Below are 227888 nucleotides of genomic sequence, written 5' to 3' on the forward strand. Positions count from 1 at the left end.
CAATTCCTCTCCGGCAGCCTCAAGTAAAGTAGGCTGCATCTTTGCACCAGAATAGGGCATGCTGCGCAGCGAGCGCAGCCTGACCCTGTGCCACTGACGTGAACGCCCCCCAAGGTTTCGGACCGCACCCTATGACCACCCAGCGAATCGGTTTTCTCATCTGGCCCAGCACCAAGCCCTTGACCCTGGCGCTGGCCGAGGAAGTGTTGCAGGTGGCCCAGCGGGTGCATCCGGATGTGGTCTACGACTTGGCGTTTCTGCAGGCGGAGCCTGCGGTGGAGGGAGCCTGGCGCTTGCCGGGCGAGCCGTGGAATGGCCGCCTCGAAGGGTGCCAGAAGCTCTTGTTGCTGGCCGACGAGCCGCCACAGGCCGTGGGTTCGGTGCTGTCCACCGCGCTCAAGCAACTGGCGCGCAGTGGTTGCATGATCGGTGGCTTGTCTGCCGGTGTGTATCCGCTGGCGCAGCTTGGCCTGCTCGACGGTTACCGCGCGGCGGTGCACTGGCGCTGGCAGGATGATTTTGCCGAGCGCTTCCCCAAGGTCATCGCTACCAGCCACCTGTTCGACTGGGACCGCGACCGCCTGACCGCCTGTGGTGGCATGGCGGTGACCGACCTGTTGCTGGCCGTGCTGGCGCGTGATCATGGCGCGGAGCTGGCGGGGGCGGTGTCCGAGGAGCTGGTGGTCGAGCGCATTCGCGAGGGCGGCGAGCGTCAGCGCATTCCGTTGCAAAACCGCTTGGGCTCCAGCCACCCCAAACTGACCCAGGCTGTGCTGCTGATGGAAGCCAACATCGAAGAGCCGCTGACCACCGACGAGATCGCCCAGCATGTGTGCGTGTCGCGTCGGCAGTTGGAGCGAATCTTCAAGCAGTACCTGAACCGCGTGCCTAGCCAGTATTACCTCGAGCTGCGACTGAACAAGGCGCGGCAGATGCTGATGCAGACCAGCAAGTCGATCATCCAGATCGGCTTGTCGTGCGGGTTCTCTTCGGGGCCGCATTTTTCCAGTGCCTACCGTAACTTCTTTGGCGCGACGCCGCGGGAAGATCGCAACCAGCGGCGTAACAGCAGCCCGTTCGAGTTGAGCTCGGCGCCGGCTGAAAAGGGCTGAGATTCTGGTTGGGTTCGGGCGAATGCCTTGGGGGTGAGGGCGGCGCTCGATCTCCCAGGCGCCGCTAAATTATCGGGGTATGCCCAAAGGCACCGAATCCCTTGTGAACACCCGTTCACCCAGCCACCCACTCCCGTTACACTGCGCGATTGCGACAGTGTTTGTCGCATTGCCGAAAGCCTGGGTAAAACAGGGTTTTGCGCTGTAACAAGTTGTCGCTTGGCCGCAAGGACAGGCGCTGATCAGTCCTTACAATCCCCCCATCGCTCGCCACTTCCAGGCCAGCGTTCCTCTTCAGGAGACTCAGATGTCCGTTGAGCAAGCCCCGGTGCAACGTGCCGATTTCGACCAGGTCATGGTTCCCAACTATTCGCCGGCGGCCTTCATTCCTGTCCGAGGCGAGGGTTCCCGGGTTTGGGACCAGTCGGGTCGCGAGCTGATCGACTTTGCTGGCGGTATCGCCGTCAATGCCCTGGGTCACTGCCATCCGGCACTGGTCAAGGCGCTGACCGAGCAGGCCAACACCCTCTGGCACGTGTCCAACGTCTTCACCAACGAGCCGGCCCTGCGCCTGGCGCACAAGCTGGTAGACGCGACCTTTGCCGACCGTGCCTTCTTCTGTAACTCCGGCGCCGAGGCCAACGAGGCCGCCTTCAAGCTGGCCCGTCGCGTGGCCCATGACCGCTTCGGCCCTGAAAAGCACGAAATCATCGCCACCGTGAACAGCTTCCACGGGCGTACCCTGTTCACTGTCAGCGTCGGTGGCCAGCCGAAGTACTCCGATGGCTTCGGGCCTAAGATCACCGGCATCAGCCATGTGCCGTACAACGACCTGGAAGCACTGAAAGCACAGATTTCCGGCAAGACTTGCGCGGTGGTAATCGAACCGATCCAGGGCGAAAGTGGTGTGGTGCCGGCCGACAAGGCGTACCTGGAAGGCGCACGCAAGCTGTGCGATGAGCACAATGCCCTGCTGATCTTCGACGAAGTGCAGACCGGCGTTGGCCGTACCGGTTCGCTGTACGCTTACCAGCACTACGGTGTAACCCCAGATATCCTGACCAGCGCCAAAAGCCTGGGTGGCGGCTTCCCAATCGGCGCCATGCTGACTACCACGGAGCTGGCAAAACACTTGGCCGTCGGCACCCACGGCACCACCTATGGCGGTAACCCACTGGGTTGCGCCGTCGCCTGCGCGGTGCTGGACGTGATCAACACCCCTGAAACCCTGGCCGGCATCAAGGCCAAGCACACACGCTTCAAAACCCGCCTGGAGCAGATCGGCCAGCAGTACGGCCTGTTCTCCCAGGTGCGTGGTGTCGGCCTGCTGATCGGTTGCGTGCTGACCGACGCCTGGCAGGGCAAGGCCAAGGACGTGCTCAACGCCGCCGAGAAAGAAGGTGTGATGGTGCTGCAGGCCGGCCCGGACGTGGTGCGTTTCGCGCCTAGTCTGGTGGTCGAAGACGCCGACATCGATGAAGGCCTGAACCGCTTCGAGCGCGCCGTGGCCAAACTGACCCAAGGCTGATTCGCCAGCGGTCCCTTCGCCGGCCCTTAGCGGGCCGGCGATAGCTGAATTCCAGTGCGGGCGCGTGCTTGCCGTTTCAATCACGCGCCCGCCGTTTTTTCGCGCCGTCACGAACGGCCCGCTTTACCAAAGGAGTGACACCATGCTGGTGATGCGCCCCGCGCAAATGGCTGACCTGAACGAAGTGCAGCGCATGGCTGCCGACAGCCCCATTGGTGTCACCTCGCTGCCGGACGATACTGCCCGTCTTGGCGACAAGATCGCCGCGTCGGAAACCTCCTTCGCCGCCGAGGTCAGCTTCAATGGCGAAGAAAGCTACTTCTTCGTGCTCGAAGACAGCGACACCGGCAAGCTTGCCGGCTGCTCGGCCATCGTCGCCTCGGCCGGTTACTCCGAGCCGTTCTACAGTTTCCGTAACGAGACCTTCGTGCACGCCTCGCGCGAGCTGAAGATCCACAACAAGATCCACGTTCTCTCGCTGTGCCACGACCTGACTGGCAACAGCTTGCTGACCAGCTTCTACGTGCTGCCCGAATTGGTCGGCAGCGGCTGGGCCGAGCTCAACTCGCGTGGCCGCCTGCTGTTCATGGCCTCGCACCCGGAGCGTTTTGCCGATTCGGTGGTGACCGAGATCGTGGGCTACAGCGACGATCAGGGCGAGTCGCCCTTCTGGGATGCAATAGGCCGCAACTTCTTCGACCTCAACTACGCCCATGCCGAGCGCCTGTGCGGGCTGAAGAGCCGTACCTTCCTGGCCGAACTGATGCCGCACTACCCGATCTACGTGCCGCTGCTGCCCGACGAAGCCCAGGAGGCCATGGGCCAGGTGCATCCGCGGGCGCAGATCACCTTCGACATCCTGATGCGTGAAGGCTTTGAGACCGAGCACTACATCGACATCTTCGACGGCGGGCCGACCTTGCACGCACGGGCTTCGGGCATTCGCTCGATTGCCCAGAGCCGTGTAGTACCGGTCAAGCTGGAGGAGGCCCCGGCCAAGGGTGGGCGCCCGTACCTGGTATGCAACGGCCAGTTGCAGGACTACCGCGCGGTGTTGCTGGAACTCGACTGGGTGCCCGGCAAACCGGTCAGCCTGGGGCGCGACGCGGCCGAGGCCCTGGGTGTCGGTGAGGGTGCAAGCGTGCGGCTGGTTGCCGTGTAAGGCGTGAGCCTGCGCAGGCAGCTCGAAACAGCAAGCTCGAAACGAAGCGTTTCGCGGTGGCAGAGGTCGCCGCTCAAGGAGATAGCATGATCGTTCGTCCCGTACGCAGCAGCGATTTACCCGCGCTGATCGAATTGGCTCGCAGCACTGGTACCACCGGGCTGACCACGCTGCCAGCCAACGAAGAGCGCCTTGGGCATCGCGTGGGCTGGGCCGAGAAGAGCTTCCGTGGCGAAGCCGAGCGGGGCGATACCGACTACCTGTTCGTGCTGGAAAACGACGAAGGCCTGGTGGTGGGCATCAGTGCCATCGCCGGGGCCGTCGGCCTGCGTGAGCCTTGGTACAACTACCGGGTCGGGCTCACCGTCAGCGCCTCGCAGGAGCTGAACATCTACCGCGAGATCCCCACCCTGTTCCTGGCCAACGACCTGACCGGCAATTCCGAGCTGTGCTCGTTGTTTTTGCGCAGTGACTACCGTTCTGGCCTCAATGGCCGCTTGCTGTCGCGGGCGCGGATGTTGTTCATCGCCGAGTTCCCGGAGCTGTTCGGCAAGAAGATCATTGCCGAGATGCGCGGCATGTCCGACGAGCAGGGCCGCTCGCCGTTCTGGGAAAGCCTGGGCCGGCACTTCTTCAAGATGGAGTTCAGCCAGGCCGACTACCTGACCGGGGTGGGCAACAAGTCGTTCATCGCCGAGCTGATGCCCAAGTTCCCGCTGTACACCTGCTTCCTCTCCGAAGCCGCGCGCAACGTGATCGGGCGTGTACACACCGACACCGAGCCTGCGCTGGCCATGCTCAAGCAGGAAGGTTTCAACTACCAGGGCTATGTCGACATCTTCGACGCAGGCCCCGCCATCGAGTGCGAGACCGCGAAGATTCGCGCCGTGCGCGAAAGCCAGACCCTGGTGCTGGCGGTCGGTACCCCGGGCGATGACGCCACCCCTTACATCATCCACAACCGCAAACGCGACGACTGCCGCATCACGGCCGCGCCTGCACGCCTGGCGGCTGGCACCCTAGTGGTCGACCCGCTGACCGCCAAGCGCCTGCGCATGGGGGCTGGCGACAACGTGCGTGCCGTGCCGCTGTCGGCGAGCCGGGAGGCCCAGTAAATGACTACGCATTACATCGCCGGCCATTGGCAGGCCGGCCAGGGAGCACCCCTGCAATCGCTCAACCCCGTGACCCAGGCGGTTGTCTGGGACGGGCAGGGCGCCGACGCCAGCCAGGTTGACGCTGCCGTGAAGGCTGCGCGCCAGACCTTTCCGGCCTGGGCACAGTTGAGCCTGGAGGCACGTATCGATGTGCTGGAAAAGTTTGCCGAACAGCTGAAGCAGCATGCCGAAGCGCTGGCGCACTGCATCGGCGAAGAAACCGGCAAGCCGCTGTGGGAATCGGCGACCGAAGTCACCAGCATGATCAACAAGGTGGCGATTTCGGTACAGAGCTACCGTGAGCGCACCGGTGAAAAAAGCGGCCCACTGGCCGATGCCACGGCCGTGCTGCGGCACAAGCCCCACGGTGTGGTGGCGGTGTTCGGGCCCTACAACTTCCCCGGCCACTTACCCAATGGGCACATCGTGCCGGCACTGCTGGCGGGCAACTGCGTTGTCTTCAAACCCAGCGAACTGACGCCCAAGGTGGCCGAACTGACGGTCAACTGCTGGATCGCCGCTGGCCTGCCTGCCGGAGTGCTCAACCTTGTCCAGGGCGCGCGTGAAACCGGCGTGGCGCTGGCGGCCAACCCGGGTATCGACGGGTTGTTCTTCACCGGCTCCAGCCGCACTGGCAACCTGTTGCACCAGCAGTTCGCCGGGCGCCCGGACAAGATCCTCGCGCTGGAAATGGGCGGCAACAACCCGTTGCTGGTGGACGAGGTCAAGGACCTGGACGCCGCGGTGTACACCATCATCCAGTCGGCCTTCATTTCTGCTGGCCAGCGCTGCACCTGTGCACGACGCCTGCTGGTGCCGCAAGGGGCGTGGGGCGATTCGTTGATCACGCGGCTGGTCGAGGTGTGCAAAAGCATCACCGTTGGCGCTTTCGACCAGCAGCCAGCGCCGTTCATGGGTTCGGTGATTTCGCTGCAGGCAGCGCAGGCGCTGATCGCAGCCCAGGCCGAGCTGGTGGGCAAGGGCGCCGTGAAGTTGCTGGAAATGACCCAACCCGAGGCCGATGCCGCGTTGCTGACGCCAGGCATTCTCGATGTCAGCGCCGTTGCCGACCGCCCGGACGAAGAGTTCTTCGGCCCGTTGCTGCAGGTGATTCGCTACGCCGATTTCGAGGCCGCCATCGATGAGGCCAACAACACCCAGTACGGCCTGGCCGCCGGTCTGCTGTCCGACTCCCGCGCCCGTTACCAGTACTTCTGGCTGCGCAGCCGGGCGGGCATCGTCAACTGGAACAAACAGTTGACCGGCGCCGCCAGCAGCGCGCCGTTCGGGGGTGTCGGCAACAGCGGCAACCACCGCGCCAGCGCCTATTACGCGGCCGACTACTGCGCTTACCCCGTGGCTTCGCTGGAGACCGCCAGCCTCGCCTTGCCGGCAACCTTGACGCCGGGCGTCACCCTATAACAAACGGTCTCGGAGCCTAGCCGATGAAATCCTATGAAGTGAATTTTGATGGCCTGGTGGGGCCTACCCACAACTATGGCGGCTTGTCTTACGGCAATGTGGCTTCGCAAAGCAACAGCCAGCAGGCGTCCAACCCGCGTGAAGCGGCGCGCCAGGGCCTGGCAAAGATGAAGGCCTTGGCCGACATGGGCTTCAAGCAGGGCGTGCTGGCCCCGCAGGAGCGCCCGGACGTGGCTGCGCTGCGCCGCCTGGGCTTCACTGGCAGCGATGCCGAAGTGATCCAGCGCGCCGCCAAGCAGGCCATGCCGTTGCTGGTGGCCAGCTGCTCGGCCTCGAGCATGTGGGTGGCCAACGCTGCCACGGTCAGCCCCAGTGCCGACACCGCCGATGGCCGCGTGCATTTCACTGCTGCCAACCTCAACTGCAAATACCACCGCAGCATCGAGCACCCGACCACCAGTCGTGTGCTGGGGGCGATGTTCGCCGATGACAAACACTTCGCCCACCACGAGGCATTGCCGGCGGTGGCGCAGTTCGGTGACGAGGGCGCGGCCAACCACACCCGCTTCTGTCGCAGCTACGGCGAGGCGGGCGTCGAATTCTTCGTCTACGGCCGCAGCGCCTTCGACAGCCGCTACCCTGCGCCGCAGAAGTACCCGGCACGGCAAACCCTGGAGGCTTCCCAGGCCGTGGTGCGGCTGCACGGCCTGCGCGACGACGGCGTGGTCTACGCTCAACAGAACCCGGCAGTGATCGACCAGGGCGTGTTCCACAATGACGTGATTTCGGTGGGCAACGGCGAGGTGCTGTTCTACCACGAGGACGCCTTCCTCGAGACCGAAGCGGTGCTTGGCCAGCTGCAAGCTAAACTGGCCCACAAGGGCGGCAACTTCCAGGCCATCCGAGTGCCGCGTGCGGCGGTGGCAGTAGATGACGCCGTGCGTTCGTACCTGTTCAACAGCCAGCTGCTCAGCCGTGACGACGGCTCCATGCTGCTGGTAGTGCCGGAGGAGTGCCGCAGTAACGAGCGCGTCTGGGCCTACCTGGAACAACTGACCCAGCAGGGCGGCCCGGTCAAAGAGGTCAAAGTGTTCGACCTCAAGCAGAGCATGCAGAACGGCGGAGGCCCTGCTTGCCTGCGTCTGCGCGTGGCATTGAAGGAATCGGAACTGGCGGCGGTGAATCCAGGCGTTATCATGACCGCGCCGCTGTACGACACCCTGCTGCAATGGGTCGACAAGCATTACCGCGATCGCCTTGGCGAAGCGGAGCTGGCCGATCCGCAACTGCTGGTCGAATGCCGTACGGCACTGGATGAGTTGACCCAGATTCTGAAATTGGGTTCGGTCTATCCGTTCCAACGCCAACCTTGAAGAGAGACTAAGTAATGACCGATGCCCTGCGCCTGATCCTCGAAGACGAAGACGGCACCCAGCTGGAAACCTCCTGCACCCGTTTTGCTGTGGTCTGGCAAGGCAAGGAAGTGTGGATTCAGCAGGACGGCCGCGGCCAGTTGCTGATTGGCGTGGATGTCGATGAAAACGACACCGAGTATGCCAACCTGCTGCTGCGCCCGATGGCCACCAACCTGGTCAGCCTGCAGCTGGAAATGGAGCTGGCTGAAGCCGCTGATGGCGACGATCACGTCCATGGCCCTGATTGCGGTCACCACCATTAAGGAAGTGCCTATGCTCGCCCTCGGCAAATTGCTTGAGCTGACCTTGACCGATCACGAACCGGCCGAGAAGACCCAAGTTACACCCAAGGGCGTGCGTTTGCGCTGGCTGGGGGAGGGCGCCCTTGAGGTGCGCCCGCCCGAGCATGAGGACAGTGGGCTCGACCTGCTACTGTCGGCCGGTATCCATGGTAACGAAACGGCGCCGATCGAGTTGCTCGAGCGCCTGTTGCATGGCGTGGCCAATGGCAAGATCAAGCCGCGTGCGCGGGTGTTGTTCCTGTTCGGCAACCCGGCGGCCATCCGCAAGGGCGAGCGCTTCGTCGAGCAGGACATCAACCGCCTGTTCAATGGTCGCCACGAGCTGTCCAGTGGTTTCGAGGCGCTGCGCGCCGCCGAGCTTGAACAGTTTGCCCGGGTGTTCTTCAGCAAGCCGGGCCGCCCCCGCCTGCATTACGACCTGCATACCGCCATCCGTGGCTCGAAGATCGAGCAGTTTGCCCTGTACCCCTACAAGGAAGGGCGCAAGCATTCCCGCCGGGAGCTGGCGCGCCTGGCCGCAGCGGGTATGGAGGCCGTGCTGTTGCAGAGCAAGTCGTCCATTACCTTCAGCGCCTTCACCTACGAGCAGCTCGCCGCCGAGGCGTTCACCCTGGAGCTTGGCAAGGCGAGGCCGTTCGGGGAGAACGAGCAGGTCAACCTCGACAAGCTGGAAGAGCGCCTGATCCAGATCATCGAAGGCACCGAGCCTGAGACTGAAGACTCGCTGGAGGGCTTGAAACTGTTCCGCGTCGCTCGCGAGATCATCAAGCACAGCGAGGGCTTCCGCCTGCATTTGCCGGCGGATATCGAAAACTTCTCCGAGTTGAGCATGGGTTACCTCCTGGCCGAAGACCTGGCCGAAACGCGCTGGGTGGTCGAGGAGGAGGGCGCGCGGATCATCTTCCCTAACCCCAAAGTAAAAAACGGCCTGCGCGCGGGAATTCTGGTGGTACCGGATTCGGGCCAGTGCCTAGGCTGAATACCGCCCTTGTAGGAGCAGCACAAGGCTGCTCCTACCGGAAATGCAGGTTTATTGGATCCTGTTTCACCCTGAAAACCTTTTAATTCACCGTCTATTCCATTTTCCCTTCCCTTCGGCCGTAATGGGCTTGCCAGTGGCGAAAGGCTGCAATTAGCATCCGATCATGTCATTTTCGTTTGCAACCGCCTGAAAACCGTCTATTCGACGTTTTCCATCGCATAAACACACTGCACCGAGTTTGCAGGACCGATATAATGCGGCCCTTTGCCGTCGTTTCGTCGACGCGTTTGCCCACCAGGGCCGCCGTTTCCGTGGAAGAACCTATGAAAAGCGCAGAAATCCGTGAAGCCTTCCTTCGCTTCTTCGAAGAGCAGGGACACACCCGAGTTGCCTCCAGCTCCCTGATCCCGGGCAATGACCCGACCCTGCTGTTTACCAACGCCGGCATGAACCAGTTCAAGGACTGCTTCCTCGGCCAGGAAAAGCGCGCCTACACCCGCGCCGTCAGCAGCCAGAAATGCGTACGCGCCGGTGGCAAGCACAACGACCTGGAAAACGTCGGCTACACCGCGCGTCACCATACGTTCTTCGAGATGCTGGGCAACTTCAGCTTCGGCGACTATTTCAAGCGCGACGCGATCACCTACGCCTGGACCTTCCTGACCTCGGACAAGTGGCTGAACCTGCCGAAGGAAAAGCTCTGGGTCACCGTCTACGCCACCGATGACGAAGCGTACGACATCTGGACCAAGGAAATCGGCGTGCCGGCCGAGCGCATGGTGCGCATCGGTGACAACAAAGGCGCCCCGTACGCGTCCGACAACTTCTGGACCATGGGTGATACCGGCCCGTGCGGCCCTTGCACCGAGATCTTCTACGACCACGGCGCCGACATCTGGGGCGGCCCACCCGGCTCGCCGGAAGAAGACGGCGACCGCTACATCGAGATCTGGAACAACGTCTTCATGCAGTTCAACCGCACCGCCGATGGCGTCCTGCACCCGCTGCCTGCCCCCTCGGTAGACACCGGCATGGGCCTGGAGCGTGTCAGTGCGGTACTGCAGCATGTTCACTCGAACTACGAGATCGACCTGTTCCAGAACCTGCTCAGCGCCGCGGCCAAGGCCATCGGTTGCAGCAATGACAGCCAGGCGTCGCTGAAAGTGGTCGCCGACCATATCCGTTCGTGCGGCTTCCTGATCGCAGACGGCGTGCTGCCGTCCAACGAAGGCCGTGGCTACGTGCTGCGCCGCATCATTCGCCGCGCTTGCCGCCACGGCAACAAGCTGGGCGCCAAGGGCAGCTTCTTCTACCAGATCGTTGCCGCACTGGTGGCCGAGATGGGCGAAGCCTTCCCAGAGCTGAAGAGCCAGCAGGCGCATATCGAGCGCGTGCTCAAGGCTGAAGAAGAGCAATTCGCCAAGACCCTGGAGCAAGGCCTGCGCATCCTCGAGCAGGACCTGGCGCAACTGCAGGGTGACGTGGTGCCGGGTGACGTGGTGTTCAAGCTGTACGACACCTACGGCTTCCCCATGGACCTGACCGCCGATATCGCCCGCGAGCGCGAGCTGACCATCGACGAAGCCGGTTTCGAGCGTGAAATGGACGCTCAGCGTGAGCGTGCGCGCTCTGCCAGCGCCTTCGGCATGGACTACAACAGCCTGGTCAAGGTCGACACCGCCACGGACTTCCTGGGCTACACCACCACCGAAGGCCAGGCCAAGGTCATTGCCCTGTACAAGGACGGCCAGGCCGTCGAGCAGTTGGGCGAAGGCGAGCAGGGCGTGGTGATCCTCGACCGCACGCCGTTCTACGCCGAGTCCGGCGGCCAGGTGGGTGACAGCGGCTTCCTGCAGGCCGGCGCCGTGCGCTTTGACGTGCGCGATACCACCAAGACCGGCGGTGCCTTCCTGCACCACGGTGTGGTTGCCAGCGGTGCATTGAGCGTGGGTGCCGAGGTCGAGGCCAAGGTCGACGCCGACGTGCAGCACGCCACCTCGCTGAACCACTCCGCCACTCACCTGCTGCACGAAGCGCTGCGCCAGGTGCTGGGCGATCACGTACAGCAGAAGGGCTCGCTGGTCGACAGCCAGCGCCTGCGTTTCGACTTCAGCCACTTCGAGGCGGTCAAGCCAGAGCAGATCAAGGCGCTGGAAGACATCGTCAACCGTGAAGTGCGCCGCAACACCGAAGTGCTGACCGAGGTGACCGACATCGAGACCGCCAAGCGCAAAGGCGCCATGGCCTTGTTCGGCGAGAAGTACGGCGATACCGTGCGCGTGCTGAGCATGGGTGGCGACTTCTCGGTGGAGCTGTGCGGGGGTATCCATGCCAAGCGCACCGGCGATATCAGCCTGTTCAAGATCATCAGCGAAGGCGGCGTGGCCTCTGGGGTACGTCGTATCGAAGCGGTTACCGGCGCGGCTGCGCTGGCCTACCTGAATGCTGCCGAAGAGCAGGTGAAGGAAGCCGCGCAACTGGTCAAGGGTAACCGTGACAACCTGATCGACAAGCTGTCGGCGGTGCTCGAGCGCAACCGTCAGCTGGAGAAGCAGCTGGAACAGCTGCAGGCCAAGGCCGCCAGCGCCGCCGGGGATGATCTCTCCAACGCGGCCGTTGAGGTCAAGGGTGCCAAGGTGCTTGCCGCTCGCCTGGATGGGCAAGATGGCAAGGCCTTGCTGGCCCTGGTCGATCAGCTGAAGAACAAGCTCGGCCACGCAGTGATCCTGCTGGGCAGTGAGCATGAGGGCAAGGTCGTGCTGGTGGCCGGCGTGACCAAGGACCTCTCCAGCCAACTCAAGGCTGGCGATCTGATGAAACAAGCCGCTGCGGCAGTGGGTGGCAAGGGCGGTGGCCGTCCGGACATGGCCCAGGGTGGCGGCGTCGACGTCGCTGCGCTGGACCAGGCCCTGGCGCTGGCCGTGCCGTTCGCAGAGCAGGGACTTTGAGATGAGGGGGCCGGCGGTCTAGTCGCCGGCTCCTTCATGTTGGATTGTTTTTTGGGGCCCTGTATGGGCTGAGGCACCATTGAAATGGCGTTGATCGTACAGAAATTTGGCGGCACCTCTGTCGGTTCCATCGAGCGGATCGAGCAGGTAGCCGAAAAGGTCAAGAAACACCGTGAGGCGGGCGACGACCTGGTGGTCGTGCTGTCGGCCATGAGCGGTGAAACCAATCGCCTGATCGATCTGGCCAAGCAGATCACCGATCAGCCGGTTCCGCGTGAACTGGATGTGATCGTGTCGACCGGTGAGCAGGTCACCATTGCCCTGCTGACCATGGCCTTGATCAAGCGTGGTGTGCCAGCGGTGTCCTACACCGGTAACCAGGTGCGCATTCTGACCGACAGCTCGCACAACAAAGCCCGCATCCTGCAGATCGACGACCAGAAGATTCGCGCCGACCTCAAGGAAGGGCGTGTGGTCGTGGTTGCAGGTTTCCAGGGTGTCGACGAGCACGGCAGCATCACCACCCTTGGCCGTGGCGGCTCCGACACCACCGGCGTCGCCCTGGCGGCGGCGCTCAAGGCTGACGAGTGCCAGATCTACACTGACGTCGATGGCGTCTACACCACTGACCCGCGCGTGGTGCCGCAGGCACAGCGCCTGGAGAAGATCACCTTCGAAGAGATGCTGGAAATGGCCAGCCTCGGCTCCAAGGTGCTGCAGATCCGTTCGGTGGAGTTCGCCGGCAAGTACAACGTCCCGCTGCGCGTGCTGCACAGCTTCAAGGAGGGTCCGGGTACCCTCATTACCATTGATGAAGAGGAATCCATGGAACAGCCGATCATTTCCGGTATCGCCTTCAACCGTGATGAAGCCAAGCTGACCATTCGCGGCGTGCCGGACACTCCGGGCGTGGCCTTCAAGATCCTCGGCCCGATCAGCGCCTCGAACATCGAGGTCGACATGATCGTGCAGAACGTGGCGCACGATAACACCACCGACTTCACCTTCACCGTACACCGCAACGAGTACGAGAAGGCGCAGAACGTGCTGGAGAACACCGCCCGTGAAATCGGTGCCCGCGAAGTGATCGGCGACACCAAGATCGCCAAGGTCTCGATCGTTGGCGTTGGCATGCGCTCCCACGCAGGCGTTGCCAGCCGCATGTTCGAAGCCCTGGCCAAGGAGAGCATCAACATCCAGATGATCTCCACCTCCGAGATCAAGGTTTCGGTCGTGATCGAAGAGAAGTACCTGGAGCTGGCCGTACGCGCGCTGCACACCGCGTTCGAGCTGGACGCTCCTGCCCGACAGGGCGAGTAAGGCGCTGCCTGGAAGGGCGCGGCTTGCCGCGCCCTTCGCGTTTCTGCTCGCCACGCACGCTGCTGCGGGGTGGGCAACCAGGGCTGGGTCGTCGTCCGCGACCAGGCCCCCGATACCAAAGACTGTTATCCCTGAATGTTTTGCGTAAGGAGAAAGCTATGTTGATTCTGACTCGCCGGTGCGCCGAGAGCCTGATCATTGGAGACGGCGAGATCACCGTGACGGTGCTTGGCGTCAAAGGCAACCAGGTGCGTATTGGCGTCAGCGCCCCGAAAGAAGTGGCTGTGCACCGCGAGGAAATCTACCTGCGGATCAAGAAAGAGAAGGACGAGGAGCCAAGCCTTTAATTCTTTTGAAGTTTTTTTCAAAAAAAGGGTTGCAAAGGTGAAAGAGGTTCTTTAATATTCGCCTCGTGTTGCGGTGAGGTGGCCGAGTGGCCGAAGGCGCTCCCCTGCTAAGGGAGTATACCTCATAAGGGTATCGGGGGTTCGAATCCCCCCTTCACCGCCATTATTCGCTTAGGCCGCTGTAAACAGTAAGAACGCTAAGTAGTTGAAATTAAACGAAAAAAGTTCTTGCAAAAATGTTTCAGCGACCTATAATGCGCGGCAAGACACGGACTCATAGCTCAGCTGGATAGAGTACTCGGCTACGAACCGAGCGGTCGCAGGTTCGAATCCTGCTGAGTCCGCCACTTTTGAAGTGGCTTTGCTTACAAGGCTACTTCAAACAACCAGTGGTAATCTGGTCTAAAACTACCAACCACGGACTCATAGCTCAGCTGGATAGAGTACTCGGCTACGAACCGAGCGGTCGCAGGTTCGAATCCTGCTGAGTCCGCCACTTTTGAAGTGGCTCTGCTTGCAAAGACGCTTCAACAAGCCAGTGGTAATCTGGCCTAAAAATACCGACCACGGACTCATAGCTCAGCTGGATAGAGTACTCGGCTACGAACCGAGCGGTCGCAGGTTCGAATCCTGCTGAGTCCGCCATACAATCAAAAAGCCCGCTCAAATGAGCGGGCTTTTTGTTTTCTCCCGTTCACTGTTTCTCAGTGATGCCCGCTAGACTGCACATAAACCGGCCCGATAATCTTTTGCGCGGCATTTGTGTTTTTTCTTTTGCTCCCGCCGTCGCACACATAGCTTCGAGCGTTGTCCTAGCTTTATCTCGCAAACGATTGTTCTGGCCAAAAATTTAAGCGATCTGACAGCTTAGGCAGTGTATGATTGCGCCCGTCAGCCCCGCCGGGGCTTGTGGAATACCACCATGGACTTACCCAGTAGTTACTCCTTAACAAGATTCATACAGATAGATCTGACCGATTGATTCCCCCGGCGTGCTCCGCTGCTGGGAGTGGAGTTCGCCTATGACTGAAGTAGAAGTAAAGAAAGCGCAAGAGAGCCTGCAGGATCGCCTGGCTCAGGTGGTCGAACTGCTGCAGCGCCAGCGCGTGGTCGAAGACCTCACCCACCGCCAGGAGGGTGCTCATCACGACCTGGTCGAAAACCTCGTCCACCGCCAGAACCTCGTTGAGCTGCAGCGCAAGCTCGATGACCTGCACCCCGCCGACGTCGCCTACATCCTCGAAGCATTGCCCCTGGAAGACCGCCTGACGGTCTGGCAGCTGGTGCGCTCGGACCGCGACGGCGACATCCTGCTTGAAGTATCCGATTCGGTTCGCCAATCGCTGATCGCCGACATGGACGATCACGAACTGCTCGCCGCTGCCAAGGAAATGGACGCCGACGAACTGGCCGACCTGGCGCCCGAGCTACCGCGCGACGTCGTTCACGAGTTGATGGAAACCCTCGATGCCCAGCAACGCGAGCGCGTGCGTTCGGCGCTGAGCTACGACGAGGAGCAGGTCGGTGCGTTGATGGACTTCGAGATGGTCACCATCCGCGAAGACGTCAGCCTCGAAGTCGTATTGCGTTACCTGCGCCGCCTGAAAGAGCTGCCGAACCACACCGACAAACTGTTCGTGGTCGACTATGACGGCATTCTCAAGGGCGTGCTGCCCATCAAGCGCCTGCTGGTCAACGACCCGGACAAGAAGGTGGCAGAGGTCATGGCGACCGACCCTGTGTCCTTCCACCCCGAGGAAGATGCCTACGACGCGGCTCAAGCCTTTGAACGTTACGACCTCGTATCCGCCCCGGTGGTGGACAAGAGCGATCGCCTGATCGGCCGTCTGACCATTGACGAAATGGTCGACCTGATCCGTGAGGAGAGCGAGAGCGAAGTGCTCAACATGGCCGGCCTGCGCGAAGAAGAAGACATCTTCGCCTCGGTCTGGCGTTCGCTGCGCAACCGCTGGGCGTGGCTGGCCATCAACCTGATTACTGCATTCCTGGCTTCACGGGTGATCGGCCTGTTCGAGGGGTCGATCGAGAAGCTGGTGGCGCTGGCCGCCTTGATGCCGATCGTGGCGGGCATCGGTGGTAACTCCGGCAACCAGACCATCACCATGATCGTGCGTGCGATGGCGCTGGACCAGGTGTCGCCAGGCAATACCAGCCGCCTGATGCGCAAGGAGCTAGCAGTTTCGTTGCTCAACGGCTTGATCTGGGGTGGCGTGATCGGTGCGGTGGCGTTCTGGCTGTATGGCAGTTGGTCATTGGGCCTGGTGATGACCGCGGCAATGACCTTGAACCTGCTGTTGGCAGCGTTGATGGGGGTGTTGATCCCGATGACCCTGACACGCCTGGGGCGCGATCCGGCGATGGGCTCCAGCGTGATGATCACGGCGGTGACCGACAGCGGCGGGTTCTTCATCTTCCTGGGCTTGGCGACGCTGTTCCTGCTCTGATTATTGGGGGGGCCAGCCTATGGCCGCTCCTACACACGATTGCTAATGATGTGACGAACAATAAAAAAGCCAGCTTACGCTGGCTTTTTTATGTTCGCTAGCAACCTTCAGGAAGCGTCGGCGGCCATTTCTACATCGTGAGCGATGAGGGCGACCAGGGCGTTCTGCTGGCGGTGGGACAATTGGCGGAAGCGTTGCAGCAACTCGCGCTCATGCAGGGACAGTTCAGGGCTGTCCAGGCGCATGCTCAGCTCGTCACCCAACGCGCCTTCCTGGATAAGGCTCTGTTCCAGGCGCGCGATGATCTCGGAGTTCATGCTGCGGTGATGGTTGCGCGCTACCTCGGCAATGCGCTCACGCATCCCATCTGGCAGGCGGACGACAAACTTGTCAGCAGTGCGGCTGGAGTAAATAGCCTGTTTCATTGGGCGCATATAAATTGACCGGATTTACTGGTTCAGGGGACGCGGTTCTCAAATTGGCCGCACGGGGTGGAAATACGACCGTGGCGACAACAAAATGTTCAACCCTCGTGGAAAATTGGATGCTCATCTTGCCTCATGGTCGCCGTTTCCTTGGCGTCAATTCTGTGACAAATAGTGAGCCCGGTAAAGGCTTTATGCCAGTACCAATTATCAGAAATGAGCACTGGTTTGAAAAGTTTTACATGCTCCGACTTGTCCCGCCGTCAGTCTTCTGCCGTCAAAAACTGGTAAAACGCAGCAAAAGGCCAAGAAAACTCCTAGAATGCGCGGGTTTCCTTCCATAGAGCATAGTGGCTATGCAACATGACGCAAGCGCACGGCGATCAGCGACAGGCCGCCTGATATTTCTGATAGGACCGTCGGGTTCAGGGAAAGATTCCCTGATCGATGCCGCGCGCGAGCAACTCACTGCTGCCGGGGTAAAAATTGCTCGCCGCATCATCACGCGTTCGGCCGAAGCCAAGGGTGAAGCAGCCCAAGGCGTCACTGCCCAACAGTTCGAAGCGATGCGTGCGCAGGGTGGATTTGCCATGCATTGGCAAGCCAATGGCCTGAGCTACGGGATCCCGCAGCACGTTGATCAATGGCTGGAAGCGGGCAGCGCGGTGCTGGTGAATGGCTCCCGCGCCTATCTGGTTGAAGCGCAGCGGCGCTACCCGGATCTTCTGGCAGTGCTCATCGACGTGAAGCCCCAGGTATTGCGCCAGCGCTTGCTGGCCAGAGGCAGGGAAACCCCGGACGAGATCGAACAGCGGTTGGCGCGTAATGCGGGGCTGCAAGCCTTCAACGACCCTGCGGTGCATGTGCTGGACAATTCCACTACGCTCGACGCAGCGGTGACCGGGTTGTTCAAACTGCTTCATGATGAAGGCGTAATCCGGTACCTGACCCAACCAGCCACGGAACCGCAGAAAAGGATTACGTGAAAAAGGCCTGTTGCAGCATGACAAACGGCAGCATGCTGGTTAACATGCTGGCCGTCCAACTGTGCAGTGTTCACTGCCCGGTTCTAGCGTCTCAGTAGCTCAATTGGATAGAGCATCCCCCTCCTAAGGGGAAGGTTGCAGGTTCAATTCCTGCCTGGGACGCCATTTCCTTCCGAGCGACTCCACACCTTCATCACCCTCCGACGCTTTTGTCGGCAAACGTGCGCACACGTTGCCTACAGCCCCCAGTGCTTCAATGCCCACAGCGCGCCCATGCCCACGCCCAGCGTCAACAGCGTGCTGCGCGTACGCCAGGCCACCAGGCCCGCCAGTATCGCGGCGGGAATCTGCGGGTTCATCCAGTCGAAGTCGGCGTGCCGGTCAGGGAACACCACGGCCGGCAGCACCAATGCGGCCAGCACGCTGGCCGGCACGTAGGCCAACGCGCGGCGAAACAGCGGCGGGATGCGCAGCACGGTGTAGAACTCGATGAACGACAAGCGGACCGCGAAGGTGCCCAGGCCGATCAGCAGGAAGGTAATCCACTGGCTCATTTCGCTCATCATGCGTCCTGCTCGATGTGTTCATCCGCCACGGGCTGTACGGGTTTTTTTTGCTGCAGGCTCTCTAGGGTCAAGCCGGCGATGATCCCACCCAATGCACCCGCCAACAGGCCCAGGTTATAAGGCAGGTCGACCGCCAGCACCGCGAGCAGGCCACCGGTCAGCGCGGCGCCGAGCGTCGCCCGGTTACGGATGCTGGGGATTAGCAGCGCCAGGAACGACAAAGGGATGGCAAAGCCCAGCGACCAATCTTCGGGGATGCCAGCGCCCAAGTACATGCCGGCCAGCACCGAAAGGTTCCAGCCAAACCACATGGTAATTGCCGTGCCAGCGTAGTAGTGAAAGGCGAAGCGCCCGAGCTCGCCTGAAGACATCTTCAATGAGCACAAGGCAAAGGACTGGTCGGAAAGCAGGTAGGCCATCGGCCATTTATGGCGCCGTGGCAGGTGGCTCAGGTGCGGGGCGAGGCTGGCGCTGTACATCAGGAAGCGAAGGTTGATCACCAGTGCCGTGACCACCATCGTCACCGGCAGGGCGCCGCTTTGCATCAATTGCATCACCACCATCTGCGCGGAGCCGGAATAGAACAGCAACGTCATGCCGACGGCATCGGCGGGCGACAGGCCCATGCCGATGGCCGTGACCCCGGTGATCAAGCCGAAGGGCACGACCCCGGAGGTCAACGGCAGGACGCTGTGGGCGCCCTGTCTGAACGCTTGGGTCGCGCTGGGGTACGGCATTTGAATTCCTTGACGGTGTACGGGAGGGGGATGCTCGCTCCCAAGGTAATGCGCGTGAAAGTTGCCCGCAATGGCTGCGTGTTCAAGGTGTCGCCCCCTGCCAGAGGAAGGGGGCATTGCTCAGCGATGGATCTGCGCGGTCAGTCTATGTTGTTGGCCGCCGACCAATCGGCGTACCAGGTGCGGAACAAGGCGTACTGCTGTTCGGCATAGCGGCGTTGGGCGTCGCTCAACGCATCGCTTTCGTTGAAGTGCAGGGCGTATTCCTGGTCGCCATTGAGCACCATCAGGTGCTTGTAGTACAGGACCAGGTCGCAGCCTTCGTCGAACGATGACAGCACGGCCAGGGCCGCTTCCAGCTCACCGGCCAGCAGGCGTGCTTTCGCATCGCCTGTGGCTGCGCGTTTGGCCAGCGCAACCAGGTGCAGCACTTCGCGCGGCAGGGCATTGCCGATGCCAGTGATGGCGCCGGTGGCATTGCAGTTGACGAAACCGTGCACCACCTGGGTATCGACGCCCACCATCAAGGTCACGTCGTCATCTTTGGAGGTGATGAATTCTGCGGCATAGCGCAGGTCGGCACCGCCGCCGAATTCCTTGAAGCCGATCAGGTTCGGGTGCTCGCGGCGCAGGTCGAAAAACAGGTCGGCGCGGGTCGCGAAACCATAGTACGGGCTGTTGTAGATCACCGCCGGCAGCTGAGGGGCAGCGTCGAGAATGGCCTTGAAGTGGGCCTTTTGGGCTACCGCCGAGGCGCCGCGGGACAGCACGCGGGGGATCACCATCAAGCCCTGGGCGCCGACTTTGGCGGCATGGGCGGCATGGGCCACGGCTTCGCGGGAATTGACCGCACCGGTGCCGACGATGGTCGGGATGCCGGCGGCGACCAGGCGGGCCACGCCTTCCTGGCGCTCGGCCTCGGTCAGCAGCGGCCAGTCGCCCATGGAGCCGCAATACACCACGGCGCTCATGCCAGCGTCGATCAGCTCGCGGCCTTTGCGTACCAGCGCGTCGAAGTCCGGTTTGCGGTCCGGGGTGCAAGGTGTCATCAGTGCGGGGATGGTGCCGGTGAAGATGTTGCTCATGGTCATTACCTCGAGAGTTGTCGTTCTTGTTGGTCGGTCAGCGCTTGGCAGTGCGCGCCACGGATTCTTCGTCCACCGCCCGCAGCGACTTGCCGCGTGTCTCCCTGGCACCGGCGACGGCAATGATCGAGATCACGGCGGAGGCCACCAGGTACCAGGCGATCGGTGTGGAGCTGTTGTATTCCTTGAGCAGAGTCACTGCGATCAGCGGGGCCAGCGAACCGGCGAGGATCGGGGCGACTTGGTAGCACAGCGACAGGGCGGTGTAGCGCACATGGGTGGGGAACAGCTCGGCCATCAGGGCGGAGTAGGGCGCGTAGGTCATCGACTCGATGGCCAGGCCCAGGGTGATGGCGGCCATGATCAGCCAGTTGTTGCCGGTGTCCATCATCGGGAAGCCGATGAACCCCCAGAAGGCGGTGAGCACGGCGCCGATCAGGTACACCGGCTTGCGCCCGATGATGTCCGAGAGGTAGCCCATGAACGGGATCATGAAGAAGTGCAGCAGGTGTGCGCCAAACATCAGCAGCAGGACCTGTGACGTGTCCTTGTGCACCACCAGCTTCAGGTAGGTGATGGAGAAGGTGACGACGATGTAGTACAGAATGTTTTCGGCAAACCGCGCACCAATGCCGATCAGCACCTCGCGCCAGTATTTGGTGACCACCTCGACCACGCCCAGTTGCTGGCTTTCCATCAACTGCTGGCGGGCCTGGGCTTCTTTGAAGATGGGCGCATCGTCGACCCGGGTACGGATCCAGTAGCCAATCAGCACGACCACCGCCGAGAACCAGAACGCAACGCGCCAGCCCCAGTCCAGGAACTGCGCTTCAGTCAGGTTGGTGGAGAGCAGCAAGAGAATGACCGTGGCAATCAGGTTGCCTGCTGGCACGCCGGCTTGCGGCCAGCTGGCCCAGAATCCGCGGCGGTTGTCCGGGCTGTGTTCGGACACCAGCAATACCGCGCCGCCCCATTCACCGCCAAAGGCAAAGCCCTGGATCAACCTCAGTACCACCAGCAAGATGGGGGCGGCGTAGCCGATGCGTTCGAAGGTGGGCAAGCAGCCCATCAGGAAGGTAGTCACCCCGACGACGATCAGGCTGATCTGCAGCAGGTGCTTGCGGCCGACCTTGTCGCCGTAGTGGCCGAACACCAAGCCGCCGATGGGGCGTGCGAGAAAGCCCACGGCGTAAAGGGCGAAAGCCGCGATGATGCCGTCCATCGCACTGCCGGTCTGGCGGAAGAACAGCTGGCCGAACACCAAGGCCGATGCTGTGCCATAGAGAAAGAACTCGTACCACTCGGCAACAGCGCCCGCCATCGCGGCTGCCACCACACGTTTGATGCCCGCAGGCGCCTTGTCTGCTGTGTTCACGGCATTCACTGATGCCGCCGTTGAGGGTGTGGCCATCGTTTTGCACTCCGATACGTATTATTGGAAGAAGGAGTAGGCAGTTCGGCATCGATTGGGTGCCGTGCATTCCTTATATGGTATTTCGTATACGATATCTAGATAAGCAAAAACGAAGCCAAACAGGCCGGTCTCGGTATGGCCTGTAGGAGCAGCCTTGTGCTGCGAAGAGGCCGGTGCTGTCGGTGGAGATTTACGGGGCTATTACGGGCCTCTTCGCAGCACAAGGCTGCTCCTACAAAGGGCGCGCGGTGGGTGAGTGAGTTAGTTATGGGGCAGGTGATCGTAAAGGCTTTGGCACACACCATTGATGTGCGCTTCGATCAGCCGAGCGGCCAGCTCCACATCCCGCGCACGGCAGGCGGCGACGATATCGCGATGCTCGTGATCGGCCCGGTCCTTGCCCGCCGACAAACTCATCTGCATACGCAAATACCGTTCGACCTTGTCATGAATGGAGCGAATCAGGCTGATCAAGTAGGGGCGTTTTGCAGGCTCGTACAAACAAGCGTGCAACGCCCAGTTGAGATCGGCCCAACGGCCGATGTCATCCTCGCCGATGAATTCTGCGCAGATAGCTTCAGCACGGGCAAAGTGTTCTTCGGTCATGTTGGGGATCGCCAGGCGGATCGCCTTCACTTCCAACAACACCCTCACCTCGAACATCTGCGCCAGTTCCGGCTCCGAGATGCGCGTGACCAATGCGCCACGGTTGCGATGAAAGTCCACCAGGCCTTCCGCTTCAAGGCGTTTCAAGGCTTCACGTACGGGAATCTTGCTGACATTGAAGGCGTGCGCCACTTCGTCCTGGCGCACGGGTTCGCCTTCGGCGAGCTGGCCTGAAATGATCGCCTCACGCAGGTGCTTGGCGATGATTTCCGACATAGAAGGGGTCGCCCCCAGGTTGGTGGCTTTGAAGGACGGCAGCGGCACAGGATTTTCCAGCAGGTGGCATTGCGGATATCTTATACGAAACCTTGGTCTATCCAAATCAACCGCCACCGCGGCGTCACACCAGGCTGGCTACCGGATCCTCATCTTCTGATGGGGCGACCTGCTCCTCGATCTTCGCTTGTACCTTTTGGTGCATGTCCTCTTTCATGCGCTGGGCGATCAGTTCGTCGACCTTTGCCTTCATCTCCGGCGGCAAGGCGTTGTACTCCTCTGGCGTGATGCCGATCTCACGCAGTAATTTTTCCTTGATCATCTCGCCAGGTGATTTGGCCATGTAGTCGCGAAACTCTTGCAGGGCGCTACTGGTCGTCTCTGTTTCAGCATCGGCTTGCTGGCGCGCAGCGACCTCAGGGTTTTGCAGCGCTACCTTGAGTTTGGCAAAGGCTTCTTCGCGCGCATCCTCGGCGTTTTGCTGTGAGGTGTTGCCTTGGCTGTGCTGTTGCGCTGCGGTGTTGTCGGTGGCCGCTGGCGCGCGCAGTTGCGCGGCTTGGGCGACGGCCTGTTCATCGGTGGCGCGCTGGGGTTGGTGAACTGTGGGCTGCCAGCTGACGCCGTTGGGGGCGATTATCATGTTTCCTCCTGGAAATCTCATTGGCAGGCACTCCGCGCAAAAGCCATGCCAGCACTGAACAGGCCGAAAATTGGCCTTCGGGCCTATTCCGGTTACTTTCCGGTGGGCATATGCTTGCCCGTCAGAGGCATTGCCTTGCCGCATGCGGCAACCATCAATACTGTCGGCAGCCCCTTGAACGGAGCGCAGTTGCTGGGCATCAGGGAGAGCGTCCATGAGTCAGGAAACCATGCCGGCACCCGCCGGTTTCAGTGAGCAGCAGCTGCAAACCTTGTTCGAGTTGGTAAGTGACGGCATCTGGGACTGGAATGCCAACACCGGCTACGTCTACCGCAACCCAGGCTGGTACGCCATGCTCGGCTATGCCAGTCATTCCATGGCCAACTCGGTGCTGACCTGGGAAAGCGTGATTCACCCGGAGGACTACCCGCGGGTCATGGCGCATTTCGAGGCCTACATCAATAACCGCAACGAGCGCTACCTGATCGAGTACCGCTGCCGCTGCCAGGATGGCAGCTACCTGTGGATCGAAGACAGCGGCTACATCATCGACCGCAACGACGACGGCTCGGTGGCCCGCATGCTTGGCGCCCACCGCAATATCGATGCCGGCAAGCGACGGGTGGCCCAGCTTGAGCAGCAGAACCTGTCGCTGGAAGGCCTGGTGGCCGAGCGCACCCGCGAGCTGTCCTGGGTCAACCAGCAATTGCAGCGTCAGCTGGATGAAAACCGCGAACTGGCCGAACGCGATGCGTTGACCCGCATCGCCAATCGGTACCGGCTGGAAAAGGTGTTGCTGCAAGAGTGCGAGCGCGCCCAGCGCTTCCGCCACCCCTTGTCGCTAATTGCCATGGACGTGGATGACTTCAAGCCGATCAACGATCATTACGGCCATGCCCGTGGCGATGCGGCGCTGGTGCAGGTGGTCGACAACCTGCGCACCTGCCTGCGCGAGCATGACCTGTTGGCGCGCTGGGGCGGTGACGAGTTCGTCATCGTGCTGCCGCAGACGGCGCTGGACGATGCGCTTGAAGTGGCCGCACGGTTGCGCCAGGTGATGGAGCAGGTGGAGCCGGTTGGCGAGTGTCGCCTGACCATGAGCTATGGGGTGGTGCAGTGGCAGGAGGGTCAAGACCCGGATGATTTGTTGGCCCGCGCTGACAAAGCCCTGTATCGCGCCAAAGGCGTGGGTAAGAACGCGATAGCTGAATGAGCTGACGATGGGTGAATGGGGCCGCTGCGATGGGTCGCACAGCGGCCCCTTTGGCCGCCACAGGTCCCCGCTGAGCGAAAGAAAAAAGACCCGCGGCGCCTTGCGGCGCAGCGGGCCAAATCGGCCTCAGCCGCTTCAGTGTCAGATATGCAAGGCGTGGCCCAGTGCACGCAACGCAGCTTCCTGTACCGCTTCACCCAGCGTCGGGTGGGCGTGGATGGTACCGGCGATGTCCTCAAGGCAGGCGCCCATTTCCAGCGATTGGGCAAAGGCCGTGGACAGTTCCGAGACCGCCACGCCAACCGCTTGCCAACCCAAGATCAGGTGATTGTCGCGGCGCGCCACCACGCGCACGAAGCCGGCTTTCGACTCAAGGCTCATGGCCCGGCCATTTGCCGCGAACGGGAACTGCGCGACGATGCAGTCCAGGCCTTGTTGGCTGGCTTGCTCCGGCGTCTTGCCGACCACCACGATTTCCGGGTCGGTGAAGCACACTGCGGCGATCGCATTCGGCTCGAAGCGCCGTGCCTTGCCAGCGATGATCTCGGCGACCATCTCGCCCTGGGCCATGGCCCGGTGTGCGAGCATTGGTTCACCCGCCACATCGCCGATGGCCCAGACATTGCGCATGCTGGTCTGGCAGCGTTCGTCGATGGCGATGGCGGCGCCGTTCATCTTCAGTTCCAGGGATTCAAGGTTGAAGCCTTGAGTACGCGGGCGCCGGCCGACAGCCACCAGCACCCGGTCGGCCTCCAGGCGTAGTTGCTGGCCTTGGCCATCACGGGCCAGCAGGCAACCGTTCTCGTAACCCTCGACGCTATGGCCCAGGTGCACGGCAATGCCCAGCTTCTTCAGCGCCTCGGCCACCGGTGCGGTCAGCTCGCTGTCGTAGGTCGGCAGGATGCGCTCGCGCGCTTCCACCACGCTCACCTGCGCGCCCAGCTTGCGGTAGGCGATACCCAACTCCAGGCCGATATAACCACCGCCCACTACAACCAGGTGCTGCGGCAAGGTTTCGGGTGCCAACGCTTCGGTCGAGGAAATGATCGGCCCACCCAGCGGCAGCATCGGCAGTTCGACGCTGTTGGAACCTGTGGCCAGCAACAGGTGCTCGCACTGGATGCGTTGGCCGTCGACGTCGACATGCTTGCCGTCGAGGACCTTCGCCCAGCCATGGATCACCTTGACCCCGTGCTTCTTCAGCAAGGCAGCCACCCCGGTGGTCAGGCGGTCGACGATGCCGTCTTTCCAGGCCACGCTGCGGGTGATGTCCAGGCGCGGTGAGCTGACACTGATGCCCAGTGGCGATGGCTCGGTGTAGCGCGAGGTCTGATGGAACTGCTCGGCGACATGAATCAGCGCCTTGGACGGAATACAGCCAACGTTGAGGCAAGTGCCGCCCAACGCCTGGCCTTCCACCAGCACGGTGGGAATACCCAATTGCCCGGCGCGGATGGCGGCTACATAGCCGCCAGGGCCGCCGCCGATGATCAGCAGGGTGGTTTCGATAGTCTGTTGCATGCTCACTCCACGAACAGGCAGGCGGGTTGCTCAAGCAGGCCACGCACGGCCTGGATGAACAGCGCAGCATCCATGCCGTCGACCACCCGGTGGTCGAACGAGCTGGACAGGTTCATCATCTTGCGTATGACGATCTGGCCGTCGATCACCATCGGCCGCTCGACCATGCGGTTGACGCCGACGATCGCCACTTCCGGGGTGTTGACCACCGGTGTACTGACGATACCGCCCAACGCGCCGAGGCTGGTCAGGGTGATGGTCGAGCCAGACAATTCCTCGCGGCTGGCCTTGTTGCTGCGCGCGGCGGTCGCCAAACGGCCGATCTCGCTGGCATTGCCCCACAGGCTGCCGGCTTCGGCATGGCGCAGCACCGGTACCATCAGGCCATTGTCGCCTTGGGTGGCGATGCCCACATGCACCGCGCCATGGCGGGTGATGACTTGCGCTTCGTCGTCATAGGTGGCGTTGATCTGCGGGAAGTCGCGCAGGGCCACGACCAACGCGCGGACCAAAAACGGCAGCAGGGTCAGCTTGCCGCGGCTGTCGCCGTGCTTCTGGTTGAGCTGCTGGCGCAGGGCTTCCAGGGCCGTGACGTCGATCTCTTCGACATAGCTGAAGTGCGCGACTCGGCGCTTGGCGTCCTGCATGCGCTGGGCGATCTTGCGGCGCAGGCCGATGACTTGCACCTGCTCGCTGTCGGTACGCTTGGCGTAGCCACTGGGCGCTTGCCCGGCGGCGGTCTGTGGCTTGCTCATGAACGCATCGAGGTCTTCGTGCAGGATGCGCCCGGCTGGGCCGCTGCCATGCACGTAGCGCAGCTCGATGCCGGCATCCAGCGCACGCTTGCGCACGGCCGGGGAGGCCAGCGGCTTGTCGCCCGCCTGGCGCGGCACGATGGGCGCGGCAGTGGCGGTGGCTGCAGCCTGGCAGGCCGGCGCTGCGACGGCGGCACGCGCTGGCGGTGTGTTGGCTGCTGGCGCGGCCACTGGCTCGACGGGCTTGGCTTCAGCGGGCTTGCCCTGCGGCGCGTCGACATGGTTGCCGCTGCCTTCCACTTCGATGCGGATCAGCTCGCTGCCGACCGCCATCACCTCACCCGGCTGGCCACCCAGGGCCAATACCTTGCCGCTGACCGGCGAAGGGATTTCCACGGTCGCCTTGTCGGTCATGACATCGGCCACCACCTGGTCTTCGGCGATCACATCACCGACCTTGACGAACCACTCGACCAACTCGACTTGCGCGATACCTTCGCCAATGTCCGGCATCTTGATGACGTGCGTGCCCATTCAGACCTCCATGACCCGTTTCAATGCCGCACCTACCCGCGAAGGCCCTGGGAAGTAAGCCCATTCCTGTGCGTGAGGGTAGGGGGTGTCCCAACCGGTGACGCGCTCGATCGGCGCTTCGAGGTGATGGAAGCAGTGCTCCTGAACCAGCGCCACCAGCTCGGCACCGAAACCGCAGGTACGGGTAGCCTCGTGCACCACCACGCAGCGACCGGTCTTTTTCACCGACGCGACGATGGTCTCCAGGTCCAGCGGCCACAGGCTGCGCAGGTCGATGACTTCGGCATCGACGCCGGTTTCTTCGGCGGCCACTTGGGCCACGTAGACCGTGGTGCCATACGTCAGCACGGTAACGTCGCTGCCGGGGCGGGTGATTGCCGCCTTGTCCAACGGCACGGTGTAGTAGCCATCCGGCACGGCGCTGTGCGGGTGCTTGGACCACGGCGTCACAGGGCGGTCGTGGTGGCCGTCGAACGGGCCGTTGTAGAGGCGTTTGGGCTCAAGGAAAATGACCGGGTCGTCGCATTCGATCGAGGCGATCAGCAGGCCCTTGGCGTCATAGGGGTTGGACGGCATGACGGTGCGGAGCCCGCACACCTGGGTGAACATCGCTTCGGGGCTCTGGCTGTGCGTCTGGCCGCCATAGATGCCGCCACCGCAGGGCATGCGCAGGGTCAGCGGGGAGATGAACTCGCCGGCCGAGCGATAGCGCAGGCGGGCCATTTCCGACACGATCTGGTCGGAGGCCGGGTAGAAGTAGTCGGCAAACTGGATTTCCACCACCGGGCGCAGGCCGTAGGCGCCCATGCCCACGGCAGTGCCGACGATGCCGCTTTCCGAGATCGGGGCGTCGAACACCCGCGACTTGCCGTACTTGGTCTGCAAGCCTTCAGTGCAGCGGAACACGCCACCGAAGTAGCCGACGTCCTGGCCGTAGATCACGACATTGTCGTCACGCTCAAGCATGATATCCATGGCCGAGCGCAGGGCCTGGATCATGGTCATGGTAGTGGTGGCCATGGCGGTTTCCGGGTTGATGCTGTTGTTATGGTCGTTCATCTCAAACCCCCAGTTCCTGGCGTTGACGGCGCAGGTGTTCGGGCATTTCCTTGTACACGTCCTCGAACATCGAGGCCGCGCTCGGGATATGGCCGTTGGCCAGGGTGCCGTACTGTTCAGCTTCCTTCTGCGCGGCGATGACCGCAGCCTCGAACTCGGCGGTGACCGCCTGGTGCTCTTCCTCGGACCAGTGGCCGATCTTGATCAGATGCTGCTTCAGGCGGGCGATCGGGTCGCCCAGCGGGAAGTGGCTCCAGTCATCGGCAGGGCGGTACTTGGACGGGTCGTCGGAGGTGGAGTGCGGGCCGGCACGGTAAGTGACCCATTCGATCAGGCATGGGCCCAGGCCACGGCGGGCGCGTTCGGCGGCCCAGCGCGAGGCGGCGTACACAGCGACGAAGTCGTTGCCGTCGACGCGCAAGGAGGCGATACCGCAGCCCACGCCACGGCCGGCGAAGGTGGTCGATTCACCGCCAGCAATGGCCTGAAAGGTGGAGATCGCCCACTGGTTGTTGACCACGTTGAGGATCACCGGCGCGCGGTACACGTGGGCAAAGGTCAGGGCGGTATGGAAGTCCGACTCGGCGGTGGCGCCGTCGCCGATCCAGGCTGAGGCGATCTTGGTATCGCCCTTGATCGCCGAGGCCATGGCCCAGCCGACCGCCTGCACGAACTGGGTCGCCAGGTTGCCGCTGATGGTGAAGAACCCGGCCTCGCGTACCGAGTACATGATCGGCAGCTGGCGCCCCTTGAGCGGGTCGCGCTCGTTGGACAGCAACTGGCAGATCATCTCCACCAGTGACACGTCGCGGGCCATCAGGATGCTCTGCTGGCGGTAGGTGGGGAAGCACATGTCGGTGCGGTTCAGGGCCAGGGCCTGGGCGCTGCCGATGGCTTCCTCGCCCAAGCTCTGCATGTAGAAGGACATCTTTTTCTGGCGCTGGGCAACCACCATGCGGCTGTCGAAGATGCGCGTCTTGAGCATGGCGCGCATGCCTTGGCGCAGCACCTGCGGGTCGATGTCTTCGGCCCATGGGCCGAGGGCGTCACCGTGCGCGTCCAACACGCGGATCAGGCTGTTGGACAGCTCTGCGGTGTCGGCAGCGTCGACGTCGATGGACGGTTTGCGGACAACACCTGCATCGTTCAGACGCAGGTAGGAAAAATCGGTCTGGCAGCCTGGCCGGCCGGTGGGCTCGGGCACATGCAAACGCAGGGGGGCGTACTCGTTCATGCTTTTTACGCTCGCTCGAATGTTGTTTTTGTGAGCTCTGAAGCGGCCGCCGCTGAGTACCGGCTTGTGACTGGTAAGTCAGCGTCACCTACATCTTAGTGGCACGGCAGGAGAATTTTTCTCTCAAGTTGGTTGCCTTTGCTGACGGGCGCAGATAAACATTCCGCATAAACACAAAAAACCGGTGAATTTGTCTCATGCGCAAACTCGATCGTACCGATATCGGTATTCTCAACAGCCTTCAGGAAAACGCCCGCATCACCAACGCGGAACTGGCGCGGTCGGTCAACCTGTCGCCCACCCCCTGTTTCAATCGGGTCAAAGCGATGGAAGAGCTGGGGGTGATCCGCCAGCAGGTGACCTTGTTGTCGCCGGAGGCGTTGGGGCTGGACGTGAATGTGTTCATCCATGTGAGCCTGGAAAAACAGGTCGAGCAGTCGCTGCACCGCTTCGAGGAAGAGATCGCCGAGCGCCCCGAGGTGATGGAGTGCTACCTGATGACGGGCGACCCGGATTACCTGCTGCGGGTGTTGCTGCCCAGTATTCAAGCGCTGGAGCGGTTTCTCGATTACCTGACGCGGTTGCCGGGCGTGGCGAATATCCGGTCGAGTTTTGCCTTGAAGCAGGTGCGCTATAAAACGGCGCTGCCATTGCCAGCGAATGGGATGACCCTGCGCGAATAAGGGAAGCGGAATTACACACCTGTAGGAGCAGCCTTGCGCTGCGAAGAGGCCGGTGAAATCACCGTAGATCTTTGGTGTTTACACTGGCCTCTTCGCAGCACAAGGCTGCTCCTACCTGATTCGGGCGGCCTGAAATAGAGGCAAGCAAGAAAAAGCCCCGCCAGTTCGCACTGGCGGGGCTTTTTCATTCAGCCTTGGCTATCAGCCGTGATGAGGTTTGTGCTCATCAGCGGTTTCCAGGGCAGTTTCCTGCGTCGATGCAGCAGCTTCCTGCGCGGCTTTAGCCGCAGCCTCGGCTTCACGCTTGCGGCGACGCACTTCACGTGGGTCGTTAGGCGCGCGGCCGTTTGCCAGCATTACAGTGGCGGTTTCAACCACGACAGGTGCTTCGACCGGTGCGGGCTCTACCGCAACTGGAGCAGGCTCAGCGACCACTTCCGGTTGGGCTTCGGCAGCCGGAGCAGGTGCTTCAATGACCGGTGCCTGTTCGATGAAGGCCGGGGCCTTTTCGATTTCACCGGCTTCGACCGCTGGAGCTTCCACTGGGGCTTCGGCAACCACTGCAGGTTCGGCCGCAGGGGCTTCTTCCACGACCGGCTGTGGCGCAACTTCAACCACAGGTTCGGCAGTCGCTTCCACCACTACGGGTTCGCTGACAGGTTGTTCGACCACCGGAGCAATGGCGACTTCCTCGGCCTGTGCAACGGCTTCGACCTGCTCGGCGGGCTTGGTGGCTTCGCGGGTGTCGGTTTCGGCGACTTCAGCGGTGGCGCGCTCGGCCTGCTGATTGGCTTGGGCTTCGGCATAGGCACTGATGCTGCTGCTGGCAACAGCCGCGGTCACAGCCAGGCCGGCAGCCAGTTCGGCACCCAGCTCGCTGGCCTGGTGCTGTTGTGGCTGCTCTTCGCTGCCGTCGTCTTCGCTACCTTCGATCAGCTCACCGTTGGCATTGCGTTGACGCTCGCGACGGTTGCTGCGACGACGCTGGCCGCGGGAACGGCGGCGCGGACGCTCGCCATCGGCGCCTTCCTGCTCGTCTTGCAGCAACTCTTCGTTCGGCAGTTGCTCTTCGGCAAGCTCTGCAGCCTGCTCGGTGGCTTCTTCGCTGGCACGTGGCTGGCGCTCTTCACGCGGTGGGCGTGGGGCACGCTCTTCACGTGGGGCGCGTTCTTCGCGGGGTGCGCGTTCTTCACGCGGGGCACGCTCTTCACGCGGAGCACGCTCTTCACGCGGAGCACGTTCTTCACGCGGAGCACGCTCTTCGCGAGGGGCACGCTCTTCACGCGGTGCACGCTCTTCGCGTGGGGCGCGTTCTTCACGGGCTACACGCTCTTCGCGTGGCTGGCGCTCTTCACGGGCAGCGGGTGCCGGCGTGGCTTCCAGCGGCTCGCGCAGTTCGCGTACCGGGCGTTCTTCGCGGTTGCCACGACGGTCTTCGCGAGGCTGACGTGGTTGGCGCTCTTCGCGCGGTGCACGTTCTTCACGCGGGGCACGTTCTTCACGTGGTGCGCGTTCTTCGCGAGGCTGACGCTCTTCGCGTGGTGCGCGCTCGGCACGCTCTTCGCGTGGCTTGCGCTCTTCGTCGCGACGGCCGTTACGGTTGCGGGTCTGCTGGCGGCCGTTGCGACGCTCTTCGTTGCGTGGGGTGCGTTCAGCAGCTGGTTTTTCGGCTGTGACGGCCGGTGCGGCGACCGGTTCGTCCTTGCCGGCGAACAGGCTGACCAGCGACTTGACCAGGCCTTTGAACAGGCTTGGCTCTGGGGCGCTTGGCGCTGGGGCTACCGGTGCGGCAGGCTGCTGCGGCTCTTCGACAGTGCTCGGCACCGGCGCGTTGGCGCGGGCCGGGGCAGTCTTCACCGCGGCTTCCTGGCGAACCAGGGTGCGGGTGGCGGTCGGCTGCGGCGCTTCTTCGGTTTCGGTGGCGGCGATCTCGTAGCTGGACAGGTTGTTCAGCACTTCAGGGTTGTCGTCGCGCAGGCGCTGGACTTCGAAGTGCGGGGTTTCCAGGTGATCGTTCGGCAGGATGATGATGCGTGCACGGGTGCGCAGTTCGATCTTGGTGATCGAGTTGCGTTTCTCGTTCAGCAGGAAAGCAGCGACCGGGATCGGCACCTGGGCGCGCACTTCGGCAGTGCGGTCCTTCAGCGCTTCTTCCTCGATCAGGCGCAGGATGGCCAGCGACAGCGACTCGACGTCACGGATGATGCCGGTACCCGAGCAGCGTGGGCAGACGATGCCGCTGCTTTCGCCCAGCGATGGGCGCAGGCGCTGACGGGACATTTCCAGCAGGCCGAAGCGCGAGATACGGCCAACCTGAACGCGGGCGCGGTCGGCCTCAAGGCACTCACGCACACGCTCTTCGACGGCGCGCTGGTTTTTGGCCGGGGTCATGTCGATGAAGTCGATGACGATCAGGCCGCCGATATCACGCAGACGCAATTGGCGGGCGATTTCTTCGGCCGCTTCCAGGTTGGTCTGCAGGGCGGTTTCCTCGATGTCGCTGCCTTTGGTGGCGCGCGCCGAGTTGATGTCGATAGAGACCAGGGCCTCGGTCGGGTCGATTACGATCGAGCCGCCGGACGGCAGGTCGACGACGCGCTGGAAGGCGGTCTCGATCTGGCTCTCGATCTGGAAGCGGTTGAACAGCGGGACGCTGTCTTCGTACAGCTTGACCTTGCTGGCGTACTGCGGCATCACCTGGCGGATGAAGGTCAGGGCTTCTTCCTGAGCGTCCATGCTGTCGATCAGCACTTCGCCGATGTCCTGGCGCAGGTAGTCGCGGATGGCGCGGATGATGACGTTGCTTTCCTGATAGATCAGGAATGGCGCGGCGCGGTCAAGGGAGGCTTCCTTGATGGCGGTCCACAGCTGCAGCAGGTAGTCGAGGTCCCATTGCATTTCTTCGCTGCTGCGGCCAAGGCCGGCAGTGCGCACGATCAGGCCCATGTCGCCCGGCACGGTCAGGCCGTTGAGGGCTTCGCGCAGCTCGTTGCGCTCTTCGCCTTCGATGCGGCGGGAGATGCCGCCAGCGCGTGGGTTGTTAGGCATCAGCACCAGGTAGCGGCCGGCCAGGCTGATGAAGGTGGTGAGGGCGGCGCCTTTGTTGCCGCGCTCTTCCTTCTCGACCTGGACGATGACTTCCTGGCCTTCGCTGAGGACGTCCTTGATGTTGACGCGGCCTTCGGGGGACTTCTTAAAGTACTCGCGGGAGATTTCTTTCAGCGGCAGGAAGCCGTGACGTTCGGAGCCGAAGTCGACGAAGGCGGCTTCGAGGCTAGGTTCGATGCGGGTGATCTTGCCTTTGTAGATGTTGGCCTTTTTCTGCTCACGGGCGCCGGACTCGATGTCCAGGTCGTAGAGGCGTTGGCCGTCCACCAGGGCTACACGCAACTCTTCGGGTTGAGTTGCGTTAATCAGCATTCTTTTCATGTTGTACCGTCGGTTTCCGGGCTGCCGGAAACGGCGTTCGGCACACACGACGTCTCATGGTCGGTGCCAAGGTGCGCAAAGGGTGGCGGGGCCACCCCCGTGTCGAGCGACGTTCGGCACCAGCCGGTTGCCCAGCCTGCCGTTGTCACGACGACGCGTCCTGTTTGCTGCGGTGCCTAGCTGGCCCTTGTGGCTTTCGAATAGGTATCCGAATCAACCCAGCGGGCCAAGTGCACTCAGTCAGGAGGAGGAATCAACCTTCAGCCGTGGACGCCCGGGGGCATCTGTTTCAGGACCTTATCCGCTCGCCGCCCATGTCAGTGGGCCGGTGGCCGGACGCGGTGCTACACGGTCCGAGGGCTGTGCATCTCCACCCTGCACGTATCCCTGATAATTCGGGTGCTGCCGCGCGCTGAATCCGCAACGGGTTGCATTTTTCGCCAGCGCGGGTTCCGCGCTGGCGCCATTCATGTCCAAGGCAGGTATTTCCGAAGCATTCGCCGTGCGTTGCGTGGAAGCGACGAGGCGGGCAGAGGTGCAGCGAAAAGAATCGGGTAAGCAGGTGAAACACCGCACTTGTCGTTTTTTTTCGGTCTTCTCTACACAGCGCTGGTGGCGATTCCAGGCAATTCGGTAAACTGGCGAAAACCCCGTAGGACGGCCTCGCGTCCTGGAGAATTGCGAAGGTCAGGGACCGGCGAAGAGCCTGGTGCCGCTGGCCTGCCGCTTTTGGCGGCGTTCGCGACTATAGCAGCAATGATTAAGTGCTTCAATTCCATAAAAAATTGTTATGATCCCTTGATGACGACCAATACCCCTCCGACTTCCGGCGTTCAGCTGATCGAAGTCGCGCCGGAGCTTGCCGGCCAACGCATCGACAATTTCCTCATCACGGCCCTCAAGGGCGTGCCCAAGACGCTTGTCTACCGCATCCTGCGCAAGGGTGAAGTGCGGGTCAACAAGGGGCGCGTCAAGCCTGAGTACAAGATTCAGGCCGGCGATATCGTGCGGGTACCGCCCGTCCGCTTGCCCGAGCGTGATGCGCCTGCGCCGGTGGCGCAAGGCCTGTTGCAGCGCCTGGAAGCGGCGATTGTCTATGAAGACAAAGCGCTGATCGTGATGAACAAGCCGGCCGGTATTGCCGTGCATGGCGGCAGTGGCCTGAGCTTTGGTGTGATCGAGGCGCTGCGCCAACTGCGCCCGGACGCCAAGGAACTTGAACTGGTGCACCGCCTGGACCGCGACACGTCCGGCCTGCTGATGATCGCCAAGAAGCGCAGCATGCTGCGCCACCTGCATGCCGCATTGCGTGGCGACGGTGTCGACAAGCGCTACATGGCCTTGGTGCGCGGCCATTGGCCGACCGCCAAGAAGCAGGTCAACGCACCGTTGCTCAAGAGCAACCTGCGTTCTGGCGAGCGTATGGTCGAGGTCAATGACGAGGGCAAGGAAGCGCTGACCCTGTTCCGCGTGCTGCGCCGTTTTGGCGAGTTCGCAACCATTGTCGAGGCGCGCCCGATCACCGGTCGTACTCACCAGATTCGTGTGCACACCTTGCATGCTGGGCACATGATCGCAGGCGACAGCAAGTACGGCGATGAAGACTTCAGCCGCGAAATCCGCGAGCTGGGCGGCAAGCGCCTGTTCCTGCATGCCTACGCCCTGACCGTGCCGCTGCCTGACGGCGGCGAGCTCAAGCTCGAGGCGCCGGTGGATGAGGTGTGGGCTAAGACGGTTGAGCGTTTGAGTGCGTCCTGATCTATGAAAAAGCCGTATGAACTGCTGATTTTCGACTGGGATGGCACCCTGGCCGATTCCATCGGCCGCATCGTCGAGGCGATGAATGCCGCCGCTGAGCGTGCCGGTGAGGCGCCAAGCCACGAAGAGGCGGTCAAGGGCATCATCGGTCTGGCCCTGGGCGAGGCGATCCATACCCTGTACCCGCACCTGACGCCGGTAGCGCTCGAGCGCTTCCGGCAGCACTACGCCGACATCTACATGGCGCTCGATCAGCAGCCCTCGCCGTTGTTCGAGGGCGTGGTCGAGTCGCTGGATGCCTTTCGTGCAGAGGGTTACCGCCTGGCGGTGGCGACCGGCAAGGCGCGTCGCGGCTTGGATCGGGTGCTCAAGGCCAATGGCTGGGAGCAGTTTTTCGACATCACCCGTGCTGCCGACGAGACCCGTGGCAAGCCGCACCCGCTGATGCTCGAGGAAATTCTCGGCCATTGTGGTGTCGAACCAGAGCGTGCGCTGATGGTCGGCGATTCGGCGTTCGACCTGCAGATGGCCAGCAATGCTGGCATGCATTCGGTGGCTGTCGGGTATGGCGCGATGTCGTTGCAGGCATTGGCCGAATTCGGCCCGCAGCTGTGCATCAATCATTTTTCCCAGTTGCGTGAGTGGCTGGGCCGTTCCGCGTAATTTCACGTCCAAGGCAGGTAAGCATGGCAGACGAATGGAAAGCCCCTGAGTCCGAACCCGAGGAGCGCGAAGAGCGCAAGAGTTGGAAGCTGTTGGAGAAGACCCTGCTGGCGGGCGTCCAGGAGCAGCGTCGCGCGCGTCGCTGGGGGATCTTCTTCAAGCTGCTGACCTTCGTCTACCTGTTCGGCATGCTGATGCTGTTCACGCCGCTGATGGACATGGACAAGGCGGCTTCGCGCAGTGCCAGCCATACGGCGCTGATCGAGGTGCGCGGCGTGATCGCCGACCAGGAGGCTGCCAGTGCCGATAACCTCGTCAAGAGCCTGCGTGAGGCGTTCAAGGACGCCAAGACCAAGGCGGTGGTGCTGCGCATCAACAGCCCAGGCGGCAGCCCGGTGCAGGCGGGTTATGTATATGACGAGATTCGTCGCCTGCGTGCCGAGTACCCGGCCATCAAACTGTATGCGGTAATTACCGACCTGGGCGCTTCCGGTGCTTACTACATTGCCAGTGCGGCGGACGAGATCTATGCCGACAAGGCTAGCCTGGTCGGCTCCATCGGGGTGACGGCAGCGGGTTACGGGTTTGTCGGGTCGATGGAGAAGCTTGGGGTCGAGCGACGCACGTACACTGCAGGCGAGCACAAGGCCTTCCTGGACCCGTTCTCGCCAGAGAAGCCGGAAGAGCGTGCGTTCTGGCAGGGTGTGCTGAACACCACGCACCAGCAGTTCATCGCCATGGTCAAGCAGGGGCGGGGTGACCGCCTGAAAGACAAAGAGCACCCGGAGCTGTTCAGTGGCCTGATCTGGACCGGCGAGCAGGCCAAGGCGCTGGGGCTGGTGGATGGCCTGGGCAGTGCCAGCTATGTCGCGCGGGAGATTGTCGGCGAGAAGGAGTTGGTGGATTTCACGGTCGAGGAATCGCCGTTTGATCGCTTCTCGAAGCGGCTGGGCGCTAGCGTGGCGGAGCATCTGGCGATGTATATGGGGTTCCAGGGGCCGTCGTTGCGCTGAGGGTTCGCCGTCGCAGTTTTGGTGCCTGTGAGATCAGGCGCCGCCCGCGCGCCCATGTCCCAGAAATAATTGGCCCGAAACAACTGTAGGAGCAGCCTTGTGCTGCGAAGCGCCGCGCAGGCGGCGCTCAATCTCATAAGCGCCACAAATGTTGAGCCTAAGGTATCTCCACCCCTTCCTTCGTCAACATATCCACCAGCCGAATCAGCGGCAGCCCCACCAGGCTGGTCGCATCGCAACCGTGCGTGCTTTGGAATAAGCTCACCCCCAGCCCTTCCGCCTTAAAGCTCCCGGCGCAATCCAGCGGCTGTTCTGCCGTTACATAGCGCTCGACCCGTTTGCGGTCCAATTCACGCATGGTGACGGTAAAGGGCACGCAATCGACCTGGCAGTGCCCCGTGGCGCTGTTCAGCAGTGCCAGCCCGGTCAGGAAGGTCACTTGCTGCCCGCTCGCCTCCAGCAGCTGCTCGCAGGCGCGGGCGAAGGTGTGTGGCTTGCCCAGGATCTGTTCACCCAGCACAGCGACCTGGTCAGAGCCAATGATCAGGTGCCCTGGGTGGCTGCCCGCCAATGCCTCAGCCTTTTGCCTGGCCAGGCGCCGTACCAGCTCCACGGCAGGCTCGTCACCCAGTCGCTGCTCGTCTATATCGGGGCTTGCGCAGGTGAATGGCAGGCGCAGGCGGGCGAGCAGTTCGCGTCGATAAGGGGAGCTGGAAGCCAGTAATAAGGGAAGCATGGTAGACTCCTGATCAGTTGAACCAAATTCTAACATGCAACATGCCGCCTAATTTCCTTTGACAGGTGCGGGGGGCATCCCTAGAATGCTGCGCCTATGTTGAATGACCCGATTCCACCTCACGTTGACCCGCGCAAATTAGCCGATCGTGGCGTAACCCTTAACGGTTCGCTGCAACTCGCTGATTTGGAAAGACTCTGCGACCCGCTTTCCGACAATGTCGGTACGGTGCAGGCGAAGTTAAATTTTGAACGAGATGAACAGCACGTGGTGGTTATCCACAGCGAGCTCGACGTCGAGGTCAAGATGGTTTGCCAGCGTTGTCTTGAGCTGGTCACCCTGCCGATCCACAGCGAATGTACTTACGCCGTGGTGAAGGAGGGTGCGAATACCCAGTCGTTGCCGAAAGGCTATGACGTGCTGGAACTGGGCGAAGATCCATTGGATCTGCAGGCGCTGGTCGAGGAGGAGCTTCTGCTCGCCTTGCCAATCGTGCCTGCTCATCATCCGGAAGAATGCCAGCAGCCGGCGGGCGCAGACGAGCCCGATTCGAGCAAGGACGAGGTATCGCGGTCCAACCCGTTCAGTGTTTTGGCGCAGTTAAAGCGTGACCCAAACGTTTAGGAGTTAATCAATTATGGCTGTTCAGCAGAACAAAAAATCCCGCTCTGCCCGTGACATGCGCCGTTCGCACGACGCTCTGTCGGAAAACGCGCTGTCGGTAGAGAAAACCACCGGTGAAGTTCACCTGCGCCACCACGTATCGCCAGAAGGCGTATACCGTGGTCGCAAAGTGGTCGACAAGGGCGCTGACGAGTAATCCTTGTCCGCTCAGATCATCGCGATCGACGCAATGGGCGGGGACTTCGGTCCCCGCAGCATTGTCCAGGCTAGCATTGCCTGCCTTTCGGCTACTCCCTCGCTGCACCTGACCCTCGTCGGTCAACCCTCCCTCCTTGAAGATCTTGTCAGCGGCCTTGCGGCGGCGGATCGCGCGCGCCTGCAGATTGTCGCGGCCAGCGAGGTGATTGGCATGGACGAGCGGCCATCCCAGGCGTTGCGTGGCAAACCGGATTCGTCGATGCGCATTGCGCTCGAGCTGGTGCGTGACGGCAAGGCCCAGGCCTGCGTGAGTGCCGGCAACACCGGGGCGCTGATGGCGTTGTCGCGTTTCGTGCTCAAAACCCTGCCGGGTATCGATCGGCCGGCCATGGTGGCGGCGATCCCGACTCAGGCGGGGTACTGCCAGTTGCTCGACCTGGGTGCCAATGTCGATTGCAGTGCCGAGAACCTCTTCCAGTTCGCCGTGATGGGCTCGGTGGCCGCCCAGGCGCTGGGTGTGCATCGGCCGCGCGTGGCGCTGTTGAATATCGGCACCGAGGACATCAAGGGCAACCAGCAGGTCAAGCTGGCGGCCACCTTGCTGCAGAACGCCCGTGGGCTTAACTATGTGGGCTTCGTCGAAGGCGATGGCCTGTACCGCGGCGAGGCTGACGTGGTGGTGTGTGACGGTTTTGTCGGCAACATCCTGCTCAAATCCAGCGAGGGCCTGGCGACGATGATCGCTGCGCGCATCGAGACGCTGTTCAAGGGTGGCGTGTTGTCGCGCGCTGCCGGCGCGCTGGCCATGCCACTGCTCAAGCGACTGCAGGCCGACCTGGCGCCGGCGCGGCACAACGGTGCGAGTTTCCTGGGTTTGCAGGGGATTGTCATCAAGAGTCACGGTTCGGCGGGGGTGCAGGGCTTTCAGAGTGCGATTCAGCGGGCGCTGATCGAGATTCAGGAAAACCTGCCGCAGCGGCTGCATGGCCGCCTTGAAGACCTGTTGCCTTAGGCAATTCGCCGATGAAGTGCTTAAATGTGACCGCTTGGTCCGCGTCTCCATCCAAGTTTTCAGATTCCGCGTCAGGCTGATGCCCGGCGCACCCTATCCGACGACAAGATCATAAGGGCTTGTTCAATGTCTGCATCCCTCGCATTCGTCTTTCCCGGTCAAGGTTCCCAGTCGCTCGGCATGCTCAAAGAATTGGGCGCCGAAAAGCCGGTGATCGTTGAGACCTTCAAGGAGGCCTCCGAGGCTCTGGGCTATGACCTGTGGAAGCTGGTCCAGGAAGGCCCGGAAGAACAACTCAACCAAACCGACAAGACCCAGCCGGCCATCCTCACTGCCTCGATCGCCCTGTGGCGCCTGTGGCTAGAAGAGGGCGGCGCGCAGCCGGCGTTCGTTTCCGGCCACAGCTTGGGTGAATACAGCGCCTTGGTTGCCGCTGGCAGCCTGTCGCTCAAAGATGCAGTGAAGCTGGTCAAGCGCCGTGGCGAACTGATGCAGGAGGCCGTGCCTGCCGGTCACGGCGCCATGGCCGCGATTCTCGGCCTGGACGATGCCGTAGTGGTCGATATCTGTGCCAAGGCCGCCGAAGATGAAGTGGTCAGCGCGGTGAACTTCAACTCGCCAGGTCAGGTCGTGATCGCGGGCAACACGGCTGCCGTGGATCGTGCCATGGCGCTGTGCAAAGAGGCCGGTGCCAAGCGCGCCCTGCCGTTGGCGGTCAGCGTGCCGTCGCACTGCGCCTTGATGAAGCCGGCTGCCGAGCGTTTTGCCGAATCGGTCAACGCCATCGAATGGAAGGCCCCGCAGATCCCGGTGGTGCAGAACGTCACCGCCGCTATCGCCGCCGACCTCGATGCGCTCAAGCATGACCTGCTGGCACAGCTTTACCAGCCCGTGCGCTGGGTCGAGTGCGTGCAGACCCTAGCCGCCAATGGCGCGGTCAACCTGGTCGAGTGCGGCCCGGGCAAAGTCCTCGCCGGCCTCAACAAGCGTTGCGCCGACGGTGTCACCACCTACAACCTCAATACCCCTGACGCCGTCGCCGCCACCCGTGCGGTGCTGGCCTGAATTGGAGAAGCTTGCATGAGCCTGCAAGGTAAAGTTGCACTGGTCACCGGCGCTAGCCGTGGCATCGGCCAGGCCATTGCCCTCGAACTGGGCCGCCAGGGCGCGACCGTGATCGGCACCGCCACGTCGGCTTCCGGCGCCGAGCGCATTGCCGCCACCCTCAAAGAGCACGGCATCGCCGGCACCGGCATGGAGCTGAACGTAACCAGCGCCGAGTCCGTGGAAGCGGTGCTGGGTGCCATCAGCGCACAGTTTGGTGCGCCGACCATCCTGGTCAACAACGCTGGCATCACTCGCGACAACCTCATGCTGCGCATGAAGGACGACGAGTGGTTCGACGTGATCGACACCAACCTGAACAGCCTCTACCGTCTGTCCAAGGGCGTGCTGCGCGGCATGACCAAGGCGCGTTGGGGTCGTATCATCAGCATCGGCTCGGTTGTCGGTGCCATGGGTAACGCTGGTCAGGCCAACTACGCGGCGGCCAAGGCCGGCCTCGAAGGCTTCAGTCGCGCCCTGGCGCGTGAAGTGGGCTCGCGTGGTATCACCGTCAACTCGGTGACCCCGGGCTTCATCGACACCGACATGACTCGCGAGCTGCCAGAAGCGCAGCGCGAAGCCCTGCAGACCCAGATTCCGCTGGGCCGCCTGGGCCAGGCCGAGGAAATCGCCAAGGTGGTTTCCTTCCTGGCCTCCGACGGCGCAGCCTATGTGACCGGCGCTACGGTGCCGGTCAACGGCGGGATGTACATGTAACAACTGCAACTCAATGTGACGGATTTCGTAAAAAAAGAGTCATACTGCGAGCCTAAAATCCGTTATAAAGCTGCAACCAGATTCCAGGCAGCGGGTGCGGTGACTAATCCGAAGGTGCGTTTAGCTTGAAAAGCGAACGTCTTTCTATAAAATTGGTCACCGGCCAGCTGCCTGACATATGTCCATTAGGAGTGAAAACTAGGTATGAGCACCATCGAAGAACGCGTCAAGAAAATCGTCGCCGAGCAACTGGGCGTCAAGGAAGAGGAAGTGACCAACGAGAAGTCCTTCGTCGATGACCTGGGTGCCGATTCGCTTGACACCGTTGAGCTGGTGATGGCTCTGGAAGAGGAATTCGAGACCGAGATTCCTGACGAAGAAGCCGAGAAGATCACTACCGTTCAAGCCGCTATCGACTACGTCAACAGCCACAAGGCCTAAGACGCAGTAGTCGACGCTTCTTGTCGGGAAAAACCGCACTGCCTTTGCTGGCGTGCGGTTTTTTCTTTGCGAGCCCCCTGCCTTCAGCTCAAGGGTATCGTTCACCGCGCACCGAGAGCCTGTTGTCATTCCATTCCATCGCATGAATGCAATGCCAAGAGACTCTGTTATTAGAAAAGGAGAGTACTGTGTCGCGTAGACGCGTCGTGGTCACCGGTATGGGTATGCTGTCGCCACTGGGTACCGATGTACCGAGCACCTGGCAGGGCATTCTGGCTGGCCGCAGTGGCATCGGTCCGATCGAACATACGGATCTGTCTGCCTACTCCACCCGTTTCGGCGGCTCGGTGAAAGGCTTTGAGGTCGAACAGTACCTGTCGGCCAAAGAGGCCCGCAAACTTGACCTGTTCATCCAGTACGGCCTGGCGGCCGGGTTCCAGGCCGTGCGTAATGCGGGCCTGGAGGTCAACGACAGCAACCGTGAACGCATTGGCGTGGCCATGGGTTCGGGCATTGGTGGCCTGACCAACATCGAAGAAACCAGCCGGACCCTGCACGAGCAGGGCCCGCGGCGTATTTCGCCGTTCTTCGTGCCGGGTTCGATCATCAACATGATCTCCGGTTTCCTGTCTATCCACTTGGGGTTGCAGGGCCCGAACTACGCCATTGCCACCGCCTGCACCACGGGCACCCACTGCATCGGCATGGCGGCGCGCAACATCGCCTACGGCGAAGCTGACGTGATGATCGCCGGTGGCGCCGAAATGGCCGCCTGCGGCCTGGGCATGGGCGGCTTCGGCGCATCGCGTGCGCTGTCGACCCGCAACGATGAGCCAAGCCGTGCCAGCCGTCCTTGGGACAAAGGCCGTGATGGTTTCGTGCTGTCTGACGGTGCCGGTGCCCTGGTGCTGGAAGAACTCGAGCACGCCAAGGCCCGTGGCGCGACCATTTATGCCGAGCTGGTTGGTTTCGGCATGAGCGGCGACGCTTACCACATGACCTCGCCACCCGATACCGGCGAAGGCGCTGCCCGTTGCATGGCCAATGCCCTGCGCGATGCGGGTATCCAGCCTGAAGAGGTCAGCTACATCAACGCCCACGGCACTTCGACCCCGGCCGGCGATATCGCCGAAGTGGCGGCGATCAAGCGTGTGTTCGGTGAGCATGCCTACAAGCTCGCGGTCAGCTCGACCAAGTCGATGACTGGCCACCTGCTGGGTGCTGCTGGCGCGGTGGAAGCGATCTTCAGCGTGCTGGCGATCAACAGCCAGATGGCGCCGCCGACCATCAACCTGGACGAGCCGGACGAAGGGTGTGACCTGGACTTCGTGCCACACCAGGCGCGCAGCATGCCGATCGATGTGGTGCTGTCCAACTCGTTCGGCTTTGGTGGCACCAACGGCTCGCTGGTGTTCCGCCGGTTCGCCGGTTGATGCACAGCTGGGTCGACGGCCAGCCGGCGGATGCAGTCAACCTGCAAAACCGCGGCCTGGCATACGGCGATGGTCTGTTCGAGACCATCGCCGTGCGCGGTGGCCGGCCCAGTTTGCTGGCGGGTCACCTCGCACGCTTGGCGCTGGGTTGCCAGCGCCTGGCAATCGACGTTGACCTGGTGTTGGTTGAAGACGAGCTCCTGCGTTACGCCAGCCAGCTCGGTGATGGCGTTGCCAAACTCATCCTGACCCGTGGCGACAGCCAGCGCGGCTATGCCCCGGTTGCCGGTGCCGCGGCACGGCGCATCCTTCAGGGCGGCCCACTGCCCAGCTATCCTGTCGAGCATGCCGAGCGTGGCGTGCGTTTGTTCCCGTGCCAGACCCGGCTTGGGGAACAACCGCTGCTGGCCGGGCTCAAACACCTCAATCGCCTGGAGCAGGTGCTGGCGCGTGCCGAATGGCAGGACAGCGAGCATGCCGAAGGCCTCATGCGAGATGGGCGGGGCAGGGTGGTCGAAGGGGTGTATAGCAATCTTTTCCTGGTGCGTGACGGCGTGCTACTGACCGCAGACCTCAGCCGATGCGGCGTCGCGGGAGTAATGCGTGCCGCGTTGTTGCAGCAGGCCCAGGCGCTGGCCATTCCCGTCCAGGTTCGTGACCTGGCATTCGATGAACTGCAGCAGGCGGATGAAGTATTCGTTTGCAACAGTGTCTATGGGGTCTGGCCTGTGCGGGGAATTGCCGCGCTGAACTGGTCGCCAGGCCCACTCACCCGTAAACTGCAGGCCGTTGCCCGTACGTTACTGGATACCTGAATTCGTGAGACGCAAATTCCTGCTGCTGCTGGAAATGGGGTTGATCCTGGCTGGCCTGGCATTCGGCTGGTCGGCCTGGAAGGTCAACTCGGTCCTGGAGCAGCCCTTGCACGTGACGCAGGAGCGCCTGCTCGATGTGCCCAATGGCACCAACCCCAACCGCATGTTCTACCGCATGCAGAACGAGGGGTTGCTCGATGACGCCTTTTGGCTGCGGCTTTACTGGCGCTTCAACATGGCCGGTACGCCCCTGCATACCGGTGAGTACCGCCTGACCCCGGGCATGACGGTCGAGCAGTTGTTCGATGCGTGGCGCCGCGGCGATGTCGTGCAGTACAACCTGACCCTGGTCGAAGGCTGGACCTTCCGCCAGGTACGCTCGGCGATCGCCAAGCACGAAAAGCTCAAGCACACGCTGGACGGCCTGACCGACGCCGAGGTCATGGACAAGCTTGGCCACACCGGGGTGTTCCCTGAAGGCCGCTTCTTCCCGGACACTTACCGCTTCGTGCGTGGCATGAGTGACATCGAATTGTTGCAGCAAGCCTACATGCGCCTGGACGAAGTGCTGGCCAAGGAGTGGTCGGAGCGCACCACTGACCTGCCTTATCGCGACCCCTACCAGGCGCTGATCATGGCCTCGTTGGTGGAGAAGGAAACCGGCATCCCGCAAGAGCGTGGGCAGATTGCCGGCGTGTTCGTGCGGCGCTTGCGCCTGGGCATGATGCTGCAGACCGACCCAACAGTGATCTATGGCATGGGCGAGCGCTACAACGGCAAAATCACCCGCGCCGACCTGCGTGAGCCAACGCCCTATAACACCTACACCATTACCGGCCTGCCGCCGACGCCCATCGCCATGGTCGGCCGCGAGGCGATTCACGCTGCGCTCAATCCGTCCGATGGCACCAGCTTGTATTTCGTTGCTCGCGGCGATGGCAGTCACGTGTTCTCCGACGACCTGGACGATCACAACTCGGCGGTGCGTGAGTTCCAGCTCAAGCGGCGGGCGGATTACCGCTCCAGCCCGGCTCCGCAGGCCCAGCCGGGTGCGGGGGAGGCCGTGGAGCCCGAGACGCCCGCAGCGGACCAGCCGACTGCGCAGCCTGAGCCCGATGAGGCGCCCGTGCAGGAAACCGCCCCGGCCAGCGACCCTGCCCCCGTCAATGCACCGGCCACTGCGCCGACGCCCGACGAACAACATTAAGGACTGCCTGTGAGCGGCTTGTTTATTACTCTGGAAGGCCCCGAAGGCGCGGGCAAAAGCACCAACCGTGAATACCTGGCGGCGCGCCTGCGCGAGCAAGGCCTGGATGTGTTGCTGACCCGCGAGCCGGGCGGTACGCCGCTGGCCGAGAAGGTGCGTGAACTGTTGCTGGCACCCAGCGATGAAACCATGGCGGCCGATACCGAGCTGTTGCTGGTGTTCGCTGCACGCGCCCAGCACCTGGCGCAGGTGATCCGTCCTGCGCTGGCCCGCGGCGCCGTGGTGTTATGTGACCGGTTTACCGATGCCACCTACGCCTATCAGGGCGGCGGTCGCGGGTTATCCGTCGAGCGTATCGCCACCTTGGAGCAATTCGTCCAGGGCGACCTGCGCCCTGACCTGACACTCGTATTCGACCTGCCCGTAGAAGTCGGCCTCGCCCGCGCCGCTGCGCGTGGCCGCCTGGACCGTTTCGAGCAGGAAGGCCAGGCGTTCTTCGAGGCTGTGCGCCAAGCCTACCTGCAGCGTGCCCATCGTGAGCCGCAGCGCTACAGCCTGCTGGACGCCGCGCAACCGCTGGAGGCCGTGCAGCGCGCCATCGATGCGCTGCTGCCGGGTATTCTGGAGCGTTGCCGTGGCTGAAGCCTACCCCTGGCAGCAGGCCATCTGGCAGCAGTTGGCCGGTCGCAGCCAGCACGCCCACGCCTACCTGCTGCATGGGCCGCAGGGCATTGGCAAGCGGGCCCTGGCCGAGCGGTTGATGGCGCGCCTGCTGTGTCAGCAGCCGCAGGGCCTGGATGCCTGTGGTAGCTGCAAGTCCTGCCTGCTGCTCAAGGCCGGTAGCCACCCCGACAACTACGTACTGGAGCCCGAAGAGGCCGACAAGCCGATCAAGGTCGACCAGGTGCGTGAGTTGGTGGCTTTCGTGGTGCAGACTGCGCAGTTGGGTGGGCGCAAAGTCGTGTTGATCGAGCCGGTCGAGGCAATGAACATCAACGCTTCCAACGCCCTGCTCAAAAGCCTTGAAGAGCCCTCTGGCGACACCGTTCTGCTGTTGGTCACGCACCAGCCCAGCCGCCTGTTGCCGACCATCAAGAGCCGTTGCCAGCAGGTCGCTTGCCCGCAGCCCAGCCTGGCCCAGAGCCAAGCCTGGCTGGCCCATGCGCTGGCCGACAGCGATGAAGCCGAGCGCGATGAGTTGTTGACCCTGGCCGCTGGTTCGCCATTGATGGCGGTGAGCTTGCAGGCGCAGGGCGTGCGCGAGCAGCGTGCGCTGGTCACCGACGGGGTGAAGAAACTGCTCAAGCAGCAGCAATCGCCCAGTCAGTTGGCAGAGGCTTGGAATGGCGTGCCGTTGTTGCTGTTGTTCGACTGGTTCTGCGACTGGTCGCACCTGATCCTGCGCTATCAGTTGACCCAGGACGAAGAAGGGTTAGGCTTGGCCGATATGCGCAAGGTTGTGCAGTACCTGGCGCAAAAAAGCCGCCAGGCCAACGTGCTTCAGGTGCAGGCGTGGATCCTGGAACAGCGCCAGAAGGTGCTGGGCAAGGCTAACCTGAACCGCGCCCTGCTGCTCGAAGCGCTGCTGGCGCACTGGCAGCAGTTGCCAGGCGCCCGCTGACTTTCCCTTTTCATGTGTGCCGTTATCCCATGCTCGTAGATTCCCATTGCCACCTTGACCGTCTTGACCTGAGCGCCCACCAGGGCTCCCTCGATGCCGCCCTGCAAGCCGCGCGTGAGCGCGGGGTGGGGCACTTCCTGTGCATTGGCGTCAGCGCTGAGAACGCTGGTGCGGTCAAAGCGCTGAGTGAGCAGTACGCCGATGTCGATTGTTCGGTGGGGGTGCACCCGCTCGACCTGGCACCGGGCGAAACCCCGGCGTTGGAGTGGCTGTTGCGTGAGTTGGCGCATCCGCATGTGGTGGCGATCGGTGAAACCGGCCTGGATTACCACTACGAGCCGGAAGCCGCCGAGTTGCAGCAGGCATCGTTTCGCCTGCACCTGGAGGCCTCGCGCCAGACCGGCAAGCCGGTGATCGTGCATACCCGTGCTGCGCGGGCCGACACCCTGGCGCTGCTGCACGAGGCGAACCTGCCCCAGGCCGGTGTGCTGCACTGCTTCACCGAAGACTGGGACATGGCCAAGGCGGCGCTGGACCTGGGCTACTACATCTCGTTGTCGGGCATCGTCACCTTCCGCAATGCCGATGCCTTGCGTGAGGTGGCGCGCCAAGTGCCTGTCGACCGCCTGCTGGTGGAGACCGATTCGCCATACCTGGCACCGATACCGCACCGGGGCAAGCCTAACCTGCCGCAGTATGTGCGTGAGGTGGCCGAATACGTCGCCTCGTTGCGAGGGGCCAGCTATGAGCAGTTGGCGGAGCAGACCACCGCCAACTTCAAGCGGTTGTTCCCGCTGGCTCGCGTGGCCGGGTAGCGCGACAGGCAAAAAAAACCCGGGTTCTGGGGGAGGGAATCCGGGTTAAGACCATTAGGAGTAAAACAAAGGTACGCGGTCCCTGAGCACCTTTATCGGCGCGCCACTTGGGGGGGATGCGCCGCGCCAACACTTCAAGTATTGGTCAGGTTTGGCGCAGTGCCAGTGGCTGTTGGTCGTTTTTTAAACAGATTTGGAATACGCCCGCGTTCCGTTGCACTTTCAGTGCATGGCCAGGCGCCGCACCTGCTGAACAGTTTCGTCGATCAGTTGCTCAACGGTATAGAAATGCGGTGAAAATCGCACACCGCCGCCGCGCAAAGCGCAAATTGTGCGCTGGGCCATCAAGGCCTTGTAGATGTCCACGCTGGCCTGCCCTTTGATACTGAATGTGACGATGCCCGCTCGTCGGTCTGGGTCAGCCGGGGTGTGCAGCACAATACCGGGCACTGATGCCAAGCCTTCATACAACTGGGCCACGCACTGCTGCAATTGCTGCGCGACCGTGCCGATACCGACCTCCTCCAGGAGCGACAGGCTTGCCTCCAGCGCATGGGTGCCGAGCATGTTCGGGCTGCCACACTCGAAACGCCGTGCGCTGTGAGCGGGCTGCCATTGGCGTTGGTCGAAGTCGCCCAAGTGTTCCAGCATGTGCCAGCCATAGGCATTGAGTTCAAGTTGCGGGCGTAGCGCGGCGCGGCAATAGAACATCCCCAGCCCCTCAGGGCCGAGCATCCACTTATGGCCATCGGCCACGGCAAAATCACACTGAAAGCGTTGCACGTCGAAGGGCAGGGCGCCTACCTGCTGAATGGCATCGACGCAGAACAGTACATTACGCGCCCGGCAACCCTCACCCAGGCGCGCCAGGTCCAGGCGCAGGCCGCTGCCGAACTGCACCGCACTGACCGCCAATAGCCGGGTGCGTGGGCCGCAGGCCGTCAGCAAGGTGGCTTCGGGGTCTGGGCCGGCCAGGCTGGCTTCGATCACCTGCACGCCACGGTCGGCCAACGCCTCCCACACCACGCGGTTGGAGGGGAACTCTTCGTCGCTGATCACCACCTGGTCGCCCGCTGCCCAGTCCAGCCCAAAGGCGACCAGCGACAGCCCTTCGGAGGTGTTCTTCACCAAGGCGATATCGCCAGGCGAGGGCGCATGGATAAGCCGCGCCAGCCGCGCGCGCAGACGTCGCTCGGTGGCCAGCCAGGATGGGTACTCGCTGGCACCTAGGCAAACGTTGTCGCGGGCGAAGCGGGCCACTGCCTCGGCAGCCCGCCGTGGCCAGGGGGCGATGGCGGCGTGGTTCAGGTAGCGCAGCCCGGGGGCATGGTCAAACTCATCGTGAAACATAGACATGGTTGGATGATCCGTGCAATTTCCCGCAAGTTAGGCATAATAAACCGCTTCGATTGTCATCCAGTCCTTCCTATGCAGAAAGAACCTCGTAAGGTCCGTGAGTTTCGCCGTCGCGAACAGGAAATCCTCGATACCGCGCTAAAGCTGTTTCTCGAACAGGGTGAAGACAGTGTCACCGTCGAGATGATCGCTGACGCGGTAGGTATCGGCAAAGGCACGATCTACAAGCACTTCAAGTCCAAGGCGGAGATCTACCTGCGCCTGATGCTCGACTACGAGCGTGATTTGAACGAGCTGTTGCATTCGGCCGACGTCGACCGTGACAAGGAAGCCCTGTCGCGCGCCTACTTCGAGTTCCGCATGCGCGACCCGCAGCGCTATCGCCTGTTCGACCGCCTGGAAGAAAAGGTGGTCAAGGGTAATCAGGTGCCGGAGATGGTCGAGCAGTTGCATAGCATCCGCGCCTCCAACTTCGATCGCCTCACCCAGTTGATCAAGGGCCGTATCAGCGAAGGCAAGCTCGAAGACGTACCGCCGTACTTCCACTACTGCGCGGCCTGGGCGTTGGTGCATGGCGCCGTGGCGCTGTACCACTCGCCGTTCTGGAGCAATGTGCTTGAAGATCAGGAAGGTTTCTTCCAGTTCCTCATGGACATCGGCGTACGCATGGGCAACAAGCGCAAACGCGACCCGGAACCCACCCACTGACCGGTCCGGTGGCTCCAGCATGAACAAGGTACTTGCAAAAACCTGATTTATGAGTCAGGTTTTGCCAGCCCCGCTTCATCCATGCTGGAGTCATCCATGATCGTCGATCGTCAAGGCAGGCGTTTTCGCAACCTGCGTGTCAGCCTGACGGCTGCCTGTAACTACGCGTGCACTTACTGCGTGCCCAATGGCAAACGCCTGGTGGCGGCGCAGGACGAGCTGTCGGCGCAAGCCCTGGCGCGGGGCGTTGCTTACCTCATCGAGGCCGCGGGTATCGAGCGTTTACGCATTACGGGTGGCGAGCCGCTGGTCAGCCCCCGGCTGGATGGCTTTCTGGCTGCCATTGCCAAACTCCCCCTCGACGATATCTCGCTGACCACCAATGGCCAGTTGCTCGCGCGCAAGCTGCCAGCGCTTCATGCCGCCGGCATCCGCCGTTTGAATGTGTCCCTCGATACCCTAGACCCGCTAGCGTTTCGCCGCATCGCCCGTGGTGGCGACCTGGCCAGTGTGCTGGCAGGCATGCAGCGCGCCAGCGAGCAGGGCATGCGCATCAAAGTGAACATGGTGCCGATGCGTGGGCAAAACCTCGACCAGGTCTTGCCGCTGCTGGATTACTGCCTCGAGCGGGGTTTCGAGCTGCGCTTCATCGAGCTCATGCGCATGGGCCACTTGGCCAGTGATCGCAACGCATTTTTGCAGCAATTCGTGGGCCTCGACCAGGTGCTCGGGCTGATTGGTACCGAGCATGCCTTCGAGCAGGTCGACGTGCCGGTGGATGCTACGGCCCTGCGTTACCAGATCCCGGGTAAAGGCCATTTCGGCGTAATTGCCAACGAGAGCGTGCCGTTTTGCCGCGGTTGCTCACGACTACGTTTGTCATCTACGGGTTGGCTGCATGGCTGCCTGTCGTCGAGCAACCGCCACTTTGTCGGCGATCTGCTGGAAAAGCCGCGTCATCAAGCGCTCCCTGCCTTGCAGCGGCTGCTGGTCAAAGCCCTGGCAGACAAGCAGGATGTGGCGTTTTCCGGGGGTGTTACGGTGATGAAGGTAATCGGCGGCTGAGTCTGGCGCAAAAGCTGCATCCGCCGGCTATTCGCCGGTTTTTCGTCGCCGGCCACTGGAGGAAAGATGCGTAGCCTGGTCTTGCTGCTGGCGCTGATGGCGTTGGGCGGCTGCATGAATGTCAGCGATATGGGCGAAGGCGTCCGTTACCACATGAGCGACGCCGGTCTGCTCGACCACAGCGATACCCGCAGGACCCTGTCGATCCGCCTGCAGCCCGACTCGTTCATCTTCATTGGCCAGGGTGCCTTCGTGCCGCCCGGTAAAGGGCCAGTACCGCACCAGAACGTGGTGGCCGACCAGGCCTTCAAGAGCTTCGTCGAGTATTTCCCCCTGGTACGCCGTGCCCAAGGCCCGCTCGGCTTGGAGGACGCGATCGCCCAGGCGCGCTCGGTGGGCGCGGACTACGTGCTGTACACCCGTTTTGCACGTACCGACGACCGCATCGGCAACGGCGACGAATGGTATGACGAACAGGCTGTCGACCGTCTCGGCTGGGACACTGGGGTGGTGCAGATGATGCTGATTGAAACCAATACCCGCTACTTGATCGACACCGCACGCATCAAAAGCCGTGGCGGTTTGTTGACGTTCCACGACAATACGCCGGAAGATTTGCTTGCCGCGCCGATGCGCGAGTACGCTCGGAGCCTTCTGGGCATGAGCGAATGAGGCAAGCGTGATGAGCGACTCCGGCAAGGCCAATGACCTTCTGGCGCAAATCCCCAAGGCAAAGGGTTTGCCGCCCGTGCACCTGTGGAACCCGGACTTCTGCGGCGACATCGACATGCGCATCGCCCGCGACGGTACCTGGTATTACCTGGGCACGCCGATCGGGCGCAAGCCGATGGTGCGGTTGTTTTCCACGATCATCCGCCGCGACGGCGATGACTACTTCCTGATAACCCCGGTGGAGAAGGTCGGCATCCGTGTCGACGATGCGCCCTTTGTCGCGGTTACTCTGGAGGTGCAGGGCGAGGGCGAGCAACAAATATTGCGCTTCACCAGCAATGTCGACGACCAGGTCGAGGCGGGGCCGGATAACCCATTGCGGGTCGAGCTCGATCCTGTCACGCAAGAGCCATCTCCCTACGTGCTGATGCGCAGCAACCTTGAGGCGCTGATTCATCGCAATGTGTTCTACCAACTGGTCGAGCTGGCGGTGCCGCGCATTATCGAGGGTGAAGAGTGGCTGGGGGTATGGAGCCGGGGTGAGTTCTATCCGATCGGGCGTACCGGCTGAGATCTGTGTGGCTGGCATGCGCATGCCTTGAGTATGGCGGTGTCAATCAGACCGAGCGCCGCCCGCCCGGCGCTCGGTCTGCCAGGCGCTGCAGCATTCCAACCGTACAACGAAAAAGCCCCCGGTTGCTTGCGCACCCGGGGGCTTTTCAGTGTTTGGCTCCGCGACCTGGACTCGAACCAGGGACCCAATGATTAACAGTCATTTGCTCTACCGACTGAGCTATCGCGGAATCTGCGCATATCTTACTGATCACCAAAGGGAAGTCAAGCTTCCCCCTGGTAAATCAGAACCGAATCAAGCAGTTACAGCACTTCGACGATAGCCTTGGTGACCACGTGGATGTTGCTTTGATTCAGTGCAGCGACCGCGATGCGGCCAGTGTCCAGCGCGTAGATGCCGAACTCGTTCTTCAGGCGTGCCACTTGCTCGACGGTCAGGCCGGAGTAGGAGAACATGCCCACTTGGCGGCCAACGAAGCTGAAGTCGCGCTGAGCACCGTAGGTGGCCAGCAGCTCGACCATCTGCTTGCGCATGCCGTGGATGCGCTGGCGCATTTCGCCCAGCTCCGCTTCCCACATCTGACGCAGTTCATCGTTGTTGAGCACGGTGGCGACGATGGTCGCGCCATGGGTCGGCGGGTTGGAGTAGGTGGTGCGGATCACGCGCTTGACCTGGGACAGCACGCGGGTGCTTTCGTCCTTGGAGCCGGTCACGATCGACAGGGCGCCGACGCGCTCGCCATACAGCGAGAACGACTTGGAGAACGAGCTGGAAACAAAGAAGTCCAGGCCCGACTCGGCGAACAGGCGCACGGCGAAGGCGTCTTCAGCGATGCCGTCACCAAAGCCCTGGTAGGCCATGTCGAGGAATGGCACGTGGCCCTTGGCCTTGACTACTTCCAGGACGTTTTTCCAGTCGTCCAGGGTGAGGTCGACGCCGGTCGGGTTGTGGCAGCAGGCGTGCAGGACGACGATCGAGCCGGACGGCAGGCTGTTCAGGTCTTCGAGCATGCCGGCGCGGTTGACGTCGTTGCTCGGTGCGTCGTAATAGCGGTAGTTCTGTACCGGAAAGCCTGCGGTCTCGAACAGGGCGCGGTGGTTTTCCCAGCTTGGGTCGCTGATGGCAACCACGGCATTGGGCGACAGGCGCTTGAGGAAGTCGGCGCCAATCTTCAGCGCACCGGTGCCGCCAACGGCTTGCACGGTGACGACACGGCCAGCGGCCAGCAGCGGCGACTCGGCGCCGAACAGCAGTTTTTGCACGGCCTGGTCGTAAGTCGCGATACCGTCGATCGGCAAGTAGCCGCGCGAGGCATGCTGGGCAGCACGCTGGGTCTCGGCTTCGATCACGGCGCGCAGCAGCGGAATGCGGCCTTCCTCATTGCAGTAGACGCCCACGCCCAGGTTGACCTTATCGGTACGTGGATCGGCGTTGAATGCTTCGTTGAGGCCCAGAATAGGGTCGCGGGGTGCCAGCTCGACAGCGGAAAACAGGCTCATTGTTACCTTGGCTCTGATTGGAGAGTGATAGGACGTACACGCTCCAGCCGAATGCACTGAAGCGGTGCACAAACGGGGAGTCAGTATAGTGATACCGACCGGTCACTGCGACACTCTGGCGCAGCTTTTCCGGCCATTTACCCAAATATTTTTTGACCATTGGTCTTATTGCCGTGTCCACAGCAATAAGCGTTCACAGCTGGGGCTTGAAACCGGCCCCGAGCGAACGCATTTGGGTATAGACTACTGGCTAAATTTACAGTTGCTGCGACACCGCGAGGTCCCTCATGTCCGAGTTCCAGCTCGTCACCCGTTTCCAACCGGCCGGCGATCAGCCCGAAGCCATTCGCCAGATGGTCGAAGGCATCGAGGCGGGGCTTTCGCACCAGACGTTGCTCGGCGTGACCGGCTCGGGCAAAACCTTCAGCATCGCCAACGTCATTCAGCAGGTGCAGCGACCGACCCTGGTGCTGGCGCCGAACAAGACCCTGGCGGCGCAGCTGTATGGCGAGTTCAAGGCGTTCTTCCCGAACAACGCGGTCGAGTATTTCGTTTCCTACTACGACTACTACCAGCCCGAAGCCTATGTGCCCTCGTCCGATACCTTCATCGAGAAAGATGCGTCAATCAACGACCACATCGAGCAGATGCGCCTGTCGGCGACCAAGGCCTTGCTGGAGCGGCGCGACGCGATCATCGTCACCACCGTGTCGTGCATCTATGGCCTGGGCAGCCCCGAGACCTACCTGAAGATGGTCCTGCACGTGGACCGCGGCGACAAACTCGACCAGCGCGCCTTGCTGCGCCGCCTGGCTGACTTGCAGTACACCCGCAACGAGATGGATTTCGCTCGCGCCACCTTCCGCGTGCGCGGCGACGTAATCGACGTGTTCCCGGCCGAATCCGACCTTGAAGCCATCCGCATCGAGCTGTTCGATGATGAAGTGGAGAACATCGCTGCTTTCGACCCGCTCACTGGCGAGGTCTTCCGCAAGCTGCCGCGCTTCACATTCTACCCCAAGAGCCACTACGTGACCCCGCGTGAGACGCTGCTCGACGCCGTCGAAGGCATCAAGGAAGAGCTCAAGGACCGGCTCGAATACCTGCATAAGGGCAACAAACTGGTGGAGGCGCAGCGGCTGGAGCAGCGCACCCGTTTCGACCTGGAGATGATCCTGGAGCTGGGTTACTGCAACGGCATCGAAAACTACTCGCGCTATCTGTCCGGGCGCCCCTCCGGCGCGCCGCCACCCACCCTTTACGACTACCTGCCCGCCGATGCGCTGCTGGTGATCGACGAGTCGCACGTCAGCGTCCCCCAGGTCGGCGCCATGTACAAGGGCGACCGCTCGCGCAAGGAAACCCTGGTGGAATACGGCTTCCGCCTGCCTTCGGCGCTGGACAACCGGCCCATGCGCTTCGATGAATGGGAGTCGGTAAGCCCGCAGACCATTTTCGTTTCGGCAACCCCCGGTCCTTACGAGGCCGAACATGCTGGCCGCGTGGTCGAGCAGGTGGTGCGGCCTACCGGCCTGGTCGACCCACAAGTGGAGATACGCCCGGCGTTGACCCAGGTCGACGACCTGCTGTCGGAGATCCGCAAGCGTGTTGACGCGGGTGAGCGGGTGCTGGCGACCACGCTGACCAAGCGCATGGCCGAGGACCTCAGTGATTACCTGGCCGACCACGACGTGCGGGTGCGTTACCTGCACTCGGACATCGACACGGTCGAACGGGTGGAAATCATCCGCGACCTGCGCTTGGGCACCTTCGATGTGCTGGTCGGCATCAACCTGCTGCGCGAGGGCCTGGACATGCCCGAAGTGTCGCTGGTGGCGATTCTCGATGCCGACAAGGAAGGCTTCCTGCGTTCCGAGCGGTCACTGATCCAGACCATTGGCCGGGCCGCGCGTAACCTCAATGGTCGCGCCATCCTGTACGCCGACCAGATGACCGGCTCCATGCAGCGGGCCATCGACGAGACTGAGCGGCGCCGGGAGAAGCAGATTGCCTTCAACCTGGCCAACGGTATCGTGCCCAAGGGGGTGGTCAAGGACATCACCGACATCATGGAAGGCGCTACCGTACCTGGTTCGCGCAGCAAGAAGCGCAAGGGTATGGCCAAGGCAGCGGAGGAGAGCGCCCGCTACGAAGCCGAGCTGCGCACGCCGGGCGAGATCACCAAGCGTATCAAGCAGCTGGAAGAGAAGATGATGCAGTTCGCCCGGGACCTGGAGTTCGAGGCGGCAGCGCAAATGCGCGACGAGATTACCCAGTTGCGGGAGCGGCTGATCACCAGCTGATCCTTTGCTCCCGGTTAGGCCTCTTCGCGGGGCAAGCCCGCTCCCACAGGTACCTCACTGCCCTTGTGAAAAGTGAGGTATCTGTGGGAGCGGGCTTGTCTCAGGATGAACGCAGCTCTCAAAGTCAGTGGGCATTTGTGGGAGCGGGCTTGCCCCGCGAAGAGGCCGGTACAGGCAACAAACAAATCAGCTCAATGAGCCTCCCCAGCCTTCAACCCCTCCGGCAGCTTGCGCGTCAACAGCACCGCTACCATGCTCACCGCCAAGCCGATGCCGACAAAGTGGAAGGCATCGTTGTACGCCATGATCTGCGCCTGCTGATGGGTGATCTCACTCAGCTTGCCAAGCGCCGCCGTCTCACTGCCCAGTCGCTCCGCCAGTTGCGCCAAGCGCTCTGCCACCTGTGGGTTGCTGGGCACCACCGATTCGCGCAGGTAGTCGAAGTACACCTTGGTCCGCGCATCCAGCAAGGTGGCCAGCAAGGCAATGCCAATGGCCCCACCCAGGTTGCGCAGGATGTTGAACAGGCTCGATGCCGACCCGGCATCTTGTTGCTGGATATAGGCCGTGGCAATCAACGAAATGGTCACCATGATCATCGGTTGCCCCAGTGCCCGAATGATCTGGATGTGGTTGAACTGCGGCCCCGCAAAGTCCGGGTTAAGTACCCCCGAGCCAAAGCTGGCGGCCCCAAACAGGCAGAAGCCTACAGCGCACAGTATTTTCGGCGAGACCACTTTCATCAGCTGCGGTACCAGCGGAATCAGAAACAGCTGCGGTACCCCCATCCACATGATCACCTCGCCGATCTGCAGGGCGTTGTAGCCCTGGATCTGCGCCAGGTACAGCGGCAACAAATAGATTGAGCCATACAGCCCGACCCCCATGCCCAGGCTGGCAATACTCGACAGCCCAAAGTTGCGGTTGCCGAGGATGCGCAGGTTGATCAAAGGGTGCGGCTTGGAAAACTGCAGGATGACAAAGGTAATCAGGCTGATCAGGGCGACGGTGCCCAGGCTGACGATCAGGTTCGATTCCAGCCAATCCTTGCGATGGCCTTCCTCGAGAAAGACCTGCAGGCAGCCCAGCCCCAGGCCGAGCGTGACGATGCCGGCATAGTCGGTGCTCTTCAGCAGCTCCCAATGCGCCTCTTTTTTCTCCAGCCCGTACAGCAGCCCAGCGATCATCACCAAGCCTGGCGGGATGTTGATGTAGAAGATGTACTCCCAGCCCCAGTTCTCGGTCAGCCACCCACCCAGGGTCGGGCCGATCGAGGGCGCGAAGGTGGCCGTCATGGCGAACATGGCCATGCCCTTGGCGCGGTGGTGCTCGGGTAGCTTGATCAGGGTCAGGGTGAAGGCCAGGGGGATCAGCGCGCCACCGGTAAAGCCCTGCAGTGCACGGAACATGATCATGCTCTCCAGGTTCCAGGCCATGGAGCAGAGCAGGGACGACAGCAAAAAGCCGGCCGAAACCCACACCGCCAAGCGCCGGGCGGACAGCAACTGCACCAGCCAGGCGGTCAGCGGGATCATGATGATTTCCGCCACCAAGTAGGAGGTGGAGATCCACGAGCCTTCTTCCAAGGTCGCGGAAAGTGCGCCCTGGATGTCCTTCAACGATGAGTTGGTGATCTGGATGTCGAGCACGGCCATGAAGGCGCCGAGCATCACGCTCATCACCGCAATCCAGTCGCGCCGGGTGGGCTCGGCAGTGGGCCGGAGCAACTGATCACCGGCCATTGCGGCCTTCATCCTCGGTGCGGATATCGACAGTGGCGGTGACCGACATGCCGGGGCGGATGCGGCCATGCAGCGGGTTGTCGGCGCTGAAGGTCAGCTTCACCGGGATGCGCTGCACCACCTTGGTGAAGTTACCGGTGGCGTTGTCCGGTGGCAGCAGGCTGAACTGGGCGCCGGAGGCTGCGAACAGGCTGTTGACCCGGGCTTCGATGGGGGTGTCTGGGTAGCTGTCGAACAGCAATTCGGCGCGCTGCCCTGGTTGCATGTGGCCAATCTGGGTTTCCTTGAAGTTGGCCTGCACCCAGATGTCTTCGTCGGGCACGATCGACAGCAGATAGGCGCCAGCCTGTACCACCTGACCGTTGCGTGCGTTGCGTTGGCCGATGGTGCCGCTGATCGGGGCGCGGATCTCGCAGCGGGCCAGGTTCAATTCGGCCTGGGCAAGGTCGGCACGGGCATTGGCGATCTGCGCATCGAGGCGTTTGAGCTCGGCGGTCAGGGCATTGACCTGCTGGCGCTGGCTTTGCAGGTCAGCGCGGGCCTTGTCGACCTGGGAGCTGGCGACATGGCTTTCTGCCGAAAGGGTAGTCACCCGCTCCTCGGACACGAAGCCAGGCTTACGCAGGGCTTCTGCGCGGTTGAGGTCCAGGCGTGAGCGGTTGAGCGTGGCCTGGTTGGCGGCGACCTGGGCCTGGCCCGCAGCGATCAAGCTGCCTTGTTGCGTCAGGCGGCTTTCAGCTTGCACGTGTTCCGCTTCACGGGTTGCCAGGGCGGCTCGGGCGCGCTCGACGGCGAGTTGAAAATCGGCGGCTTCCAGGCGTACCAGCAGTTCGCCTTTGACCACGTGCTGGTTGTCCTGCACCCGTACATCTTCGATACGCGCGCCAAGTTGGCTGGAAATACGGGTGATTTCGCCCTGAACGTAAGCGTTGTCGGTACTTTCGTAAAAGCGCCCCTTGAAGTACCAGTGGGCCAGGAAGGCGAGGGCGATGGCCGCAACCACGACAAAGAAGATCAGCAGGCGGCGTTTGAGTTGAGCAGGCATGAGGACTATGGTTCCAGAAATGTAAACAAATTTAACAGCGACGGACGGCAATTCGACAAGTGTCGTTCGCGCCATTGCTGGAGCCGGGTGCCTGCTCCCTGCTAACATCCCGCCTTTGTTTCATCTTTCGTTCGAGACCTTCCATGACCACCGTACGCACGCGTATCGCGCCATCGCCCACGGGCGACCCCCATGTCGGCACCGCCTACATCGCCCTGTTCAACTACTGCTTTGCCAAGCAGCACGGCGGCGAGTTCATCCTGCGCATCGAAGATACCGACCAACTGCGCTCCACCCGCGAGTCGGAACAGCAGATCTTCGACGCCTTGCGCTGGCTTGGCATCGAGTGGAACGAAGGCCCGGACGTCGGTGGCCCGCACGGCCCTTACCGGCAGAGCGAGCGTGGCGAGATCTACGCCAAATACGCCAAGCAACTGGTCGATGCCGGCCACGCGTTCTACTGCTTCTGTACCGCTGAAGAGCTGGAGCAGATGCGCGCCGAGCAAATGGCCCGTGGCGAGACCCCGCGTTACGACGGCCGTGCCCTGTTGCTGAGCGCTGAAGAAGTGCAGCGCCGCCTGGACGCCGGCGAGCCCCACGTGATCCGCATGAAGGTGCCCAGCGAAGGCATCTGCGTGGTGCCGGACATGCTGCGCGGTGACGTCGAAATCCCATGGGACCGCATGGACATGCAGGTGCTGATGAAGAACGACGGCCTGCCGACCTACTTCCTGGCCAACGTGGTCGACGACCACCTGATGGGCATCACCCACGTCCTGCGGGGTGAAGAGTGGCTGCCGTCGGCGCCCAAGCTGATCAAACTGTACGAGTACTTCGGTTGGGAGCAGCCCAAGCTGTGCTACATGCCGCTGCTGCGTAACCCGGACAAGTCCAAGCTGTCCAAGCGCAAGAACCCGACCTCGGTCACCTTCTACGAGCGCATGGGCTTCATGCCCGAGGCGATGCTCAACTACCTCGGCCGCATGGGCTGGTCGATGCCGGACGAGCGCGAGAAGTTCTCCCTGGCCGAAATGGTCGAGCACTTCGACCTGTCGCGCATCTCCCTGGGCGGGCCGATTTTCGACATTGAAAAACTGTCCTGGCTCAACGGCCAGTGGCTGCGCGAGCTACCGGTCGAACAGTTCGCCGCGCGCTTGCAGAAATGGGCGTTCAACAGTGATTACATGATGAAGATCGCCCCGCATGTTCAAGGCCGGGTCGAGACCTTCAGCCAGGTTGCGCCGTTGGGTGGCTTCTTCTTCGAGGGCGCGCTGAAGCTCGATGCCAAGCTGTTCGAGAGCAAGAAGCTGTCGGCTGATCAGGTGCGCCAGGTCATCCAGTTGATCCTGTGGAAGCTCGAAAGCCTGCGCCAGTGGGAGAAGGACCGCATCACCGGTTGCATCCAGGCCGTGGTCGAGTCGCTGGAGCTGAAACTGCGTGACGCCATGCCGCTGATGTTCGCCGCTATTACCGGCCAGGCCAGCTCGGTGTCGGTGCTCGATGCCATGGAAATCCTCGGCCCGGACCTGACCCGCTACCGCTTGCGCCAGGCTCTGGACTTGCTGGGTGGTGTGTCGAAAAAAGAAAACAAAGAGTGGGAAAAGCTGCTGGCGAACATCGCCTGATTAGGTGTTGATCGCCTGTGTAGGAGCGGCCTTGCGTCGCGAAATGGGTGCGAAGCGGCCCCCGCGATAGCGCAGCCCCGCAAATCGGGGGGCGCTTCGCGCCCCTATCGCGACGCAAGGCCGCTCTTACAACGGCCGTGTATGCCATGAAAAGAAGGGCAGGGCGGTAAGTGATTGTTATCTGTGAAAAAACTTTTGAATATTTTCAAAAATTCGTTTGACAGCCGTGCAATCCGATCTTAATATGCGCCCCGTCCACAGCGATGAGCGAAACGAAACGCCAGGCACCCAGTCAGCGATTCTGCTCAGAGCGACATAGTGGGGCTATAGCTCAGCTGGGAGAGCGCCTGCATGGCATGCAGGAGGTCAGCGGTTCGATCCCGCTTAGCTCCACCAAATTCCGCTTAGCAGCCACGGCTGATAAGCAAGACCGGGTCCAGCAACCGGGTCTTGAAGGTAAGAAGGTTCGTCCCCTTCGTCTAGTGGCCTAGGACACCGCCCTTTCACGGCGGTAACAGGGGTTCGAGTCCCCTAGGGGACGCCAGTTTTACACAAGCGATGTTTAACGATGTCGCTGGGCCGCGAGGCTAAAAATCTGGGGCTATAGCTCAGCTGGGAGAGCGCCTGCATGGCATGCAGGAGGTCAGCGGTTCGATCCCGCTTAGCTCCACCAATTTTGCCGCGGTTTGTGAAAACGAACCGGCACGAAGGTTACGTCCCCTTCGTCTAGTGGCCTAGGACACCGCCCTTTCACGGCGGTAACAGGGGTTCGAGTCCCCTAGGGGACGCCACTTTTACCCGCGTTTTGCGGGGCTTAAAGAGGCTCATTCGTCTATTGGATGAGCCTTTTGTTTTCGGGGCTATAGCTCAGCTGGGAGAGCGCCTGCATGGCATGCAGGAGGTCAGCGGTTCGATCCCGCTTAGCTCCACCAATTTTGCCGCGGTTTGTGAAAACGAACCGGCACGAAGGTTACGTCCCCTTCGTCTAGTGGCCTAGGACACCGCCCTTTCACGGCGGTAACAGGGGTTCGAGTCCCCTAGGGGACGCCATGTTTACCCGCGTTTTGCGGGACTTTAAAGGCTCATTCGCTTATTGAATGGGCCTTTTGTTTTTCTCCCTTTCCTTTTTTCCGGGCACCGACAGGTGGTCGTGAATTTCGCTTGCCAAAAAATATGATGCTTATAATATTACAGGCATCATATTCGAGGTGGCCATGAACGACAAAAAGAGCAAAACCCGCGAACGGATTCTCGAAGCTGCGCGCAGTGCCTTGATTCAGCAGGGGCCCGCTGAGCCAAGCGTCAGCCAGGTCATGGGGGCTGCAGGCCTGACGGTAGGCGGGTTCTATGCCCATTTCGAGAGCAAGGACGAACTCATGCTGGAGGCGTTTCGCCAGTTATTGGGCGAACGGCGGGACTTGCTGGCGCAGGTCGACCCCAGCCTGGACGGCGAGGCGCGCCGGGCGTTGGTGACCGCGTTCTACCTTTCGCGCAAGCACCGCGACGCGCAAGTGCATGCGTGCCCGCTGCCCAACGCCCTGGGCGAAATGCAGCGCCTGCCAGAGGTGTTCCGCGAGGTGCTCGCCGAGCACATCGAGCTGATGACCGCGAAAATGGTCGATCGCCCCGAAGACATCGACAAAGCACTGGCCGACCTGGCGCTGATGGTTGGTGGCCTGGCCCTGGCGCGCGCCTTGGGCACTGGCGAGCTTTCTGACCGTGTATTGCGTGCCGCCAAGTCGGCGGTGATCTGAATAACCACAATGCTGGAGCAAGGCGATGACTACCCTGAGCTGGATTCGTGGCGTCAATGGCACCCTCGGCCACCTGGCCCCTGAGCATGTGGCCGGCAAAATGCGCCGGGCATTCATGACCCCACGTACATTGCCCCCAAAAGCGTGGGAGTTGCCGCTGCTGGCCAAGGCCGAGCGCATCACCCTGCGCTTCGGGCTGTCGGCGTTGCGTTGGGGCAAGGGGCCGACAGTATTGCTGATGCACGGCTGGGAAGGGCGCCCCACCCAGTTTGCCGCGTTGATCGAGGCCCTGGTCCAGGCCGGGCATACAGTGGTGTCGTTGGAGGGGCCGGCACATGGTCGCTCTCCGGGTCATCAAGCTCACGTGGTGTTGTTCGCCCGCGCACTGCTGGAAGCGGCTGCCGAGCTGCCGCCGTTGCGCGCGGTGATAGGCCACTCCATGGGTGGGGCCAGTGTGTTGCTGGCGTTGCAGATGGGGCTGCGCGCGGAGGCGGCAGTGAGCATCGCTGCACCCGCCCGGTTGCTTGGCGTGTTGCGCGGCTTCGCCCATCGCCTGGGGTTGCCGGCGCGCGCACGGGCCGCATTCATACGCCAAGTGGAGCGGGATGTGGGGATGCAGATCACGCGCCTGGATGTTAGTGGTTACCAGCTGGAACTGCCAGGCTTGGTGGTACATGCGGCTGACGATGGCCTGGTGGCTGTCGATGAGGCCCGTATCATCCACAAGGCCTGGTTCGACAGCCGCTTGCTGCTGCTGGAGGAGGGCGGGCACCAGCGAGTGCTGGCCGACCCACGTCTGGGCGAGGCGGTGCTCGAATTGCTTGCACGGGCCAGCGCGCCGGCCCGGCAAACGGCCTGAGCATCCGTTACACTGGCTTTCAGTTGTGTTTTTGTTATTAGGAGCGTGCATGAGCTGGGACTTGGCAACACCCTTCATCATCGACCTGCGTGTCGGCAGCGAGGACATCGACGGCCTCGGCCACGCCAATAATGCCACCTATGTCACGTGGCTCGAACGCTGCGCCTGGCGCCACTCTCAGCGCCTTGGCCTGGACCTTGCCGAGTACCGCCGCCTGGACCGGGCCATGGCGGTGGTGCGCCACGAAATCGATTACCTGGCCGCGGGCTATGAAGATGACGAACTGCAGCTGGCGACCTGGATCATCGACTGGGATCAACGCCTGCGCATGACCCGCCGCTTCCAACTCAAACGCCCGCGTGATGGCGCGACCCTGCTGCGGGCGCAGACCACCTTCGCCTGTATCGAATTGTCCAGCGGCAAGCCCAAGCGCATGCCTGCAGAGTTCATCGAGGGTTACGGCCAAGCGCTGATCGGTGCCTGAAGGGCTGTGGTTTTTTGTTAGACTGCCGCCTTTTCCCGCCGAGACCCACACATGCAAATTGCCCTGGCCCCCATGGAGGGGCTGGTCGACAACATCCTGCGCGACGTCCTGACCCGAGTGGGTGGCATCGATTGGTGCGTCACCGAGTTCATCCGCGTGTGCGACCGCCTGCTGCCGCCATCCTCGTTCGACAAGCTGGCGCCTGAATTGCGCCAAGGCGCGCGGACCGCGGCCGGGGTGCCGATGCGTGTGCAACTGCTGGGCTCCGACCCGGTCTGCCTGGCCGAGAACGCAGCGCTGGCCTGTGAGCTGGGCGCACCAGTAATCGACCTGAACTTCGGTTGCCCAGCCAAGACCGTGAACAAGTCGCGCGGCGGCGCGGTGCTGCTCAAGGAGCCAGAACTGCTGCACGCCATCGTCCGCGAAGTGCGCCGTGCGGTGCCGGCGCATATCCCGGTGACGGCGAAGATGCGCCTGGGCTTCGACAGCCCCGATGGCGCGCTGGACTGCGCCACGGCCCTGGCCGAAGGCGGTTCGGCGCATCTGGTGGTGCACGCCCGCACCAAGGTCGAGGGCTACAAGCCGCCCGCTCACTGGGAGTGGGTGGCGCGGGTGCAGGATGTGGTCAAGGTGCCGGTGTTCGCCAATGGCGAAATCTGGACCGTGGACGACTGGCGCCGCTGCCGTGAAGTCAGTGGTGCCGAACACATCATGTTGGGGCGTGGGCTGGTGTCGCGGCCCGACTTGGGCGTACAGATCGCCGCTGCCCGCGAGGGGCGCGACTACCAGCCGATGAGCTGGGACGACCTGCTGCCGCTGCTGCGCGAGTTCTGGCGCCAGGCCCAGGCCAAGCTGTCGCCGCGCTATGCGCCGGGGCGAATGAAGCAGTGGTTGGCGATGCTGACCCGCAGTTATCCGGAAGCGGTCGTGCTGTTTGCCGAGCTGCGTCGCGAAGATGATTGCGCGCGGATCAGCCGGTTGTTGGGGGTTGAAGTGCAGGCGTTCGAGGCGTGTGTTGCCTGATCACGGGGAACTGCCCGATTCACGGTAGGAGCAGCCTTGTGCTGCGAAGAGGCCGGCGGCTCCAGTGACTTCTCGTTGCGAGCACTGGCCCCTTCGCAGCGCAAGGCTGCTCCTACACCGGTTGTGTTGGAACGCAAACCCGCTCAAAAAAATTTTCGTGGTCCCTCTTGAAAGCCATTTCACCGACCTTATCTTTTGAGTACGCGATGCCGAACTCGGGTCGCGCAGTGACTTACTTGCTGAATCTCAGGAGTTTATGACCATGACTACCGCTTTCTCTCTCGCTCCACTGTTCCGTCATTCCGTTGGTTTCGACCGTTTCAACGACCTGTTCGAATCCGCGGCACGTAACGAGGCCGGTAGCAGCTACCCGCCCTACAACGTGGAAAAACATGGCGAAGACCACTACCGCATCGTGGTTGCCGCAGCCGGTTTCCAGGAGCAGGACCTCGACCTGCAAGTCGAAAAAGGTGTCCTGACCGTCTCCGGTGGCAAGCGCGACAACAGCGCCGCTGAAGTGACCTACCTGCATCAGGGCATCGCCCAGCGCGCCTTCAAGCTGTCGTTCCGCCTGGCCGACCACATCGAGGTCAAGGCTGCGGGCCTGGCCAATGGCTTGCTCAGCATCGACCTGCTGCGCATCGTGCCTGAAGAAGCCAAGGCCAAACGCATCCCGATCAATGGCGACAAGCCAGCGCTGAACTGAGTGTAAGGCTGTGACAAAAAGGGCACCTTCGGGTGCCCTTTTTTGCGTGCGGGCAGTCAGTAATCCGCAGGTGCTTCCAGTAGCATCTGCCGGAATTCGTGCAACGGCAGTGGCCGGCTGTGCAGGTACCCTTGATACAGGTGGCAGCCCAGTTTCTCCAGAAACTCCAGTTGCTCGGTCAGCTCCACCCCTTCGGCAATCACCGCCAGGTCCAGGCTGTGGGCCATGGCGACGATGGCGCGGACGATCTCGGCGTCGTTAGGGTCTATCGGTGCGTCGCGCACGAACGTCTGGTCGATCTTCAGTGCATCCACCGGCAAGCGTTTGAGGTAGGTCAGTGACGAATAGCCCGTGCCGAAGTCGTCCATGGCAAAACTCACCCCGTAACGCTTCAGCTCGCGCATCTTGCTGATGGTGTCTTCCAGGTTCTGGATGACGATGCCTTCGGTGATTTCCAGCTTCAGCATCCGCCGTGGCAAGCGGTAGTCGTCCAGGCTGCGCAGCACCCGCCCGACGAAATCGTTTTGGCGGAACTGCCGCGGGCTGATGTTTACGCACAGGCTGAAATCATCAGCGTCGATCAACCCGTCCGTGAGCATGCGCGCGCAGGCATCGCAGGCTTCGTCGAGGATCCAGCTGCCTACTTCCAGGATCAGGCCGCTTTCTTCCAGTACCTGAATGAACTGTGCCGGTGGCTGCTGGCCGAGCTGCGGGTGGTGCCAGCGCAGTAGCACTTCGGCACCGACAATACGGTTGTCGCGGGCATCCACCTGGGGCTGGAAGTGCAAGGCCAGCTCACCCCGTGCGAGCGCCAGGCGCAGGTCGTTTTCCATGCGCAGGCGCTCGCTGGCAGCCTTTTGCATGGTGGTGTGGAACAACTGGGTGGTATTGCGCCCGGAGTCCTTGGCCCGGTACAGGGCGATATCGGCACGCTTGAGCAGGTCGGCGGGGGTGGTGCCGTGGTCGGGGATCAACGCCACGCCGATGCTGGGGGTTACTTGCAGGCGCTGGCCATCCAGCGACATCGGTTCGGCCAGCAGTTCGCGCAGGGTGTCGGCCAGCTCGCGCACTTTGCTTTCGACCTGTTCGCGGCTGCCTTCCAGGCCGCTGAGCAGCACCACGAATTCATCGCCCCCCAGCCGCGCCACAGTGTCTTCCAGGCGTACGCTGGCCTCCAGGCGCGCGGTGATGATCTTCAGTACCGTATCGCCTACCGGGTGGCCCAAGGAGTCGTTGATGTGCTTGAAGTGGTCGAGGTCAAGGAACAGCAGCGCGCCACGCAGGTTGTGGCGCTTGAGCAGGGCGATCTGCTGGCTCAGGCGGTCCATCAGCAGGGCGCGGTTGGGCAGGTTGGTCAGCGGGTCGTGGTACGCCAGGTGGCGGATCTGCGCCTGGGCATTTTTCAGTTGGCTGACATCGCGGGCGGTCAGCAGCAGGCAGTCGGTCTCGTTGAGGGTGATCGGTTCCACCGACACTTCGACGGTGAGGATGTCGCCGCGTTTGTTGCGCCCGAGCATCTCCCGATGGTGCACCCGGCCACGCTCTTTGAGCTCGGCGAGCAGGGCGCTGCGCTGCTTGTCATCGGCCCAGATGCCCAACTCATACACGCTGCGCCCGACCACTTCGGCCGCGTTGTAGCCGGTGAGCCGGCAGAAACCATCGTTGATTTCCAGGTAGCGGCCGCTGTAGCGCTCGGTGATGGTGATGGCATCAGGGCTGGAGTGGAAGGCCTTGGCGAACTTCTCTTCGCTGGATTTCAGCGCCGCCTCGGCCCGTTGCTGCTGGGTAATGTCGCGCAGGGTGGTGACGCTGCAGGGTTGGTCATCGACGCTGATCAGGCAGCTGGATATCACGCAGGTCAAGGGCACGCCGTTGCGGTGGTTGACCACCACCGCCACGTTGCTCAAGGCCTGTTCGCGGATCACCCGCTCGATGCGTTGCGCACGTTCGATGGACTCAGCCCACAGGCCGATTTCCTCGGCGGTGCGACCGATTACCTGGTCGGCGCTCCAGCCGAACGTCTGGGTAAAGGCCGGGTTGATCTCGATGAACTGGCCGGTGTCCTGGCGGGTCACGCAGATGGGGTCAGGGCTGACCTGGAACAGGCTGGCGAACTTTTCTTCCGAGGCGCTGAGGCGTTGCTCGCGCTCGACCTGGTCGGTGATGTCCAGCAGGGTGCCGGCCATGCGCAAGGGGTTGCCCTGGTCGTCCCGGTACAGCCGCGCACGGCTTTCGATATAGCGTGACGCGCCGTTCTCCAGCTGCACGCGGTAAGTGATCTGGTAATTGCCCGCAGGCCCTTCGCGCAGGCTGCGGTAGGCCTGGCGCATGACATTGCGCTCTTCCTCCGGTACGCCCTCGAAAAAGGCATCGAACGATTCGTGAAAGGGGAACGGGTCCAGCCCGTGTAGCTGCGCGGCACGGGCCGAGCCGTAGAGCATGCCGCTGGGGATGTGCCAGTCCCAGGTACCCAGCTGGGCTGAGTCCAGGGCCAGGTCGAGGCGTTCCTGGCTGTCCTTGAGGGCCTGTTCGGCACGCTTGCGTTCGGTAGTGTCGACGAAGGTGCTGAGCAAAAATGTCACCCCCTCCAGTTCGATGGCCTGGGTGCAGAGGATGCCGTCGTGCACCTTGTCGTTGCTGGCCCGGAACTGCACTTCCATGATCAGTGGGCCTCCGCTGGCGCGGGTAGCGTCCAGCAGTTGCGGGCGCTGCTCGGGGTGCACCCACAGGCCCAGCTCCAGGCTGGTCTTGCCAATCACTTGGTTGCCTGGCCAGCCGAACATGTCTTCGAAATGCTGGTTGACCTCGAAGATCATGCCGTCGTGGCGGCGGGTCAGGAGGATCGCATTGGGGCTCAGGTGAAACAGCGTGGCAAAGCGTTTTTCCGAGTTGATCAGCGCCGTTTCGCGCTCGCGCTGGCGGGTGATCTCACGGATGACCCCGATCATCTGCGGTCTGCCGTGGCGGTCGTGGGTCAGGCTGCCGTTGATTTCCAGCCAGTGCAGGCTGCCATCCGGCCAGCGGATGCGGTGGCGCATGGCTTGCTCCACGGGCTCGCCGTTGACCACCGCCTGGAACAGCTGACGGGTGCGTGCGCGGTCTTCTTCGGGCAGCAGGTCGAGGTAGTCGATGTCGTTGGGCAGCGGGCGTAGCGGGTCGAAGCCGAACAGCGCCTGGGTACCGCGTGACCAGCTGACCCGGCCGGTTTCGATGTCCCACAGCCAGGCCCCCAGGCGGGCGCCGTTGAGCGCGGCGAGCAGTTGCGGGGCGTTTTGCCAGGCCTGTTCGGATTCCTGTGGGTCGGCCGCAGGAATGCGCGGCAGGCGCGGAAAGCGGTTTGCTGATTTGGGCATTGGTACCAGACCTTTGGCGTTTGACGAGTCCTTGAGTTGGAAATGCCGTACTGACGACCGGTCAGGCGGACCCTGCATGGCTGTCGAGCAAGGCCATGAAGGCCCTCGCCGCATTCGATAGCGTTCGCTCCGTGTGCAAAATGTAGCCTAGCTGGCGCGACAGCTGTATGCCGGGTAAAGCGATGGGTGCAACCTGATCATCGAGCATGGTGCGCGGCAGCACGCTCCAGGCCAGGCCAATGGAAACCATCATTTTGATGGTTTCCAGGTAGTTGGTGCTCATGGCGATGTTCGGCGTCAGGCCCTGGCTTTCGAACAGGCGCTGGACGATGTGGTGGGTAAAGGTATTACCACCCGGGAAGACCGCCGGGTGGCGCGCGACATCGGCCAGGCTGACCGCGTGGTTGTTGGCCAGCGGGTGTTCCGGGGCCGCCACGAAGTCCAGCGCGTCGTCCCACACCGGGATCGCCTTGATGAGGTGGTGGGGCTCTGGCGCCAGCGTGATAACGGCAATTTCAGCGCGGCCATGGAGTATTTCGTCGTAGGCAGCTTCTGAGTCCATGAACTGAATATCCAACGCCACCGAAGGGTATTGCCGTGTAAAGGCCCGTAAAAGCGGGGGCAAGCGGTGCAAGCCGATATGGTGGCTGGTGGCCAGGGTCAACCGACCACTCACTTCCCCGGTCAAGTTGGTCAGCGCGCGTCGGGTATCATCAAGCACGTTGAGAATCTGATAGGCCCGCGGCAACAGCGCCCGCCCGGCCTCGGTCAGGGTCACTTCACGCCCCAAGCGGTCGAACAGGCGCACGTCCAGTTGCAGCTCAAGCCCGGCGATGCGTTTGCTGATGGCGGGCTGGGTCAGGTGCAGGCGTTCGCCGGCCCCTGAGAAGCTGCCGGTCTCGGCAATGGCGATAAAAGCGCTGAGGTTGGCCAGATCCATCTTTCAGATTCCTGGTGGTTATGCAAAGCATAAAAATTATGAATTTGAGTTATTCAATCTATCGCCATAGCATCGTCCGTACAAGCCAAGGGGTCTTTGGCATAGAAATACGCTGATGAGGAACAGTCTGATGGCTGGCAAAACGCTCTACGACAAACTCTGGGAAGCCCATGAGGTCAAGCGCCGTGATGACGGCTCGTCCTTGATCTACATCGACCGCCACATCATCCACGAAGTGACGTCGCCCCAGGCCTTCGAAGGCCTGCGCCTGGCGAACCGCAAGCCATGGCGTATCGATACCAACATCGCCACCCCTGATCACAACGTGCCGACCACGCCAGAGCGCAAGGGCGGTATCGACGCCATCGTCGACCAGGTGTCGCGCCTCCAGGTGCAGACCCTCGATGAGAACTGTGACGAGTACGGCATCGTCGAATTCAAGATGAATGACGAGCGCCAGGGCATCGTCCATGTCATTAGCCCAGAGCAAGGTGCCACCTTGCCGGGCATGACCGTGGTCTGCGGCGACTCGCACACGTCCACCCACGGCGCTTTCGGTGCCTTGGCCCACGGCATCGGCACCTCCGAGGTCGAGCATGTGCTCGCCACCCAGTGCCTGGTCGCCAAGAAGATGAAGAACATGCTGGTGCGCGTCGAAGGCGAATTGCCTGCAGGCGTCACTGCCAAGGACATCGTCCTCGCCGTCATCGGCAAGATCGGCACCGCGGGTGGCAACGGCCACGCCATGGAATTCGCCGGCAGCGCTATCCGTGGCTTGTCCATGGAAGGCCGCATGACCATCTGCAACATGTCGATCGAAGCCGGTGCCCGCGTGGGCCTGGTGGCGACCGATGCCACCACCGTTGCCTATGTCGAAGGCCGCCCCTATGCACCGAAGGGCGAGCAATGGAAGCAAGCCGTCGAGTCGTGGAAAGACCTCGTCTCCGATGAAGACGCCGTGTTCGACACCGTGGTCGAACTGGATGCCGCGCAAATCAAGCCACAGGTCAGCTGGGGCACATCGCCCGAGATGGTGTTGGCCGTTGATCAGCGCGTACCGGACCCAGCTGCCGAAGCTGACCTGGTCAAGCGGGGCTCGATCGAGCGTGCCCTGAAGTACATGGGCCTGACCGCCAACCAGGCGATCACCGATATTCAGCTGGACCGCGTGTTCATCGGCTCGTGCACCAACTCGCGGATCGAAGACTTGCGCGCCGCGGCCGAAATCGCCAAGGGCCGCAAAGTGGCCGCTACCGTCAAGCAGGCCATTGTCGTCCCGGGCTCGGGCCTGGTGAAGGCGCAAGCCGAGCGTGAAGGATTGGACAAGATCTTCCTTGAAGCGGGCTTCGAGTGGCGCGAGCCTGGTTGCTCGATGTGCCTGGCGATGAACCCGGACCGCCTGGAAAGCGGCGAGCACTGTGCCTCGACGTCCAACCGCAACTTTGAAGGCCGTCAGGGTGCCGGTGGTCGTACTCACCTGGTCAGCCCGGCCATGGCCGCCGCCGCTGCGGTGACCGGCCACTTCATCGATGTCCGCGAGTTGATCCAAGGGAGCGCAGCATGAAAGCCTTTACCCAGCACACTGGCCTCGTCGCGCCGTTGGACCGTGCCAACGTCGACACCGACCAGATCATCCCCAAGCAGTTTCTCAAGTCGATCAAGCGCACCGGCTTCGGCCCCAACCTGTTCGACGAGTGGCGCTACCTGGACGTGGGCCAGCCCTACCAGGACAACAGCAAGCGCCCGTTGAACGAAGAGTTCGTGCTCAACCACGCGCGCTACCAGGGCGCCAGCGTGTTGCTGGCGCGCGAAAACTTCGGTTGCGGTTCGAGCCGCGAACACGCGCCATGGGCGTTGGACGAGTACGGCTTCCGCAGCGTCATCGCACCGAGCTTTGCCGACATCTTCTTCAACAACAGCTTCAAGAACGGCTTGCTGCCGATCATCCTCAGCGATGAGGAAGTCGATGAGCTGTTCAAGCAGGTCGAAGCCAACCCTGGCTATCAGCTGACCATCGACCTGCAAGCCCAGGCCGTGACCCGTCCTGATGGCAAGGTGCTGCACTTCGAGATCGACGCGTTCCGCAAGCACTGCTTGCTCAACGGCCTCGATGACATCGGCCTGACCTTGCAGGACGGCGATTCGATCAAGGCCTTCGAAGCCAAGCACCGCGCCAGCCAGCCTTGGCTGTTTCGGGATGCCTGATAGGCGTAGGTGACAGGGCTGGCCCCTTCGCGGGGCAAGCCCGCTCCCACAGAAGCTCCTCTGCCTCAAGTCTTGTGCAGTACCTGTGGGAGCGGGTTCACCCGCGAAAAGGCCGGTAAAGGCAACAAGAAACCAAAAGGATTTATACATGACCAGCACCACCCACACCGACGTGGTCCAACGCCAGTTCGGCGAGCAGGCCAACGCCTACCTCAGCAGCGCCGTGCACGCCCAGGGCACCGAATTCGCCCTGCTGCAAGCCGCGCTGGCCGGCCAGGCCGAGGCTCGCGTGCTGGACCTGGGCTGCGGTGCCGGTCATGTCAGTTTCCACGTTGCGCCCCTTGTCACCGAAGTGGTCGCTTACGACCTGTCGCAATCCATGCTCGACGTGGTGGCCAGTGCCGCCGCCGACCGTGGCCTGGGCAATATCATCACGCAACGCGGCGCCGCCGAACGCCTGCCGTTCGCCGACGCCTCGTTCGACTTCGTTTTCAGCCGCTACTCGGCACACCACTGGAGCGACCTGGGCCTGGCCCTGCGCGAAGTGCGCCGGGTACTGAAACCGGGTGGGGTGGCGGCCTTCATCGATGTCATGTCGCCGGGCAGCCCGTTGCTCGACACCTACCTGCAAACCGTTGAGGTGCTGCGCGACACCAGCCACGTGCGCGACTATTCCGTCGCCGAATGGCAACGCCAGGTTAGCGAAGCCGGCCTGCATGTGCGCAGCCACACCCGCCAGCCGCTGCGCCTGGAGTTTGGCACCTGGGTCGAGCGTATGCGTACCCCCGAACCGATGCGTGTGGCCATACGCCAATTGCAGCAAGCCATGGGCGAGGAAGTGCGGCAGTATTACCAGATTGAAGCCGACGGCTCGTTCAGCACCGATGTGCTGGTACTGTGGGCTGAGCGCTGAGTTTTTTTCGGTGTGGCCGAGCTGGCCGCACCGCTTGAATGGATAGAGGAAAGCATGAGCAAGCAGATTCTGATTCTCCCAGGTGATGGCATTGGCCCGGAAATCATGGCCGAGGCGGTGAAGGTGCTGGAGCTGGCCAATGACAAGTTCCAGCTCGGCTTCAGCCTGGCCCACGACGTGATTGGTGGCGCGGCCATCGACAAGCACGGCGTACCGCTGGCTGATGAGACCCTGGAACGTGCGCGCCAGGCCGATGCCGTGTTGCTGGGCGCTGTGGGCGGCCCGAAATGGGACAAGATCGAGCGTGACATTCGCCCTGAGCGCGGCCTGCTGAAAATCCGTTCGCAACTGGGCCTGTTCGCCAACCTGCGCCCGGCCATCCTCTACCCGCAACTGGCCGATGCCTCGTCGCTCAAGCCGGAAATCGTCTCGGGCCTGGATATCCTCATCGTTCGCGAACTGACCGGTGGCATTTATTTCGGCGCGCCACGTGGCCAGCGTGAACTCGAAGGCGGCGAGCGCCAGGCTTATGACACGCTGCCCTACAGCGAAAGCGAAGTGCGCCGTATTGCCCGCGTCGGCTTCGACATGGCCCGTGTGCGCGGCAAGAAGCTGTGTTCGGTGGACAAGGCCAACGTTCTGGCCTCCAGCCAATTGTGGCGCGAAGTGGTCGAAGACGTGGCCAAGGATTACCCGGATGTCGAGCTGAGCCACATGTACGTGGACAACGCCGCCATGCAGCTGGTGCGCGCGCCCAAGCAGTTCGACGTGGTAGTGACCGACAACATGTTCGGTGACATCCTGTCGGATGAAGCTTCCATGCTGACCGGTTCCATCGGCATGCTGCCGTCGGCGTCGCTGGATGCCAACAACAAGGGCATGTACGAGCCGTGCCATGGCTCTGCGCCGGACATCGCTGGGCAGGGCATCGCCAACCCGCTGGCGACCATTCTGTCGGTGTCGATGATGCTGCGTTACAGCTTCAACCAGCACGCTGCCGCAGAGGCCATCGAGCAGGCGGTCAGCCTGGTGCTGGACAAAGGGCTGCGCACCGGTGACATCTGGTCGGCCGGCTGCGACAAAGTAGGCACGCAGGAAATGGGCGACGCAGTAGTCGCAGCGCTGCGGAATCTGTAATCTCTCTGGCCCGCCACCGTTTTTGGTCGGTGGCGGCCCACTTTTAGCAAAGGTGTAGTTGCGATGAAACGTGTAGGTCTGATCGGTTGGCGCGGTATGGTCGGTTCCGTGCTCATGCAGCGGATGCTGGAGGAGCAGGATTTCGACCTTATCGAGCCGGTGTTCTTCACCACCTCCAATGTCGGTGGCCAAGGCCCGAACGTGGGCAAGGATATTGCTCCGCTCAAGGACGCTTATTCGATTGAAGAACTCAAGACCCTCGACGTGATCCTGACCTGTCAGGGCGGCGACTACACCAACGAGGTCTTCCCCAAGCTGCGTGAGGCGGGCTGGCAGGGTTACTGGATCGATGCCGCCTCGTCGCTGCGCATGCAGGACGATGCAGTGATCGTGCTCGACCCAGTCAACCGCAAGGTTATCGACCAGCAGCTCGATGCCGGTACCAAGAACTACATCGGCGGCAACTGCACCGTCAGCCTGATGCTGATGGGCCTGGGTGGCCTGTTCGAAGCTGGCCTGGTCGAGTGGATGAGCGCCATGACCTACCAGGCGGCCTCCGGTGCCGGCGCGCAGAACATGCGTGAGCTGATCAAGCAGATGGGCGCTACTCACGCGGCTGTGGCCGATGACCTGGCCAACCCGGCCAGCGCCATTCTCGACATCGACCGCAAGGTCGCCGAGGCCATGCGCAGCGAAGCCTACCCGACCGAGAACTTCGGCGTGCCGCTGGCTGGCAGCCTGATCCCGTGGATCGACAAGGAACTGCCGAACGGCCAGAGCCGCGAAGAGTGGAAGGCCCAGGCCGAAACCAACAAGATCCTCGGCCGCTTCAAGAGCCCGATCCCGGTCGATGGCATTTGCGTGCGCATCGGCGCCATGCGCTGCCACAGCCAGGCGCTGACCATCAAGCTGAACAAGGACGTGCCGCTGGCCGATATCGAAGGCATGATCAGCCAGCACAACCCGTGGGTGAAGCTGGTGCCGAACCAGCGCGAGATCAGCATGCAGGAACTGAGCCCGACCAATGTAACCGGTACCCTGAACATTCCGGTAGGTCGCCTGCGCAAGCTGAACATGGGTTCCCAGTACCTGGGCGCGTTCACCGTCGGCGACCAGCTGCTGTGGGGCGCTGCCGAGCCGCTGCGCCGCATGCTGCGGATTCTGCTGGAACGTTGAGCCGGGTTTGAGCGTTCGAAGCCCTGCAAGGCGTTGGCCTTGCAGGGCTTTTTTTTGCACAGCGTTGGCGATGGGCAGCTCATGCGCGATCGAGCGGTTTGTCAGCTGCAATCACGGCTGGTCAAGTCCGTAGCTAAAGAACTGAGAGTCACCCCCCAAGGGTTTAAGCGAAACCGTACCATCCTGCCCTACATCCAGGAATTGACCAGTCTTCTTGTTCTGAAGTCGAATCGTGTAGAGCTGCGCGCTTAGCAATAACCAGGTGAGTCTGTCCGCGCGCGGTTGCGCGCACCCCTGAAGCTTCAACTCGTCGTTCAGGCATTGACCTGCGCCGTTCATCAGTGTGATCTCGTTACCTCCACCTGGTATGTTGGTCGTGCTGATCCAGTACCAACTTTTCAGGGGATTGGGCTCGCAGGTCGACATTGCTACTGTTTCGCCCGAAGTTATCATGCAGCGATTTTTATGCACCACTGTGAGCTTCACTAGCGCTTGTTTCTGGAAACGTTGGCCTGGGCTGTAGGTCAGCGGGGCAAGCACGGGGGTGCTGTTACTTTGGCTGGCGGTGATGAACTTTCCGGTAGTCAGTTCCTGTAGATAGATGTCAGACGGGGTCTGGGTCAGGTCTTGGCGTGTCCACCAAACGGTATCTTTGCGCGGGAAATGGCATTCGCCAGTTGCTAAACGGGCGTTGATGCAACGGCCCGAGAGGTCGACTGGCTCGTATGCGTCGAACTGATGGGGGAACACATTCTTGGGTGGGAGGCGCCAAATTGCGTCCGCATTGCAGGTCGCAAGTTTCAAACCTTGATCGGTGGCTGTTAGGCAGGCGTTTCGTTCTTTTGAATACAGATATAGCGGCTCCCAGACCTGATTTATCTGCTCGCCGTGCTCAGCCCCCATGCTAATGACCAGGGGAAGGCGGTTATCTTCCAGCTGTCGCTCATAAACGACGGCGTTATCCACCTTGAGCACCGCTTTGACAGGTTTACGCTGGGAGTTGACATTGAAAACGGCCGTTTTCAACGTGTCTTTCGCGATGGGGCCGGCGTAGAGTGGGTGTGTTTCTATGGCGCCGCTGGCGTAATGAATATCGACCCGATAACTGTGCGGGTTGTGATCGTCGCCTGGCATGAAATGTTGCAATTCGTTATCGCTGCTATTGGGGAGCAAGTCCAGGTCGCGGGGGCCAGTGGGGGTAATGAATTTGCCTGTGTTGCTTTCTTGCAGCTTCAGCAGGCGAGAATGATTCGTGAGGTCTATGCGGCCGCGCCAGCGAACTTGTCGTTCGGCGTTGACGCAACTGCGAAAGTGAAAATTGAATTCCAGGCATTTTCCCTCCCTGTTACGCACGATGACAATCGGCGCGAGTGGCGCTTCCGCTGCGTTATTAGGGGGTACGGTTTCTATGGTTAATTGAGCCGATTCGTCATCGCAAGCTTTCAATACCAGCAGGTCGTTCTCCGAGGCGAGGCATTGCGAGGTTGTCGTCATCAATACGGAATAGCTCGCGCTGCGCTGTGGGCGGGTCGCAGAACTGGCAGATAACTGTGCAGGCCTGAAGACATTCCCATAGTTGCTCAAAATGGCCGGATAGATTTGGTTGATGCCGTCCCGGTTGTGGGACGGGTCTGAAAAGGTCGCCACCAAGGTATGTACCGGCACTGCAGTTTCAGTAGGGACTTGATTTGATTCGGGCGAAAGCAACGACGGTAGGGCGGCAGGTTGCTGAATGCCTGAGTCAGGGAGGCCGTGAGAGGGGGCAGTCACCGCAAGGCCTTTGTCTTCCTTGGCGGCAACGGCAGTGACGCCAATGGCCGGCGGGCGGTGGTCGTCAAACACATCAGCGTACTTTGCGCCGTCCGGCAGCCGTCCGAAGCGCTGTTGTACACGCAGCGTCTGCTGGTGGTTATAGGGAGAAATATAGCGCTTCCAACTGGCGCCTTCTGTCGATTTCAGGCCCAGTTTTTCGAACTCGTCAATCAAGGGCGCCGAAGCGGGACCGGAAGCCCAAGGAGGGGCGGAGAGTGATCCAACAACCTGGCCGAAGTAGTGCAAGCCCAAATAGTCTACCGGGAGACTGTAGCGGTGTGGGTCTGGATGTGTGTGTGGCAGAAAGACATTGTCATACGCCCTATACGACCAGTCTTCGTAGCGTGGGGGTGTATCGTGGGGAAGGCCAAAGGCGTGGCCTGTTTCATGCCAGAAGCCATCGGGGAAGTAAGGGTAATTACAGCTGTTACCTCCACAGCTGGCGGCTACGCCTGGCGGCAATGGAGGCATGCCGTTTGGCGTGTCAAGCAATTGCCCCGTAATGGCCACAGGGTATCCCGCTTTCTTGTCGCCCAGGTTCGAAGCCGCGCGCCAGTAGTGGCCCATGCCCACTTTGGCCGGTAACGTCTTGTCGCCGAACGCAGCCCACTCCATGCCATTCGTTTTGTCGTAAACATGCGGCTTTTGGTCGGGGCCCATGGCAATGATGCGTGGCCAGTAGGCTTTGCCGGTCCCTAGGTGAAGGCGTTGAGTGGGCAGTTCGGAGAGCATTTCCCGTGCTGCAATACGCGCGGCAGTGGGGTTGTACTCACCGTCGAACTGTTCGAGGGTATCCCTGCACGTCGACTCATCCTTGAAGATGCAGCCCTTGATGTTCATCAGCGTCAGCCCCTCGCTTTCAGGGGTCATGAACACGAATTTGTAAGTGGGTAGTGAGCCTTTATTGTTCGGGTTGCCAGCTTGCTGAAAACTGATGCGTGCATCAGCGGTGAACAGGTTCCAGGGTATCTGATAGGTGAACGTGTTTTCCCTGAACTTCGGGTAGCTGCCTTCAATGGTCTTTCCAGAGAAGGTGTCCGTCTGGTCATATACCGCAGTGCCTGGAAGCGCTTCCGGGCGATCCATGCGTACGGTGGTGGTGCGGCCCTGCCGCGTTATGATCATCTCAACGTCAGTGACGGGCTTGTTGGGCCTGAACAGGACCAAGGCCGCTTTGTGCGGCACCAGAAAAGGGTCGAAGATTCTGCGAGTCGCCGCTACCACATGCGTTTGGGCAAAATCTACCTGCCCCCCCAGAGTGCCCTGCAGATCATTCCTCGGCGCATCCGCGAAGTTAGTCGGGTCGTAATCCTGAGGTGCGCAGGCGCTAGTGGCCAAACAGGACAAAAGTGTTGTTACCAGTAGTGGGCGCATAACGTGTCCCTTGATGAACAGACGTCATGCAAGAGTGGTGGCGATCGAGAAATCCCGAAACTGGCAAAAATGTCAGGTAGCGCCTGTCGTTCTCACCGGCCTGATGTTCGACTGTCGGTCGCAGAGGGGCTGGCGTATCGAGGGTGTTCGTTGTTCCATAATCCGAGTAAAGTGCCGCCCCCCCGCCGTTTCAGCAAAAGGATCCCCTCCATGACCCAACCTCTGGACATCGCCGTCGTCGGCGCCACCGGTAGCGTCGGTGAAACCCTCGTACAGATCCTCGAAGAGCTGGCATTTCCGGTCGCGACCCTGCACCTGCTGGCCAGCATGGAGTCGGCGGGCAGCAGCGTGATGTTCGCAGGCAAAAAGATCAAGGTGCGTGAAGTCGACAGTTTCGATTTCGCCCAGGTCAAGCTGGCCTTCTTCGCTGCCAGCCCTGCCGTCAGCCGCAGTTTCGCCAACAAAGCCCAGCAGGCGGGCTGCACGGTCATCGACCTGTCCGGTGGCCTTGACGACGCCCTTGCCGTGGTGCCGGAAGCCAATGCCGACAGCATCGCCAACCTTAAGCTGCCTGCGCGCTTGGCCAGCCCTGGCTCTGCAGCCGTTGCCCTGGCTGTCGCGCTGGCACCACTGAAAGGCCTGCTGGACATCGAACGGGTGCAGGTCATGGCCAACCTGGCGGTCTCTGCCCAAGGCCGCGAAGCGGTCAACGAACTGGCCCGTCAAACCGCCGAGCTGCTCAATGCCCGCCCGTTGGAGCCGCGCTTCTTCGACCGCCAGGTGGCGTTCAACCTGCTGGCCCAGGTGGGTGCGGTTGACGAACAAGGCCATGCTGGCCTTGAGCGGCGTCTGGTCAGCGAGCTGCGCGAGTTGCTGGGGCAGCCCGAGCTGAAGATTTCCGTGACCTGCATTCAAGTCCCGGTGTTTTTCGGCGATAGCTTCAGTGTGGCGGTGCAAAGCCGTAAACCGGTAGACCTGGTGGCAGTCAATGCTGCGTTGGAGAGTGCCGACAGCGTCGAGCTGGTCGAGCGAGACGATTATCCGACGCCGGTAGGTGACGCAGTGGGCCAAGACGTGGTCTATGTTGGACGTGTACGCCATGGTGTCGATGACGACCAGCAGCTCAACCTCTGGCTGACCACCGACAACCTGCGCAAAGGCGCCGCGCTCAATGCTGTGCAAGTGGCGCAATTGTTGATTAAACACAGGCTGTAAAAGATACTGCGAGCACTTTTGTCCTGCTCTGCATGCAGGTTTCGGGACGATTCATACAAGGGAAGAGGTCATGCTTCGAATTCGCAAACTGGTTCTGGCCATGGCGGCTGCCTCGGCGCTGTCGTCGGGCATGGCCAATGCGTTGGGCTTGGGGGAGCTGACCCTCAAGTCGGCACAGAATCAGCCGCTGGACGCCGAGATCGAATTGCTCGACGTGCGCGACCTCACTGCCGCCGAAGTGGCGCCCAGCCTGGCGCCGCCGGAAGAGTTCAGCAAGGCGGGGGTAACCTTTGCGACTTACCTCGAAGACCTGACATTCACGCCGGTGATCAACCCCAACGGCAAGAGCGTGCTGCGCGTCACCTCCAGCCAGCCGCTGCCGGGGTCTGTGGTCAAGTTTCTGGTGCAGGTGATGTGGCCGCAGGGGCGACTGCTGCGTGACTACAGCGTCCTGCTCGACCAGGCCAAGGCCCAGGGCAAGCAGCCTGCGCCAGGCAATGTTGCACCCGCAGTGACGGGTGCCAGCAGCTACACCACTCAGCGCCGCGACACCCTGTGGCAGATTGCTGCGCGCAACAGCCAGGGCGGCTCGATTCAGCAGACCATGATTGCGATCCAGGCGCTGAACCCGGACGCCTTCATCGGCAACAACATCAACCAGTTGAAGGTGGGCCAGGTACTGCGCCTGCCCGACCAGCAACAAATCCAGGCCATTGCTCAGGGCGAGGCGGTTCGCGACGTGGCCGAGCAGTATGCGGCCTGGCGTGAAGGCCGGCGCCTGGGGCCGCGTGCCCGTCAGCTCGACGCCACCCGCCGCGGTGCCGCCGAGGCCGCGCCAGAGCGCATTGCCCAGGGTGACAACCTGCGCCTGGTCAGCCCCGGCAACCAGGCAGGTGCTGCGCCGGCCAAAGGCCTGAACGACAAACTGGCCGTGGCCCAGGAAAGCCTCGATACCAGCCGTCGTGACAACGATGAGCTCAAGAGCCGCATGGCGGACCTGCAGAGCCAACTGGACAAGCTGCAGCGTCTGATCGCACTGAAAAACGACCAGTTGGCCCGGCTTGAAGCCCAGGGCGCAGCAGGTGAGGCGCCAGTCGCCGCTGCGCTGCCAGGCGAGCCTGCGCCGGCCAATCCGGCAGCTAACGCCGAGCCGGACGTAAAACCTGCACCGGCGGCCGTCGATACAGCGCCGGCCAGTGTGCCTGACGCCCAGCCGCGCGCTGACGGCGTGCTTGGCAACCCGTTGCTGCTGTGGCTGATTGCAGGGTCTGCGTTCCTCGTGCTGTTGCTGCTGCTGGTGCTGTTGATGCGCAAGCGCAAGGCCCAGGAAGAAGCCGAGAAACACCTGCGCATGGCGCGGGCCTTGGCTGAGGAAGAGCAGGGTGCGGGCCTGGATATCGATGCCGACAGCTTTGAAGGCCTGGAGGTCTCTGCGCCGAGCGTAACGCTGTCGCCAGCGGTGGTCGCGGCGTCTGCTGCTGCCGCCACTGCTGCAGAAAAGCCCGCGGTCGCGCTCGCAGAGCCAGCGCCGCAGCCAGACACGACGGCCGCCCTGTTGGCGGAAGTCGAGCAAAGCCTGCAAAGCGGCCGCCTGAACCATGCCGCCGAGCTGCTTGAAACGGCCCTTGCCGCAGCGCCTGAGCGTGACGTACTGCGCCTGAAACTGATGGAAGTGTATGCCCGTCAGGGTGATCACAGTGCGTTCGTCGAGCAGGAGCGTGTGCTGCCAGCGACTGAGCAGAATGTTGCTCAGGTTGACGAACTCAAAGGCCGTTTCCCAGCCATGCTGGGGCTGGCCGCCGCCGGTTTGGGTGCGGCAGCGTTGGCTGCCGAGATGGATGAGCAGTACGTGCAGGGCCTGCTGCAGGACCAGCCTGAGGCGCCGGTGGTTGAAGACATCGTGCCCGAGGGCGCGTCAGAGGCCGAGCCAGAGGTGCTGTCGGAGCCCGATTTCGTCGCAGAGCAAGCGCTGGACGACATCGTTGAGCCTGAGGTCGAGGCCATCAGCGAAGTTCCAGCGCTTGATGCGTCGGACCTGGACAGTGACTTCGACCTGAGTCTGGGTGAAGACCTGCCCGAGGAAGACCCGTTGGCAGCGCCGCTGCTCGACGAGCCAGTGCTGGACGAAGTGCAGGTAGAGGAACAGCCCGCTGCCGTGGAGGCTGAGCTGCAAGCTGACGCTGAAAAAGACGCTGAAACAGACGTCGCAGCCGATGCCGATGCTGATTTCGAGGCGATGCTGGCGCAGGCCGAGCCGCAGCCCGTTGCCGATCTGGATGATTTCGACCTCGACGTCAGCGAGCCCGTAGCCCCGGCTGTCGCCGAACAGACGCCGGTAGACGTTGCCGACGAGCTGGCAGCCTTCGACAGCGTGCCGGCGTTTGACCCGACCACCGAACTGGACCTGCCGTCGGACTTCGACCTTTCGCTGTCGCTGGAGGATGACTCGCCGGCTGCCAAGAGCTTTGCTTCGGAGCTGGATGACGTCAACGCGGAGCTGGACAAGCTGTCCCAGAACCTCGAGTCGCCTTCGCTGGAACCGCACTTCACCGCTGAAGACGCCGTTGAGCAGCCCGAGCCCGAGCCGCTGGACGACTTGGACTTCGACTTCTTCTCTGGCAGTGATGAAGTCGCCACCAAGCTCGACCTGGCGCGCGCCTACATCGACATGGGCGACCACCAGGGCGCCCGTGACATCCTCGATGAAGTCGTCAAGGACGGCGACGGGACGCAGCGTCAGGAAGCCGAGGACCTGTTGTCTCGGTTGGTCTGAGCCCCGTTCTGAGGTCTCGCGGCTAAACAGATGTAACCACCCCCAACGGCAGCCCAACAGGGCTGCCGTTGTCGTTATAATCCCGCCATTGCGTAATCACCACAGGTTTCATGCTTTTGGACATCATCGACACCACCGCCGAATCTGCGGCTGAAGGCTACTCCCGCATCGCCCTGGGCGTGGAATACAAGGGCTCGCGCTACCGCGGCTGGCAGCGCCAGGCCAGCGGCGTGCCCAGCGTCCAGCAAGCCCTCGAGCAGGCGTTGTCGAAAGTCGCGAACGAGCCGATTTCCGTGATCTGTGCCGGGCGTACTGATGCCGGGGTTCACGGTTGCGGGCAAATCGTGCACTTCGACACGCGCGCCATCCGCGATGAGCGCGCCTGGACCCTGGGCACCAATTTCAACCTGCCCCACGACATCAGTGTGGTCTGGTCGCGCCCGATGCCGGCGGACTTCCATGCCCGCTTCAAGGCCACCGCCCGGCGTTACCGCTACGTCATCTACAACGACCCGATCCGCCCCGCGCACCTGGCCGAGGAGGTGACCTGGAACCACCGCCCGCTGGATGTCGAGCGCATGGCCGAAGCCGCCGAGTTCCTGCTCGGTACCCATGACTTCAGCGCCTTCCGCGCCAGCCAGTGCCAAGCCAAGTCGCCGATCAAACACATCCATCACCTGCGCGTCACCCGCCATGGCCAGATGATCGTGCTGGACGTGCGCGCCACGGCGTTCCTGCACCACATGGTGCGTAACATCGCCGGTGTGTTGATGACCATCGGCGCGGGTGAGCGGCCCGCCACCTGGGCGCGGGAAGTACTGGAAGGGCGCAACCGCCGCGAGGGTGGGGTGACGGCACACCCGTACGGTTTGTACCTGGTGCAAGTGGAATACCCCGAAGCCTTCCAATTGCCCCAGCGTTACATCGGCCCACACTTTTTGACCGGCTACGAGGCATTGGCAGACTGACGGGCCAAAAGCCTTTTGCTAACATCCGGCCTTCACCGAAACAGCAGGGTTCGCAGTCCATGAGCAACGTTCGCAGCAAGATCTGCGGGATTACCCGCATCGAAGACGCGCTGGCTGCCGCCGAGGCGGGGGCCGATGCCATCGGCTTCGTCTTCTACGCCAAGAGCCCGCGTGCCGTGGACGTGCGCCAGGCGCGCGCGATCATTGCCGAGCTGCCGCCGTTCGTGACCACCGTCGGGTTGTTCGTCAACGCCTCGCGTTGCGAGCTGAACGAGATCCTCGAAGTGGTTCCCCTGGACCTGCTACAGTTCCACGGCGACGAAACCCCGCAAGACTGTGAAGGCTTCCATCGCCCCTGGATCAAGGCCCTGCGCGTGCGCCCGGGTGATGATCTGGAAGCGGCCTGCCGGCTTTATGCTGGCGCCTGCGGTATCTTGCTGGACACCTATGTGCCCGGCGTGCCCGGGGGCACGGGTGAAGCCTTTGACTGGTCGCTGGTGCCGGCGCGCCTGAGCAAGCCGATTATCCTGGCCGGTGGCCTGGACGCGCAGAATGTCGGCCGGGCCATTGCCCAGGTCAGGCCTTATGCGGTGGATGTCAGCGGCGGTGTGGAGCAGGCCAAGGGCATCAAGGATGCGGCAAAGATCGAAGCCTTCATGCGTGCGGTGAAACAGGCGTGACGGTGGATGTGACGGTTGGCGGCGCACCATCGTCCATAGCTATCGCAGCCCCTGCGGGGCGCCCGCCGATGCGGTGGGCGAACAACACATTAACGGTGGCGCGGCGCGCCGGAAGCCCCGGCGGCCGTGCCATCATCGTTTCATAAAAGATTTTGAGCTCAAGGGCAGGGCAGGCCGGTTACGCCGGCCCCCGCCCGCCGATACTGGAGAAAGAAAGCATGAGCAACTGGTTAGTCGACAAACTGATCCCTTCGATCATGCGTTCCGAGGTGAAGAAGAGCTCGGTGCCTGAAGGCCTGTGGCACAAGTGCCCGGCTTGCGAGGCCGTGCTGTATCGTCCGGAGCTGGAAAAGACCCTCGATGTCTGCCCTAAGTGCAACCACCACATGCGCATCGGCGCACGTGCGCGTATCGACATCTTCCTCGACGCCGAAGGCCGTGCTGAGCTGGGCGCCGAGCTGGAGCCGGTCGACCGCCTGAAATTCCGCGATGGCAAGAAGTACAAGGACCGCCTCACCGGTGCGCAGAAGCAGACCGGCGAAAAAGACGCGCTGATCTCCATGAGCGGTACCCTGATGGGCATGCCGATCGTGGTCAGCGCGTTCGAATTCTCCTTCATGGGCGGCTCCATGGGTGCCATCGTCGGTGAGCGTTTCGTTCGCGCCGCCAACTACGCCTTGGAAAACCGCTGCCCAATGGTCTGTTTCTCGGCCTCCGGTGGCGCACGTATGCAGGAAGCGCTGATCTCGCTGATGCAGATGGCCAAGACCTCGGCTGTGCTGGCGCGCCTGCGTGAAGAAGGCATTCCGTTCATCTCCGTGCTGACCGACCCGGTCTACGGCGGCGTTTCCGCCAGCCTGGCGATGCTGGGCGACGTCATCGTCGGCGAGCCCAAGGCACTGATCGGCTTTGCCGGCCCGCGCGTGATCGAGCAGACCGTACGCGAGAAGCTGCCAGAAGGCTTCCAGCGCAGCGAGTTCCTGCTGGAACACGGCGCTATCGACCTGATCATCTCCCGTGGCGAACTGCGCCCGCGCCTGGCCCGTCTGCTGGCGCAGATGACCGGCCAGGAAACCCCGGAGCAGGCACGTGAGGCGGCTGCGGTCGCGTGATGAAACAACGATCCCTGGGCGAATGGCTCGCCTACCTCGAGCAGTTGCACCCTTCGGCCATCGACATGGGGCTGGAGCGTTCGCAGAACGTGCTTGCCCGCCTGGCGCTGGGCAAGTTGGCGCCGCGCGTGGTGACCGTCACTGGCACCAATGGCAAGGGTTCCACCTGCGCCTTCGTCGCCGCGATGCTGCGTGCCCAGGGGCTCAAGGTGGGCGTGTACAGCTCGCCACACCTGTTGCGTTACAACGAGCGGGTGTTCATCGATGGCCAAGAGGCCAGTGATGAGCGCCTGTGCGAAGCCTTCGCCGCCGTCGAGGCGGCGCGAGGCGACATTTCCCTGACCTATTTCGAGATGGGCACCCTGGCGGCGTTCTGGTTGTTCTACCAGTCCAAGCTGGATGCCGTGGTGCTCGAAGTGGGGCTCGGTGGCCGTCTGGACACCGTGAACGTGGTGGATGCCGACCTGGCGCTGGTGACCAGCATCGGCGTCGACCATGTCGATTACCTGGGTGATACGCGTGAGCTTGTCGCTTTCGAAAAGGCCGGCATCTTCCGCGCTGGCAAGCCGGCGCTGTGTGGCGACCTTGACCCGCCGCAGCCCTTGCTGGACAAGGCCCATGAGCTGGCGGCGCCGTTGTTCTTGCGTGGGCGTGACTTCGACCTGGAAAGCACAGGCGACAGCTGGCACTGGCGTGGGACCACGGCCGAAGGTGCGCTGGTAGCATTGCGCGATCTGCCGTTGCTAGACCTGCCCATGGAAAACGCCACCCTGGCCCTACAGGCCTACCTGTTGATGGGCCTGCCCTGGGATGCCGGTCAATTGCGCCAGGCGCTGCTCGATACCCGTATCACCGGTCGCCTCGATCGCCGTGAAGTGCGCTGGCAGGGCAAGCGTGTGGAGCTGTTGCTGGATGTCGGCCATAACCCGCATGCTGCGGCGTACCTGGCACGGCGCCTGGCGGTAAGGCCGGTCAAGGGGCGCCGCCTGGCAGTGTTCGGCCTGCTGGCCGACAAGGATCTGCCGGGCGTTGTCGAGCCTTTGCAGGCGCTGGTCGACGACTGGGCGGTCGCACCGCTGGACACGCCGCGCAGCCGTCCGGCCGCAGAACTGGCTGACGCCTTGACGAACCTCGGCGCCGCAGTGAAGTCTTATGCCAGCGTCGACGCGGCCCTCGAAGGGCAATGCGCGCAGGCGACGGCGGATGATCAGGTCCTGCTGTTCGGTTCGTTTTTCTGTGTCGCCCAGGCCCTGGAGTGGTTGGCGCGGCAGGCCCCGGAGGGTTGAGTAGATGGCAGTGCTGGATAAAGGGATGAAACAGCGCATGGTAGGTGCGTTGGTGCTGGTGGCGCTGGCGGTGATCTTCCTGCCGATGCTGTTCACCCGCGAGGACGAGATGCGCCAGGTGCGTGTCGAGGCCCCGCAGGCGCCGGCCATGCCGAGCCTGCCAGAGGTGCAAGTGGAGCCGGTCGCCGTGCCGGAGCCGCAGGTCCTTCCGGAAGAGCCGCAGCAGCCACCGGTGGTGGTTGACGAGTCTACCGCGCCAGCCAGCACGCCTAGCCAGCCGATTACGCCATCCCCGCAGACGCAAACGCAGGCCCAGGCTGCCAAGCCGCCAGCGCCCAAGGTTGAAGCCACACCGGCCGCCACCCCTGCGCCTGCCGTTGCCGCCGCCAAGCCGGCAGCGCCGTCTAAGATCGACGTGAATGGGTTGCCGGTCAGTTGGTCTATCCAGCTGGCCAGCCTTTCCAATCGTGCCGGGGCTGAAAGCCTGCAGCAGACGTTGCGAAGCCAGGGCTACAACGCCTACATCCGCTCGGCGGGTGGTATGAACCGGGTGTATGTCGGGCCACTGATCGAGCGCGCCGAGGCCGAGCGCGTACGTGATGCAATCAACCGCAAGCACAGCCTCAAAGGCTTTGTGGTGCGCTTCCAGCCCGAGCGCGGCTGATAGCGCTGCCTCTTTGTAGGAGCGGCCTTGCGTCGCGAAAGGGCTGCGAAGCGGCCCCAGGCTCCTGGCTTAGATACAAGAATCGCAGGGGCCGCTTCGCAGCCCTTTCGCGACGCAAGGCCGCTCCTACAAGTATCGCGCAGTTGTTAATCGGCCCGACATTCCGCTTACCCCCAGCCCGCCGCTCTGGTAAAATGCGCCGCCTCAAACGTCTGCAGGCAGCACCGTGGCATTTACCTGGGTTGATTGGGCGATCATCGCGATCATCGCCGTCTCCACACTGATCAGTCTCAAGCGCGGCTTCGTCAAGGAAGCCTTGTCCTTGCTCATCTGGATCATTGCCGGTGCGGTTGCCTGGATGTTCGGTGGCTCGCTCTCGGTGTATCTTGAAAGCTACATCCAGACGCCATCGATGCGCATCATCGCAGGCTGCGCCATTCTTTTCGTCGCCACCCTGCTGGTGGGGGCCATGGTCAACTTCCTGGTCGGCGAGCTGATCCGCGTGACCGGGCTGTCGGGTACCGATCGTTTCCTCGGCATGGCTTTCGGCGCCGCGCGCGGGGCCTTGCTGGTGGTAGTGGCCATCGGGCTGCTTAGCCTGGGGCCGGTTCAACAAGACACTTGGTGGCAGGAATCACGCCTGATACCACAATTTCTCTTGGTCGCTGACTGGTCGAAAAACCTGATTCTGGGTTTCACCAGCCAGTGGATGTCCAGTGGGGTGATCAGCACACCGGCTGATCTCCCGTTCAAGGAACAGTTGCTCGGGCCGGCAAAGCCCTGAGCGCTATTCACTCAAGTTTCGTCAAAGTAGGGGTTGCGTCGCATGTGTGGCATCGTCGGTATCGTCGGTAAGTCGAACGTCAATCAGGCGCTGTATGACGCGCTTACGGTCCTCCAGCACCGCGGCCAGGACGCTGCCGGTATCGTGACCAGCCATGACGGCCGGTTATTCCTGCGCAAGGATAATGGCTTGGTGCGCGATGTCTTCCAGCAGCGCCACATGCAGCGGCTGGTCGGCCACATGGGTATCGGCCACGTGCGCTACCCAACGGCGGGCAGCTCGACCTCGGCCGAGGCCCAGCCGTTCTACGTCAACTCGCCGTACGGCATCACCCTGGCGCACAACGGCAACCTGACCAACGTCGAGCAGTTGGCCAAGGAGATCTACGAGTCCGACCTGCGCCACGTCAACACCAATTCCGACTCGGAAGTGCTGCTGAACGTGTTCGCCCACGAGCTGGCCGTACGCGGCAAGCTGCAGCCGACCGAAGAAGACGTGTTCGCTGCGGTTTCCCACGTGCACAGCCGCTGCGTAGGTGGTTATGCGGTGGTGGCCATGGTCACCGGTTATGGCATCGTCGGTTTCCGTGACCCGAACGGTATTCGCCCGGTGGTGTTCGGCCAGCGTCACACCGACGAAGGTGTGGAGTACATGATCGCCTCCGAAAGCGTCGCCCTGGACGTGCTCGGCTTCACCCTGATCCGCGACCTGGCGCCGGGCGAAGCGGTGTACATCACCGAAGAAGGCCAGCTGTACACCAAGCAGTGTGCACAAAACCCGAAACTGCAGCCGTGCATCTTCGAACACGTCTACCTCGCCCGTCCGGACTCGATCATGGATGGCGTCTCGGTGTACAAGGCGCGCCTGCGCATGGGCGAAAAGCTGGCCGAGAAGATCCAGCGTGAACGCCCTGAGCACAACATCGACGTGGTCATCCCAATCCCGGACACCAGCCGCACTGCGGCGCTGGAACTGGCCAACCACCTGGGCGTCAAGTTCCGCGAAGGCTTCGTCAAGAACCGCTACATCGGCCGTACCTTCATCATGCCCGGCCAGGCTGCGCGCAAGAAATCGGTACGCCAGAAGCTCAACGCCATCGAGCTGGAATTCCGCGGCAAGAACGTGATGCTGGTGGACGACTCGATCGTGCGCGGCACCACCTGCAAGCAGATCATCCAGATGGCCCGCGAAGCCGGCGCCAAGAACGTCTACTTCTGCTCCGCAGCCCCTGCGGTGCGCTACCCCAACGTCTACGGCATCGACATGCCGAGCGCTCACGAACTGATCGCCCACAACCGCACCACCGAACAGGTGGCCGAGTTGATCGGCGCCGACTGGCTGATTTACCAGGACCTGCCGGACCTGATCGAATCGGTCGGTGGCGGCAAGATCAAGATCGAGCACTTCGATTGCGCAGTGTTCAATGGTGAATACGTCACCGGCGACATCGACGCAGCCTACCTTGATCGTATCGAGCAGGCCCGTAACGACCTGGCGAAGGTGAAGACCCAGGCGGTCAGCGCGATCATCGACCTCTACAACAACTGATTAGGGAGCGACGGCATGACGGATCAATGGGATGCCGGACGACTGGACAGTGACCTCGAGGGTGTCGGCTTCGACACCCTGGCGGTGCGCGCCGGGCAAAACCGTACACCAGAGGCCGAGCACAGCGAAGCGCTGTTCCTGACCTCCAGCTATGTTTTCCGTACGGCTGCCGATGCGGCTGCACGCTTTGCTGGCGAAACGCCAGGTAACGTCTACTCGCGCTACACCAACCCGACTGTGCGTGCCTTCGAGGAACGCCTGGCGGCCATGGAGGGCGCCGAGCAGGCAGTGGCGACGTCCACCGGTATGGCGGCGATCCTTGCCGTGGTCATGTCGCTGTGCAGCGCCGGTGACCATGTGCTGGTGTCGCAGAGCGTATTTGGCTCGACCATCAGCCTGTTCGAGAAATACTTCAAGCGCTTCGGCGTCGAGGTGGACTACGTGCCGCTGGTCGACCTGTCGGGTTGGGAAAAGGCCATCAAGGCCAATACCAAGCTGCTGATCGTCGAGTCGCCGTCCAACCCGCTGGCCGAGCTGGTCGATATCACTGCTCTCAGCGAAGTCGCCCACGCGCGTGGCGCCATGCTGGTGGTGGACAACTGCTTCAGCACCCCGGCACTGCAGCAGCCGCTCAAGCTGGGTGCCGACATCGTGTTCCACTCGGCAACCAAGTTCATCGATGGCCAAGGCCGTTGCATGGGCGGTGTGGTGGCTGGGCGCAGTGAGCAGATGAAAGAAGTGGTGGGCTTCCTGCGTACAGCAGGCCCGACCCTCAGCCCGTTCAATGCGTGGATCTTCACCAAAGGCCTGGAAACGCTCAAGCTACGCATGCGTGCGCACTGCGAGAGCGCTCAGCAACTGGCTGAGTGGCTGGAGCAGCAGGACGGCATCGAGAAAGTGCATTACGCCGGCCTGCCAAGCCACCCGCAGCACGAACTGGCCAAGCGCCAGATGAGCGGCTTTGGTGCGGTGGTCAGCTTCGAGGTCAAGGGCGGCAAAGAGGGCGCCTGGCGCTTCATCGATGCCACGCGGGTCATCTCGATCACCACCAACCTGGGTGACAGCAAGACCACCATCGCGCACCCTGCCACCACCTCCCACGGCCGCTTGTCGCCGCAGGAACGTGAGGCAGCGGGTATCCGCGACAGCCTGGTCCGCGTCGCCGTGGGCCTTGAAGATGTGGCCGACTTGCAGGCAGACCTCGCGCGTGGGTTGGCGGCACTGTGATTGAAATCAGCGGCAGTAAGCCAGGCCATAACGGCCGGGTAGCCTTGGTGACTGGTGCCGCTCGCGGCATCGGCCTGGGGATTGCCGCCTGGTTGATCTGCGAAGGCTGGCAGGTGGTGCTCAGCGACCTTGACCGCCCACGCGGGGCCAAGGTGGCCAAGGCGTTGGGTGACAACGCCTGGTTCATCACCATGGACGTTGCCGACGAGGCGCAGGTCAGTGCCGGGGTGTCCGAGGTACTGGGGCAGTTCGGTCGGCTCGACGCGCTGGTGTGCAATGCGGCGATCGCCAACCCGCACAACCAGACGCTGGAAAGCCTTAGCCTGGCGCAATGGAACCGCGTACTGGCGGTCAACCTCAATGGCCCGATGCTGCTGGCCAAGCATTGCGCACCTTACCTGCGTGCGCATAACGGGGCGATCGTCAACCTGACCTCGACCCGGGCACGGCAGTCCGAACCGGACACCGAAGCCTATGCGGCAAGCAAGGGCGGCCTGGTTGCGTTGACCCATGCCCTGGCCATGAGCCTGGGCCCGGAGATCCGCGTCAATGCGGTGAGCCCGGGCTGGATCGATGCACGAGACCCTTCCCAGCGCCGTGCCGAACCGTTGACCGATGCCGACCATGCCCAGCACCCGACGGGCAGGGTAGGGACGGTGGAAGACGTGGCGGCCATGGTGGCCTGGCTGTTGTCGCGCCAAGCGGCTTTCGTCACCGGCCAGGAGTTCGTGGTCGATGGCGGCATGACCCGCAAGATGATCTACACCTGAGCTGTCAGATGTTAAGAAGGGGACCGAAAGGTCCCCTTTTTGTTTCCAGCGATTATTCATCGCGCGACCGCTTGGTGCAGGGGTAGCCTTATGCTGCGAAGAGGGCAGTGAGCTCAAGCTGAATCATCGGTGCTTTCATCGGCCTCTTCGCAGCACAAGGCTGCTCCTACAGTGAAGGCAGCATTGATCCGTTGGCCTCACACCGGCAAACCTCTTTTTTGCCCTTTTTGAAAAAAAATTCAATGGGGGTATTGACTTAGCATCGGTACCTGCGTAAATTTCGCGGCCTCAGCGAAGCAAACGCAACAAGCAACATCGCGGGGGTGATTAGCTCAGCCGGGAGAGCATCTGCCTTACAAGCAGAGGGTCGGCGGTTCGATCCCGTCATCACCCACCACTTCCTGAGCGTTCCTGGTGCAGGAAGCTTCGAAAGAAGCAGATAGCCAGAGAGGAACAAGGCCTGATAAGCCACGACGTAAGTCACTATGCGCAGCGGTAGTTCAGTCGGTTAGAATACCGGCCTGTCACGCCGGGGGTCGCGGGTTCGAGTCCCGTCCGCTGCGCCACTTTTTAGTAACAGATGGGTGCCTTGCACCGGTCTGAGACCGAAAGGCAAATATGCCTGAGGTCGATCCCAGTTTCAATCGGGCGCAAGCCTGAACGATACGCAGCGGTAGTTCAGTCGGTTAGAATACCGGCCTGTCACGCCGGGGGTCGCGGGTTCGAGTCCCGTCCGCTGCGCCATCTTAGCTTCGAAGCCCCTTGAACGCTTCGAAGCAACAAAAAGAGCGATCAACGTGTCGCTTTTTTTGTGCCTGACTTCACTGTGCCCTTGGCCGGTAAGCAGGCAACAGGTTTCAACTGGGCGCAAGCCCAAGCGATACGCAGCGGTAGTTCAGTCGGTTAGAATACCGGCCTGTCACGCCGGGGGTCGCGGGTTCGAGTCCCGTCCGCTGCGCCATCTTCGCCTCGAGGCCCCTTGAACGCCTCGAAGCAACGTGAAAAGCGACCTTAGGGTCGCTTTTTTCGTTTTCACGCCCCGCCAGCCCACATTTACACGAAGCTGACAGACTCTTCACGGATGAACGGTTTCAGTGCCCGTGCGCAGTGATGCACAATAGGCACCTTCTCGACTTACCCGGAATTCGCAATGACCAGATCATCCGTCTTTGGTGCGCTCGGGCTGGCCCTGGTGCTGGCGGGCGTGACCGGTTGTTCCTCAAAAAAAGCTGCCATCTACGAACATGAGAACTTCGATGACTCGGGCACCTTCTCGCGCAGCTTCCCGGTGACCGATGCCGGCTCCTGCGAGGCCGCTCGCCGCGCCTTGCTCAGCCAGGGTTACATCATTACCAGCAGCGGTGCCAACCAGGTGACCGGCAACAAGAGCTTTCAGCAGAACAGCGAAAACCACCTGCAGATCAGCTTCAACGTTACCTGCGCACCCGACGTGAGCGACGAGCAGCGCTCGACCATGTTCGCCAACGCCCTGCAGGACCGCTACAGCCTGAAGAAATCCAACACTTCCGCCAGCCTTGGCGTGGGCGTGCTGGGTTCTGTGTCCATGCCGATAGGCTCCAGTGATGACTCGATGGTCAAGGTCGCCAGTGAGACGGTGACGGCGGCGCAGTTCTACGACCGTTACTTCGCACTGGTAGAGAGCTATCTACCGAAGCCGAAAAAAGCCAGTAAGGCTAAGGCCAAAGTCGAGCCTGAGGCGCCCGCCCCCAAGGTTGAAAAGCCAGCGGTCGACCTGGGGCTGCCGGAGCAGGCGGCTGCAGCGCCTGTGGCCGCTCCTGTAACGCCCGCGGCTGAAGCCACACCAGCGGCTGAAAACACGCCTGTACCTGCCCCCGTTGCCCCCGCCAGCGAAGTGCCAGCAGCGCCAGCGGCGAATGACAGCCAGGGGTCACAGCCTGTAGCGCCGCCCGCCGAACCTGCGCCTATCCAGGTGCAACAGGAGACACAGCCTGCAGAGCCCGTACCCGCGGCGCTCTGACACATTCCCTGTTACAGACAGGCGGCGATAACGCCGTCGATTCCTGCTACGTTTACTTCTCATGAGCTTGTCATCATTCCTTCACCCAACCTGCTTAGGTTGAAGGCGACATCTACGAAGACAAATGAGAAAAGAGGACGCAGGGCAATGGATGAATATCAGGAAGAGCTGCTCGAGTTCCAGGCATACGAACTGGACACCCCGGAACCCGCCGACGACGCCACCGAGCTTTAGCCGGCCTGCCGCTGACTGCGGCGAAACTCCCCCGGCGTGAGGCCGGTCCAGCGCTTGAATGCGCGCTGGAAAGCCTCTGCCGAAGCAAACCCCAACAGATAAGCGATTTCGCCGAAAGCCAGCTCCGTGTCACGGATGTAGGTTTCGGCCAGGTCGCGCCGTGTCTCGTTCAACACGTCGCGAAAACGCGTTCCTTCTTCGGCCAGCTTGCGCCGCAATGTCCAGGTCGGCAGTTGCAGGCTCAACGCCACTTCGTCCAGGTCCGGTTCGCGGCCGCCATTGAGCAGCGGGCCGAGCAGGTGCGTGATGCGTTCACCGAGGCTGCGCACCCGCGTGCGCTGTTGCAACTCCGCTTCGCAAAGCTGCAGCAGGTGCTGCCAGGTGCTCGGGCAGTGTTGCGGGTTGGCCATCTGCAGGGTGGCGCGGCTCAGGCGCAGTTGATTGCCGTCGGCGCCGAATTGCACCGGGGTGCTGCACAGCGCCTGATACTGGGCGGCATAGGGCGGCGCAGCAAATTCGATTTCAAGCCGTTCGGCCTGCAGCACAGTCCCCGCCAGGTCGCCCAGTTGCGCCAGCCAGCCGGCGAGCAGGGAGTCGACCACGAAGCGGTTGTAGGTGTTGTAGGGGCTGATGGAATAAAAACGCAGCCAGGCGCCTTGGGCATCTTCCTGGAAGCGCGAGTGGCCCCGGTAGTTGGCAGCGTACAGCGGCTCGAAGCGCAACAAGGTGCGCGCCGCTTCGCCCACGGTGGGCGCCTGGGCTGCGGTGATGCCCGCAAGGCCTGCATGCGCCAGACGGCTGAGGCGGCCCATGTGCAGGCCCAAGGCCGGCTCGGCGCACAGCGCGATGGCGGCATGCCCAAGGTGCATGTAACGCGGGATCGACAGGCGTGCTCCGGCTTCGGCCAGGCGTGCCCCGTCAAGGCCATAGCGTTGCAGCAGGGGCGCAGGGTCGTGGCCCAGCACGCGCAATGCCTCGGCCAGTGGCTGGACAAACCCTACCGACAGATCACCCAGGCGCACGCGGGGGCGGGCCACGGGGTTACAACCAGAGGTTCAGCAGGCGGGCGCCATGGCTGGGGTTGCCCGCCAGCAGTTGACCCGACTGATGGGCGAAGCCCTGGCCATCGCTGGCCTGCTCCCAGAACTGCCCACGCATGAACACGCTCATGCTGCTGACGTCTTCGCCAGCGGCCTGGGTCAGGCGTTGCCAGGCGTTTTGTTCGCTGACTTCGCCACGCTTGAGGGCGAGCTCCGCCGCCGCGTCCTGATGGCGATTGCCACGCCATGGCGCCTCCCAGCTGCCTTTGCCACTGAGGAATACCGGGTTGGCGATCAATTGCACGGATTGTTGTGTCAGTTGCTGGTGGTTTTCCGGGTACCAGCTGTCACTGCCGACCAGTACGCCCAGGCGCCCGGCCGGGGTTTGCAGTACCTGCAGCGGTTGCTGGCGGCCATCATGGATGAAACGGCGCGTTTCGCTGTCCGGATACTGCTGACGCTGTGGCTGGCCCAGCAGCGAGCCGTCGCCGGCAAACACCACGCTGCTGTTGTACAGCGGGCCATTACCGGCGTGCAGCACACCTTGTTTGACATAGGGGGCCGGCAGCACGATGGAGCCGGCCACCAGGGTGACACCAAACTCCTTGGCCAGGCCCCCGAACAACTGCTGATAATCGGCGGCCATCTGCTCGGCCTTCATGCGCAGGTGGGCATCGCTGCGCCAGTCGTCGGCGTTGGCGCGCAGCATGGCCAGGCCATAGCGCAGCGGGTTGCTCAGCTCCAGCCATTGCAAGGCCTCGCGGCTCTGCGTGACTTGGTACAGCTCGTTCTTTTCACCCCGTGCCCACAGCCAGGTACCGATGTGCTCGGGCAGCACCACCACCGTGCGTGGGCCGACCAGCCCCTGTACGCGAGCCTGCTGCAAATAGGCCGAAAGCTTGCGGTGCAGGCGTTGCAGGTTCTGGTAGTCACTGGGGTAGAGCAGCGGTTCGACGCCAAGCAAATTGCCTCGCTCACCGGGCACGCCATGGTTGAGCGCCAGCTCGATGCGCAGGTCGGAAAGGTAATGGCCTTCCGGGCGCTGCTGGGTCCAGAAGCCGTAGCCGCACAGGGCGGCTATCATCACCAGCGCCAAGGCGCTTGCCAGAAGTTTTTGCATGAAGCGGTACAGCGCCTTGGAAGTTGGAGTTGTCTAGGGTAGCCCTGCTGTGCGGGAGGATCAATAAGTTGTCAGTTTCGATCATTGAGGCTGTTCAAACAGCTGTTTAATGTCAGTGGCAGATAAACGACGGGGCCCGCCAGCTGGCGAGGCACCCGCATTCCGTGATCACGCCACAGGGGGACATTCCATGGCTGCCGACCGTTATCCGCACCTGCTCGCACCGCTCGACCTGGGCTTCACCACCTTGCGCAACCGCACCCTGATGGGTTCGATGCACACCGGTCTTGAAGAACGCCCCGGCGGCTTCGAGCGCATGGCGGCCTATTTTGCCGAGCGCGCCCGTGGCGGCGTCGGCCTGATGGTCACCGGCGGTATCGCTCCGAATGACGAAGGCGGCGTCTATTCCGGCGCTGCCAAGCTCAGCACCGAGGAAGAGGCCGACAAGCACCGCATCGTGACCGAGGCGGTGCATGCCGCTGGCGGCAAGATCTGCCTGCAGATCCTCCATGCCGGGCGCTATGCCTACAGCCCGCGCCAGGTCGCGCCCAGCGCCATCCAGGCGCCGATCAACCCGTTCAAGCCCAAAGAACTGGACGAAGCAGGCATCGAGAAACAGATCGCCGATTTCGTCATTTGCGCCGCGCTGGCCCAGCGGGCCGGCTATGACGGAGTCGAGATCATGGGTTCGGAAGGCTACTTCATCAACCAGTTCCTGGCCGCCCACACCAACCACCGTACCGACAGGTGGGGGGGCAGCTATGAAAACCGCATGCGCCTGGCCGTCGAGATCGTCAGCCGTGTGCGTGAGGCGGTGGGCCCGAACTTCATCATCATCTTCCGCCTGTCGATGCTCGACCTGGTCGAAGGGGGCAGCACCTGGGACGAAATCGAGCTGCTGGCCAAGGCCATCGAGCAGGCGGGGGCGACCCTGATCAACACCGGTATCGGTTGGCACGAAGCGCGTATCCCAACCATCGCCACCAAAGTGCCGCGGGCGGCGTTCAGCAAGGTCACCGCCAAGCTGCGTGGCACCGTGAGCATTCCGCTGATCACCACCAACCGCATCAACACCCCGGAAGTCGCCGAGGCGGTGCTCGCCGAAGGCGATGCTGACATGGTTTCGATGGCCCGGCCGTTCCTGGCCGACCCGGACTTCGTCAACAAGGCCGCTGCCGGGCGCGCTGACGAGATCAACACCTGCATCGGTTGCAACCAAGCCTGCCTGGACCACACCTTCGGCGGCAAGCTGACCAGTTGCCTGGTCAACCCGCGCGCCTGCCACGAGACCGAACTCAACTACCTGCCTGTGCGCACCGTGAAGCGTATTGCCGTTGTCGGTGCTGGCCCGGCCGGCTTGGCTGCCGCCACCGTGGCCGCCGAGCGGGGCCACCAGGTGACCTTGTTCGATGCCGCCAGCGAGATCGGCGGGCAGTTCAACGTGGCGAAGCGGGTGCCGGGCAAGGAAGAGTTCTTCGAGACCCTGCGCTATTTCCGTAACAAGCTGAGCAGCACTGGCGTAGACCTGCGCCTGAACACCCGTGTCGATGTACAGGCGCTGGTGGACGGCGGCTTCGACGAGGTCATCCTGGCCACAGGGATTGCGCCGCGTACGCCAGCGATCCCGGGGGTCGAGCATGCCAAGGTGCTCAGCTACCTGGACGTGCTGCTCCAGCGTAAGCCAGTCGGCCATGCGGTCGCGGTGATTGGCGCCGGTGGCATCGGTTTCGATGTGTCCGAATACCTGGTGCACCAGGGCGTGGCCAGCAGCCAGGACCGCGAGGCGTTCTGGAAAGAGTGGGGCATCGACACCCAGCTCGAGGCCCGCGGGGGTGTGGCCGGCATCAAGGCTGCGCCGCACGCGCCGGCACGCCAGGTGTATCTGCTGCAGCGCAAGCAGTCCAAGGTCGGCGACGGGTTGGGCAAGACCACCGGCTGGATCCACCGGACGGGGCTCAAGAACAAGCAGGTGCAGATGCTCAACGGCGTGGAGTACCTGGGTATCGATGATGCCGGCTTGCATATTCGGGTCGGCGGCGGTGAGCCGCAATTGCTGGCAGTGGACAACGTGGTGATCTGTGCCGGGCAGGAGCCGCTGCGAGAGCTGCAAGAAGGCTTGCTGGCCGCAGGCCAGTCGGTGCACTTGATCGGTGGCGCGGATGTGGCGGCCGAGCTGGATGCCAAGCGGGCGATCAACCAAGGCTCGCGGTTGGCTGCCGAGCTTTGAGATAGCCGGGGGCCGCGAAGCGGCCCCCGATGTTCACTGATAAACTGAAGCCTTCGCTTCAGGCCCCGATCCATGTCTATCGATTTTCTCGACCTGCCCCAGGCTCCTCTACACCCCCTGAACCTGCCCTGGCTACAAAACGCCAAGGTCGAAGTCGCCATCCTGCGCTTGGACTTGATCGACCCCCTGATCAGCGGCAACAAGTGGTTCAAGCTGCGCCACCACCTCCAGCACGCCCATGAGTCAGGTGCCCCTGGCCTGATCAGCCTCGGCGGCAGCCACTCCAACCACCTTCATGCCCTGGCCGCTGCCGGCAAGCGCTTCGGCTTCGCCACGGCCGGCCTGCTGCGTGGCCACCCCCAGGACACGCCGACGGTGCGGGATCTGCAGGCGTTGGGCATGCACGTGCATTGGCTCGGCTATGGCGGCTACCGCGCCCGTCATGAGGCGGGTTTCTGGCAGCCCTGGCAGGCACGCTACCCCGGTTGGCACTGCATTCCCGAAGGCGGCGGCGGCTTGGCCGGCGCGCAGGGTTGCGGGTTGATCGTCGCGCAGGCGCGCGCGCAACTGGCCGAGATCGGTTGGGACGATTACAGCGCCTGGTGGCTGGCCGTGGGTACCGGTACAACGTTGGCCGGCCTGGTGCTGGCAGAGGCGGGCGCGCATGACGTGCACGGCGCGCTGGCGGTGCCCCGCGATCACGGCGTGCCGGACGTTGTGATGGATCTGGCCGGCGGCAGTGGCTATCAACTGCATGATGCCTGCCGGGGCGGTTTCGCTCGGACCGACGACGAGCTGCTGGCGTTCATCGACGCTTGCGAGCGGCACACAGGCGTGCCGCTAGAAGCGCTCTACACCGGCAAGGCCCTGCTGGCGCTGCGCGAGCAGGTCGAGGCCGGCCTGTTCGCGCCCGGCACCCGCCTGATCGTGCTGCATACCGGTGGCCTGCAAGGCCGGCGCGGTTATTTGTAGGGCAGCATGCGCAGCAGCGTGTTGTCGCGCTGCACGTAGTGGTGATACAGCCCGGCCACTGCATGCAGGCCGATCAGCCAGTAACCCCAACTGCCGATGCGTTCATGCCAGCCTTTGATGAATTTGGCCTGGTCTGGGTCCGCGCCGATGAGGTGCGGCAGTTCCAGCCCATAAAAGGGGACTGGCTTGTCGGCGGCACTCAAAATCAGCCAGCCGGCGAGGGGTAGGCCGATCATCAGCAGGTACAGCGCCAGGTGCATCAGGTGGGCAAGGCCGGTCTGCCAGGCCGGTGGCTTGGGCAGGATGGGCGGGGTGGGGCGGCTCAGGCGCACAGCCAGGCGCAGCCAGACCAGCACGAACACGGTCAGGCCCAGCATGAAGTGCAGGTCCTTCATCAGATTGCGCTCGGCGCTGTCCTTGGGGAACAGGCCGCGAAACTCGATGCAGGCGTATACGACGGCCAGTAGCACCAGCATCAGCCAATGCAGGGCGATGGACAGGCGCGCGTAATGTTGCGTGGGGGTGGATGAAACCATGGTTGATCCTCATCATCAGGTCTTGAAGTGGCGCTCTTGGTGGCGCTCAGTAGTCACTGTATCCGCTTGAGGGAACCAATCTTTGCTCCAGGTCGGTGAAAATTGTGTTGCTTGTACTGGCCTCTTCGCTGGCAGAATCATCGCGTGGGCAAAAGTGGCCAGCTATCAGCCACCAAAAACACCCGCTCCACTTCATGCCAGGCACCCTCGGCTTCCTGCTCTAGCCTGACCAGCATCTGCGCCGGCGCATGCTCATCCAGCCCCCGCAGCCAAGCCCCGAACTGCAGTGCCGTCCAGCATTCATTCGCCTCGACCCGCGCCGGTGCCAACCAGGCATCGCGGGGCAAAGGCTGCCAGCGTTCGCCAGTGGCCATCGACCAATCCCGCCGCCGCAACCAGCGCCCGCGCAGGTGCAGCGGGTTGGCCCCCTCGGGCGGTTCTGCCTGCCCAGGCCATGGGTAGAACAGGTAACCGGCCAGCCACAGGTGCGCCTGCACCTGCTGCACGCCAAGCCCGGCCAGGGCCGCGCGGCTCTGCGCGCCACTGGACATCGGCAATTGATGCCCAGTCAGGTGCGCCAGTTTGATCCCCAGCCGGTCATGGCAACCTGGGCCAAGCCACTGCGTCGGGTCTCGGCCATCGCTGTGGGTCGGCCCCAGGTAAAACTTGATGGCCAACTCGAAATGCTGCACCCCCTCGTCATCCCGCAACAGAATGTCCAGCTCACCCAACGTCTGCCCGCCTGCGCGAATCGCCAGGTTTGCTGCCAGCAACTCAAGGCCCGGCGCCTGGCCCAGGGCGAACTGCCAGAGGCATTCGTAGTACAGGCCCAGCCGCCGACTGGTCAGGCGCGCCAGCCTGTCGCGCAGCGCTTGCTCGTCGGCATCCAGGGCCAGCAGCCAGGCCTTCAGGCGTTGCGGATCATCGGCCCAGGCGCTGCCGGCCAGCGGGTGGCGCTGGGGGCAGGGCGGGGCGCTCAGCAGCGGGGGCGACAGCAATGCCCAGGCCAGGTCGCGCACGGCAGGGCGGCGCAACTGGCGAGGCAAGTCGTGGAGTTCGGCGAAAGGCATCATCCAGCGAGCATAGCCGGTTTGCCGCTACCCGGTCGTTTCGCCCATAATCGGCGCATAGTCACCCGCCGCAGAGCCTCGCAGGAGCCCCATGGAGCAATTTCGCAATATCGGTATCATCGGACGCCTTGGCAGCTCGCAGGTGCTCGACACCATTCGCCGACTGAAAAAATTCCTCCTCGAGCGCCACCTGCACGTGATCCTCGAGGACACCATCGCTGAAGTCCTGCCCGGCCACGGCCTGCAGACGTCCACGCGCAAGCTGCTGGGCGAGGTCTGCGACCTGGTCATCGTCGTCGGCGGTGACGGCAGCCTGCTCGGCGCCGCCCGCGCGCTGGCCCGGCACAACATCCCGGTGCTCGGCATCAACCGCGGCAACTTGGGCTTTCTCACCGACATCCGCCCTGACGAGCTGGAAGAAAAGGTCGCCGAAGTGCTCGACGGCCACTACCTGGTGGAAAACCGCTTCCTGCTGCAGGCCGAAGTGCGCCGTCACCACGAGGCCATCGGCCAGGGCGATGCGCTCAACGACGTGGTCTTGCACCCCGGCAAGTCGACGCGGATGATCGAGTTCGAAATCTACATCGACGGCCAGTTCGTCTGCAGCCAGAAGGCCGATGGCCTGATCGTCGCCACCCCGACCGGTTCGACCGCCTACGCGTTATCGGCCGGCGGCCCGATCATGCACCCCAAGCTCGACGCCATCGTCATCGTGCCGATGTACCCGCATACCCTCTCGGGGCGGCCGATCGTGGTGGACGGCAACAGCGAACTGAAGATTGTCGTGGCCAAGGACCTGCAGATTTACCCGCAGGTGTCCTGTGACGGCCAGAACCACTTCACCTGCGCCCCTGGCGACACCATCACGGTGAGCAAGAAGCCGCAGAAACTGCGCCTGATCCACCCGCTGGACCATAACTACTACGAAGTGTGCCGTACCAAACTCGGCTGGGGCAGCCGCCTTGGAAGCAGGGACGACTGATGCTCGATCCGGCGCGAAGTTTTGACATCATCGGTGACGTGCATGGCTGTGCGCTGACCCTTGAACGCTTGCTCGACGCCCTCGGTTACAAGCGTGTGGCCGGCGTCTGGCGTCACCCGCGGCGCCAGGCATTGTTCCTGGGCGACATCGTCGACCGTGGGCCGCGCATCCGCGAGGCATTGCACATCGTGCACGACATGGTCGAGGCCGGCCAGGCGTTCTGCATCATGGGCAACCATGAGTACAACGCCCTGGGCTGGGTCACCCCGGCGCTGCCCGGCAGCGGCAAGGCCCATGTGCGCGAACACACGCCACGCCACGCCCGGCTGATCGACGAGACCCTCACGCAGTTCGCCCACCACCCGGGCGACTGGCATGACTTCGTCAACTGGTTTTACGAACTGCCGCTGTTCGTCGACGCCGGGCGTTTCCGCCTGGTGCATGCCTGCTGGGACCCACGGCTGATCGAGCCGCTGCGCCAGCAATACCCGGATGGGCGCATCGACGAACATTTCATCCAGGCCTCGGCCGTGCCCGGCAGCTTTGCCGCCACCGTGTGCAATCGCCTGCTGCGGGGCACCGACATGCGCCTGCCGGACGGCTTGACCCTAACCGGTGGCGATGGCCTGACCCGCGCGTTCTTCCGCACCAAGTTCTGGGAAGAAGACCCGCAAACCTATGGCGACATCGTGTTCCAGCCCGATGCGCTGCCTGAAGCCGTCGCCAGCACGCCACTGAGCCATACCCAGAAGAACGCCTTGCTGCGCTATGCCGAGGACGAGCCTTTGTTGTTCGTCGGCCACTACTGGCGCAGCGGCCGCCCAGCGCCGATCCGCGACAACCTGGCCTGCCTCGACTACAGCGCGGTGCTTTACGGCAAACTGGTCGCCTATCGGCTGGATGATGAAACCCGTATCGACCCGCACAAGTTCGTCTGGGTCGACGTCGACCGCCCACAGGCCAATCAATGAACATAATCGAAGTGATGCGCCTGCCGCTGTCGGTCGACCTCAGCGGCTTCGTGCACCTGCTGCAACGCTTGCAGGTGCCGCACCGGGTCAGTGAAGAAGGTGAAGTCCAGGTCCTGTGGGCCCCCGACACGCTGGCCCAGGATGTGCTGCAACTCTACCAACGCTATCCCGACGGAAACGCCGACCTTGAGCTTGCGCAGGCCCCTGTGGAAGGGGATTCAGCCGCGAGTGCCCCCACACAACCCTCCCTCAAAGACCAGGTAAAAGCCTGCAAGGTCACCGCCGCTGTCCTGCTGCTGTGCTTCATCGTTGCCGGTATCACCGGCCTTGGCGACAACTTCTCGACCATTGGCTGGTTCACCTTCCTCGACTTCCGCGTGCAGGGCGACTACCTCTACTTCACCCCGCTGGCCCAGGGCCTCGCCGAAGGCCAATGGTGGCGCCTGGTGTCGCCGATGCTGCTGCATTTCGGCGTGCTGCACCTGGCCATGAACAGCCTGTGGTACTGGGAACTGGGCAAGCGCATCGAGCTGCGCCAGGGGCCCTGGCTGTTGCTGGGCCTGACCCTGTTGTTCAGCCTGGTTTCCAACCTGGCCCAGCACTACACCAGTGGCGCGAGCCTGTTCGGTGGCCTTTCTGGGGTGCTGTACGGGCTGCTCGGGCACATCTGGCTGTACCAGTGGCTGGCGCCCAACCCGCACTTCAACCTGCCCAAGGGCGTGCTGGTGATGATGCTGATCTGGCTGGTGGTGTGCCTGACCGGCGTAGTCGGCCAGCTCGGCTTCGGCCAAATCGCCAACGCCGCCCACGTCGGCGGCCTGCTCATCGGATGCCTGACAGGGCTCTTGGGTGGCGGCATGGCCCGGCGTAAACTGTCGGCTTGAATTAGGAGACGCTATGTCCACTTTCGCGCAAATGATTGAAAACATTACTCCCGAGATCTACGAGAGCCTGAAAACGGCCGTGGAAATCGGCAAATGGTCTGATGGCCGCAAGCTCACTGCCGAGCAGAAAGAGCTGTCGCTGCAGGCGGTGATCGCCTGGGAAATGAAAAACCTCCCCGAAGACCAGCGTACCGGCTACATGGGGCCGCAAGAGTGCGCCTCGAAGTCTGCGCCGATCCCTAACATTCTGTTCAAGTCGGACTCGGTACATTGATCGAACTCGCTCGTGGCTCTTTGAGCAAGATGGCGGTGCGCCTTGAGGCACCGGTCGTGCAATACAGCTTTCGCCTGGGTGAAGAGCAGGTACCGGTCAACCCGTTGATCGGCCAGCGCTTGCGCCTCGAGTACCTCGGCGCCATTCACTGCAGCCATTGCGGCAAGCGCACCAAGACCAGCTTCAGCCAGGGTTACTGCTACCCATGCATGACCAAGCTGGCCCAGTGCGACGTGTGCATCATGGCCCCGGAACGCTGCCACTATGACGCCGGCACCTGCCGCGAACCGTCTTGGGGCGAGCAGTTCTGCATGACCGACCACGTCGTCTACCTGGCCAACTCGTCAGGGGTCAAGGTCGGCATTACCCGCGCCACCCAGTTGCCCACCCGCTGGCTCGACCAGGGTGCCAGCCAGGCGCTGCCGATCATGCGCGTTGCCACCCGCCAGCAGTCGGGCCTGGTCGAAGACGTGCTGCGCAGCCAGGTACCGGATCGCACCAACTGGCGCGCTCTGCTCAAGGGTGATGCCGAAGCGCTGGACCTGGTGGCCATTCGTGAACAGATTTTCGATGCCTGTGCCGACGGCCTGCGCGAGCTGCAAGGGCGCTTCGGCTTGCAGGCGATTCAGCCGCTGCCGGATGCCGAAGTGGTGCAGATGCGTTACCCGGTCGAGGCCTACCCGACGAAGATCGTCAGCTTCAACCTGGACAAGAACCCAGTAGTGGAAGGCACGCTGCTGGGCATCAAGGGCCAGTACCTGATCTTCGACACCGGCGTGATCAACATTCGCAAGTACACGGCCTACCAGTTGGCCGTGCTCCAGTAAAAAGGACCTGCACATGCGTACCGAACAACCGCAAGTGATCTACCTCAAGGACTACCAGGCGCCCGAGTACCTGATCGACGAGACGCACCTGACCTTCGAGCTGTTCGAGGACCACACCCTGGTCCATGCGCAACTGGTCATGCGCCGCAACCCGGCACGCGGTGCCGGTCTGCCGCCGTTGGTGCTCGACGGCCAGCAGCTTGAGCTGCTGCGCGCTTCCCTGGACGATACCGAGCTGCAGGCAAGCGATTACCAGCTCGAAGCCGACAGCCTGACCGTGCAGCCCAAGGCCGAGCGTTTCACCCTCGACACCAGCGTGAAGATCCACCCCGAGAGCAACACCGCGCTGGAAGGCCTGTACAAGTCCGGCAAGATGTTCTGCACCCAGTGCGAGGCCGAGGGCTTCCGCAAGATCACCTACTACCTCGACCGCCCGGACGTGATGAGCACCTTCACCACCACGGTGATCGCCGAGCAGCATCGCTACCCGGTGCTGTTGTCCAACGGTAACCCCATCGGCAGCGGGCCGGCAGAAGACGGCCGCCACTGGGCAACGTGGGAAGACCCGTTCATGAAACCGGCCTACCTGTTCGCCCTGGTGGCCGGTGACCTCTGGTGCGTCGAGGACAATTTTGTGCGCCAGTCGGGCCGCGATGTGACCCTGCGCATCTACGTCGAACCCGAGAACATCGACAAGTGTGACCACGCCATGGTCAGCCTGAAGAAGTCCATGCGCTGGGACGAAGAAGTCTATGGCCGCGAGTACGACCTGGACATCTTCATGATCGTCGCGGTCAACGACTTCAACATGGGCGCCATGGAAAACAAGGGCCTGAACATCTTCAACTCCAGCTGCGTGCTGGCCCGGGCCGAAACCGCCACCGACGCCGCCCACCAGCGTGTCGAAGGCGTGGTCGCCCACGAGTACTTCCACAACTGGTCGGGCAACCGCGTCACCTGCCGTGACTGGTTCCAGCTGTCGCTCAAGGAAGGCTTCACGGTGTTCCGCGACGCCGAGTTCAGCGCCGACATGAACTCACGCACGGTCAAGCGCATCGAGGACGTCGCCTACCTGCGGACCCACCAGTTCGCCGAAGATGCCGGCCCCATGGCCCACCCGGTGCGCCCGGACAGCTTCATCGAAATCTCCAACTTCTACACCCTGACTGTGTACGAAAAGGGGGCCGAGGTTGTACGCATGGTCCGCACCCTGCTGGGGGCGGAGGGCTTCCGCAAAGGCAGCGACCTGTACTTCGAACGCCACGATGGCCAGGCGGTGACCACCGACGACTTCATCAAGGCCATGGAAGATGCCAACGGCGTCGACCTGACCCAGTTCAAACGCTGGTACAACCAGGCGGGCACGCCGCGCCTGGAAGTCAGCGAAGCCTATGATGCAGGCGCCCAGACTTACAGCCTGACCTTCCGCCAGAGCTGCCCGCAGACCCCCGACAAGGCCGAGAAGCTGCCGTTTGTGATCCCGGTCGAGCTGGGCCTGCTGGATGCCGAAGGCAACGACCTGCCGCTGCGCCTGGCGGGTGAAGCCGCGGCTGGCGGCACCAGCCGCGTGCTGTCGGTGACCGAGGCGGAGCAAACCTTCACCTTCGAAGGCCTCACGGCCAAGCCGCTGCCCTCGCTGCTGCGAGGCTTCAGCGCGCCGGTGAAATTGAGCTTCCCGTACGACCGCGACCAGCTGATGTTCCTCATGCAGCACGACAGCGATGGTTTCAACCGCTGGGAAGCGGGCCAACAGCTGTCGGTGCAGGTGCTGCAGGAGCTGATCGGCCAGCATCAACGTGGCGAAGCGTTGAAGCTCGACCCGCGCCTGATCACCGCCCTCGGTACCGTGCTGGGCAACGAATCGCTGGACGCCGCCATGGTCGCCGAGATGCTCTCGCTGCCAGGCGAAGCCTACCTCACCGAAATCAGCCAGGTAGCTGACGTCGATGCCATTCACGCCGCCCGCGAGTTCGCCCGGCAGCAGATCGCCGAGCAGCTGTTCGATGGCCTGTGGGCCCGCTACCAGGCGCACCGCGAGGTCTCGCGCAGCACGGCCTACGTCGCTGCGGCCGAGCACTTTGCCCGCCGCAGCCTGCAGAACATCGCCCTGTCGTACCTGATGCTCAGCGGCAAGCCGCAGGTGCTGGAGGCGACCCTGGAGCAGTTCGACCAGTGCGACAACATGACCGAGCGCCTGACCGCCCTGGCGGTGCTGGTCAATTCGCCGTTCGAAGCCGAGCGGGCCAAGGCCCTGGAAACCTTCGCCGAGCACTTCAAGGACAACCCGTTGGTCATGGACCAGTGGTTCAGCGTGCAGGCCGCCAGTTCGCTGCCAGGCGGGTTGGCCCGGGTCAAGGCGCTGATGCAGCACCCGGCGTTCACCCTGAAAAACCCGAACAAGGTGCGGGCGTTGGTGGGGGCGTTTGCCGGGCAGAACCTGGTCAACTTCCATGCGGCCGATGGTTCGGGTTATCGCTTCCTGGCGGACCTGGTGATCGAGCTGAATGCGCTGAACCCGCAGATTGCCTCGCGTCAATTGGCCCCGCTGACCCGCTGGCGCAAGTACGACGACGCGCGTCAGGCGTTGATGAAGGGTGAGCTGGAGCGGATTCTGGCTTCTGGGGCGCTGTCCAGTGATGTCTATGAGGTGGTGAGCAAGAGCTTGGCTTGAGTTCTCGATAGCCTGAACGGGCCCTTTCGCGGGACAAGCCCGCTCCCACAGGTACTGTGCAACTTTCTGGGGGCAGTCCAGGTATTGTGCAAAACCTGTGGGAGCGGGCTTGTCCCGCGAAGCTTTTGGGCGGTTAACAAAACATAACGTCCCGCTCGTTGTATTCCCGCAACCTTCCCCGCTACGATCCCCTCAAGCTATTGCAGGCCTCTACCACAGGCATTTCGCAGTACCTGCAAGGCATTGACCCACTAAGAACAACAAACAGGGGACGGTCATGAGGGAGCAGCTGATGGCGCAGACCAGGCGTGGAGCCTGGCCGCTGGCCGCCGGTGCGATGCTGGCGCTGGCATTGGGCATGTGGACGGGCAGTGTCGAAGCCGCTGCCGCCGACGAATACTCGACCGAATCGGCCAAGGCCAGCCAAAGCCTGCTGATCGACGCCGCCCAGGCCGGCAAGCGTCTGGTCGTGGTCGGTGATCGCGGTCATATCCTGTTCTCCGACGACCAGGGCAAGACCTGGACCCAGGCCCGGGTACCCACCCGGCAACTGCTCACCGCTGTGTTCTTCTTCGACGACAAGCACGGCTGGGCTGTCGGCCATGATGCGCAGATCCTCGCCAGTACCGATGGCGGCGCGACCTGGAGCAAGCAATTCGAAGACCTGTCCCGCGAAGCCCCGCTGCTCGACGTCACCTTCCTCGACGCCCAGCACGGTTTTGCCGTGGGTGCCTATGGCGCACTGCTGGAAACCACCGACGGCGGCCAGCACTGGCAGGACGTTGCCGAACGCCTGGACAACGCCGACCAACTGCACCTTAACGGCATCGCCGTAATCAAGGACGCCGGCCTGTTCATCGTCGGCGAGCAGGGCAGCATGTTCCGTTCAGGCGACAACGGCCAGACCTGGGCCAAGGTCGACGGCCCGTACGAGGGCTCGCTGTTCGGCGTGATCGGCACCGCCCAGCCACAGACGCTGTTGGCCTACGGCCTGCGTGGCAACCTGTTCCGTTCTACCGACTTCGGCGACAGCTGGCAGCCGATCGAACTCAAAGCCGCGCGCGGCACGCTCGAATTCGGCCTGGCAAGCGCTACGCTTGTCGAGGATGGCAGCGTGGTGCTGGTCGGTAACGGCGGCAGCGTGTTGCGCAGCCATGACGACGGGCAAACCTTCAGCGTCTACAACCGTGCCGACCGCATCGCCCTGGCCGGCGTCACCGGCCTGACAACCGGCGGCTTGCTGCTGGTGGGGCAGGGGGGCGTGCACCTGGCCACCGCCGAAGGCGCCGACCAGGCTGCCAAGGAGGCGCGTCCATGACCAGCAGGGAGAGCATCACCATGCACCCGCATCACCAGGACAAGGCCACGCTGCTCGAACGCCTGATCTTCAACAACCGCCCCGTGGTCATCGCCCTGTGCGTGCTGGTCAGCATTTTCCTGTTCTGGCAGGCCACGCAGATCCGCCCCTCGACCAGTTTCGAGAAGATGATCCCGCTCGAGCACCCGTTCATCGAACAGATGATGAAGCACCGCAACGACCTGGCCAACCTCGGCAACACCGTGCGTATTTCGGTCGAGGCGGTCAACGGTGACATCTTCGACAAGGACTACATGGAGACCCTGCGCCAGATCCATGACGAGGTGTTCTACATCCCCGGCGTCGACCGCGCCGGGCTGAAGTCGCTGTGGAGCCCCAGTGTGCGCTGGACCGAGGTGACCGAAGAGGGCTTCTCCGGTGGCGAGGTGATCCCCAATACCTACAACGGCTCGGCCGAAAGCCTCGATGCCTTGCGCGACAACGTGCTCAAGTCCGGCCAGGTCGGGCGCCTGGTGGGCAACAACTTCAAGTCCAGCATCGTCGATGTGCCGCTGCTGGAGAGCTACCCCGACCCGCAGGACCAAGGCAAGCAGGTCAAGCTCGACTACCAGCAGTTCTCGCACCTGCTCGAAGAGAAGATCCGCGACAAGTTCCAGGCGCAGAACCCCAACGTGAAGGTCCATATCGTCGGCTTCGCCAAGAAGGTCGGCGACCTGATCGACGGCCTGGTGATGGTGGCGATGTTCTTTGGCGTGGCCCTGGGCATCACCTGGGTGCTGCTTTTCTGGTTTACCTGGTGCATCCGCAGCACCATCGCTGTGCTCATCACCACCCTGGTGGCGGTGGTCTGGCAGCTGGGCTTGATGCATGCGGTGGGCTTCGGCCTCGACCCGTATTCGATGCTGGTACCCTTCCTGATCTTCGCCATCGGCATTTCCCACGGGGTGCAGAAGATCAACGGCATCGCCTTGCAGTCGAGTGGCGCCGACAACGCACTGACCGCTGCCCGGCGCACGTTCCGCCAGCTGTTCCTGCCGGGGATGATCGCCATCCTTGCTGATGCGGTGGGCTTCATCACCCTGCTGATCATCGACATCGGGGTCATTCGCGAGCTGGCCATCGGCGCCTCGATCGGCGTCGCGGTGATCGTCTTTACCAACCTGATCCTGCTGCCGGTGGCGATTTCCTATGTCGGCATCAGCAAGAAGGCGGTCGAGCGCAGCAAGAAGGACGCGACCCGCGAGCACCCGTTCTGGCGCCTGCTGTCCAACTTCGCCAGTGCCAAGGTGGCGCCGGTGTCTGTTGCCGTGGCCTTGGTGATGTTCGCCGGTGGCCTCTGGTACAGCCAGAACCTGAAAATCGGCGACCTCGACCAGGGCGCGCCGGAGCTGCGCCCGGACTCGCGCTACAACCAGGACAACAATTTCATCATCAGCAACTATTCGACCAGCTCGGACGTGCTGGTGATCATGGTCAAGACGCCGTCGGAAAGCTGCTCGATCCACTCCACCATGGCGCCGATAGACGAGCTGATGTGGACCATGGAGAACACCCCGGGCGTGCAGTCGGCGATCTCGCTGGTGACCGTGTCCAAGCAGGTGATCAAGGGCATGAACGAGGGCAGCCTGAAATGGGAGACCCTGTCGCGCAACCCGGACATCCTCAACAACTCCATCGCCCGCGCCGACGGCCTGTACAACGCCGACTGCTCGCTGGCGCCTGTGCTGGTGTTCCTCAACGACCACAAGGCCGAAACCCTGGAGCGCGTCACCGCAGCCGCCAAGGCCTTTGCCGACAGCCACAACAAAGAGGGCCTGGAGTTCCTGCTGGCAGCCGGTAACGCCGGGATCGAGGCGGCCACCAACGAGGTGATCAAGTCGGCCGAACTGACCATTCTGGTGCTGGTGTACATCTGCGTCGCGGTGATGTGCCTGATCACCTTCCGCTCGTTCGCCGCAACCCTGTGTATCGTCCTGCCGCTGGTGCTGACCTCGGTGCTGGGCAATGCGCTGATGGCCTACATGGGCATTGGCGTGAAGGTCGCGACGTTGCCGGTGGTGGCCTTGGGTGTGGGCATCGGCGTGGACTATGGCATCTACATCTACAGCCGCCTGGAAAGCTTCCTGCGTGCAGGCCTGCCGTTGCAGGAGGCCTATTACGAAACCCTGCGCTCGACCGGCAAGGCGGTGCTGTTCACCGGGTTGTGCCTGGCCATTGGTGTGTGCACCTGGATCTTCTCGGCGATCAAGTTCCAGGCCGACATGGGCTTGATGCTGACCTTCATGCTGCTGTGGAACATGTTCGGTGCGCTGTGGCTGCTGCCGGCGCTGGCGCGGTTCCTGATCAAGCCTGAGAAGATGGTGGGCAAGGAGGGCGGATCCATTTTTGCCCATTAAGTGAGGGGGCTGTAGAGGGCCTGTGGGAGCGGGTTCACCCGCGAATACGGTGGTGCATTCGCCGACGCATTCGCGGGTAAACCCGCTCCCACAGGTGCCATGTCGCTATACTGTCGCTCTTTTCCCAATTGGTACCCTCATGTCCCCCCTCGCCACCGCCCTCCAAACCTGCGACATGCTGCTGATCGACGGCCTGCACGCTTTCAACTTCACGTCCAACGAAACCGGCCTGACCGTCGAATGCATGGACGGCCGCCAGCTGCGTCGCTGGAACTTCACCCCCGAGCAGATCGCCGCCGCCACCGCCACGGGTGACGAGTGGACGCTCAACGGTGCCCAGGGCGAGCATCGTCTAGTCTGTATGAGTGCCTTTCGCGCCCCGGATGAAGACCACGATGAACCGGATCTGGACGAGCCTGCTGACCGCTAGCCTGATGAGCCTGACAATCAACGCCCACGCCGCCACGCTGCTGGTGGGCAGCTACACCGATGGCCAGAGCCAAGGCATCTACCGCTACCTGTTCGACAGCAAGACAGGCCAGATCACGCCGACCCCGCAACAGGTGGTCAAGAGCGAGAACCCTTCCTGGCTGGTGCTCTCGGCCGACCAACGGCAACTGTTTGCAGTCAACGAAACCGCGCAAGGCCACGTCAGCAGTTTCAGCGTGAGCCGCAAAGGCGAGATCAAACCGCTCAACCAGGTGGCCACCCGAGGCGACGAGCCGACCCACGCCAGCCTCAGTCGCGACCAGCGCTTCCTGTTCGTTGCCAACTACGCCGTCAAGCCAGACCCCGGCGGCAGCTTGGTGGTGATCCCGGTGGCCAAGGACGGCAAGCTCAAGGAGGTGGTGCAGCAAGCCCGCCATAAACCAAGCGGCGTAAACCCCGAACGCCAGGCCGGCGCCCATGTGCATTCGCTGGTGCTGTCGCCGGACGGCCAGCACCTGTATGCCTGCGACCTGGGCGCCGACAAGGTGTTCATCTACCGTTACGACGGTGCCAGCACAGACCACCCACTGACGCCAGCGATTCCGGCGTCGGTGGCCCTGCCGCCGGGCAGCGGCCCGCGTCACCTGCTGTTCGACGCCAAGGGGCGACACGCCTACCTGACCTTGGAAATGAGCGCTGAGGTGGTGGTGTTCGATGTGCAGAACGGCAGCCTGGTCGAGCGCCAGCGTCTACCCCTGACGGACCACCAGGACGCTGCGGCCAAGGCCGCTGGCGGCCTGCACCTGTCGGCGGATGGGCGCTTCCTATACGTGAGCAATCGCGGCACGGCCAACGAGATCGTGGCCTTCAGCGTGGGCAAGGACGATGGCCAGTTGGCGTTCTTGCAACGCCGTTCGGTGGAGGGCGATCACCCTCGTGAATTTGCCCTCGACCCTAGCGACAACTTCCTGTTGGTGGCCAACCAGAAGAGTGACCAGATCGTGGTCATGCGCCGTGACCCGCGTAGCGGCAAGCTCGGTGAGACAGTACAGACGCTCCCGCAGGCTGCGCCGTCGGACCTGAAGTTCATCGAGTGACCGTTTCGAGCGACTATCGATCAGCGTGATAATGGTTACTGTCGCAATGAATTTCTACGCGTGAGCTTGGCGGCGTAAGTTTGACCCAAGGCCCAAACGGGCCAACGTCAAACCACCGCCGTCGAGGTCAGCCCACATGAACTTCAATCTCTTCCCGGTCATCGCCGCATCCGCCATTTCCGCTTCGGTCGTGTTGCCGACGCATGCCCATGCCGACACCCGCAGCAAGGCGTCCTCTACCCACAGCTATACCGAGCAGTACTTGCGTCAGAGCGCGAATTTTTATGCGGCGTTGGGTGGCAAGCACAGCCACTGATTCGCCCGCACAGGTTTCGCGCCAAGTCTGATAGCTATCGCGCCATCACTGCCTTGAACAGATCCGACCCCAGCCAGCCCTCCAGCCAGCTCCGCACACGCGGATAAGCCGCCTCGGCGAACCACTGCGGTTCGACCCCGGCAAACTGGCGCATCAGGGGCAGCAAGGCGGCATCGGCAAGGCTCGGGTGATCGGCCAGCAGGTAAGCACGCCCTTCGAGCAAACCCTCGAGCTCCGCCAGCCAGGCTTCGGCCTGCTGGCGGTAGTGCTCGCGGGTATGTTCGGGGTAGCGCTCGGCGTACTTGTACAGGTTCACCTGCGCCTTGAACGTGCTGTCGTTTCGGGCGATCAGCGCCTCGGCCTGTTGCGCCGCCGCAGGGTCGGCCAGTAGCTGCCAGTCTTGCGGGTCGTTGTGTTGCAGTGCCCAGCGCATGATGTCCAGGCTTTCTTCCAGCACACCCGCCCCGGTGTCCAGCACCGGCACCGTGCCCTTGGGCGACAAGGCCAGCAGCGCGGCGGGCGTGCTTCATCGCCACTTCTTCGATCTGCACCTCGCACCCGGCGTAGCGCAAGGCCAGGCGCGCGCATGGCCCAAGGGCAGCGGCGGAACGAGTAGAGGATCACCCGCACACCTCGACGTCACTCAGGCCGTTGCCCTGGCGGCGTACCTGGATCTGCACCGGGATCCGCTCATGCATCTCTTGCACGTGGGAGATCACCGCCACCTTGCGGCCTTGCGCCTGCAGGCCGTCGAGGGCATCCATAGCCAGTTGCAGTGACTCAGGGTCGAGGCTGCCGAAGCCTTCGTCGATGAACAGCGATTCGATGCGCAAGGTGCTCGACGCCATCGACGCCAGCCCAAGGGCCAGGGCCAGCGAGACCAGGAAGGTTTCACCGCCCGACAGCGAATGCACCGAGCGCAGCTCGTCGCCCATTTCGGTGTCCAGCACCAGCAGGCCGAGGGCGCTGCCGCCACGTTTCAGGCGGTAACGACGCGCCAGCTGGCGCAATTGGCTGTTGGCATGGTGCAGCAGCAGGTCGAGGTTGTAACCCTGGGCGATCTTGCGGAACACATCGCCAGAGGCCGAGCCGATCAGCGCATTGAGCCGCGCCCAGCGCTGCCACTGCTGATGGGCGTGCTCGATTTCCGTGGCCAGGGCCTGGTACGCCTGTTGACGGCGCTGGTCTTCGGCCTGGGCGGCGCGCAGCTCGGCGCACTGCTGTTCATGGTTGGCCAGCACTTCGCGTAGCTCAAGCAGCGACTGCTCCAGGTCTTCGGCCGTGGCTTCGACACTGGCTTGCGCGGCATGTTGCTGCAGCCGTTGTTCACGCTCCTGCAACAGCACGCGGCCTTGTTCGATAGCCTTTTCCGCCGCCTGCAGGTGCTGGCGCAGTTCGGCCATTTGCGCGTCGTCCATGGCCAGCAAGCGGTCCAGGCCACTGTCGTCCAGCTCGGGGTGTTCAGCGCGCCATTGGGCGATTTCCCCCTGCAACTGCTGGTGCTCCTGTTCGAGCGCCTGTTGGCGGGCGATGTTGGCCTTGAGTTCGCCGGCCAGTTGCAGGGCTTGGGTGCGGGCGTGTTGCAGGCGCTCGGCCGTTTCGGCTTCGCTTGTGCGGGCCTGCTCCACCTGCTGTTCCAGATGGCGCTGCCAGTCTTCGGCGCGCGGGTGGTCACCCAGCAACTCGGCCAATGCGGCGCGGGCTTTTTCCATCTGCTCGGCCAGCCCGTTGATCTGCTGCTGCAGGTCTTGCTGGCGCTGCACGCGGGTGTGTTGCTGATCGTGCAGGCGCTCCAGCTGTTGCTGGCGTTGCTGTTGTTCCTGCAGTTCGTCCTTTTGCTGGTCCAGCTGTTGCTGGCGCTGGGCGATCTGCTGGTCAAGGCTGAGGAAGGCGTGCGCTGGCTCATCGTGCAGTGCCTGCAACACAGGCGCTGGCAGCAGGGTGGCGAAATCAGCCAGGGCCTGTTCGAGGCGCTCTTGGTCGGCAGCCAGGGCTTGATGCTGTTGGTCCAGGCGGCGCTGGGCCTGCTGTTGGGCTTCGCTGGCAGCCTGCAACTGCTGGTTCAGGCGGGCGGCATCGCGTTGCAGGGTCAGCAGGGTGGCCTGGCGTTTTTCGTCCCGGGCGATCTCTTGGTCGAGGCGCTGCAACTGGCTGTCCAGCCAACCACTGCGGGCCTTGCCTTCATGGGCGCTGAGGGCGGGCCACAAGGCATGGGCGGCGAGTTGGCCGGCCAATGGCTGCAATTGCTCGTTCAGTTGTGCCTGTTGGTGCTGGTATTCCTTGATCTGGCCGTTGACCACACCCACCTGGGTGCGCAGTTCGATCAGGCGGGTGTTGAATTGCTCAACCTGGGCCAGGGCCGTGGCTTCTTCGGCCTGGTCGTGCCGGCCAAGGCTCTGCAGCAGCGCTTCAGGCTGGTGGAAGGGGTGTTCGGCGCTGCCGCAAACCGGGCACGGTTCGCCATCGTGCAACTGCGCACGCAGTTCTTCGACGCTGGTGTTGCGTGCCAGGCGCTGGCGTTCCAGCAGTTGCCGGGTCAGTGCCAGCGCCTGCTCGGCGGCTTCCAGCTCGGCCTTGGCGGCAGTGCCTTCGCCAATCAGTTGCTGGCGTTGCTGCATGGCCTGTTGCTGGCGTTCGCGCAGCGACTGAATACCCTGTTGCAGCTCCTGTTCGCGGGCGTGCAGGCGCGACAGTTCTTCCACGGCGCGTTGTTGCTTGCGGTTTTCTTGCAGCATGCCACCCAGCAGGTCGAGCTGCTCGGCCAGGGCCTGAGGCTCTGCTGCGGCTTCGCGGAACAACACGTCGAGGGCGTCGCGCTGTTCCTGCAGTTGCGCATTGGCCTGGCTGGCTTGGGCCTGCAGGCCGGGCAGCTCTTCACGGCCCTGGTTCAGGCGGTTGCCGATTTGCAGCAACTGTTGCAGCTGCGGGCGATAGGCCTGCCAGGCGTTGGTCAGGGCGGCCAGGGGCGCACTGTCAGCCAGGGCTGCTTCAATGTGAGCCAGTTGCTGCTGGCCGCGCTGCTGGTGCTCGGCCAGCTGCTGCAATTGTTGCTGCAGCTCGGCCGCGGCCAGGTCGGCCTGCTGGCCGGTTTCGCGCGCCTTGACCAGTTCCTGTTCCAGGCGGGTGAGGGTGTCTTGCTCGGCGAACGCCTGGCGCAAGCGTGGGGCGTTTTCGCCTTGGCTGGCCTGGGCCTGGCTCAGCGCCTGGCGGGCTGATTCGAGGGCCTGCTCCAGTTCGCCGGTGTGGTTTTGCAGGTCGCTTTGCTGGCGCTGTTGTGCGTCGAGCTCGCTGGCCAGTGGCGCGCGTTGCGCGGCCAAGGCCTGCTGCCGGTGGAACTGGTGGCGCTGTGGCGCCAGGCGCTCCAGGCGTTGCAGGTCCAGGCGCTGTTCGGCCAGCTGCTGCCAGGCCTGTTCGGCGGCCTGCAGGGTTGCATGGGCTTCGGCCTGCTGTACCTGCAGCAGGCGCTGCTCATTGAGCCAGCCACGCTGTTGCTCCAACTGGCGCTCGCGCGCCTGGTCGGCCTTGAATTGCTGCTGCGCCTGCTCCAGGCGTTGGTCGAGCTCGGCGCGGGCTTCGGCCAGCAGCGGCAGCAGGTGGCTGGCACGGTCTTTCAGGGCGTTGTGCGTTTCACCGGCCTCGCGGGCCTTGCTGAAGGCGCGTTGGCCAAGGCGGGTGTAGATCGCCGTGTTGGTGAGCTTTTCCAGCAGCTCGCTGCGTTCCTTGTCGTCGGCCTTGAGGAACGCACCGAACTCGCTCTGGGCCAGCATCACTGCGCGGGTGAACTGCTCGAAGTTCAGGCCCAGGCGTGCTTCGACCAGTTGCTTGTATTCGTTCTTGCCGCTGGCAAGCACCTGCTCGCTGTCCAGGTCATAGAAGCTCTGGCGGCTGTGTTGCAGCTTGCCATTGGCCTTGTCGCGGGCGCGGTTGGCTTCCCAGCGGGCACGGTAGCGACGGCCATCGATGCCGACGAAGTCGACTTCGGCAAAGCCGCTGCCCGTGCCGCGGCGCACCAGGTTGCGCGGGTCCGAGGTCGGGATCTCGCCGTCGGCGTCCGGTACCTTGGCTTCGCGGCCGATGTCGTTGAGCCGCGGCACGGTGCCGAACAGCGCCAGGCACAGGGCATCGAGCAGCGTGCTCTTGCCGGCGCCGGTTGGCCCGGTGATGGCGAACAGGCCGGCGCTGGCCAGGGGCTCGGCGGTGAAGTCGATGTCGATTGGGCCGGCCAGGGATGCCAGGTTCTTCAGGCGGATGGCGAGAATCTTCATGGCTGTTCCTCTTCCAACTGGACGTCCTGCAAGAGCAGGGCGAAATCGGCCAGGGCCTGCTCATCGGCGGGGTTGCCGTAGGCCTGTTCCCAGGCGCGGCTGAACAGGTCCTGCGGGGTCATCTGGGACAGTTCGACGAAGGCCTGGTCGTCGTCCTCGGCACTCGTGCGCCCGGCGTATTCGGCGCTGATGCGGATCAGCCGCACGGCCTTGCCTTGCAGCGCCCCCTCGACTTGCTGACGCAGGTCGGGTTGCGGTTCGTCCAGCACCACGCGCACTTCGAGCCAGGGCTGACGATTGGGGTCTTCGAGCAAGTCGATCACCGGCAGCTCAGCCAGCTGTACCAGCAACTCGCCGAGCGGCGCCGGGCCAATGCGTTGCAGGGCCACGGCGCGGGGCACCAGGCGCGGCTCGACACTGACCAGCTCGGCGCCGTCCAGCTCCACCTCCAGCACCTGGTGCGGGTAGTTGATTTCGGCAAACGACAGCGGGATCGGCGAGCCGCTGTAGCGAATGCGCGCTTCGCGATTGACCTTCTGCGGCTTGTGCAGGTGGCCCAGGGCGACATAGCTGATGGCCTTGTCGAACAGCTTGGCCGGCAGGGCTTCGGCATTGCCGATGATCAGGCTGCGCTCAGAGTCCTCGGACACCGCACCCCCGGCCATGTGGGCATGGCTGATGGCGACCAGCGCCTGGTCCTTCTTGCGCTTTTGCTGGGCAGCGGCAATCAGTTGCTGGTGCACCTGGGTGATGCCGTGCAGGTAATCGTCACCCAACTGCGGGCCGGTCACTTCTGCCGGGCGCAGGAAGGGCAGGGCCAGGCACCAGGCGCTGACCTTGCCGCGGGCGTTGGTCAGCGGGATCAGCAGGCGCTCGGCATCCAGCTGGCCTTCATCGAGCCAGTGCACACGGCCCAAGGCGTGGGTGCGCAGGCGGCGCATGAGCGCGGCGGGCAGTTCGATGCGTGAGCCGGAGTCGTGGTTGCCGGCGATCATCACGATGTCCAGCTTGGGCTGTTGCTCATGGGCTTGGACGATGAAGTCGTAGAGGCGCTCTTGGGCTTTGACCGGTGGGTTGACCGTGTCGAAGATGTCGCCAGCGATCAGCAGCGCATCCGGCTGGCGCAGGTGCAGCTGGCCGAGCAGCCAGTCGAGGAAGCAGGCGTGTTCGAAGTCGCGTTCCTGGCCGTGCAGGCTTTGGCCCAGGTGCCAGTCGGAGGTATGAAACAGACGCATGGATGACCTGTTGGTGTCGAGTCGAGCAAGCGGGGGCTTGGCTTGGATGATGGGCGTTGCGCAGGGGGGTATGGTAACTCAATGGTGGGGGTAGGGGGCATGGCTGGGGGGATGTTGGCGGATTGCGTGTGGGGCGCATGTCTTGAGTTTTGCAGTGCCTATGAGATCGAGCGCCGCCCGCGCGGCGCATCGCGAGCAACGCTCGCTCCTACGTTTGTTTCGGGCCAGTTATTCCTGGGGCAAATGCGCGCGACCGCTTTGGCGCATGGCGCGATATCGCGTCGATCAAACAAGGCGGTCGCGCGCGCCTGTCACAGGCGTTATTGGCCAAAAACAAACGTAGGAGCGAGCGTTGCTCGCGATGCGCCGCGCGGGCGGCGCTCGATCTGATAGGCGCTAAAAATACCCATGGCATGCACCCCAACCCCACCCCTCATTTCGGATACAACGGCGGCAAGCTCCCGGTCTCCCCCGACGGCAGCAACACCTGCTCAGCCGGCGGAATCGTCCCGATCGCGCGCCACAAATCCTCACCCTGCCAATACTGCCCACTCTCGCTGTACAACGCCCCGTTCAACCCATCCAGCGCATCGGACAACGGCACGAACCGCGCAGCCATCTCCGCCAGGGTCTCCGGCTGCTGCCGCGCCCAGGCGTCCAGCGCTTGGCGTGTGGTCTGCGGGTCGTTGGCCTGGCAGGCGCGCTTGAGGTCGTCCAGCAGCGTGCGGGGGCTTGGGCCTTGTTGCGCGGCGCGCAGTACCGCGGGTTGTGAACGGGCCCGCCACCACAAGGCGAAGCCCAGCAATGTGGTCAGGGCAAACACCAGCGTCGCCAGCTGCCACGGCCACAACAGGCTATTGCCCGCACGGGTGTCGCCGACCGGCGTGTCGGCGCTCAGGGCCGGGTTGTCCTGCACGCTCAGGGTGCGCGCTGGCAGGCTGGTGTGCTCCAGGTGGTCTTCGCGGGTGTTCCACCAGGCCACCTCCAGCGCTGGCAAGGCCAGTTCGCCGCTGTGGGTCGGCACCAGCGCTTCGCGCTCTTCGCGGTTGGCGGTCATGCCGCGCTCGTTGATTTCGTTGCGCAGCAGCGGCTGGTCGGGGTAGCGGCGCAGGCCGGTGATTTCGGTGGCCGGCAGCGGTGGCAGCTGGGTGCTGGACAAGCCGTCGGCGCGCAAGGTGATGTTGCGGGTGAGCGAATCACCGATCTGCGTCTGCTGGCTGCCCGGGTCGGGGTTCCAGTGTTCTTCAAGGGTCAGGCTGCGTGCCGGCAGCCAGGGCGCACCGGCCGGCCAGGCCGCTGGAATTGGGCGCACGTCCAGGCGCAGGGGCAGCGAGCTGACCTGGATCTGGCGGCCGGCACGCGGGGCGGCCGTGGCAGATTGTTCGTTGTCGGCGCTGGCAGCCGCGGTGGCGGTGAAGGTCAGCGCCGGCACTTCGAGGCTGCCACTTTGCTGCGGGTAGACGGCGTAGCGGGTTTCGATCACCCCGTGACGCACGCCGTTGATTTCTTTCTCGTAGGTGCGCGACTCGCCCAGTGGCTCGACCTTGGCGTTTTCCAGCTGCAGTGGGCTGAGGCTGCTGTCGTCATACAGCGCCACCGAATGGTAGATGCGCAAGGTCAGCACGGCCTGGGCCTGAACATAGACCTCGTTGCTGTCCAGGGTCGCCTCAATGAACACCTGGGAGGCGCTTTCCTGGCGGCTGGCATCGGCTTGCAGCACTTGCAGGTCGATGGCCTGGCTGCGCGACTGGCCCAGTTGCAGCTCCGGGATGCGCAGGCTGCCGCTGCGCCGTGGCAGCAGGGTGATGATCCAGCGGGTGCTGGCGCGGGTCTCGCCATCGAGCGTGTGCAGGCTGTTCAGCTGACGTGTGCCACGCACTTCGAAGTCGCCCTCAAGGGCACGCAGGTCGGGTTTGCCAAACTGGGTCACGTCCTGGCTTTCGAGGGTCAGTTCCAGGCTTTCGCCGGCCTCCAGGCGGGTACGGTCGACGCTGGCTTGCAGCATGGGCTCGGCCTGGGCCATCAAGGCCCATGAGACACCGAGCAGAAAGACGCCGAAGCGACTCATCGTGGATTGTCCTGATGCAATTGCTGTTCATACCAGAATTTGCGCCGCAGCAGCTCCGCCGGGTTGTCGGGGATCTCCCGTAGCCATTGTTCAAGGGCCTGACGCTGTTCGGCGTCGAGGTTGGTCGACACCGGGCGTTGGGGGGGCACGGTGACGTTGTCGTCGGCGCCCCCCTGGTTGCCGGGTGTGGCCTGGCTGTTGTTGCTGCCTTCGCCGGGTTCTTCGGCGTTGGCGGGTTCGTCATTGCCAGGGGTGCCCTGGGCCGGGCTGCTGGCCGAACTGCTGTTGCCTTCGGTTTCGCTGCCGGGTGTGCCTTGGGCCTCGGTGCTGGCGGGTTGTTCTTCGGCCTTGGCCTCGCGCTGTTGCAGCAACTGCTGGACCAGTGCCTGGTTGTCCAGTGCCGGTTGCAGGTCGGGTTGGCGCTCCAGGGCCTGCTCGTAGGCATCCAGGGCGGCTTCCAGCTCGCCACTGCGGGCCAGGGCATTGCCTCGATTGTAGTGGTCCGCTGCCGTGTTGCCTTGGGAGAATGCCTGGGCGGCACCGGCGTAATCGCCGGCCTGGTACAGCGCCATGCCGCGCCACTGTGGATTTTGGAAATGGCGTGCGGCGCTGGCCGGGCGGTTCTGTTGGAGCAGGCGCTGGCCCTGCTGGTCGGGGCGCAGCCACAGGTCGTTGAACTCGAAGGCCTGGCTTGGCTGCGGCAAGGCCAGCAACAGGGGCAGGCAGAACAGCCAGCCGCGACGACCGGCGCAGGCCGCCAGCAGTAACAGCGGAATGAGCAGCCAGTAACCCTGGTCTGCCCAGCTGTCCAATTGCAGGGTCTGGCCGTCGCTGCGTGCAGTGCGCGGGGTGTCGAACAGGCCCAGGCCGCGCAGGTCGAGGTCGTCGACCCGGGCACTGCGGTAGCGCCCGCCGGTGCCGCTGACAAATGCCTTGAGGCTGGCGCTGTCCAGGCGCGGCAGCAGAATTCCGCCTTGGTCGTCTTTAAGAAATTCGCCATTGGCTTGTCGCACCGGTGCCCCGTCTCGGCTGCCGATGCCCAGCATCAGCAGGCTCGGGCCCTGGCGGCCGAGGGCCTGCGTGATGCCTTCGCGCTCCGCTGCGCTGAGCGAGGAGCCGATCAGCAGCAGGCGCCCTTGCCCCAGGCCGCTCTGGGCCAGCAGCGCCAGGCCTTTTTGCACGGCCAGATCGGCGCGCTGGCCGGGTTTGGGCATGATCGAGGGGTCGATCGCCTCCAGCAGGTTCCGGGTGGTGCCCAGGTCATCGGACAGTGGCACCAGGGTGTGGGCGGACCCTGCGTAGACGATCAGCGCGGTCTGGCTGTCGTGGCGGCGTTCGAGCAGGTCGAGGACCTTGCGCCTGGCCTGCTCCAGGCGGTTGGGCGGGCTGTCCTCGGCGAGCATCTGTGGGGTCAGTTCGAGCAGGATGACCAGCGGGTCGGCAGGGCGCTGCCGGCTCTCTTCCACACGCTGCCAGCTGGGCCCGAGCAGGGCCAGCACCACCAGCGTCCACGCCAGGCCCAGCGCCACCCAAGGCAGTTTGCTGGTGCTGCCGCTGCCGCCCCCGAGCAGCACGGCGTGGAACGCGGGCGGCAGGATCATCTGCCAACGCCCGGCGCGTTTGCGTCGGTGCCACAGCTTGAACAGCAACCAGCCGAGCAGTGGCACTACCAACAGCCAGAGCGGGCGCAACCATTGTGGCCACAGGTCGATCATCGCCGTTTCCTCAGGCGCAGGCGTTTGAGGCGCTGGCGCCATTCCGGGTGCGGCTGCAGAAAGCGCGGTTTGCGCAGCAGGCGCTGCAAGCGGTTGTCTGGCCACTGCACGGCCACCACCAGCAGCACGCTGAGCAACAGTGCCAGGGCCAATGGCCAGGCGTACAAGGCCTTGGCGGTGCGCGCCTGGGTTGGCTGCTGGGCCACTGGCTCCAACTGGTCGAGGGCGTCGCCGATGGCGTTCAGTTCGGCGCCGTCGTGGGCGCGGAAGTAGGCGCCGTGGGTCAGCTCGGCAATTTCCTTGAGCGAGGCTTCGTCCAGGTCCAGGCTCGGGTTGAGGCCCAGCAGGCCGGGCGTGCCGCTGGCCTCGGGGTTGGCGCCGATGCCGATGGTATAGATGCGCACGCCTTCCTGGGCGGCCAGGCGGGCGGCGGTCAGTGGGTGGATCTGCCCACCGTTGTTGGCGCCGTCGGTGACCAGCACCAGCACGCGGCTCTGTGCCGGGCGTTGGCGCAGGCGCTTGACCGCAAGGCCGATGGCATCGCCGATGGCGGTGTTCTTGCCGGCGATGCCGATCTGCGCTTCGTCAAGGAAGGTACGCACGGTACGCCGGTCGAAGGTCAGCGGCGCCTGCAGGTAGGCCTGGCTGCCAAACAGGATCAGCCCAACCCGGTCGCCTTCGCGGTCCTGAAGAAAGTCGCCAAGCAGCGCCTTGACCAGGTCGAGGCGGCTGATTTCGTCGTTCTTCCACTGCATGTCGGGGAAGTCCATGGAGCCGGACACGTCCACCGCTACCAGCAGGTCGCGGCCGCTGGCGGCCACCGGTACCGGGTCGCCGAGCCATTGCGGGCGGGCCGCGGCCAGCAGCAGCAACAGCCAGATGATGACAAAGGGCGCCTGCTGGCGCCAGGTGGGCAGGTTGAGCCGTGCCCGGCGCCCGGCCAGGCCTTCCAGCTCGTTCAGGAAGCCCACTTTGAGCACCGGCTCGCCACTGTCGGCGGCTGGCAACACCAGGCGAGCCAGCCACGGCAGCGGCAGCAGGGCGAACATCCACGGCCAGGCCAGTTCAAACATGCTTGCGGATCCAGGTTTCGACGGCCTGGCTAAGCCCGACGATGGCTTTGTCGTCGAGCTTGCACTCAGGCTTGTAGGCCCCTTCGACCAGCACCATCCAACGCGTGAGGCCGGCGGCCGGGCAGCGGTTGTCGAGAAACGCCAGCCACTGGCGGCCGTTGAGGGTATGGCTGTTGGCGCCCGGGTAGTGGCTGCGGCACAGGCGCTTGAGCAGGGCATTGATCTGTTGCAGCCAGGCGCCGGCCGGGGCGCCGTCATACGGGCGTGGCAGCTGGGCAAGTTCGGCCAGGGCGGCCACGCGTACCGGGTCGAGCGGTTGCTCGGCGCGCACGATGCGGCGTTTGCGGGGGCGCCAATGGCGTACGCGCCACAGGCCCCAGGCAAGCAGCGGCAGCAAGGCCAGCAATACCCACCAACCCGGTGCCGGTGGCCACAGGCCGACTGCCGGCGGGGCAATCAGCGGTTGCAACTGGTCCAGCGGGGTCATTTGCTGCTCCCCGGGCGCTGGGCGTTCAGGTATTCGCGCAGTTGCTCGATCATCTCGCTTTGCGTACTCAGCGGCATCAGCACCACGCGCAGCTTCTGTGCCATCAGTTCCCAGCGGGCGATACGTGACTCGGCCTGCTGGCGGTAAGCCTGGCGCAAGCTGGCGTCGAGGGTGTCGAGCTCCAGTTGCGCGCTGCGCTGGGCGAAGCGCAACAGGCCGGCTGCGGGCAGGGCATGGTCGAGCGGGTCGGAGACCGGCAGCAGCAGCAGGTCGCAGTGGCGCGAAAGCATGGCCAGGTGCTGTTCGACCTGGTCGGTCAGCGAGCGCTCGTCGCAGATGACGATCGCCAGGCTGCCAGGGCGCAGCACCTCACGCGCCCGGCGCAAGGCCAGGCCCAGGCTGTCGGCCTGGGGCGTGGCTTCGGTGTGCAGCGCCTGGTTGACCTTGGCCAGGCGGTTAAGCAGCTGCAGCAGGCTTTGCTTGCTGCGCCGGGGTTTGATTTCGTGGTGCTCGTTGTCGCCAAACACCAGCCCGCCGATGCGGTCGTTGTGGCCCAGTGCCGCCCAGCCGAACAGGGCCGCAGCCTGGGCCGCCAGCACCGACTTGAACATCAGCCCCGAGCCGAAGAACAGCCGCTGGCTCTGTTCGACCAGGATAAAGATCGGCCGCTCGCGTTCTTCATGGAACAGCTTGGTGTGCGGCTCCTGGGTGCGGGCGGTGACCCGCCAGTCGATGTTGCGCACATCGTCGCCAGCCTGGTACACGCGCACTTGGTCGAAGTCCACGCCGCGCCCGCGTAGCTTGGAGTGGTGCAGGCCCACCAGCGGGCTGCGCTGGCCGGGCCGGGAAAACAGCTGGATTTCGCGCACGCGGTGGCGCATGTCGATCAGCTCGGCAAGGCCGATGCGGATGCCGGGTTCGGCCAACTGCGCGGTGGGCATGGGGTCAGGCAACGGCGACGACGTCGAGGATGCGCTGGACCACGCGGTCCTGGTCGATCCCCGCAGCCTCGGCCTCGAACGACAGGATGATGCGGTGGCGCAGCACATCGAACAGCACCGCCTGGATGTCCTCGGGGCTGACGAAGTCGCGCCCGGCCAGCCAGGCGTGCGCACGCGCACAGCGGTCCAGCGAGATCGAGCCGCGCGGGCTGGCGCCGTAGGCGATCCAGTCGGCCAGTTCGGCGTCGAACTTGGCCGGCGTGCGCGTGGCCATGACCAGTTGCACCAGGTATTCCTCCACGGCATCGGCCATGTACAGGCCGAGGATTTCCTTGCGCGCGGCAAAAATGGCCTGCTGGCTGACCCGGCGCTCGGGCTTGGTCTCGCCGCCCAGTGCCTCGCCGCGGGCCTGCAGCAGGATGCGCCGTTCCACCGCAGCGTCGGGGAAGCCGATTTTTACGTGCATCAGGAAGCGGTCGAGCTGGGCTTCGGGCAGCGGGTAGGTACCCTCCTGCTCGATGGGGTTCTGGGTGGCCATAACCAGGAACAGCGGTGACAGGTCGTACGTGCTGCGGCCCACGCTGACCTGGCGCTCGGCCATGGCTTCGAGCAGCGCCGACTGGACTTTGGCCGGGGCGCGGTTGATTTCGTCGGCCAGCACCAGGTTATGGAAGATCGGCCCCTGCTGGAACACGAAGCTGCCGGTTTCTGGGCGGTAGATTTCGGTGCCGGTAATGTCGGCCGGCAGCAGGTCGGGGGTGAACTGGATGCGATGGAACTGCGCCTCGATGCCTTCGGCGAGTTCTTTGATGGCTTTGGTCTTTGCCAGCCCGGGGGCACCTTCGACCAGCATATGGCCGTCGGCCAGAAGCACGATCAACAGCCGCTCGACCAGCTTTTCCTGGCCTAGGATCTGGGTGGAAAGAAAGGTGCGCAGCGCGATCAGCGCTTCACGGTGTTCCATCGGCGACGGTTCCTGGTATTGGGCCGCAGGCGCGCTGGGAACAGCTGCCTCGGCAAGGGGGGGATACTTTAATCTATCCGGGGGGGTGGCGACCAATGGCGGCTGGCAAATTTATCCAGGCCGTCGGGCGTGGGCTTGTCGACAAGTCCTGCGCAACCTTCGGCGTCGGCTGATAGTCGGCCGCTGTGCCCTGGCGCTTGCTAATGCTCTTTGAGCAAGCAGGACGCAGGATGATGCAAACCCACCGCAGTACCTTCGATACCCCTGCGCCAACGACGTTGCGCGTTGGCGTGTTCTTTGATGGCACCGGCAACAACCTGGGCAATGCCACGGCGGCGGGCCAGGCTTCGGGGCCGCTGGCAGGTACCAGCTATGGCAATGCCTGGAGCAATGTGGCCTTGCTGCACGCGCTGTACCCAGCCCCAGGCAGCCCTGCGCCGGGTACGATGGCCTTTCTCAAGTTGTATGTCGAGGGCATCGGCACCACCGCGGGGGCGGCGGATTCCAGTTTTGCCTCGGCCACCGGGCGTGGGCGTACCGGCGTCGAGGCGCGCGTCGCCGAGGCCGTGACAATGATTGCCGACCAGTTGCGGGGCTGGTGCCTGGCGTATCCGCAATCGCGGCTCGCGCGGGTCGAACTCGACCTGTTCGGCTTCAGTCGTGGCGCCGCTGCCGCCAGGCACCTGGCCAATGTGCTGCGTGATGACGCGAGCAACCTGTTGGGCACCTCGTGTGCTGTGGGCATCAACTTCATTGGCCTGTTCGACACCGTGGCGGCCATCGTCGCGCCGTTGCAGGGGGACTTCGACCCCGCTGACGCTCGCCACGGCGGCTTGCGCCTGGGCCTGGGCAAGGCCATTGCGCGGCACGTGGTGCAATTGGTGGCCGGTGACGAGCGCCGGCATAACTTCCCGCTGGTGCGCAGCGAGGGTGACATTGTCGTGCCGGGCGTGCACTCGAACATTGGCGGGGGCTACCTGCCGTGCATGCAGGAGCAGGTGCTGCTGTGCAAACCGCAGTCGCAGCGGGTGCCTGTGCGCACAAAAGCCGAATGCACCCGCGCTTACTCGGCGGCCAGTGCCTTGCTGGCGTCGGCGTTTGCTGAGTTGGGCGAACCGCGGCCGCGGGTGCTGACCTGGGAGCAGCCGATTGCTGGCGGCAGGCCGGACGAGGCGCAAAAGCAGGTGTATGCGGCGGTCTATCGGGAGAGGGACGTGGCCGGCCATCTTTCCCGGGTGTACCTGAGCATCATGCGTGAGTTGGCAGTGCGTGGTGGGGTGCCATTTGCCGAGCTGGGCGGCGATGAAGCCCATCGGCTGCCCGATGACTTGCTGGACATCAGCCGCAAGCTGCATGGCTTTGCCTTGGGTTCACGCCCCGACGCCGGCCTGACCGAGGACGAGCAGCGCCTGCTGCGCGACAAGTACATTCACACCTCGGCGCACTGGAACCCCGTGAAGGGCCTGCGCAACAGCACGCTGGACGTGCTGTTCGTCAATCGGCCTGGCGAAGCGGGGCGGGTGGAGCATGCAGACCCGATGGTGTGATTACGGCTGAGTACGTTTGAACCCAGGGGCGCGCCCGTTCAGCACTGCGTAGGCCAGCAGGCCGATGACCAAGCCCCAGAAGGCCCCGCCGATACCCAACAGGGTGATGTTGGCAGCGGCTGCAAGAAAGGTGATCAGCGCGGCTTCGCGTGACTTCGCGTCGGCCATCGCACTGGCCAGGCTGGTGCCAATGGTACCCAGCAGCGCGAGGCCGGCGAGGGTGGTGATGAAGGTGGCTGGGAGTGCCATGAACACGCTGGCAAGCGTGACGCCGAATACCCCCACAAGGATGTAGCAGACCCCTGCGGCGATCCCCGCGATCCAGCGTTTGGCCGGGTCTTCATGGGCTTCCTTGCCGGTGCAGATGGCGGCGGTGATGGCCGCGAGGTTGAACGCGTGCGAGCCGAACGGCGCCATGAGCAAGGAGCCCAGGCCGGTGACTGCGACAATTGGGTTGGCGCTGGTCTTGAAGCCGTCGTTGCGCAGTACCAGCATGCCGGGCATGTATTGCCCGGTCAGGGTGATCAGGAACAACGGCAGCGCGACGCTGAGGGCCGCATTGAGGGTAAAGGCCGGGGCAGTGAACACCGGTGTCGCGATTTCCAGCGTCAGTTGCGAAAGGCCGGCCTGCCCCTGGATCAGCAGGTAAGCAAGGCCAAGGACGAGGATGCCTACAACCGCGTAGCGGGCAGTAAAGCGTTTGAACACCGCGTACGCCACGATGAGCAACCCGGCCAGCACCGGGTCGACCGACAGGCCGCCAAACGCGCCGATGCCGAACGGTAAAAGAATGCCGGCCAGCAGCCCTGCCGCGACCCCGCCTGGGATGATCCGGACCAGCCTTTCGAAGTACCCGGTCAGGCCCAGCACTACGAAGCCGGCAGCGGACAGCAGGTACGCGCCAATGGCCTCGGCATAGGGCACGCTGGCCAGTGCCGTGACCAGAAACGCGGCAGCCGGGGTGGACCAGGCCGTTATCAAGGGTTCACGGCTGTACCAGGACAAGACAAGCCCGGTGATACCTACCCCGATCGACACCGCCCAGACCCATGACGAGGTCAGCTCCGGGCTTAGCCCGGCGACCTTGGCTGCCTGGAACACGAGGATGAACGTGCCGCCGTAGTTGACGATGACCGAAACCAACCCGGCGATGGCGGGGTGTAGGATGTCGGTCAGCCCAAGCGATGCCGATGGGTGTTGAGCAGGTGTTGTCACAAGTGGCCTCCGTGCTTATGTGATTGATGAAAGTCCGTGTAGTGAACAAGGTCGGCATTCAAGGCGCTCCCACAGATAACATCGAATATTGGGAGCGGGCTTGTCCCGCGAATGGGGCTACGCGGTGCATGGCACCGGCTTCGCCGGTGTTCGCGGGGCAAGCCCGCTCCCACAATCCCCTTTAAATCACTGGGCTGAGACCAGCAACCCTTTCAGGTAGGCACTGCCTTCAGCATCCAGGGGTTGCAGCGGCAGGCGCGGCGCCCCCACGTCCAGGCCAAGCATTTTCAGCCCGGCCTTGATGGTGGTGGGCAGGCCGCGTTGGGTGATGTACGCCAGCAACGCGTACTGTTGGTAGAACAGTGCCCGTGCCTCAGCCAGCTCGCCCTTCTGCACGGCGTCCCACAAAGCCAGGTTCAGCGCGGGGATCAGGTTCGGCGCTGCGGTGCACCAGCCGGCGGCGCCGGCAACCAGGGCTTCTAGGGTGAGCGGGTTGCAGCCGTTGTAGAACGCCACCTTGCCATCGGTCGCGGTGTACAGGCGGTGCATGCGCTGAATGTCGCCGGTGCTTTCCTTGACCATGGTCACATTGGCCACCTCGCCGAGGATGCGCAGGATCAGCTCCACCGAAAGGTCGGTGCCGCTGGTGCCTGGGTTGTTGTACAGCATGATCGGGATGTCGATTGCCGCGCCGACCGCCTTGTAGTGGTCGACCACCTCCGCCTCGGTCAGCTTCCAGTAGGAGATGGGCAGCACCATCACCGCCGTGGCCCCGCACGCCTGGGCCAGGCGGGCGCGCTGCACGGTACGTGCGGTAGTCAGGTCAGAGACACTGACCACGCTGGGTACGCGGCCAGCGATTTTCTCGAGGCTGTAGCGCACCACCGCTTCCCACTCGGCCTCGGACAGGTAGGCACCTTCGCCCGTGCTGCCCAGCGGGGCGATGGCGTGCACGCCGGCCTGGATCAGGCTGTCGATGGATGTGCCCAGGGCGGCTAGATCGACCGAGCCGTCTGCCGCGAAGGGAGTGATGGTGTAGCCGATGACGCCGCGAATTACAGGTGTAGACATGACCAGGCACCTTTGCCGTTGTTCAGGAAGGGGGACAGTTGCAATCAGCCCAGGCATTCGCCATGGGCACGCAAGGCCCGGCGCGCGTAGTAGCTGAACGCGGCGCCATGGCGTTTTGGCGTGGAAATCCAGTCATGGGCTTCTTTGCCAAGTGCTTCGGGGATGGGGCGGATTTCACCGGCGCCCATGGCCAGCAACTGCATCCTCGCCGCACGTTCGAACAGCAGGGCGAGCACGCAGGCTTCTTCGATCGAGCGGCCGGCGATCAGCAGGCCATGGTGGGAAAGCAGAATCGCCCGCTTGTCGCCGATGGCACTGGCGATGATCTCGCCTTCTTCGTTGCCCACCGGCACGCCTGGCCATTCCTTGAGGAAGGCGCAATCGTCGAACAGCGGGCAGAGGTCCATGTGCGAGATGGCCAGCGGCACTTCGAGCATCGACAAGGCGGCGCTGTGCAGCGGGTGGGTATGGATGATGCAGTTGACGTCAGGGCGTGCGCGGTACAGCCAGCTGTGGAAGCGGTTGGCGGGGTTGGCCATGCCCTGGCCTTGCAGCACCGTCAGATCTTCGTCCACGACCAGCAGGTTGGAGGCCGAGATCTCGTCGAAGCCCAGGCCAAGCTGTTGCGTGTAATAGGTGCCAGGTTCTGCAGCGCGTGCGGTGATCTGCCCGGCCAGGCCCGAATCGTGGCCGCCGTCGAACAGAATCCGGCAGGTCAGTGCGAGCTTCTGTCGCGGGGTGTAGGTGTTGTCGGCCAGCGCAGTCAGCATTTGCTGTTGGGCACGTTTGACGAGCTGGTCCTTGGGGGTCTGCATGGTCGTGGTCACAGTGGGGTACCTGCACGGGATAAGGGCGATGACGTCCTGGTTGCCGTGGCTGGCTTGAGGACACACGCCGATCTTAATGACACTTTGTGTCATATGCAAGCGAAGTGTCATCGCGCCATGGCTCACCCCATGACGACCCGCGCAGGTATCCCTTACACGTGCTTGGCGGTGGCCTCTTTTTCCAGAATCCTCGCCCCTGCACCGTCCTTGCCCAGCACATCCTCGGGGTTGCGCAGCGGGCAGTCTTCCAGCGACAGGCAGCCGCAGCCAATGCAGTTGTCCAGGCTGTCGCGCAACGCTTCCAAGGTGCGGATGCGTGCGTTCAGGTCTTCTCGCCAGGCCGATGACATCTCGCCCCACTGCGCTGCCGTGAGTTTGCTGTTCGGCGGGTAGCGGCCCAGGGCACGCTTGATGACCTCGAGGGGGATACCCGTGCGCTGCGCCACCTTGATGATGGCAATGGTGCGCAACACCAGCGCGGGGTAACGCCGCTGGTTGCCGGCGGTGCGCGTGCCGGCGATCAGCCCCTTGGATTCGTAGAAGTGCAGGGCGGATACCGCAACGCCACTGCGCTTGGCGACTTCGCCGACAGTCAGCAGCCGCGTGCTGTGGGTGGATGATTTGGCTGTCACACCTGTTGACCTCAAGTTAAGTTGAGCTCTTATAGTCCTGCCCGATCTTTCCTGCAACCACCCCGCTGATCGGAGCAAGGCATGAACAAAAGGATGTTACTGGCCATGACTGTCGCCGCTGTCGGTGCCTTGGTCGGCGCCTACGCATTGACGGGCAGTAGGGTAGCGGCCCAACAGGCCGCGGCGTGGCCGGTCACCAAAGTTGCGCTGGCCACTGCCGAGCCGGTCGACCTGGCGCGGCAACGTTTTGCATCGGGGGAGCTGGAGGCGGTCAATCAGGTGCAGGTCGCGGCCGAGGTGGCAGGGCGCATCACCCACATCGCCTTCGCGTCGGGGCAGGCCGTGCGTGCCGGGCAGTTGCTGGTACAGCTCAACGATGCGCCCGAGCAGGCCCAGCGCGTGCAACTGCGGGCGAAGCTGCGCAATGCCCAGGTCGCGGCGCAGCGGGCCAGTAAGTTGCGCGCGCTGAATGCCGTTTCGCAAGAGCTGCTGGATAACGCGAGCACAGCGGTGGATGTGGCCGCGGGTGAGCTGCAGCATGTCGAAGCGCTGATCGCGCAAAAAGCCATACGCGCACCGTTTGCAGGCAATGTGGGTATCCGCCGTGTTCACCAGGGCCAGTACCTGGGCGCTGGCGAGGCGATTGCCAGCCTGACGGATACACGCCAGTTGCACGTCAATTTTTCCCTCAGCGAACAGGCGGCCCCCGAAGTGACTGTCGGGCAGCTGCTGGAACTGACCGTCGATTCTGTGCGCGGGCGGGCGTTTCAGGCACGGGTAGTGGCGGTCGATCCGCTGGTCAGCAAGTCACGCCTGGTCCAGGTGCAGGCTGCCCTGCCGAACCTGGACGGGCAGCTGCAGCCGGGCATGTATGCCGGGGTCCGTCTGCCTGCCGCGCAGCCGTCGAGGGTGCTGGCCGTGCCGGAAACGGCGATCACCTACACCGCCTACGGGCAGACGGTGTTCATTGCCAGGCAGGATCAGCAGGGCGTCATCAGCGTCAACCGGGTACCGGTAACGACCGGTGAGCGCTGGCAGGGGCGTGTGGAAGTCACCTCGGGCCTCGCGCCGGGCGACAGGGTGGTGGTTTCCGGCCAGCTGAAATTGAGTGATGGCATGCAGGTCGAGCAGGTCGCAGAAGACAGCCTGCTGGACGTGGCCGGGGGACAGCAACCGTGAAATTCACCGATACCTTCGTGCGTCGCCCCGTGCTGGCGCTGGTGGTCAGCAGCCTGATCGTGCTGATGGGGCTGTTCGCCCTGGGCAAGTTGCCGGTGCGCCAGTACCCCTTGCTGGAGAGCGCGACGATCACCATCAGTACCGACTACCCCGGCGCCTCCGCCGAACTCATGCAAGGCTTTGTGACCCAGCCGATCAGCCAGGCGGTTTCTTCGGTTGAGGGCGTTGACTTCATGTCGTCATCATCGTTGCAGGGGCGCAGCCTGATTACCCTGCGCATGCTGCTCAACCGAGACTCGACCCAGGCGCTGGCCGAGACCATGGCCAAGGTCAACCAAGTGCGCTACCGCTTGCCCGAGAAAGCCTACGACCCGGTGGTGGAGCTGTCTGCAGGTGACTCCACGGCGGTGGCGTATGTCGGCTTCTCCAGCCAGACCCTGTCCATCCCAGAACTCAGTGACTACCTGTCGCGGGTGGTTGAGCCGCTGCTTTCGGGGATCGACGGCGTGGCCAAGGTGCAGACGTTCGGCGGGCAGAGCCTGGCCATGCGCCTGTGGCTCGACAGCGAGCAGATGGCCGGGCGCGGGGTGACGGCTGCCGACGTCGCACAAGCGGTGCGGGCCAATAATTACCAGGCCACCCCAGGGCAGGTGCGCGGGCAGTTCGTGCTGGCCGATATCCAGGTCGACACCGACCTGACCCGCGTCGAGGACTTCCGTGACCTGATCATCCGCAACGACGGCACCGACCTTGTGCGCCTGCGTGATGTGGGCACTGTCGAACTGAGCGCGGCGGCCACCCGCACCAGTGCCACCCTGGATGGCAAACCCGCTGTGCACTTGGGGTTGTTCCCCACGCCATCGGGTAACCCACTGGTCATCGTCGACGGCATTCGCGAATTGTTGCCGCAGATCCAGCAAACGCTCCCGCCCGGCGTGAAGGTGGCGCTGGCCTATGAGACTGCGCGTTTCATCGAGGCTTCGATCGAAGAAGTGTTGCGCACGCTGGTGGAAGCGATGCTGATCGTCGTGCTGGTGATCTGGCTGTGCCTGGGGTCACTGCGCAGCGTGGCGATCGCGGTGGTGGCCATTCCGTTATCGATGCTGGGTGCAGCGGGGTTGATGCTGGCGTTCGGCTTCAGCCTCAACCTGTTGACCTTGCTGGCGATGGTGCTGGCCATCGGCCTGGTGGTGGACGATGCCATCGTGGTGGTGGAGAACGTGCACCGTCACATCGAAGAAGGGCAAACACCGGTGGCGGCGGCGTTGGCCGGTGCACGCGAAATCGCCGGGCCGGTGATCGCCATGACCCTGACCCTGGCCGCCGTGTACGCGCCCATCGGCTTGATGGGTGGGCTGACCGGCACGTTGTTCCGTGAATTTGCCTTGACCTTGGCGGGGGCGGTGATCGTTTCGGGTGTCGTTGCACTGACCTTGTCGCCGGTGATGAGTTCGTTGCTGCTCAAACCCGACCAGCAGGGCGGGGCCATGGCCCATTTCGCCGAAAGGGTGTTCGCTGCGCTCACAGCGGCCTATGCCCAGGCCTTGGCGTTTACCTTGGCACGGCGCTGGCTCAGTGCTGGTGTGGCCCTGCTGGTTTGCCTGAGCCTGCCCTGGCTGTACCTGTTGCCACAGCGCGAGCTCGCACCGCCGGAGGACCAGGCGGCCGTGCTGACGGCAATCAAGTCGCCGCAACACGGGAGCCTGGACTACGTCGAGCGTTTTGCCAGCAAACTCGACCAGGTGATGAAATCGATTCCCGAAACCACCGACACCTGGATCATCAACGGCACCGACGGGACCGCGGCCAGCTTCGGTGGCATCAACCTCAGTGCATGGCAGCAGCGCGAGCGCTCTGCCGCGCAAATCCAAGCGCAGCTGCAACAGGCGGTCGCGGACATCGAGGGCAGCAGCATTTTCGCCTTCCAGGTGGCGTCGTTGCCAGGTTCCAGTGGTGGCTTGCCGGTACAGATGGTGCTGCGCAGTGCCCAGGATTACCCGGTGCTGTACCAGACCATGGAAGTGCTCAAGCAGCGCGCCCGCGAGAGCGGTTTGTTCAGCGTGGTGGACAGCGATCTGGACTACAACAACCCGGTAGTCAAGGTCAGCATCGACCGCGCCAAGGCCGCCAGCCTGGGGATCAGCATGCAGGACATCGGCGAGTCGCTGGGCGTGCTGGTGGGCGAGCAGTACCTGAACCGCTTTGCCCTGTTCGGCCGCGCCTATGACGTGATCCCGCAAAGCATCCAGGACCAGCGCCTGACCCCGTCGGCCCTGAACCGCCAGTACGTGCGGGCCGAAGATGGCAGCCTGGTGCCGTTGTCCACGGTGGTGCGTCTGGACCTGCAGGTCGCGCCTAACCGCCTTTTGCAATTCGACCAGCAGAACGCAAGCACCCTGCAGGCCATCCCCGCGCCCGGTGTCTCGATGGGCAAGGCGGTGGCATTTCTGCAGCAGCTTGCCGCCGAGCTGCCGCCCGGTTTCAGCCATGATTGGCAATCGGAGTCGCGCCAGTATGTGCAGGAAGGCTTTGCCCTGATGTGGGCCTTTCTTGCTGCCTTGGTGGTGATCTACCTGGTGCTGGCCGCGCAGTATGAAAGCCTTGTGGACCCGCTGATCATCTTGGTGACCGTACCGTTGTCGATCTGCGGCGCGTTGCTGCCGCTGGCGCTGGGCTGGGCTACGTTGAACATCTACACGCAGATTGGCTTGGTCACGCTGATCGGGCTGATCAGCAAGCACGGCATCCTGATGGTGGAGTTCGCCAACGAGATTCAGGTGCGAGACAACCTTGACCGTGCGGCGGCCATTATGCGCGCCGCGCAAATTCGCCTGCGCCCGGTGTTGATGACCACGGCGGCGATGACCTTCGGTGTGATACCGCTGTTATTTGCCAGTGGCGCAGGGGCCAACAGCCGCTTTGGGCTGGGTGTGGTGATCGTCTGCGGCATGTTGATCGGCACGCTGTTCACCTTGTTCGTGCTGCCGGCGATCTACACCTGGCTGGCGCGAGATCACCGGCTGACCACCCTGCGTAAACAGCAACTGGCAGACGCCGAGCGGAGCGTTGGGGTGAGTGTGCCTTGAGTGATCATCCGGCGCCGCATTGCATGGCACCGGCTTCGCCGGTGCTTGCGGGGCAATCCCGCTCTCATCCAACACATAACTAATTGATTTAGTAGGGACCTGTGGGAGCTGGCTTGCCGGCGATCACCGGCAAAGCCGGTGCCCTACACCGCGGTGCCTGCATCGCCGGCAAGCCGGCTCCCACAGGATTGTGGGCTCGCTTGCGATGTTTGTTCTCTGCGTGACAGCCCAGCCCAGAGGAACAGTCGCGCAGATGCCCGATAAGGCGCGTTCTGGTTTAAGGTGCGCGTAGGCCAAAATGGACTCTCACTGGAAGGACACGACACTGATGGACACTGCTTTTTCACCCGTCGCCGAGCGCCTGCACAATCGCCGATTCGCGGTAGCGAACAATGCACAAGGGCTCTCCGGTGCTGGCACGGTCTTTCATTACGTTGTCGATGGAAACGCCATAAACAGCCACTATCAGGGCGGCAGGATCCGGATTGGCAATCAGGTAGGCCGTGTTACAGGCCCCGACACGATCGAGCTTCTTTTTCAGTGTTTGACCACCGAAGGTGAAATGCTGGCCGGCTGGTCGCGCGGTACGGTGGGGCTCGATCAAGCCGGTCGCACCACGCTGCACTTCGTTTGGGGCTGGTTGTCGGGGGCGACGGGGGGTGGCGAATCCCGCTACGTCGAGCTCGTCGAGTAGCAGCCCCCCGCAGCGCTCACTTGCCGCTGATCACCCGGGTCCACAGCCGGGTGCTCAAGCGCATGCCTGCCGGTGACAGGGTCTGGATCGGGAATAGCGTATCCAGCACGGCCTGGGGTGGGTACACCGCCGGGTTGTCACGCAGCGCCGCGTCTACATAGGGTAATGACGCCGCATTGCCATTCGGGTACTTCACCGCGTTGCTGATATGCGCCATGACCTGGGGGTCGAGCAGGTAGTTCAGGTAGGCATAGGCCGCGTCCAGGTGCGGCGCAGCTTTGGGAATCACCACCATGTCCACCGCCACCGTCGAGCCTTCACGGGGAATGCTGTAGCCCAGGTGCACGCCGTTGTTCGCCTGTTGCGCGCTGTTCATCGCTTGCAGCACATCGCCGCTGAAACCGATCGCAACGCAGATGTTGCCGTTGGCCAGGTCGCTGATGTACTTGGATTGGTGGAAGTAGCTGATGGAAGGGCGGATAGCCATCAGCGCCGCCTCGGCTTTTTTCAGGTCTTCAGGGCGCTGGCTGTGTGGGTCGAGCCCCAGCACCTTGAGGGTGATCGGCAACACCTGCGTCGGGTTGTCGAGAAACGCCACGCCACAGGCGCTCAGCTTGCGGATGTTGTCCGGGTTGAACAGCATTTGCCAGGACTGAGTGACATCGGCAGTGCCGAAGATGGCCTTGATCTTGTCGACGTTGTAGCCGATACCCGTGGTCACCCACATGTAGGGGATGGCATGGCGGTTGCCGGGGTCGCTGGTTTCCAGCAACTGCATCAGCTTGGGGTCGAGGTTGTGCCAGTTGGGCAGCTTGCTGCGATCGAGTTCCTGGATGGCACCGGCCTTGATCAGCCTGGGCAGAAAATGGTTGGACGGGCTGACCAGGTCGTAGCCGCTGCCGCCGGTCATCAGCTTGGCCTCGGTCGTCTCGTTGCTGTCGATAAGGTCGTAGGTGGGCTGGATGCCCGTGCGGCGGGCGAACTCTGCCAAGGTGTCATCGGCAATGTAGCCGCTCCAGTTGGCGATGTTCACCGATTCGGCGGCCTGGGCCGTCAGGCTGAACAGCGCCGCGGACAGCACGGCCATGCAGGTACGTTTCATCATCTTGCCCTCTGTTGTTGTAAGTGTGCGCAAGTGCTCATGGCGGTCAACGTTCTAGCCGCGCGCGGCGTACTTCCCAGGCCATGCGCAGGGACGCGCCGATATCGAAGAACGGGCGTGGCGGCAGGTAACCGGGTTGGGCCTGGCCAAGCACGTCGCTGAGCAGCGTTGACGACGATGCGCTGGCCATGTCGACCAGCAGCCTGCCCCACAAGGTGCCGCGGGCGACCCCCGAGCCGTTGCAGCCGGCCACGGCATGCAGCCCTTCGTCGATCCGCGCGAAGCACGGCTCGCCAGAACGGGTGCCGCTCAGGTGGCCGGTCCAGGTGTATTCGAGGTCCTTAGCGGACAGCCCGGGGAAGCGCTTTTCCAGGCCTTGCAGATGCTGCTGTCGGCGGGCCTGCAACTGCGCGCCATTGAGGTCGCGCTGGCGGTATTCCACGGTGTTGCGAATCAGCAGCCGTCGGCCTGGCAGCAGGCGCAGGGTAGCGCCGCCCGGCAAGGTCGACAGCACGCCCCAGGTGTGGTCGCCGAACTGGCTTTGCCAACGCGCCTCGGTCAGTGGGCGGGTGATGCTGGCGCTCAGTTCCAGCGGGAAGGTGCCGCTGTGGTGCACGCCTACTCTGGGCAAGAATGCGCCGACGCAGGCCAGCACCTGGGGCGCATTGATAACGCCGGCTTCGGTTTTGGCTTGCCAGCCACGCCCGGCACGGCGCAGGCTCAGTACCGCACTGTGCTCGTACACCTCCACCGCCCTGGGCAGGCTGTCTGCAAGGCCCTGTACATACTTCGCCGGTTGCAGCAAGGCGTTGCCCCCAGCGCAATGGATGGCGCGTGTATAGAAGCCGCTGCCAAGGCGCTGCTGCAGCGCTTGGCCTTCCAGGTAGCGTGCTTGGGCGCCTACGGCCTCGAGTGTGTGCATCACGGCCTCGGCCTGCTGCAGGTGCGCGGGCTGATGCACGGCGAAGTGATAGCCACCGTCGTCGTACTCGCAGGCGATGCCCAGCTCACCAATGCGCTGGCGCACTTCCCGAGCAGCGGCCACGCCAATGCGCGACGCCACTTCAAAATCTGCAAAACCAGGGTTGCCGAGCAGTTCGTTGGGCGAGGGCAGTTCATGGCTGACGGCAAAGCCCGAGTTGCGTGCCGAAGCCCCTTGGGCTACTCGCTGCCGGTCAAGCAGGACGATGCGTTGCCCCGGGAAGCGTGCCGCCAGTGTGTGGGCCGCGGCGAGGCCGGTGATGCCACCGCCGATGATCAGCCAGTCGCAGGTGTGCTGGCCTTCGAGGCGCGGGTGCGGGGCAGACTCGCCTGCCAGCGCGATCCATCCACAGCGGTTGTCGATTGCCATCAGCTTCTCCACAATCAATGCGCACGGGTTATCGGTGTTCGTTGTCAGTGCGCGTTCAAGGCTTAATCTACGAGGGCTGTGGCCGTGTTTCTAACGCTAATATTTCATTCAGCTATTCTTGAAACGCATGGATAAAATCTTTCGTGTGCCCTCGCTTCATGCCCTTCAGGCGCTCATTCACGTGGCGGACAGCAGCAGCTTTACCGAGGCTGCCCGGCAGTTGCACCTGACCCAGAGCGCGATCAGCCGCCAGGTTCAGCAGTTGGAGGAGCATTACGGGGTGGCGCTGTTCGACCGCACCAGCCGCAAGGTGGCGCTGACGGAGCACGGCCGTGATGTCTATGCGGTGGCGTGTGAAACGCTGAACGATCTGCGCGCCCTGGCGCAGCGGCTTTCGCCAGCGCCCGTGGACCGGCCGTTTCGCATTCGCATCTTCGTGTCACTGGCGGTGCGCTGGTTGCTGCCGAGGTTGAGCAGCTTTTATGCGCTGAACCCGGCGTTGTGCCTGTCCATCGAAACGGTTAGCGGGGAGGTGGTGGAAACCAGCGGCGATTGCGATGCCTATGTACTGTATTTGCGAGATGGCCTTGACGATCGGCCGCTGACGGTGTTGTTCGATGAGTACCTGGTCCCGGTCTGCGCGCCGCGCCTTGGCGACGGACAGTTACCGCCACGCTCGCTGGAAACGCTGGGTGATCATGCCTTGATCCATGGCTCGACCGCGCGCCACGAGTGGAACCTGTGGTTGCAAGCGCATCAGGATCGCCCCGGGCGCAGTTACAAACACCTGATGTTCAACCTTGACGACCTGGCGCTGGATGCCGCTGCCCGCGGTTTGGGCGTGGCCATGACGGACCAGGTGCTGGCGCACGACGCCCTGGCCCGGGGGGATTTGATCGTGCCGTTTGGCGAGCCGCTGAAGACTGGCGGCGTGTATGCACTGTGGTTGCGCGATAGCGGGGCGGCGCACCCGGCTTGCACGGCGGTGTTGCAGTGGTTTGAGGCGCAGTTGGAGCGGACACGACGAGCTAATTACGGATTGCAGGATCGTCAGGGGTGAAAGCTTATGGCTCTGCATGCACCCATAGTCAGGCTATGTAGGTCATTTCCGAAACACGCTCCGATTCCCTTTATCCCGTTGCACGCTGCACGTTGGGAATTTAGTCTCGCTCTTTCCGCGTCGCGTCGCACAGCACATACCACGCATCAGGATGGCGTTTGTGTGTGTTGATTTGCGTGTGATTTTACGCAATATTGTGTGTTGTCGATTCGGGGGAGCCGCTGCATCTCCTCCCGTCTCCCTTACTCTCTGGAGGCAATGCAGCAAACCGATGGGAGCAAGCATGCGATGGCTGGACTAATGACCAGAGCTGAGCAGGCGGTGTCTGCTACGGCAATGGCTAGAACGTTTGGAGCGCGTTTAAAGGAAGTGACGAGCGGGGATGCAACCCACCTCGTCATTTTCAAGGACAATGAGCCGGCTGCTGTGCTGATAGGTGTTGAGGCCTACCAAGCCATGCAGGACGAGCTCGAAGATCTACGCGCAGAGCGGCTGGCTGCCGAGCGCCTACTCAGCCTGAAAGAGGAAAATAGCGTGAGCCTTGAAGACATGGAGGCTCGCTTCAGGTAGGAACGCGATGATCTGGACTGTCAGGTTTCACCCTGAAGTAGAAAATGACCTTCAGCAGCTTGGGCGCGCGGAGGCACAAAGAGTCCTCAGAGTGGTGCGTGAGCGTATCGCAGGAGGCGAGCCTGACAAGCTAGGCAAGCCCCTTAGGGGCGTGCTGGCGGGTTGCCGCAGAATTCGCACAGGCGATGTGCGCATTGTCTATCGAATTAACGGCACCGAGATCGTTTTGGTTCTCTGCATAGGTGCCAGGCGCGACGATGAAGTGTACGAAGCTGCCTACAAACGTGTGTAAACCCTAAGTCCCGCTTCGGCGGGGTTTAGGGTTTCCTGCTTGGGAAATGACAGCCCTCAAACCTCGCAGACAAACGTCCCCGTCCCCTCAAGAATGTTCTGCAGCGTCTCCTTCACCTCGTCCAGGTCGCTCAGTTCGCTGGTCAGGATGATCTCCAGCGCTTCATCCCCCTTCAGCGCATCGCGGTCCCCGGCCGCCACTTCGATCAGCAGGCGCTGGGCGCTCAGGGTCACTTTCAGCCCGTCCAGCGTCGACGGCTCGTCATCCAGGGTCAGGTCGACCGTGTCTTCATCCGGATAGCGGGTAAGCAGGAACATCTGACCCTTGTCGCTGTGGCAGCAGAGGGTCGCCATGTTGTCTTCCTCGTCATCGCAAGGGGTGGCGAAGAGCAGGGCGGTGTTGATTTGCATGGACAGGCTCGGGTCAAAGGAAGCGGAAGGGAATTCTGACAGTCTTGCACGTATCCATAAACGTAAAGTTACCCCCCCTTGACCGAAATTGTCGCAGCGCTGCAAGCGTTGGTGACTACTCAGTCGTTAAGCTTCGGCGAGCCCTGGGCGTGCTGTGCACGTCCAACGCCTGGTTATAACCGTCCGCCATGCCACGGGTTGGCTATCGTTGATCCGTACACGGCGCACGCGAGCGACGCTTCAATTATTACAAAGCCCAAGCGGAGTACCACAGATGGCGTTTTTCACCGCAGCCAGCAAGGCCGACTTCCAGCATCAACTGCAAGCGGCTCTGGCGCAGCACATCAGCGAACAGGCACTGCCACAAGTGGCGCTGTTCGCCGAACAGTTCTTCGGCATCATCTCTATGGACGAACTCACCCAGCGCAGGCTTTCCGACCTGGCTGGCTGTACCCTTTCTGCCTGGCGCATCATCGAGCGCTTCGACGCCGAACAACCTCAAGTGCGGGTGTACAACCCTGATTACGAACGCAACGGCTGGCAGTCGACCCACACCGTGGTCGAGGTGCTGCACCACGATTTACCCTTCCTGGTCGACTCGGTGCGCACCGAGCTCAACCGCCGGGGCTACAGCATCCACACCCTGCAAACCACGGTACTGAGCGTACGCCGCGGTGCCAAAGGCGAGCTGCTGGAGCTGCTGCCCAAGGGTACCCACGGTGAAGGCGTGCGCCATGAGTCGCTGATGTACCTGGAGATCGACCGCTGCGCCAACGCCGCTGAACTGACGGTGCTGGCCCGTGAAATCGAACAAGTGCTGGCCGAAGTGCGGGTAGCGGTCGCCGATTTCGAACCGATGAAGGCCAAGCTGCGCGAAGTCGTGGCGCTGGTGGAACAGACCGCGTTCGGCCCGGCGCAGCATGACAAAGGCGAGGTGAAGGCGTTTCTCGAGTGGCTGCTGGACAACCATTTCACCTTCCTCGGCTACGAAGAATTCACCGTCCAGGGCGGCAGCGATGGCGGCCAGATGGTCTACGACGAACAGTCGTTCCTCGGCCTGCCACGGCGCCTGCGCGTGGGGCTGACGCCTGAAGAACTGCGTATCGAAGACTACGCCGTGGCCTACCTCAACGAGCCGCTGCTGCTGTCCTTCGCCAAGGCCGCGCTGCCCAGCCGCGTGCACCGCCCGGCCTACCCGGACTACGTGTCGATCCGCCAGCTGGACGCGGATGGCAAGGTGGTCAAGGAACACCGCTTCATGGGCTTGTACACCTCCTCGGTGTATGGCGAGAGCGTGCATGCCATCCCGTACATTCGGGTCAAGGTGGCCGAAGTCGAGCGCCGTTCGGGCTTCGACCCCAAGGCCCACTTGGGCAAGGAGCTGGCCCAGGTGCTCGAAGTGCTGCCGCGCGACGACCTGTTCCAGACCCCGATCGACGAGCTGTTCAGCACGGTCATGGCCATCGTGCAGATCCAGGAGCGCAACAAGATTCGCGTGTTCCTGCGCAAAGACCCTTACGGCCGCTTCTGCTACTGCCTGGCCTACGTGCCGCGCGAGGTCTACTCCACCGAAGTGCGGCAGAAGATCCAGCAGGTGCTGATGGAGCGCCTCAAAGCCAGCGACTGCGAGTTCTGGACCTTCTTCTCCGAATCGGTGCTGGCGCGCGTGCAGCTGATTTTGCGGGTCGACCCGAAGAACCGCATCGACATCGACCCGCAGCAGCTGGAAAACGAAGTGATCCAGGCTTGCCGCTCGTGGCAGGACGATTACTCGACCCTGGTGGTAGAGAACTTCGGCGAAGCCCAAGGCACCAACATCCTGGCCGACTTCCCCAAAGGCTTCCCGGCGGGCTACCGCGAGCGCTTCGCGGCGCACTCGGCCGTGGTCGACCTGCAGCATGTGCTGGGGCTGTCTGAAAGCAAGCCGCTGGCCATGAGCTTCTACCAGCCGCTGACCCAGGTCGGCGAGCGTACCCTGCATTGCAAGCTGTACCACGCCGACACCCCGCTGGCGCTGTCCGATGTCTTGCCGATTCTGGAAAACCTCGGTTTGCGCGTGCTTGGCGAGTTCCCATATCGCCTGCGCCACGCCAATGGCCGTGAGTACTGGATCCATGACTTCGCCTTCACCTACAGCGAAGGCCTGAGCCTGGATATCCAGCAGCTCAACGACACCCTGCAGGACGCCTTCATCCACATCGTCCGCGGCGATGCCGAGAACGACGCCTTCAACCGCCTGGTGCTGACCGCCGGCCTGCCGTGGCGCGATGTGGCGCTGCTGCGTGCGTATGCCCGTTACCTCAAGCAGATCCGCCTGGGCTTCGACCTGGGCTATATCGCCAGCACCTTGAACAACCACACCGGTATCGCCCGCGAACTGACCCGGTTGTTCAAGACCCGCTTCTACCTGGCGCGCAAACTGACTCAAGACGACCTGGACGACAAGCAGCAGCGTCTGGAGCAGGCGATCTTGACGGCCCTGGACGATGTTCAGGTGCTCAACGAAGACCGCATCCTGCGTCGCTACCTGGACCTGATCAAGGCCACCCTGCGCACCAACTTCTACCAGCCCGATGCCAACGGCCAGAACAAGTCGTACTTCAGCTTCAAGTTCAACCCCAAGCTGATCCCAGAGCTGCCAAAGCCGGTACCCAAGTTCGAGATCTTCGTTTATTCGCCACGGGTCGAAGGCGTGCACCTGCGCTTTGGCAACGTCGCCCGTGGCGGCCTGCGCTGGTCGGACCGCGAGGAAGACTTCCGCACCGAGGTGCTCGGCCTGGTCAAGGCCCAGCAGGTGAAGAACTCGGTCATCGTGCCAGTCGGCGCCAAAGGCGGCTTCCTGCCGCGCCGCCTGCCCCTGGGCGGCAGCCGTGACGAGATCGCTGCCGAAGGCATTGCCTGCTACCGCATCTTCATTTCTGGCCTGCTCGACATCACCGACAACCTCAAGGACGGGGGCGTGGTGCCGCCGGCCAACGTGGTGCGGCACGATGAAGACGATCCGTACCTGGTAGTGGCCGCCGACAAAGGCACCGCGACGTTCTCGGACATCGCCAACGGCATCGCCATCGACTACGGCTTCTGGCTGGGCGATGCCTTTGCCTCGGGCGGCTCGGCCGGCTATGACCACAAGAAGATGGGCATCACCGCCCGTGGCGCCTGGGTGGGTGTACAGCGCCACTTCCGCGAGCGCGGCATCAACGTGCAGGAAGACCCGATTACCGTGATCGGGGTCGGCGACATGGCCGGCGACGTGTTCGGCAATGGCTTGCTGATGTCCGACAAACTCAAGCTGGTGGCGGCGTTCAACCACCTGCACATCTTCATCGACCCGAACCCGGAGCCGGCCAACAGCTTCGCCGAGCGCAAGCGCCTGTTCGACCTGCCGCGTTCGGCCTGGAGCGACTACGACACCAGCATCATGTCCGAAGGCGGCGGGATCTTCCCGCGCAGTGCCAAGAGCATTGCCATCAGCCCGCAGATGAAAGAACGCTTTGCCATCGAAGCCGACCGCCTGACCCCGACCGAACTGCTCAACGCACTGCTCAAGGCACCGGTCGACCTGCTGTGGAACGGCGGCATCGGCACTTATGTCAAGGCCAGCAGCGAGAGCCACGCCGATGTCGGCGACAAGGCCAACGACGCCCTGCGCGTCAACGGCAACGAGCTGCGCTGCAAGGTGGTGGGCGAGGGCGGCAACCTGGGCATGACCCAGCTTGGCCGGGTCGAGTTCGGCCTCAATGGCGGCGCGACCAACACCGACTTCATCGACAACGCCGGCGGCGTGGACTGCTCGGACCACGAGGTCAATATCAAGATCCTGCTCAATGAAGTGGTGCAGGGTGGCGACATGACCGAGAAGCAGCGCAACCAGTTGCTCGGCAGCATGACCGAAGAAGTCGGCGCGCTGGTGCTGGGCAACAACTACAAGCAGACCCAGGCGTTGTCCCTGGCGGCGCGCCGCGCTCGCGAGCGGATTGCCGAATACAAGCGCTTGATGGCGGACCTGGAAGGGCGTGGCAAGCTCGACCGAGCCATCGAGTTCCTGCCGTCCGAAGAGCAACTGGCCGAGCGCCTGGCGGCTGGCCAGGGCCTGACCCGTGCCGAGCTGTCGGTGCTGATCTCGTACAGCAAGATCGACCTCAAGGAGCAACTGCTGAAGTCGCTGGTGCCGGACGACGATTACCTGACCCGCGACATGGAGACCGCGTTCCCGCCGTCACTGGTCAGCAAGTTTGCCGAGTCCATGCGCCGTCATCGCCTGAAACGCGAGATCGTCAGCACCCAGATCGCCAACGACCTGGTCAACAACATGGGCATCACCTTCGTCCAGCGCCTGAAGGAATCGACCGGCATGAGCCCGGCCAACGTGGCGGGCGCCTATGTGATCGTGCGCGACATCTTCCACCTGCCGCACTGGTTCCGTCAGATCGAAGCGCTGGACTATCAGGTGCCGGCCGAAATCCAGCTGACCCTGATGGACGAGTTGATGCGCCTGGGCCGCCGTGCCACGCGCTGGTTCCTGCGCAGCCGCCGCAACGAGCAGGATGCCGGGCGTGATACCGCGCATTTCGGGCCGAAAATCGCGCAACTGGGGCTCAAGCTTGACGAACTGCTGGAAGGCCCGACCCGCGAGCGCTGGATGGTGCGCTACCAGGGCTTCGTCGACGCCGGTGTGCCAGAGCTGCTGGCGCGCATGGTGGCCGGTACCAGCCACCTGTACACCTTGTTGCCGATCATCGAGGCGGCGGATGTGACCGGCCATGACCCGGCGCAGGTGGCCAAGGCGTTCTTCGCCGTGGGCAGCTCGCTGGACCTGACCTGGTACCTGCAGGAGATCAGCAACCTGCCGGTGGAAAACAACTGGCAGGCCCTGGCCCGCGAGGCGTTCCGCGACGATATCGACCTGCAGCAGCGGGCGATCACCATTTCTGTGCTGCAGATGGTCGATGCACCGCAGGACATGGATGCCCGGGTGGCGCTGTGGGCCGAGCAGCACCGGGTGATGGTCGAGCGCTGGCGCGCGATGCTGGACGACCTGCGCAATGCCACCGGGACTGACTATGCGATGTACGCGGTGGCCAACCGCGAGCTGGTCGACCTGGCCATGAGCGGGCAGGCGGTGGTGGTGCCGTCCTGATCGGTGGTCTGAAATGAAAAAGCCCCGGCAGCGATGCCGGGGCTTTCTATTTGTAATTGTCCCACCTAGCAGGTGATCGCGGTCCCTGTAGGAGCGGCCTTGTGTCGCGAAAGGGCCGCATAGCGGCCCCGGCGATATCAGCCTGATGCGCAAATCGTGGGGGCGCTTCGCACCCCTTCGCGACACAAGGCCGCTCCTACAGGCTTACTTGAACCTGCGCTCCACGCCTTTCTCCACCAGAATCTTCGCCGAAATCTCTTCCACCGAAAAATGCGTGGAATTGATATTGGGAATGTTCTCCCGCCGGAACAGGCTTTCTACCTCGCGCACCTCGAACTCGCACTGGGCAAAGCTGGAATAGCGGCTGTTGGGCTTGCGCTCGTGGCGGATGGCCGTCAGGCGGTCCGGGTCGATGGTGAGGCCAAACAGCTTGCTGTGGTGCTTTTTCAGCACCGCCGGCAGTTGCAGGCGCTCCATGTCATCTTCGGTCAGCGGGTAGTTGGCCGCACGAATACCGAATTGCATGGCCATGTACAGGCAGGTTGGCGTCTTGCCGCAGCGCGAGACACCCACCAGAATCAGGTCGGCCTTGTCGTAGTAGTGCGTGCGCGCGCCATCATCGTTGTCCAGGGCGAAGTTGACCGCCTCGATACGCTCCATGTAGTTGGAGTTGCCGCCAATCGAGTGGGATTTGCCGACGGAATACGACGAATGGGCGGTCAATTCCTGCTCGAGCGGGGATAAAAACGACGAAAAGATGTCGATCATGAAGCCATTCGAGGTCGCCAGGATCTCGCGGATGTCCTGATTGACGATGGTGTCGAAGATGATCGGGCGCACACCATCGCGCTCGGCGGCAGCGTTGATTTGCTGCACCATGGTGCGCGCTTTGTCTGGCGTATCGATGTAGGGGCGGGTGAATTTGTTGAACGGAATGCTTTCGAATTGAGCGAGCAAGCTTTGCCCCAGGGTCTCGGCGGTGATGCCGGTGCCGTCGGAGATGAAGAACGCGGTTCTTTTCATTTGCACCCTGGGCCTTAAGCTGATGACGTTTCTTGGATATGATAAGTTCGGTTTGCCGAATGCGGCTGTCGGCATTCTCACTTATTTTCCAGGTACAGGCCACAAACGCCCGGCCAAGTCAAAGCAGACAGGCGGGCGCCTTTGAGCTTTTCCAACACAGTTAGTGGAGAGATCACCTTGGTAGAGTACGTAGTTTCCCTCGATAAGCTCGGCGTCCATGATGTGGAGCATGTGGGGGGCAAGAACGCATCCCTGGGCGAGATGATCAGCAACCTTGCGGGTGCTGGTGTATCGGTGCCGGGCGGCTTTGCCACTACGGCGCAGGCGTACCGCGATTTTCTCGAACAGAGTGGTCTCAACGACCGGATCCATGCCGCACTCGATGCGCTGGACGTGGATGACATCAACGCCCTGACCAAAACCGGCGCGCAGATTCGCCAGTGGGTCATGGAAGCTGAATTCCCGGCGCGTCTGGATGCGGAAATCCGTACGGCCTTCGCCGAAATGGCCGCTGGCAACGACAACATGGCCGTTGCCGTGCGCTCTTCGGCCACCGCCGAAGACCTGCCGGACGCCTCGTTTGCCGGTCAGCAAGAAACCTTCCTCAACATCCGCGGCGTCGACAACGTGATCCGCGCGGCCAAGGAAGTGTTCGCCTCGCTGTTCAACGACCGCGCCATTGCCTACCGCGTGCACCAGGGCTTTGACCACAAGCTGGTGGCCCTGTCCGCTGGCGTGCAGCGCATGGTCCGCTCCGAGACCGGCACCGCCGGCGTGATGTTCACCCTCGACACCGAGTCGGGCTTCCGCGACGTGGTGTTCATCACCGGCGCCTATGGCCTGGGTGAAACCGTCGTGCAGGGTGCGGTCAACCCTGATGAATTCTACGTGCACAAGCAAACCTTGCAGGCCGGCCGCCCGGCCATTCTGCGCCGCAACCTGGGCAGCAAGGCGATCAAGATGATCTACGGCGACGAGGCCAAGGCCGGTCGTTCGGTCAAGACCGTCGAAGTCGACCGCGCCGAACGCGCCCGCTTCTGCCTGAGCGACGCCGAAGTCAACGAACTGGCCAAGCAGGCCATGATCATCGAGCAGCACTATCAGCGCCCGATGGACATCGAGTGGGCCAAAGACGGTGACGACGGCAAGCTGTACATCGTTCAGGCCCGCCCTGAAACCGTAAAAAGCCGTTCCAGCGCCAATGTCATGGAACGCTACCTGCTCAAAGAGAAAGGCACCGTACTGGTCGAAGGCCGCGCCATCGGCCAGCGCATCGGCGCCGGCAAGGTCCGCGTGATCAACGACGTGTCGGAAATGGACAAGGTCCAGCCGGGCGACGTGCTGGTCTCCGACATGACCGACCCGGACTGGGAACCGGTCATGAAGCGCGCCAGCGCCATCGTCACCAACCGTGGCGGGCGTACCTGCCACGCGGCGATCATTGCCCGTGAGCTGGGTATTCCGGCCGTTGTCGGTTGCGGCAACGCCACCCAGCTGCTCAAGGACGGCCAGGGCGTGACTGTCTCCTGCGCCGAAGGCGATACCGGCTTTATCTTCGAAGGCGAACTGGGCTTCGACATCAAGCAGAACTCGGTCGACGCCATGCCGGACCTGCCGTTCAAGATCATGATGAACGTCGGCAACCCAGACCGTGCCTTCGACTTCGCCCAGCTGCCCAACGCCGGTGTCGGCCTGGCGCGCCTGGAGTTCATCATCAACCGCATGATCGGCGTGCACCCCAAGGCGCTGCTGAACTATGCCGGCCTGCCGGCAGAGCTCAAGGACAGCGTCGACAAGCGCATCGCCGGTTACGACGACCCGGTCGGCTTCTATGTCGAGAAGCTGGTCGAAGGCATTAGCACCCTGGCGGCAGCCTTCTACCCGAAAAAGGTCATCGTGCGCCTGTCGGACTTCAAGTCCAACGAATACGCCAACCTGATCGGCGGCAAGCTGTACGAGCCGGAAGAAGAAAACCCGATGCTGGGCTTCCGTGGCGCTTCGCGTTACATCAGCGAATCGTTCCGTGACTGCTTCGAGCTCGAATGCCGCGCGCTTAAGCGCGTGCGCAACGAAATGGGCCTGACCAACGTCGAAATCATGGTGCCGTTCGTGCGCACCTTGGGCGAAGCCAGCCAGGTCATCGACCTGTTGGCCGAAAACGGCCTGGCCCGTGGCGACAATGGCCTGCGCGTGATCATGATGTGCGAGCTGCCGTCCAACGCGATTCTGGCCGAAGAGTTCCTGGAATACTTCGACGGCTTCTCGATCGGCTCCAACGACCTGACCCAGCTGACCCTGGGCCTGGACCGTGACTCGGGGATCATTGCGCACCTGTTCGACGAGCGTAACCCTGCCGTCAAGAAGCTGCTGGCCAACGCCATCCAGGCGTGCAACAAGGCCGGCAAGTACATCGGCATCTGCGGCCAGGGCCCATCGGACCACCCAGACCTGGCCAAATGGCTGATGGAACAGGGCATCGAAAGCGTGTCGCTGAACCCGGACTCGGTGCTCGAGACCTGGTTCTTCCTGGCTGAGGGCCAGGGCGCAGCCTGATGCAGTGAATTGCGGGGGCGCGTCTGGCGCGCTCCCGCCTGGTTTTATCCAGGGCGAGTTCCAGTAATGGTTCCCGCCCTTTTTTGTGCACCAAGCAACCTTATGCATAGCAGTAGCACTTTATTTCCCGTGGCCTTGCTCAGCGCAGAGCGCCGAGGCGACCTGAGCGAGGATGTGTACCGGATCAAGGCTGGCAACAGCCCCGACCCGAGCGTCGAGCTGGCCGTGACCCGCCTTGGGTTGGCTGACCAGCCAGGCGCCCAGGGCGTACCGGTCATTCTTCTGCACGGCAGTTTCTCCAACCGCCGCTTCTGGTATTCGCCCAAAGGCATCGGCCTGGGCGCGTTTCTCGCCCGCGCAGGTTTTGATGTGTGGATCCCAGAAATGCGTGGCCATGGCCTGTCGCCGCGCAATCGCCAGTGGCAGCACAACCGTGTCGCCGACTATGCCCGCGATGACTTGCCCTTGATTGCTGCATTCGTTCAGGAGCAGGCCGGCCAGGCGCCGCACTGGGTTGGCCATTCCCTGGGCGGTACCACCCTGGCCGCCGCACTGGGTGGCGGGTATTTGCCACCTGAGCAAGTTGCCAGCGCGGCGTTCTTCGGCACCCAGGTCAGCCGCGTGTACTGGCCCTTGAAAGTGCCGCCGGTGGTGTGGGGGGCGAAGTTTTTGCTTAAGCGCTGGCGGCAGATTCCGGGGCAGCGCTTAAAGCGTGGCCCCGAGGACGAGCCGATCGGCCTGGCCCTCGAAAGCATGCGTTGGCATGGCCTGTTCGGGCGTTTTGGCGACAAGGACAATGACTGGTGGGCCGGGCTTGCACGGGTCGATGTGCCGGTGCTGGCCGTGGCCGGCGCGGGCGACTTCCAGGACCCTGTATGGGCTTGCCGCAAGCTGTTCGAGCAGTTGGGCGGGTCGCGCAAGCAGTTTCTGCGGCTGGGGCGCGAGGAAGGCTTCGAGGCGTTCGGGCATGTCGACATGCTGGTCAGCAAGGCGGCCCAGGCTCAGGTCTGGCCGTTGGTGGAGCGCTGGTTGAGGGCCCCCTTGGTGCCCGTGCATGCTTCGATTGTGATGGCGGAGCCTGTGTTGGCCAGCTGATTCTGTGCGGCCTGTACCGGCCCTTTCGCGGGCAAGCCCGCTCCCACAGGAATACCACTGGCCTATGAGCTGCAGTGATCCTGTAGGAGCGGGCTTGCCCGCGAAAGGGCCGGTACAGGCACAAGCTGACCACTCAGTCCTGGATGACTGCGACAGCCTCTCCGGTGTAGCCTTGGCCCACACCCGCTTTCGTTGTGACTGACAGGAGCTTCCCATGCAGCATTACGTAACGCCCGACCTCTGCGACGCCTACCCAGACCTGGTCCAGGTGCTCGAACCCATGTTCAGCAACTTCGGCGGCCGCGATTCGTTCGGCGGCCAAATCGTCACCCTCAAATGCTTCGAAGACAACTCGCTGGTCAAGGAGCAGGTCGAACTCGACGGCAAGGGCAAGGTGCTGGTGGTCGACGGCGGCGGTTCGCTGCGCTGTGCGCTGCTGGGCGACATGCTGGCCGAGAAAGCTGCCAAAAATGGCTGGGAAGGCCTGGTGATCTACGGCTGCGTACGCGACGTGGACATCCTGATCCAGACCGACGTCGGCGTGCAGGCCCTGGCCAGCCACCCGAAAAAGAGCAACAAGCGCGGCATCGGCGAGCTCGACGTGCCGGTGACCTTCGCCGGCGTGACCTTCCGCTCGGGTGAATACGTATATGCCGACAACAATGGCGTGCTGGTTTCGCCAAGCCCGCTGAAAATGCCGGAGTGATGCGCCGCACGCGCTGATGGAGCTTTGATGTTCGAGGAAGACAACGCGCAGTGGGGGCTGGTGCATGCCCTGGTGCTCGATGGCAAAGGCGGCGCGCGCTCGATTGCCCGTACCGAACTGGACGACCTGCAACTGCACCCCCAGGAAAGCCTCTGGTTGCACTGGGACCGCAGCCACCCGCAAACCCGTACCTGGCTGCTGCGCGACAGCGGCCTGAGCGAGTTTGCCTGCGATTTGCTGCTGGAAGAAAACACCCGGCCGCGCTTGCTGCCGCTGGTGGATGAACAGTTGTTGCTGTTTTTGCGCGGGGTCAACCTCAATCCGGGCGCCGAGCCTGAAGACATGGTTTCGGTGCGCATTTTCGCCGAGGCGCAGCGGGTCATCTCGCTGCGCCTGCGGCCGCTGCGGGCCAGCGACGAGATTCTGCAGTTGCTCAGCGAGGGCAGGGGGCCGAAGTCGGCTTCCGAGTTGTTGCTGTTGATGGGAGAACTGCTGACCGAAAAGGTCCAGGGCCTGGTCAGCGACCTGTCCGAATTGGTTGATCTCGAAGAAGAAAAGGTCGAATCCGACGAACGGTACACCCCAGAGCAGGGCAGCCTGCAGCAGATCCGCCGTCGGGCCGCTGGCCTGCGGCGTTTTCTGGCGCCGCAGCGTGAAATCTACGCCCAGCTGTCACGCAGCAAGTGGAGCTGGTTTGCCGATGCCGATGCCGATTACTGGAACGAGTTGAACAACAGCCTGATCCGCTACCTCGAAGAGCTCGAGCTGACCCGCGAGCGGGCCGCGCTGGTGCTTGAGAGCGAGGACCGGCGCCGCAGCGAGCGGATGAACCGGACCATGTACCGCTTCGGCATCATCACCTGTATTTTCCTGCCCATGAGCTTCGTCACCGGGCTGCTCGGCATCAACGTCGGCGGTATTCCGGGGTCGAACAGCCCGTATGGCTTCCTGTTCGCCAGCCTGCTGGTCCTGGGCTTGGCGGTGGGGCAGTGGTGGCTGTTCCGGCGGTTGCGGTGGGTGTAAATGGCTATTGACCTGCACTGGCCTCTTCGCGGGCATTGCACTGATTTATCTTGCAGCGCGATCCCTGTGGGAGCGGGCTTGCCCGCGAAGAATCCAACGCTTGTTCATTTTGAAACATTCGTCCCAAGGCGATGTGTGACCCATCGCTGTGCCATCTCGTCTCTTGCTGATACTGCGCGAGGTGCCCATGCACGATCCGTTTGAAGAATCCCTGCGCGACCTGCTCAAGGCGTCACCGTCCGGCCAGGACCGAGATGACGCCGCCTGCTTGGGTCGTGTGCTGAAAACCGCCAACCGCCAGGTCGGTGCGGGTGATCTGTTCAGCCTGCTTGGCCGTTGGAGCCAGGCGCTGCTGATTGCCGTCAACAATGGCTCGGCGCATGTTGCGCCCGTGCGTAGAAACTCTACCCGCAACGCTGCCACCGGCAGCAAAGCAGATAAGGCCGATTGAATATGGAACTGGATCTCTGGACCCAAAGCCTGGTCACTGCCATGACGGCCCTTTGGACCAAGGTGGCGAACTTCATCCCTAACCTGTTCGGCGCGCTGGTGGTGGTGCTGCTCGGTTTCGTGGTGGCCAAGCTGCTTGATGCGCTGCTCTCCAAATTGCTCGCCAAGCTTGGCCTGGACCGCCTGATGGCCGGTACCGGGCTGACCAAGATGTTGAGCCGGGGTGGCATCCAGGTGCCGATATCGACCCTGATCGGCAAGATCGTCTACTGGTTCGTGTTGCTGATCTTCCTCGTCTCGGCCGCTGAATCGCTGGGCCTTGAGCGGGTGTCGGCGACCCTCGACATGCTCGCCCTGTACCTGCCTAAAGTGTTCGGCGCGGCGCTGGTGCTGCTGGCCGGCGTGCTGCTGGCGCAGGTGGCTAATGGCCTGGTTCGCGGTGCAGCCGAAGGCATTGGCCTTGAGTATTCCGCTGGCATTGGGCGTATCACCCAAGGCCTGGTGATCATCATCAGCATCTCGGTGGCCATCAGCCAGCTCGAGGTCAAGACCGACCTGCTGAACCATGTGATCGTCATCGGGCTGATTACCGTTGGTCTGGCCGTTGCCTTGGCCATGGGCCTCGGTAGCCGCGAAATCGCTGGGCAAATTCTGGCCGGCATCTACGTGCGCGAGCTGTACCAAGTCGGCCAGCAGGTGCGGATTGGAGAGGTCGAAGGGCATATCGAGGAAATCGGCACGGTGAAGACGACGCTGTTGACCGATGATGGCGAACTGGTGTCGCTGTCTAACCGCGTGTTGCTTGAGCAGCGTGTCAATAGCCGCTAACCGCACAAAAGCTGTTAATGTATGCCGCCGCGAAATCGACCCCACGGGGTCGAGCGGCGACATTGACCTGACTGTCGGCCAGATCCGTTTTGAATAAAGTTCATTCGCCGCCCATGCGTTATGACCCCCGCGAGCTCACCGACGAAGAGTTGGTGGCGCGTTCGCATGAGGAGCTGTACCACGTTACCCGCGCCTATGAGGAGCTCATGCGGCGCTACCAGCGGACCCTGTTCAACGTCTGTGCACGTTATTTGGGGAACGACCGGGATGCCGACGATGTCTGTCAGGAAGTGATGCTGAAAGTGCTATACGGGCTGAAAAACTTCGAAGGTAAATCGAAGTTCAAGACCTGGCTCTACAGCATCACCTACAACGAGTGCATTACCCAGTACCGCAAGGAGCGACGCAAACGTCGGTTGATGGATGCCTTGAGTCTGGACCCTATTGAAGAGGCGTCCGAAGACAAGGCACCCAAACCCGAAGAAAAAGGCGGGCTGGACAAATGGCTCGTGCATGTGAACCCGATCGATCGGGAAATCCTGGTGCTGCGATTTGTCGCGGAGCTGGAATTTCAGGAAATCGCGGATATCATGCACATGGGCCTGAGCGCGACGAAAATGCGTTACAAGCGCGCGCTAGACAAGCTTCGAGAGAAATTTCACGGGCTGGATGAAACTTAAGCGCGTGCAATAATCTCTAACGAATCGGCGAGTTCTGCTAGACTAGCCGTCGAGTTGTCCCCCTTGTTGTTGGTGGGACTGCTTAACTATCACCAGATGGGGATTTAACGGATGAAATTGAAAAACACCTTGGGCTTGGCCATTGGCTCGCTCGTAGCCGCTACTTCGTTCGGCGTTCTGGCTCAAGGCCAAGGCGCAGTCGAAATCGAAGGTAACGTTACCAAGCAGTACTACGACAGCGAGCGTAACTTCAAAAACGACGGCACCAATCCTGGTGTTCGCCTCGGTTACTTCCTGACCGACGACGTCTCCCTGGATTTGGGCTACAACGAGACTCACAACGCTCGTGGTGAAGTCTTCAACAAAGACATCAAAGGTTCCAAAGCCAAGCTCGACGCTACCTACCACTTCGGTACCGTAGGCGATGCTCTGCGTCCGTACGTTTCTGCTGGTTTCGCTCACGAGAGCCTGGGCCAAGCTACCCGTAGCGGCCGCGACCACTCCACCTTCGCCAACGTTGGCGCTGGCGCCAAGTGGTACATCACCGACATGTTCTTCGCCCGTGCTGGCGTTGAAGCCATGTACAACATCGACAACGGCAACACCGAGTGGGGCCCATCCGTTGGTGTTGGTCTGAACTTCGGTGGCAGCGGTGGCAAAGTTGCTCCAGCTCCGGCTCCAGTAGCTGAAGTCTGCTCCGACAGCGACAACGACGGCGTGTGCGACAACGTCGACAAGTGCCCAGACACCCCGGCCAACGTTACCGTTGACGCCGACGGCTGCCCGGCTGTTGCCGAAGTCGTTCGTGTTGAGCTGGACGTCAAGTTCGACTTCGACAAGTCGGTCGTCAAGCCAAACAGCTACGGCGACATCAAGAACCTGGCTGACTTCATGAAGCAGTACCCACAAACCACCACCGTGGTTGAAGGTCACACTGACTCCGTAGGTCCAGACGCTTACAACCAGAAGCTGTCCGAGCGTCGTGCCAACGCTGTTAAGCAAGTCCTGACCCAGCAGTACGGCGTAGAATCGAGCCGTGTTGACTCGGTTGGCTACGGTGAGACCCGTCCGGTTGCTGACAACGCCACCGAAGAAGGTCGCGCTGTTAACCGTCGCGTTGAAGCGCAAGTAGAAGCCCAAGCCAAGTAATTGGTTCGATGCTTCATGAAAAACCCGGCCTCGGCCGGGTTTTTCTTTGCCTGCGATTTCATGGGTGCTGGCTTGCCAGCGAAGAGGCCAGCACAAGCAACACGCCGCTAGCCAGCGGCTGACCATTCCATCAGCTGTGCCTGAGCAACCCCAACCACCTCGCCAATCACCAGAATTGCTGGGCTGCAGAGGCCGAATGCCCGCGCATCGTCAACCATCCCCTGCACATCACTGCGGCACTCACGCTGCTGCGGCAATGACGCATTCTCGATCATTGCCACCGGCATATGGGGCGCCATGCCACCTTGCAGCAGCCCTTGGCGAATTTGCTCCAGCCGCGCAACACCCATGTACACCACCAGCGTCGTACCACCCAGCGCCAGCGCCGCCCAGTTCAGTTCGCTGTCATCCTGGGTATGTGCGGTTACCAGCGTCACGCCGCGGCTCACCCCGCGTGACGTCAGTGATATGCCGCATTGCGTCGCCCCCGCCAAGCCTGCCGTGATGCCGTTGACCAGCTCGACCTCGATGCCATGGCCTTGCAACCAGGCGGCTTCTTCGCCACCCCGGCCGAAGATGCACGGGTCGCCGCCTTTGAGCCGTACCACACAGCGCCCCTGGCGCGCATGGCGCAACATCAGGCGCTGGATAAAGGCCTGCGGCGTGGAGCGGCAGCCACCGCGCTTGCCCACGGCAATCACCCGTGCCTGTGGGCAATGCTCCAGCACGGCGGGGTTCACCAGGTCGTCGATCATCACCACCTGGGCGTGCTGCAGTGCACGCACGGCCTTGAGGGTCAGCAGTTCGGGGTCGCCAGGGCCAGCACCGACCAGCCAGACTTTTGCATTCATCAACGTTTCCTCATCGGCAAGGCGACTCAGCCCTTGAGCAGGGTGAGCAGCAGTATCAGGTTACACAGCAGGGACAGCAGGGCCAGGGTGCGCCAGACTTTCAGCGGTTCGCGCTCCAGCAAAGGCCGGGGGCGATTGGGCGGATCCTGGCGGTCGCCGCGTTCGAGCAGCAGCAACCAGTGTTCAGCGGTTTCAAAGCGGTACGCCGGGTCGGCCGCCACCGCTTGCAGCAGGTTGTGCTGCAACCATTCCGGCAGGTCAGGGCGATAGCGCGAGGCATTGACCGGCTGGCCGAAGCGGGGCCGCTGGAACGGCTCCACTTCGCCATAGGGGTAGTGCCCGGTCAGCAGGTGGTAGAGCGTCACGCCGGCGGCATAGAGGTCTTGCCGCGGGCTGGGGGGCTGGCCTTCGAAGGCTTCCGGGGCGATGAAGGAGGGCGTGCCGGGCAGCTCGTGCTGCGGGTCTCCGGACAGGCCAGGGCAGTAGGCCAAACCGAAGTCCAGCAGGCGCAGTTGGCCATCGGCGCCCAGGTGCAGGTTTTCTGGTTTGATGTCGCGGTGCAGCAAGTTGCGCCGATGCAGCACGCCGACGGCTTGCAGCAGTTGACGGGCCATTTCCAGCCACTGCGCCAGCGGCAGCGGCCCGTGCTCGTTGAGCAGCGCCGAAAGGCTTTGGCCGGGGTATTCGCGCATCACGTAGTACAGGTGCTGGCGCTGGCTGGCGACGTGCAGTTCTGGGAAGTGCCGCCCGGCCACCCTGCGCAGGAACCACTCTTCCATCAGCAGCCCTTGCGCCGCCCCGGGCTCCTGCTCGCGGGCAGCGGGCAGGGTCTTGAGCAGCCATGCGTGGCCGTGGCCGTCGCGTGCCCGGTACAGCAGGGATTGGCGGCTGTGCGAGAGCAGCGTCTCGATCTGCCAGCCATCGATCACTTGGCCTTCGCGAAGGGGGCCGGGCACAGGCCACTGCTGCAGCTGTGCCAAGGTATCGCCCAGGTTGGTCGGCCCCAGTTGTTCAACCTGCACCAACAAGGCGCTGGCGTTGTCCTGGCTGCCATTGAGGTGGGCGCTGGCAACCAGGGTGTCGGCCGCCTGTTGCAGGTCGGGCTGCTCGCGCAAGACCGACTGGATGTGCTGGTCACCCAGGCTGGCCCAGACCCCATCGCTCAAGAGCACGAAGCACTCGCCTGCCTGCAGTTCGCCTTCCAGGTAATCGACCAACAGGTGCTGGTCCAGCCCTAGCGCGCGTTTGAGCACATGCTGCATGCCCGGTTGATCCCACACGTGGTCTTCGCTCAGGCACTGCAGGCGGCCGTGGTGCCAGCGGTAGACGCGGCAGTCGCCGACATGCGCCAGGGTAAAGCGCCGACCGCGCAGCACCAGTGCGCTGAGTGTGGTCAACAGCGGCTGGCCGCTGCCCTGGGCGCGCAGCCAGCGGTTCTGCGCCAGCAGCAGGCGGTCCAGCGCCTGTGCCACGCTCCAGGTGGCGGGCGTGGCGTAGTAGTCCAGGGCCAGCGCCTGCAGGCTGGCCCGTGAGGCCAGGCCGCCATCGGCGCATTGGCTGACACCGTCGGCGAGGGCGAACAGGTAGCCCTTGCTGGCGGCCAGCTCCGGCGCCGGGGTGACCAGGCGCAGGGCATCCTGGTTTTCCGCGCGGGGGCCGGTGGCGCTGGCGTGGGCAAAGCTCAGTTGCAGGCTCATGTGGGCGCCTCAGACCCGCGCCGCGGTCACGGCAGCCGAGCCCCAAGTGGTGCGCCAGCGCTGCTTGACGCCATGCAGGCCGAACCAGGCCAGCAAGCCGAGGCTGGCGAACAACCACAGCCCCAACTGATAGTCGCCGGTGTGTTGCTTGATGGTGCCAAGGCCCGCGGCCAGCAGGAAGCCGCCGATGCCACCGGCCATGCCGATCAGCCCGGTCATTACCCCGATTTCCTGGCGGAAACGTTGTGGCACCAACTGGAACACGGCGCCATTGCCAGCGCCCAGGCCGAGCATGGCGCTGACGAACAGCGCCAGCGCCGCCGCCGCGCTGGGCAAGTTGAAGCCTACGGCCGCGATGCAGATGGCGGCCACGCTGTACATGCCCAACAGGGTGCGAATGCCGCCAAAGCGATCGGCCAGAGCGCCGCCGAGCGGACGCATCAGGCTACCGGCAAACACGCAGGCGGCTGTGTAGTAGCCGGCGGTAACCGGGCTCAGGCCATACTGGTCGCTGAAGTAGCCGGGCAGGGCACTGGCCAGGCCGATGAAGCCGCCGAAGGTAACGCTGTAGAAGAACATGAACCACCAGCTGTCGCGGTCACCGAGGGCCTTGAGGTAGTCGGCCATGGCTTTGCGCTTGGGCCGCTCGGGCGCGTTGCGTGCCAGCAGCGCGAACACCACCAGGGTCAGCGACAGCGGGATCAGGGCGAAGCCGAACACGTTGTTCCAGCCAAAGCCTGCAGCCAAGGCGGGAGCCAGCAAAGCGGCGAACACCGTGCCGGAGTTGCCGGCCCCGGCGATGCCCATGGCCTTGCCTTGGTGCTGCGGCGGGTACCACTGCGAGGCCAGCGGCAGCGAAACCGCGAACGAGGCGCCGGCAAAGCCGAGGAACACCCCTAGCAGCAAGGCCTGCTCATAACTGTGCACGCCCAGGTACCAAGCGCCAGCCAGGGCGACGATGACGATCACCTGGCCGATCAGGCCGGCGGTCTTGGGCGAAAGGCGGTCAACCAGCAGCCCCATCGCAAAGCGCAGTATTGCGCCGGCCAGGATCGGCGTGGCCACCATCAGGCCCCGTTGCTGTGCACTCAATTGCAGGTCGGCTGCGATTTGCACCGCCAGTGGGCCGAGCAGGTACCAGACCATGAAGCTCAGGTCGAAATACAGGAACGCGGCGAACAGCGTGGGCACATGCCCGGATTTCCAGAAGCTGGTACTCATTGAACACCTCACTCGGCAAAGCAACGGAACGAAAAAGACGCCGCTACCCGGTCCACGGCTGTGGAAGGGTGAGCGACGTCTTTGTCGGGATTTAAGTGGGGCAACCGCCGTTGGCTACCGGTGATGTTTGTTCAGCAAGAGATGGGCCAAGAATTGGCTGGGACTGTCTTTAGATTTTTGGCGCCTGTCAGATCGAGCGCCGCCCGCGCGGCGCATCGCGAGCTTTGCTCGCTCCTACGTTTGTTTTTGGCCAGTAACACCTGCTATGGACGCACGCGACCCCTCGTTTTTACGACGCGATATCGCGTAATGCGCCAAGGCGTTCGCGCGCAAATGGCGCAGGAATAATTGGCCCGAAACAAACGTAGGAGCGAGCAAAGCTCGCGATGCGCCGCGCGGGCGGCGCTCGATCTGACAGGCCCCAAAAATCTCATGTCGAGCACATCAGCCCAGCATCTCGTGCATGGCGATGATCTGCTCGGCCACCTGGATCAGCTTCTGCTGGCGGCTCATGGCCTGGCGGCGCATCAGGGTGTAGGCCTGCTCTTCGTTGCAGTCTTTCATCTTCATCAGCAGGCCCTTGGCCTGTTCGATCCGCTTGCGTTCGGCCAGTTGCTGGTCACGCGCCAGCAACTGCGCCCTGAGGGCCTGGTCGCTCTCGAAGCGGGCCATGGCCACATCCAGAATCGGCTGCAAACGCGCAGCATGGATGCCCTCGACGATATAGGCGCTGACCCCCGCCTGGATCGCCTGGCGCATCACGCCGGGGTCGTGCTCGTCGGTAAACAGCACGATAGGCCGCGGTCGGTCGCGGCTGACCAGTACCACGTGTTCCATCACGTCGCGGTCCGGTGAGTCGGTATCGATCAACACGACGTCCGGATGCACCGTTTCGACGCAGGCGGGCAAATCGATGGTCAGGCCAGGGGCTTCGATCACGTCGAAACCGGCCTCGCTCAAGGCGGCCTTGAGCCGGCCCAGTTTGTTTTGAGTGTCGTCAATCAGCAGGATACGCAGCATGTTCATCCCCCTCACAGGCCAACGCGGGCTTCGGGTGTGTCGCCCAAGGCGTGCAGGCTGAAGCTGCGGGCGTAGCCGTAGGGGTCGCTGCCGTCCCAGCGGGTACCGTCGATCAGCAGGCTGCTTCGCATCGGTTGCTCAAGGCACGCTATGCCTAGGGCGTCTGCCGCTTCCTGGTAAAGCGCCAGTTGCTGAACCTGGCTGGCCACGCCGAGGTAGTCGGGGTCGTCTCGCAGTAACCCCCAGCGGCGGAACTGGGTCATGAACCACATGCCGTCGGACAAATACGGCAGGTTGGCCCGGCCCTGGTCGAACAGGCGCAAAGCGTGGGGGTCTTGCCACTGGTTGCCCAGCCCGTCTTGGTAGTCACCCAGCAGGCGGGGCTCGATAGTGCTCGTCGGCGTGTCCAGGTAAGCACTGCCGCTGAGCAACTGCGCGGTGCTGCGGCGGTTCTCGGGGCTTTGCTCGATGAAGCGGCTGGCTGCGAGGATCGCCTTGATCAGGGCGCGGGCGCTGTTGGGGTACTGCTCGGCGAAGGCGCGGGCGCAAGCGAGCACCTTTTCCGGGTGGTCTGGCCAGATCGACTGGCTGGTTGCCAGGGTAAAGCCCTGGCCCTTGGCGACGGCATCCGCCGCCCAAGGTTCGCCTGCACAAAACCCGTCGATGCGGCCAGCCTGGATATGCGCGGCCATCTGCGCGGGCGGCACCACCACGCTGTCGACATCGCGCAGCGGGTGGATGCCCTGGCTCGCCAGCCAGTAGTACAACCACATGGCGTGGGTGCCGGTGGGGAAGGTCTGGGCAAAGGTCAGGCGTGCGCCCTGCTGGTGCACCAGGCGCGCCAATGCCTCAGGGCTGGTCACGCCTTTGCGTTGCAGCGCCGGGGACAGGTTGATGGCCTGGGCATTCTGGTTCAGCCCCATGAGCACAGCCATGTCGCTGGCGGGCACACCGCCAATGCCCAGGTGCACGGCATAGGCCAGGCCATACAGGCAGTGCGCGGCATCCAGTTCGCCGCTGACCAGTTTGTCGCGCAGCCCCGCCCAAGAGCCCTGGCGCTTGAGGTTGAGGGTCAGGCCGTGTTGCTGGGCAAAGCCCTGGGTGGCGGCGACCACCACCGAGGCGCAGTCGGTCAGGGCCATGAAGCCAATGTTCAGGCTGGTTTTTTCCGGTGCGTCGCTGCCGTTGACCCAGGCCAGGGGCGTTGCTCGGGGTGCTGTGTTCACAAGGATCCTCGCCCGTACTGAAAAGGCAGTGTGTGGTGAGCGAAGCAACGCATGTGCCAAGCGGCCCGAGGATTTACTGTCATGCCAGCCGTGCGCTGGCTATAATCGCCCCCTCATTCACCCCGAGCCTTGCCCGCCCATGTATACCCTGGCCCGCCAGCTGCTGTTCAAACTTTCCCCGGAAACCTCCCACGACCTGTCCCTGGACCTGATCGGTGCCGGTGGCCGTCTCGGCCTCAACGGCATGCTGTGCAAACAGCCGGCGGCGTTGCCGGTGTCGGTCATGGGCTTGAACTTTGCCAACCCGGTGGGCCTCGCCGCTGGCCTGGACAAGAACGGCGCGGCAATCGACGGCTTCGCCCAACTGGGCTTCGGCTTCGTCGAGATCGGTACCGTCACACCGCGCCCGCAACCCGGCAACCCGAAGCCGCGGATCTTCCGTCTGCCAGAGGCAACGGCGATCATCAACCGCATGGGCTTCAACAACCTGGGCGTCGATCACCTGCTCGAACGCGTGCGGGCATCGCGCTACAACGGCGTACTGGGCATCAACATCGGCAAGAACTTCGACACTCCGGTCGAGCGGGCGGTCGATGACTACCTGATCTGCCTGGACAAGGTCTACACCGAAGCCACCTACATCACCGTCAATGTCAGCTCGCCGAACACACCGGGCCTGCGCAGCCTGCAGTTTGGTGACTCGCTGAAGCAGTTGCTCGATGCCTTGGCCGAGCGCCGTGAGCAGTTGGCAGTGACGCACGGCAAGCGCGTGCCCTTGGCGATCAAGATCGCCCCCGACATGAGCGACGAAGAAACCGCACTGGTGGCTGCTGCGCTGATGGAATCGGGCATGGACGCGGTGATCGCCACCAACACCACCCTGAGCCGCGAAGGCGTCGAGCACTTGCCTTATGGCGGCGAAGCCGGTGGTTTGTCGGGTGCGCCGGTGCTTGAGAAGAGCACCCACACGGTGAAGGTGTTGGCCGGTGAGCTGGGCGGCAAGCTGCCGATCATTGCGGCGGGTGGCATTACCGAGGGGCGTCACGCCGCCGAGAAAATCGCTGCGGGTGCCAGCCTGGTACAGATTTACTCGGGCTTCATTTATAAGGGGCCGGCGCTGATTCGCGAATCGGTCGATGCGATTGCCGCTCTGCCTCGCGCATAAATCGCGGGCATAAAAAGGGCCCCATCAAGGGGCCCCTGGGCCTTCGCCCGCCGCCCGGATGGGGCGTGCTTGGTAAATCGAATTCAGTGTCCTCGATCAGCCAACGGCGTGATTTTCGTTGAGTCTATGGATGCCAGCGGTGCCAGTCATGCCGTCCCAGTTATCACCGCGACCTTCGCGCCAGCCGTTGATCCAGGCTTGGCGAACAGAAGGAAGATTGAAAGGGCAAAGTTCGCGGGATTTGCCGGTGACCCCGTATTGGTAGCCACGTGAATATGCTCTTTCCAACGGATCACGCTTAAGTCTTCTCATAGGGTGTTGCCCTCACTTGTTGACTGTAATGTCCCGTCGGCCTCTCCGAGGCCGGGCAGAGTCTTTCTGCCGGTTTGCGCTCGCTGCCGGCGTGGCGAGCGGAAGGTGCCGCCTCGTTGCGAAGCGGCCTGAGACCAGTTCTAACGAATGCGCGTCACAGTGTGAATGATCGATTTGTCATAAGGACGTAACGTTTCTAAGGGTGAAGGGATAAGTAAATAAATGCGACTCAACCTTATTTGTCGCTGAGCCCGCAATGATCGGGGTTTGCCGATCATTGACGTCATTTCGCCAGCGTCGCTGCGCGATGACAGAATTATTTTGAAATGCGACGAAGGGTCACATCGGCCCGTGGATCGCTCGAATTTTTAATACTGCCTGATGATCTAAGCTGTCTTTGCCCCTGGCGAAGTGCTGGTCGGTCAGGCGGCCCGGTCGTTGCGCTGCGCAATTGCGCGCAGGCAATGGCCACTCGGATGCCTGCTGGAAGGGTGTTCGGGCAAACATCGCGGGGCGATGCGTCGCCTCGTCAGTCAAATAGCCCAAGGCTCTGGAATACTCATGTCGGACCGTTTCGAAATTTACCTCACCTGCCCCAAAGGCCTGGAAGGCCTGCTCGCTGAAGAGGCCAAGGGCCTCGGCCTCGATGAAGTGCGTGAGCACACCTCGGCCATTCGCGGCGCCGCCGACATGGAAACCGCCTACCGCCTGTGCCTGTGGTCGCGCCTGGCGAACCGGGTGTTGCTGGTTCTCAAGCGCTTCAACATGAAGAACGCCGACGACCTCTACGACGGCGTCAACGCGGTTGACTGGGCAGACCACCTGGCGGCCGACGGCACCCTTGCGGTGGAATTCAGTGGCCATGGCTCGGGCATCGACAACACCCACTTCGGTGCGCTCAAGGTCAAGGACGCCATCGTCGACAAGCTGCGCAACCGCGAAGGCCTGCGCCCGTCGGTGGAAAAGATCGACCCCGATGTGCGCGTGCACCTGCGCCTGGACCGTGGCGAGGCGATTCTCTCGCTCGACCTGTCCGGCCACAGCCTGCACCAGCGCGGCTATCGCCTGCAGCAAGGCGCCGCGCCGCTCAAGGAAAACCTCGCGGCAGCCGTGCTGATCCGCGCCGGCTGGCCACGCATCGCTGCCGAAGGCGGCGCTCTGGCCGACCCGATGTGCGGTGTGGGTACCTTCCTGGTCGAAGCCGCCATGATCGCCGCCGACATCGCCCCTAACCTCAAGCGCGAACGCTGGGGCTTCAGCGCCTGGCTTGGCCATGTGCCGGCCCTGTGGCGCAAGGTTCACGACGAGGGGCAAGCGCGTGCGCAGGCCGGTTTGGCCAAGCCACCGCTGTGGATCCGTGGCTACGAGGCCGACCCGCGGCTGATCCAGCCGGGGCGTAACAACGTCGAGCGTGCGGGCCTGAGCGACTGGGTCAAGATCTACCAGGGCGAGGTCAGCACCTTCGAGCCGCGGCCTGACCAGAACCAGAAAGGCCTGGTGATCAGCAACCCGCCGTACGGCGAGCGTCTGGGTGACGAAGCCAGCCTGTTGTACCTCTACCAGAACCTTGGCGAGCGTCTGCGCCAGGCGTGCATGGGCTGGGAAGCCGCGGTGTTCACCGGGGCACCGGAGTTGGGCAAGCGCATGGGCATTCGCAGCCACAAGCAATACGCCTTCTGGAACGGTGCATTGCCGTGCAAGCTGCTGCTGTTCAAGGTGCAGCCTGACCAGTTCGTGACTGGCGAGCGCCGTGACGCCCAGGCTGAACCCACCGATGCCCGTCGTCAGGAGCCGCAGGCCAGTGAACCGGCGCGTTTGTCGGAAGGCGCGCAGATGTTCGCCAACCGCCTGCAGAAGAACCTCAAGCAACTGGGCAAGTGGGCCCGTCGCGAGCAGGTCGACTGCTACCGTCTGTACGATGCCGACATGCCCGAGTACGCCCTGGCAGTCGACCTTTATCACGACTGGGTGCACGTGCAGGAGTACGCCGCGCCACGCTCGATCGACCCGGAAAAGGCCCAGGCGCGCCTGCTCGATGCACTGGCGGCGATCCCGCAGGCGTTGGGTATTTCCCCTCAGCGCGTGGTGCTCAAACGCCGTGAGCGGCAGAGCGGCACCCGCCAGTACGAGCGCCAAGCCACCGAAGGGCGCTTCCAGGAAGTTAACGAAGGCGGCGTCAAGCTGCTGGTCAACCTCACCGACTACCTCGACACCGGCTTGTTCCTCGACCATCGCCCGATGCGCATGCGCATCCAGCGCGAGGCCGCCGGCAAGCACTTCCTCAACCTGTTCTGCTACACCGCCACGGCCACTGTGCATGCGGCCAAGGGCGGTGCTCGCAGCACCACCAGCGTCGACCTGTCGAAAACCTACCTGGACTGGGCGCGGCGCAACCTTGCGCTCAACGGCTTCTCTGAGCGTAACCGCCTGGAGCAGGGCGATGTGATGGCCTGGCTGGAAGCCAGCCGTGACAGCTATGACTTGATCTTCATCGACCCGCCGACCTTCTCCAACTCCAAGCGTATGGAAGGGGTGTTCGACGTTCAGCGTGACCATGTGCAGCTGCTCGACCTGGCGATGGCGCGCCTGGCGCCGGGTGGCGTGCTGTATTTCTCCAACAACTTCCGCAAGTTCCAGCTCGATGAGCACCTGATGGCGCGCTACGCGGTGGAGGAAATCAGCGCCCAGACCCTGGACCCGGACTTCGCCCGCAACAACCGCATCCACCGGGCGTGGCGCCTGCAATTGCGTTGAGGCGACGAGGTACATTGCGCAGCTAGTGGCCAATAGCTATAACTGATGCCAGGGCAAGATAATCCGCAGGACGCTGACGTGACGAGATGGGTGTATGTCCAAGTTTGGCGTGCGTGCGAGGTTGCTTGGCCTGTGCACCGAAGGCGTGTCCGCGTGGGCGGTGGCGCTGGTGGCATTGGTGGCCGGCTGCCTGTTGTCGGCCGTCCTGGCCCTTGCCGCGCAGGCGTTCTACAAGCAGCAGTTGCGCCAGCGCTTCGAGTTGCTGGCCAGCGAGCGCTTCAGCCGCATCGCTGAGCGCTTTGACGATCAGCAGCAGCGCCTGGACGGGCTGCGGCGGTTTTTCAGCTTCTCCAACGAGGTTACCCCCCGCGAATTCGAGGGCTACGCACGGCCCTTGTTGCGCCGCACCCTGGCTTACGCTTGGGCGCCGCGGGTCGAGGCCGCGCAGCGCGCCGAATTCGAGCACAGCACCGCTACCTGGTTGGGCCAGGACTATGTGATCCGCGATCAGGATGCACAGGGCGCTTGGCAACCGGCGCCCCTGCGTGATCACTACTTTCCTGTGCGCTTCACCCAGTCGACCGACGCGCCTGCGCTTCCGTACGGGCTTGACCTGGCTGGCAAGGGTGCGCGGCAAGCCACCCTGGCGCGTGCGTTGGAACCTGGCAGCATGGCGGTGTCGGAACCTCTGGCCATATTGGAGACTGGCGCTGTTCGGCCGGCAGCGGATGCACGCGGCCTGTTGATGGTGGCACCGGTTTTCTCCGACGCCGCCCCCCAAGGCGCGGCGGTGGGCTATGTGATGGCGTTGCTCAACCTGCGCGATCTCATCAGCGATGGCCTGCCGGCGGCGGCCGATGACAACCTGGTCGTGCGTATCGAAGACCCGTCCGGGCTGAAAGGACCTGAAGTGGTGTTCGACTCACGAAATGAGGCCGCGCCCCTGGCCCTGGCCAGCAGCCAGTTGTTGTACTTGGCCGATCACCCTTTCCAGTTGCTCATTCGGCCGAGCCAGGCTTTTCTGAAGGCCAATCATTCTTCGGCTGCACTGACCGTCGGCCTGTTGGGTGGGCTGTTGAGCGTGCTGCTCAGTGCCTTGCTCTACAACCTGTTTAGCCAGCGCCAGCGCGCCTTGACCCTGGTCGAGCAGCGCACGGCCGAGCTGCGGGTCAGCGAGCAGTCCTTGCGCGGCACCCATAACCAGCTGCGCAGCGTGCTGGATGCAGCGACCCAGGTGGCGATCATTGCCACCAACCTCAAGGGGGTGGTCAGCACCTTCAATGCCGGTGCCGAGCGCATGCTCGGCTATTCGGCCAACGAGGCGATCGGCCATTTGCGCCTCGAGGACCTGGTGTTGCCCGACGAACTCAGCCAGCGCGCCCACGCCTTGAGCTTGCGCTACGGGCGCCACATCGCCGGCGGCCAGGCCATGTTTGCCGAAACGGTGCAGGAAAGGGGTGAAGAGCCTGGCGAGTGGACCTTGGTACGCACCGATGGCAGTCACCTTGTGGCCAACATGCTGGTCACCGCCATGCTCGATGAACAAGGGTTGTGGGTTGGCTACCTGGCCATCTGCATCGACGTCACCGAGCGGCGCCGGGTGCACGAGGCGCTGGCCGCGCGTGACCGGCTGCTGGAAAAACTCAGTGCCGAAGTGCCGGGCGGCATCTACCAGTACCGCCTGGATGCCAATGGCCATTCCTGCTTCCCGTATGCCAGCAAAGGCCTCTACGACATTTATGAGGTCGACCTGCAGCAGTTGCGTGAGGATGCCACGGTGGTGTTCGAGCGCATTCATCCCGATGACCTGGAGCGCGTGCGCCGTTCGGTGGGCTATTCCGCCGCCCACCTTACGCCGTGGCGCGAAGAATACCGGGTGTGCCTGCCGCAGGCGGGGTTGCGCTGGGTGCGTGGCGAGGCGACCCCGGAGGTGGGTGAGGCGGGATGTACCTTGTGGCATGGCTACCTGACCGACATCTCCGACCTCAAGGGGGTGGAGGAGGAGTTGCGTGCCCTGTCGGTGACCGATTCACTGACCGGTATCCATAACCGGCGCTATTTCCAGGAGCGGCTCAAGGCCGAGCTGGACCGCGCCCAGCGCGATGGCCTGGCGCTGGCGGTGATCATGCTCGATATCGATCACTTCAAGCGCATCAACGACCAGTTCGGCCATGCGGTGGGCGACCTGGTGCTGCGCAGTCTGTGCCAGCGCATCGGCCATCGCCTGCGGCGAACCGACGTGTTCTGCCGGTTGGGAGGGGAAGAGTTCATGGTGCTGTGCCCAGGCAGCGATGCCGAGCAGGCGCGGTTGCTGGCGCTTGAGCTGTGGCAAAGCGTGCGCAACGTCCCGATCGAGGGCGTGGGCGAGGTCACGGCGAGCTTTGGTGTGGCGGGCTGGCGGCCGGGGGAGGGGGCTGACGCGTTGTTGTTGCGGGCGGATGCCGGGGTGTATGCGGCCAAGCAGGCAGGACGGGACCGGGTCGAAGCGGAGTTGACCTGAGCGTCGTGTAGGAGCGGCCTTGGGTCGCGAAAGGGCCGCAACGCGGCCCCGCACTTTATGCGTTAACACTGAAATCAGGGGGCCGCTGCGCAGCCCTTTCGCGACCCAAGGCCGCTCCTACCCTCAGTTGGCCGCAGCGCTCGCACCCAGCTTCGGCTGGCGATACAGGTCCAATAGCACCTGGTCCAGCACCTGCGATGCCCCCCACGGTTTCGGGTCGTTCAAAATCGCCGCCACTGCCCAGGTATGCCCATTGCTGTCACGGCTGAAGCCCGCGATGGCGCGCACGGTGTTCAACGTGCCGGTCTTGATATGGCCTTCACCGGTCATTGCCGTGCGTTTCAGGCGCTTGCGCATGGTGCCGTCCATGCCCACCAGCGGCATCGAACTGATGAACTCGGCGGAGTAGGGGCTCTTCCAAGCGGCCTGGAGCAGCGCCGCCATCTCGCGGGTGCTGACCCGCTCGGCGCGCGACAGGCCGGAGCCGTTTTCCATCACCAGGTGTGGCGCGGTGATGCCCTTTTTCGCCAACCACTGACGCACTACACGTTGCGCCGCGCGGGCGTCATCGCCATCGGCATCGGTACGGAACTGCGCGCCCAGGCTGAGGAACAGCTGCTGGGCCATGGTGTTGTTGCTGTATTTGTTGATGTCGCGGATCACTTCCACCAGATCAGGCGAGAAGGCCCGTGCCAGCAGGCGTGCGCTCTTCGGGACGTTCTCGACGCGGTCGCTGCCCTGAATGCTGCCACCCAGCTCGTTCCAGATCGCCCGCACGGCACCGGCGGCGTAGGCCGGGTGATCGAGCAGCGACAGATAGGTCTGCGAGTTGCAGCCATCACCCAGCTGGCCGCTGACCACCACGCTGACACCATCGGCCTGTTGCACAGGGTTGTAGCGCACGTCACCGGTGCACTGCTTGGACGCCACGGCTTTGACCTGGTTGTCGATGCGGATGTTGGCAATCGGCGGTTCGACCGCGATCGTCACCTTGCCACCATCGTTGCGGGCAACGAAGCGCAGTGCCTTGAGGTTGACCAGCAGTGAGTCGGGTTTGACCAGGAAGGGCTTGTTGACGTCACCGCCGTCATCGTTGAACTGCGGCAGGTTAGGCTGCACGAAGTGGCTACGGTCCAGCACCAGGTCACCGGTGATGGTGCGCACGCCGTTGGCGCGCAGGTCACGCATCAGCAGCCAAAGTTTTTCCATGTTCAGCTTCGGGTCGCCGCCACCTTTGAGGTACAGGTTGCCGTTGAGCACACCGCTGCTCAGGGTGCCGTCGGTGTAGAACTCGGTCTTCCACTGGAAGGTCGGGCCGAGCAGTTCCAGAGCCGCGTAGGTGGTGACCAGTTTCATGGTCGAGGCCGGGTTCACCGACACATCGGCATTGAACACCGTCGCCGTGCCAGGCCCATCCAGCGGCAGCATCACCAGCGACAGCGCGGTGTCCTGCAATTTGTTGGCTTTCAGCGCCTGCTGCACCTTGGGCGGCAGGCTGGTATTGACGGCGGCGGCCTGGCTAGGCAAGGCGAAGGGCAGCAGCAGGCCGGCTAGAACGAGGGGACGGAGCGTTTTGATCATATTCAGTAAATACCCTGCGGCGAGGGAAAAGGACATTGGGGCTGTAAGAGATGATGGCCCCAGAACGTAATAGAACGCGCATTATGCCCCAAGCGTAGCCACGATGGGCCACGTTCGACGGAAAACGCCACCCACAAAAAAGGCCACCGCAAAGGGTGGCCTTTTCAGCGTTCAAGCCGCTGGGTACCGCGCAGGTATCACTCAGCCGCGTTGATCGGCTTGTCCGGATACCAGGCGTCGAGCAGTGGGCTGACTTCGATCTTGGTCAGTTCGCCACGGCCTTTGAGCCAGGCTTCGACGGCAGCGCGTTGTTCTTCGCTGACCGAACCGCGTTTGGCCGAGCACACCAGGCCGAAATCGTCACCGCCTACGTAGTCGAGGCCATTGGCGTCCATGGCTTCTTCCAGGAAGGCATCGAGGAATGCATCGATTGCCTGGTCATCCAGATCTTCCTTGAAGTCCAGGTTCAGCTCGAAGCCCAATTCCTGAAACTCGTCGACACACAGCTTTTTGCGCAGGCGACGGGAGCGGTTAGTGGCCATGAAACAATCCTCTTAGGTAATATCGCCGCGCAGTCTACCAGCTTCGGCGTTTGGCTGCCTTCCTGATTGACGTTCGTCGGTACCTGCAAGCTCTCCCGCCAAAGCCATGTCCACCCGGCGCATGTGCCGCGCCAGCGCCTGACGCCTTAGCTGCCGTTGCGGGGTTGTTAAACCCATGTTTTCCAGCGCCTCGCACGCCGCCATCAGCGGCGTGGCTTCCAGCAGGCGCGCGGCACTGAGAATCTTGTGCGCCTGGTCGGCAACGGCGGTCGCGTCTTCGGGGGGCAGGTCCATCAAGATCATCAGGTCGGTGCGCAGGCTCTGGTGCAGCGCCGTGAGAAAACGCTCGCGGTCCTTTGGGTCCGGCCCGACGATCGCGCCCAGGCCATTCAGATCAAAGGGTTTGCGTCGCCACGGCTGCCGGCTCTGCGGCTTGAGGCCGGCTAGGCGCTGGCTGAGCGTACTCAGGCTGATGGGTTTGAGCAGGCAGTCATCCATGCCGGCATCCAGGCACTTGCGCATGACCTCGGGTTGCGCGTTGGCGGTATAGCCGAGGATGGTGCAGCGCGGTCGCCCGCGTTGCCGTTCTTCAGCACGTATCGCACTGGCCAGCTGATAGCCGTTCATGTGCGGCATGTTGCAGTCGAGCACCAGCACATCGAAGGTGCCGGCACGCCAGCTGCTCAGGCCTTCGCGGCCATCTCTGGCGCACGTATGGCCAAGGCCCAGGTAGCTCAGCTGCTGGGCCATCAACTGCAGGTTGGCGGGGTGGTCGTCGATCACCAGCACATTCAAGCGTGGATCGGGCACGTCGACGTTCTCGATAACCGGCAGCCCGACCGACACGGCGCTGACGGTTTGCAAAGGCATCTTAAGACGAACCTGGGTGCCAACATCCTCCAGGCTTTTGATCGTCAAGGTGCCGCCCATCATGTCGCAGAGGGTTCGGCAGATGGCCAGCCCAAGCCCGGTCCCTGCGCGGGCACCCGGGCTGTGCGGGTTGGCCTGGATGAAGGGGTTGAACAGGCGCTGCAGGTCATCGGCGTGAATGCCGATGCCGCTGTCACGCACCTCCAGTTCGAGCATCGGGGAGGAGGGCGTACCTTCGTCATGCAAACAGACGCAGATGCGCACCTGGCCATGCTCGGTAAACTTGATGGCGTTGTTGACCAGGTTGCACAGCACCTGCTTGAAGCGCAGCGGGTCGAGCAATGCATGGCAGCGGGCCGATGGCTCGATGATCACTTCCAGCGCCAGGCCTTTCTGCCGTGCCTGGCCATCGAAAATGCGCCCCACCGACTCGACCAGTGCCGCCAGGTCGACCGGTTCTGGCGCGAGTGACAGGTGCCCGGATTCGATGCGCACGATGTCGAGGATGTCACCAATCAACCCCAACAGGTCCTTGGCCGAGTGATGGGCCAGCTCCAGCGCTGAGCGGTCCACCCGCCCTTGGTCGGCGCGTTTGACGGCCAGCTCCAGCATGCCGATGACCGCGTTCATCGGGGTGCGAATTTCATGGCTGATGGTGGCCAGGAACGTGCTCTTGGCACGGTTGGCATCCTCGGCTTGCTGCTTGGCCTGGCGCAGCTCCAGCACCAGTTGGCGACGGTCACTGATATCGATCCAGCCGCCGATGATGCCTTGTACCTCGCCCAGCGAGTCACGGTACGGCAGTATCCAGTGGTAGATGGTCATTTCCCGGCCTTTGACCCGCAAGGGGCGATCGATGATCAGCGGGGTGCCTGCCGCCATGACCTGCAGGTAGTCAGCGTGGATCTGGCGGGTCTGCTCGCGGTCAGCGAACAGGCTTTCTTCCAGGTGCTTGCCCATGACTTCCTCGTTACAGGCCTGTACAGCCTCCAGGTAACTGTCGTTGCAGCTTTGCAGGCAGCCCTCACGGTCACGCACATACATGGGGTGGGGGGTGCCGTTGAGCAGCGCGCGCATGAACGCCAGCTGGTCGTTCAATGCCCGCTCGGCGCTTTGCCGCTGCCTGATCTGCAGGCGCAGGCGGGCATTCCAGATCAGTGCCAGCAGCAACAGAAGCGCCGTGCCCAGCAGCACTTGCCAGGCAAGCCGGCGAAATTTCTGCCAGGTGCTGTCGTCATGCAGGCTGTAGCCACGCCAGCGGTTATTGATCACCCCCAGTTCTTCCGGCGAAATGCTCAACAGTGCTTTGTCCAGAATCGAGACGAGCGTCGGCGACTGGTCGCTGGCTGCCATGGCGTAGCTGGCAGGCTCGCTGCCGACCGTGGTGCGTATGACCAGGTCGGGGTTGGCGGCCACGGCATGGTTGGCATCGATCAAGGTGGTGATCATGGCATCGACAGCGCCGCTTTTGAGCAAGGCGATGGAATAGAAGGTGCTCTCGGTTTCGATCCGGCCAATGCGCGGATAGCGCGTGGAGAGCATCAGGTCCATCGCGCTGTATCGGGTAATCGCGACCCGTCGGTCCTTCAGCTGTTCCAGGGTGGCGAATTGCCCCTTGTCAGCGAGGCTGACCAGCACATAGACGCTGTCCAGGTAGGGGCGGCTGATTTGCAGGGTCTGCTTGGCTACGCCATCCGTGGTGAGCGCCGCAATCACATCCGCCCGGCCGTCTTTGAGCCGGGCGATCATGTCGGCGATACCGCTGGCACGCTGCACCTCGAAGCGCAGGCCGGTGCGCAGGCGGATGAGCTCCAGCAGGTCGGCAGTGATGCCCCTGAAATAGCCCGAACTGTCGAAGAAGGACACCGGGGCTGCCGTGTCGTCGATCGCCACGCGCATGACGGGGTGGCGTTGCAGCCAGAATTCTTCAGTCTCCGTCAACTGCAGCTTGCGGTCGGTCAACAGCAGGTCGCTGCCTGCACTCCAGCGTTTGAAGATGCTGGTGCGCAAGGTGGCGGGCTGGCTGTCGAGTATGGCGTTCACCAGCTCCATCAGCAGGGTGTCCTGCTGGCGCACGGCAAAGCTGAAACCGATGGCTTCGTGCTTGCTGAAATTGGCAATGCGCAGGCCAGGCAGGTGGCCGCGGTTGAGTTGATAGTGGGTGGAGATGGTGTCGCCGATGAACACGTCGGCCTGGCCAAATGCCACTGCATTCAAGGCTTGGGAAGACGAGCCGAACGCCAGCAGATGGGCTTTCGGGTAGGCGCTGCCAACCTCCTGCCTTGGCAGGTAGTGGTAGAGCATGCCCAGGCGCATGTCTTCCAGGCCCATGTCCAGTGCGCGGCCTTCATTTTCACGGGTAACCAGCACTGGCTGGTCAACGGCATAAGGGTGCGAAAGTGCCAGGCCGTCCGTGGTTGCCTCATAGCCATTGGCACTGCCGAGCAGGTCGATGTCGCCGCGTTTGAGTGCATCGACGGCAGCCTGCCGGTTTGAAAAGCGCAGCACGCGTACCGGCAACTGCAAGGCGAGGCCGATCAGGTTGGCATATTCGGCGGTGAGACCTTGATAGTCACGCCCGCCACTGGTGATGTCGAAAGGCGGGTAGTCGGGTGCTGAAGTGCCCAGCACCAGCTCGTGACGGCTTTCGAGCCACTGGTGTTGTTGGGGCGTGAGCGAAAGCGGAGCTGGTTTTGCCGGTGAGCGTGCCAGCAGCGCGTAGGCAGACGCGCTGTGGTGGTTGGCCTGGGCCCCAGCGCTGAACAGCACCAGGGCGAGTAACAGCCGGGCGAGAAGGCGCGCCATGAAAACCCTCAGACCAGCGCGTTGCGTTTGGCCATTTCGATCAGGTCCACCAAGGTGTCGACCTGGAGTTTGTGCATCAGGCGCTTCTTGTAGGTGCTGACCGTCTTGTTGCTAAGGAACATGCCCTTGGCGATTTCCTTGTTGCTTCGGCCTTGAGCGAAAAGTTGCAACACCATCAATTCACGGTCATTGACTTGTCGGAAAAGTTGCAGGTCGTCATTGACCGTCTGATTGTGTTTGATGGCCTGGCTGGGGAAATAGTTATACCCGGCCAGCACGGCTTTGATTGCGCTGAGCAGTTCGCTCAGGTCTTCCTGTTTGCACACATAGCCTGCAGCGCCCGAGTGCATGCAGCGCACGGCAAACAGCGCCGGAGACTGGGCGGTCAATACCAGCACCTTCAGAGGCAGGGACATGGCCTGGAACCGGGAAAGTACCTCCAGCCCGTCTAGCTTGGGGATGCTGATGTCGAGGATGACCAGGTCGGGTGTGGTCTCGCGAATCATCTGCATGGCATCCACGCCATTGTCCGATTCGCCGACGATCTTGTAGTTCTGATTCTCCAGCAACATACGGACGGCCAGACGGATAACGGGATGGTCGTCGACTATAAATACGGAATGCATGTTCAACTTCCCTGCGGGCGAGTGAGGGTGACGGCTGGCACCTTATCCCAGTTGGAAGTCATCGGGCATGCGAGGAAGGGCTATTAGCCCTATATGGGAAATGGCTTACAAGATAAAACAAATCGGGCTACGCAATGAGCGCATGAAACTCGATGTCAAACCTTGTTTAGTAACTTTTCGTTGATTGTTAGTCGTGGTGTTTATCAGTGATGGGCATAGGTAGGAAGTTTCCTAGGTAGACAGGTGCAGCGAGCGCCTGAGCACAGGCTGCACCTGCCTGGCTCAGGTCGGGCTGGAGCGCCCGGTCATTTCGCGGGCCATTTCGCTTGCATAGCTGTCGGTCATCCCGGCGATGAAGTCGATCATGCGCAGGAACGCGCTGTGCAATGAGGCGTGCGGGTCCGGTGCATTGTTGCCAATCAGGTCGAGTACTCGGCGGCTCTTGAACGAGGGTGTGCGGCCACCGTGCTGTTCGAGGGCCGCGCCGCAGAAGGTGTTGAGGAGGATCTCGAGTGTGGTGTAGGCGCCGATCTCGTGCAGGGTCTTGCGTTTATCCTGGAAGATCTTGTTGCGCGCCATGTCCTTGGCTTGCAGCACGCAGTGCTTGGCCGGGCCGTGCATGTGCTCGACCAAGTCACCGCTCAGGTGCCCGCCAAGCAGTGCCGTTTGCTGCTCGACGAAGGCGCGGGCGGCGGCGTTGGTCAGGTGTTCGATGGCCTTGCCGCGCAAGATCGCCAGCTTGCGTCGGCGCGAGTCGCGCGGGCCGAGTTGGCGATAGGTCTCCGGCAGATCGTCGCCCACCAGGTCGAGCAGCAGCGCCTCGACTTCCGCATACTGCAGCAATTCCATTTCCACGCCGTCTTCCAGGTCGATCAGCGCGTAGCAGATGTCATCTGCGGCCTCCATCAGGTAGACCAGAGGGTGGCGTGCCCAGCGCTGGTCCTCCAATTGTGGCAGGCCCAGTTTGCGGGCGATCTGTTCGAGCAGTGGCAGTTCGCTCTGGTAGCTGCCGAACTTGTGTTTCTTGTAGCCCAGGGCGTCGGCATGACGGGCGCTCCAGGGGTACTTCAAGTAAGTACCCAGGGTGGCGTAGGTCAGCCGGGTGCCGCCGTCGAACTGGTGATACTCCAGTTGGGTGAGGACACGAAAGCCTTGGGCGTTGCCTTCGAAGTTGAGGAAATCGGCACGTTCGTCGTCGCTCATGTCGTCCAGCCAGCCACGTCCCGCTGCCTGCTGGAACCAATGGCGGATGGCGTCTTCGCCGGAATGGCCGAACGGTGGGTTGCCAATGTCGTGGGCCAGGCAGGCCGATTGCACGATCATCCCCAGGTCACTGGGCTCGCACCAGTCTGGCAGGCTGTCACGCAAGGTTTCGCCCACCCGCATGCCGAGCGAGCGGCCGACGCAGCTGACTTCCAGTGAATGAGTCAGGCGCGTGTGGATATGGTCGTTGCTGGAGACGGGGTGTACTTGGGTCTTGCGTCCAAGCCGGCGGAAGGCGCCGGAGAAGATGATCCGGTCGTGGTCCTTGTGGAAGGGGCTGCGCCCGAGTTCTTCGGGGCTGTACAGGGCTTTGCCCAGGCGTTCGCGGGTCAGCAGGGTATGCCAGTCCAAGGCTCGATCTCCTGTCGGTCGATGGGCATAGCTTCCTGTGTCGAGAGGCACCATGCAAGCTGAAGGTTGACGCGGTTTTTTGCAGGGGCAGCCTTGTGCTGCGAAGAGGCCGGTGCAGGCAAAGCAGATATCTGCAGCCTACACCGGCCTCTTCGCAGCACAAGGCTGCCCCTACACGGGGCGGGTTGAGGGCTAAATGTCAGGGTCGCCGGCCATTTTGCAGGTACAGGCGGATCAGCGGCAGCAAGCTGCTGCTTAGGCGCACCAGCCGGGTGAGGTTGCCGCTGCGCACGCCCTTGCCGGTCAAAAAGCCCAAGGCGACCACGGCGCCAATGCCCCACAGCGGGGCGTGCTTGATGCCAAGCCCCCCGTGCAGCGAACTGCCCATGCCGCGTATGCGCTGCAGGGGTTCGAGCAGTTGCCCCGACTCGTGGCGGATTTCCTGGCGGTGCATCTCCATGCGCAGGCGCAGCAGCGCTTTGCGCAGTTCGCGTGGGTTACGGGTGTTGGGGAGTTCAGGCAGGCTCATGGCAACAGGCGCTCCCGGTCCTTGGCGAGTTCTTCGAGGGTCGCGCCGAAAGGCGATGACTCGTCGAACACTGCCGCTTTCAAACGCAACCCGCAGTACAGCGCGGCTAATCCATAGAACACGCACAGGCCGATGATGCCCGCCAGGCGATAACTGTCCCACAGCAGCACCAACAGCAACCCTGACAGCGCTGTCAGCAAGAGCAGGGCGAACACCAGTGCCAAGCCTGCGAACAGCAACAAGCTCAAGGTGCGGCCTTTCTGTTCCTGCAGCTCAATCCCGAACAGTTCGATGTGGCTGTGCAGCAGCCCGAGCATGGCCGCGCCCAGGCGCTTGCCGGAAGCGCTGGTGCCGATGGCGTCATTCTCCATGGGTGACCTCTCAGCGCCTGGCCAGCAAGCCGATCAACAGACCGACGCCTGCGGCGATACCGATGGCCTGCCAGGGGTTCTCCTGTACGTACTGCTCGGCGCTGCCGAGGGCCGCCTGGCCACGGTCGCGCACCGATTCCTGGGTCAATTGCAGGGTTTCGCGGGCCTGGGTCAGGCGGTCGTGGATCTGCTCGCGCAATTCATCCGCTTGGTCGCCGGCCAGGTTGGCCGTGTCGGCAAGCAGCTTCTCGGTATCGCGGACCAGGGCCTGGAAGTCAGCCATCAATATCTCTTGCGCAGTCTTTGCCGATTTGCTGGCCATGGGGTCTCTCCCTGTCGATGTGTGATGGTAGTTCGAGTGATAGCACGCGCGGAAGGTTCAAGTGCCTGTGCTGGTATGGGCTTTGCTATGTCTTTGCCACGTTGCGGGGCGCCACCGGCGGGCATTGCGCCGATTCAGGGCACCCTGCGTGACGTGTACCGTTAAACCTTAACCCAATCCACGACAAACCCAAGAAAAAACCACGCAGGCCTCGCCCATGTCATCCAATAGGGCAGGGGGCTGGCACCGATTCGGTGCAGGGATGCAGGTTCTTGAACTGTCCTGGTGCCATTTCAGCAGGTCTGCCTATTTCATGGAACACATGCACAGCGCGATGGACTCTCTGGTCCACGGTTCGAATACCCTGTTCATCCTCATGGGCGCCATTCTGGTGCTGGCCATGCATGCTGGCTTCGCTTTTCTCGAAGTGGGCACCGTGCGGCACAAGAACCAGGTGAATGCTTTGTCGAAGATTCTCAGCGACTTTGCCATCTCGGCGTTGGTGTACTTCTTCATCGGCTACTGGATCGCCTATGGCGTGAACTTCTTCCAGCCGGCGACGGCACTGGCAGCCGACCATGGCTATGCGCTGGTCAAATGCTTCTTTCTGTTGACGTTCGCGGCGGCCATCCCGGCGATCATCTCTGGAGGGATTGCCGAGCGGGCGCGTTTTGTCCCGCAGCTGTGTGCCACGGCGTTGATCGTGGCGTTTGTCTACCCGTTCTTCGAAGGCGTGGTGTGGAACGGCAACCTGGGTGTGCAGGCTTGGCTGCAGGCACGCTTTGGTGCGCCGTTCCATGACTTTGCCGGCTCCGTCGTGGTGCATGCCATGGGCGGCTGGCTGGCACTGGCCGCTGTCGTGCTGCTGGGCGCCCGGCGCGGGCGGTACCGCGATGGGCGCCTGGTGGCCTTCGCACCGTCGAGCATTCCGTTCCTGGCGCTGGGGTCGTGGATCCTGATCATTGGCTGGTTCGGCTTCAATGTCATGAGCGCCCAGACCTTACAGGGGGTCAGCGGCCTGGTGGCGATCAACTCGTTACTGGCCATGGTCGGGGGCACCTTGGCGGCGCTGCTGGCCGGGCGTAATGACCCAGGGTTCTTGCATAACGGGCCGCTGGCCGGGCTGGTGGCGATTTGTGCTGGCTCCGACCTGATGCACCCGATTGGCGCGCTGGCCACCGGCCTGGTGGCCGGGGTGCTGTTCGTCTGGAGTTTTACCGCGGCGCAGAACCGCTGGAAAATCGACGACGTGCTGGGCGTGTGGCCGTTGCACGGCCTGTGTGGCGTGTGGGGTGGCATTGCCTGCGGCGTGTTCGGCCAGGCGGCGCTGGGTGGCATGGGTGGCGTGAGCCTGGTCAGCCAATTACTGGGCAGCTTGATGGGTGTGCTGGTGGCATTGCTGGGGGGCTTTACCATCTACGGTGCAATCCGCGCAGTGCACGGCTTGCGCTTGAGCCACGAGCAGGAGTTCCAGGGCGCGGACCTGTCGCTGCACCGCATCGGTGCAACCAGTCAGGATTGAGCGAGGTCAGGTGCGCGCAGGGCGGTACAGACCTAGAATAGGCTTTTCCAAAGCCAAACCGAGACCCGCCCCCATGCTGCCTGAATGCCAACTGTTCGGCACCCTCGGCTGCCACCTGTGCGAAGTGGCCGAGGCCGTGCTGATGCCTTTCGTCGACCATGGCCTGTTGGTGGAACTGGTCGACATTGCCGATAACGAGGCCATGTTCGAACGCTACGGCCTGATCATTCCCGTGCTGCGGCGGTGTGACACCGGCGCTGAGCTGCACTGGCCGTTCGATGCCGAGCAAGTGGTGACGTTTCTCGCGCCGTGAAGGCATCAGGGGAATGATTGCCTCACGCCATGGTTGAGACTGCAGGTCGATGATCAGGTGCCGGCGCACTGCTGCCGGTGTCCTTACACTGTCATCGAGAATTCAACCATGTTCATTACCCCTCATTTCACCCTGGATGAGATGACCGTTTCACAAATTGCCGCAAGGGAAGGTCTCGACAACACCCCAACGCCCGAGGCACTGGCCAATTTGCAGGTGCTGTGTGGCGCGCTTGAACGGATACGCGCGCTGTTCGGCACACCGGTTATCGTCAGCAGCGGTTACCGCAGCAGTGCACTCAACCGGCGTATCGGCGGTTCACCGACCAGTCAGCATGTGCTGGGGCTGGCGGCCGACTTCACAGTGATTAAAGTCAGCCCGCGGGATGCGGTACGCAAGATCTGCGACAGCGACGTGCCTTTCGACCAGTTGATCCTGGAGTTTGACCGGTGGGTGCATCTGTCCGTGGTCAATGGCACCCCACGGCGCCAAGTGCTGACCATTCGTAAGGGCACGGGGTACCTGCCGGGGCTGCAATGAGCCGAGGGTGAATTGACGACGACGAGGGCAAGTCCGTATGCTGTATATAAATACAGTATCCGAGGTAAAGCCATGCTCAACGTCGAGCAACTCAAGTACAGCGTCAACCGCATGCCTGTCGAGCGGGTGTGCGACGCCGTTCTGGAACTGCGCCTCGAGGGCCTGGTGACCGATGACCGTACACCGTTCGGCAAGGTCCACTTCAACACCTGTTTTGCCGAAATCGAGGCCTTGTTCCAGCGTGCCGGCTACCACCGTGGGCTGGATGTGGTGGGTTATCAGGGGTTGTTGTATGCCTTGTATGACCCCGGCCGCTGGGAGGCGGTGCAGGTGCTGCGCTGGTTGAAGGAGCGCAGCGAGGCGCGGGATCAGGCTGGTTGAGGTGGCGGGCTTGGGGGATAATGCGCGGCCTTGTACCTTTCGAGCGCTGCCATGACCCCGCCTTTCGACCCCGCCCGCCAGCAAGCCAGCACGGTGTGCCTGCCCCCCGGCAACTGGGCGACGGTGCTCGATTGCCTGTGTGACCATTTCAAGGCCATTGATCGTGCGCAGTGGCTTGACCGCTTTGCCCGTGGCCGGGTGCTGGATGCCCAGGGGCAGGCCATCCCTGCCGAACTGGCTTACCGACGTGGCATGCGCTTGCATTATTTTCGCGAGGTGCCGAACGAGCGGCCTATCCCTGTGCAGGAGGCCGTCCTGCACGTGGATGAGCATTTGGTGGTCGCTGATAAACCGCATTTTCTGCCGGTTACCCCCACCGGTGAATACGTCGAGCAGACCCTGTTGCGCCGGCTGATCCGGCGCCTGGACAATCCGCACCTGGTGCCATTGCACCGCATCGACCGGCATACCGCAGGGCTGGTCCTGTTTTCTGCCAATCCGCAGACTCGCAGTGCGTATCAGCGCTTGTTCCCCGAGCGACGGATCGATAAGCGCTACCAGGCCATCGCCGCAGCCATGCCGCAGCATGAGTTCCCGCTAGTGCATAAAAGCCGTCTGGTGCATGGCGAGCCGTTTTTTCGCATGCATGAGGTCGAGGGCGCGGACAACAGCGAAACCTTTGCCCAAGTGCTGGAAACGCAGGGCGATTTGTGGCGTTACGGTTTGTCGCCTGTAACCGGCAAGACCCATCAGTTGCGTGTACACATGGCGGCGTTGGGGGCGGCGATCTGCAACGACCCGTTCTACCCCGAACTGCTCCAGGTCGAAGACGATTACCAAAAGCCGTTGAAGTTGCTGGCGCAGAGCTTGCGTTTTGATGACCCGTTGACGGGGGAAGAGCGCTACTTCGAGACCCGGTTGCGCCTGGACTGGTAACGCCCCAACCTGCCATCCGCGGTCTCTGTAGGAGCAGCCTTGCGCTGCGAAGAGGCCGGTACAGGCAGGGCAGGTATCTGCAGCCCACACCGGCCTCTTCGCAGCACAAGGCTGCTCTTACAAAAGCGCAGCGTCTCAGCGGTTGAAGCGCTCTACCAGCGAGTACTGGCTCCCCGCCGTGCTGGTCAGCTCTTCGCTGAGCTGTGCCGAATGTTGGGCCTGTTCGGCGGTCTGGTCGGCCAGTGTGGCGATGGTGCTGATGTTGCGGCTGATCTCGTCGGCCACAGCGGTCTGCTCTTCGGTAGCGGCCGCGATCTGGGTCGCCATGTCGGTGATGTTGGCCACCGCTTCGCTGATTCCGACCAAAGCCTCATCGGCCTGCATCACCCGGTCGACCCCTTCCTGCGCCTGGCGATGGCCGGTTTCCATGGTCAGCACCGCGTTGCTGGCGGTCTGCTGCAGCTTGGCGATCAGGTTGTGGATCTGCCCGGTGGACTCGGCGGTGCGCTGGGCCAACTGGCGGACTTCGTCGGCCACAACAGCAAAGCCACGGCCCATCTCACCGGCGCGGGCCGCTTCGATGGCAGCGTTCAGTGCCAGCAAGTTGGTCTGGTCGGCGATGCCTTTGATCACATCGACCACACCGCCGATTTCGTCACTGTCCTTGGCCAATTGCGTCACCGTCTGGCCAGTTTCACCCACGGCGGCCGACAAACGCTCGATGGCCTCGCGGGTCTCACCGGCAATCTGCCGGCCCTGGCTGGTCAGGCGATTGGCTTCCTGGGTGGCGTCGGCGGTGCGCTGTACGTGGTTGGCCACTTCCTGGGTGGTGGCGGCCATTTGGTTGACGGCGGCTGCCACTTGTTCGGTTTCCACGCGTTGGCGCTCCAGCCCGGATGAGCTCTGGTGGGCCAGGGCGTCGGATTGCCGTGCCTGTTCGCTGAGGTGTTCGGCACTGTCCTGCAGCCGCGTCAGGCAGGTCTTCATGCGTGCATCCTGGCTGAGCATGGCCATTTCCAAGCGGGCCTGAACCCCACGGCTGTCGGTGTACATCTGCGCGATCAGCGGGTCGGAGGTGGTTTGCTCGGCCAGCCGTAGCAGGCGCTTGAGGCCACGCTGTTGCCAGGTCAGCCCGAGCAGGCCGAGTGGTACCGACAGGGCGGCGGCCAGGCCGAAGCCCCAGGAGTGGCCCAGCCAGTTGCCGATCAGGAAGCCCACCTGGCTGACCAGGATGAACGGCAGCCAGTCCTGCAGAATCGGCAGCCACTGATCGCGACGTGGCACCGCCGACTTGCCCTGGTTGAGGCGCTGGTAAAGCGCTTCGGCACGGCGGATCTGTTCGGCGGTGGGCTTGACCCGCACCGACTCGAAACCGACCACCTGGTTGTTGTCGAAAACCGGCGTGACATAAGCGTTGACCCAGTAGTGGTCACCGTTTTTGCAGCGGTTCTTGACGATGCCCATCCACGGCTGGCCTTGCTTGAGGGTCTGCCACATGTGGGCAAACACCGCGGCCGGCACGTCAGGGTGACGCACCAGGTTGTGCGGCGCGCCGGTCAGCTCCTCGCGGGTAAAGCCACTGATATCGATGAACGCGTCATTGCAGTAGCTGATCACGCCCTTGGCGTTGGTGGTGGAGATCAACCGCTGCTGGGCAGGGAAAGTCCGTTCTCTCTGGGTAATCGGCTGGTTGTTACGCATGGGTGGGTAATCCGCAAGAATCCGCAAGGCTTTGGTGAGGTATCGGCAAGCCACTGGTTTTATTGAATGGATATTTAATGTGCTTGATTTGTGGCAATGAGCCATCTTCTGAATTGCGCTAGGGAGCGGCTGATTTCGATGAAGATAGCGGCATTATTGCTAATTTATGACGGGCGGGTCGGATGATGACTTAGTGGGCGGCAAAGAGCCAGCATCCTAGTGGTGCGTGATTGGGGAGGGGGGTGTAGTGTGTAGTGTGTACGCCACCAGAGCGTTGTCGCCTGTGAGATCGAGCGCCGCCCGCGCGGCGCATCGCGAGCAACGCTCGCTCCTACGTTTGTTTTTGGCCAATAACGCCTGTGACAGGCGCGCGCGACCTCCTTGTTTGTTCGACGCGATATCGCGTCATGCGCCAAGGCGGTCGCGCGCGTTTGCCCCAGGAATAATTGGCCCGAAACAAACGTAGGAGCGAGCGTTGCTCGCGATGCGCCGCGCGGGCGGCGCTCGATCTCAAGAGCGCCGCAGAACCGCCGTCAAACCTACCCCCCAGCAATCAGCTGACGTAACACGTAATGCAAGATCCCCCCGGCCTTGAAGTACTCGACCTCATTCAAGGTATCGATCCGGCACAGCACGTCGATCTGCTCCTGTTGCCCGTCCTCACGGGTGATGCGCAGTTTCAGGCTCATGCCCGGTCGAATGTGCGCGTCGTTCAGGCCCAGCACATCGATCTTCTCTTTTCCGGTCAACGCCAGTTGCTTACGATCGTGCCCGGCGTTGAACTGCAACGGCAGCACGCCCATGCCCACCAGGTTTGAACGGTGGATACGCTCGAAGCTTTCCGCCAGCACTGCCTTGACCCCCAGCAGGTTGGTGCCTTTGGCGGCCCAGTCGCGGCTGGAGCCGGTGCCGTATTCCTGACCGGCGATCACCACCAGCGGCGTGCCTTCTGCCTGATAGCGCATGGCGGCATCGTAGATCGACAGTTTTTCACCCGTGGGCACGTACAAGGTGTTGCCGCCTTCCTCGCCCGCGAGCATCTCGTTGCGGATACGGATGTTGGCAAACGTGCCGCGCATCATCACCTCATGGTTGCCCCGCCGCGAACCATAGGAGTTGAAGTCCCGCGGTTCCACACCCTTGTCGCGCAGGTAGCGCCCGGCAGGGCTGTCGGCCTTGATGTTGCCGGCCGGGGAGATGTGGTCGGTGGTGACCGAGTCGCCCAGCAGGGCCAGGATGCGTGCCCCTTGGATGTCCTTGATCGCTGGCGGTGGCCCGCCAATGCCGTCGAAGAACGGCGGGTGCTGGATGTAGGTGGACGCGTCCTGCCAGACATAGGTAGCCGCTTGCGGCACCTCGATGGCCTGCCACTGTGCATCGCCCTCGAAGACTTCGGCGTACTCCTTGTGGAACATCGCAGTGTCGACCTTGGCCACGGCGGCGGCGATTTCCTGCTGGCTGGGCCAGATATCGCGCAGGTACACCGGCTTGCCGTCCTTGCCGGTACCCAGTGAATCGCGGGTAAGGTCCACGCGTACGCTGCCGGCCAGGGCATAGGCCACCACCAGCGGCGGCGACGCCAACCAGTTGGTCTTGACCAGCGGGTGCACGCGGCCCTCGAAGTTACGGTTACCCGAGAGCACCGAGGCCACGGTCAGGTCGGCGCTGCCAATGGCTTTCTCGATCGCCTCATCCAGTGGGCCGGAGTTGCCGATGCAAGTGGTGCAGCCATAGCCCACCAGGTCAAAGCCCAACTCATTCAGGTAAGGCGTCAGCCCGGCTGCCTCGAAGTAGTCGGTGACCACCTTTGAGCCAGGGGCCAGCGAGCTCTTGACCCAAGGTTTGCGCTGCAGGCCTTTTTCCAGGGCCTTTTTCGCCACCAGCCCGGCGGCCATCATCACGCTTGGGTTGGAGGTGTTGGTGCACGAGGTGATCGCGGCGATCACCACCGCGCCATCACGCAGGGTGTGGGTCTGGCCAGCGTGGCTGTAGTCGATTTCGCCCGCCTGGTCGGCGTTGCCCACCGCCACACCGCCGCCGCCTTCACTTTCCAGGCGGCCGACTTCCTTGGCCAGCGGCTTGGGCTGCAGTTCGATGAAGTGGTTGAACGCTTGGCTGACCTGGCCCAGGGCGACGCGGTCCTGAGGGCGCTTGGGCCCGGCCAGGCTGGCCTCGACCTCGTCCATGTCCAGCGCCAGCGTGTCGCTGAACAGCGGTTCCTGGCCTGGCAGGCGCCACAGGCCTTGTGCTTTGCAATACTGCTCGACCAGTTGCACCGTTGCCTTCGGGCGGCCAGAAAGCCGCAGGTAGTCGAGGGTCACCTCGTCGACCGGGAAGAAGCCGCAGGTGGCACCATACTCGGGGGCCATGTTGGCGATGGTGGCGCGGTCTGCCAGGGGCAGGTCGGCCAGGCCGTCGCCGTAGAATTCGACGAACTTGCCCACCACGCCCTTCTTGCGCAGCATTTGTGTCACGGTCAGTACCAGGTCGGTGGCGGTGATGCCTTCACGCAGCTTGCCGGTGAGTTTGAAGCCGATCACTTCCGGGATCAGCATCGACACCGGCTGGCCGAGCATGGCCGCCTCGGCCTCGATGCCGCCAACACCCCAGCCCAGCACGCCCAGGCCGTTGATCATGGTGGTGTGCGAATCGGTGCCGACCAGGGTGTCTGGGAAGGCGTAGGTGCGGCCGTCTTCGTCGCGGGTCCAGACGGTGCGGCCCAGGTATTCCAGGTTGACCTGGTGGCAGATGCCGGTGCCCGGCGGCACGACGCGGAAGTTGTCGAAGGCGTTCTGGCCCCAGCGCAAAAAGGCGTAGCGTTCGCCATTGCGCTGCATCTCGATGTCGACGTTCTGGGTGAAGGCCTCGGGGGTGGCATAGCGGTCGACCATCACCGAGTGGTCGATCACCAGGTCGACCGGCGACAGCGGGTTGATCCGCTGCGGGTCGCCACCGGCCTTGGCCATGGCGGCACGCATGGCCGCCAGGTCGACCACGGCGGGCACGCCGGTGAAGTCCTGCATCAGCACCCTGGCCGGCCGGTACTGGATTTCCCGGTCGGAGCGGCGCGCCTCCAGCCATTGGGCGATGGCGCGCAGGTCGTCGCCGGTGACGGTCTTGCCGTCCTCCCAGCGCAGCAGGTTTTCCAGCAACACTTTCAGCGACATGGGCAGGCGTTGCAGGTCGCCCAGCTGGCGGGCGGCCTCGGTAAGGCTGTAATAGTGATACGTAAGGTCATCGACCTTGAGGGTTTTGAGCGTGTTCAGGCTATCGAGCGAGGGCATTGCCAACTCCTTCTGCGCCGGTGCCCGGCAAATCGGGTGTTTGCCGGTGTCACCGCTCTGTTTCGATCCGCACGGTACGGACCTGGCTGAATGGTCAGGTTAGACCGGTTTGGCTTGGCTGACCCTTTTCTGGACCGGCGGGACGTGTCGCAGGTTCCGAACTTCCTTTATTATCGCCGCCCTGCCGGCGCCTGTTGCGCGCCCGCCGTAGTGGAGTGAGAGATGAGTACCCTGTTCATGCATTGCCGGCCCGGTTTCGAGGGCGAGGTCTGCGCCGAAATCAGCGAACACGCTGCCCGCCTGGGGGTTGCTGGCTATGCCAAAGGCAAACCGCAGAGCGCCAGCGCCGAGTTTGTCTGCACCGAGGCCAACGGCGCCGAGCGACTGATGGGGGAACTGCGCTTCGCTGAGCTGATCTTCCCGCGTCAGTGGGCCCGTGGCGGTTATGTCGAGTTGCCAGAGAGCGACCGCATCAGCGTGTTGCTGGAGCACCTGGCCCACCTGCCTGTCTTCGGCAGCCTGTGGCTGGAGGTGCTCGACAGCAACGACGGCAAGGAACTGTCGACGTTCTGCCGCAAATTCGAAGTGCCCCTGCGCAAGGCCCTGGAAAAGGCCGGCCGCCTGGTTGAAGACGCCAGCCGCCCGCGGCTGTTGCTGACCTTCATCACTGGCCGGCGCGTGTTTGTTGGCCTGGCCGCAGGCAACAACAGCGCCCTCTGGCCGATGGGCATCCCGCGCCTGAAGTTTCCCCGTGAGGCGCCCAGCCGTTCAACCCTCAAGCTGGAAGAAGCCTGGCACCAGTTCATCCCCCGCGAGCAGTGGGAGCAGCGCCTGGGCGACGACATGACCGGGGTCGATCTCGGCGCCTCGCCGGGTGGCTGGACCTACCAGCTGGTGCGCCGCGGCATGCTGGTCACCGCCATCGACAACGGCCCGATGGCCGAAAGCCTGATGGACACCGGGCTGGTCCAGCACCTGATGGCAGATGGGTTTACCTGGCAGCCGAAGCAGCCGGTGGACTGGATGGTTTGCGACATCGTCGAGAAGCCGGCGCGGACCACTTCGCTGATCGAGACCTGGCTGGGGGAAGGCCTGTGCCGCGAGGCGGTGGTCAACCTCAAACTGCCGATGAAGCAGCGTTACGCCGAGGTGCGGCGCCTGCTCGACCGCATGGAAGCCACGTTCAAGGCGCGCAAGATCCGGGTTTCGATCGCCTGCAAGCAGCTGTATCACGACCGTGAGGAAGTGACCTGCCACCTGCGCAGGCTGGACCTGAAGCCGCGTTGAGTGCAGGTGCGGCGCGTGGCCCTTGGTCCGCGCCGCACGATGCGCGACAATGACGATCATTTTTGGAGCCACCCATGACTGACTTCACCCCCGACGCCGTCCTCGATGCCACCGGCCTGAACTGCCCGGAGCCTGTGATGATGCTGCACCAGCACGTCCGGGACCTGGCTGCTGGTGGCCTGCTCAAGGTCATCGCCACCGACCCGTCGACCCGCCGCGATATCCCCAAGTTCTGCAACTTCCTCGGCCACGAGCTGCTGCAGCAGCAAGAGGATGCGGGCACCTTCCTGTACTGGATCCGCAAGAAAGCCGACTGACCCGCTCTGGAACACGCCGCGCGTAGCGCCTACACTGCGTTCCCCTGACAGGAGAGCGCCATGCTGATAGTTGCCGACGAGAACATTCCGCTGCTCGATGCCTTCTTTGAAGGTTTCGGCGAGATCCGCCGCTATCCGGGCAGAAGCCTCGATGCCGCCAGCGTCAAGGACGCCGACGTACTGCTGGTGCGTTCGGTGACCAAGGTCGACCGCCAGCTGCTCGAAGGCAGCCGGGTGCGTTTTGTCGGCACTTGCACCATCGGCACCGACCACCTCGACCTGGACTACTTTGCCGAAGCGGGCATCCACTGGAGCAGCGCGCCGGGCTGTAATGCCCGCGGTGTAGTGGACTACGTGCTGGGCAGCCTGCTGACCCTGGCCGAGCTGGACGGTGTGGCGCTGCCCGCGCGCACGTATGGCGTAGTGGGCGCAGGGGAGGTCGGTGGCCGCCTGGTGCGTGTACTGCATGGCCTGGGCTGGAAGGTGCTGGTGTGTGACCCGCTGCGTCAGGCCGCCGAAGGGGGCGATTACGTCAGCCTCGAGACGGTGCTGGAACAGTGCGATGTCATCAGCCTGCACACCCCCTTGCAGCGCGGCGGCGAGCACCCTACCTGGCATCTGCTGGGCCAGGCGCAACTGGCGCAGCTGCGCCCCGGCGCGTGGTTGATCAACGCCAGCCGTGGCCCGGTGGTAAACAACGCGGCCTTGCGTGAGCTGCTGCTGGACCGTGAAGACGTGCACGCCGTGCTCGATGTGTGGGAAGGCGAACCGCAGGTCGACCTGCAACTGGCCGACCTGTGCACGCTGGCGTCGCCGCACATCGCCGGCTACAGCCTCGATGGCCGGCAGCGTGGCACGGCGCAGATCTATCAGGCGCTGTGCCGCTTCCTCGGCCAAGCTGAGCGCGTGAACCTGGCCGACCTGCTGCCCAAGCCGCCGCTGGCGCAGATCGAGCTCGATGCCAGTACCGACCCGGCCTGGGCCTTGGCCACCCTGTGCCGCGCCGTGTACGACCCGCGCCGTGACGACGCGGACTTCCGCCGCAGCTTGAGCGACGACCCGGCCGAGCAGCGCGCGGCCTTCGATCAGTTGCGCAAGCAGTATCCGCCGCGGCGTGAGGTCGAAGGGCTGGCGGTGCGGATTCGTGGCGAGTCGCCGCAACTGGCGCAGTTGGTCAGTGCGTTGGGTGGGGTGTTGGTCTGAGTGACGGGCAATAAAAACCCGGCGCATGCGCCGGGTTGTAATGAATTCGCCGATCAGCCCTTCTGGGCTTTTCCCACCCGGCTTTGTTCCAGCTTCTCGCAGGCTTTCTGGATCATCTGCTCGGTGATCGGAACCTCGCGCCCCTGGGCGTCGATGATCGAACCGCACGCCTGAGGTTGCGGGGTGTTCTGCGGTTTTGCGGTGTCGCTGCCATGCTGCAAGCTCATATCGGTCTCCTCATCAGGTTCAAACTCAGGGTAACCCTGTGCGATGACTGGCCAGTGACAGCCCCTTGGGCGTCACGGCAGAAACAGTCCAACAGAAACGGCGCGAAAGCTCCAGAGGCTGTTTAGATCGAAAAGCTATAGCCACCCTCGGGCGCTCATCGCGTGCCGATGAGTGGTAGTCTGCTGCATCCTCGCCGTTTTGGTTGCCGCCATGCCCGAATCCGTTTCTGCAGGTCAACGTCGCGCTTTGCGCCTGAGTTGGCAATTCGTTCGCCCGTACCGCCGGCAGATGCTGCTGGCGTTGCTGGCCTTGGTGGTCACCGCTGCTATCACGCTGTCGATGGGGCAGGGCATTCGCCTGCTGGTGGACCAGGGTTTCATGACCCGTTCCGCGCACCAGCTCAACCAGACCATAGGCCTGTTCCTGCTGCTGGTGCTGGCACTGGCGGTAGGGACGTTCAGCCGCTTTTACCTGGTCTCATGGATAGGCGAGCGCTGTGTGGCTGATATTCGCCGCGCGGTGTTCGATCATCTGGTCGGCCTGCACCCAGGCTTTTTCGAGGACAACCGCAGCTCCGAGATCCAGTCGCGGCTGACGGCCGACACCACGTTGTTGCAGTCGGTGATCGGCTCTTCGCTGTCGATGTTCCTGCGCAATGCCTTGATGGTGATCGGAGGCGTGGTGCTGCTGTTTATCACCAACCCCAAGCTGACCAGCATCGTGGTCGTGGCCTTGCCACTGGTGCTAGCACCGATCCTGTTGTTTGGCCGTCGTGTGCGCAGCCTGTCGCGGCAGAGCCAGGATCGCGTGGCAGATGTCGGCAGCTACGTGGCCGAGACCCTTGGGCAGATCAAGACCGTCCAGGCCTACAACCACCAACCGCTCGATCGCGAGCTTTTCGCGGGCACTGTCGAGGCGGCCTTCAACGTGGCCAGGCAGCGTATTGCCCAGCGCGCCTGGCTGATCACTCTGGTCATCGTGCTGGTACTGGGCGCTGTGGGCGTCATGCTCTGGGTGGGCGGCATGGACGTGATCGCCGGGCGTATTTCGGCAGGCGAACTGGCCGCCTTCGTGTTCTATAGCCTGATCGTCGGCAGCGCCTTCGGCACCCTCAGCGAGGTGATTGGCGAGCTGCAGCGTGCCGCAGGTGCGGCCGAGCGCATTGCCGAGCTGTTGGCGGCGCGCAGTGCGATTCTGCCGCCCCACGCAGCGGCCTCGCTGCCGCACGGCCGTGTGACTGGTCATATCGAGTTACAGCAGGTGCACTTTGCCTACCCGTCACGGCCCACAGTGGCTGCCATCGACGGCCTGAGCCTGACAATCGAGCCGGGGCAGACCGTGGCGCTGGTCGGGCCTTCGGGCGCTGGCAAATCCACCTTGTTCGACCTGCTGCTGCGGTTTTACGACCCTCAGCAGGGGCGCATCCTGCTCGACGGGCAGGCAATTACCGAACTCGACCCCGCCGAGCTGCGCCGGCAGTTCGCCTTGGTGGCGCAGAACCCTTCGTTGTTTCGTGGCACGGTAGAGGCCAACATTCGCTATGGCCGGCCAGAAGCAACGCTGGCGGAAGTCGAAGCAGCGGCCCGTGGTGCGCACGCCGACGGGTTTATCCAGCAGTTGCCGCAGGGTTACCAGACACAACTGGGGGAGGGCGGTATTGGCCTTTCTGGCGGGCAGCGGCAGCGCTTGGCAATTGCTCGTGCGTTGCTGGTAGATGCGCCGATCCTGTTGTTGGACGAGGCCACCAGCGCCCTCGACGCGCAAAGCGAACACCTGATCCAGCAAGCCCTTCCCAGCCTCATGGCCGGTCGCACCACGCTGGTGATTGCCCACCGCCTGGCCACGGTGCAGCACGCTGATCGCATCGCGGTGATCGACAAGGGGCGCGTGGTGGCAGTTGGCACACATCGCCAGCTGATTGAAGAAAGCCCGCTGTATGCCCGGCTGGCCTCGCTGCAGTTCACCACAGGCTAGCCTGTCTTGGTTATGTAACATTTCTGTAGGAATTGCCTGACACTATTGGCTTCAACTGTTGCGCAAGTGCTCAAGCTGGCTGCTATCGAACGATGGCAGCCTTTTTTTTGCACGCCAGCCTACGAGGACATGGAGTGTCTTTCCCAGCGCTGCCGTTGTGCGCTGTTCCTTCCCTACTGGTCTTGAGATCCGCGATGTTGCGTAAATCCCTCAGAGTGCAAATTCTCTCCCTGCTTGGCGGCAGCCTGGCAGCCATGCTGCTGATCGCCCTGGTGTGTTTCCAGTTTTTGTCTTCCAGCGTGCGCGGCTATGCCGAGTTGGTCGATGGCCCGCTGCGCGCTTCGCAATTGATCGATGAAGCCAACCTGCAGTTCAAGATCCAGGTGCAGGAATGGAAGAACGTGCTGTTACGCGGTCGCCAGCCCGCCGAGCTGGACAAGTATTGGCAGCAGTTTCAGTCGCGCGAGCAGCAGGTTCAGCAGTTGCTGGGGCAATTGATCGACAGCAGTGACACTAGGCTCAAAGCCCCCTTGCAGCAGCTGCGAGATAGCCATCGGCAATTGGGCCAGGCCTATGCGCAGGGCCGCCAGGCGTTTATCGCTGCAGGGGGCGACCCGGTAGCAGGCGACCTGGCGGTCAAGGGCGTGGACCGTGCCGCCAGCGAACAGATGAGCGAGCTGGTCGAACAACTGCGCGGCGATGCCCGTGAACGGGCTGCGGCCATCAATGCCAGCGCCGAGCGCACCGTGTGGCTGGGACTGCTGGTGATGCTGGCGTCGGCGGTACTGGTTGGCCTGTTCAGCCTGTGGCTGATCAACCGCAGCCTGATCGAACCGATCCGCCAGTTGATCGACTATGTCGCGCAATTGAGCCAGGGCCGCTTCGGCGCCCGCGTCGACAGCCGCCGCGAGGATGAGCTGGGGCGTTTGGCTCGGGCGGCCAATACCCTGCGTGACTTCTTGGCCGAGACCGTCGGCCGGCTGCAGGACAACGCCCAAGAGCTGGAAGGCGCCAGTGGCCAGTTGCGCAGCATCGCCGCCGACATGGCGCGCGGCACGCATGACCAGTTCCAGCGCACCGACCAAGTGGCGACGGCCATGCATGAGATGTCCGCCACTGCCCAGGAAGTGGCCCGCCACGCCGTCGACGCCGCCCGCGCTGCCGATGATGCCGACCACAGTGCACAGGCTGGTGAGCAGGTGATGCAGCAGACCATCGACATCATTGGCGTGGTCAACCGCGAAATCGCCGGCACGGCGGCGGTGATTCGCGACCTGGAACATGACAGTACGCGGATCGGCAAGGTGCTCGAAGTCATCCGTGGCATTGCCGAGCAGACCAACCTGCTGGCGCTCAACGCGGCCATCGAAGCAGCCCGCGCGGGCGAGGCCGGACGAGGCTTTGCGGTGGTGGCGGACGAGGTGCGCAGTTTGGCCCAGCGCACGGCCGCGTCGATTGCCGAGATCAACCAGATCATCGAGGCGGTGCAGTCGGGTGCGGTGGAGGCGGTCAAAGCCATCGAAAGTGGCCAGCAGCGCAGCGAAGAGGGGGCCGAGCAGGTCCAGCAGGCCGGGCAGATGTTGCAGCGCATCACCTTGGCGGTGGAGGCCATCCGCGACATGAACCGGCAGATCGCCACGGCGGCGGAGGAGCAGACCAGTGTGGCCGAGGATATTTCGCGCAACCTGATCGAGATCACCCGCATCGCCACCACCAACCAGGAAGCGGTGCAGCAGACCGAACAGGCTGGGCAGCGTTTGCATGGGTTGTCGGGGCAGTTGGGCGAAGTGACGTCGCGGCTGACGGCCTGACCTGCTGTTCAGGGCCGCTGCGCGCCCCATCGCCGGCAAGCCGGCTCCCACAGGGATGGCGCAAGTCTCAAGCAATCCAGTGTCGGTGTGGGAGTCGGCTTGCCGGCGATGGGGCGCGCAGCGGCCCCGGGGAAATCCGCCATCAACGTAGCGAACCTGGCGTAAGTGTGGCGGATTGTCGCCATGCGACCCGCTGTCTCACCCCTTAGCCATTGGTCTAAGACAGGTTGGCACATTCCCTGCTTAAGCGCGCCCGGGCCACGGCCCGAGGCGATCGTGCCCCGATCCCGCGAAACACCCAGCTAAAACACAACAACATCCGGGCGTGCATGCCGGGGCCAACGACTGCCAATCCTTCACATCAATTGGATTGAGCTAATGAAAAAAATACTGCTGACGCTCCTTTGCCTGAGCGTCATCGGCTGCTCCAAACCTGCGGAGCCGGAAAAGACCGTCGACGTCCTGCTGATTGGCGGCGGCATCATGAGTGCAAGCCTGGGCACTTACCTCACGGAGCTTGAGCCGAACTGGAAGGTCGACGTCTACGAGCGCCTGGACCAGGTCGCCGAAGAAAGCTCCAACGCCTGGAACAACGCCGGCACCGGCCACTCCGCGTTTTGCGAGCTGAACTACACCAGTGTCGGTAAGGATGGCAGCATCGACATCAGCAAGGCCGTGGGGGTCAACGAGCAGTTCGAGGTGTCCAAGCAGTTCTGGGCCTACCAGGTCGAGCAAGGCGTGCTGAGCAACCCGAAGTCGTTCATCAACAACGTGCCGCACATGAGCTTCGTCTGGGGTGACGACAACATTGCCTTCCTCCACAAACGCGTCGATGCCCTGCAGCACAGCTCGCTGTTCCGTGGCATGGAAATCAGCGAAGACCACGAGCAGATCCGCCACTGGGCGCCGCTGGTGATGGAAGGCCGCGACCCTGCGCAGAAGGTCGCCGCCACGCGCATGGCGATCGGCACCGACGTGAATTTCGGCGAGATCACCCGTCAACTGTTCGCGTCGATGACCCGCAACCCCAACGTCACCCTGAACCTCCGCCACGAAGTGCGTGACATCGTGCGCAACGACGATGGGACCTGGCGTGTGGTGGTGGCCGACCTGGCCAAGGGCGGTCACGAGGTGGCGGTCAATGCCCGGTTCGTCTTCATCGGTGCCGGGGGTGGCGCGCTCAAGCTGCTGCAAAAATCGGGCATCCCCGAGGCCGAAGGCTATGCCGGCTTCCCGGTGGGCGGCCAATTCCTCATGACGGATAACCCGGACGTGGTTGCACGCCATCAGGCCAAGTTGTATGGCAAAGCCTCGGTCGGCGCACCGCCGATGTCGGTCCCGCACCTGGACACCCGGATGATCGACGGCAAGCAAGTGTTGCTGTTCGGGCCGTTCGCGACCTTCTCCACCAAGTACCTCAAGCAGGGCTCGCTGCTGGACATGTTCGCTTCGCTGAACAGCCATAACGTGCTGCCGATGGTGAACGCCGGCATCGACAACATCGACCTGAGCACTTACCTGATGGGGCAGTTGATGCTCAGCTTCGATGACCGCATGAATGCGTTGCGCGAGTACTTCCCCAATGCCAAGAACGCAGACTGGAAGCTGCTGCAGGCCGGTCAACGCGTGCAGGTGATCAAGAAGGACCCCGTGCTCGGTGGCGTGCTGCAGTTTGGTACTGAAGTGGTCGCCGCCCAGGATGGCAGCATTGCTGCACTGCTGGGGGCTTCTCCGGGCGCCTCGACCGCCGCGCCAATCATGCTGACCGTGCTGGAGAAGACCTTCAAGGACCGCCTCAAGACCCCTGAATGGCAGGCCAAGCTGAAGCAGATCGTGCCCAGCTATGGGCAAAAGCTGAACAACGACCTGGCGCTGACCAACCAGACCCGAGCGTGGAGCAGCGAGCGCCTGCAACTGCTGTATGTGCCGGTACAAGCCGAGCAATAACTAGCGTTGCAGGTCACTGACTGTAGGAGCAGCCTTGTGCTGCGAAGAGGCCGGTACAGACGCCGACTGATGGGTAGGCCTGCGCCGGCCTCTTCGCAGCACAAGGCTGCTCCTACAAGTCAGGGGGATTTTCTCGCGCACAACAAAAAGCCCGCGCAAGGCGGGCTTTTTGAATAGGATTTGGTCGGAGAGACAGGATTCGAACCTGCGGCCTTCTCGTCCCGAACGAGACGCGCTACCTGGCTGCGCTACACTCCGATGAACGAAATCCTACTGCATCCCTTTTTGGCACGCAAGCCCTTGTTGTTAAAAGGGCGTTTGCCAAAAAGGGCGGCTGAATCACAGCTCTTTGACGGTACGAATCTGGTCTTTGTTCAGGCGCGTACGCTTGCCGTCGAGTTGCTCGAATTCGTAGAAACCAGAGTCCTCGTCAAAGGACGGGGTGTCCACTGCCTGGATCTCGCGGCCATCATTCAGGGTAATGACGGTCGGCGATGCGCAGCCGGCGAGGGCGCCCAGGCCCAAGGCAAGCAAGAAGGCGGGAAGGGTCCGTTGAATCATCGTGTTTCTCCAGTGCGACAGTGCTAGATGACTTTAAGACGCAGGGCGTCCACGCAAGTTCCTTTCCAGTGCAGCATAGCGGTAAAGCCAGGGTATTGACCAAGGGCAAGCCACAGGGGCACGAGGTTGTATCGGGGGGTGCTGTGTTATAAATGCGCCATCCCATCTTCTTGTGACGGACCCCCATGAAAGCCAAGGCAGATACCCCCTTCGTGCCCCTGAACATCGCCGTGTTGACGGTCAGCGACACGCGCACCTTCGACAATGACACCTCCGGTCAGCTGTTCGTCGATCGCCTGACTGCGGCCGGCCACCAGTTGGCATCGCGGGTATTGCTCAAGGACGACCTGTACAAGATCCGCGCCCAGGTCGCGACCTGGATCGCCGATGACGCAGTGCAAGTGGTATTGATCACCGGCGGTACTGGGTTCACCGGCCGCGACAGCACCCCGGAGGCCGTGGCTTGCCTGCTGGACAAACAGGTGGATGGTTTCGGTGAACTGTTCCGGCAGATTTCCGTGGCCGACATCGGCACCTCCACCGTGCAATCGCGGGCCCTCGCTGGCCTGGCCAATGGCACGCTGGTGTGCTGCTTACCGGGCTCGACCAATGCGGTACGCACCGGTTGGGACGGCATCCTGGCCGAGCAGCTCGATGCCCGCCATCGCCCGTGCAATTTCGTGCCCCACCTGAAGCAGGCAGCGGCCTGTGAAAGCCGTGGTTGAGTCTGCCCAAGCCCGGCCCCTGATGCCGGTGGAAGACGCACTGGCGCAGCTGCTGGCCTTGGCAGAAGCCGCACCCATCCAGGAAACCGAAAATGTGTCGCTGGCCGACGCCGAGGGGCGCGTGCTGGCGCGTGACCTGGTGGCCTCACTCGACCTGCCGCCCTGGCCGAACAGCGCCATGGACGGCTATGCCCTGCGCCTGGCGGACTGGCAGGGTGAGCCCTTGCCGGTGAGCCAGCGCATCTTCGCCGGCCATGCGCCGCAGCCGCTGCAGCCGGGTACCTGTGCCCGCATCTTCACCGGCGCGCCGGTGCCGGCTGGCGCCGACTGCGTCGAAATGCAGGAAAACGCCGAAGTGGCTGACGATGGCCGGGTGCGCTTCCTCGAACCGCTGAAGGTCGACCAGAATATTCGCCCGCAAGGCCAGGAAACACGCCAGGGTGAGCAGGTGATGAGCGCCGGCACACGCTTGGGCCCGATCGAGCTGGGCTTGGCTGCGACCCTTGGCCAGGCCCGTCTGGATGTGGTGCGCAAGGTGCGCGTGGCGGTGCTGTCGACCGGTGACGAGCTGATCGAGCCTGGCCTGCCCCTGGGGCCAGGGCAAATCTACAACAGCAACCGCCGCTTGCTGGTCAGCTGGCTGCAACGCTTGGGTTGTGAGGTGCGGGATGCGGGGATTTTGCCCGATGACCTGGCGCGCACCCGTGAATGCCTGGCGGCATTGGGCGATGTCGACCTGATTCTGTCCACCGGTGGCGTTTCCGTGGGCGAGGCTGATTACCTGGGTGCCGCCCTGCGCGAGGCCGGCGAGCTGGCCTTGTGGAAGCTGGCGATCAAACCGGGCAAGCCGCTCACGTTCGGGCACTTTCGTGGCGTCCCGGTGATCGGTTTGCCGGGCAACCCGGCGTCCACGCTGGTCACGTTCGGGTTGCTGACCCGGCCGTATCTGTTGCGCCGTCAGGGCGTGGCTGATGTCACGCCGCTGCGCTTCGACATGCCAGCGGGCTTCGACTGGCCCAAGCCAGGTACGCGCCGCGAGTACCTGCGCGCACGCATCGAGCAGGGCCAGGTGCGCATCTACAAAAACCAGAGCTCTGGCGTACTGCGCAGCGCGGCCTGGGCCGAGGGCTTGGTCGAGGTACGTGAAGGCAGTACGCCGAAGCAGGGCGACAGTGTGCCGTTCATCCCCTTCAGCGAGCTACTTGGTTGAGCGCCCAAGCCAGCCGCCCGCCAGTGGCGTGGCGCTGGCGGGTTGCACCTGGTTGAGGCGCATGTGCACGTTTTCCAATTGCTGGGCGGCAATGCTCCAATCGTGACGCTGGCGGGCGAATTGCCGGCCGGCTTCGCTCAATTGGGCCATGCGCCAAGGCTGGTTGAGCAGTTGGGTGATCAGCAGGGCCAGTTGGTCACCATCGTCACTGCCCAAGTAGTGTTCGCCGTTGTTCACGGCCAGCCCTGATACCCCCTTGCTGGTGGTGATGACCGGCAGCCCCGCAGCCATCGCCTCGAGCAGCTTCACCTTGGACCCTCCGCCATACAGCAGTGGGGCGAAGAACAGTGCCGAGCGACGTTGCAGTTCACGCAGGTCGGGGCGGTAGCCGACCCACTCGATGCGTGGGTCGTTCCAATGCAGCTTCCAGCTGGCTGGCAGGGCGTGGCCGGCTATGGCCAGGCGCACGGCCGGGTTACTCATCCACACCTGCGGCATGATCTCTTCCAGCGCCCATTCGATGGCCTCAAGGTTCGAGCCATATTCGAAGTTGCCGACAAACAGCAGGCGCTGGCTGTGCAACGCCGGTTGCACGTGCTGGTAGAAATCGCAGTCCACGCCACTGACCACCACATTTACCGGGCGCCCACTGATCTGGGCGATCAGTTCGGCGTCGTGGCTGCTGACCGCCACCACTTCGCTGGGTTGGCGCAGCACCCGCTGCTCCCAGCGCCGATAGCGCCAGCGGTCGAATGCATTGAGCGGGCGCAGCCACAGCGGCAGGCGGTCATGGCAGGCGCCGCCCATCACCGATTCCAGGGTGTGCTCGCTGAGCATGAAGGGCAGCCCGCGTGCCTGCAGGGCTTTTTCGAACGGCTGGAAACTGTAGCTGTGCTCGATCTGGATGACGTCCCAGGGTTCGTCCAGCAGTTGCTCGAAGCGGTGCCTCAGGCAGGGCGCCAAGCCATTGATGATCGCCCGCATGGGATAGTCGATGATCGGTGACGCCAGCAGGTTGAGTGGGCTGTGCAGGGCGCGCCTGGGCAACACGATCAAGCGTTCGACCCAGGGTTCAAGGGCTTCACGGGCCGCATCGCTCAGGGGGATCTTGGACTGCACCAACAGGGTGATCCGGTGGCCACGCTGGGCAAGTTCGCGCAGCAGGTGGTATTGCCGAGTCTTGCCGCCGCTGGTGGTCGGCCAGGGTAAGTAGGGCAGTGTCCAGAGAATGCGCATGACCCGGAACCCTCGTTACAGATCGCGGATAAAAAGACGCGCCCGTCGGCAGTCAGCCGATCACTGCTGCCGGGGCGCGTCCATGGCTGTCGGTGAAGCAGAACTTAGGTGATGAAAAGTCAATAGTTTGACTTTTTGCTAGATATATTCACCTGAGTCAAATACTTGTCAAAGGTGGCTTTCCTGAGCATAGCCGCGCATTTGCGGGCGTGTAAAAAATGGGTGAAATCCAGTGTTATTGTGCGGGGCATGCAACGATCGGTGTGTGCCGGTGGTCGAGATCTGGGTTAGCTATTTTTTCATGGAGAAGCGCGATGCAAGGGCGCAAGGCAATGTTGATCCTGCACGGCAAGCAGGCGATGAACGAAGCGCTGCGCAGTGCCGTGCTGGCGATGCGCGAGAGCGGCTGGGTGCTGGATGTGCGGGTCACCTGGGAAGCCGGGGACGCTCAGCGCCTGGTTGGCGAGGCGCTGGCCGCTGGTTACACCCATATTGTCGCGGGCGGCGGCGATGGTACGTTGCGCGATGTCGCTGAAGCCATGGGCTTGGCAGCGGCCCAGGCCAGCCTGGCGCTGTTGCCTTTGGGCACCGCCAATGATTTCGCCAAGGCTGCGGGCGTGCCACTGGAGCCGGACGCCGCACTGGCATTGCTGAATACTCCGGCGCGGCCTATCGACTTGGGCCAGGTCGGTGATCACCTGTTCCTCAACATGGCCACCGGCGGCTTCGGCAGCCAGGTTACGGCCAACACCTCGGAGGACCTGAAAAAGGTCCTGGGGGCTGCGGCCTACCTGTTCACGGGGCTGTCGCGCTTCAGCGAGTTGCAGGCGGCCTCAGTGGAACTACAGGGCCCCGACTTCCATTGGCAGGGTGATCTGCTGGCGCTGGGCATTGGCAATGGCCGGCAGGCCGGCGGTGGGCAGGCACTGTGCCCAGAGGCGCTGGCAGACGATGGCCTGCTGGATGTCGCCATATTGCCAGCGCCGCAGGAAGTGGTGGGGGCGTTGCGCGACCTGCTGGCCGGGGATGGGTTGTTTGTCCGGGCCAGGCTGCCCTGGGTGGAGATCAAGAGCTCGCAGGGGCTGGACATCAACCTAGACGGTGAGCCGCTGCAGGTCGACAGCCTGCGCTTCGAGGCAAAGCCCGCCGCGTTGCAGGTGCACTTGCCGGTCGACTCGCCGTTGCTCAGTCGTCCAGGCTGATGATTTTTTCGCGTACCGCGTACAGCACCAGGCCCGCCACATCGTGAATCTGCAGGCGTTTCATGATTTGCGAGCGGTGGGTTTCCACAGTCTTGATCGAGAGCCCCAGGCCACTGGCGATTTCCCGGGTGGATTTGCCGCGCACGATCAGGCGCAGGATTTCCAGCTGGCGTGCGGTCAGGTTGTGGCGGTCGCGGTTCGGTTGCTTGCGGTGCTGGGTATGCAGCAGCGCCTGGTTGATGACGGTGTGGGCGATCGCCGGGCTGAGGTAGCGCTCGCCGTTGCGCAGGGCACACAAGGCCTGCTCCAGCTCGGTCGCGCTGGTGTCTTTGAGCAGGTAGCCATGGGCGCCGCTTTCCAGGGCACGCATGATCAGGTCCGGGTCGGTGTGCATCGACAAGATCAGCACCTTACAGGTGCTGCCGCTGGCGCGCAGCTGTGTCAGGGCATCGAGGCCGCTGGTCGAGCGCATGGAAATGTCCAGCAGGACGATGTCGGGTGCCAGGTTGCGCACGTGCTCAAGCAGCTGGTTGCCGTCATCGGCTTCACCGGCCACGCAGTAGCCCGGGATGTCGGAGACCAGTGCGCGGACCCCGGCGCGGATCAGCGAGTGGTCGTCCACCAACAGCAGTCTACAGGTCATGGGCGGTAAAGCTCCTGGCGCGTTCCTGGGTGCGTGGCGGCCACGGGAACAGCGCTTCGATCTGCGTGCCCACGCCAAGCTGGCTGGTGATGTCGAGACGCCCCTGTAAGGCCGTCACCCGTTCCTGCATGCCGGCCAAACCGCGTTGCCCTGCTTCGGCCGGGTGCCTGGCGGGGACAAAGCCGCGGCCATCGTCCTGAATGATCAAGGCAAGCCCTGCGGGGCTGCGTTGCAGGCGGATCGACAGATTGCGCGCCTGGGCATGGCGCAGCATGTTGGTCACGGCTTCCTGGGTGATGCGAAACACCGCCATGGCGACGGCTTCGTCAATGCCGCCCAGGCGTTGATTGCAGACCAGGCTCCAGTGCACATCGGTTTTTTCCAGCGTGCGCAGCAGGTGCGCACGCAGGCTGGCCTCAAGGCCCAGGCTGGCCAGTTGCCGAGGGTTGAGCAGGGCACAGACATCGCGCACGTTGCTCAGCGCGTTGTCGAGCGTGGTGCGCAGGGTGTCGCAGTGGCTGTGCAACTCATCGGGCATACGCCGTTGCAGCCATTGCAACTGAAGCTTGGCTGCGGTGAGCAGTTGCCCGATGTCGTCATGCAGTTCGCGGCCCAGGTGCTGGCGCTCGCTTTCCTGCACCATCAGCATGCGCTTGGCCAGTTCTGCCGGGTGCAGGCGGATCGACCCGGCCCCCAGGCCCACGTGCAGGCCAACGCCAAGCATCGCCGCGACCTGCAGCATCAACAGGCTGGCCGGTATCGCTTGGCCGGCCATGTACAGCAGCAGGTTGGCGACCATGGAGGCCACGCACAGCACGATCGTCATCCAGCGCAGCAGGGCAGTGCGGGAGCAGCAGCGCAGAAGAGTCTTCAAGCGTGGGAGCATAGATAGAAAAGCCACTGAAGTATTGCTGATGGAGGCCTTGCACAAGTCTTAGCAGAGGCTTTGGCGCAGTACTTTATATGTTTTGCGGGGCACGTCCTCAATCAGCCTTGATGCCGGCTGAAGGCGGTCGCTGGCGAGCATGGTAACACTTCACACGGCGTTGGTCGCTGTTGGGCAATGCTTTGAAACCTCATGTTTACGGGCTGTTTCGGCACGTTCGTCCGACTCGAGTCAATAGCAAAGTGCCAGCCACTATTCGTCTGTCAATCATGCCGAGTGTAACTAGGGCAATAATCACGCGCGCAGTCCTGGCGACAGTTGGCGAAACTTCCAAGTTTGGCCAACAACGCCCTTAGTTGCTCTTTTGTTAGTTATTGTGAAGCGCGGGGGTGCGTGCCTTGGGCGGCTGTTGTGACTGTATGCGGGTGAGTGCAGTGGCTGCCGCGCTCATCGCAGGCGGCACAGGCTTGCGGTAATGGTTGATCGAGCACGCTGGCCAGTTCATTGAGCAATGTGATTTGTTCGCCGGTATCCAGGTTCAGCTGCCCGGTGCGCGGGTCGATCAGCTCGAGTTGCCAGGCCAGCAGGGTCAGGCAAGCGTCGGTTGCGGGCAGGGCTTCACGTTGCAGGCGCTGCTGCTGGCAGGCCGGTGCGAGCAATTGCTGCAGAACGGTGGCGTAGTGGGCAACTTCGAGCAGGTCCAGCCGGGTGGCGCGCCTCGCGAGCGTGTCGAGGGCGGTGTTCAGGCAGCCGCAGGCGTCTGCGTCGTTGTCGATCAGTTCCAGGTGCTGCAGGCATTCCTGGGACTGGCTCAGCAAGACTTGGGCATCCAGCAGAAAGTCTTGCAACGCACCTTCAAACGATAAGGCACTGTCCATCAGGACGCTCGGGCGCGTTGGGCGCGGGCAAGGGGCGGGCACGGCGATACGATAGCGAACAAAAGCCTGACTCCATTCATGCAATGAGAATGGCGTCACATTAATGGCTAATGGATATCGCGAACATCAGGTTGCACCCGATTGCATCTAAGGGTTTCCCTGATGGGAGGCCAGGGTGCAACAAGGTGCTAACGGGCACTGGCCTGCCTCGATGTGCCCGCAGTAAAGCATGATGGTAAAGTGATATCAATTACCTTCTCGGCATTTTCCCGCAAGGGTCAAGGTGCGCGTGAACCCGCCGATACAGGGTGGATGAATACACTTTTCCGACTCAAGCCTGGGGGTTTCCAATGGCCGGCATTCTCGACACAGTAGACCAACGCACGCAATTGGTGGGCGAGAACCGCCTGGAAATTCTGATGTTCCGCCTGGCAGGTCGGCAGCTCTTCGCGATCAACGTGTTCAAGGTGCAGGAAGTGCTCCAACTGCCCAAGCTGACCCTGATGCCGCAGCGCCATGCCTTTGTCTGCGGCGTGGTCAACCTGCGTGGGCAGACCCTGCCGGTGATCGACCTGTCCCAGGCGATCGGCATGCGGCCCCTGCAACCCGGGCCGGACAGCACTATCATCGTCACGGAATACAACCGCTCGGTGCAGGCCTTCCTGGTGGGGGGCGTTGACCGCATCGTCAACATGAACTGGGAAGCGATCATGCCGCCGCCGACCAGTGCCGGGCGCCAGCACTACCTGACCGCCATCACCAAGGTCGACGAGAAACTGGTCGAAGTGATTGATGTGGAGAAGGTCCTGGCAGAAATCGTCCCGTACAACGCCAAGGTCTCCGGCGAACGGCTTGCCGACCCCGTGCTGGCCCGCGCCAGAGGCCGTGAAGTATTACTGGTGGACGACTCCAGCGTTGCCTTGGCACAGCTGCGTGACACCCTGTCGCAACTGGGCATGAAGCTGCACGTGGCCAGTGATGGCTTGAAGGCGCTGCGCCTGCTCAAAAGCTGGGCTGACGCCGGTGAGAATGTGTGCGAGAAGCTGCTGATGGTGTTCACCGACGCCGAAATGCCGGAGATGGACGGTTACCGGTTGACCACCGAGATCCGTAGCGATGCCCGCTTGCGTCAGCTCTACGTGGTGCTGCACACCTCGTTGTCGGGCAGTTTCAACGAATCCATGGTCAAGAAGGTGGGCTGCGATAACTTCTTGTCCAAGTTCCAGCCGGATCGCCTGGTCGAGGTGGTCAAGCAGCGCCTGCTGCTGGATACGGCTACTGCGTGATCCCTGGCCCTGCCGGGTATAAGCTTGGCGTTTCGAATGACGCGAGGCGGCAGGGATGTTTCTGAGTGAGTTGTATCGATACCCGGTGAAGTCGGGGCAGGCGCAAAGCCTGCAGGCTTCGCCGGTCGGCCAGTTGGGGTTGTTGGGTGACCGCCGCTGGATGGTGGTGGAGGCAGAAAACGGCCGCTTCCTCACCCAGCGTGCCTGGCCACAGCTCGGCCAGCTCAGGGCGAGCGATGACGATGCTGGGCAGTTGCTACTGGAGGCCCCAGGGCAGGTGCCGTTGCGGGTGCCTGTACCGCTTGCCGACGATGACTTGCGGGGCGTGACTATCTGGCGCGACACCCTGCGGGTGCCCGATGCTGGCGAGGCGGCGGCGAGCTGGCTGTCGGCGCTGCTGGGCAAGGACGTGCGGTTGGTGTATTGCCCGGAGCAACGGGCGCGTTACCTGCCCAATGGTTATGGCTTGAACAGTGACCGTGCGGCGTTTCCGGATGGTTTTCCGCTGCTGTTGATCGGCCAGGGGTCGTTGGACGAGCTCAGTCGGCGTGTTGGTCGGCCCATGGAAATGCTGCGGTTCAGGCCCAACCTGGTGGTACAGGGCGCAGAACCGTTCGCCGAGGACGGCTGGAAGCGGATTCGTATCGGTACCCTCGAGTTTCGCGTGCTCAAGCCCAGCGTGCGGTGCATTTTCACCACCATCGATCCACGGGCCGGCGAACGCAGCCCGGACCGCGAGCCCATGACCACGCTCAAAACGTTCCGCGAGAAAGAAGGGGATGTGTTGTTCGGGCAGAACCTGGCGGTGGATGGCAGTGGTGTGCTGGAAGTGGGGATGAAGGTCGAAGTCCTGTAGGAGCAGCCTTGCGCTGCGAAGAGGCCGGTATTAACACCGAGGATTCAGGGTGTTAATACCGGCCTCTTCGCAGCACAAGGCTGCTCCTACAAGGGGTGGCTTACATATCGTCGAAGTAGCGCTCGTGCCAATCCACCAGCGGCTGCGGCGAGTTGAGCTTCTGCCCGTAGATCACCGAATACGACAGCACGTTCTGTACGTACTGGCGCGTCTCGTCGAACGGGATCGATTCCACCCACACATCGAAGCTCAGGTGTTTAGCGCCCTTGAGCCACTGGCGTACCCGCCCGGGGCCGGCGTTATAGGCCGCCGAAGCGAGTACCCGGTTGCCATTGAATTGGCTGTGCACCTGGCTCAGGTACGCGGCCCCCAGCTGAATGTTCTTGTCAGGGTTGAACACCTGCGCCGGCGAGGCCAGCGGGATGCTGAACTTGCGCGCGGTTTCCTTGGCGGTGGCCGGCATCAGCTGCATCAAGCCGCTGGCGCCCACGCTGGAGCGCGCATCCTCCATGAAGGCACTTTCCTGACGGGTAATGGCGAACACCCAGCTTGAATGCAGGCCGCGGACCTTGGCCTCGCGCACCAGGGTGTCGCGGTGGGCCATCGGGAAGCGGATGTCCAGGTCATCCCAGTACTGGGCCTGGCTGATGGTCCGAATGGCCGGGAAGTACCAGCGCAGTTCATAGGCCAGGCGTGCCTGGGCGACCATCTCGTCACGGGTGAAGTGGCGGCTGACGTGGTACCACTCGCGGCGCCCTTCGACGATCTGCCCGCGGGCATGGAATTCCAGTGCACGTTGAATGCCCGGGGTATTGCGCACCTTAGTGACCAACTGCTGGCTCAGCACCAGGGGCTTGTTGTTCAGCTGGTAGGGGGTTTGTGCACGGTCGGCAGCGAGGAAACCATAGAAGTCACGCTCGCGCGCCACGGTCTTGTACAGCAGTGGAATTTGCGGGTTGTTCGGTTGGGCCAGTTCGAGGCTGCGTGCCTGCCAGTACTTCCAGCGGTTGCTGCTGGCCAGGTCCTGGGGCAGGCGCTTGGTCAGCTCGTAGGCATCTTCCCAGCGGCCCAGGCGCAGCAACAGGCGCAGGCGCCATTCGCTGACGGTGTTGTCGCGCAGCTCGGGGTCGTAGCGGGTCATCAGGTCGAGCGCGCGTGGGTCGTAGCGGCGCGCCAGGGTCAGGCCGATCTCGCGGGCGATGGCCACCTTCTCGTCGCGGGAGAAGTGCATGCGCTGGGCATAGTCGTCGAGCAGGGCCATGGCCCGCTCCGGGTCCTGCCGGGCCAGTCGGCGCAAGCCGAGGCTGACCACGTCGGACATGGCCTCGTTGACCGGGGTGAAGCGCGACGGCTGGTTGAGCAGCTCGGGCTTCTGTGCCACATCGATCAGCAGGCGCCCTTGCGGGCCGAGGGTGGTCAGGGTTTTGACCAGGTTGTTGGCCAGGCCGTAGTTGCGCGCCTGGGCCGCCAGCTTGGTGCGGTTCCAGCGCTTGGCCTCGGTCAACTGGCCCTCGGCGGCCCACATGCCGAACAGCGTGTCACAGGCCGCCGGTTGCGACTTGCCGACATTCCACAGTTTATCGGCCGTGGCATAGCCTTCGGCGCGCAGGCCGTGGCTGAGCTGGTACTGGCCGTTGAGGCAGTCCAGTTCGGTGAAATTGAGCTTGGGGTCGTAGTACTTGACGAAGGTGTTCCATTCGCCGCGCTCGGCCAGCCAGCGCAACCAGCGCAGTTTCATCCAGTTGGCCTGGGGCAGGTCGCCGTGTTTGGCCAGGAACCCTTCGATTTCTTCGTTGCTGGCGCTCTTCAGGCGTGCGGTCAGCTCGTCGTAGGTCAGGTAGGGCGTCAGCGGGTAATCACGCAATTGCTGGGCATAGCGCAGGTACGGGCCTTTGTCGCCCTTGGCCAGGGCGCGCTTGGCCTCGTCGTAGTACTGGCGCTGTTGAGTGAGGTCGAGGGCCTGCGCCGCGCTGGCGGTGGCGGCGGTAAGCAGCAAGCAGGATGCAATCTGTAACAGGCGGCTGCGCATGATACGTCCGGGCAGTTGAACCATGGGGAAGTGACGGCGAAGCCAGCACTGTTGGAAGCTATGCCTTAGCTTAGCCGTTTGCCGGCGGCAGATGAAAGCACAGCGCTTGTATCAAGACATTATGTTCGACCAGATGTCGTAAAGCCCTCACCGGGGGGGCAACTTAATGCCGTGGGGGCCCAAGTCAGGTAGAATGCGCGCCCGATTTATGGAGACCAACATGACCCTGCTCAAATTCAGCGATGTGTCCCTCGCATTCGGCGCCATGCCGCTGCTGGACAAAGTGTCCTGGCAGATCGCTCGTGGCGAGCGGGTGTGCATCATCGGCCGCAACGGCACCGGCAAGTCGAGCATGCTGCGCCTGGTCAAGGGCGAGCAGAAGGGCGACGACGGCGAGATATGGCGCGCTCCGGGCCTGAAGATCGGCGAGCTGCCGCAGGAATTGCCGCTGGCCGACGAGCGCAGCGTGTTCGATGTGGTGGCCGAGGGCCTCGATGGCGTTGGCGCGTTGCTGGCCGAGTTCCATCACCTGAGCCAGAACATCCAGGGCGACGAAGACCTGGAAAAACTCATGCACGTTCAGCACGAGCTCGAAGCCCGTGACGGCTGGCGCCTGCAGCAGGTGGTGGAAAGCACCCTGAGCCGTCTGCAACTGCCTGCCGACAAGACCCTGGCCGAGCTGTCCGGTGGCTGGCGCCGCCGCGTGCTGCTGGCCCAGGCGCTGGTGTCGGAGCCTGACCTGCTGCTGCTCGACGAGCCGACCAACCACTTGGACATCGGTGCGATCGCCTGGCTTGAAGAGGCGCTGCGCGGGTTCAATGGCGCGGTACTGTTCATTACCCACGACCGGTCCTTCCTGCAGAACCTGGCCACTCGCATCCTCGAACTGGACCGCGGCGGGCTGATCGACTGGAATGGCGATTACGCCAGCTTCCTGGTGCACAAAGAAGCGGCGCTGGCCGCCGAGGAAACCGCCAACGCGCTGTTCGACAAGCGCCTGGCCCAGGAAGAAGTGTGGATCCGTCAGGGCATCAAGGCCCGGCGTACCCGTAACGAAGGGCGCGTACGTGCCCTCAAGGCCTTGCGCGTCGAGCGCGGCGAGCGCCGTGAGCGTCAGGGCAAGGCGAACATCCAGATCGAGGCGGCGGACAAGTCCGGCAAGCAGGTCATGGTGCTGGAAAATATCAGCTTCGCCCATGCCGACGGCCCGATGCTGGTCAAGGACTTCTCCATGGTCCTGCAGCGTCAGGACCGTATCGGCCTGCTGGGTGCCAACGGTACCGGCAAGACCACCTTGCTCAAGATGATGCTCGGTGACCTGGAGCCTATCTCGGGCAAGGTCGAGCGTGGCACCAAGCTGGAAGTGGCCTACTTCGACCAGATGCGCCATCAGCTCGATCTGGAAAAGACCGTGATCGACAACCTGGCCGAAGGCCGCGATTTCATCGAGATCGATGGCCAGAACCGCCACGTGCTCAGCTACCTGGGCGACTTCCTGTTCAGCCCCCAGCGTGCCCGTACGCCGGTCAAGGCGCTGTCGGGTGGCGAGCGTGCGCGCCTGCTGTTGGCCAAGCTGTTCAGCAAGCCGGCCAACCTGCTGGTGCTCGACGAACCGACCAACGACCTCGATGTGGAAACCCTCGAGCTGCTCGAAGAGGTGCTGTCCAACTACAAGGGCACCGTGCTGATGGTCAGCCACGACCGGGCCTTCCTCGACAACGTCGTCACCAGCACCCTGGTGTTCGAAGGCGAGGGCAAGGTGCGCGAGTATGTCGGTGGCTATGAGGACTGGATCCGTCAGGGCGGCTCGCCCAAGCTGCTGGGCGTGACCGAAAGCAAGGGCGGCAAGTCCGAGCTCAACAGCGCGGTGGTGGAAAAGCAGGACGTGCAAGCCGCACCGGCGCCAGCGGCAGCCGTGGCCGACGCCTCGAAGAAGAAACTCAGCTACAAACTGCAGCGTGAGCTGGAGATGTTGCCTGGGCAGATCGATGCGATCGAACAGCGCATGGCTGAGGCGCAGGAAGAAGTGAATGCGGCGGGCTTCTATCAGCGGCCAATCGCCGAGACTTCGGCGGTGCTGGCGCAGATCGAGAAGCTGCAAGGCGAGCTGGATGTGCTGGTAGAGCGCTGGGCTGAGCTGGAAGGCTGATCAGCGGTTAACCTGAGCCGGCCCCTTCGCGGGGCAAGCCCGCTCCCACAGGATCGCCACAGTTCTCAAGAGCAGTGGTAATCCTGTGGGAGCGGGCTTGCCCCGCGAAGAGGCCGGTACAGGTTAAATCATTCCTTCTTCTGTAGCCGCACCGCCAGCACGTCGCATGGCGCGCCATGCAGCACGTCGTTGGCAGTGGAGCCCAGCAGCAAAGCCAGGCCATGTCGGCCATGGCTGCCGACCACGATCAGGTCGCACTTCTGGTCCTTGGCCAGTTGGTGGATTTCCTGGCGGGGCTGGCCGTAGGTCAGGTGGGAATCGCCGCGGTTGATGTCCGGGTATTTGTTGAACAAGCGCTCCATTCGCTCTTTGGCCTGATCGAACTGCTGCTGTTGCAGCTGTGAGAGGTCCATGGGCACGTCGCCGCCAAATGCCATGGCCATCGGTTCGACGATGTGTACCAGGGATACCTTGGCGCCTGAGGGTTCCGCGAGCTTCATGGCGCGCTTGATCACCGGGTCGCATTCTTCGGTCAGGTCGACGGCGACCAACAAATGTTCGTATTGCATGAGCGGTACTCCTGACAATCGCGATAGAAGAAGTATGGTCGCTTTCGGGCGGGTCTTCCGTGAAAAATGGCTAACCAGCTCATTTGCAACGCTTTATGGGGTCTACTGATATGACGGTATTGCTGGTGGTGTCAATCCTTGCGCTGATTCTCAGCCCGCTTTCCTGGTTGCGCACGTCGCGCAAGCAGGGCGAGCAGATGAACCTGCGCCTGGAAGCGCGTCGCATGGGCCTGGCCATGCAGCTGGCGCCTCAGCAATGGCCACATTGGCTGGAAAAGGAGCCGCCAAGCCCCTGCCCGCAGTACCACCGTGGGCGGCGCAAGGGGCGCGAGGACAGCTTCTGCTACTGGCAGGTCACGCCAGGCGTGTGGTGGAACCAATGGCGCGAGCCGTGTGAGGATCCGCGCCTTGCCGAGGCCTTTGCGCGCTTGCCGGCCAGTGTCTACAAGGTTGAGGCCGACCCCCGTATGATCGCTTTGTACTGGACCGAGCGGGGCGATAAATCTGTATTGCAGGATATTGCGCACGTCCTCGAAACCCTCGCCTGACCCCTCGCCAATTAAAAAGCGCGTTAAACGACAAAGCGGCGGCTTGGCAGAGCCCCTGAAGGGGTGGGGTGCCAAGTCGCCGCTTTGCGTTCTGCTGCGCAGAAAAGGCCAGGCAGGCCGGGAATGCTTGAAGCCATTGGCAGTGTAGTCGGCTGCCAGCGATCTGCTGAAAAAAATCATCCCCTGGCAGGCACGGGCCTGTTTTCCCATGGTCAATTGCTGACATGAATGTGCAGCGATCACTGACGTCATGCTTTGTACCCAGACCCTACAAAATGACCGGAAAGTCGCGTTTTCACTCAGTGCGTGAGCATTTGACAACGCTGATCTTTTCGGAGAATGTGTGCACACCCAAATCAAACGGGCGTATGAATTGAGCGTTTGTATGTCACACGGCTCGTTCATAGTCCCGACTAGCGCGCTGACGGGTGTGCCTGGGGCAGGGCGGCATGGCCTGCCTGATGCAGCAGCGACCGGCGTGTACAGTTAGCTTCCATATCGTGGAGATCAGTTGATGATTTACGAAGGTAAAGCCATCACGGTTAAGGCTCTTGAAAGTGGCATCGTCGAACTCAAGTTCGATCTCAAGGGTGAGTCCGTCAACAAATTCAATCGCCTGACCCTGAACGAGCTTCGCGAAGCGGTCGATGCCATCAAGGCCGACGCTTCGGTCAAGGGCGTAATCGTCAGCAGCGGCAAGGACGTGTTCATCGTCGGCGCCGACATCACCGAGTTCGTCGACAACTTCAAGCTGCCCGAGGCCGAGCTGGTAGCCGGCAGCCTGGAAGCCAACCGCATCTTCAATGCCTTCGAAGACCTCGAAGTGCCAACCGTTGCCGCCATCAATGGCATCGCCCTGGGCGGTGGCCTGGAAATGTGCCTGGCGGCCGATTACCGGGTCATGGCCAGCACTGCCAAGATTGGCCTGCCTGAAGTCAAACTGGGCATCTACCCAGGCTTCGGCGGTACCGTGCGCCTGCCGCGACTGATCGGTTCGGACAACGCGGTCGAGTGGATTGCCGCCGGCAAGGAAAACCGTGCCGAAGACGCCCTCAAGGTCGGTGCCGTCGACGCCGTGGTCGCCCCTGAGCTGCTGCAAGCCGGTGCCCTGGACCTGATCAAGCGCGCCATCAGCGGCGAGCTGGACTACAAGGCCAAGCGCCAGCCGAAACTGGAAAAGCTCAAGCTCAATGCCATCGAGCAGATGATGGCGTTCGAGACGGCCAAAGGCTTTGTCGCAGGCCAGGCTGGGCCGAACTACCCAGCGCCGGTCGAAGCCATCAAGACCATTCAGAAGGCCGCCAACTTCGGCCGTGACAAGGCCCTGGAAATCGAAGCCGCAGGCTTTGCCAAGCTGGCCAAGACGTCGGTTGCCCATAGCCTGATCGGCCTGTTCCTGAACGATCAGGAGCTCAAGCGCAAGGCCAAGGCCCATGACGAGATCGCCCGTGACGTGAAGCAGGCTGCCGTGCTCGGCGCTGGCATCATGGGTGGCGGCATCGCCTACCAGTCGGCGGTCAAGGGTACGCCGATCCTGATGAAGGACATCCGCGAAGACGCCATTCAGCTGGGCCTTAACGAAGCCTCCAAGCTGCTGGGCAATCGCGTTGAAAAAGGCCGCCTGACCCCCGCCAAGATGGCTGAAGCGCTCAACGCCATCCGCCCGACCCTGTCCTACGGCGATTTCGCCCACGTCGACATCGTCGTCGAGGCCGTGGTCGAGAACCCGAAGGTCAAGCAAGCCGTGTTGGCAGAAGTCGAAGGCCAGGTGAAAGAGGATGCCATCCTCGCCTCCAACACCTCGACCATCTCCATCAACCTGCTGGCCAAAGCGCTCAAGCGCCCAGAAAACTTCGTCGGCATGCACTTCTTCAACCCGGTGCACATGATGCCGCTGGTCGAAGTCATTCGCGGCGAGAAGTCCAGTGAAGTGGCGGTTGCCACCACCGTGGCGTATGCCAAGAAAATGGGCAAGAACCCGATCGTGGTCAACGACTGCCCGGGCTTCCTGGTCAACCGCGTGCTGTTCCCGTACTTCGGCGGTTTCGCCAAGCTGGTCAGCGCTGGCGTCGACTTCGTGCGCATCGACAAGGTCATGGAGAAGTTCGGCTGGCCCATGGGCCCCGCCTACCTGATGGACGTGGTCGGCATCGACACCGGCCACCATGGCCGCGACGTGATGGCCGAAGGCTTCCCGGACCGCATGAAGGACGAGCGCCGTTCGGCGGTAGACGCCCTGTACGAGGCCAACCGCCTGGGCCAGAAGAACTGCAAGGGCTTCTACGCCTACGAGACCGACAAGCGTGGCAAGCCGAAGAAGGTGTTCGACCCCGCCGTGCTCGACGTGCTCAAGCCGATCGTGTTCGAGCAGCGTGAAGTCACTGACGAAGACATCATCAACTGGATGATGGTCCCGCTGTGCCTGGAGACTGTGCGTTGCCTGGAAGACGGCATCGTCGAAACCGCTGCCGAAGCCGACATGGGCCTGGTCTACGGCATTGGTTTCCCTCCCTTCCGTGGCGGTGCATTGCGCTACATCGACGCGATCGGTGTCGCCGAATTCGTCGCCCTGGCCGATCAGTACGCTGACCTGGGGCCGCTGTACCACCCGACCGCGAAGCTGCGCGAAATGGCCAAAAATGGCCAGCGCTTCTTCAACTGAGCGTAGAGCGAGAGATTTGATATGAGCCTGAATCCAAGAGACGTGGTGATTGTCGACTTCGGTCGCACGCCAATGGGCCGCTCCAAGGGTGGCATGCACCGCAACACCCGCGCCGAAGACATGTCTGCGCACCTGATCACCAAACTGCTGGAACGCAACGGCAAGGTCGACCCAAAAGAAGTCGAGGACGTGATCTGGGGCTGCGTCAACCAGACCCTCGAGCAGGGCTGGAACATTGCCCGCATGGCGTCGCTGATGACACCGATCCCGCACACCTCGGCGGCGCAGACCGTCAGCCGCCTGTGCGGCTCGTCGATGAGTGCGCTGCACACCGCCGCGCAGGCGATCATGACCGGCAACGGCGATGTATTCGTGGTTGGCGGCGTCGAGCACATGGGCCACGTCAGCATGATGCATGGCGTCGACCCTAACCCGCACCTGTCCTTGCATGCTGCCAAGGCTTCCGGGATGATGGGCCTGACTGCAGAGATGCTCGGCAAAATGCACGGCATCAGCCGTGAACAGCAGGATCTGTTCGGCCTGCGTTCGCACCAGCTCGCTCACAAGGCGACGGTCGAAGGCAAGTTCAAGGACGAGATCATCCCGATGCAGGGCTATGACGAGAATGGCTTCCTGAAGGTCTTCGATTTCGACGAGACCATTCGCCCGGAAACCACCCTCGAAGGGCTGGCGTCGCTGAAGCCTGCGTTCAACCCGAAAGGTGGCACCGTCACCGCGGGTACGTCGTCGCAGATCACCGACGGTGCTTCGTGCATGATCGTCATGTCTGGCCAGCGCGCCATGGACCTGGGCATCCAGCCATTGGCGGTGATTCGCGCCATGGCCGTGGCCGGTGTCGACCCGGCAATCATGGGCTACGGCCCGGTGCCATCGACCCAGAAAGCCCTCAAGCGTGCCGGCCTGAGCATGGCCGATATCGACTTCATCGAGCTCAACGAAGCCTTCGCCGCACAAGCCTTGCCTGTGTTGAAAGACTTGAAAGTGCTCGACAAGATGGATGAGAAGGTTAACCTGCACGGCGGCGCCATTGCTTTGGGCCACCCGTTCGGTTGCTCGGGTGCACGTATTTCCGGCACCCTGCTCAACGTCATGAAGCAGAATGGCGGTACTCTGGGGGTGGCGACCATGTGCGTCGGCCTCGGCCAGGGCATCACCACTGTCTTCGAACGCGTCTGATCGCGTCGCGGGACAGCAGCCGGGGCCTAGTGCCCCGGTTTTGTTTTTTACAGGTTTTATTAAAAAGGGTGAGCGACATGCAGATACAGCCAGGCGTATACCGGCACTACAAGGGGCCTGAGTACCGTGTCTTCAGTGTTGCGCAGCACTCCGAAACTGAAGAGTGGATGGTCTTCTACCAATGCCTGTATGGTGAATACGGGTTCTGGGTACGGCCTCTTTCGATGTTCCAGGAGTCCGTCGAGGTTGACGGCGAGCAGGTGCCACGCTTTGCTTTGGTCAAGGCCGAAGAAGGGTTGCCTGGGCTGCTGGCCAAGTCGCACGAGTGATCGACCGCGCTTGACCTCACTGTTTTGCCACTATATATAGCGGTGCCGCGTCTGGCACCTGACGCGTTTTTCATCTTCAGATTCAGGAATACTCCGATCCATGGGCAAATCGCTGGTCATTGTGGAATCCCCGGCCAAGGCCAAGACCATCAACAAGTACCTGGGCAACCAGTACGTGGTGAAGTCGAGTATCGGCCATATCCGAGACCTCCCCACCAGCGGTTCGGCCAGCGCTAGCAAAGAGCCGGCCGCCAAGCGTGGTAAGGCTGCGGGTGAGGCGCCGGCCCTTTCGCCGAAAGAAAAGGCACGCCGCCAGCTGGTGGCACGCATGGGTGTCGACCCCGACCACGGCTGGAAGGCCAAGTACGAGATCCTGCCTGGCAAGGAAAAGGTGATCGAAGAGCTGCGCCGCCTGGCCAAGGATGCTGACACCATCTACCTCGCAACCGACTTGGACCGCGAAGGGGAGGCCATTGCATGGCACCTGCGCGAAGCCATCGGTGGTGACGACACCCGCTACAAGCGCGTGGTGTTCAACGAAATTACCAAGAAGGCCATTCAAGAGGCCTTCTCGCAACCGGGCGAGCTGGACATCGACCGCGTCAACGCCCAGCAGGCGCGGCGCTTCCTCGATCGCGTGGTGGGTTACATGGTTTCGCCACTGCTGTGGGCCAAGATCGCCCGTGGCCTGTCCGCAGGCCGTGTACAGTCGGTCGCGGTGAAGCTGGTGGTCGAGCGCGAGCGCGAGATCCGTGCCTTCATCCCCGAAGAGTACTGGGAGATCCACGCCGACCTGGGCACCGCCAAGAACGCCAAGGTGCGTTTCGAAGTGGCGCGCGAGAAAGGCGAGGCCTTCAAGCCGCTTAACGAAGCACAGGCCATGGCAGCGCTGGAGAAGCTCAAGGCTTCCAGCTACAGCGTGGTCAAGCGTGAAGACCGCCCGACCAGCAGCAAGCCTTCGGCGCCGTTCATCACGTCCACCTTGCAGCAGGCCGCGAGCAACCGCCTGGGCTTTGGCGTGAAGAAAACCATGATGATGGCCCAGCGTCTGTACGAAGCGGGTTACATCACCTACATGCGTACCGACTCCACCAACCTGTCGGCCGATGCCCTGGACATGGCGCGCAGCTACATCGAGCGCGAGTTCGGCAAGCAGTACCTGCCGGAAAACCCGCTGGTGTATGGCAGCAAGGAAGGCGCCCAGGAGGCGCACGAAGCGATTCGTCCTTCTGACGTCAACACTCATCCGACCAAGCTCAGCGGCATGGAGCGCGATGCAGAGCGCCTGTACGAGCTGATCTGGCGCCAGTTCCTCGCCTGCCAGATGCCGCCGGCGCAGTACCTGTCCACCAGCGTCACGGTGGCGGCTGGCGACTTCGAGCTGCGTGCCAAGGGCCGTATCCTCAAGTTCGACGGTTACACCCGCGTGCTGCCGCAACAGAGCAAGCCTGGCGAAGACGATGTGCTGCCGGAAATGGTCCAGGGTGAAGCGCTCAAGCTGATCCAGATCGACCCGAGCCAGCACTTCACCAAGCCGCCAGCGCGCTTCACTGAAGCCAGCCTGGTCAAGGAAATGGAAAAGCGCGGCATCGGTCGCCCGTCGACCTACGCGGCGATCATCTCGACCATCCAGGACCGTGGCTATGTGACGTTGCACAACCGCCGCTTCTATTCCGAGAAGATGGGCGACATCGTCACTGAGCGCCTGTCCGAGAGCTTCTCCAATCTGATGGACTACGGCTTCACCGCCGGCATGGAAGAGAACCTCGACGACGTGGCCCAGGGCGAGCGTGACTGGAAGAACGTGCTCGACGAGTTCTACGGCGACTTCAGCAAAAAGCTGCAGACGGCCGAGTCGGCCGAAAACGGCATGCGTGCCAACCAGCCGACCATGACCAACATTCCGTGCAAGGAATGTGGCCGCCCGATGATGATTCGCACCGCCTCCACCGGCGTGTTCCTCGGTTGCTCGGGCTACAGCCTGCCGCCCAAGGAGCGTTGCAAGGCAACCGTCAACCTGGTGCCAGGTGACGAGATTGCCGCGGATGACGAGGGTGAATCGGAATCCCGCGTGCTGTTGGGCAAGCACCGTTGCCCGATCTGCGCCACGGCGATGGACGCTTACCTGCTGGACGAGAAGCACAAGCTGCACATCTGTGGTAACAACCCGGATTGTGCGGGCTACGAGATCGAAGAGGGCAGCTACCGCATCAAGGGCTACGAAGGGCCGAGCCTGGAGTGCGACAAGTGTGGCAGCGAGATGCAGCTCAAGACTGGCCGTTTCGGCAAGTTCTTCGGTTGCACCAACCCTGCCTGCAAGAACACCCGCAAGCTGCTCAAAAGCGGTGAGGCGGCGCCACCGAAGATGGACAAGGTGGAAATGCCAGAGCTGAAGTGCGAGAAGGTCGATGACACCTATGTGTTGCGCGACGGTGCTTCGGGGTTGTTCCTGGCGGCCAGCCAGTTCCCGAAAAACCGCGAGACCCGTGCGCCGCTGGTGCTGGAGATCGTCCCGCACAAGCATGAGATCGATCCGAAGTACCACTTCCTCTGCGATGCCCCGCAGAAGGACCCGGAAGGCCGCCCAGCGGTGATTCGCTACAGCCGCAAGACCAAGGAGCAGTACGTGCAGTCCGAGGTCGATGGCAAGCCGACGGGGTGGAAGGCGTTCTACGACGGCAATGCGTGGAAGGTTGAAGACAAGCGCTGATTGGCGTTGAACGGGGGCCGCTTTGCGCCCCATCGCCGGCAAGCCGGCTCCCACAGGTACAGCGCCATTTCAACGGTGGCGCTTTCCCTGTAGGAGCCGGCTTGCCGGCGATGGGGCGCAAAGCGGCCCCAGTTGTTTATGCGACATTCAGCTTGCGGCCAGCCAGGCCATCCCTGAAACTGATCCAAATGCTTACCAGACTTTAGGGAGGTCACTCGAGATGGCCCAGGAACTTTACACCCGCACCAACCAGAAACTGTTCTTCGCCGGCCTTGCGCTCGAGTCCATGGCCAAAGCCGAACAGGGCCAGGCCATGAACGCTCAGGGCTTGGTCCAGGCCGAACGCGAATCGGCGCTGTTCCACTTGTACGGCGCGCTTCTGGGCCTGTGCCATGAAATTGGTGGCTACTACCGCCTACCAACGGCGTCGAGTGTCGAGCAACTGCTTGAAGGCGATGCGCTGAATGGCATCGCTATCCCCGAGGTGGCCGAGCTGCTGGAATTGGCCCGTCAGCGCGAAACCTGGCTGGCGCAAATGCTGAGTGCTTATGCCGATTTGTTCCGACCACCGGTCGCGAAAAAAACGCCTAAAACCGATGTCACCCAGCCGCTGATTCAGGCCGTCAATCTCGATGAGCCCGAGCAGCCTGCGCTGTCGCGTGAAGAGCTGGAAAGCTGGCGCAGCAACCTTAAAAGCTTGGTGAGACGTTTCCGTGACGCGTTGAGTGAGTGCTGATAGCCGCTGCGGCTGATACAATGTTGGCCTTTCGTGGAGAACAGCCTTTTATGTCTACGTCTTTTCTGGAAATTGTCGAGTTGCCTGATGGCCGGATCGAACTGCGTCGTGCGGAGGATGAGGGCTCTCTGGTAACCCTGGATTTCTCGGAAGACGCCAAGGCGTTCCTGCAGGGTCAGCATGTAGAAGTGGCCAAGGCCATGCTCAGTGTCGGCGTGCAGATGGCCGGTCGCCTGATGGATGGCGAGCTCGAACGCGACGAAGGTCCTCGCGTTCTGCATTGATCGCGTTGCTTGGTATCAGTGCTTTTGAAGTAACAGGCAAAGCCTGAACATCAGCCGAGGCGGATGTTCAGGCTTTGTGCGTTTCCGGTGCTGGCTGAGCGCAGCAGCAGTTGACGCGCACTGGCATTGACGCTGCCAAGCCAGCTGACCACGGTGTGGCTGCGGCCAAGGCGCAGCGCTTCGCAGGTTAGTTGCAGCGGGCTCTGATTGCCACGAGGGTGCAGCAGCAGGATGCGTTCGCGGTTGAGGCCAGCATCGCGCAACCAGGCCTGGGTCAAGCTCGAGGGTGGGGCGATCAGGGTCAGCCAGCGGGCGTCTTCCTCTTCGCTCAGTTCGCGCAGGACCGGGGCCAACAGGCTCTGGCAATGCTCGGCAGCGCCGCGCAGTGACAGCTCGCTGAACAGCTCGGGGTGGCTGCTCTTGCGCGTCTCCTCGCTGGCCTTCAGGCCCGGCAGAATGGGCTGGGCAAGGAATGCTTCGAACAATGGCAACTGGGCTTGCTCGGGTGCGTGAATGAACTGCTGCATGGCGCCTCCTGGATCAGCGGCGTATGACGCCGACGCTCAAGCCCTCGATCACCAGCTCCTGTTCTTTCAGGTCGACTTCGATGGGGGCGAATTCGGGGTTTTCGGCAACCAGCCAGACCTTGGTGCCTTCGCGCTTGAAGCGCTTGACGGTCACTTCGTCACCGATGCGGGCGACGACGATCTGGCCATTGCGGGCCTCGCGGCAGGTGTGCACTGCCAGCAGGTCACCGTCGAAGATGCCGACATCCTTCATGCTCATGCCGTGCACGCGGAGCAGATAGTCGGCGCGAGGGTGGAAGAAGGCAGGGTTGATGTTGCAGGATTGCTCGATGTGCTGCTCAGCGAGGATCGGTGCGCCCGCTGCGACCCGGCCGATGATCGGCAGGCCGCTTTCGTCGGCCTTGGCCTCGAACCCGGGGATACGGATGCCGCGGGATGCGCCGGGGGTCATCTCGATGGCGCCTTTGCGAGCAAGGGCCTTCAGGTGCTCTTCGGCGGCGTTGGGCGATTTGAAGCCCAGCTCCTGAGCGATTTCAGCGCGTGTCGGTGGAAAGCCGTTGTCTTCAAGGCAACGTTTGATGAACGCGAGAATTTCAGCTTGGCGTGGCGTCAGTTTCAACATGGTGAGCGCTCTGTCTTTTTATACAGTGACTGGGATTATATACAGTACTGGATGAGCTGCAAGCACCCTGTACGAAGAAACAGCGAGAATGGCGCTTGCAGCGCGATCATTGGCGTTTTTAAATGGCGACCGCCCAGTCACCGAGCCTTGACAGACGCAGGCCTGAAACGTATGTTTCAAACACCTGTTTGTCTGGCGGAATAATCATGGCCCAATCGGAAACCGTTGAACGCATTCTCGATGCTGCCGAGCAGCTGTTCGCGGAAAGAGGCTTCGCTGAAACCTCGTTGCGGCTGATCACCAGCAAGGCCGGGGTGAACCTGGCGGCGGTCAACTACCACTTCGGTTCCAAAAAGGCCCTTATCCAGGCGGTCTTCTCGCGTTTCCTCGGCCCTTTCTGTGCCAGCCTCGAACGTGAACTCGAGCGTCGCCAGGCGCGCCCGGAGCAAAAGCCTAGCCTTGAAGAGCTGCTCGAAATGCTCGTCGAGCAGGCCCTGGCCGTGCAGCCGCGCAGCAACAATGACCTGTCTATCTTCATGCGCCTGCTGGGGCTGGCTTTCAGCCAGAGCCAGGGGCACCTGCGGCGTTACCTGGAAGACATGTACGGCAAGGTGTTCCGCCGCTACATGCTGCTGGTCAACGAAGCCGCGCCACGGGTTCCGCCGCTGGAGCTGTTCTGGCGCGTGCACTTCATGCTCGGCGCCGCAGCGTTCAGCATGTCCGGCATCAAGGCGTTGCGCGCCATCGCCGAAACCGATTTTGGCATCAATACCTCGATCGAACAGGTCATGCGCCTGATGGTGCCGTTCCTGGCAGCAGGCATGCGTGCCGACAGCGGGGTCACCGACGAAGCCATGGCAGCCGCCCAACTGCGCCCGCGCAGCAAGACCAGCAGCACAGCCACCGCCAAGGCCTGAAGGCTGGGCGGGGCAGGGCGCTTCGGCTAAGCTAGCGCCCATGCCCGATCTCGATCTATTGCACATCTCCCTTGCCGACCAATGCCTCTATGGGTTCGCCCAGGGCCGCTTGTGCCTGCGCCTGGCGGTGTCCACGGCGCGTAACGGCGCCGGCGAGCGCAAGGGTTCGGGCTGCACGCCGCGTGGCCTGCATCAGGTACGGGCGAAGATTGGCGCGGGCCTGCCGCTGAACGCAGTGTTGCGTGGGCGGCGCTGGACCGGTGAGGTCTGGTCGCCTGAGCTGCAGGCGCGGTTTCCCGGGCGGGACTGGGTCCTCACCCGCATACTCTGGCTCAGCGGCTGCGAGCCGGGCGTCAACCGCCTCGGCGCCGTCGACACGTTCCGCCGCTATATCTACTTGCATGGCACACCTGAGACCGAACCTTTGGGCGTGCCGCTGTCCCATGGCTGCATACGCCTGCACAACACCGATTTGCTTGGCCTGTTCGACCGCGTGCCGGCCCATTGCCGGGTGCGCATCGAAGAGGCGGCTTGCCCCCAGTGGGCTTCTTTAAGTCTTCAATGAAGGATTTCCCATGACCGTCAGCCTGCAAGGCTCCTTGATGGTGGATATCGCCGGTAAATGGCTGACCGCCGAAGACCGTCACCTGCTGCGCCAACCTGAAGTGGCCGGCTTGATCATCTTTGCCCGCAATATCGACAGCCCGCGCCAGGTGCGCGAACTGTGCGCGTCCATTCGCGCGATTCGCCCCGACTTGATCCTGGCCGTCGACCAAGAGGGCGGGCGTGTGCAGCGGCTGCGCCAAGGCTTTGTGCGCCTGCCGGCCATGCGTGCATTGGCCGACAACGACAACGCCGATTACCTGGCGGAGCAGTGCGGATGGTTGATGGCCACCGAGGTGCTGGCGGTAGGCCTGGACCTGAGCTTCGCCCCCGTGCTCGACCTGGACCACCAGCGCAGTGCGGTGGTCGGCAGCCGCGCCTTCGAGGGTGACCCACAGCGCGCCACGCAGCTGGCGGCGGCCTTTATTCGCGGCATGAACGCTGCGGGCATGGCGGCCTGCGGCAAGCACTTCCCGGGGCACGGTTGGGCCGAGGCCGACTCGCACGTGGCCATCCCCACGGACGAGCGCAGCCTTGAACAGTTGCGCCAGGCGGACCTGGTGCCCTTCACCCGGCTCAGCGGCCAGCTGGCAGCGGTGATGCCGGCCCACGTGATCTACCCGCAGGTCGATAACCAGCCGGCCGGCTTCTCGCGGCGTTGGCTGCAAGACATCCTGCGCGGTGAGCTGGGCTTTGACGGGGTGATTTTCAGTGACGACCTGTCCATGGCCGGTGCGCACGTGGTCGGGGATGCGGCCAACCGCATCGAAGCAGCGTTGAGTGCTGGCTGCGACATGGGCCTGGTGTGCAACGACCGGGCGGCGGCAGAGCTAGCATTGAGTGCGGCGCAGCGGCTGAAGGTCAAGCCTTCGCCGCGCATTGCACGGATGCAGGGGCAGGGCTTTGCGCGCACCGATTATCGCCAGCAGCCGCGTTGGCTGGAGGCGTTGGGGGCGTTGCGCGAGGCGCAGCTGGTCGATTGACTGATCCGGCCTCTTCGCGGGGCAAGCCCGCTCCCACAGGACTGCACCGCTCTTGAGGGCTGTACACCACAGGACTGCACCGCTCTTGAGGGCTGTACACCACAGGGCTGCACCGCTCTTGAGGGCTGTACATTTTCTGTGGGAGCGGGCTTGCCCCGCGAAGAGGTCGGCACTGGCTGCTAGCGGCCGCGCTTCCCGGGCAAGGGGGCAAACAGCGCCTCGATCTCATCATCCCCCAGCCGCCACTGCCCGGCCTGCCCGCCATCGAGCAGGCTTGCCGCCAGGGCCGCCTTCTCTTGCTGCAACAGCTGAATCTTCTCTTCCACCGTGCCGCGGGTAATTAGCTTGAACACGAACACCGGTTTGTCCTGGCCGATGCGGTAGGCGCGGTCGGTGGCCTGGTTTTCGCTGGCCGGGTTCCACCAGGGGTCAAAGTGGATCACCGTGTCCGCAGCCGTCAGGTTCAACCCGGTGCCACCCGCCTTGAGGCTGATCAGGAACACTTCACTGTCACCCTGCTGGAACGCTTGCACCGGCGTGCGGCGGTCGCGGGTGTCGCCGGTCAGCAGGCTGTAACGCACCTTGCGCTTTTGCAGTTCTTGCTCGATCAGTGCCAGCATCGAGGTGAACTGGGAGAACAGCAGTACCCGCCGGCCTTCACTGAGCAGCTCTTCGAGCATCTCCAGCAGGGCGCCGAGCTTGCCTTTATCGGCCTGGTTGCCCTTGGTCTCGACGCCCTTCACCAGGCGCAGGTCGCAGCACACCTGGCGTAACTTGAGCAGGGCATCAAGGATGACAATCTGGCTGCGCGAGGCGCCGTTTCGGGCGATTTCGTCGCGCACTTTCTTGTCCATCGCCACCCGCACCGCCTCGTAGGTATCGCGCTGAGCATCGCTGAGCTCGACCCAGTGCACCATCTCGGTCTTGGCGGGCAGTTCGGTGGCCACCTGTTCCTTGGTGCGGCGCAGCAGGAACGGGCGGATGCGGCTGACCAGGTGGGCCATGCGTTCGGCGTCGCCGCGGCGTTCGATCGGGGTGCGGTAATCCTGGTTGAAGCGCTTGAGGTCGCCCAGCCAGCCCGGCATCAGGAAGTGGAAGATCGACCACAGCTCGCCGAGGTTGTTTTCCATCGGCGTACCGGTCAGGCACAGGCGCTGCTCGGCCTGCAGCTCGCAGACGGCGAGGGCGGCTTTGCTGGTGCTGCTTTTGATGTTCTGCGCCTCGTCGAGCACCAGCACGTGCCAGTGCTGCGTGCGCAAGTGTTCGAGGTCGCGGGGCACGAGGGCATAGGTGGTGAGCACCAGGTCGTAGTCGTGCAGCGTGGCGAAATGCTTGCTGCGCCCTGGGCCCTGCAGTGCCACCACGCGCAGGTCGGGGGCAAAGCGTTTGGCCTCGTCGAGCCAGTTGGGTATCAGGCTGGTCGGCATCACCGCCAGGGCGGGAGTGGTCAGGCGGCCGGACTGTTTCTCCAGCAACAGGTGAGCCAGGGTTTGCAGCGTCTTGCCCAGGCCCATGTCGTCGCCGAGGATGCCGCCCGTGCCCATTTCGCGCAGGGCTTGTAACCAGTTCAGGCCTTGTTGCTGATAAGGGCGCAGGGCCGCGTTCAGTTGCGCGGGCGGTTCGACCTGCAGGTCGCGTGCGTCACGCAGGCGCTTGCCCAGGTCGCGCACGTGCGCGCCGCCTTCCCAGTGCAGCGGCAGGTGATCGAGCTCGTTCAAGCGCGCGGCATCGGCCCGGTCCAGGCGCAGTGAAGGGCCGGCGGCGTCTTCATGCAGGTAGAGCTCGCCAAGGGTGCCCATCACCGCCTTGATCCGGCCGTAGGGCAGGGCGACGCGCAGCGCGGGGCTGTCGAGGCGGCCGCGGTTAAGGTCGATCAGCAAGTGTTCGTCGTCACTGCGCCGCGCCAGTTCGCTGGGGCGCAGCAGCTCCGGGTTGCTGCGCAGCAACTGCAGCACGATCGGCAGCAGGCTGTGGCGCTGGCCATCGACCACGATGCCCAGTTCCAGATCGAACCATTCATGCCCGGGGGCCTCGTCGATGCTGGCGTACCAGTCGTCCACCTCGTGCAGGTTGAAGGAAAAATCGCGGTGGATGTCGATTACCCAGCCGGCTTCACGCAGGCGTGCCAGGCCGTTGCGGGCGAAGTGCAGCCAGGCCTCGTCATCAGGCAGTTGGTGCATCTCGCCCGCACTGTCGGGCAGGGCCTTGCTCTGCCGGGTGGCGGCCTTGAAGCCGAGGTCGCGTAGCGTCTTGCGCAGCGCCTGTTCGGCCTTGGGCTGGCGGCGAATGCGCTGGCTGGTGGCATCTACCAGGCGGGTCAACGGTTTGTCGTCGTTGCCGCTGGCGCGCAGGCCGTCGTAGTCGAACGACAGCGCGGCGCGGTGCTGCATCTGGCGCTGCATGCGTCCGGTCTTGGGCATGTAGGCGCTGTACTCGAGGCTGCCCAGGGTCAGGTGAGGGCGAGGCTCGATTGTGTCGATCTGTTCGCTGCGGACCTTGGTGGGCGTCGGAACCTGGCGGTTCAATGCGTTCAAGCGATGGCTCAGGGGGATGATCAGGTGCTCGGGAACCGTCGGGGCGCTGGCCAGTTGGCTGGCAATGAACGGGTCAAGGTCATGCAGCAGTTTGCCGGTCTGCCCGCTGTGTGGGTCGACGTAATAGAGGGGGTCGACCGGCAGTGCCAGCATGTGGGTATTTTCAGCATGGTGCCAGGCGCCGCGGTAGCTGCCGTTGTCCAGCCGAACCCAACGAAATTCGGCGTGCAGGTCGGGGCCTTGGGCCAGGGGTTTCTGCTGTTGGCCATACAGTAAGCGGCCGGTGGCGAGGGCATACTCGTAGAGTTCGGCGCCCTTTTTGCCTTCCAGGCGTGCGACGGGCAGGCTGTAATCCTTACTGAGGGCATCGATCAGCCGCAGCGCACGCAAGTCTTCATCGGTCACGTACTTGGGTGTGTAGTAGATGAGCTCGGGCATCGAACTGGGCCGGCTCAGCTTCAAGCTGTCATCGGGCTGCCGGGTACCTTTGAACACGCTGAGCATGCACTGGCCATGGTTGTTGCTCACCACATAGTAGAGTGCAGGGCCTTTGCGCTTGGCGGGTTGTGTGGCAAGGCTTGCCGGTACTTCCAGGGCCTCGACCCAGTGTGCCAGTTCGGGGGGCAATTCTAGGGACTGCTGCGCTGCTGGCGTAACGGCAAGGGGGTCGTCAGGTGTGCCTTCGACCCAGTCCGGGCCCCGTTCCAGCAAATAGAGCGCCGCTGCGCAGTGTTTGCAATTGTCACCGACCGGGCACGAGCAGGTGCCCTCGCATTCAAGGCCGTCCTCGGTCATGTCCAGCGTGATGCGCTGGTAATAGGCGCGGCCGCCAGAGCCTGCGCACTGAGCGCGGATGGTCAGGTCCAGGATCGATACGATTTCGCTCCTGCCTTCCTCTGCATAGTCGAGGCCGCGTTGCAGCGTAGTGCGGTCAAACGCGAACCTCCAGGTGTCAAGGCCCCGGATAAAGAACTGCGCATCGGTCTCGCTCACATCACTGCTCCATCATCTCCGGGTCCATCTCTGGCAGCTTGCGCATCCCGGCCGGCGTCACTTTCAGCAGCACCGCCAGGTGCCCGCCATCAAGGAAGGTCAATTGGCCGCCCTTGACGTTGCTGTTGCTCTGCTTGAATTGCTCGCTGCGCAGCACGCTGCCGTTGCCGTCGAGCTGGTTGACCCAGAAGTTGGCCTCCACCGCGATGAAGCGGCCTTCGGCGATGCTCAGGTTGCCTTCGATGGGGAAGTGGCCGAACTGCTCTTCGCCTTCGCCCAGGGCGATGCGGCTGGGTTCGCTGCCGACCTGCTGCTGCCAGGCCTTGTGCATCAGCACGGTGTAGTCGGCGGTGGCTTGCAGGCGGGTGGTTTCATCGTCCAGCCCCAGTGGGCGTTCGGCTGCCTTGTCCAGGCGCGGGGCCCCAGCGCTCCAGTCTTCGGGGGCGAACGGGCTGGTGAAGGCGGGGACGCTGTTTTGCCGCACCAGGATCATTTCTACCTGATACAGGCCTTCGGCGAAGGCGGCTGGCGCGAACAGCGCCAGCAGCAGGGTCAGGCAACGGATGGCACGCATGGATCTTCCTTAGGCAGACTGTGGGGTCAGGCGCTCGAACAGCGCCTCAAGGGTGTTGAAACGTTCGTCGGGGCGTTCCATCGGTACCAGGAAGCGGAACTGGGTGGCGCCTTCGAACTTGTAGCGTTTGGGCTGGCCCTGGATCAGCTTGATCAGGGTCAGCGGGTCGACCGGTGTCTCGGCCTCGAACTCAAGCTTGCCGCCGTTGGGGCCGGCATCGACTTTCTTGATGCCGAGCTTTTCCGCCTGCAGCTTGAGCGAGGTCAGGCGCATCAAGTTTTTGGTTGGCTCCGGCAGCAGGCCGAAGCGGTCGATCATCTCGACCTGCAAGTCTTTGAGGCCTTCTTCGTCGGCGGCCGAGGCGATGCGCTTGTAGAGGATCAGGCGTGCATGCACATCGGGCAGGTAGCCCTCGGGGATCAGGGCCGGTAGGCGCAGGTTGATCTCCGGGCCGCCACCCAGTGGCTGTTCGAGGTTTGGCTGGGCACCCTTGCGGATGGCCTTGACCGCGCGCTCGAGCATTTCCATGTAGAGGGTGAAACCGACCGCCTGGATCTGCCCGCTTTGGCCTTCGCCCAGCAGTTCGCCAGCGCCGCGGATTTCCAGGTCGTTGGTGGCCAGCACGAAGCCTGCCCCCAGGTCCTGGGTGTTGGCGATGGCTTCCAGGCGCTTCTCGGCATCGCTGCTGACCTTTTGACGCGCTGGCGTCAGCAGGTAGGCGTAGGCCTGGTGGTGGCTGCGGCCGACCCGGCCACGCAACTGGTGCAACTGGGCCAGGCCGAACTTGTCGGCGCGCTCGATGACAATGGTGTTGGCGCTTGGCACGTCGATGCCGGTCTCGATGATGGTCGAGGCGATCAGCACATTGAAGCGCTTGTGGTAGAAGTCGCTCATCACCTGTTCCAGCTCGCGCTCGCGCATCTGGCCGTGGCCGATGCCGATACGCGCTTCCGGGACCAGTTCGGCAAGGTCTGCAGCGCACTTCTCGATGGTTTTCACGTCGTTGTGCAGGTAATACACCTGGCCACCGCGCAGCAGTTCACGCAGCAGGGCTTCTTTGACCGTGCTGTTGTTGTGTTCCATGACGAAGGTGCGCACCGACAGGCGTCGGGCGGGCGGTGTGGCGATGATCGACAGGTCGCGCATGCCGGCCACGGCCATGTTCAGGGTGCGCGGAATCGGCGTGGCGGTCAGGGTGAGAATGTCTACCTCGCTGCGCAGGGCTTTGAGCTGTTCCTTCTGGCGTACGCCAAAGCGGTGCTCTTCGTCGATCACTACCAGGCCCAGGTCCTTGAAGCGCACATCGTCCTGCAGCAGCTTGTGGGTGCCGATGAGGATGTCGATCTTGCCCTCGGCCAGGTCCGCCGCCGCGCTGGCGACTTCCTTGGCCGATTTGAAACGGCTCATCACTTCGACGGTTACCGGCCAGTCGGCGAAGCGGTCGCGGAAGCTGTTGTAGTGCTGTTGGGCCAGCAGGGTAGTGGGCACCAGCACCGCCACCTGGCGGCCGCTGTGCACGGCGATGAAGGCCGCGCGCATGGCCACTTCGGTCTTGCCGAAGCCTACGTCGCCGCACACCAGGCGGTCCATCGGCTTGGCCGCCAGCATGTCGGCGCGTACGGCTTCGATGGCGTTCTGCTGGTCGGGGGTTTCTTCGAAGGGGAACCCGGCACTGAAGGTGGCGTAGTCGGCAGCAGGGTCGGCAAAGGCGTAGCCCTTGCGCGCGGCGCGGCGGGCATAGATGTCGAGCAGCTCAGCGGCAACATCACGCACCTGCTCGGCGGCCTTGCGCTTGGCCTTCTGCCAGGCCTCGGAGCCGAGCCGGTGCAGCGGCGCCAGGGCGTCATCGCTGCCGGTGTAGCGGGCGATCAGGTGCAGGTTGGCCACCGGCACGTACAGCTTGGCGCCCTCGGCGTATTCCAGGGTGAGGAACTCGGCGGCCTGGCCGTCGATCTCCAGGGTAGCCAGGCCCAGGTAGCGGCCCACGCCATGGTCGATGTGCACCACCGGTGCGCCTTCGCGCAGTTCGGTGAGGTTCTTGATCACCGCATCGTTGGCAGTCTCGCCGCGCTTGTCGCGCCGCCGGCGCTGCATCACGCGCTGGCCGAACAGCGGGCTCTCGGCGATCAGGGCCAGGGCCGGGTCGTCCAGCACCAGGCCTTCGTCAAGCGGGGCAATGGTGATCGCCAGCCGCTCGGAGCCGGTGATGAAGTCGGCCCAGCCTTCGACGGTGTGCGGGCGCAGTTTCAGGCGTTCGAGCAGTTCCAGCAGCACTTCGCGACGGCCCGCAGACTCGGCGGTAAACAGTACGCGGCCAGGGAACTGGTCAAGGAAGCTGGACAGCGCCGCCAGTGGCTGGTTGGCCTTGGCCTCAATGGCAAGTTCGGGCAGGGGGCGTGCTGGGAAGCGTTCACGGCCGGCACCTGCCTCGACGTCATCGGCGCTGACGACCACCCGCGGCCATTGCTTGAGCCGGGCGAAACAGTCTTCCACCGGCAGGAACAGCTCGGCAGGCGGCAGCAGCGGGCGGCTCAGGTCGCCACGGCGGTCTTCGTAGCGCCCGCGCACGTCGTTCCAGAAGTGCTCGGCGGCCTGCTCGACGCCCGGCAGGGAAAACACCTGGGTGTCGCTGGGCAGGTAGTCGAACAGCGTCGAGGTTCCTTCGAAGAACAGCGGCAGGTAGTACTCGATGCCGGCGGGAATGATGCCGCTGGCCAGGTCCTGGAAGATCGCGCTGCGGCGGAAGTCGACGTCAAAGCGTTCGCGGAAGCGCGCCTTGAAGCGGGTCACTTCCTCTTTTTGCATCGGAAATTCGCGCGCCGGCAGCAGGCGCACCGAGTCGACCTTGTCGATCGAGCGCTGGGTCTCGGGGTCGAAGGTGCGCAGCGTCTCGATTTCGTCATCGAACAGGTCGATGCGGTAGGGCAGCTTGCTGCCCATGGGGTACAGGTCGATCAGCGCGCCGCGCACGGCGAATTCGCCATGTTCATAAACGGTGTCGACGCAGCGATAGCCGCTGGCTTCAAGGCGCGTGCGCATCTGCTCGACGTCGATGGTCTGGCCGATGTCCAGCACCAGGCTGCTGCCCAGCAGGAAGCGGGTCGGCGCCAGGCGGTGCAGGGCGGTGGTGATCGGCACGACGAGAATGCCGTGGCTCAGCTCCGGCAGCCGGTACAGGCTGGCAATGCGCTGAGAGATGATGTCCTGGTGCGGCGAGAACAGGTCGTAGGGCAGGGTTTCCCAGTCGGGGAAGGGCAGCACCGGCAGGTCTGGGGCAAAGAAGCGCAGCTCCTGTTCCAGACGGTCGGCGGCCTGGCTGTCGGCGGTCAGCAGCAGGGTAAAGCGGCCAGCGCTGCTGGCGGC

The 227888-nt window shown here is 63.0% G+C and carries 187 protein-coding genes, 17 tRNA genes and 2 pseudogenes (2 of these 206 running past the window's edge); 134 read left to right on the forward strand and 72 right to left on the reverse strand.

Annotated elements, in window-relative coordinates; all coding sequences use genetic code 11:
* The 17 genes from aotP to mgtE form a co-directional block, all read left to right on the forward strand.
* Window positions 1-27, forward strand: partial view of an arginine/ornithine transport ATP-binding protein AotP gene (gene aotP, locus ACMCNM_RS09545; RefSeq protein WP_027593086.1) — the final stretch only. Its footprint begins 738 nt before the window's first position; the window shows 27 of its 765 coding nt (coding positions 739-765); its start codon lies beyond the left edge, outside the window; it ends in the stop codon at window positions 25-27.
* A 104-nt stretch (window positions 28-131) separates the two neighbouring features.
* Window positions 132-1112 (forward strand): transcriptional regulator ArgR, encoded by a 981-nt coding sequence (gene argR / locus ACMCNM_RS09550; RefSeq protein WP_027593085.1) that lies wholly within the window; start codon window positions 132-134, stop codon window positions 1110-1112.
* 307 nt (window positions 1113-1419) lie between these two features.
* Window positions 1420-2640, forward strand: coding sequence for an aspartate aminotransferase family protein (locus tag ACMCNM_RS09555; RefSeq protein ID WP_412764258.1), 1221 nt, complete (start codon window positions 1420-1422; stop codon window positions 2638-2640).
* 142 nt (window positions 2641-2782) lie between these two features.
* Window positions 2783-3802, forward strand: a complete 1020-nt coding sequence (gene aruF / locus ACMCNM_RS09560) for an arginine/ornithine succinyltransferase subunit alpha (RefSeq protein WP_027593083.1) — start codon at window positions 2783-2785, stop codon at window positions 3800-3802.
* Between the two features lie 86 nt (window positions 3803-3888).
* Window positions 3889-4917, forward strand: coding sequence for an arginine N-succinyltransferase (gene astA, locus ACMCNM_RS09565; protein WP_027593082.1), 1029 nt, complete (start codon window positions 3889-3891; stop codon window positions 4915-4917).
* Entirely contained in the window at window positions 4918-6381 is a 1464-nt protein-coding gene (astD, locus tag ACMCNM_RS09570; protein WP_238215455.1) for a succinylglutamate-semialdehyde dehydrogenase, read from the forward strand.
* A gap of 23 nt (window positions 6382-6404) precedes the next feature.
* Window positions 6405-7754: an N-succinylarginine dihydrolase gene (astB, locus tag ACMCNM_RS09575; RefSeq protein ID WP_085272487.1), complete on the forward strand. Its 1350-nt coding sequence runs from the start codon at window positions 6405-6407 to the stop codon at window positions 7752-7754.
* A 14-nt stretch (window positions 7755-7768) separates the two neighbouring features.
* Window positions 7769-8059 (forward strand): hypothetical protein, encoded by a 291-nt coding sequence (locus ACMCNM_RS09580; protein WP_027593079.1) that lies wholly within the window; start codon window positions 7769-7771, stop codon window positions 8057-8059.
* A 10-nt stretch (window positions 8060-8069) separates the two neighbouring features.
* Window positions 8070-9077 carry a succinylglutamate desuccinylase gene (astE, locus tag ACMCNM_RS09585; protein ID WP_412765910.1) on the forward strand — a complete coding sequence of 336 codons (1008 nt, stop codon included), beginning with the start codon at window positions 8070-8072 and terminating at the stop codon, window positions 9075-9077.
* A 326-nt stretch (window positions 9078-9403) separates the two neighbouring features.
* Window positions 9404-12028 (forward strand): alanine--tRNA ligase, encoded by a 2625-nt coding sequence (gene alaS, locus ACMCNM_RS09590; protein ID WP_085272489.1) that lies wholly within the window; start codon window positions 9404-9406, stop codon window positions 12026-12028.
* An 84-nt stretch (window positions 12029-12112) separates the two neighbouring features.
* Window positions 12113-13348 (forward strand): aspartate kinase, encoded by a 1236-nt coding sequence (locus tag ACMCNM_RS09595; protein ID WP_027593076.1) that lies wholly within the window; start codon window positions 12113-12115, stop codon window positions 13346-13348.
* 158 nt (window positions 13349-13506) lie between these two features.
* A complete protein-coding gene (gene csrA / locus ACMCNM_RS09600; RefSeq protein WP_003254503.1) occupies window positions 13507-13695 on the forward strand; it encodes a carbon storage regulator CsrA in 189 nt (62 codons plus the stop codon).
* A gap of 72 nt (window positions 13696-13767) precedes the next feature.
* Window positions 13768-13858 (forward strand) — tRNA-Ser (locus ACMCNM_RS09605).
* A gap of 107 nt (window positions 13859-13965) precedes the next feature.
* Window positions 13966-14042, forward strand: a tRNA-Arg gene (locus ACMCNM_RS09610).
* A gap of 72 nt (window positions 14043-14114) precedes the next feature.
* Window positions 14115-14191, forward strand: a tRNA-Arg gene (locus ACMCNM_RS09615).
* Window positions 14192-14263: 72 nt separating this feature from the next.
* A tRNA-Arg gene (locus ACMCNM_RS09620) sits at window positions 14264-14340 on the forward strand.
* 377 nt (window positions 14341-14717) lie between these two features.
* Complete coding sequence (mgtE, locus tag ACMCNM_RS09625) at window positions 14718-16160, forward strand: magnesium transporter (RefSeq protein WP_027593075.1); 1443 nt, start codon at window positions 14718-14720, stop codon at window positions 16158-16160.
* 107 nt (window positions 16161-16267) lie between these two features.
* Here the strand turns inward: mgtE and ACMCNM_RS09630 are convergent, their stop codons facing one another.
* Window positions 16268-16594, reverse strand: a complete 327-nt coding sequence (locus ACMCNM_RS09630) for an Arc family DNA-binding protein (protein ID WP_003254499.1) — start codon at window positions 16592-16594, stop codon at window positions 16268-16270.
* A gap of 347 nt (window positions 16595-16941) precedes the next feature.
* Here ACMCNM_RS09630 and phnN point away from each other — a divergent pair, with 347 nt between their 5' ends.
* The gene (phnN, locus tag ACMCNM_RS09635; RefSeq protein WP_412764259.1) at window positions 16942-17571 is read left to right on the forward strand and encodes a phosphonate metabolism protein/1,5-bisphosphokinase (PRPP-forming) PhnN; all 630 of its coding nucleotides are present in this window, start codon (window positions 16942-16944) and stop codon (window positions 17569-17571) included.
* A gap of 88 nt (window positions 17572-17659) precedes the next feature.
* Window positions 17660-17736, forward strand: a tRNA-Arg gene (locus ACMCNM_RS09640).
* 71 nt (window positions 17737-17807) lie between these two features.
* Here ACMCNM_RS09640 and ACMCNM_RS09645 read toward each other — a convergent pair.
* From ACMCNM_RS09645 to ACMCNM_RS09670, 6 genes are all read right to left on the reverse strand, one after another.
* Complete coding sequence (locus ACMCNM_RS09645) at window positions 17808-18134, reverse strand: AzlD domain-containing protein (RefSeq protein ID WP_099430121.1); 327 nt, start codon at window positions 18132-18134, stop codon at window positions 17808-17810.
* A complete protein-coding gene (locus ACMCNM_RS09650; protein WP_412764260.1) occupies window positions 18134-18874 on the reverse strand; it encodes an AzlC family ABC transporter permease in 741 nt (246 codons plus the stop codon). The genes ACMCNM_RS09645 and ACMCNM_RS09650 overlap by 1 nt, the downstream gene beginning before the upstream one ends.
* Window positions 18875-19014: 140 nt before the next feature.
* Window positions 19015-19959, reverse strand: a complete 945-nt coding sequence (locus tag ACMCNM_RS09655; RefSeq protein ID WP_412764261.1) for a dihydrodipicolinate synthase family protein — start codon at window positions 19957-19959, stop codon at window positions 19015-19017.
* Between the two features lie 37 nt (window positions 19960-19996).
* Entirely contained in the window at window positions 19997-21370 is a 1374-nt protein-coding gene (abaF, locus tag ACMCNM_RS09660) for a fosfomycin efflux MFS transporter AbaF (protein ID WP_412764262.1), read from the reverse strand.
* A gap of 264 nt (window positions 21371-21634) precedes the next feature.
* Entirely contained in the window at window positions 21635-22255 is a 621-nt protein-coding gene (locus ACMCNM_RS09665; protein WP_186682068.1) for a GntR family transcriptional regulator, read from the reverse strand.
* A gap of 124 nt (window positions 22256-22379) precedes the next feature.
* Window positions 22380-22895, reverse strand: coding sequence for a hypothetical protein (locus ACMCNM_RS09670; protein ID WP_412765911.1), 516 nt, complete (start codon window positions 22893-22895; stop codon window positions 22380-22382).
* 214 nt (window positions 22896-23109) lie between these two features.
* Between ACMCNM_RS09670 and ACMCNM_RS09675 the strand changes: the two genes are divergently transcribed.
* Window positions 23110-24108 carry a diguanylate cyclase domain-containing protein gene (locus tag ACMCNM_RS09675; protein ID WP_412764263.1) on the forward strand — a complete coding sequence of 333 codons (999 nt, stop codon included), beginning with the start codon at window positions 23110-23112 and terminating at the stop codon, window positions 24106-24108.
* A gap of 141 nt (window positions 24109-24249) precedes the next feature.
* On the opposite strand, the gene lpdA is transcribed toward ACMCNM_RS09675, so the two are convergent.
* Genes lpdA through ACMCNM_RS09695 form a run of 4 tightly spaced genes read right to left on the reverse strand, consistent with a single transcriptional unit; the run spans window position 24250 to window position 29211 of the window.
* Window positions 24250-25629: a dihydrolipoyl dehydrogenase gene (gene lpdA, locus ACMCNM_RS09680; RefSeq protein WP_412764264.1), complete on the reverse strand. Its 1380-nt coding sequence runs from the start codon at window positions 25627-25629 to the stop codon at window positions 24250-24252.
* A gap of 2 nt (window positions 25630-25631) precedes the next feature.
* Complete coding sequence (locus tag ACMCNM_RS09685) at window positions 25632-26918, reverse strand: dihydrolipoamide acetyltransferase family protein (protein WP_412764265.1); 1287 nt, start codon at window positions 26916-26918, stop codon at window positions 25632-25634.
* Window positions 26919-27977 carry an alpha-ketoacid dehydrogenase subunit beta gene (locus ACMCNM_RS09690; protein WP_186681988.1) on the reverse strand — a complete coding sequence of 353 codons (1059 nt, stop codon included), beginning with the start codon at window positions 27975-27977 and terminating at the stop codon, window positions 26919-26921.
* 1 nt (window position 27978) lies between these two features.
* Window positions 27979-29211 carry a 3-methyl-2-oxobutanoate dehydrogenase (2-methylpropanoyl-transferring) subunit alpha gene (locus ACMCNM_RS09695; RefSeq protein WP_027593064.1) on the reverse strand — a complete coding sequence of 411 codons (1233 nt, stop codon included), beginning with the start codon at window positions 29209-29211 and terminating at the stop codon, window positions 27979-27981.
* Between the two features lie 197 nt (window positions 29212-29408).
* On the opposite strand from ACMCNM_RS09695, the gene bkdR reads away from it, so the two are divergent.
* Entirely contained in the window at window positions 29409-29894 is a 486-nt protein-coding gene (gene bkdR / locus ACMCNM_RS09700) for a Bkd operon transcriptional regulator BkdR (RefSeq protein WP_027593063.1), read from the forward strand.
* Between the two features lie 201 nt (window positions 29895-30095).
* On the opposite strand, the gene rne is transcribed toward bkdR, so the two are convergent.
* Window positions 30096-33323 carry a ribonuclease E gene (gene rne, locus ACMCNM_RS09705; protein ID WP_412764266.1) on the reverse strand — a complete coding sequence of 1076 codons (3228 nt, stop codon included), beginning with the start codon at window positions 33321-33323 and terminating at the stop codon, window positions 30096-30098.
* 801 nt (window positions 33324-34124) lie between these two features.
* On the opposite strand from rne, the gene rluC reads away from it, so the two are divergent.
* Genes rluC through sppA form a run of 3 tightly spaced genes read left to right on the forward strand, consistent with a single transcriptional unit; the run spans window position 34125 to window position 36757 of the window.
* Window positions 34125-35081, forward strand: a complete 957-nt coding sequence (gene rluC / locus ACMCNM_RS09710; protein ID WP_027596073.1) for a 23S rRNA pseudouridine(955/2504/2580) synthase RluC — start codon at window positions 34125-34127, stop codon at window positions 35079-35081.
* Window positions 35082-35084: 3 nt separating this feature from the next.
* Window positions 35085-35744 carry an HAD family hydrolase gene (locus tag ACMCNM_RS09715; RefSeq protein ID WP_186681992.1) on the forward strand — a complete coding sequence of 220 codons (660 nt, stop codon included), beginning with the start codon at window positions 35085-35087 and terminating at the stop codon, window positions 35742-35744.
* A 23-nt stretch (window positions 35745-35767) separates the two neighbouring features.
* Window positions 35768-36757 carry a signal peptide peptidase SppA gene (sppA, locus tag ACMCNM_RS09720; protein ID WP_186681994.1) on the forward strand — a complete coding sequence of 330 codons (990 nt, stop codon included), beginning with the start codon at window positions 35768-35770 and terminating at the stop codon, window positions 36755-36757.
* Between the two features lie 157 nt (window positions 36758-36914).
* Here sppA and ACMCNM_RS09725 read toward each other — a convergent pair whose 3' ends face one another.
* A complete protein-coding gene (locus tag ACMCNM_RS09725) occupies window positions 36915-37493 on the reverse strand; it encodes a Maf family protein (protein WP_186681996.1) in 579 nt (192 codons plus the stop codon).
* 96 nt (window positions 37494-37589) lie between these two features.
* Here ACMCNM_RS09725 and ACMCNM_RS09730 point away from each other — a divergent pair, with 96 nt between their 5' ends.
* From ACMCNM_RS09730 to ACMCNM_RS09785, 12 genes are all read left to right on the forward strand, one after another.
* Window positions 37590-38117, forward strand: a complete 528-nt coding sequence (locus ACMCNM_RS09730) for a YceD family protein (RefSeq protein WP_027596077.1) — start codon at window positions 37590-37592, stop codon at window positions 38115-38117.
* A 13-nt stretch (window positions 38118-38130) separates the two neighbouring features.
* Window positions 38131-38313 (forward strand): 50S ribosomal protein L32, encoded by a 183-nt coding sequence (gene rpmF, locus ACMCNM_RS09735; RefSeq protein ID WP_003247154.1) that lies wholly within the window; start codon window positions 38131-38133, stop codon window positions 38311-38313.
* 3 nt (window positions 38314-38316) lie between these two features.
* Window positions 38317-39327 (forward strand): phosphate acyltransferase PlsX, encoded by a 1011-nt coding sequence (plsX, locus tag ACMCNM_RS09740; RefSeq protein ID WP_081717536.1) that lies wholly within the window; start codon window positions 38317-38319, stop codon window positions 39325-39327.
* 126 nt (window positions 39328-39453) lie between these two features.
* Window positions 39454-40392, forward strand: a complete 939-nt coding sequence (gene fabD / locus ACMCNM_RS09745; RefSeq protein WP_412764267.1) for an ACP S-malonyltransferase — start codon at window positions 39454-39456, stop codon at window positions 40390-40392.
* A 15-nt stretch (window positions 40393-40407) separates the two neighbouring features.
* Window positions 40408-41148: a 3-oxoacyl-ACP reductase FabG gene (fabG, locus tag ACMCNM_RS09750; protein WP_027596080.1), complete on the forward strand. Its 741-nt coding sequence runs from the start codon at window positions 40408-40410 to the stop codon at window positions 41146-41148.
* 204 nt (window positions 41149-41352) lie between these two features.
* The gene (acpP, locus tag ACMCNM_RS09755; RefSeq protein ID WP_008096410.1) at window positions 41353-41589 is read left to right on the forward strand and encodes an acyl carrier protein; all 237 of its coding nucleotides are present in this window, start codon (window positions 41353-41355) and stop codon (window positions 41587-41589) included.
* Between the two features lie 188 nt (window positions 41590-41777).
* Complete coding sequence (fabF, locus tag ACMCNM_RS09760; protein WP_027596081.1) at window positions 41778-43022, forward strand: beta-ketoacyl-ACP synthase II; 1245 nt, start codon at window positions 41778-41780, stop codon at window positions 43020-43022.
* The gene (pabC, locus tag ACMCNM_RS09765; protein ID WP_412764268.1) at window positions 43022-43837 is read left to right on the forward strand and encodes an aminodeoxychorismate lyase; all 816 of its coding nucleotides are present in this window, start codon (window positions 43022-43024) and stop codon (window positions 43835-43837) included. The genes fabF and pabC overlap by 1 nt, the downstream gene beginning before the upstream one ends.
* 4 nt (window positions 43838-43841) lie before the next feature.
* Window positions 43842-45044 (forward strand): endolytic transglycosylase MltG, encoded by a 1203-nt coding sequence (mltG, locus tag ACMCNM_RS09770; protein WP_412764269.1) that lies wholly within the window; start codon window positions 43842-43844, stop codon window positions 45042-45044.
* Window positions 45045-45053: 9 nt separating this feature from the next.
* The gene (gene tmk / locus ACMCNM_RS09775) at window positions 45054-45686 is read left to right on the forward strand and encodes a dTMP kinase (RefSeq protein ID WP_099430108.1); all 633 of its coding nucleotides are present in this window, start codon (window positions 45054-45056) and stop codon (window positions 45684-45686) included.
* Window positions 45679-46665 (forward strand): DNA polymerase III subunit delta', encoded by a 987-nt coding sequence (locus ACMCNM_RS09780; RefSeq protein ID WP_099453311.1) that lies wholly within the window; start codon window positions 45679-45681, stop codon window positions 46663-46665. The genes tmk and ACMCNM_RS09780 overlap by 8 nt, the downstream gene beginning before the upstream one ends.
* 29 nt (window positions 46666-46694) lie before the next feature.
* Window positions 46695-47480, forward strand: a complete 786-nt coding sequence (locus tag ACMCNM_RS09785) for a TatD family hydrolase (RefSeq protein WP_412764270.1) — start codon at window positions 46695-46697, stop codon at window positions 47478-47480.
* A 222-nt stretch (window positions 47481-47702) separates the two neighbouring features.
* On the opposite strand, the gene ACMCNM_RS09790 is transcribed toward ACMCNM_RS09785, so the two are convergent.
* Window positions 47703-48836: an aminotransferase class V-fold PLP-dependent enzyme gene (locus ACMCNM_RS09790; protein ID WP_412764271.1), complete on the reverse strand. Its 1134-nt coding sequence runs from the start codon at window positions 48834-48836 to the stop codon at window positions 47703-47705.
* Between the two features lie 72 nt (window positions 48837-48908).
* Between ACMCNM_RS09790 and ACMCNM_RS09795 the strand changes: the two genes are divergently transcribed.
* The 4 genes from ACMCNM_RS09795 (at window position 48909) to ACMCNM_RS09810 (ending at window position 51852) form a co-directional block, all read left to right on the forward strand.
* Window positions 48909-49544 carry a TetR/AcrR family transcriptional regulator gene (locus ACMCNM_RS09795; protein WP_027596088.1) on the forward strand — a complete coding sequence of 212 codons (636 nt, stop codon included), beginning with the start codon at window positions 48909-48911 and terminating at the stop codon, window positions 49542-49544.
* Window positions 49545-49640: 96 nt separating this feature from the next.
* A complete protein-coding gene (locus ACMCNM_RS09800) occupies window positions 49641-50609 on the forward strand; it encodes a GTP 3',8-cyclase MoaA (RefSeq protein ID WP_186682010.1) in 969 nt (322 codons plus the stop codon).
* A 66-nt stretch (window positions 50610-50675) separates the two neighbouring features.
* Window positions 50676-51281: a DUF4823 domain-containing protein gene (locus ACMCNM_RS09805; RefSeq protein ID WP_027596090.1), complete on the forward strand. Its 606-nt coding sequence runs from the start codon at window positions 50676-50678 to the stop codon at window positions 51279-51281.
* Window positions 51282-51291: 10 nt separating this feature from the next.
* Window positions 51292-51852 carry a DUF1285 domain-containing protein gene (locus tag ACMCNM_RS09810; protein ID WP_186682012.1) on the forward strand — a complete coding sequence of 187 codons (561 nt, stop codon included), beginning with the start codon at window positions 51292-51294 and terminating at the stop codon, window positions 51850-51852.
* A gap of 156 nt (window positions 51853-52008) precedes the next feature.
* Here ACMCNM_RS09810 and ACMCNM_RS09815 read toward each other — a convergent pair.
* Window positions 52009-52084: transfer RNA gene (locus ACMCNM_RS09815), tRNA-Asn, on the reverse strand.
* Between the two features lie 73 nt (window positions 52085-52157).
* Complete coding sequence (locus ACMCNM_RS09820) at window positions 52158-53354, reverse strand: amino acid aminotransferase (protein WP_027596092.1); 1197 nt, start codon at window positions 53352-53354, stop codon at window positions 52158-52160.
* A 287-nt stretch (window positions 53355-53641) separates the two neighbouring features.
* On the opposite strand from ACMCNM_RS09820, the gene uvrB reads away from it, so the two are divergent.
* Window positions 53642-55657, forward strand: coding sequence for an excinuclease ABC subunit UvrB (uvrB, locus tag ACMCNM_RS09825; protein ID WP_027596093.1), 2016 nt, complete (start codon window positions 53642-53644; stop codon window positions 55655-55657).
* A gap of 191 nt (window positions 55658-55848) precedes the next feature.
* Here the strand turns inward: uvrB and ACMCNM_RS09830 are convergent, their stop codons facing one another.
* Window positions 55849-57339 carry an MDR family MFS transporter gene (locus ACMCNM_RS09830; protein WP_172961391.1) on the reverse strand — a complete coding sequence of 497 codons (1491 nt, stop codon included), beginning with the start codon at window positions 57337-57339 and terminating at the stop codon, window positions 55849-55851.
* 49 nt (window positions 57340-57388) lie between these two features.
* The gene (locus ACMCNM_RS09835) at window positions 57389-58444 is read right to left on the reverse strand and encodes an HlyD family secretion protein (RefSeq protein ID WP_412764272.1); all 1056 of its coding nucleotides are present in this window, start codon (window positions 58442-58444) and stop codon (window positions 57389-57391) included.
* A 143-nt stretch (window positions 58445-58587) separates the two neighbouring features.
* On the opposite strand from ACMCNM_RS09835, the gene gltX reads away from it, so the two are divergent.
* From gltX to ACMCNM_RS09895, 12 genes are all read left to right on the forward strand, one after another.
* The gene (gene gltX, locus ACMCNM_RS09840) at window positions 58588-60069 is read left to right on the forward strand and encodes a glutamate--tRNA ligase (protein WP_027596096.1); all 1482 of its coding nucleotides are present in this window, start codon (window positions 58588-58590) and stop codon (window positions 60067-60069) included.
* Between the two features lie 320 nt (window positions 60070-60389).
* A tRNA-Ala gene (locus ACMCNM_RS09845) sits at window positions 60390-60465 on the forward strand.
* Window positions 60466-60537: 72 nt separating this feature from the next.
* Window positions 60538-60613 (forward strand) — tRNA-Glu (locus ACMCNM_RS09850).
* A 53-nt stretch (window positions 60614-60666) separates the two neighbouring features.
* Window positions 60667-60742, forward strand: a tRNA-Ala gene (locus tag ACMCNM_RS09855).
* A 42-nt stretch (window positions 60743-60784) separates the two neighbouring features.
* Window positions 60785-60860: transfer RNA gene (locus ACMCNM_RS09860), tRNA-Glu, on the forward strand.
* A 65-nt stretch (window positions 60861-60925) separates the two neighbouring features.
* Window positions 60926-61001 (forward strand) — tRNA-Ala (locus ACMCNM_RS09865).
* A 42-nt stretch (window positions 61002-61043) separates the two neighbouring features.
* Window positions 61044-61119: transfer RNA gene (locus ACMCNM_RS09870), tRNA-Glu, on the forward strand.
* Between the two features lie 164 nt (window positions 61120-61283).
* On the forward strand, window positions 61284-61823 hold the full coding sequence (locus tag ACMCNM_RS09875) for a TetR/AcrR family transcriptional regulator (RefSeq protein ID WP_186682018.1): 540 nt from the start codon (window positions 61284-61286) through the stop codon (window positions 61821-61823).
* A gap of 25 nt (window positions 61824-61848) precedes the next feature.
* Window positions 61849-62682 (forward strand): alpha/beta hydrolase, encoded by an 834-nt coding sequence (locus tag ACMCNM_RS09880; RefSeq protein ID WP_186682020.1) that lies wholly within the window; start codon window positions 61849-61851, stop codon window positions 62680-62682.
* Window positions 62683-62731: 49 nt separating this feature from the next.
* Window positions 62732-63166: an acyl-CoA thioesterase gene (locus tag ACMCNM_RS09885; RefSeq protein WP_186682022.1), complete on the forward strand. Its 435-nt coding sequence runs from the start codon at window positions 62732-62734 to the stop codon at window positions 63164-63166.
* A 51-nt stretch (window positions 63167-63217) separates the two neighbouring features.
* On the forward strand, window positions 63218-64189 hold the full coding sequence (locus ACMCNM_RS09890) for a tRNA dihydrouridine synthase (protein ID WP_274887376.1): 972 nt from the start codon (window positions 63218-63220) through the stop codon (window positions 64187-64189).
* 262 nt (window positions 64190-64451) lie between these two features.
* A complete protein-coding gene (locus ACMCNM_RS09895) occupies window positions 64452-64895 on the forward strand; it encodes an Hsp20 family protein (RefSeq protein ID WP_027596735.1) in 444 nt (147 codons plus the stop codon).
* A gap of 56 nt (window positions 64896-64951) precedes the next feature.
* On the opposite strand, the gene ACMCNM_RS09900 is transcribed toward ACMCNM_RS09895, so the two are convergent.
* Together ACMCNM_RS09900 and ACMCNM_RS09905 are read right to left on the reverse strand one after the other, a co-directional pair.
* Window positions 64952-68248, reverse strand: coding sequence for a PAS domain S-box protein (locus tag ACMCNM_RS09900; protein ID WP_412764273.1), 3297 nt, complete (start codon window positions 68246-68248; stop codon window positions 64952-64954).
* Window positions 68249-68309: 61 nt separating this feature from the next.
* On the reverse strand, window positions 68310-69188 hold the full coding sequence (locus ACMCNM_RS09905; protein WP_412764274.1) for a LysR family transcriptional regulator: 879 nt from the start codon (window positions 69186-69188) through the stop codon (window positions 68310-68312).
* 130 nt (window positions 69189-69318) lie between these two features.
* Between ACMCNM_RS09905 and leuC the strand changes: the two genes are divergently transcribed.
* From leuC to asd, 5 genes are all read left to right on the forward strand, one after another.
* Window positions 69319-70752, forward strand: a complete 1434-nt coding sequence (leuC, locus tag ACMCNM_RS09910; protein ID WP_027596732.1) for a 3-isopropylmalate dehydratase large subunit — start codon at window positions 69319-69321, stop codon at window positions 70750-70752.
* Window positions 70749-71393 carry a 3-isopropylmalate dehydratase small subunit gene (gene leuD, locus ACMCNM_RS09915; protein ID WP_027596731.1) on the forward strand — a complete coding sequence of 215 codons (645 nt, stop codon included), beginning with the start codon at window positions 70749-70751 and terminating at the stop codon, window positions 71391-71393. The genes leuC and leuD overlap by 4 nt, the downstream gene beginning before the upstream one ends.
* 148 nt (window positions 71394-71541) lie before the next feature.
* Complete coding sequence (locus ACMCNM_RS09920; protein ID WP_186682028.1) at window positions 71542-72306, forward strand: class I SAM-dependent methyltransferase; 765 nt, start codon at window positions 71542-71544, stop codon at window positions 72304-72306.
* Between the two features lie 54 nt (window positions 72307-72360).
* Entirely contained in the window at window positions 72361-73443 is a 1083-nt protein-coding gene (gene leuB / locus ACMCNM_RS09925) for a 3-isopropylmalate dehydrogenase (RefSeq protein ID WP_186682030.1), read from the forward strand.
* A gap of 63 nt (window positions 73444-73506) precedes the next feature.
* A complete protein-coding gene (gene asd, locus ACMCNM_RS09930) occupies window positions 73507-74619 on the forward strand; it encodes an aspartate-semialdehyde dehydrogenase (protein WP_027596728.1) in 1113 nt (370 codons plus the stop codon).
* A 111-nt stretch (window positions 74620-74730) separates the two neighbouring features.
* Here asd and ACMCNM_RS09935 read toward each other — a convergent pair whose 3' ends face one another.
* Entirely contained in the window at window positions 74731-77805 is a 3075-nt protein-coding gene (locus tag ACMCNM_RS09935; RefSeq protein ID WP_412764275.1) for a TagA domain-containing protein, read from the reverse strand.
* Window positions 77806-78015: 210 nt separating this feature from the next.
* On the opposite strand from ACMCNM_RS09935, the gene ACMCNM_RS09940 reads away from it, so the two are divergent.
* The 16 genes from ACMCNM_RS09940 (at window position 78016) to ACMCNM_RS10015 (ending at window position 92831) form a co-directional block, all read left to right on the forward strand.
* Entirely contained in the window at window positions 78016-79020 is a 1005-nt protein-coding gene (locus ACMCNM_RS09940; RefSeq protein ID WP_412764276.1) for an aspartate-semialdehyde dehydrogenase, read from the forward strand.
* 70 nt (window positions 79021-79090) lie between these two features.
* Window positions 79091-81793, forward strand: coding sequence for a FimV/HubP family polar landmark protein (locus ACMCNM_RS09945; protein ID WP_412764277.1), 2703 nt, complete (start codon window positions 79091-79093; stop codon window positions 81791-81793).
* Between the two features lie 110 nt (window positions 81794-81903).
* Window positions 81904-82761 (forward strand): tRNA pseudouridine(38-40) synthase TruA, encoded by an 858-nt coding sequence (gene truA, locus ACMCNM_RS09950; RefSeq protein ID WP_099453327.1) that lies wholly within the window; start codon window positions 81904-81906, stop codon window positions 82759-82761.
* A gap of 59 nt (window positions 82762-82820) precedes the next feature.
* Window positions 82821-83441: a phosphoribosylanthranilate isomerase gene (locus ACMCNM_RS09955; RefSeq protein ID WP_412764278.1), complete on the forward strand. Its 621-nt coding sequence runs from the start codon at window positions 82821-82823 to the stop codon at window positions 83439-83441.
* 218 nt (window positions 83442-83659) lie between these two features.
* Window positions 83660-84553: an acetyl-CoA carboxylase, carboxyltransferase subunit beta gene (accD, locus tag ACMCNM_RS09960; protein WP_027596723.1), complete on the forward strand. Its 894-nt coding sequence runs from the start codon at window positions 83660-83662 to the stop codon at window positions 84551-84553.
* Complete coding sequence (gene folC, locus ACMCNM_RS09965; protein ID WP_412764279.1) at window positions 84553-85839, forward strand: bifunctional tetrahydrofolate synthase/dihydrofolate synthase; 1287 nt, start codon at window positions 84553-84555, stop codon at window positions 85837-85839. The genes accD and folC overlap by 1 nt, the downstream gene beginning before the upstream one ends.
* Before the next feature lie 4 nt (window positions 85840-85843).
* Entirely contained in the window at window positions 85844-86503 is a 660-nt protein-coding gene (locus tag ACMCNM_RS09970) for an SPOR domain-containing protein (protein WP_099453330.1), read from the forward strand.
* A gap of 226 nt (window positions 86504-86729) precedes the next feature.
* Window positions 86730-87287, forward strand: coding sequence for a CvpA family protein (locus tag ACMCNM_RS09975; RefSeq protein WP_012313468.1), 558 nt, complete (start codon window positions 86730-86732; stop codon window positions 87285-87287).
* Between the two features lie 42 nt (window positions 87288-87329).
* Window positions 87330-88835, forward strand: coding sequence for an amidophosphoribosyltransferase (gene purF / locus ACMCNM_RS09980; protein ID WP_027596720.1), 1506 nt, complete (start codon window positions 87330-87332; stop codon window positions 88833-88835).
* 15 nt (window positions 88836-88850) lie between these two features.
* A complete protein-coding gene (locus ACMCNM_RS09985) occupies window positions 88851-90062 on the forward strand; it encodes an O-succinylhomoserine sulfhydrylase (RefSeq protein WP_085273675.1) in 1212 nt (403 codons plus the stop codon).
* On the forward strand, window positions 90059-90832 hold the full coding sequence (locus ACMCNM_RS09990) for an SDR family oxidoreductase (RefSeq protein WP_027596718.1): 774 nt from the start codon (window positions 90059-90061) through the stop codon (window positions 90830-90832). Before ACMCNM_RS09985 ends, ACMCNM_RS09990 begins: the two co-directional genes overlap by 4 nt.
* 321 nt (window positions 90833-91153) lie before the next feature.
* Window positions 91154-91229, forward strand: a tRNA-Val gene (locus ACMCNM_RS09995).
* 92 nt (window positions 91230-91321) lie between these two features.
* A tRNA-Asp gene (locus ACMCNM_RS10000) sits at window positions 91322-91398 on the forward strand.
* Between the two features lie 101 nt (window positions 91399-91499).
* Window positions 91500-91576 (forward strand) — tRNA-Asp (locus ACMCNM_RS10005).
* Window positions 91577-91716: 140 nt separating this feature from the next.
* Window positions 91717-91793, forward strand: a tRNA-Asp gene (locus tag ACMCNM_RS10010).
* A gap of 189 nt (window positions 91794-91982) precedes the next feature.
* Complete coding sequence (locus tag ACMCNM_RS10015; RefSeq protein WP_412764280.1) at window positions 91983-92831, forward strand: DUF2242 domain-containing protein; 849 nt, start codon at window positions 91983-91985, stop codon at window positions 92829-92831.
* 230 nt (window positions 92832-93061) lie between these two features.
* Here the strand turns inward: ACMCNM_RS10015 and ACMCNM_RS10020 are convergent, their stop codons facing one another.
* Window positions 93062-94102: an AraC family transcriptional regulator gene (locus tag ACMCNM_RS10020; RefSeq protein ID WP_412764281.1), complete on the reverse strand. Its 1041-nt coding sequence runs from the start codon at window positions 94100-94102 to the stop codon at window positions 93062-93064.
* Between the two features lie 4 nt (window positions 94103-94106).
* Entirely contained in the window at window positions 94107-95225 is a 1119-nt protein-coding gene (locus tag ACMCNM_RS10025) for a nitrilase-related carbon-nitrogen hydrolase (protein WP_186682044.1), read from the reverse strand.
* Window positions 95226-95415: 190 nt separating this feature from the next.
* Here ACMCNM_RS10025 and ACMCNM_RS10030 point away from each other — a divergent pair, with 190 nt between their 5' ends.
* Both ACMCNM_RS10030 and ACMCNM_RS10035 read left to right on the forward strand, forming a co-directional pair.
* Window positions 95416-97452 (forward strand): FAD-dependent oxidoreductase, encoded by a 2037-nt coding sequence (locus tag ACMCNM_RS10030; RefSeq protein WP_412764282.1) that lies wholly within the window; start codon window positions 95416-95418, stop codon window positions 97450-97452.
* Window positions 97453-97530: 78 nt separating this feature from the next.
* Window positions 97531-98424: a pyridoxal-phosphate dependent enzyme gene (locus ACMCNM_RS10035; RefSeq protein WP_186682070.1), complete on the forward strand. Its 894-nt coding sequence runs from the start codon at window positions 97531-97533 to the stop codon at window positions 98422-98424.
* Here the strand turns inward: ACMCNM_RS10035 and cybB are convergent.
* The gene (gene cybB, locus ACMCNM_RS10040; RefSeq protein WP_099453335.1) at window positions 98415-98960 is read right to left on the reverse strand and encodes a cytochrome b561; all 546 of its coding nucleotides are present in this window, start codon (window positions 98958-98960) and stop codon (window positions 98415-98417) included. The two genes, ACMCNM_RS10035 and cybB, sit on opposite strands and share 10 nt — an antisense overlap.
* A gap of 137 nt (window positions 98961-99097) precedes the next feature.
* Window positions 99098-100033, reverse strand: a complete 936-nt coding sequence (locus ACMCNM_RS10045) for a DUF1853 family protein (RefSeq protein WP_186682048.1) — start codon at window positions 100031-100033, stop codon at window positions 99098-99100.
* An 88-nt stretch (window positions 100034-100121) separates the two neighbouring features.
* Here ACMCNM_RS10045 and ACMCNM_RS10050 point away from each other — a divergent pair, with 88 nt between their 5' ends.
* From ACMCNM_RS10050 to ACMCNM_RS10100, 11 genes are all read left to right on the forward strand, one after another.
* On the forward strand, window positions 100122-101012 hold the full coding sequence (locus tag ACMCNM_RS10050; protein ID WP_027596710.1) for an NAD(+) kinase: 891 nt from the start codon (window positions 100122-100124) through the stop codon (window positions 101010-101012).
* On the forward strand, window positions 101012-101983 hold the full coding sequence (locus tag ACMCNM_RS10055; protein WP_027596709.1) for a metallophosphoesterase: 972 nt from the start codon (window positions 101012-101014) through the stop codon (window positions 101981-101983). The genes ACMCNM_RS10050 and ACMCNM_RS10055 overlap by 1 nt, the downstream gene beginning before the upstream one ends.
* The gene (locus ACMCNM_RS10060; protein WP_027596708.1) at window positions 101980-102867 is read left to right on the forward strand and encodes a rhomboid family intramembrane serine protease; all 888 of its coding nucleotides are present in this window, start codon (window positions 101980-101982) and stop codon (window positions 102865-102867) included. The genes ACMCNM_RS10055 and ACMCNM_RS10060 overlap by 4 nt, the downstream gene beginning before the upstream one ends.
* 13 nt (window positions 102868-102880) lie before the next feature.
* Complete coding sequence (locus tag ACMCNM_RS10065; RefSeq protein ID WP_027596707.1) at window positions 102881-103141, forward strand: YeaC family protein; 261 nt, start codon at window positions 102881-102883, stop codon at window positions 103139-103141.
* The gene (locus ACMCNM_RS10070) at window positions 103138-103968 is read left to right on the forward strand and encodes a DUF2797 domain-containing protein (protein ID WP_085273671.1); all 831 of its coding nucleotides are present in this window, start codon (window positions 103138-103140) and stop codon (window positions 103966-103968) included. The genes ACMCNM_RS10065 and ACMCNM_RS10070 overlap by 4 nt, the downstream gene beginning before the upstream one ends.
* 13 nt (window positions 103969-103981) lie before the next feature.
* Window positions 103982-106639, forward strand: a complete 2658-nt coding sequence (gene pepN, locus ACMCNM_RS10075) for an aminopeptidase N (RefSeq protein ID WP_186682050.1) — start codon at window positions 103982-103984, stop codon at window positions 106637-106639.
* A gap of 277 nt (window positions 106640-106916) precedes the next feature.
* Window positions 106917-107957, forward strand: a complete 1041-nt coding sequence (locus tag ACMCNM_RS10080; RefSeq protein ID WP_412764283.1) for a WD40/YVTN/BNR-like repeat-containing protein — start codon at window positions 106917-106919, stop codon at window positions 107955-107957.
* Window positions 107958-107977: 20 nt separating this feature from the next.
* Complete coding sequence (locus tag ACMCNM_RS10085; protein ID WP_412765912.1) at window positions 107978-110353, forward strand: efflux RND transporter permease subunit; 2376 nt, start codon at window positions 107978-107980, stop codon at window positions 110351-110353.
* 139 nt (window positions 110354-110492) lie between these two features.
* Complete coding sequence (locus ACMCNM_RS10090) at window positions 110493-110783, forward strand: DUF5629 family protein (protein ID WP_186682054.1); 291 nt, start codon at window positions 110493-110495, stop codon at window positions 110781-110783.
* On the forward strand, window positions 110749-111879 hold the full coding sequence (locus tag ACMCNM_RS10095) for a lactonase family protein (RefSeq protein WP_412764284.1): 1131 nt from the start codon (window positions 110749-110751) through the stop codon (window positions 111877-111879). The genes ACMCNM_RS10090 and ACMCNM_RS10095 overlap by 35 nt, the downstream gene beginning before the upstream one ends.
* A gap of 136 nt (window positions 111880-112015) precedes the next feature.
* Window positions 112016-112195: a hypothetical protein gene (locus ACMCNM_RS10100; protein WP_186703636.1), complete on the forward strand. Its 180-nt coding sequence runs from the start codon at window positions 112016-112018 to the stop codon at window positions 112193-112195.
* 34 nt (window positions 112196-112229) lie between these two features.
* Here the strand turns inward: ACMCNM_RS10100 and ACMCNM_RS10105 are convergent.
* The 9 genes and pseudogenes from ACMCNM_RS10105 to ACMCNM_RS10145 form a co-directional block, all read right to left on the reverse strand.
* A pseudogene (locus ACMCNM_RS10105) lies at window positions 112230-112819 on the reverse strand (glutathione S-transferase).
* Window positions 112816-116460 (reverse strand): AAA family ATPase, encoded by a 3645-nt coding sequence (locus tag ACMCNM_RS10110; RefSeq protein WP_412764285.1) that lies wholly within the window; start codon window positions 116458-116460, stop codon window positions 112816-112818. The pseudogene ACMCNM_RS10105 and the gene ACMCNM_RS10110 overlap by 4 nt, the downstream one beginning before the upstream one ends.
* Window positions 116457-117695: an exonuclease SbcCD subunit D C-terminal domain-containing protein gene (locus ACMCNM_RS10115; protein WP_412764286.1), complete on the reverse strand. Its 1239-nt coding sequence runs from the start codon at window positions 117693-117695 to the stop codon at window positions 116457-116459. The genes ACMCNM_RS10110 and ACMCNM_RS10115 overlap by 4 nt, the downstream gene beginning before the upstream one ends.
* A 433-nt stretch (window positions 117696-118128) precedes the next feature.
* The gene (locus tag ACMCNM_RS10120) at window positions 118129-119763 is read right to left on the reverse strand and encodes a BatD family protein (RefSeq protein ID WP_027596697.1); all 1635 of its coding nucleotides are present in this window, start codon (window positions 119761-119763) and stop codon (window positions 118129-118131) included.
* Entirely contained in the window at window positions 119760-121478 is a 1719-nt protein-coding gene (locus tag ACMCNM_RS10125) for a tetratricopeptide repeat protein (RefSeq protein WP_412764287.1), read from the reverse strand. Before ACMCNM_RS10125 ends, ACMCNM_RS10120 begins: the two co-directional genes overlap by 4 nt.
* Window positions 121475-122551 carry a vWA domain-containing protein gene (locus ACMCNM_RS10130; protein WP_027596695.1) on the reverse strand — a complete coding sequence of 359 codons (1077 nt, stop codon included), beginning with the start codon at window positions 122549-122551 and terminating at the stop codon, window positions 121475-121477. The genes ACMCNM_RS10125 and ACMCNM_RS10130 overlap by 4 nt, the downstream gene beginning before the upstream one ends.
* A complete protein-coding gene (locus ACMCNM_RS10135; protein WP_027596694.1) occupies window positions 122544-123038 on the reverse strand; it encodes a DUF4381 domain-containing protein in 495 nt (164 codons plus the stop codon). The genes ACMCNM_RS10130 and ACMCNM_RS10135 overlap by 8 nt, the downstream gene beginning before the upstream one ends.
* On the reverse strand, window positions 123035-123979 hold the full coding sequence (locus ACMCNM_RS10140; RefSeq protein WP_186683325.1) for a DUF58 domain-containing protein: 945 nt from the start codon (window positions 123977-123979) through the stop codon (window positions 123035-123037). The genes ACMCNM_RS10135 and ACMCNM_RS10140 overlap by 4 nt, the downstream gene beginning before the upstream one ends.
* A gap of 4 nt (window positions 123980-123983) precedes the next feature.
* Window positions 123984-124943, reverse strand: coding sequence for an AAA family ATPase (locus tag ACMCNM_RS10145; RefSeq protein WP_027596692.1), 960 nt, complete (start codon window positions 124941-124943; stop codon window positions 123984-123986).
* Window positions 124944-125173: 230 nt separating this feature from the next.
* Between ACMCNM_RS10145 and ACMCNM_RS10150 the strand changes: the two genes are divergently transcribed.
* A complete protein-coding gene (locus tag ACMCNM_RS10150) occupies window positions 125174-126490 on the forward strand; it encodes a DUF2235 domain-containing protein (protein ID WP_412764288.1) in 1317 nt (438 codons plus the stop codon).
* Here ACMCNM_RS10150 and ACMCNM_RS10155 read toward each other — a convergent pair whose 3' ends face one another.
* The 4 genes from ACMCNM_RS10155 to soxR form a co-directional block, all read right to left on the reverse strand.
* The gene (locus ACMCNM_RS10155; RefSeq protein WP_338109078.1) at window positions 126491-127705 is read right to left on the reverse strand and encodes a benzoate/H(+) symporter BenE family transporter; all 1215 of its coding nucleotides are present in this window, start codon (window positions 127703-127705) and stop codon (window positions 126491-126493) included.
* A gap of 186 nt (window positions 127706-127891) precedes the next feature.
* A complete protein-coding gene (locus ACMCNM_RS10160) occupies window positions 127892-128776 on the reverse strand; it encodes a dihydrodipicolinate synthase family protein (RefSeq protein ID WP_186683313.1) in 885 nt (294 codons plus the stop codon).
* Window positions 128777-128820: 44 nt separating this feature from the next.
* On the reverse strand, window positions 128821-129591 hold the full coding sequence (locus ACMCNM_RS10165; RefSeq protein WP_189662755.1) for an aldolase: 771 nt from the start codon (window positions 129589-129591) through the stop codon (window positions 128821-128823).
* A gap of 164 nt (window positions 129592-129755) precedes the next feature.
* On the reverse strand, window positions 129756-130202 hold the full coding sequence (gene soxR, locus ACMCNM_RS10170; RefSeq protein WP_099430951.1) for a redox-sensitive transcriptional activator SoxR: 447 nt from the start codon (window positions 130200-130202) through the stop codon (window positions 129756-129758).
* Window positions 130203-130316: 114 nt separating this feature from the next.
* On the opposite strand from soxR, the gene ACMCNM_RS10175 reads away from it, so the two are divergent.
* The 3 genes from ACMCNM_RS10175 to ACMCNM_RS10185 all read left to right on the forward strand — a co-directional run bounded on the left by ACMCNM_RS10175 (window position 130317) and on the right by ACMCNM_RS10185 (window position 135194).
* Window positions 130317-131414 (forward strand): efflux RND transporter periplasmic adaptor subunit, encoded by a 1098-nt coding sequence (locus ACMCNM_RS10175; RefSeq protein ID WP_412764289.1) that lies wholly within the window; start codon window positions 130317-130319, stop codon window positions 131412-131414.
* Window positions 131411-134500: a MexW/MexI family multidrug efflux RND transporter permease subunit gene (locus ACMCNM_RS10180; RefSeq protein ID WP_412764290.1), complete on the forward strand. Its 3090-nt coding sequence runs from the start codon at window positions 131411-131413 to the stop codon at window positions 134498-134500. Before ACMCNM_RS10175 ends, ACMCNM_RS10180 begins: the two co-directional genes overlap by 4 nt.
* 328 nt (window positions 134501-134828) lie before the next feature.
* Window positions 134829-135194: a hypothetical protein gene (locus tag ACMCNM_RS10185; protein ID WP_412764291.1), complete on the forward strand. Its 366-nt coding sequence runs from the start codon at window positions 134829-134831 to the stop codon at window positions 135192-135194.
* A gap of 16 nt (window positions 135195-135210) precedes the next feature.
* Here ACMCNM_RS10185 and ACMCNM_RS10190 read toward each other — a convergent pair whose 3' ends face one another.
* Entirely contained in the window at window positions 135211-136299 is a 1089-nt protein-coding gene (locus ACMCNM_RS10190) for a polyamine ABC transporter substrate-binding protein (protein ID WP_412764292.1), read from the reverse strand.
* 43 nt (window positions 136300-136342) lie between these two features.
* A complete protein-coding gene (locus tag ACMCNM_RS10195; RefSeq protein WP_412765913.1) occupies window positions 136343-137641 on the reverse strand; it encodes an NAD(P)/FAD-dependent oxidoreductase in 1299 nt (432 codons plus the stop codon).
* A gap of 133 nt (window positions 137642-137774) precedes the next feature.
* On the opposite strand from ACMCNM_RS10195, the gene ACMCNM_RS10200 reads away from it, so the two are divergent.
* The 3 genes from ACMCNM_RS10200 (at window position 137775) to ACMCNM_RS10210 (ending at window position 139569) form a co-directional block, all read left to right on the forward strand.
* Window positions 137775-138707 carry a LysR substrate-binding domain-containing protein gene (locus ACMCNM_RS10200; protein ID WP_412764293.1) on the forward strand — a complete coding sequence of 311 codons (933 nt, stop codon included), beginning with the start codon at window positions 137775-137777 and terminating at the stop codon, window positions 138705-138707.
* A 336-nt stretch (window positions 138708-139043) separates the two neighbouring features.
* Window positions 139044-139277, forward strand: a complete 234-nt coding sequence (locus ACMCNM_RS10205) for a type II toxin-antitoxin system Phd/YefM family antitoxin (protein ID WP_027596682.1) — start codon at window positions 139044-139046, stop codon at window positions 139275-139277.
* Between the two features lie 7 nt (window positions 139278-139284).
* Complete coding sequence (locus tag ACMCNM_RS10210; RefSeq protein ID WP_274887415.1) at window positions 139285-139569, forward strand: type II toxin-antitoxin system RelE family toxin; 285 nt, start codon at window positions 139285-139287, stop codon at window positions 139567-139569.
* A gap of 56 nt (window positions 139570-139625) precedes the next feature.
* Here the strand turns inward: ACMCNM_RS10210 and ACMCNM_RS10215 are convergent, their stop codons facing one another.
* Complete coding sequence (locus ACMCNM_RS10215; protein WP_412764294.1) at window positions 139626-139979, reverse strand: hypothetical protein; 354 nt, start codon at window positions 139977-139979, stop codon at window positions 139626-139628.
* 274 nt (window positions 139980-140253) lie between these two features.
* On the opposite strand from ACMCNM_RS10215, the gene ACMCNM_RS10220 reads away from it, so the two are divergent.
* Window positions 140254-145119 (forward strand): NAD-glutamate dehydrogenase, encoded by a 4866-nt coding sequence (locus ACMCNM_RS10220; protein ID WP_265969986.1) that lies wholly within the window; start codon window positions 140254-140256, stop codon window positions 145117-145119.
* 204 nt (window positions 145120-145323) lie between these two features.
* Here the strand turns inward: ACMCNM_RS10220 and ACMCNM_RS10225 are convergent, their stop codons facing one another.
* Window positions 145324-146142 (reverse strand): pyruvate, water dikinase regulatory protein, encoded by an 819-nt coding sequence (locus tag ACMCNM_RS10225; RefSeq protein WP_027596678.1) that lies wholly within the window; start codon window positions 146140-146142, stop codon window positions 145324-145326.
* Window positions 146143-146319: 177 nt separating this feature from the next.
* Between ACMCNM_RS10225 and ppsA the strand changes: the two genes are divergently transcribed.
* The 8 genes from ppsA to ACMCNM_RS10265 all read left to right on the forward strand — a co-directional run bounded on the left by ppsA (window position 146320) and on the right by ACMCNM_RS10265 (window position 154626).
* Complete coding sequence (gene ppsA / locus ACMCNM_RS10230; RefSeq protein WP_265969985.1) at window positions 146320-148695, forward strand: phosphoenolpyruvate synthase; 2376 nt, start codon at window positions 146320-146322, stop codon at window positions 148693-148695.
* A 102-nt stretch (window positions 148696-148797) separates the two neighbouring features.
* Window positions 148798-149790, forward strand: coding sequence for an alpha/beta fold hydrolase (locus ACMCNM_RS10235; protein ID WP_412764295.1), 993 nt, complete (start codon window positions 148798-148800; stop codon window positions 149788-149790).
* A 214-nt stretch (window positions 149791-150004) separates the two neighbouring features.
* Entirely contained in the window at window positions 150005-150496 is a 492-nt protein-coding gene (gene rraA / locus ACMCNM_RS10240) for a ribonuclease E activity regulator RraA (protein ID WP_027596675.1), read from the forward strand.
* Window positions 150497-150523: 27 nt separating this feature from the next.
* Window positions 150524-151519, forward strand: coding sequence for a zinc transporter ZntB (locus ACMCNM_RS10245; RefSeq protein ID WP_027596674.1), 996 nt, complete (start codon window positions 150524-150526; stop codon window positions 151517-151519).
* 187 nt (window positions 151520-151706) lie between these two features.
* Complete coding sequence (locus ACMCNM_RS10250; protein ID WP_033700486.1) at window positions 151707-151970, forward strand: hypothetical protein; 264 nt, start codon at window positions 151707-151709, stop codon at window positions 151968-151970.
* Window positions 151971-151972: 2 nt separating this feature from the next.
* On the forward strand, window positions 151973-152797 hold the full coding sequence (locus ACMCNM_RS10255) for a mechanosensitive ion channel family protein (protein ID WP_027596672.1): 825 nt from the start codon (window positions 151973-151975) through the stop codon (window positions 152795-152797).
* 113 nt (window positions 152798-152910) lie between these two features.
* Complete coding sequence (gene sigX, locus ACMCNM_RS10260; RefSeq protein WP_033694384.1) at window positions 152911-153477, forward strand: RNA polymerase sigma factor SigX; 567 nt, start codon at window positions 152911-152913, stop codon at window positions 153475-153477.
* A 111-nt stretch (window positions 153478-153588) separates the two neighbouring features.
* On the forward strand, window positions 153589-154626 hold the full coding sequence (locus ACMCNM_RS10265; protein WP_027596670.1) for an OmpA family protein: 1038 nt from the start codon (window positions 153589-153591) through the stop codon (window positions 154624-154626).
* Window positions 154627-154733: 107 nt separating this feature from the next.
* On the opposite strand, the gene cobA is transcribed toward ACMCNM_RS10265, so the two are convergent.
* The 5 genes from cobA to ACMCNM_RS10290 all read right to left on the reverse strand — a co-directional run bounded on the left by cobA (window position 154734) and on the right by ACMCNM_RS10290 (window position 160641).
* Window positions 154734-155477 (reverse strand): uroporphyrinogen-III C-methyltransferase, encoded by a 744-nt coding sequence (gene cobA, locus ACMCNM_RS10270; RefSeq protein WP_186704084.1) that lies wholly within the window; start codon window positions 155475-155477, stop codon window positions 154734-154736.
* Window positions 155478-155503: 26 nt separating this feature from the next.
* On the reverse strand, window positions 155504-157174 hold the full coding sequence (locus tag ACMCNM_RS10275) for a protein kinase domain-containing protein (RefSeq protein WP_412764296.1): 1671 nt from the start codon (window positions 157172-157174) through the stop codon (window positions 155504-155506).
* A 9-nt stretch (window positions 157175-157183) separates the two neighbouring features.
* Window positions 157184-158395: a nitrate/nitrite transporter gene (locus ACMCNM_RS10280; RefSeq protein WP_027596667.1), complete on the reverse strand. Its 1212-nt coding sequence runs from the start codon at window positions 158393-158395 to the stop codon at window positions 157184-157186.
* A 444-nt stretch (window positions 158396-158839) separates the two neighbouring features.
* Window positions 158840-159415, reverse strand: a complete 576-nt coding sequence (locus ACMCNM_RS10285; RefSeq protein ID WP_027596666.1) for an ANTAR domain-containing response regulator — start codon at window positions 159413-159415, stop codon at window positions 158840-158842.
* Between the two features lie 11 nt (window positions 159416-159426).
* Window positions 159427-160641 (reverse strand): CmpA/NrtA family ABC transporter substrate-binding protein, encoded by a 1215-nt coding sequence (locus ACMCNM_RS10290; RefSeq protein WP_412764297.1) that lies wholly within the window; start codon window positions 160639-160641, stop codon window positions 159427-159429.
* Between the two features lie 139 nt (window positions 160642-160780).
* On the opposite strand from ACMCNM_RS10290, the gene ACMCNM_RS10295 reads away from it, so the two are divergent.
* Window positions 160781-161806, forward strand: a complete 1026-nt coding sequence (locus ACMCNM_RS10295; RefSeq protein ID WP_027596664.1) for a quinone-dependent dihydroorotate dehydrogenase — start codon at window positions 160781-160783, stop codon at window positions 161804-161806.
* Between the two features lie 96 nt (window positions 161807-161902).
* On the opposite strand, the gene rmf is transcribed toward ACMCNM_RS10295, so the two are convergent.
* The gene (rmf, locus tag ACMCNM_RS10300; RefSeq protein ID WP_003248687.1) at window positions 161903-162118 is read right to left on the reverse strand and encodes a ribosome modulation factor; all 216 of its coding nucleotides are present in this window, start codon (window positions 162116-162118) and stop codon (window positions 161903-161905) included.
* 561 nt (window positions 162119-162679) lie between these two features.
* Here rmf and rlmKL point away from each other — a divergent pair.
* Window positions 162680-164872, forward strand: coding sequence for a bifunctional 23S rRNA (guanine(2069)-N(7))-methyltransferase RlmK/23S rRNA (guanine(2445)-N(2))-methyltransferase RlmL (gene rlmKL, locus ACMCNM_RS10305; RefSeq protein WP_412764298.1), 2193 nt, complete (start codon window positions 162680-162682; stop codon window positions 164870-164872).
* A gap of 94 nt (window positions 164873-164966) precedes the next feature.
* On the forward strand, window positions 164967-167372 hold the full coding sequence (locus tag ACMCNM_RS10310; protein WP_412764299.1) for a diguanylate cyclase: 2406 nt from the start codon (window positions 164967-164969) through the stop codon (window positions 167370-167372).
* A 123-nt stretch (window positions 167373-167495) separates the two neighbouring features.
* On the opposite strand, the gene dacB is transcribed toward ACMCNM_RS10310, so the two are convergent.
* From dacB to ACMCNM_RS10350, 8 genes are all read right to left on the reverse strand, one after another.
* The gene (gene dacB / locus ACMCNM_RS10315; protein ID WP_412764300.1) at window positions 167496-168953 is read right to left on the reverse strand and encodes a D-alanyl-D-alanine carboxypeptidase/D-alanyl-D-alanine-endopeptidase; all 1458 of its coding nucleotides are present in this window, start codon (window positions 168951-168953) and stop codon (window positions 167496-167498) included.
* Window positions 168954-169150: 197 nt separating this feature from the next.
* Window positions 169151-169495, reverse strand: coding sequence for a YggL family protein (locus ACMCNM_RS10320; protein WP_027596660.1), 345 nt, complete (start codon window positions 169493-169495; stop codon window positions 169151-169153).
* A gap of 12 nt (window positions 169496-169507) precedes the next feature.
* Complete coding sequence (locus ACMCNM_RS10325; protein WP_186704089.1) at window positions 169508-173170, reverse strand: transporter substrate-binding domain-containing protein; 3663 nt, start codon at window positions 173168-173170, stop codon at window positions 169508-169510.
* An 8-nt stretch (window positions 173171-173178) separates the two neighbouring features.
* Complete coding sequence (locus tag ACMCNM_RS10330) at window positions 173179-173796, reverse strand: response regulator transcription factor (protein ID WP_186682365.1); 618 nt, start codon at window positions 173794-173796, stop codon at window positions 173179-173181.
* Window positions 173797-174078: 282 nt separating this feature from the next.
* On the reverse strand, window positions 174079-175410 hold the full coding sequence (locus ACMCNM_RS10335; protein ID WP_027596658.1) for a deoxyguanosinetriphosphate triphosphohydrolase: 1332 nt from the start codon (window positions 175408-175410) through the stop codon (window positions 174079-174081).
* Window positions 175411-175609: 199 nt separating this feature from the next.
* Entirely contained in the window at window positions 175610-175939 is a 330-nt protein-coding gene (locus tag ACMCNM_RS10340) for a hypothetical protein (RefSeq protein ID WP_085274197.1), read from the reverse strand.
* Window positions 175936-176310, reverse strand: coding sequence for a phage holin family protein (locus ACMCNM_RS10345; protein WP_027596656.1), 375 nt, complete (start codon window positions 176308-176310; stop codon window positions 175936-175938). The genes ACMCNM_RS10340 and ACMCNM_RS10345 overlap by 4 nt, the downstream gene beginning before the upstream one ends.
* A 10-nt stretch (window positions 176311-176320) precedes the next feature.
* A complete protein-coding gene (locus ACMCNM_RS10350) occupies window positions 176321-176632 on the reverse strand; it encodes a DUF883 family protein (protein ID WP_027596655.1) in 312 nt (103 codons plus the stop codon).
* A gap of 313 nt (window positions 176633-176945) precedes the next feature.
* Here ACMCNM_RS10350 and ACMCNM_RS10355 point away from each other — a divergent pair, with 313 nt between their 5' ends.
* The 5 genes from ACMCNM_RS10355 to ACMCNM_RS10375 all read left to right on the forward strand — a co-directional run bounded on the left by ACMCNM_RS10355 (window position 176946) and on the right by ACMCNM_RS10375 (window position 180324).
* Window positions 176946-178154 carry an ammonium transporter gene (locus tag ACMCNM_RS10355; protein WP_027596654.1) on the forward strand — a complete coding sequence of 403 codons (1209 nt, stop codon included), beginning with the start codon at window positions 176946-176948 and terminating at the stop codon, window positions 178152-178154.
* Window positions 178155-178227: 73 nt separating this feature from the next.
* Window positions 178228-178467 (forward strand): glutaredoxin family protein, encoded by a 240-nt coding sequence (locus ACMCNM_RS10360; protein ID WP_099430055.1) that lies wholly within the window; start codon window positions 178228-178230, stop codon window positions 178465-178467.
* Between the two features lie 108 nt (window positions 178468-178575).
* A complete protein-coding gene (locus tag ACMCNM_RS10365) occupies window positions 178576-179007 on the forward strand; it encodes a D-Ala-D-Ala carboxypeptidase family metallohydrolase (protein ID WP_186704090.1) in 432 nt (143 codons plus the stop codon).
* 72 nt (window positions 179008-179079) lie between these two features.
* The gene (locus tag ACMCNM_RS10370) at window positions 179080-179388 is read left to right on the forward strand and encodes a hypothetical protein (RefSeq protein WP_027596652.1); all 309 of its coding nucleotides are present in this window, start codon (window positions 179080-179082) and stop codon (window positions 179386-179388) included.
* A 51-nt stretch (window positions 179389-179439) separates the two neighbouring features.
* Window positions 179440-180324: a pseudouridine synthase gene (locus tag ACMCNM_RS10375; protein WP_186704091.1), complete on the forward strand. Its 885-nt coding sequence runs from the start codon at window positions 179440-179442 to the stop codon at window positions 180322-180324.
* A 135-nt stretch (window positions 180325-180459) separates the two neighbouring features.
* Here the strand turns inward: ACMCNM_RS10375 and ACMCNM_RS10380 are convergent, their stop codons facing one another.
* Both ACMCNM_RS10380 and acnA read right to left on the reverse strand, forming a co-directional pair.
* Window positions 180460-182025, reverse strand: a complete 1566-nt coding sequence (locus ACMCNM_RS10380) for a methyl-accepting chemotaxis protein (RefSeq protein ID WP_027596650.1) — start codon at window positions 182023-182025, stop codon at window positions 180460-180462.
* A 539-nt stretch (window positions 182026-182564) separates the two neighbouring features.
* Window positions 182565-185309, reverse strand: coding sequence for an aconitate hydratase AcnA (acnA, locus tag ACMCNM_RS10385; RefSeq protein WP_412764301.1), 2745 nt, complete (start codon window positions 185307-185309; stop codon window positions 182565-182567).
* A 222-nt stretch (window positions 185310-185531) separates the two neighbouring features.
* Between acnA and rlmM the strand changes: the two genes are divergently transcribed.
* The 3 genes from rlmM to pdxB all read left to right on the forward strand — a co-directional run bounded on the left by rlmM (window position 185532) and on the right by pdxB (window position 188116).
* Window positions 185532-186596, forward strand: coding sequence for a 23S rRNA (cytidine(2498)-2'-O)-methyltransferase RlmM (gene rlmM / locus ACMCNM_RS10390; protein ID WP_186682359.1), 1065 nt, complete (start codon window positions 185532-185534; stop codon window positions 186594-186596).
* 74 nt (window positions 186597-186670) lie between these two features.
* Complete coding sequence (gene tusA, locus ACMCNM_RS10395; RefSeq protein WP_027596647.1) at window positions 186671-186913, forward strand: sulfurtransferase TusA; 243 nt, start codon at window positions 186671-186673, stop codon at window positions 186911-186913.
* A 60-nt stretch (window positions 186914-186973) separates the two neighbouring features.
* Window positions 186974-188116 carry a 4-phosphoerythronate dehydrogenase PdxB gene (gene pdxB / locus ACMCNM_RS10400; protein WP_099430052.1) on the forward strand — a complete coding sequence of 381 codons (1143 nt, stop codon included), beginning with the start codon at window positions 186974-186976 and terminating at the stop codon, window positions 188114-188116.
* Between the two features lie 53 nt (window positions 188117-188169).
* Here pdxB and ACMCNM_RS10405 read toward each other — a convergent pair whose 3' ends face one another.
* Window positions 188170-188343, reverse strand: coding sequence for a PA1571 family protein (locus ACMCNM_RS10405; RefSeq protein ID WP_172960377.1), 174 nt, complete (start codon window positions 188341-188343; stop codon window positions 188170-188172).
* Between the two features lie 211 nt (window positions 188344-188554).
* Here ACMCNM_RS10405 and ACMCNM_RS10410 point away from each other — a divergent pair, with 211 nt between their 5' ends.
* From ACMCNM_RS10410 to mqo, 4 genes and pseudogenes are all read left to right on the forward strand, one after another.
* Window positions 188555-190318 (forward strand): ABC transporter transmembrane domain-containing protein, encoded by a 1764-nt coding sequence (locus ACMCNM_RS10410; protein ID WP_085274201.1) that lies wholly within the window; start codon window positions 188555-188557, stop codon window positions 190316-190318.
* A gap of 767 nt (window positions 190319-191085) precedes the next feature.
* Window positions 191086-191196 (forward strand): annotated as a pseudogene (locus ACMCNM_RS10415) (hypothetical protein); the annotation flags it as partial.
* Window positions 191197-191424: 228 nt separating this feature from the next.
* Window positions 191425-192129: a methyl-accepting chemotaxis protein gene (locus ACMCNM_RS10420; protein WP_374707402.1), complete on the forward strand. Its 705-nt coding sequence runs from the start codon at window positions 191425-191427 to the stop codon at window positions 192127-192129.
* Between the two features lie 378 nt (window positions 192130-192507).
* Window positions 192508-194076 carry a malate dehydrogenase (quinone) gene (gene mqo / locus ACMCNM_RS10425; protein WP_412764302.1) on the forward strand — a complete coding sequence of 523 codons (1569 nt, stop codon included), beginning with the start codon at window positions 192508-192510 and terminating at the stop codon, window positions 194074-194076.
* Between the two features lie 181 nt (window positions 194077-194257).
* Here mqo and ACMCNM_RS10430 read toward each other — a convergent pair.
* Window positions 194258-194334, reverse strand: a tRNA-Pro gene (locus ACMCNM_RS10430).
* A gap of 81 nt (window positions 194335-194415) precedes the next feature.
* Window positions 194416-194637, reverse strand: coding sequence for a YgdI/YgdR family lipoprotein (locus ACMCNM_RS10435; RefSeq protein WP_027596642.1), 222 nt, complete (start codon window positions 194635-194637; stop codon window positions 194416-194418).
* Between the two features lie 185 nt (window positions 194638-194822).
* On the opposite strand from ACMCNM_RS10435, the gene moaB reads away from it, so the two are divergent.
* Complete coding sequence (gene moaB, locus ACMCNM_RS10440) at window positions 194823-195362, forward strand: molybdenum cofactor biosynthesis protein B (protein WP_027596641.1); 540 nt, start codon at window positions 194823-194825, stop codon at window positions 195360-195362.
* Window positions 195363-195384: 22 nt separating this feature from the next.
* Entirely contained in the window at window positions 195385-196572 is a 1188-nt protein-coding gene (gene glp, locus ACMCNM_RS10445) for a gephyrin-like molybdotransferase Glp (protein WP_186703873.1), read from the forward strand.
* Here glp and ACMCNM_RS10450 read toward each other — a convergent pair.
* Window positions 196561-197808, reverse strand: coding sequence for a glycosyltransferase family 4 protein (locus ACMCNM_RS10450; RefSeq protein WP_186703869.1), 1248 nt, complete (start codon window positions 197806-197808; stop codon window positions 196561-196563). The two genes, glp and ACMCNM_RS10450, sit on opposite strands and share 12 nt — an antisense overlap.
* 314 nt (window positions 197809-198122) lie before the next feature.
* Between ACMCNM_RS10450 and yegS the strand changes: the two genes are divergently transcribed.
* Window positions 198123-199010 (forward strand): lipid kinase YegS, encoded by an 888-nt coding sequence (yegS, locus tag ACMCNM_RS10455; RefSeq protein WP_186682352.1) that lies wholly within the window; start codon window positions 198123-198125, stop codon window positions 199008-199010.
* Here yegS and ACMCNM_RS10460 read toward each other — a convergent pair.
* The 3 genes from ACMCNM_RS10460 to ACMCNM_RS10470 all read right to left on the reverse strand — a co-directional run bounded on the left by ACMCNM_RS10460 (window position 198994) and on the right by ACMCNM_RS10470 (window position 201417).
* Complete coding sequence (locus ACMCNM_RS10460; RefSeq protein WP_099430045.1) at window positions 198994-199653, reverse strand: response regulator; 660 nt, start codon at window positions 199651-199653, stop codon at window positions 198994-198996. The two genes, yegS and ACMCNM_RS10460, sit on opposite strands and share 17 nt — an antisense overlap.
* Window positions 199643-200539, reverse strand: a complete 897-nt coding sequence (locus ACMCNM_RS10465; protein WP_085274206.1) for a sensor histidine kinase — start codon at window positions 200537-200539, stop codon at window positions 199643-199645. Before ACMCNM_RS10465 ends, ACMCNM_RS10460 begins: the two co-directional genes overlap by 11 nt.
* A gap of 371 nt (window positions 200540-200910) precedes the next feature.
* Complete coding sequence (locus ACMCNM_RS10470; RefSeq protein ID WP_412764303.1) at window positions 200911-201417, reverse strand: histidine kinase; 507 nt, start codon at window positions 201415-201417, stop codon at window positions 200911-200913.
* A gap of 350 nt (window positions 201418-201767) precedes the next feature.
* Here ACMCNM_RS10470 and ACMCNM_RS10475 point away from each other — a divergent pair, with 350 nt between their 5' ends.
* Together ACMCNM_RS10475 and ACMCNM_RS10480 are read left to right on the forward strand one after the other, a co-directional pair.
* The gene (locus ACMCNM_RS10475; protein ID WP_027596634.1) at window positions 201768-202703 is read left to right on the forward strand and encodes a chemotaxis protein CheV; all 936 of its coding nucleotides are present in this window, start codon (window positions 201768-201770) and stop codon (window positions 202701-202703) included.
* Window positions 202704-202758: 55 nt separating this feature from the next.
* Window positions 202759-203559, forward strand: coding sequence for an MOSC domain-containing protein (locus ACMCNM_RS10480; RefSeq protein WP_412764304.1), 801 nt, complete (start codon window positions 202759-202761; stop codon window positions 203557-203559).
* A gap of 100 nt (window positions 203560-203659) precedes the next feature.
* Here ACMCNM_RS10480 and ACMCNM_RS10485 read toward each other — a convergent pair whose 3' ends face one another.
* Window positions 203660-205588 carry a transglycosylase SLT domain-containing protein gene (locus tag ACMCNM_RS10485; RefSeq protein WP_027596633.1) on the reverse strand — a complete coding sequence of 643 codons (1929 nt, stop codon included), beginning with the start codon at window positions 205586-205588 and terminating at the stop codon, window positions 203660-203662.
* A 220-nt stretch (window positions 205589-205808) separates the two neighbouring features.
* On the opposite strand from ACMCNM_RS10485, the gene ACMCNM_RS10490 reads away from it, so the two are divergent.
* Window positions 205809-207737, forward strand: coding sequence for an ATP-binding cassette domain-containing protein (locus ACMCNM_RS10490; RefSeq protein WP_027596632.1), 1929 nt, complete (start codon window positions 205809-205811; stop codon window positions 207735-207737).
* A gap of 128 nt (window positions 207738-207865) precedes the next feature.
* Here the strand turns inward: ACMCNM_RS10490 and ACMCNM_RS10495 are convergent, their stop codons facing one another.
* On the reverse strand, window positions 207866-208306 hold the full coding sequence (locus ACMCNM_RS10495) for a universal stress protein (RefSeq protein ID WP_099453382.1): 441 nt from the start codon (window positions 208304-208306) through the stop codon (window positions 207866-207868).
* A gap of 110 nt (window positions 208307-208416) precedes the next feature.
* Between ACMCNM_RS10495 and ACMCNM_RS10500 the strand changes: the two genes are divergently transcribed.
* The 7 genes from ACMCNM_RS10500 (at window position 208417) to ACMCNM_RS10530 (ending at window position 216772) form a co-directional block, all read left to right on the forward strand.
* On the forward strand, window positions 208417-208854 hold the full coding sequence (locus ACMCNM_RS10500) for a hypothetical protein (RefSeq protein ID WP_027596630.1): 438 nt from the start codon (window positions 208417-208419) through the stop codon (window positions 208852-208854).
* A 514-nt stretch (window positions 208855-209368) separates the two neighbouring features.
* The gene (gene fadB / locus ACMCNM_RS10505) at window positions 209369-211516 is read left to right on the forward strand and encodes a fatty acid oxidation complex subunit alpha FadB (protein ID WP_412764305.1); all 2148 of its coding nucleotides are present in this window, start codon (window positions 209369-209371) and stop codon (window positions 211514-211516) included.
* A gap of 21 nt (window positions 211517-211537) precedes the next feature.
* Window positions 211538-212713, forward strand: a complete 1176-nt coding sequence (gene fadA / locus ACMCNM_RS10510; protein WP_027596628.1) for an acetyl-CoA C-acyltransferase FadA — start codon at window positions 211538-211540, stop codon at window positions 212711-212713.
* Window positions 212714-212790: 77 nt separating this feature from the next.
* Window positions 212791-213042, forward strand: a complete 252-nt coding sequence (locus tag ACMCNM_RS10515; protein ID WP_027596627.1) for a DUF1653 domain-containing protein — start codon at window positions 212791-212793, stop codon at window positions 213040-213042.
* Between the two features lie 100 nt (window positions 213043-213142).
* Window positions 213143-215752 (forward strand): type I DNA topoisomerase, encoded by a 2610-nt coding sequence (topA, locus tag ACMCNM_RS10520; protein ID WP_027596626.1) that lies wholly within the window; start codon window positions 213143-213145, stop codon window positions 215750-215752.
* Window positions 215753-215972: 220 nt separating this feature from the next.
* The gene (locus ACMCNM_RS10525) at window positions 215973-216488 is read left to right on the forward strand and encodes a DUF6586 family protein (protein WP_027596625.1); all 516 of its coding nucleotides are present in this window, start codon (window positions 215973-215975) and stop codon (window positions 216486-216488) included.
* 50 nt (window positions 216489-216538) lie between these two features.
* Window positions 216539-216772, forward strand: coding sequence for a hypothetical protein (locus ACMCNM_RS10530; protein WP_004376430.1), 234 nt, complete (start codon window positions 216539-216541; stop codon window positions 216770-216772).
* Window positions 216773-216822: 50 nt separating this feature from the next.
* Here the strand turns inward: ACMCNM_RS10530 and sulA are convergent, their stop codons facing one another.
* Together sulA and lexA are read right to left on the reverse strand one after the other, a co-directional pair.
* Window positions 216823-217299: an SOS-induced cell division inhibitor SulA gene (sulA, locus tag ACMCNM_RS10535; protein ID WP_412764306.1), complete on the reverse strand. Its 477-nt coding sequence runs from the start codon at window positions 217297-217299 to the stop codon at window positions 216823-216825.
* A 13-nt stretch (window positions 217300-217312) separates the two neighbouring features.
* Window positions 217313-217921, reverse strand: coding sequence for a transcriptional repressor LexA (gene lexA, locus ACMCNM_RS10540; RefSeq protein WP_027596623.1), 609 nt, complete (start codon window positions 217919-217921; stop codon window positions 217313-217315).
* A gap of 206 nt (window positions 217922-218127) precedes the next feature.
* Here lexA and ACMCNM_RS10545 point away from each other — a divergent pair, with 206 nt between their 5' ends.
* From ACMCNM_RS10545 to nagZ, 3 genes are read left to right on the forward strand one after another with little or no spacing between them, the layout of a single operon-like run.
* Window positions 218128-218838: a TetR/AcrR family transcriptional regulator gene (locus ACMCNM_RS10545; RefSeq protein ID WP_027596622.1), complete on the forward strand. Its 711-nt coding sequence runs from the start codon at window positions 218128-218130 to the stop codon at window positions 218836-218838.
* 40 nt (window positions 218839-218878) lie between these two features.
* The gene (locus tag ACMCNM_RS10550; protein ID WP_186682341.1) at window positions 218879-219403 is read left to right on the forward strand and encodes a L,D-transpeptidase; all 525 of its coding nucleotides are present in this window, start codon (window positions 218879-218881) and stop codon (window positions 219401-219403) included.
* Between the two features lie 22 nt (window positions 219404-219425).
* Window positions 219426-220424: a beta-N-acetylhexosaminidase gene (nagZ, locus tag ACMCNM_RS10555; RefSeq protein WP_172961393.1), complete on the forward strand. Its 999-nt coding sequence runs from the start codon at window positions 219426-219428 to the stop codon at window positions 220422-220424.
* 179 nt (window positions 220425-220603) lie between these two features.
* Here the strand turns inward: nagZ and ACMCNM_RS10560 are convergent, their stop codons facing one another.
* The 3 genes in view from ACMCNM_RS10560 to mfd are tightly spaced (at most 9 nt apart) and all read right to left on the reverse strand, a layout consistent with a single transcriptional unit that may run on beyond the window.
* Complete coding sequence (locus tag ACMCNM_RS10560) at window positions 220604-223951, reverse strand: SNF2-related protein (RefSeq protein WP_412764307.1); 3348 nt, start codon at window positions 223949-223951, stop codon at window positions 220604-220606.
* Between the two features lies 1 nt (window position 223952).
* Entirely contained in the window at window positions 223953-224525 is a 573-nt protein-coding gene (locus ACMCNM_RS10565; protein ID WP_099453388.1) for a CsiV family protein, read from the reverse strand.
* 9 nt (window positions 224526-224534) lie between these two features.
* Window positions 224535-227888: the 3' portion of a transcription-repair coupling factor gene (gene mfd / locus ACMCNM_RS10570; RefSeq protein WP_412764308.1), read on the reverse strand. The gene runs 96 nt beyond the window's last position; only the last 3354 of its 3450 coding nucleotides appear in the window; the start codon falls outside the window, past its right edge; it ends in the stop codon at window positions 224535-224537.

It is taken from the genome of Pseudomonas sp. NGC7 (assembly GCF_047159675.1).
Taxonomy (GTDB): domain Bacteria; phylum Pseudomonadota; class Gammaproteobacteria; order Pseudomonadales; family Pseudomonadaceae; genus Aquipseudomonas; species Aquipseudomonas kermanshahensis.

Excerpts from the sequence above, each read along its gene's own strand:
- ACMCNM_RS10050 (WP_027596710.1), top strand. The coding sequence starts at position 100,122 with ATGGAGCAATTTCGCAATATCGGTATCATCGGACGCCTTGGCAGCTCG.
- ACMCNM_RS10150 (WP_412764288.1), top strand. The coding sequence starts at position 125,174 with ATGATGCAAACCCACCGCAGTACCTTCGATACCCCTGCGCCAACGACG.
- aruF (WP_027593083.1), top strand. The coding sequence starts at position 2,783 with ATGCTGGTGATGCGCCCCGCGCAAATGGCTGACCTGAACGAAGTGCAG.
- ACMCNM_RS09895 (WP_027596735.1), top strand. The coding sequence starts at position 64,452 with ATGACTACCGCTTTCTCTCTCGCTCCACTGTTCCGTCATTCCGTTGGT.
- rraA (WP_027596675.1), top strand. The coding sequence starts at position 150,005 with ATGCAGCATTACGTAACGCCCGACCTCTGCGACGCCTACCCAGACCTG.
- csrA (WP_003254503.1), top strand. The coding sequence starts at position 13,507 with ATGTTGATTCTGACTCGCCGGTGCGCCGAGAGCCTGATCATTGGAGAC.
- ACMCNM_RS10130 (WP_027596695.1), bottom strand. The coding sequence starts at position 122,551 with ATGTTTGAACTGGCCTGGCCGTGGATGTTCGCCCTGCTGCCGCTGCCG.
- astB (WP_085272487.1), top strand. The coding sequence starts at position 6,405 with ATGAAATCCTATGAAGTGAATTTTGATGGCCTGGTGGGGCCTACCCAC.
- ACMCNM_RS10515 (WP_027596627.1), top strand. The coding sequence starts at position 212,791 with ATGCAGATACAGCCAGGCGTATACCGGCACTACAAGGGGCCTGAGTAC.
- ACMCNM_RS10370 (WP_027596652.1), top strand. The coding sequence starts at position 179,080 with ATGCTCAACGTCGAGCAACTCAAGTACAGCGTCAACCGCATGCCTGTC.
- uvrB (WP_027596093.1), top strand. The coding sequence starts at position 53,642 with ATGTCCGAGTTCCAGCTCGTCACCCGTTTCCAACCGGCCGGCGATCAG.
- ACMCNM_RS10495 (WP_099453382.1), bottom strand. The coding sequence starts at position 208,306 with ATGCAATACGAACATTTGTTGGTCGCCGTCGACCTGACCGAAGAATGC.
- ACMCNM_RS09725 (WP_186681996.1), bottom strand. The coding sequence starts at position 37,493 with ATGCTTCCCTTATTACTGGCTTCCAGCTCCCCTTATCGACGCGAACTG.
- ACMCNM_RS09820 (WP_027596092.1), bottom strand. The coding sequence starts at position 53,354 with ATGAGCCTGTTTTCCGCTGTCGAGCTGGCACCCCGCGACCCTATTCTG.
- ACMCNM_RS10280 (WP_027596667.1), bottom strand. The coding sequence starts at position 158,395 with ATGAGTACCAGCTTCTGGAAATCCGGGCATGTGCCCACGCTGTTCGCC.
- ACMCNM_RS10525 (WP_027596625.1), top strand. The coding sequence starts at position 215,973 with ATGGCCCAGGAACTTTACACCCGCACCAACCAGAAACTGTTCTTCGCC.
- ACMCNM_RS10420 (WP_374707402.1), top strand. The coding sequence starts at position 191,425 with ATGTCCGCCACTGCCCAGGAAGTGGCCCGCCACGCCGTCGACGCCGCC.
- ACMCNM_RS10365 (WP_186704090.1), top strand. The coding sequence starts at position 178,576 with ATGTTCATTACCCCTCATTTCACCCTGGATGAGATGACCGTTTCACAA.
- ACMCNM_RS10065 (WP_027596707.1), top strand. The coding sequence starts at position 102,881 with ATGTCCACTTTCGCGCAAATGATTGAAAACATTACTCCCGAGATCTAC.
- ACMCNM_RS10330 (WP_186682365.1), bottom strand. The coding sequence starts at position 173,796 with ATGCATTCCGTATTTATAGTCGACGACCATCCCGTTATCCGTCTGGCC.
- ACMCNM_RS10490 (WP_027596632.1), top strand. The coding sequence starts at position 205,809 with ATGACCCTGCTCAAATTCAGCGATGTGTCCCTCGCATTCGGCGCCATG.
- sulA (WP_412764306.1), bottom strand. The coding sequence starts at position 217,299 with ATGCAGCAGTTCATTCACGCACCCGAGCAAGCCCAGTTGCCATTGTTC.
- ACMCNM_RS10405 (WP_172960377.1), bottom strand. The coding sequence starts at position 188,343 with ATGAGCTTGCAGCATGGCAGCGACACCGCAAAACCGCAGAACACCCCG.
- ACMCNM_RS10190 (WP_412764292.1), bottom strand. The coding sequence starts at position 136,299 with ATGATGAAACGTACCTGCATGGCCGTGCTGTCCGCGGCGCTGTTCAGC.
- ACMCNM_RS10200 (WP_412764293.1), top strand. The coding sequence starts at position 137,775 with ATGGATAAAATCTTTCGTGTGCCCTCGCTTCATGCCCTTCAGGCGCTC.
- astD (WP_238215455.1), top strand. The coding sequence starts at position 4,918 with ATGACTACGCATTACATCGCCGGCCATTGGCAGGCCGGCCAGGGAGCA.
- asd (WP_027596728.1), top strand. The coding sequence starts at position 73,507 with ATGAAACGTGTAGGTCTGATCGGTTGGCGCGGTATGGTCGGTTCCGTG.
- ACMCNM_RS10320 (WP_027596660.1), bottom strand. The coding sequence starts at position 169,495 with ATGGCCACTAACCGCTCCCGTCGCCTGCGCAAAAAGCTGTGTGTCGAC.
- leuB (WP_186682030.1), top strand. The coding sequence starts at position 72,361 with ATGAGCAAGCAGATTCTGATTCTCCCAGGTGATGGCATTGGCCCGGAA.
- ACMCNM_RS09580 (WP_027593079.1), top strand. The coding sequence starts at position 7,769 with ATGACCGATGCCCTGCGCCTGATCCTCGAAGACGAAGACGGCACCCAG.
- ACMCNM_RS10475 (WP_027596634.1), top strand. The coding sequence starts at position 201,768 with ATGGCCGGCATTCTCGACACAGTAGACCAACGCACGCAATTGGTGGGC.
- ACMCNM_RS10125 (WP_412764287.1), bottom strand. The coding sequence starts at position 121,478 with ATGATCGACCTGTGGCCACAATGGTTGCGCCCGCTCTGGCTGTTGGTA.
- ACMCNM_RS09985 (WP_085273675.1), top strand. The coding sequence starts at position 88,851 with ATGACGGATCAATGGGATGCCGGACGACTGGACAGTGACCTCGAGGGT.
- ACMCNM_RS10220 (WP_265969986.1), top strand. The coding sequence starts at position 140,254 with ATGGCGTTTTTCACCGCAGCCAGCAAGGCCGACTTCCAGCATCAACTG.
- cybB (WP_099453335.1), bottom strand. The coding sequence starts at position 98,960 with ATGGTTTCATCCACCCCCACGCAACATTACGCGCGCCTGTCCATCGCC.
- ACMCNM_RS09955 (WP_412764278.1), top strand. The coding sequence starts at position 82,821 with ATGAGCAACGTTCGCAGCAAGATCTGCGGGATTACCCGCATCGAAGAC.
- ACMCNM_RS10435 (WP_027596642.1), bottom strand. The coding sequence starts at position 194,637 with ATGATTCAACGGACCCTTCCCGCCTTCTTGCTTGCCTTGGGCCTGGGC.
- mgtE (WP_027593075.1), top strand. The coding sequence starts at position 14,718 with ATGACTGAAGTAGAAGTAAAGAAAGCGCAAGAGAGCCTGCAGGATCGC.
- ACMCNM_RS09810 (WP_186682012.1), top strand. The coding sequence starts at position 51,292 with ATGAGCGACTCCGGCAAGGCCAATGACCTTCTGGCGCAAATCCCCAAG.
- astA (WP_027593082.1), top strand. The coding sequence starts at position 3,889 with ATGATCGTTCGTCCCGTACGCAGCAGCGATTTACCCGCGCTGATCGAA.
- acpP (WP_008096410.1), top strand. The coding sequence starts at position 41,353 with ATGAGCACCATCGAAGAACGCGTCAAGAAAATCGTCGCCGAGCAACTG.
- ACMCNM_RS10165 (WP_189662755.1), bottom strand. The coding sequence starts at position 129,591 with ATGCAGACCCCCAAGGACCAGCTCGTCAAACGTGCCCAACAGCAAATG.
- ACMCNM_RS10235 (WP_412764295.1), top strand. The coding sequence starts at position 148,798 with ATGCATAGCAGTAGCACTTTATTTCCCGTGGCCTTGCTCAGCGCAGAG.
- ACMCNM_RS09805 (WP_027596090.1), top strand. The coding sequence starts at position 50,676 with ATGCGTAGCCTGGTCTTGCTGCTGGCGCTGATGGCGTTGGGCGGCTGC.
- ACMCNM_RS09685 (WP_412764265.1), bottom strand. The coding sequence starts at position 26,918 with ATGGGCACGCACGTCATCAAGATGCCGGACATTGGCGAAGGTATCGCG.
- ACMCNM_RS09885 (WP_186682022.1), top strand. The coding sequence starts at position 62,732 with ATGAGCTGGGACTTGGCAACACCCTTCATCATCGACCTGCGTGTCGGC.
- ACMCNM_RS10350 (WP_027596655.1), bottom strand. The coding sequence starts at position 176,632 with ATGGCCAGCAAATCGGCAAAGACTGCGCAAGAGATATTGATGGCTGAC.
- ACMCNM_RS10015 (WP_412764280.1), top strand. The coding sequence starts at position 91,983 with ATGACCAGATCATCCGTCTTTGGTGCGCTCGGGCTGGCCCTGGTGCTG.
- ACMCNM_RS10060 (WP_027596708.1), top strand. The coding sequence starts at position 101,980 with ATGAACATAATCGAAGTGATGCGCCTGCCGCTGTCGGTCGACCTCAGC.
- ACMCNM_RS10265 (WP_027596670.1), top strand. The coding sequence starts at position 153,589 with ATGAAATTGAAAAACACCTTGGGCTTGGCCATTGGCTCGCTCGTAGCC.
- ACMCNM_RS10215 (WP_412764294.1), bottom strand. The coding sequence starts at position 139,979 with ATGCAAATCAACACCGCCCTGCTCTTCGCCACCCCTTGCGATGACGAG.
- rne (WP_412764266.1), bottom strand. The coding sequence starts at position 33,323 with ATGAAAAGAATGCTGATTAACGCAACTCAACCCGAAGAGTTGCGTGTA.
- fadA (WP_027596628.1), top strand. The coding sequence starts at position 211,538 with ATGAGCCTGAATCCAAGAGACGTGGTGATTGTCGACTTCGGTCGCACG.
- ACMCNM_RS09670 (WP_412765911.1), bottom strand. The coding sequence starts at position 22,895 with ATGATAATCGCCCCCAACGGCGTCAGCTGGCAGCCCACAGTTCACCAA.
- bkdR (WP_027593063.1), top strand. The coding sequence starts at position 29,409 with ATGCGCAAACTCGATCGTACCGATATCGGTATTCTCAACAGCCTTCAG.
- ACMCNM_RS09555 (WP_412764258.1), top strand. The coding sequence starts at position 1,420 with ATGTCCGTTGAGCAAGCCCCGGTGCAACGTGCCGATTTCGACCAGGTC.
- fadB (WP_412764305.1), top strand. The coding sequence starts at position 209,369 with ATGATTTACGAAGGTAAAGCCATCACGGTTAAGGCTCTTGAAAGTGGC.
- ACMCNM_RS10225 (WP_027596678.1), bottom strand. The coding sequence starts at position 146,142 with ATGAAAAGAACCGCGTTCTTCATCTCCGACGGCACCGGCATCACCGCC.
- acnA (WP_412764301.1), bottom strand. The coding sequence starts at position 185,309 with ATGCCCTCGCTCGATAGCCTGAACACGCTCAAAACCCTCAAGGTCGAT.
- ACMCNM_RS10500 (WP_027596630.1), top strand. The coding sequence starts at position 208,417 with ATGACGGTATTGCTGGTGGTGTCAATCCTTGCGCTGATTCTCAGCCCG.
- ACMCNM_RS09645 (WP_099430121.1), bottom strand. The coding sequence starts at position 18,134 with ATGAGCGAAATGAGCCAGTGGATTACCTTCCTGCTGATCGGCCTGGGC.
- ACMCNM_RS10470 (WP_412764303.1), bottom strand. The coding sequence starts at position 201,417 with ATGGACAGTGCCTTATCGTTTGAAGGTGCGTTGCAAGACTTTCTGCTG.
- ACMCNM_RS10115 (WP_412764286.1), bottom strand. The coding sequence starts at position 117,695 with ATGCGTCTGTTTCATACCTCCGACTGGCACCTGGGCCAAAGCCTGCAC.
- astE (WP_412765910.1), top strand. The coding sequence starts at position 8,070 with ATGCTCGCCCTCGGCAAATTGCTTGAGCTGACCTTGACCGATCACGAA.
- ACMCNM_RS10135 (WP_027596694.1), bottom strand. The coding sequence starts at position 123,038 with ATGACCCCGCTGGACCAGTTGCAACCGCTGATTGCCCCGCCGGCAGTC.
- rlmM (WP_186682359.1), top strand. The coding sequence starts at position 185,532 with ATGAGTACCCTGTTCATGCATTGCCGGCCCGGTTTCGAGGGCGAGGTC.
- ACMCNM_RS10565 (WP_099453388.1), bottom strand. The coding sequence starts at position 224,525 with ATGCGTGCCATCCGTTGCCTGACCCTGCTGCTGGCGCTGTTCGCGCCA.
- ACMCNM_RS10090 (WP_186682054.1), top strand. The coding sequence starts at position 110,493 with ATGTCCCCCCTCGCCACCGCCCTCCAAACCTGCGACATGCTGCTGATC.
- ACMCNM_RS10325 (WP_186704089.1), bottom strand. The coding sequence starts at position 173,170 with ATGGCGCGCCTTCTCGCCCGGCTGTTACTCGCCCTGGTGCTGTTCAGC.
- ACMCNM_RS09650 (WP_412764260.1), bottom strand. The coding sequence starts at position 18,874 with ATGCCGTACCCCAGCGCGACCCAAGCGTTCAGACAGGGCGCCCACAGC.
- truA (WP_099453327.1), top strand. The coding sequence starts at position 81,904 with ATGCTTTTGGACATCATCGACACCACCGCCGAATCTGCGGCTGAAGGC.
- ACMCNM_RS10450 (WP_186703869.1), bottom strand. The coding sequence starts at position 197,808 with ATGCGCATTCTCTGGACACTGCCCTACTTACCCTGGCCGACCACCAGC.
- ACMCNM_RS10345 (WP_027596656.1), bottom strand. The coding sequence starts at position 176,310 with ATGGAGAATGACGCCATCGGCACCAGCGCTTCCGGCAAGCGCCTGGGC.
- ACMCNM_RS09880 (WP_186682020.1), top strand. The coding sequence starts at position 61,849 with ATGACTACCCTGAGCTGGATTCGTGGCGTCAATGGCACCCTCGGCCAC.
- ACMCNM_RS09630 (WP_003254499.1), bottom strand. The coding sequence starts at position 16,594 with ATGCGCCCAATGAAACAGGCTATTTACTCCAGCCGCACTGCTGACAAG.
- pepN (WP_186682050.1), top strand. The coding sequence starts at position 103,982 with ATGCGTACCGAACAACCGCAAGTGATCTACCTCAAGGACTACCAGGCG.
- lpdA (WP_412764264.1), bottom strand. The coding sequence starts at position 25,629 with ATGCAACAGACTATCGAAACCACCCTGCTGATCATCGGCGGCGGCCCT.
- rluC (WP_027596073.1), top strand. The coding sequence starts at position 34,125 with ATGACGACCAATACCCCTCCGACTTCCGGCGTTCAGCTGATCGAAGTC.
- fabG (WP_027596080.1), top strand. The coding sequence starts at position 40,408 with ATGAGCCTGCAAGGTAAAGTTGCACTGGTCACCGGCGCTAGCCGTGGC.
- ACMCNM_RS09790 (WP_412764271.1), bottom strand. The coding sequence starts at position 48,836 with ATGTCTATGTTTCACGATGAGTTTGACCATGCCCCCGGGCTGCGCTAC.
- sigX (WP_033694384.1), top strand. The coding sequence starts at position 152,911 with ATGCGTTATGACCCCCGCGAGCTCACCGACGAAGAGTTGGTGGCGCGT.
- cobA (WP_186704084.1), bottom strand. The coding sequence starts at position 155,477 with ATGAATGCAAAAGTCTGGCTGGTCGGTGCTGGCCCTGGCGACCCCGAA.
- ACMCNM_RS10085 (WP_412765912.1), top strand. The coding sequence starts at position 107,978 with ATGCACCCGCATCACCAGGACAAGGCCACGCTGCTCGAACGCCTGATC.
- ACMCNM_RS10530 (WP_004376430.1), top strand. The coding sequence starts at position 216,539 with ATGTCTACGTCTTTTCTGGAAATTGTCGAGTTGCCTGATGGCCGGATC.
- ACMCNM_RS10460 (WP_099430045.1), bottom strand. The coding sequence starts at position 199,653 with ATGACCTGTAGACTGCTGTTGGTGGACGACCACTCGCTGATCCGCGCC.
- ACMCNM_RS10340 (WP_085274197.1), bottom strand. The coding sequence starts at position 175,939 with ATGAGCCTGCCTGAACTCCCCAACACCCGTAACCCACGCGAACTGCGC.
- ACMCNM_RS09935 (WP_412764275.1), bottom strand. The coding sequence starts at position 77,805 with ATGCGCCCACTACTGGTAACAACACTTTTGTCCTGTTTGGCCACTAGC.
- ACMCNM_RS09785 (WP_412764270.1), top strand. The coding sequence starts at position 46,695 with ATGCTCGTAGATTCCCATTGCCACCTTGACCGTCTTGACCTGAGCGCC.
- tusA (WP_027596647.1), top strand. The coding sequence starts at position 186,671 with ATGACTGACTTCACCCCCGACGCCGTCCTCGATGCCACCGGCCTGAAC.
- ACMCNM_RS09715 (WP_186681992.1), top strand. The coding sequence starts at position 35,085 with ATGAAAAAGCCGTATGAACTGCTGATTTTCGACTGGGATGGCACCCTG.
- ACMCNM_RS09800 (WP_186682010.1), top strand. The coding sequence starts at position 49,641 with ATGATCGTCGATCGTCAAGGCAGGCGTTTTCGCAACCTGCGTGTCAGC.
- ACMCNM_RS09900 (WP_412764273.1), bottom strand. The coding sequence starts at position 68,248 with ATGCCCAAATCAGCAAACCGCTTTCCGCGCCTGCCGCGCATTCCTGCG.
- ACMCNM_RS10045 (WP_186682048.1), bottom strand. The coding sequence starts at position 100,033 with ATGATGCCTTTCGCCGAACTCCACGACTTGCCTCGCCAGTTGCGCCGC.
- purF (WP_027596720.1), top strand. The coding sequence starts at position 87,330 with ATGTGTGGCATCGTCGGTATCGTCGGTAAGTCGAACGTCAATCAGGCG.
- ACMCNM_RS09970 (WP_099453330.1), top strand. The coding sequence starts at position 85,844 with ATGGCAGTGCTGGATAAAGGGATGAAACAGCGCATGGTAGGTGCGTTG.
- ACMCNM_RS10485 (WP_027596633.1), bottom strand. The coding sequence starts at position 205,588 with ATGCGCAGCCGCCTGTTACAGATTGCATCCTGCTTGCTGCTTACCGCC.
- ACMCNM_RS10545 (WP_027596622.1), top strand. The coding sequence starts at position 218,128 with ATGGCCCAATCGGAAACCGTTGAACGCATTCTCGATGCTGCCGAGCAG.
- rpmF (WP_003247154.1), top strand. The coding sequence starts at position 38,131 with ATGGCTGTTCAGCAGAACAAAAAATCCCGCTCTGCCCGTGACATGCGC.
- ACMCNM_RS09795 (WP_027596088.1), top strand. The coding sequence starts at position 48,909 with ATGCAGAAAGAACCTCGTAAGGTCCGTGAGTTTCGCCGTCGCGAACAG.
- ACMCNM_RS10250 (WP_033700486.1), top strand. The coding sequence starts at position 151,707 with ATGCACGATCCGTTTGAAGAATCCCTGCGCGACCTGCTCAAGGCGTCA.
- mqo (WP_412764302.1), top strand. The coding sequence starts at position 192,508 with ATGAAAAAAATACTGCTGACGCTCCTTTGCCTGAGCGTCATCGGCTGC.
- leuC (WP_027596732.1), top strand. The coding sequence starts at position 69,319 with ATGGCTGGCAAAACGCTCTACGACAAACTCTGGGAAGCCCATGAGGTC.
- alaS (WP_085272489.1), top strand. The coding sequence starts at position 9,404 with ATGAAAAGCGCAGAAATCCGTGAAGCCTTCCTTCGCTTCTTCGAAGAG.
- ACMCNM_RS10100 (WP_186703636.1), top strand. The coding sequence starts at position 112,016 with ATGAACTTCAATCTCTTCCCGGTCATCGCCGCATCCGCCATTTCCGCT.
- ACMCNM_RS09655 (WP_412764261.1), bottom strand. The coding sequence starts at position 19,959 with ATGAGCAACATCTTCACCGGCACCATCCCCGCACTGATGACACCTTGC.
- dacB (WP_412764300.1), bottom strand. The coding sequence starts at position 168,953 with ATGATCAAAACGCTCCGTCCCCTCGTTCTAGCCGGCCTGCTGCTGCCC.
- ACMCNM_RS09665 (WP_186682068.1), bottom strand. The coding sequence starts at position 22,255 with ATGTCGGAAATCATCGCCAAGCACCTGCGTGAGGCGATCATTTCAGGC.
- argR (WP_027593085.1), top strand. The coding sequence starts at position 132 with ATGACCACCCAGCGAATCGGTTTTCTCATCTGGCCCAGCACCAAGCCC.
- ACMCNM_RS10175 (WP_412764289.1), top strand. The coding sequence starts at position 130,317 with ATGAACAAAAGGATGTTACTGGCCATGACTGTCGCCGCTGTCGGTGCC.
- ACMCNM_RS09875 (WP_186682018.1), top strand. The coding sequence starts at position 61,284 with ATGAACGACAAAAAGAGCAAAACCCGCGAACGGATTCTCGAAGCTGCG.
- ACMCNM_RS10080 (WP_412764283.1), top strand. The coding sequence starts at position 106,917 with ATGAGGGAGCAGCTGATGGCGCAGACCAGGCGTGGAGCCTGGCCGCTG.
- ACMCNM_RS10275 (WP_412764296.1), bottom strand. The coding sequence starts at position 157,174 with ATGAGCCTGCAACTGAGCTTTGCCCACGCCAGCGCCACCGGCCCCCGC.
- ACMCNM_RS10210 (WP_274887415.1), top strand. The coding sequence starts at position 139,285 with ATGATCTGGACTGTCAGGTTTCACCCTGAAGTAGAAAATGACCTTCAG.
- accD (WP_027596723.1), top strand. The coding sequence starts at position 83,660 with ATGAGCAACTGGTTAGTCGACAAACTGATCCCTTCGATCATGCGTTCC.
- ACMCNM_RS10110 (WP_412764285.1), bottom strand. The coding sequence starts at position 116,460 with ATGAAGATTCTCGCCATCCGCCTGAAGAACCTGGCATCCCTGGCCGGC.
- moaB (WP_027596641.1), top strand. The coding sequence starts at position 194,823 with ATGAAAGCCAAGGCAGATACCCCCTTCGTGCCCCTGAACATCGCCGTG.
- lexA (WP_027596623.1), bottom strand. The coding sequence starts at position 217,921 with ATGTTGAAACTGACGCCACGCCAAGCTGAAATTCTCGCGTTCATCAAA.
- ACMCNM_RS09695 (WP_027593064.1), bottom strand. The coding sequence starts at position 29,211 with ATGAACGAGTACGCCCCCCTGCGTTTGCATGTGCCCGAGCCCACCGGC.
- ACMCNM_RS10295 (WP_027596664.1), top strand. The coding sequence starts at position 160,781 with ATGTATACCCTGGCCCGCCAGCTGCTGTTCAAACTTTCCCCGGAAACC.
- ACMCNM_RS10480 (WP_412764304.1), top strand. The coding sequence starts at position 202,759 with ATGTTTCTGAGTGAGTTGTATCGATACCCGGTGAAGTCGGGGCAGGCG.
- ACMCNM_RS10255 (WP_027596672.1), top strand. The coding sequence starts at position 151,973 with ATGGAACTGGATCTCTGGACCCAAAGCCTGGTCACTGCCATGACGGCC.
- ACMCNM_RS10375 (WP_186704091.1), top strand. The coding sequence starts at position 179,440 with ATGACCCCGCCTTTCGACCCCGCCCGCCAGCAAGCCAGCACGGTGTGC.
- ACMCNM_RS10380 (WP_027596650.1), bottom strand. The coding sequence starts at position 182,025 with ATGCGTAACAACCAGCCGATTACCCAGAGAGAACGGACTTTCCCTGCC.
- rmf (WP_003248687.1), bottom strand. The coding sequence starts at position 162,118 with ATGAGAAGACTTAAGCGTGATCCGTTGGAAAGAGCATATTCACGTGGC.
- pdxB (WP_099430052.1), top strand. The coding sequence starts at position 186,974 with ATGCTGATAGTTGCCGACGAGAACATTCCGCTGCTCGATGCCTTCTTT.
- ACMCNM_RS10055 (WP_027596709.1), top strand. The coding sequence starts at position 101,012 with ATGCTCGATCCGGCGCGAAGTTTTGACATCATCGGTGACGTGCATGGC.
- sppA (WP_186681994.1), top strand. The coding sequence starts at position 35,768 with ATGGCAGACGAATGGAAAGCCCCTGAGTCCGAACCCGAGGAGCGCGAA.
- topA (WP_027596626.1), top strand. The coding sequence starts at position 213,143 with ATGGGCAAATCGCTGGTCATTGTGGAATCCCCGGCCAAGGCCAAGACC.
- ACMCNM_RS10140 (WP_186683325.1), bottom strand. The coding sequence starts at position 123,979 with ATGCCCACCGCGCAGTTGGCCGAACCCGGCATCCGCATCGGCCTTGCC.
- ACMCNM_RS10355 (WP_027596654.1), top strand. The coding sequence starts at position 176,946 with ATGGAACACATGCACAGCGCGATGGACTCTCTGGTCCACGGTTCGAAT.
- ACMCNM_RS10245 (WP_027596674.1), top strand. The coding sequence starts at position 150,524 with ATGTTCGAGGAAGACAACGCGCAGTGGGGGCTGGTGCATGCCCTGGTG.
- ACMCNM_RS09940 (WP_412764276.1), top strand. The coding sequence starts at position 78,016 with ATGACCCAACCTCTGGACATCGCCGTCGTCGGCGCCACCGGTAGCGTC.
- phnN (WP_412764259.1), top strand. The coding sequence starts at position 16,942 with ATGCAACATGACGCAAGCGCACGGCGATCAGCGACAGGCCGCCTGATA.
- glp (WP_186703873.1), top strand. The coding sequence starts at position 195,385 with ATGCCGGTGGAAGACGCACTGGCGCAGCTGCTGGCCTTGGCAGAAGCC.
- ACMCNM_RS10205 (WP_027596682.1), top strand. The coding sequence starts at position 139,044 with ATGGCTAGAACGTTTGGAGCGCGTTTAAAGGAAGTGACGAGCGGGGAT.
- ACMCNM_RS10465 (WP_085274206.1), bottom strand. The coding sequence starts at position 200,539 with ATGCTCCCACGCTTGAAGACTCTTCTGCGCTGCTGCTCCCGCACTGCC.
- ACMCNM_RS10145 (WP_027596692.1), bottom strand. The coding sequence starts at position 124,943 with ATGGAACACCGTGAAGCGCTGATCGCGCTGCGCACCTTTCTTTCCACC.
- ACMCNM_RS10120 (WP_027596697.1), bottom strand. The coding sequence starts at position 119,763 with ATGAGTCGCTTCGGCGTCTTTCTGCTCGGTGTCTCATGGGCCTTGATG.
- ACMCNM_RS09690 (WP_186681988.1), bottom strand. The coding sequence starts at position 27,977 with ATGAACGACCATAACAACAGCATCAACCCGGAAACCGCCATGGCCACC.
- ACMCNM_RS09905 (WP_412764274.1), bottom strand. The coding sequence starts at position 69,188 with ATGGATCTGGCCAACCTCAGCGCTTTTATCGCCATTGCCGAGACCGGC.
- ACMCNM_RS10095 (WP_412764284.1), top strand. The coding sequence starts at position 110,749 with ATGAACCGGATCTGGACGAGCCTGCTGACCGCTAGCCTGATGAGCCTG.
- ACMCNM_RS10030 (WP_412764282.1), top strand. The coding sequence starts at position 95,416 with ATGGCTGCCGACCGTTATCCGCACCTGCTCGCACCGCTCGACCTGGGC.
- ACMCNM_RS10310 (WP_412764299.1), top strand. The coding sequence starts at position 164,967 with ATGTCCAAGTTTGGCGTGCGTGCGAGGTTGCTTGGCCTGTGCACCGAA.
- ACMCNM_RS10550 (WP_186682341.1), top strand. The coding sequence starts at position 218,879 with ATGCCCGATCTCGATCTATTGCACATCTCCCTTGCCGACCAATGCCTC.
- pabC (WP_412764268.1), top strand. The coding sequence starts at position 43,022 with ATGCACAGCTGGGTCGACGGCCAGCCGGCGGATGCAGTCAACCTGCAA.
- yegS (WP_186682352.1), top strand. The coding sequence starts at position 198,123 with ATGCAAGGGCGCAAGGCAATGTTGATCCTGCACGGCAAGCAGGCGATG.
- abaF (WP_412764262.1), bottom strand. The coding sequence starts at position 21,370 with ATGGCCACACCCTCAACGGCGGCATCAGTGAATGCCGTGAACACAGCA.
- gltX (WP_027596096.1), top strand. The coding sequence starts at position 58,588 with ATGACCACCGTACGCACGCGTATCGCGCCATCGCCCACGGGCGACCCC.
- ACMCNM_RS09675 (WP_412764263.1), top strand. The coding sequence starts at position 23,110 with ATGAGTCAGGAAACCATGCCGGCACCCGCCGGTTTCAGTGAGCAGCAG.
- ACMCNM_RS10360 (WP_099430055.1), top strand. The coding sequence starts at position 178,228 with ATGCTGCCTGAATGCCAACTGTTCGGCACCCTCGGCTGCCACCTGTGC.
- ACMCNM_RS10185 (WP_412764291.1), top strand. The coding sequence starts at position 134,829 with ATGGACACTGCTTTTTCACCCGTCGCCGAGCGCCTGCACAATCGCCGA.
- leuD (WP_027596731.1), top strand. The coding sequence starts at position 70,749 with ATGAAAGCCTTTACCCAGCACACTGGCCTCGTCGCGCCGTTGGACCGT.
- ACMCNM_RS09730 (WP_027596077.1), top strand. The coding sequence starts at position 37,590 with ATGTTGAATGACCCGATTCCACCTCACGTTGACCCGCGCAAATTAGCC.
- rlmKL (WP_412764298.1), top strand. The coding sequence starts at position 162,680 with ATGTCGGACCGTTTCGAAATTTACCTCACCTGCCCCAAAGGCCTGGAA.
- ACMCNM_RS10285 (WP_027596666.1), bottom strand. The coding sequence starts at position 159,415 with ATGCTGCGTATCCTGCTGATTGACGACACTCAAAACAAACTGGGCCGG.
- ACMCNM_RS10160 (WP_186683313.1), bottom strand. The coding sequence starts at position 128,776 with ATGTCTACACCTGTAATTCGCGGCGTCATCGGCTACACCATCACTCCC.
- fabD (WP_412764267.1), top strand. The coding sequence starts at position 39,454 with ATGTCTGCATCCCTCGCATTCGTCTTTCCCGGTCAAGGTTCCCAGTCG.
- ACMCNM_RS09890 (WP_274887376.1), top strand. The coding sequence starts at position 63,218 with ATGCAAATTGCCCTGGCCCCCATGGAGGGGCTGGTCGACAACATCCTG.
- ACMCNM_RS10025 (WP_186682044.1), bottom strand. The coding sequence starts at position 95,225 with ATGCAAAAACTTCTGGCAAGCGCCTTGGCGCTGGTGATGATAGCCGCC.
- ACMCNM_RS09595 (WP_027593076.1), top strand. The coding sequence starts at position 12,113 with ATGGCGTTGATCGTACAGAAATTTGGCGGCACCTCTGTCGGTTCCATC.
- ACMCNM_RS09835 (WP_412764272.1), bottom strand. The coding sequence starts at position 58,444 with ATGCCTGCTCAACTCAAACGCCGCCTGCTGATCTTCTTTGTCGTGGTT.
- folC (WP_412764279.1), top strand. The coding sequence starts at position 84,553 with ATGAAACAACGATCCCTGGGCGAATGGCTCGCCTACCTCGAGCAGTTG.
- ACMCNM_RS10410 (WP_085274201.1), top strand. The coding sequence starts at position 188,555 with ATGCCCGAATCCGTTTCTGCAGGTCAACGTCGCGCTTTGCGCCTGAGT.
- ACMCNM_RS09920 (WP_186682028.1), top strand. The coding sequence starts at position 71,542 with ATGACCAGCACCACCCACACCGACGTGGTCCAACGCCAGTTCGGCGAG.
- ACMCNM_RS09945 (WP_412764277.1), top strand. The coding sequence starts at position 79,091 with ATGCTTCGAATTCGCAAACTGGTTCTGGCCATGGCGGCTGCCTCGGCG.